206 protein-coding genes, 3 pseudogenes, 1 riboswitch and 1 other annotated feature (2 of these 211 cut by a window edge) are annotated in these 230,686 nt (G+C 28.8%); of the genes and pseudogenes, 46 read left to right on the top strand and 163 right to left on the bottom strand.

What is annotated here, in order from left to right; translation table 11 throughout:
* From ACTG46_RS03260 to ACTG46_RS03230, 7 genes and pseudogenes are all read right to left on the bottom strand, one after another.
* Nucleotides 1-1,826: the 5' portion of a GTPase domain-containing protein gene (locus tag ACTG46_RS03260; RefSeq protein WP_479923598.1), read on the bottom strand. Its footprint begins 1,987 nt before the window's first position; only the first 1,826 of its 3,813 coding nucleotides appear in the window; its start codon is at nt 1,824-1,826; its stop codon lies beyond the left edge, outside the window.
* A 14-nt stretch (nt 1,827-1,840) separates the two neighbouring features.
* A complete protein-coding gene (locus ACTG46_RS03255; protein ID WP_074179080.1) occupies nt 1,841-4,336 on the bottom strand; it encodes an ATP-binding protein in 2,496 nt (831 codons plus the stop codon).
* A 256-nt stretch (nt 4,337-4,592) separates the two neighbouring features.
* Complete coding sequence (locus ACTG46_RS03250) at nt 4,593-4,880, bottom strand: hypothetical protein (protein WP_054269108.1); 288 nt, start codon at nt 4,878-4,880, stop codon at nt 4,593-4,595.
* A 19-nt stretch (nt 4,881-4,899) separates the two neighbouring features.
* A complete protein-coding gene (locus ACTG46_RS03245; RefSeq protein ID WP_243194037.1) occupies nt 4,900-5,175 on the bottom strand; it encodes a hypothetical protein in 276 nt (91 codons plus the stop codon).
* Between the two features lie 406 nt (nt 5,176-5,581).
* Nucleotides 5,582-5,731 carry a DUF4177 domain-containing protein gene (locus ACTG46_RS03240; RefSeq protein WP_169466549.1) on the bottom strand — a complete coding sequence of 50 codons (150 nt, stop codon included), beginning with the start codon at nt 5,729-5,731 and terminating at the stop codon, nt 5,582-5,584.
* A gap of 37 nt (nt 5,732-5,768) precedes the next feature.
* Nucleotides 5,769-5,876: pseudogene (locus ACTG46_RS03235) on the bottom strand (IS1595 family transposase); the annotation flags it as partial.
* A gap of 26 nt (nt 5,877-5,902) precedes the next feature.
* Nucleotides 5,903-7,345 carry a GntR family transcriptional regulator gene (locus ACTG46_RS03230; protein WP_479923597.1) on the bottom strand — a complete coding sequence of 481 codons (1,443 nt, stop codon included), beginning with the start codon at nt 7,343-7,345 and terminating at the stop codon, nt 5,903-5,905.
* A gap of 783 nt (nt 7,346-8,128) precedes the next feature.
* Between ACTG46_RS03230 and ACTG46_RS03225 the strand changes: the two genes are divergently transcribed.
* Nucleotides 8,129-10,213, top strand: a complete 2,085-nt coding sequence (locus tag ACTG46_RS03225) for a sensor domain-containing protein (RefSeq protein ID WP_227832231.1) — start codon at nt 8,129-8,131, stop codon at nt 10,211-10,213.
* Between the two features lie 149 nt (nt 10,214-10,362).
* On the opposite strand, the gene ACTG46_RS03220 is transcribed toward ACTG46_RS03225, so the two are convergent.
* On the bottom strand, nt 10,363-11,823 hold the full coding sequence (locus tag ACTG46_RS03220) for an NADP-dependent glyceraldehyde-3-phosphate dehydrogenase (RefSeq protein ID WP_074179079.1): 1,461 nt from the start codon (nt 11,821-11,823) through the stop codon (nt 10,363-10,365).
* A 381-nt stretch (nt 11,824-12,204) separates the two neighbouring features.
* Here ACTG46_RS03220 and ACTG46_RS03215 point away from each other — a divergent pair, with 381 nt between their 5' ends.
* From ACTG46_RS03215 to ACTG46_RS03195, 5 genes are all read left to right on the top strand, one after another.
* The gene (locus ACTG46_RS03215) at nt 12,205-12,993 is read left to right on the top strand and encodes an EFR1 family ferrodoxin (RefSeq protein ID WP_479923596.1); all 789 of its coding nucleotides are present in this window, start codon (nt 12,205-12,207) and stop codon (nt 12,991-12,993) included.
* Nucleotides 12,994-13,336: 343 nt separating this feature from the next.
* The gene (locus tag ACTG46_RS03210; RefSeq protein WP_167639742.1) at nt 13,337-13,915 is read left to right on the top strand and encodes a TetR/AcrR family transcriptional regulator; all 579 of its coding nucleotides are present in this window, start codon (nt 13,337-13,339) and stop codon (nt 13,913-13,915) included.
* A 50-nt stretch (nt 13,916-13,965) separates the two neighbouring features.
* On the top strand, nt 13,966-14,199 hold the full coding sequence (locus tag ACTG46_RS03205) for a hypothetical protein (RefSeq protein ID WP_054269103.1): 234 nt from the start codon (nt 13,966-13,968) through the stop codon (nt 14,197-14,199).
* Nucleotides 14,200-14,207: 8 nt separating this feature from the next.
* Complete coding sequence (locus tag ACTG46_RS03200) at nt 14,208-15,458, top strand: MFS transporter (RefSeq protein ID WP_054269102.1); 1,251 nt, start codon at nt 14,208-14,210, stop codon at nt 15,456-15,458.
* Nucleotides 15,459-15,646: 188 nt separating this feature from the next.
* Nucleotides 15,647-16,216, top strand: coding sequence for a hydrolase (locus ACTG46_RS03195; RefSeq protein WP_479923595.1), 570 nt, complete (start codon nt 15,647-15,649; stop codon nt 16,214-16,216).
* Nucleotides 16,217-16,515: 299 nt separating this feature from the next.
* Here ACTG46_RS03195 and ACTG46_RS03190 read toward each other — a convergent pair whose 3' ends face one another.
* The 3 genes from ACTG46_RS03190 to ACTG46_RS03180 all read right to left on the bottom strand — a co-directional run bounded on the left by ACTG46_RS03190 (nt 16,516) and on the right by ACTG46_RS03180 (nt 18,660).
* Nucleotides 16,516-16,659, bottom strand: a complete 144-nt coding sequence (locus ACTG46_RS03190; RefSeq protein ID WP_223152732.1) for a cyclic lactone autoinducer peptide — start codon at nt 16,657-16,659, stop codon at nt 16,516-16,518.
* Nucleotides 16,660-16,662: 3 nt separating this feature from the next.
* Nucleotides 16,663-17,247: an accessory gene regulator ArgB-like protein gene (locus ACTG46_RS03185; protein ID WP_479923594.1), complete on the bottom strand. Its 585-nt coding sequence runs from the start codon at nt 17,245-17,247 to the stop codon at nt 16,663-16,665.
* Nucleotides 17,248-17,319: 72 nt separating this feature from the next.
* On the bottom strand, nt 17,320-18,660 hold the full coding sequence (locus ACTG46_RS03180) for a sensor histidine kinase (protein WP_223152734.1): 1,341 nt from the start codon (nt 18,658-18,660) through the stop codon (nt 17,320-17,322).
* Nucleotides 18,661-19,006: 346 nt separating this feature from the next.
* Between ACTG46_RS03180 and ACTG46_RS03175 the strand changes: the two genes are divergently transcribed.
* The 3 genes from ACTG46_RS03175 to ACTG46_RS03165 are packed head-to-tail and all read left to right on the top strand — an operon-like array spanning nt 19,007 to nt 21,046.
* Nucleotides 19,007-19,327 carry a PadR family transcriptional regulator gene (locus tag ACTG46_RS03175; protein ID WP_054269099.1) on the top strand — a complete coding sequence of 107 codons (321 nt, stop codon included), beginning with the start codon at nt 19,007-19,009 and terminating at the stop codon, nt 19,325-19,327.
* Between the two features lie 11 nt (nt 19,328-19,338).
* Nucleotides 19,339-20,016 (top strand): permease prefix domain 1-containing protein, encoded by a 678-nt coding sequence (locus tag ACTG46_RS03170; protein ID WP_479923593.1) that lies wholly within the window; start codon nt 19,339-19,341, stop codon nt 20,014-20,016.
* Entirely contained in the window at nt 20,009-21,046 is a 1,038-nt protein-coding gene (locus ACTG46_RS03165) for a DUF4097 family beta strand repeat-containing protein (protein WP_479923592.1), read from the top strand. Before ACTG46_RS03170 ends, ACTG46_RS03165 begins: the two co-directional genes overlap by 8 nt.
* A gap of 204 nt (nt 21,047-21,250) precedes the next feature.
* Here ACTG46_RS03165 and ACTG46_RS03160 read toward each other — a convergent pair whose 3' ends face one another.
* The 12 genes from ACTG46_RS03160 to queG form a co-directional block, all read right to left on the bottom strand.
* The gene (locus ACTG46_RS03160; protein ID WP_479923591.1) at nt 21,251-23,902 is read right to left on the bottom strand and encodes a phosphoenolpyruvate synthase; all 2,652 of its coding nucleotides are present in this window, start codon (nt 23,900-23,902) and stop codon (nt 21,251-21,253) included.
* Nucleotides 23,903-24,381: 479 nt separating this feature from the next.
* Nucleotides 24,382-26,301 carry a threonine--tRNA ligase gene (thrS, locus tag ACTG46_RS03155; RefSeq protein WP_054269095.1) on the bottom strand — a complete coding sequence of 640 codons (1,920 nt, stop codon included), beginning with the start codon at nt 26,299-26,301 and terminating at the stop codon, nt 24,382-24,384.
* Nucleotides 26,302-26,364: 63 nt separating this feature from the next.
* Nucleotides 26,365-26,603: a binding site (T-box leader), on the bottom strand.
* Nucleotides 26,604-26,894: 291 nt separating this feature from the next.
* Nucleotides 26,895-27,497 carry a DUF445 domain-containing protein gene (locus ACTG46_RS03150; protein WP_054269094.1) on the bottom strand — a complete coding sequence of 201 codons (603 nt, stop codon included), beginning with the start codon at nt 27,495-27,497 and terminating at the stop codon, nt 26,895-26,897.
* A gap of 164 nt (nt 27,498-27,661) precedes the next feature.
* Nucleotides 27,662-28,480: a putative sporulation protein YtxC gene (locus ACTG46_RS03145; RefSeq protein ID WP_054269093.1), complete on the bottom strand. Its 819-nt coding sequence runs from the start codon at nt 28,478-28,480 to the stop codon at nt 27,662-27,664.
* A gap of 2 nt (nt 28,481-28,482) precedes the next feature.
* Nucleotides 28,483-29,244 (bottom strand): DUF6873 family GME fold protein, encoded by a 762-nt coding sequence (locus tag ACTG46_RS03140; RefSeq protein WP_479923590.1) that lies wholly within the window; start codon nt 29,242-29,244, stop codon nt 28,483-28,485.
* Between the two features lie 152 nt (nt 29,245-29,396).
* Nucleotides 29,397-30,527 (bottom strand): BMP family ABC transporter substrate-binding protein, encoded by a 1,131-nt coding sequence (locus ACTG46_RS03135; protein ID WP_223152737.1) that lies wholly within the window; start codon nt 30,525-30,527, stop codon nt 29,397-29,399.
* Nucleotides 30,528-30,567: 40 nt separating this feature from the next.
* Nucleotides 30,568-31,572: a BMP family ABC transporter substrate-binding protein gene (locus ACTG46_RS03130; protein WP_479923589.1), complete on the bottom strand. Its 1,005-nt coding sequence runs from the start codon at nt 31,570-31,572 to the stop codon at nt 30,568-30,570.
* 271 nt (nt 31,573-31,843) lie between these two features.
* Nucleotides 31,844-32,689, bottom strand: a complete 846-nt coding sequence (locus tag ACTG46_RS03125; RefSeq protein ID WP_054269090.1) for a DegV family protein — start codon at nt 32,687-32,689, stop codon at nt 31,844-31,846.
* A gap of 34 nt (nt 32,690-32,723) precedes the next feature.
* A complete protein-coding gene (gene trmL, locus ACTG46_RS03120) occupies nt 32,724-33,194 on the bottom strand; it encodes a tRNA (uridine(34)/cytosine(34)/5-carboxymethylaminomethyluridine(34)-2'-O)-methyltransferase TrmL (protein ID WP_003429657.1) in 471 nt (156 codons plus the stop codon).
* 196 nt (nt 33,195-33,390) lie between these two features.
* The gene (nth, locus tag ACTG46_RS03115) at nt 33,391-34,365 is read right to left on the bottom strand and encodes an endonuclease III (protein ID WP_479923588.1); all 975 of its coding nucleotides are present in this window, start codon (nt 34,363-34,365) and stop codon (nt 33,391-33,393) included.
* 197 nt (nt 34,366-34,562) lie between these two features.
* Nucleotides 34,563-36,800, bottom strand: coding sequence for an ATP-binding protein (locus ACTG46_RS03110; protein WP_054269089.1), 2,238 nt, complete (start codon nt 36,798-36,800; stop codon nt 34,563-34,565).
* Between the two features lie 105 nt (nt 36,801-36,905).
* A complete protein-coding gene (gene queG / locus ACTG46_RS03105) occupies nt 36,906-37,820 on the bottom strand; it encodes a tRNA epoxyqueuosine(34) reductase QueG (RefSeq protein WP_479923587.1) in 915 nt (304 codons plus the stop codon).
* A 598-nt stretch (nt 37,821-38,418) separates the two neighbouring features.
* Between queG and ACTG46_RS03100 the strand changes: the two genes are divergently transcribed.
* Nucleotides 38,419-38,823 carry a RusA family crossover junction endodeoxyribonuclease gene (locus ACTG46_RS03100; protein ID WP_021383211.1) on the top strand — a complete coding sequence of 135 codons (405 nt, stop codon included), beginning with the start codon at nt 38,419-38,421 and terminating at the stop codon, nt 38,821-38,823.
* A 269-nt stretch (nt 38,824-39,092) separates the two neighbouring features.
* Here the strand turns inward: ACTG46_RS03100 and ACTG46_RS03095 are convergent, their stop codons facing one another.
* From ACTG46_RS03095 to ACTG46_RS03050, 10 genes are all read right to left on the bottom strand, one after another.
* Nucleotides 39,093-40,088, bottom strand: a complete 996-nt coding sequence (locus ACTG46_RS03095; RefSeq protein ID WP_479923586.1) for an aldo/keto reductase — start codon at nt 40,086-40,088, stop codon at nt 39,093-39,095.
* 130 nt (nt 40,089-40,218) lie between these two features.
* The gene (locus ACTG46_RS03090) at nt 40,219-41,055 is read right to left on the bottom strand and encodes a deoxyribonuclease IV (RefSeq protein WP_167639733.1); all 837 of its coding nucleotides are present in this window, start codon (nt 41,053-41,055) and stop codon (nt 40,219-40,221) included.
* A 442-nt stretch (nt 41,056-41,497) separates the two neighbouring features.
* Nucleotides 41,498-42,061 carry an ArsR/SmtB family transcription factor gene (locus ACTG46_RS03085; protein ID WP_054269085.1) on the bottom strand — a complete coding sequence of 188 codons (564 nt, stop codon included), beginning with the start codon at nt 42,059-42,061 and terminating at the stop codon, nt 41,498-41,500.
* Between the two features lie 97 nt (nt 42,062-42,158).
* Entirely contained in the window at nt 42,159-43,088 is a 930-nt protein-coding gene (gene glsA, locus ACTG46_RS03080) for a glutaminase A (protein ID WP_479923585.1), read from the bottom strand.
* 307 nt (nt 43,089-43,395) lie between these two features.
* Complete coding sequence (locus tag ACTG46_RS03075; protein ID WP_054275838.1) at nt 43,396-45,063, bottom strand: nucleoside kinase; 1,668 nt, start codon at nt 45,061-45,063, stop codon at nt 43,396-43,398.
* Between the two features lie 73 nt (nt 45,064-45,136).
* On the bottom strand, nt 45,137-45,892 hold the full coding sequence (locus tag ACTG46_RS03070) for a sugar phosphate isomerase/epimerase family protein (protein WP_054269082.1): 756 nt from the start codon (nt 45,890-45,892) through the stop codon (nt 45,137-45,139).
* Between the two features lie 9 nt (nt 45,893-45,901).
* On the bottom strand, nt 45,902-46,438 hold the full coding sequence (gene lepB / locus ACTG46_RS03065) for a signal peptidase I (RefSeq protein WP_054269081.1): 537 nt from the start codon (nt 46,436-46,438) through the stop codon (nt 45,902-45,904).
* Nucleotides 46,439-46,603: 165 nt separating this feature from the next.
* Nucleotides 46,604-47,140, bottom strand: coding sequence for a signal peptidase I (lepB, locus tag ACTG46_RS03060; RefSeq protein ID WP_054269080.1), 537 nt, complete (start codon nt 47,138-47,140; stop codon nt 46,604-46,606).
* A gap of 99 nt (nt 47,141-47,239) precedes the next feature.
* Entirely contained in the window at nt 47,240-48,550 is a 1,311-nt protein-coding gene (locus ACTG46_RS03055) for an RsmF rRNA methyltransferase first C-terminal domain-containing protein (protein ID WP_223152742.1), read from the bottom strand.
* A 77-nt stretch (nt 48,551-48,627) separates the two neighbouring features.
* Nucleotides 48,628-49,344 (bottom strand): PrsW family intramembrane metalloprotease, encoded by a 717-nt coding sequence (locus ACTG46_RS03050; protein ID WP_479923584.1) that lies wholly within the window; start codon nt 49,342-49,344, stop codon nt 48,628-48,630.
* Between the two features lie 257 nt (nt 49,345-49,601).
* Between ACTG46_RS03050 and sleC the strand changes: the two genes are divergently transcribed.
* Nucleotides 49,602-50,873 (top strand): spore cortex-lytic germination protein SleC, encoded by a 1,272-nt coding sequence (gene sleC, locus ACTG46_RS03045; RefSeq protein WP_054269078.1) that lies wholly within the window; start codon nt 49,602-49,604, stop codon nt 50,871-50,873.
* A 354-nt stretch (nt 50,874-51,227) separates the two neighbouring features.
* On the opposite strand, the gene ACTG46_RS03040 is transcribed toward sleC, so the two are convergent.
* From ACTG46_RS03040 to ACTG46_RS02920, 25 genes are all read right to left on the bottom strand, one after another.
* The gene (locus tag ACTG46_RS03040) at nt 51,228-51,884 is read right to left on the bottom strand and encodes a hypothetical protein (protein ID WP_054269077.1); all 657 of its coding nucleotides are present in this window, start codon (nt 51,882-51,884) and stop codon (nt 51,228-51,230) included.
* A 464-nt stretch (nt 51,885-52,348) separates the two neighbouring features.
* A complete protein-coding gene (locus ACTG46_RS03035) occupies nt 52,349-52,924 on the bottom strand; it encodes an indolepyruvate oxidoreductase subunit beta (protein WP_054275834.1) in 576 nt (191 codons plus the stop codon).
* Entirely contained in the window at nt 52,924-54,705 is a 1,782-nt protein-coding gene (gene iorA, locus ACTG46_RS03030) for an indolepyruvate ferredoxin oxidoreductase subunit alpha (protein WP_479923583.1), read from the bottom strand. Before iorA ends, ACTG46_RS03035 begins: the two co-directional genes overlap by 1 nt.
* 698 nt (nt 54,706-55,403) lie before the next feature.
* The gene (locus ACTG46_RS03025; RefSeq protein WP_479923582.1) at nt 55,404-55,814 is read right to left on the bottom strand and encodes a hypothetical protein; all 411 of its coding nucleotides are present in this window, start codon (nt 55,812-55,814) and stop codon (nt 55,404-55,406) included.
* 191 nt (nt 55,815-56,005) lie between these two features.
* Nucleotides 56,006-56,401 (bottom strand): hypothetical protein, encoded by a 396-nt coding sequence (locus tag ACTG46_RS03020; RefSeq protein ID WP_054269073.1) that lies wholly within the window; start codon nt 56,399-56,401, stop codon nt 56,006-56,008.
* A gap of 208 nt (nt 56,402-56,609) precedes the next feature.
* Complete coding sequence (locus ACTG46_RS03015; RefSeq protein ID WP_479923581.1) at nt 56,610-58,013, bottom strand: M56 family metallopeptidase; 1,404 nt, start codon at nt 58,011-58,013, stop codon at nt 56,610-56,612.
* A 10-nt stretch (nt 58,014-58,023) separates the two neighbouring features.
* Complete coding sequence (locus ACTG46_RS03010; protein WP_054269071.1) at nt 58,024-58,383, bottom strand: BlaI/MecI/CopY family transcriptional regulator; 360 nt, start codon at nt 58,381-58,383, stop codon at nt 58,024-58,026.
* Between the two features lie 203 nt (nt 58,384-58,586).
* The gene (locus ACTG46_RS03005; protein WP_054275831.1) at nt 58,587-59,366 is read right to left on the bottom strand and encodes a DUF975 family protein; all 780 of its coding nucleotides are present in this window, start codon (nt 59,364-59,366) and stop codon (nt 58,587-58,589) included.
* Between the two features lie 425 nt (nt 59,367-59,791).
* Nucleotides 59,792-60,403, bottom strand: a complete 612-nt coding sequence (locus ACTG46_RS03000; protein WP_054269069.1) for a hypothetical protein — start codon at nt 60,401-60,403, stop codon at nt 59,792-59,794.
* A 92-nt stretch (nt 60,404-60,495) separates the two neighbouring features.
* The gene (locus tag ACTG46_RS02995; RefSeq protein WP_479923580.1) at nt 60,496-61,485 is read right to left on the bottom strand and encodes an ornithine cyclodeaminase family protein; all 990 of its coding nucleotides are present in this window, start codon (nt 61,483-61,485) and stop codon (nt 60,496-60,498) included.
* Nucleotides 61,486-61,551: 66 nt separating this feature from the next.
* Nucleotides 61,552-62,415 carry a DUF3298 and DUF4163 domain-containing protein gene (locus tag ACTG46_RS02990; RefSeq protein WP_479923579.1) on the bottom strand — a complete coding sequence of 288 codons (864 nt, stop codon included), beginning with the start codon at nt 62,413-62,415 and terminating at the stop codon, nt 61,552-61,554.
* Nucleotides 62,416-62,536: 121 nt separating this feature from the next.
* Nucleotides 62,537-63,118 carry a CheB methylesterase domain-containing protein gene (locus ACTG46_RS02985; RefSeq protein WP_407814722.1) on the bottom strand — a complete coding sequence of 194 codons (582 nt, stop codon included), beginning with the start codon at nt 63,116-63,118 and terminating at the stop codon, nt 62,537-62,539.
* 39 nt (nt 63,119-63,157) lie between these two features.
* On the bottom strand, nt 63,158-63,961 hold the full coding sequence (locus ACTG46_RS02980; RefSeq protein ID WP_479923578.1) for a CheR family methyltransferase: 804 nt from the start codon (nt 63,959-63,961) through the stop codon (nt 63,158-63,160).
* Nucleotides 63,962-64,111: 150 nt separating this feature from the next.
* A complete protein-coding gene (tnpB, locus tag ACTG46_RS02975) occupies nt 64,112-65,221 on the bottom strand; it encodes an IS200/IS605 family element RNA-guided endonuclease TnpB (RefSeq protein WP_479923577.1) in 1,110 nt (369 codons plus the stop codon).
* 601 nt (nt 65,222-65,822) lie between these two features.
* Complete coding sequence (locus ACTG46_RS02970; protein ID WP_054275828.1) at nt 65,823-66,263, bottom strand: chemotaxis protein CheW; 441 nt, start codon at nt 66,261-66,263, stop codon at nt 65,823-65,825.
* A 13-nt stretch (nt 66,264-66,276) separates the two neighbouring features.
* Nucleotides 66,277-68,403, bottom strand: a complete 2,127-nt coding sequence (locus ACTG46_RS02965) for a chemotaxis protein CheW (protein ID WP_479923576.1) — start codon at nt 68,401-68,403, stop codon at nt 66,277-66,279.
* A 74-nt stretch (nt 68,404-68,477) separates the two neighbouring features.
* Nucleotides 68,478-70,181 (bottom strand): HAMP domain-containing methyl-accepting chemotaxis protein, encoded by a 1,704-nt coding sequence (locus tag ACTG46_RS02960; protein WP_167639723.1) that lies wholly within the window; start codon nt 70,179-70,181, stop codon nt 68,478-68,480.
* Between the two features lie 41 nt (nt 70,182-70,222).
* Nucleotides 70,223-71,182, bottom strand: a complete 960-nt coding sequence (locus ACTG46_RS02955) for a GGDEF domain-containing response regulator (RefSeq protein WP_479923575.1) — start codon at nt 71,180-71,182, stop codon at nt 70,223-70,225.
* 135 nt (nt 71,183-71,317) lie between these two features.
* On the bottom strand, nt 71,318-71,836 hold the full coding sequence (locus tag ACTG46_RS02950; RefSeq protein WP_479923574.1) for a chemotaxis protein CheW: 519 nt from the start codon (nt 71,834-71,836) through the stop codon (nt 71,318-71,320).
* Nucleotides 71,837-71,878: 42 nt separating this feature from the next.
* Nucleotides 71,879-72,364 carry a chemotaxis protein CheD gene (locus ACTG46_RS02945; RefSeq protein ID WP_054269057.1) on the bottom strand — a complete coding sequence of 162 codons (486 nt, stop codon included), beginning with the start codon at nt 72,362-72,364 and terminating at the stop codon, nt 71,879-71,881.
* The gene (locus ACTG46_RS02940; protein WP_227832620.1) at nt 72,361-72,945 is read right to left on the bottom strand and encodes a chemotaxis protein CheC; all 585 of its coding nucleotides are present in this window, start codon (nt 72,943-72,945) and stop codon (nt 72,361-72,363) included. Before ACTG46_RS02940 ends, ACTG46_RS02945 begins: the two co-directional genes overlap by 4 nt.
* 98 nt (nt 72,946-73,043) lie before the next feature.
* A complete protein-coding gene (locus tag ACTG46_RS02935; protein WP_479923573.1) occupies nt 73,044-73,406 on the bottom strand; it encodes a response regulator in 363 nt (120 codons plus the stop codon).
* A 728-nt stretch (nt 73,407-74,134) separates the two neighbouring features.
* The gene (locus ACTG46_RS02930) at nt 74,135-74,296 is read right to left on the bottom strand and encodes a hypothetical protein (protein ID WP_479923572.1); all 162 of its coding nucleotides are present in this window, start codon (nt 74,294-74,296) and stop codon (nt 74,135-74,137) included.
* Between the two features lie 167 nt (nt 74,297-74,463).
* Nucleotides 74,464-74,964 carry a GyrI-like domain-containing protein gene (locus tag ACTG46_RS02925; protein ID WP_479923571.1) on the bottom strand — a complete coding sequence of 167 codons (501 nt, stop codon included), beginning with the start codon at nt 74,962-74,964 and terminating at the stop codon, nt 74,464-74,466.
* A 171-nt stretch (nt 74,965-75,135) separates the two neighbouring features.
* Nucleotides 75,136-76,047 carry a helix-turn-helix transcriptional regulator gene (locus ACTG46_RS02920; RefSeq protein WP_479923570.1) on the bottom strand — a complete coding sequence of 304 codons (912 nt, stop codon included), beginning with the start codon at nt 76,045-76,047 and terminating at the stop codon, nt 75,136-75,138.
* A 428-nt stretch (nt 76,048-76,475) separates the two neighbouring features.
* Between ACTG46_RS02920 and ACTG46_RS02915 the strand changes: the two genes are divergently transcribed.
* The 5 genes from ACTG46_RS02915 to ACTG46_RS02895 all read left to right on the top strand — a co-directional run bounded on the left by ACTG46_RS02915 (nt 76,476) and on the right by ACTG46_RS02895 (nt 81,287).
* Nucleotides 76,476-77,327 (top strand): DUF3100 domain-containing protein, encoded by an 852-nt coding sequence (locus ACTG46_RS02915; RefSeq protein ID WP_054275822.1) that lies wholly within the window; start codon nt 76,476-76,478, stop codon nt 77,325-77,327.
* Between the two features lie 3 nt (nt 77,328-77,330).
* Nucleotides 77,331-77,801, top strand: a complete 471-nt coding sequence (locus tag ACTG46_RS02910) for a hypothetical protein (protein WP_479923569.1) — start codon at nt 77,331-77,333, stop codon at nt 77,799-77,801.
* A gap of 12 nt (nt 77,802-77,813) precedes the next feature.
* Complete coding sequence (locus ACTG46_RS02905) at nt 77,814-79,124, top strand: M20 family metallopeptidase (RefSeq protein WP_054269049.1); 1,311 nt, start codon at nt 77,814-77,816, stop codon at nt 79,122-79,124.
* Between the two features lie 327 nt (nt 79,125-79,451).
* Nucleotides 79,452-80,315, top strand: a complete 864-nt coding sequence (locus ACTG46_RS02900) for a MerR family transcriptional regulator (protein WP_479923568.1) — start codon at nt 79,452-79,454, stop codon at nt 80,313-80,315.
* A 225-nt stretch (nt 80,316-80,540) separates the two neighbouring features.
* Complete coding sequence (locus ACTG46_RS02895) at nt 80,541-81,287, top strand: MBL fold metallo-hydrolase (protein WP_479923567.1); 747 nt, start codon at nt 80,541-80,543, stop codon at nt 81,285-81,287.
* A gap of 86 nt (nt 81,288-81,373) precedes the next feature.
* Here the strand turns inward: ACTG46_RS02895 and ACTG46_RS02890 are convergent, their stop codons facing one another.
* The gene (locus ACTG46_RS02890; RefSeq protein WP_479923566.1) at nt 81,374-82,435 is read right to left on the bottom strand and encodes a GGDEF domain-containing protein; all 1,062 of its coding nucleotides are present in this window, start codon (nt 82,433-82,435) and stop codon (nt 81,374-81,376) included.
* 804 nt (nt 82,436-83,239) lie between these two features.
* Here ACTG46_RS02890 and ACTG46_RS02885 point away from each other — a divergent pair.
* Nucleotides 83,240-84,781, top strand: coding sequence for an AbgT family transporter (locus ACTG46_RS02885; RefSeq protein ID WP_054269046.1), 1,542 nt, complete (start codon nt 83,240-83,242; stop codon nt 84,779-84,781).
* Nucleotides 84,782-84,814: 33 nt separating this feature from the next.
* Nucleotides 84,815-85,921, top strand: coding sequence for a M20/M25/M40 family metallo-hydrolase (locus tag ACTG46_RS02880; RefSeq protein WP_054269045.1), 1,107 nt, complete (start codon nt 84,815-84,817; stop codon nt 85,919-85,921).
* 138 nt (nt 85,922-86,059) lie between these two features.
* On the opposite strand, the gene ACTG46_RS02875 is transcribed toward ACTG46_RS02880, so the two are convergent.
* From ACTG46_RS02875 to ACTG46_RS02850, 6 genes are all read right to left on the bottom strand, one after another.
* Nucleotides 86,060-87,346, bottom strand: a complete 1,287-nt coding sequence (locus tag ACTG46_RS02875; RefSeq protein WP_479923565.1) for a transcriptional regulator — start codon at nt 87,344-87,346, stop codon at nt 86,060-86,062.
* Nucleotides 87,347-87,727: 381 nt separating this feature from the next.
* On the bottom strand, nt 87,728-88,432 hold the full coding sequence (locus ACTG46_RS02870; RefSeq protein WP_479923564.1) for a response regulator: 705 nt from the start codon (nt 88,430-88,432) through the stop codon (nt 87,728-87,730).
* Nucleotides 88,423-90,030 (bottom strand): ATP-binding protein, encoded by a 1,608-nt coding sequence (locus ACTG46_RS02865; RefSeq protein ID WP_479923563.1) that lies wholly within the window; start codon nt 90,028-90,030, stop codon nt 88,423-88,425. The genes ACTG46_RS02870 and ACTG46_RS02865 overlap by 10 nt, the downstream gene beginning before the upstream one ends.
* Nucleotides 90,031-90,289: 259 nt before the next feature.
* Complete coding sequence (locus tag ACTG46_RS02860) at nt 90,290-91,468, bottom strand: CD0519/CD1768 family membrane protein (RefSeq protein WP_074180010.1); 1,179 nt, start codon at nt 91,466-91,468, stop codon at nt 90,290-90,292.
* Between the two features lie 225 nt (nt 91,469-91,693).
* Nucleotides 91,694-92,188: a threonine/serine exporter family protein gene (locus ACTG46_RS02855; protein ID WP_054269041.1), complete on the bottom strand. Its 495-nt coding sequence runs from the start codon at nt 92,186-92,188 to the stop codon at nt 91,694-91,696.
* The gene (locus ACTG46_RS02850; protein WP_065388354.1) at nt 92,189-92,950 is read right to left on the bottom strand and encodes a threonine/serine exporter family protein; all 762 of its coding nucleotides are present in this window, start codon (nt 92,948-92,950) and stop codon (nt 92,189-92,191) included. It lies immediately after the preceding gene.
* 548 nt (nt 92,951-93,498) lie between these two features.
* Here ACTG46_RS02850 and ACTG46_RS02845 point away from each other — a divergent pair.
* A complete protein-coding gene (locus ACTG46_RS02845) occupies nt 93,499-96,333 on the top strand; it encodes a sigma-54-dependent transcriptional regulator (protein ID WP_054275813.1) in 2,835 nt (944 codons plus the stop codon).
* Between the two features lie 42 nt (nt 96,334-96,375).
* Entirely contained in the window at nt 96,376-97,620 is a 1,245-nt protein-coding gene (locus ACTG46_RS02840; protein WP_176702552.1) for a D-alanyl-D-alanine carboxypeptidase family protein, read from the top strand.
* A 659-nt stretch (nt 97,621-98,279) separates the two neighbouring features.
* On the opposite strand, the gene ACTG46_RS02835 is transcribed toward ACTG46_RS02840, so the two are convergent.
* The 7 genes from ACTG46_RS02835 to ACTG46_RS02805 all read right to left on the bottom strand — a co-directional run bounded on the left by ACTG46_RS02835 (nt 98,280) and on the right by ACTG46_RS02805 (nt 104,370).
* A complete protein-coding gene (locus tag ACTG46_RS02835) occupies nt 98,280-99,674 on the bottom strand; it encodes a HAMP domain-containing sensor histidine kinase (RefSeq protein WP_479923562.1) in 1,395 nt (464 codons plus the stop codon).
* Complete coding sequence (locus ACTG46_RS02830) at nt 99,667-100,314, bottom strand: response regulator transcription factor (RefSeq protein ID WP_054269036.1); 648 nt, start codon at nt 100,312-100,314, stop codon at nt 99,667-99,669. Before ACTG46_RS02830 ends, ACTG46_RS02835 begins: the two co-directional genes overlap by 8 nt.
* A gap of 360 nt (nt 100,315-100,674) precedes the next feature.
* The gene (locus ACTG46_RS02825; RefSeq protein WP_054269035.1) at nt 100,675-101,514 is read right to left on the bottom strand and encodes a PTS system mannose/fructose/sorbose family transporter subunit IID; all 840 of its coding nucleotides are present in this window, start codon (nt 101,512-101,514) and stop codon (nt 100,675-100,677) included.
* Between the two features lie 23 nt (nt 101,515-101,537).
* On the bottom strand, nt 101,538-102,296 hold the full coding sequence (locus ACTG46_RS02820) for a PTS mannose/fructose/sorbose/N-acetylgalactosamine transporter subunit IIC (protein WP_054269034.1): 759 nt from the start codon (nt 102,294-102,296) through the stop codon (nt 101,538-101,540).
* A gap of 45 nt (nt 102,297-102,341) precedes the next feature.
* Nucleotides 102,342-102,815, bottom strand: coding sequence for a PTS sugar transporter subunit IIB (locus ACTG46_RS02815; protein WP_054269033.1), 474 nt, complete (start codon nt 102,813-102,815; stop codon nt 102,342-102,344).
* Nucleotides 102,816-102,838: 23 nt separating this feature from the next.
* The gene (locus tag ACTG46_RS02810) at nt 102,839-103,246 is read right to left on the bottom strand and encodes a PTS sugar transporter subunit IIA (protein WP_054269032.1); all 408 of its coding nucleotides are present in this window, start codon (nt 103,244-103,246) and stop codon (nt 102,839-102,841) included.
* 65 nt (nt 103,247-103,311) lie between these two features.
* The gene (locus ACTG46_RS02805; protein ID WP_223152973.1) at nt 103,312-104,370 is read right to left on the bottom strand and encodes a galactitol-1-phosphate 5-dehydrogenase; all 1,059 of its coding nucleotides are present in this window, start codon (nt 104,368-104,370) and stop codon (nt 103,312-103,314) included.
* Between the two features lie 392 nt (nt 104,371-104,762).
* On the opposite strand from ACTG46_RS02805, the gene ACTG46_RS02800 reads away from it, so the two are divergent.
* Nucleotides 104,763-105,443, top strand: coding sequence for a phosphoribosylaminoimidazolesuccinocarboxamide synthase (locus ACTG46_RS02800; protein WP_021382918.1), 681 nt, complete (start codon nt 104,763-104,765; stop codon nt 105,441-105,443).
* Between the two features lie 139 nt (nt 105,444-105,582).
* Here ACTG46_RS02800 and sugE read toward each other — a convergent pair whose 3' ends face one another.
* Nucleotides 105,583-105,903 carry a quaternary ammonium compound efflux SMR transporter SugE gene (gene sugE, locus ACTG46_RS02795; RefSeq protein WP_054269030.1) on the bottom strand — a complete coding sequence of 107 codons (321 nt, stop codon included), beginning with the start codon at nt 105,901-105,903 and terminating at the stop codon, nt 105,583-105,585.
* A 67-nt stretch (nt 105,904-105,970) separates the two neighbouring features.
* Nucleotides 105,971-106,076, bottom strand: a riboswitch (guanidine-I (ykkC/yxkD leader).
* Between the two features lie 203 nt (nt 106,077-106,279).
* On the opposite strand from sugE, the gene ACTG46_RS02790 reads away from it, so the two are divergent.
* Nucleotides 106,280-107,107, top strand: a complete 828-nt coding sequence (locus ACTG46_RS02790) for a carbon-nitrogen hydrolase family protein (protein WP_054269029.1) — start codon at nt 106,280-106,282, stop codon at nt 107,105-107,107.
* Nucleotides 107,108-107,311: 204 nt separating this feature from the next.
* On the opposite strand, the gene ACTG46_RS02785 is transcribed toward ACTG46_RS02790, so the two are convergent.
* The gene (locus tag ACTG46_RS02785; RefSeq protein ID WP_479923561.1) at nt 107,312-107,449 is read right to left on the bottom strand and encodes a 4Fe-4S binding protein; all 138 of its coding nucleotides are present in this window, start codon (nt 107,447-107,449) and stop codon (nt 107,312-107,314) included.
* Between the two features lie 230 nt (nt 107,450-107,679).
* On the opposite strand from ACTG46_RS02785, the gene ACTG46_RS02780 reads away from it, so the two are divergent.
* The 4 genes from ACTG46_RS02780 (at nt 107,680) to ACTG46_RS02765 (ending at nt 112,800) form a co-directional block, all read left to right on the top strand.
* Nucleotides 107,680-108,354 carry a response regulator transcription factor gene (locus ACTG46_RS02780; RefSeq protein ID WP_479923560.1) on the top strand — a complete coding sequence of 225 codons (675 nt, stop codon included), beginning with the start codon at nt 107,680-107,682 and terminating at the stop codon, nt 108,352-108,354.
* The gene (locus ACTG46_RS02775; RefSeq protein ID WP_479923559.1) at nt 108,342-109,502 is read left to right on the top strand and encodes a sensor histidine kinase; all 1,161 of its coding nucleotides are present in this window, start codon (nt 108,342-108,344) and stop codon (nt 109,500-109,502) included. The genes ACTG46_RS02780 and ACTG46_RS02775 overlap by 13 nt, the downstream gene beginning before the upstream one ends.
* 167 nt (nt 109,503-109,669) lie before the next feature.
* Nucleotides 109,670-110,338 carry an ABC transporter ATP-binding protein gene (locus tag ACTG46_RS02770; protein ID WP_479923558.1) on the top strand — a complete coding sequence of 223 codons (669 nt, stop codon included), beginning with the start codon at nt 109,670-109,672 and terminating at the stop codon, nt 110,336-110,338.
* A gap of 2 nt (nt 110,339-110,340) precedes the next feature.
* On the top strand, nt 110,341-112,800 hold the full coding sequence (locus ACTG46_RS02765; protein ID WP_479923557.1) for an ABC transporter permease: 2,460 nt from the start codon (nt 110,341-110,343) through the stop codon (nt 112,798-112,800).
* 80 nt (nt 112,801-112,880) lie between these two features.
* Here ACTG46_RS02765 and ACTG46_RS02760 read toward each other — a convergent pair whose 3' ends face one another.
* The 8 genes and pseudogenes from ACTG46_RS02760 to ACTG46_RS02725 all read right to left on the bottom strand — a co-directional run bounded on the left by ACTG46_RS02760 (nt 112,881) and on the right by ACTG46_RS02725 (nt 120,003).
* A complete protein-coding gene (locus ACTG46_RS02760; protein WP_479923556.1) occupies nt 112,881-114,260 on the bottom strand; it encodes a HAMP domain-containing sensor histidine kinase in 1,380 nt (459 codons plus the stop codon).
* Between the two features lie 63 nt (nt 114,261-114,323).
* On the bottom strand, nt 114,324-115,016 hold the full coding sequence (locus ACTG46_RS02755) for a response regulator transcription factor (protein ID WP_479923555.1): 693 nt from the start codon (nt 115,014-115,016) through the stop codon (nt 114,324-114,326).
* A gap of 230 nt (nt 115,017-115,246) precedes the next feature.
* Entirely contained in the window at nt 115,247-116,356 is a 1,110-nt protein-coding gene (tnpB, locus tag ACTG46_RS02750) for an IS200/IS605 family element RNA-guided endonuclease TnpB (protein WP_479923554.1), read from the bottom strand.
* A 22-nt stretch (nt 116,357-116,378) separates the two neighbouring features.
* Nucleotides 116,379-116,447: pseudogene (locus tag ACTG46_RS02745) on the bottom strand (transposase); the annotation flags it as partial.
* Nucleotides 116,448-117,020: 573 nt separating this feature from the next.
* Nucleotides 117,021-117,758 carry a lantibiotic immunity ABC transporter MutG family permease subunit gene (locus ACTG46_RS02740; RefSeq protein ID WP_479923553.1) on the bottom strand — a complete coding sequence of 246 codons (738 nt, stop codon included), beginning with the start codon at nt 117,756-117,758 and terminating at the stop codon, nt 117,021-117,023.
* Nucleotides 117,755-118,525, bottom strand: coding sequence for a lantibiotic immunity ABC transporter MutE/EpiE family permease subunit (locus ACTG46_RS02735; protein WP_479923552.1), 771 nt, complete (start codon nt 118,523-118,525; stop codon nt 117,755-117,757). Before ACTG46_RS02735 ends, ACTG46_RS02740 begins: the two co-directional genes overlap by 4 nt.
* Nucleotides 118,522-119,226 (bottom strand): lantibiotic protection ABC transporter ATP-binding protein, encoded by a 705-nt coding sequence (locus ACTG46_RS02730; RefSeq protein WP_054275799.1) that lies wholly within the window; start codon nt 119,224-119,226, stop codon nt 118,522-118,524. Before ACTG46_RS02730 ends, ACTG46_RS02735 begins: the two co-directional genes overlap by 4 nt.
* 264 nt (nt 119,227-119,490) lie before the next feature.
* Nucleotides 119,491-120,003, bottom strand: a complete 513-nt coding sequence (locus ACTG46_RS02725; RefSeq protein WP_479923551.1) for a hypothetical protein — start codon at nt 120,001-120,003, stop codon at nt 119,491-119,493.
* 204 nt (nt 120,004-120,207) lie between these two features.
* Here ACTG46_RS02725 and ACTG46_RS02720 point away from each other — a divergent pair, with 204 nt between their 5' ends.
* Both ACTG46_RS02720 and ACTG46_RS02715 read left to right on the top strand, forming a co-directional pair.
* Nucleotides 120,208-120,465 carry a hypothetical protein gene (locus ACTG46_RS02720; RefSeq protein ID WP_054269014.1) on the top strand — a complete coding sequence of 86 codons (258 nt, stop codon included), beginning with the start codon at nt 120,208-120,210 and terminating at the stop codon, nt 120,463-120,465.
* 119 nt (nt 120,466-120,584) lie between these two features.
* Complete coding sequence (locus ACTG46_RS02715; protein WP_479923550.1) at nt 120,585-121,208, top strand: uracil-DNA glycosylase family protein; 624 nt, start codon at nt 120,585-120,587, stop codon at nt 121,206-121,208.
* Between the two features lie 231 nt (nt 121,209-121,439).
* Here the strand turns inward: ACTG46_RS02715 and ACTG46_RS02710 are convergent, their stop codons facing one another.
* From ACTG46_RS02710 to ACTG46_RS02700, 3 genes are all read right to left on the bottom strand, one after another.
* A complete protein-coding gene (locus tag ACTG46_RS02710; protein ID WP_479923549.1) occupies nt 121,440-122,219 on the bottom strand; it encodes an EFR1 family ferrodoxin in 780 nt (259 codons plus the stop codon).
* 68 nt (nt 122,220-122,287) lie between these two features.
* The gene (locus ACTG46_RS02705; protein ID WP_074179993.1) at nt 122,288-122,713 is read right to left on the bottom strand and encodes a MarR family winged helix-turn-helix transcriptional regulator; all 426 of its coding nucleotides are present in this window, start codon (nt 122,711-122,713) and stop codon (nt 122,288-122,290) included.
* Between the two features lie 11 nt (nt 122,714-122,724).
* Complete coding sequence (locus ACTG46_RS02700; RefSeq protein WP_479923548.1) at nt 122,725-123,402, bottom strand: flavodoxin family protein; 678 nt, start codon at nt 123,400-123,402, stop codon at nt 122,725-122,727.
* 237 nt (nt 123,403-123,639) lie between these two features.
* Between ACTG46_RS02700 and ACTG46_RS02695 the strand changes: the two genes are divergently transcribed.
* Complete coding sequence (locus ACTG46_RS02695) at nt 123,640-124,026, top strand: BlaI/MecI/CopY family transcriptional regulator (protein ID WP_054269009.1); 387 nt, start codon at nt 123,640-123,642, stop codon at nt 124,024-124,026.
* A gap of 2 nt (nt 124,027-124,028) precedes the next feature.
* Nucleotides 124,029-125,828: a BlaR1 family beta-lactam sensor/signal transducer gene (locus tag ACTG46_RS02690; RefSeq protein WP_219673842.1), complete on the top strand. Its 1,800-nt coding sequence runs from the start codon at nt 124,029-124,031 to the stop codon at nt 125,826-125,828.
* 426 nt (nt 125,829-126,254) lie between these two features.
* On the opposite strand, the gene ACTG46_RS02685 is transcribed toward ACTG46_RS02690, so the two are convergent.
* Together ACTG46_RS02685 and ACTG46_RS02680 are read right to left on the bottom strand one after the other, a co-directional pair.
* Nucleotides 126,255-128,972, bottom strand: a complete 2,718-nt coding sequence (locus tag ACTG46_RS02685) for a sensor domain-containing phosphodiesterase (RefSeq protein WP_479923547.1) — start codon at nt 128,970-128,972, stop codon at nt 126,255-126,257.
* Nucleotides 128,973-129,588: 616 nt separating this feature from the next.
* Nucleotides 129,589-131,637, bottom strand: coding sequence for a penicillin-binding transpeptidase domain-containing protein (locus ACTG46_RS02680; RefSeq protein WP_479923546.1), 2,049 nt, complete (start codon nt 131,635-131,637; stop codon nt 129,589-129,591).
* A gap of 372 nt (nt 131,638-132,009) precedes the next feature.
* Between ACTG46_RS02680 and ACTG46_RS02675 the strand changes: the two genes are divergently transcribed.
* Both ACTG46_RS02675 and ACTG46_RS02670 read left to right on the top strand, forming a co-directional pair.
* Nucleotides 132,010-132,588 carry a TetR/AcrR family transcriptional regulator gene (locus ACTG46_RS02675; protein ID WP_407963890.1) on the top strand — a complete coding sequence of 193 codons (579 nt, stop codon included), beginning with the start codon at nt 132,010-132,012 and terminating at the stop codon, nt 132,586-132,588.
* Nucleotides 132,581-133,240 carry a CatA-like O-acetyltransferase gene (locus ACTG46_RS02670; RefSeq protein ID WP_479923545.1) on the top strand — a complete coding sequence of 220 codons (660 nt, stop codon included), beginning with the start codon at nt 132,581-132,583 and terminating at the stop codon, nt 133,238-133,240. Before ACTG46_RS02675 ends, ACTG46_RS02670 begins: the two co-directional genes overlap by 8 nt.
* 118 nt (nt 133,241-133,358) lie before the next feature.
* Here the strand turns inward: ACTG46_RS02670 and ACTG46_RS02665 are convergent, their stop codons facing one another.
* The 5 genes from ACTG46_RS02665 to ACTG46_RS02645 form a co-directional block, all read right to left on the bottom strand.
* Entirely contained in the window at nt 133,359-134,408 is a 1,050-nt protein-coding gene (locus ACTG46_RS02665) for an ABC transporter permease (protein ID WP_479923544.1), read from the bottom strand.
* Nucleotides 134,408-135,148, bottom strand: coding sequence for an ABC transporter permease (locus tag ACTG46_RS02660; RefSeq protein WP_479923543.1), 741 nt, complete (start codon nt 135,146-135,148; stop codon nt 134,408-134,410). The genes ACTG46_RS02665 and ACTG46_RS02660 overlap by 1 nt, the downstream gene beginning before the upstream one ends.
* Before the next feature lie 4 nt (nt 135,149-135,152).
* Entirely contained in the window at nt 135,153-135,911 is a 759-nt protein-coding gene (locus ACTG46_RS02655) for an ABC transporter ATP-binding protein (RefSeq protein WP_479923542.1), read from the bottom strand.
* A gap of 100 nt (nt 135,912-136,011) precedes the next feature.
* Entirely contained in the window at nt 136,012-136,737 is a 726-nt protein-coding gene (locus ACTG46_RS02650) for a PadR family transcriptional regulator (protein WP_479923541.1), read from the bottom strand.
* A gap of 103 nt (nt 136,738-136,840) precedes the next feature.
* A complete protein-coding gene (locus ACTG46_RS02645) occupies nt 136,841-137,446 on the bottom strand; it encodes an MBL fold metallo-hydrolase (RefSeq protein ID WP_167639797.1) in 606 nt (201 codons plus the stop codon).
* Between the two features lie 179 nt (nt 137,447-137,625).
* On the opposite strand from ACTG46_RS02645, the gene ACTG46_RS02640 reads away from it, so the two are divergent.
* The 3 genes from ACTG46_RS02640 to ACTG46_RS02630 all read left to right on the top strand — a co-directional run bounded on the left by ACTG46_RS02640 (nt 137,626) and on the right by ACTG46_RS02630 (nt 140,220).
* Nucleotides 137,626-138,264, top strand: a complete 639-nt coding sequence (locus ACTG46_RS02640) for a TetR/AcrR family transcriptional regulator (protein ID WP_054268980.1) — start codon at nt 137,626-137,628, stop codon at nt 138,262-138,264.
* 112 nt (nt 138,265-138,376) lie between these two features.
* Nucleotides 138,377-139,039, top strand: a complete 663-nt coding sequence (locus ACTG46_RS02635) for a response regulator transcription factor (protein WP_479923540.1) — start codon at nt 138,377-138,379, stop codon at nt 139,037-139,039.
* Complete coding sequence (locus ACTG46_RS02630; protein ID WP_479923539.1) at nt 139,039-140,220, top strand: sensor histidine kinase; 1,182 nt, start codon at nt 139,039-139,041, stop codon at nt 140,218-140,220. Before ACTG46_RS02635 ends, ACTG46_RS02630 begins: the two co-directional genes overlap by 1 nt.
* A 193-nt stretch (nt 140,221-140,413) precedes the next feature.
* Here ACTG46_RS02630 and ACTG46_RS02625 read toward each other — a convergent pair whose 3' ends face one another.
* The 5 genes from ACTG46_RS02625 to ACTG46_RS02605 all read right to left on the bottom strand — a co-directional run bounded on the left by ACTG46_RS02625 (nt 140,414) and on the right by ACTG46_RS02605 (nt 146,382).
* Nucleotides 140,414-143,074: an ABC transporter permease gene (locus ACTG46_RS02625; protein ID WP_479923538.1), complete on the bottom strand. Its 2,661-nt coding sequence runs from the start codon at nt 143,072-143,074 to the stop codon at nt 140,414-140,416.
* Nucleotides 143,071-143,754: an ABC transporter ATP-binding protein gene (locus tag ACTG46_RS02620; protein ID WP_054275778.1), complete on the bottom strand. Its 684-nt coding sequence runs from the start codon at nt 143,752-143,754 to the stop codon at nt 143,071-143,073. The genes ACTG46_RS02625 and ACTG46_RS02620 overlap by 4 nt, the downstream gene beginning before the upstream one ends.
* A gap of 147 nt (nt 143,755-143,901) precedes the next feature.
* On the bottom strand, nt 143,902-144,408 hold the full coding sequence (locus tag ACTG46_RS02615) for a GNAT family N-acetyltransferase (RefSeq protein ID WP_054268975.1): 507 nt from the start codon (nt 144,406-144,408) through the stop codon (nt 143,902-143,904).
* 291 nt (nt 144,409-144,699) lie between these two features.
* Nucleotides 144,700-145,638, bottom strand: a complete 939-nt coding sequence (gene blaCDD, locus ACTG46_RS02610; RefSeq protein WP_479923537.1) for a CDD family class D beta-lactamase — start codon at nt 145,636-145,638, stop codon at nt 144,700-144,702.
* A gap of 27 nt (nt 145,639-145,665) precedes the next feature.
* Nucleotides 145,666-146,382, bottom strand: coding sequence for a hypothetical protein (locus tag ACTG46_RS02605; protein ID WP_479923536.1), 717 nt, complete (start codon nt 146,380-146,382; stop codon nt 145,666-145,668).
* Between the two features lie 331 nt (nt 146,383-146,713).
* Between ACTG46_RS02605 and ACTG46_RS02600 the strand changes: the two genes are divergently transcribed.
* Nucleotides 146,714-148,957 carry an ATP-binding cassette domain-containing protein gene (locus ACTG46_RS02600; RefSeq protein WP_479923535.1) on the top strand — a complete coding sequence of 748 codons (2,244 nt, stop codon included), beginning with the start codon at nt 146,714-146,716 and terminating at the stop codon, nt 148,955-148,957.
* Between the two features lie 261 nt (nt 148,958-149,218).
* On the opposite strand, the gene ACTG46_RS02595 is transcribed toward ACTG46_RS02600, so the two are convergent.
* From ACTG46_RS02595 to ACTG46_RS02585, 3 genes are all read right to left on the bottom strand, one after another.
* The gene (locus tag ACTG46_RS02595) at nt 149,219-151,333 is read right to left on the bottom strand and encodes a HelD family protein (RefSeq protein WP_407812051.1); all 2,115 of its coding nucleotides are present in this window, start codon (nt 151,331-151,333) and stop codon (nt 149,219-149,221) included.
* A 78-nt stretch (nt 151,334-151,411) separates the two neighbouring features.
* Nucleotides 151,412-152,266, bottom strand: a complete 855-nt coding sequence (locus ACTG46_RS02590; protein ID WP_054268971.1) for a helix-turn-helix transcriptional regulator — start codon at nt 152,264-152,266, stop codon at nt 151,412-151,414.
* Between the two features lie 225 nt (nt 152,267-152,491).
* A complete protein-coding gene (locus tag ACTG46_RS02585; protein ID WP_054268970.1) occupies nt 152,492-153,388 on the bottom strand; it encodes a LysR family transcriptional regulator in 897 nt (298 codons plus the stop codon).
* Nucleotides 153,389-153,508: 120 nt separating this feature from the next.
* Here ACTG46_RS02585 and ACTG46_RS02580 point away from each other — a divergent pair, with 120 nt between their 5' ends.
* The gene (locus tag ACTG46_RS02580; protein WP_054268969.1) at nt 153,509-154,831 is read left to right on the top strand and encodes an MATE family efflux transporter; all 1,323 of its coding nucleotides are present in this window, start codon (nt 153,509-153,511) and stop codon (nt 154,829-154,831) included.
* Nucleotides 154,832-154,895: 64 nt separating this feature from the next.
* On the opposite strand, the gene ACTG46_RS02575 is transcribed toward ACTG46_RS02580, so the two are convergent.
* From ACTG46_RS02575 to ACTG46_RS02530, 10 genes are all read right to left on the bottom strand, one after another.
* The gene (locus ACTG46_RS02575) at nt 154,896-155,252 is read right to left on the bottom strand and encodes a VOC family protein (RefSeq protein WP_219673834.1); all 357 of its coding nucleotides are present in this window, start codon (nt 155,250-155,252) and stop codon (nt 154,896-154,898) included.
* 256 nt (nt 155,253-155,508) lie between these two features.
* A complete protein-coding gene (gene nhaC, locus ACTG46_RS02570; RefSeq protein ID WP_219673833.1) occupies nt 155,509-156,930 on the bottom strand; it encodes a Na+/H+ antiporter NhaC in 1,422 nt (473 codons plus the stop codon).
* A 29-nt stretch (nt 156,931-156,959) separates the two neighbouring features.
* Nucleotides 156,960-158,024 (bottom strand): ornithine racemase Orr, encoded by a 1,065-nt coding sequence (gene orr / locus ACTG46_RS02565; RefSeq protein WP_219673832.1) that lies wholly within the window; start codon nt 158,022-158,024, stop codon nt 156,960-156,962.
* Nucleotides 158,009-159,418 (bottom strand): GlmL-related ornithine degradation protein, encoded by a 1,410-nt coding sequence (locus ACTG46_RS02560; protein ID WP_054268960.1) that lies wholly within the window; start codon nt 159,416-159,418, stop codon nt 158,009-158,011. The genes orr and ACTG46_RS02560 overlap by 16 nt, the downstream gene beginning before the upstream one ends.
* Nucleotides 159,408-161,615 (bottom strand): D-ornithine 4,5-aminomutase subunit OraE, encoded by a 2,208-nt coding sequence (gene oraE / locus ACTG46_RS02555; RefSeq protein WP_219673831.1) that lies wholly within the window; start codon nt 161,613-161,615, stop codon nt 159,408-159,410. Before oraE ends, ACTG46_RS02560 begins: the two co-directional genes overlap by 11 nt.
* Complete coding sequence (locus tag ACTG46_RS02550) at nt 161,609-161,983, bottom strand: ornithine aminomutase subunit alpha (RefSeq protein WP_479923534.1); 375 nt, start codon at nt 161,981-161,983, stop codon at nt 161,609-161,611. Before ACTG46_RS02550 ends, oraE begins: the two co-directional genes overlap by 7 nt.
* Before the next feature lie 77 nt (nt 161,984-162,060).
* Nucleotides 162,061-163,491 (bottom strand): 2-amino-4-oxopentanoate thiolase subunit OrtB, encoded by a 1,431-nt coding sequence (gene ortB / locus ACTG46_RS02545; RefSeq protein WP_479923533.1) that lies wholly within the window; start codon nt 163,489-163,491, stop codon nt 162,061-162,063.
* Nucleotides 163,484-163,792 carry a 2-amino-4-oxopentanoate thiolase subunit OrtA gene (ortA, locus tag ACTG46_RS02540; protein ID WP_021382991.1) on the bottom strand — a complete coding sequence of 103 codons (309 nt, stop codon included), beginning with the start codon at nt 163,790-163,792 and terminating at the stop codon, nt 163,484-163,486. The genes ortB and ortA overlap by 8 nt, the downstream gene beginning before the upstream one ends.
* A gap of 34 nt (nt 163,793-163,826) precedes the next feature.
* Nucleotides 163,827-164,894, bottom strand: a complete 1,068-nt coding sequence (ord, locus tag ACTG46_RS02535) for a 2,4-diaminopentanoate dehydrogenase (protein ID WP_074179981.1) — start codon at nt 164,892-164,894, stop codon at nt 163,827-163,829.
* Nucleotides 164,895-165,125: 231 nt separating this feature from the next.
* Complete coding sequence (locus ACTG46_RS02530) at nt 165,126-166,526, bottom strand: sigma-54 interaction domain-containing protein (RefSeq protein WP_479923532.1); 1,401 nt, start codon at nt 166,524-166,526, stop codon at nt 165,126-165,128.
* Between the two features lie 250 nt (nt 166,527-166,776).
* Between ACTG46_RS02530 and ACTG46_RS02525 the strand changes: the two genes are divergently transcribed.
* Complete coding sequence (locus ACTG46_RS02525) at nt 166,777-167,598, top strand: MBL fold metallo-hydrolase (RefSeq protein ID WP_479923531.1); 822 nt, start codon at nt 166,777-166,779, stop codon at nt 167,596-167,598.
* A gap of 488 nt (nt 167,599-168,086) precedes the next feature.
* On the opposite strand, the gene ACTG46_RS02520 is transcribed toward ACTG46_RS02525, so the two are convergent.
* From ACTG46_RS02520 to ACTG46_RS02475, 10 genes are all read right to left on the bottom strand, one after another.
* A complete protein-coding gene (locus ACTG46_RS02520) occupies nt 168,087-168,335 on the bottom strand; it encodes a hypothetical protein (RefSeq protein ID WP_479923530.1) in 249 nt (82 codons plus the stop codon).
* A 16-nt stretch (nt 168,336-168,351) separates the two neighbouring features.
* The gene (locus ACTG46_RS02515; RefSeq protein WP_479923529.1) at nt 168,352-169,659 is read right to left on the bottom strand and encodes a M20 family metallopeptidase; all 1,308 of its coding nucleotides are present in this window, start codon (nt 169,657-169,659) and stop codon (nt 168,352-168,354) included.
* 62 nt (nt 169,660-169,721) lie between these two features.
* Nucleotides 169,722-170,201 (bottom strand): L-2-amino-thiazoline-4-carboxylic acid hydrolase, encoded by a 480-nt coding sequence (locus tag ACTG46_RS02510; protein WP_054268951.1) that lies wholly within the window; start codon nt 170,199-170,201, stop codon nt 169,722-169,724.
* Between the two features lie 46 nt (nt 170,202-170,247).
* Nucleotides 170,248-171,096 (bottom strand): PTS system mannose/fructose/sorbose family transporter subunit IID, encoded by an 849-nt coding sequence (locus ACTG46_RS02505; RefSeq protein ID WP_054268950.1) that lies wholly within the window; start codon nt 171,094-171,096, stop codon nt 170,248-170,250.
* Nucleotides 171,096-171,851: a PTS mannose/fructose/sorbose/N-acetylgalactosamine transporter subunit IIC gene (locus ACTG46_RS02500; RefSeq protein ID WP_021383017.1), complete on the bottom strand. Its 756-nt coding sequence runs from the start codon at nt 171,849-171,851 to the stop codon at nt 171,096-171,098. Before ACTG46_RS02500 ends, ACTG46_RS02505 begins: the two co-directional genes overlap by 1 nt.
* 26 nt (nt 171,852-171,877) lie before the next feature.
* Nucleotides 171,878-172,366 carry a PTS sugar transporter subunit IIB gene (locus ACTG46_RS02495; RefSeq protein ID WP_021382992.1) on the bottom strand — a complete coding sequence of 163 codons (489 nt, stop codon included), beginning with the start codon at nt 172,364-172,366 and terminating at the stop codon, nt 171,878-171,880.
* A gap of 17 nt (nt 172,367-172,383) precedes the next feature.
* Nucleotides 172,384-172,785, bottom strand: a complete 402-nt coding sequence (locus tag ACTG46_RS02490) for a PTS sugar transporter subunit IIA (RefSeq protein WP_479923528.1) — start codon at nt 172,783-172,785, stop codon at nt 172,384-172,386.
* A 2-nt stretch (nt 172,786-172,787) separates the two neighbouring features.
* Entirely contained in the window at nt 172,788-173,285 is a 498-nt protein-coding gene (locus ACTG46_RS02485) for a PTS sugar transporter subunit IIB (protein ID WP_479923527.1), read from the bottom strand.
* A gap of 23 nt (nt 173,286-173,308) precedes the next feature.
* Nucleotides 173,309-173,713 (bottom strand): PTS sugar transporter subunit IIA, encoded by a 405-nt coding sequence (locus ACTG46_RS02480; protein WP_044212440.1) that lies wholly within the window; start codon nt 173,711-173,713, stop codon nt 173,309-173,311.
* A 229-nt stretch (nt 173,714-173,942) separates the two neighbouring features.
* A complete protein-coding gene (locus ACTG46_RS02475; RefSeq protein WP_479923526.1) occupies nt 173,943-176,510 on the bottom strand; it encodes a sigma-54-dependent transcriptional regulator in 2,568 nt (855 codons plus the stop codon).
* Between the two features lie 458 nt (nt 176,511-176,968).
* On the opposite strand from ACTG46_RS02475, the gene ACTG46_RS02470 reads away from it, so the two are divergent.
* The gene (locus ACTG46_RS02470) at nt 176,969-177,418 is read left to right on the top strand and encodes a hypothetical protein (protein WP_479923525.1); all 450 of its coding nucleotides are present in this window, start codon (nt 176,969-176,971) and stop codon (nt 177,416-177,418) included.
* A gap of 988 nt (nt 177,419-178,406) precedes the next feature.
* Here the strand turns inward: ACTG46_RS02470 and ACTG46_RS02465 are convergent.
* From ACTG46_RS02465 to ACTG46_RS02360, 22 genes and pseudogenes are all read right to left on the bottom strand, one after another.
* A complete protein-coding gene (locus ACTG46_RS02465) occupies nt 178,407-178,808 on the bottom strand; it encodes a hypothetical protein (RefSeq protein ID WP_407813734.1) in 402 nt (133 codons plus the stop codon).
* A 68-nt stretch (nt 178,809-178,876) separates the two neighbouring features.
* On the bottom strand, nt 178,877-180,469 hold the full coding sequence (locus tag ACTG46_RS02460) for a hypothetical protein (RefSeq protein WP_407813733.1): 1,593 nt from the start codon (nt 180,467-180,469) through the stop codon (nt 178,877-178,879).
* 47 nt (nt 180,470-180,516) lie between these two features.
* Nucleotides 180,517-182,262 (bottom strand): DUF262 domain-containing protein, encoded by a 1,746-nt coding sequence (locus ACTG46_RS02455; RefSeq protein ID WP_479923524.1) that lies wholly within the window; start codon nt 182,260-182,262, stop codon nt 180,517-180,519.
* Between the two features lie 18 nt (nt 182,263-182,280).
* Entirely contained in the window at nt 182,281-182,676 is a 396-nt protein-coding gene (locus ACTG46_RS02450) for a hypothetical protein (protein ID WP_479923523.1), read from the bottom strand.
* 124 nt (nt 182,677-182,800) lie between these two features.
* Complete coding sequence (locus tag ACTG46_RS02445; RefSeq protein ID WP_407813730.1) at nt 182,801-182,941, bottom strand: hypothetical protein; 141 nt, start codon at nt 182,939-182,941, stop codon at nt 182,801-182,803.
* A gap of 173 nt (nt 182,942-183,114) precedes the next feature.
* Nucleotides 183,115-183,555 (bottom strand): recombinase family protein, encoded by a 441-nt coding sequence (locus ACTG46_RS02440; RefSeq protein ID WP_479923522.1) that lies wholly within the window; start codon nt 183,553-183,555, stop codon nt 183,115-183,117.
* A gap of 13 nt (nt 183,556-183,568) precedes the next feature.
* Nucleotides 183,569-183,841: a DNA polymerase gene (locus tag ACTG46_RS02435; protein ID WP_479923521.1), complete on the bottom strand. Its 273-nt coding sequence runs from the start codon at nt 183,839-183,841 to the stop codon at nt 183,569-183,571.
* A gap of 585 nt (nt 183,842-184,426) precedes the next feature.
* On the bottom strand, nt 184,427-184,555 hold the full coding sequence (locus ACTG46_RS02430) for a hypothetical protein (RefSeq protein ID WP_479923520.1): 129 nt from the start codon (nt 184,553-184,555) through the stop codon (nt 184,427-184,429).
* Between the two features lie 411 nt (nt 184,556-184,966).
* On the bottom strand, nt 184,967-185,509 hold the full coding sequence (locus ACTG46_RS02425; protein WP_407813728.1) for a DUF2815 family protein: 543 nt from the start codon (nt 185,507-185,509) through the stop codon (nt 184,967-184,969).
* Nucleotides 185,510-185,511: 2 nt separating this feature from the next.
* A complete protein-coding gene (locus tag ACTG46_RS02420) occupies nt 185,512-186,639 on the bottom strand; it encodes a DUF2800 domain-containing protein (protein ID WP_479923519.1) in 1,128 nt (375 codons plus the stop codon).
* Nucleotides 186,639-186,941 (bottom strand): rRNA biogenesis protein rrp5, encoded by a 303-nt coding sequence (locus ACTG46_RS02415; RefSeq protein ID WP_407813726.1) that lies wholly within the window; start codon nt 186,939-186,941, stop codon nt 186,639-186,641. The genes ACTG46_RS02420 and ACTG46_RS02415 overlap by 1 nt, the downstream gene beginning before the upstream one ends.
* A 35-nt stretch (nt 186,942-186,976) precedes the next feature.
* Complete coding sequence (locus ACTG46_RS02410; RefSeq protein ID WP_407813725.1) at nt 186,977-187,321, bottom strand: HTH domain-containing protein; 345 nt, start codon at nt 187,319-187,321, stop codon at nt 186,977-186,979.
* A 317-nt stretch (nt 187,322-187,638) separates the two neighbouring features.
* A complete protein-coding gene (locus ACTG46_RS02405) occupies nt 187,639-189,168 on the bottom strand; it encodes an ImmA/IrrE family metallo-endopeptidase (protein WP_479923518.1) in 1,530 nt (509 codons plus the stop codon).
* Nucleotides 189,169-189,228: 60 nt separating this feature from the next.
* Nucleotides 189,229-192,207, bottom strand: coding sequence for a type I restriction endonuclease subunit R (locus ACTG46_RS02400; RefSeq protein WP_407813723.1), 2,979 nt, complete (start codon nt 192,205-192,207; stop codon nt 189,229-189,231).
* Nucleotides 192,208-192,221: 14 nt separating this feature from the next.
* Nucleotides 192,222-193,448: a restriction endonuclease subunit S gene (locus ACTG46_RS02395; protein WP_407813722.1), complete on the bottom strand. Its 1,227-nt coding sequence runs from the start codon at nt 193,446-193,448 to the stop codon at nt 192,222-192,224.
* Between the two features lie 17 nt (nt 193,449-193,465).
* Entirely contained in the window at nt 193,466-195,568 is a 2,103-nt protein-coding gene (locus tag ACTG46_RS02390) for a type I restriction-modification system subunit M (RefSeq protein WP_479923517.1), read from the bottom strand.
* Between the two features lie 18 nt (nt 195,569-195,586).
* A pseudogene (locus ACTG46_RS02385) lies at nt 195,587-195,703 on the bottom strand (DUF4357 domain-containing protein); the annotation flags it as partial.
* A gap of 12 nt (nt 195,704-195,715) precedes the next feature.
* Nucleotides 195,716-196,456 carry a GIY-YIG nuclease family protein gene (locus tag ACTG46_RS02380; protein WP_407813720.1) on the bottom strand — a complete coding sequence of 247 codons (741 nt, stop codon included), beginning with the start codon at nt 196,454-196,456 and terminating at the stop codon, nt 195,716-195,718.
* On the bottom strand, nt 196,453-196,644 hold the full coding sequence (locus ACTG46_RS02375) for a helix-turn-helix domain-containing protein (protein WP_479924055.1): 192 nt from the start codon (nt 196,642-196,644) through the stop codon (nt 196,453-196,455). The genes ACTG46_RS02380 and ACTG46_RS02375 overlap by 4 nt, the downstream gene beginning before the upstream one ends.
* A gap of 374 nt (nt 196,645-197,018) precedes the next feature.
* Nucleotides 197,019-198,374, bottom strand: a complete 1,356-nt coding sequence (gene rlmD / locus ACTG46_RS02370; protein ID WP_479923516.1) for a 23S rRNA (uracil(1939)-C(5))-methyltransferase RlmD — start codon at nt 198,372-198,374, stop codon at nt 197,019-197,021.
* A gap of 23 nt (nt 198,375-198,397) precedes the next feature.
* Nucleotides 198,398-199,120, bottom strand: a complete 723-nt coding sequence (locus ACTG46_RS02365) for a pseudouridine synthase (RefSeq protein WP_231301296.1) — start codon at nt 199,118-199,120, stop codon at nt 198,398-198,400.
* Entirely contained in the window at nt 199,120-199,449 is a 330-nt protein-coding gene (locus tag ACTG46_RS02360) for a DUF1904 domain-containing protein (protein WP_003427754.1), read from the bottom strand. The genes ACTG46_RS02365 and ACTG46_RS02360 overlap by 1 nt, the downstream gene beginning before the upstream one ends.
* 192 nt (nt 199,450-199,641) lie before the next feature.
* On the opposite strand from ACTG46_RS02360, the gene fba reads away from it, so the two are divergent.
* On the top strand, nt 199,642-200,568 hold the full coding sequence (fba, locus tag ACTG46_RS02355) for a class II fructose-1,6-bisphosphate aldolase (protein ID WP_054268940.1): 927 nt from the start codon (nt 199,642-199,644) through the stop codon (nt 200,566-200,568).
* 239 nt (nt 200,569-200,807) lie between these two features.
* On the opposite strand, the gene ACTG46_RS02350 is transcribed toward fba, so the two are convergent.
* The 8 genes from ACTG46_RS02350 to hadA all read right to left on the bottom strand — a co-directional run bounded on the left by ACTG46_RS02350 (nt 200,808) and on the right by hadA (nt 210,384).
* Nucleotides 200,808-202,439 carry a sigma-54 interaction domain-containing protein gene (locus tag ACTG46_RS02350; RefSeq protein WP_054268939.1) on the bottom strand — a complete coding sequence of 544 codons (1,632 nt, stop codon included), beginning with the start codon at nt 202,437-202,439 and terminating at the stop codon, nt 200,808-200,810.
* A gap of 483 nt (nt 202,440-202,922) precedes the next feature.
* Nucleotides 202,923-203,960, bottom strand: coding sequence for an electron transfer flavoprotein subunit alpha/FixB family protein (locus ACTG46_RS02345; RefSeq protein ID WP_021382901.1), 1,038 nt, complete (start codon nt 203,958-203,960; stop codon nt 202,923-202,925).
* Between the two features lie 18 nt (nt 203,961-203,978).
* Nucleotides 203,979-204,764 (bottom strand): electron transfer flavoprotein subunit beta, encoded by a 786-nt coding sequence (etfB, locus tag ACTG46_RS02340; RefSeq protein WP_054268938.1) that lies wholly within the window; start codon nt 204,762-204,764, stop codon nt 203,979-203,981.
* Between the two features lie 32 nt (nt 204,765-204,796).
* Nucleotides 204,797-205,930 (bottom strand): putative isocaproyl-CoA dehydrogenase AcdB, encoded by a 1,134-nt coding sequence (acdB, locus tag ACTG46_RS02335; RefSeq protein WP_021382942.1) that lies wholly within the window; start codon nt 205,928-205,930, stop codon nt 204,797-204,799.
* A 47-nt stretch (nt 205,931-205,977) separates the two neighbouring features.
* The gene (gene hadC, locus ACTG46_RS02330; protein WP_054268937.1) at nt 205,978-207,105 is read right to left on the bottom strand and encodes a (R)-2-hydroxyisocaproyl-CoA dehydratase subunit beta; all 1,128 of its coding nucleotides are present in this window, start codon (nt 207,103-207,105) and stop codon (nt 205,978-205,980) included.
* Complete coding sequence (hadB, locus tag ACTG46_RS02325) at nt 207,105-208,331, bottom strand: (R)-2-hydroxyisocaproyl-CoA dehydratase subunit alpha (protein ID WP_074179972.1); 1,227 nt, start codon at nt 208,329-208,331, stop codon at nt 207,105-207,107. Before hadB ends, hadC begins: the two co-directional genes overlap by 1 nt.
* 14 nt (nt 208,332-208,345) lie before the next feature.
* Complete coding sequence (gene hadI / locus ACTG46_RS02320; RefSeq protein WP_021382982.1) at nt 208,346-209,146, bottom strand: 2-hydroxyisocaproyl-CoA dehydratase activator HadI; 801 nt, start codon at nt 209,144-209,146, stop codon at nt 208,346-208,348.
* A 38-nt stretch (nt 209,147-209,184) separates the two neighbouring features.
* Nucleotides 209,185-210,384: an isocaprenoyl-CoA:2-hydroxyisocaproate CoA-transferase HadA gene (hadA, locus tag ACTG46_RS02315; RefSeq protein WP_054268935.1), complete on the bottom strand. Its 1,200-nt coding sequence runs from the start codon at nt 210,382-210,384 to the stop codon at nt 209,185-209,187.
* Nucleotides 210,385-211,060: 676 nt separating this feature from the next.
* Here hadA and ACTG46_RS02310 point away from each other — a divergent pair.
* The 3 genes from ACTG46_RS02310 (at nt 211,061) to ACTG46_RS02300 (ending at nt 213,535) form a co-directional block, all read left to right on the top strand.
* Nucleotides 211,061-212,059 (top strand): D-2-hydroxyacid dehydrogenase, encoded by a 999-nt coding sequence (locus ACTG46_RS02310; protein WP_054268934.1) that lies wholly within the window; start codon nt 211,061-211,063, stop codon nt 212,057-212,059.
* Nucleotides 212,060-212,384: 325 nt separating this feature from the next.
* On the top strand, nt 212,385-212,912 hold the full coding sequence (locus ACTG46_RS02305) for a TIGR04002 family protein (RefSeq protein ID WP_054268933.1): 528 nt from the start codon (nt 212,385-212,387) through the stop codon (nt 212,910-212,912).
* A 26-nt stretch (nt 212,913-212,938) separates the two neighbouring features.
* Complete coding sequence (locus ACTG46_RS02300) at nt 212,939-213,535, top strand: TIGR04100 family radical SAM protein (protein ID WP_167639817.1); 597 nt, start codon at nt 212,939-212,941, stop codon at nt 213,533-213,535.
* Between the two features lie 183 nt (nt 213,536-213,718).
* On the opposite strand, the gene ACTG46_RS02295 is transcribed toward ACTG46_RS02300, so the two are convergent.
* From ACTG46_RS02295 to ACTG46_RS02245, 11 genes are all read right to left on the bottom strand, one after another.
* Complete coding sequence (locus tag ACTG46_RS02295) at nt 213,719-214,582, bottom strand: EamA family transporter (protein WP_054268931.1); 864 nt, start codon at nt 214,580-214,582, stop codon at nt 213,719-213,721.
* A gap of 53 nt (nt 214,583-214,635) precedes the next feature.
* Nucleotides 214,636-215,571, bottom strand: coding sequence for a D-aminoacyl-tRNA deacylase (locus ACTG46_RS02290; RefSeq protein WP_479923515.1), 936 nt, complete (start codon nt 215,569-215,571; stop codon nt 214,636-214,638).
* Between the two features lie 71 nt (nt 215,572-215,642).
* Nucleotides 215,643-216,194 carry a helix-turn-helix domain-containing protein gene (locus tag ACTG46_RS02285; protein WP_479923514.1) on the bottom strand — a complete coding sequence of 184 codons (552 nt, stop codon included), beginning with the start codon at nt 216,192-216,194 and terminating at the stop codon, nt 215,643-215,645.
* 225 nt (nt 216,195-216,419) lie between these two features.
* Nucleotides 216,420-216,911, bottom strand: coding sequence for a hypothetical protein (locus tag ACTG46_RS02280; RefSeq protein WP_021382913.1), 492 nt, complete (start codon nt 216,909-216,911; stop codon nt 216,420-216,422).
* A gap of 28 nt (nt 216,912-216,939) precedes the next feature.
* Nucleotides 216,940-217,500 carry a 5' nucleotidase, NT5C type gene (locus tag ACTG46_RS02275; RefSeq protein WP_054275723.1) on the bottom strand — a complete coding sequence of 187 codons (561 nt, stop codon included), beginning with the start codon at nt 217,498-217,500 and terminating at the stop codon, nt 216,940-216,942.
* 151 nt (nt 217,501-217,651) lie between these two features.
* Nucleotides 217,652-218,809, bottom strand: a complete 1,158-nt coding sequence (locus ACTG46_RS02270) for a class I SAM-dependent methyltransferase (protein WP_054268928.1) — start codon at nt 218,807-218,809, stop codon at nt 217,652-217,654.
* Between the two features lie 36 nt (nt 218,810-218,845).
* On the bottom strand, nt 218,846-219,784 hold the full coding sequence (locus tag ACTG46_RS02265; RefSeq protein WP_479923513.1) for a hypothetical protein: 939 nt from the start codon (nt 219,782-219,784) through the stop codon (nt 218,846-218,848).
* 86 nt (nt 219,785-219,870) lie between these two features.
* Nucleotides 219,871-220,563 carry a metallophosphoesterase gene (locus tag ACTG46_RS02260; RefSeq protein ID WP_054268926.1) on the bottom strand — a complete coding sequence of 231 codons (693 nt, stop codon included), beginning with the start codon at nt 220,561-220,563 and terminating at the stop codon, nt 219,871-219,873.
* Between the two features lie 109 nt (nt 220,564-220,672).
* Complete coding sequence (gene yjbM / locus ACTG46_RS02255; RefSeq protein WP_054268925.1) at nt 220,673-221,485, bottom strand: GTP diphosphokinase; 813 nt, start codon at nt 221,483-221,485, stop codon at nt 220,673-220,675.
* A gap of 50 nt (nt 221,486-221,535) precedes the next feature.
* Nucleotides 221,536-222,447 (bottom strand): MBL fold metallo-hydrolase, encoded by a 912-nt coding sequence (locus ACTG46_RS02250; protein ID WP_054268924.1) that lies wholly within the window; start codon nt 222,445-222,447, stop codon nt 221,536-221,538.
* Nucleotides 222,448-222,487: 40 nt separating this feature from the next.
* A complete protein-coding gene (locus ACTG46_RS02245) occupies nt 222,488-223,237 on the bottom strand; it encodes a YkgJ family cysteine cluster protein (protein WP_054268923.1) in 750 nt (249 codons plus the stop codon).
* An 88-nt stretch (nt 223,238-223,325) separates the two neighbouring features.
* On the opposite strand from ACTG46_RS02245, the gene ACTG46_RS02240 reads away from it, so the two are divergent.
* The 3 genes from ACTG46_RS02240 to ACTG46_RS02230 all read left to right on the top strand — a co-directional run bounded on the left by ACTG46_RS02240 (nt 223,326) and on the right by ACTG46_RS02230 (nt 229,304).
* Nucleotides 223,326-223,577 carry a hypothetical protein gene (locus tag ACTG46_RS02240; protein WP_054268922.1) on the top strand — a complete coding sequence of 84 codons (252 nt, stop codon included), beginning with the start codon at nt 223,326-223,328 and terminating at the stop codon, nt 223,575-223,577.
* Between the two features lie 225 nt (nt 223,578-223,802).
* Nucleotides 223,803-224,222, top strand: coding sequence for a hypothetical protein (locus ACTG46_RS02235; RefSeq protein ID WP_054268921.1), 420 nt, complete (start codon nt 223,803-223,805; stop codon nt 224,220-224,222).
* A gap of 24 nt (nt 224,223-224,246) precedes the next feature.
* The gene (locus ACTG46_RS02230; RefSeq protein ID WP_479923512.1) at nt 224,247-229,304 is read left to right on the top strand and encodes a DUF5724 domain-containing protein; all 5,058 of its coding nucleotides are present in this window, start codon (nt 224,247-224,249) and stop codon (nt 229,302-229,304) included.
* A 160-nt stretch (nt 229,305-229,464) separates the two neighbouring features.
* Here ACTG46_RS02230 and ACTG46_RS02225 read toward each other — a convergent pair whose 3' ends face one another.
* Together ACTG46_RS02225 and ACTG46_RS02220 are read right to left on the bottom strand one after the other, a co-directional pair.
* Nucleotides 229,465-230,202: a LytR/AlgR family response regulator transcription factor gene (locus tag ACTG46_RS02225; RefSeq protein WP_009888197.1), complete on the bottom strand. Its 738-nt coding sequence runs from the start codon at nt 230,200-230,202 to the stop codon at nt 229,465-229,467.
* 18 nt (nt 230,203-230,220) lie between these two features.
* Nucleotides 230,221-230,686 carry the 3' end of a sensor histidine kinase gene (locus ACTG46_RS02220; protein ID WP_479923511.1) on the bottom strand. 470 nt of this gene lie beyond the right edge of the window, so 466 of the gene's 936 nt are visible here — the last part of the coding sequence; the start codon falls outside the window, past its right edge; it ends in the stop codon at nt 230,221-230,223.

The following is a 230,686-nucleotide window of genomic DNA, read 5'->3' as shown; positions in this document are numbered from 1 at the left end:
TGTTTTCCTTTTTCTGCTTTTATCACAAAATATTTTGTATCGTTATCGTTAGCAAATTCTTTCAACTCTTTTTCAGAACCTATCTTTGCATTTGCTCCAATTTCTCCTGTTATTCCTGTCTCTCCTATTTTTCCATCTTGCCCATTTCCACCTAGTCCACCATCTACATAAAGTTTAAGTTCTCCCTTTTTTTCTATCTCTTTAAAAGATAATAAAATGTCACCTGCAGTTCCTGCATTATTACCATCTCTTCCATTCATTCCATTATAAATAGTGTCTTCTCCAGTCAATTGCTCTGCATCTTTACCAGATACATTAATTGAATGAGTTCCTTCTGGTATACATAATTTTTTTGCTAACAATACAATGTTTTTACCTGAGAAAACTTCTTTTTCCATATTACAATCGATTTTTATCTCACAATCTCCATACATATATATAGACGATAAAATATTAAGTTGATAACCAGATATTATTTCAGTTAAATCTGATAAATTCACCTTAGGTATAGGTATATACATGGAAAGTATATTTTCTTTATCATATGATTTTATATATGTACAACTTCTAATCTTATCTCTTCTATATTCTGCATCTTCAAGCTTTTTGGCCTCTTCTTTCTTATTTTCCTCTTCTATTATCCAGTATCTAATATCCCTTAATGCATCTTCTAATGTATTCTTTAGTAATGATTTTAATAGCTCGCTTAAGCCAACAATGTGAGTTTCACTACAATAACTATTTAGTTCTAAGAGAAGGCGTACTTCTTCTAATAGATTAACTTTTTGTAATCCGTCACCATATGAAAGTTCCTGTACAAACTCCATAAGTTCTCTAATATTAGCTACTTTACTACATAGATTTGTATACATACTCTCCAACTGTGATTCTGTATCTTTTAGACTTTTTATAGAAGGTAAAATGGAAATAGAGTCTTCTATACCTTTTTTTACACTTTGTATATAAGGAACTAAAAGTTTTTCTATCTCATTATATGTTACATCAACAGCTTTTTGTATTTCTATTTTACAAGAAGCAGTAAGCATCAAGCCCATATCTGTCTTTTCAAAATTTCCAGGAAGATTTTTCATTTTATCTAATAATACTTCTGGCTTTTTATCCAGTGGATTACACAGTTTGATAGATATATTGTCTGATAAGATTACATTTAATAGATATACTAGCTCCTTGTAACCATCATAATCTTTCTCTTGACTGTCTAGGTCTTTTTTTACTTTCTTCAATATAGCTCTTATTTTCTCTTCAGTTACTTTATCACTGAGTGACTTAGGTATTTTATTAATAAGGAAGAAAAAATTTTCTTTATACTTTGTATAATCATTAAACATATCTTTTAAGTTTTTAGCTGTTTCTATTAATAGTGTATGTCTAGAATCAAGTAGAGACTGGTAGTCTAAAATAACTACCATTCCTTTCACCTTTGAAGATGTAAAGATAGTTTCTCTTACAAGCATTGCTCCTGCAATCATATATTCTGGTCCACGATTATCAAAAAATCCTGGACAATCACATAATGAAAAGTCTCTATTTGTAACATCTACAACTTCTGGGCATAACGTCTTAGAGTATACACCATTACCAATTTCAACAGCTGAATCTTTTGCAGTAATATATACTTGTCCAGTTTCTGCATCTGTTTTTTCTTCCATTTCACAACCTTTTAAATAATTGATACAAGTACTCTTTCCAACACCTGAAGCGCCTAAGAATAATAAAATTGATTTTTCTTTTAAGTTATATTTTTCAAGTGTGTCCCTTCCCTCTTCCAAAAGGTTTACGATTCCACTATAAAGTTTATTTGCCATATATCCATCCCTTTCTATATTTCAGAACAATAGCTTTGATATTTTTCTTTAATTAGACTTTCTTCTACTTTTGAAACGGCTGTTGATATCTTGGTATTTGGTGCATTAAATCCTCCATTGTCTCCTCTATCTCCATATTCAGCATACTCTCTTGATGGTCCTGTTTTTCCTTCACTCCAACTTCCACCACTAAGTTCTACACGATAATAAAATACTTTCTCTATTTTATAATCCCAACTTGTAAAATATCCTGTATAGTACAGAGTCTTATCTATACCACTTGCAGAGAATGAAAGCGTATTATAACCATTATAACCACCTTTGCCTCCATATCCACCTGAACCTGGTACACCATTTGGACCTGCTTCTCCATCTCTCACTGTTACATCACAATGATTAATTATTCTATTTTTTTGTTCTTCTGAATCTGAAACGAAGTAAATATTACCTTTCTTACCAGCATTTCCACCTATTCCAGCATTTCCACCAGTTCCACCTTTATCACCTTTTTTACCTTTTGTGCCTTCTGCAAAATATCCCTTAAATATTTGTGCAGCAAAATAACTTGTATATCCTGCATCTGCTCCATTAGCTCCACTTGCTCCATCATCTCCACGTTTCCCATCTGTTCCTTTAGAGCCATTTCCTCCATTTGCAATTAATGTTAAGCGATAATTTCTAATTTCTTTCTTAATGTATAGGTAAATATTACCTGCATCTCTACCATCTTTACCATTTTGTCCATACATAGAATTATCTACAAGGTCTCCACTCTTTCCACTTACGTTAATCTTTACATTGCTACTTACATCGAGATTATTACAAGAAAGAATAATATTTTTCTCTGATGCAAATTCCATTCCAAGGTTATCATCCATATAAATAGTCTCTTTAGCAAAGAACATAAATGTAGTAGTATTGTCATCTACTTTTCTATTTTTAAAATATTTCAATACACTACTAATTACTAAGTTTGGAATCAATGCTCTTATTTCAACACACTTCTTATCATTAATATTAATTGTTTTTACTATAAATGGATTTAAGATGTATTTACTTACAAATTCTCTAATTATTTCGTTTCCTTCTTCTCCATATGCATTTAATCTTGTTATACTGTCTACTAATTCTTCACGCTGTACAGTCGTAACATTCATCAAAATTTCTTCAAAATCATTTACACTATACATATAATCCTTTTTATTTGCAACTTCCATCAATTTTTCTCTATTTTTTAATGTAAATACTTGTTTTTGTACTTCATGAGAAACTAAAACTTTTTCTAAATTCTTTCTTATTATAGTGAAGTTTTGCTCCATTATCTTTTTACTTACTTTTTCTATAATAGATTCCATGTGTACAGAAGGTAATAGAATTTCCCCAGTTCCATTCTCTGTATATTTACTTAGGGCATCAATTATATCTAAATTTCCCTTTATCTTATTTTGTAACTTCATGCAACTATCTTTCAAGAATAATCCACTTTCTTTAGATAACACATTAATAAATTTGTCTATAGTAAGACTTGATGTATTTTCCAACCAATTTTTAAATGTCCCTACAACTCTATCATATGTTGATATTTCTCGAATCATTGTTATTCTTTCAATAACATTAATAAAGTCTTCTGTATATGCCTTCACATAATCTTCTAAACTAGATACTATACTACTTTGAATCTCTTTTATTAATGTATCTAAAACTAATCTTGCATCCGAACTAATTGGATATTGGAATGCTGATGTCTTATCCTTGACTTCATTTAATTCTAGTGCTTGTTTTAATAAAGTCTCTCTCTCTTCAGCTACAAGAGGCTTACAAAGATGAATATTTTTGCCATTATCTTTTAGCAATTCTTCAAATAACCAAGCTTTTTCATCTATATTACTTTCTGAGGATTCACACAACTGTTCATATTTTTTTCTGATAATATTATATAATTGTTTTTCTGTTCTTCCTAAGAAGCTTTTTGAAATGAAAAAAGTTATACTTCCTTTAAAGTTATCTTTATGGAGACACATATTTAACTGTTGGAATAAATCCAGCACTTTTGTAAGTCTAGAGTCTAAAATGTCTGCTTCTGGTATTAGTACAATTACTGCACATATAGATGCAGAATTTTTAAATACCTCACCTAATGAAACTGCTGCACTAATATCATGAGCTACTCCTCTATTATCACTAAATCCTGCAGTGTCACATAATTTTGCATTCATTCCTTCCACTGGTTTTCTCATATCTACAATATTCGGATATAGAGTTTGTGAGACAGCTCCTGAGCCAATCTCTGCTACAGGGTCTAAACATTCAATATATGATGTACCAGTATCTTCATCTTCTACTTCCTTCATTACACATCCCGCAAGATAATTAATTGCAGTACTTTTTCCACAACCTGTACCTCCAAGAACTAGAATTAAATTTTGACCTTGTGCCTTATTTATCGCTACTTTTCCTTCATCTAATAAGAGTGTTATTTCATCTAAAAGTTGATTTTGATTTTCTAGCATTTATTTGCCCCCTAAATTATAAATTTTGATTTAAATAAAAGGTTTTATTTTACTTTTGTAATTGATAAATTTCTATCTTATTTAGTAAAATAACTGTGTTGCAGAATATAGATTTTGTCAACACAGTTATTTTAATTAGTTCATTTATTTAGTTATATTTTTTTGTTATATTTTTAAACACTATCTTTTCATAGTTATCATATTTGTAGACTTTTTTCTTTTTATTATAGTTATACTTCTGTAAGAAATTTAGACATTACACCACTACTGGCTTAAACATTACACTTCCGTGATTATACTGTCTATCTTCAACTACAATAAAAACAGGTTCTAAATCTTTAGTAGATGTTATTTTTAATTCTAAGAAAATATTATTAGTCGGTAATATTTCTACATTATAATTATTTAAATTATTGTCTGTGATACTATTAAATACATCACCATGACGTTCAAAGAAAACATTATCAACTATTACAAAATAGACATCTTCTTTTTTACTATTTTCAACCTCTAGAGTGTTTTGTTTCGTTATATTTAATCTCATATCCTAGCTCCTATTAATATTACTTAATTACATTAATACTTGTAATTGTTGCATCATGCTCATCACAAGGAAGAGGTTTGAAAACTACTATTTCTGCTAAATAATCGTGTGGAGGATTTGTGACTGAAGTAGCATTACAAATAAATTTATAATTTGTTCCTGCAACAACTTGAGTAGCAACAATAAGTGCTTCATAATCAACACCTTTTAACATTCCTACAGCTTCATTAAATACTTTTAAATCTTCTTCCTCGACAGTTCTAAATTTTGACCATCCACCAACAAAAAGACTCATATAAAATACCTCCTATATATTTTTTTATTTATCCATATAATATTACTAATTTTCTTAATATTCAATATATTTCGTGTAACTGGTCAATCAAAATGCATAACTGGATAAATATTCAAGTAAATCAACATTTTTAAACAATCTTGTATAATTTAAGATAATATAATACACAAAAAACAATCATTCTATTAGGATAAAATGTCGTAAAAATTTCTTAGAATATTTTTTCATATTAAAATATTTATCTAAAAATGAAATATATTTCTTATAATTACTCGTTTGGAATCGAATTATTACATAAAAATATACATATAAACAAAAAACTCTCTAAGGGATATTTTCAAATATTACCTTTAGAAAATATCCCTTACTTAAATATATTGATTCTGTTAAACCTGTGTGTCGATGATTACACTTCCTTAGAAAAAGTAATCACAAGAGAGATTTTCCAAGAATACCAATATGTTACACTAACTACTTCCCAACCTTGCTTTGCCATGTCATTCATTATTGTTTCTGCTTGAGACTTCTTAGCTTCTACAATCTTATATTCTTTCATTGCTAATATCCCTCCTTAAAATGTTTTTGTTTCTCTCTACCCAATTAAGCCAATACAAACTGTTACATATGTACTTGGTATAAAAATGTCTTACTCAAACTTTCAAGTTGCTATGTAGGGAATTAATATGGTTAATATGATAAATTAATAAAGTTTTATTCTATTCCATCATCATTGGCTTAATATAAATATAGCATTTTTCAACCTTTGAAAAGAGTCTTCAAAGACATTAGAAAAAGCTGATGCAAAATTTTTAATATCACCTTTTTTTAAATATGTAAGTATCTCGAAACATACATCAAAGCGTGTTTTCAAAATCTCATTATATTTTTTATGAAAGAATCTCTCTAAATAAATTCCAAATATCGTATGTTGTTTTAAATGTCTGAAAGTTTCCTGTACTACATAAATGTGTGTACAGTCTATTATCTTACAAAGTAAAACAAAGTCTGGATATACCTTACACTCTTTATAACTATTTTGTAAACCTCTTAAATGAGCTTCTATATTCTCTATATCTACATAATCCATTCTACTACCTAATAAAAATACTACATCTTCAAAGGTAATTGTAATAAACTCCATAGCTTCTAAAAGCAGTGTCAATCTTTTAGCTCCTTTTTCTGTCTTTATATAATCATCTGCATATTCAGAAAAAAGTGTTATATAAGTTCCTTTTCCATTAATTGTTCTAGCTATACCACACTCATTTAGTTCATTATATGCACTTCTAACTGTTGGAAGAGATACATTATACTTATTAATTACTGAAGTAATTGATGGTAGACAGTCTCCTACTTTAAGATTTCCTTCAAAAATTTTACAAATTATATCTGAAACAATAAAGTCATACAAATAACTTTTTTCTAATGATACATACTTAAAATTGTTTGAATACTTATCTTCTGAAACATATTTTTTTATCATGTTAAGTGTTAATTTTCTACAACTTTCATACATGTAAGTCAATAACTTCTTAAGTTCAATAAAATCTCTATTTAACCCATATAAATAACTTTGTCTTACCTGCTCTATATACTTACTACTAAAAAAAGTAACATAACAGTTCTCCAAATTATTGACACTATAATCCATTGGTGAAATCATAACATCATATTGAATAATATCGCAGAAATATTGAATCAGAGAATTATTTGTTTTGCTTATTAGTTTGTTTATATATTTTATCCTCTGTTTTCTAATTATAAAAGTGTCAGAACTATTCTCTTCCATATGATTGATAATATCATTTAATTCTTGAAAGTCTTTAGATGTAAATTGCTTAACATTATTAATAGCAATAGAAGGAAATATCAAACTGAAAATTTGATATATATCTGACATTTGCAAGATTTTCTCATATGATAATTCAGATTCAATTGATTGTTGTGTACTTGCATTGTATATCACAGTTGCTCTAGACCCAGCTTTGGTTTCTATAAAACCCTTTTCTAATAGCATTTTTATTACTGTTTTTATAGTATTTTTTGATACCATATACTCTTTGGACATCTTATTAATAGAATCAAGCTTGTCACCAACAGTAATTCTGCCTGTATAAATTTGTTTAATTATATCTTCAAATACAATTGAATATTGTGGTTTTCTTTTCATATTTTCCCTCTTTAATAAATTAAAATTATTGACTTTCATAATCTATATTTATTTTTATTTAATAAATTAAAATAGTTGCTTATTTTTTATTCATAATCTATAATTAGTATAGACCATTCATATATATGGTCTAAGTTTTGTGATGTTATAATTAAGTAAAATAGCATATTACTGATATAATACAATTATGTACAACAAAAAAGTGTAGATATGTTAAGTCTACCTAATTTAGATTTTAGCTTATGTTACCCTATAGATAAAATAAAAGAACACATTTATATAATAACTCAAAATCAAATGGAATTCAGTCTGTTTTTAAAGTTTATTTGGTTTACTTTAGAATATATACTGTTTGATAGTATACTGATTACATTTTCACCAACAAACACTCTAACTTATTACTTTATAATCGAAAGTAATATATTGCTAACCTTAAAAATACTTATATTCATCAATCATATATATTCCATTGAAAAAATATTTATTTAGAAAAAATGCCATAAATTAGAAATTATAAAACAAGTTGTATAGAGATATAAAAAATAGCACTTAATATCAATAATGAATTATCAAAACTAAGTGACACTTAAGTAGCATTAATGGATACACTTATACCATTTCTACCAGTTATGGATTAATTAAATGATATGGTATATCTGATATTGAAACTTTAATATCAAAATTGAATTCTTTAATGTATAAAAATAAGCTTAAAAATAAATCCAATTTAAGTTAGGTAATTTAGATATTCTATGAAATATATGCTATAAAGGAGTCCTAATAATGTCAAAGCATGAAGATTTTGCAAATATTGAATATAGTTTATTAATGAATGCGTTAGATGTAAGCGTTAGTAGACACCAATTAGATGAACACTTTACTGTTGTTTGGGCTAATGACCGCTATTATGAAATGTTTGGTTATACAAAAGAAGAATATGAATCGCTATTTCATAATCAATGTGACCTTTTTTACAAAGATAATCCAGAAGATTGGAATTCACTTGTAGATTATGTGGAAAAGAAATTCTCTAATGGAGAAAAAAAATATGACTATGTTTGTCGTATGAAGCATCGTAATGGAAAAAAATTATGGATAAAGTTATTTGGATTTTTAACAGGAGAAATTATTGATGGATGCCCTATTTCATATTCCGTTATGATTGATATTACTGAACAAATGATGATTAAAATAGAGCAAACTGCAACTTACAAAAATTTTCCTGGTCTCATTGCTAAGTTTAAGGTTACTGATTTTGGTTTCCAACTTCTTGATGCTAACCAAAAATACTTTGATATTTTTAAAGATAATGTAAATTTCCTATTAAAAGATATAGATTCAGAAAGCTATCTTAGTGAAGTGTATAAACACTATAGTGATTTTAGAAATGGAAAATACATTTGTTTTTCTATTTCTCCACAAACTATCAATGGAGACATCGTTCACATGCAAGTTGTGGCTGAATGTATAGATTGGGAAGATGATAAACCTATATATCTTTTAATCTATTCAGATGTCACAAAATTAGTAAAACAAAATGAGATTATTGAAAAAAATAATAAGGAATTAAAGGAATTAGCTTTTATTGACCCAATTACTGGAGGTATGAACCGTACTAAATTTAACATAACAGTAAAAGAAGTTATTGAACAGTCACCATCTGATACATATACTCTTATATGGCTAAACATGCAAAAATTTAAATTAATAAATGATTCAGCAGGAAATATAGCTGGAGATAAACTTTTAAAATATATCTATAATTGCATAAACGAGCACTTACATGAAGGTGAGCTTGTAACTAGAATCTTTGCTGATAATTTCATTCTTCTTTTTAAAAATAATCAAGAAGACATAACTTCTAGACTAAACTCAATAGTTAAATATATCAATAAATTCAATGATAATGCTGATTATAAATACATGCTTTACTTTACTGCTGGTGCCTATGTAATTCATGATACTTCTTTAGATATAACAAATATCCAAGATAGAGCAAATGTAGCTTGTAAAGCAACTAAAAATATAGAAAATCATGGTTTATGTATTTGTAATTTTTATAGCAAAACAGATAAGGAAAAACTCATACTAGAGAAAAGTATAGAAAATAGAATGTATGAAGCACTTGAAAAGAGAGAATTTCAAGTTTATTTACAACCAAAATTGGAACTATCTAATCAAACGATATGTGGTGCAGAAGCTCTAGTTAGATGGATTCTTCCTGTTGGGAAAATAATCCCTCCTAATGAATTCATTCCATTATTTGAAAAGAATGGCTTTATTGTACAGTTAGATTTATACGTTTTTGAAGAAGTCTGCAAAACCTTAAGAAGATGGATTGATTGTGGATTAAATACTATAAATATTTCAGTAAATATGTCTCGCTATCATTTTTCATTCAAAAACTTTATTAATTCATATAAAGAAATAGCCCAAAAATATGATATTCCACCTAATCTTATAGAAATTGAGATTACAGAAACAATTGTATTTGAGGATGTTAAAGTATTTAGTGAAATAATAAATGAAATCCATAAATATGGCTTTAAATGCTCTATTGATGATTTTGGAAGTGGTTATTCCTCAATTAATATGCTTAAGGATATTTATGTTGATACTATAAAATTAGATGGCGCATTCTTTAAATCAGAACGCCTAGATTCTGAGCGTGAAAGAGATATAATTATCTCTATAATTGAGTTAGCTAAGAAACTAAAAATGACTACTGTAGCTGAAGGAATAGAAACTAGTTTTCAAAAAGACTTTTTACAAGAAATAAAATGTGATATGTTACAGGGCTATATCTTTTCTAGACCTTTACCAATAGAAGATTTTGAAAAGCAATTATTTCAAAAATCCTCTAACTAATCAGTACAAAGTTATTTATTCTAAGAGATATATTACATAAAAAATGAAAGTTTAAAAAATAAAGTGGAGAATTAAATTCTCCACTTTATTATATTTCTGACTATTTTAGTTACTTTCTATAATCATTTTATTTATTCCTAGTCATTTACTTATAACTCTTTAACATTTACCACTACTGCTTTAGGTCTAGTCATAGCCTCAATTGAATACTTAACTCCTTGAGTTCCCATACCAGATGCCTTTACACCCAAGAATGGGAAATGGTCTGGCCCTCTTTCAGTCTTATTATTTATTTGAACAGTTCCAACCTCAAGCTTATCAGCAATATAAAATGCCCTATCAATATCACTTGTAAACACCGATGATTGAAGTCCATACTCTGACTGATTAGCAATTTCAATTGCTTGATTTATATCTTTAACTCTTATAATTGGAAGTACTGGACCAAAAGGCTCCTCCCAAGCAATCTTCATATCAACATTTACATTGTCTAATAATGTTGGATAAAATAAATTATTTTTTCTGACATTACCTGTTATTAATTTTGCTCCTTTATGTAGTGCATCATCAACTAAACCTTGAACAAAATCAGTCGCTTTATTATCTATAAGAGGCGTGATAACTACTTCCTCCATTGGATTTCCAATCGTTAACTTCTCTACTAATGGCTTTATCTTTTCCACTAATTCATCAGCTACACTCTCTTGTACTAGGATTCTCTTCACTGCTGTACATCTTTGACCTGAGTATGAATAAGCTCCAGACACTATATTCTTAGCTGCAAAATCCAAGTCTGCATCTTCCAATACTATAGCGGCATCTTTTCCACCAAGCTCCAATAATAATGGTACCATTCTAGATATTTTAGATATATGTTGACCAACTTCAGTACTACCAGTAAAGTTAATAAAATTAATTCCTTTATGAGTTACAACATAATCACCTATCTCACTACCCCTACCTGTAATAGTGTTAAGTACTCCATCTGGTATACCAGCTTTTCTCATAATTTCTACTACATGAAGTGCACTAATAGCTCCTTGTGTGGCAGGTTTTAATACAACTGCATTTCCACCAATAAGTGCTGGTGCAATCTTTGACATTGATAAATTCACAGGATAATTAAAAGGAGATATCGCTAAAACAGTACCTAATGGAACCCTTGAAACATAAGACATCTTATTTCTTGTTCCACCAGGGAAGTTATCACCACTGATAGCTTCACCTTCCATATTTTTTCCTACATCAGCTGTATATCTTAAAAAATCTGCTGTTCTTTCAACTTCTGCTCTTGCAGACTTTATATCTTTGGCTATTTCAAGTACCAATATATTAGCTATCTCGTCCATATTTTCTAACAATAAATCAGCAGCCTTATGGAATATATTAGCTCTCTTGTATACAGGCATTTCAGCCCATACCTTTATACTCTCTTTTGTATTTTCAATGGCTTTATCTACTTCGTGTTTTGTCATAGATTGTACTTTACCAACAAGAGAATTATCTATTGGTGAGTAAATTTCTATTGGTTTTCTTGAATTAGATTCCACCCATTTTCCATTTATTAAATTTTTATATACATTTTCTTTTGTTCTAAGTTCATTAAACATATTTTTATTCCTCTCTCTGATATAACTTTGTGTATTTAAATTATAGCCATTTATTCGTTATGTAAACATTTCTTTTTTTAATAAACGTTTACCTTAAAAAATTTTTTCATAATCTATATTTTTTGTATTTTAAATGGCATTGTATTTTAAATAATTCTCTCATTATTTCACCCTTATATTTCTCTCAAGGTATAATTACACATATCATAATGTCAACAAGAATAGGACAAGATTATACAATTAAAAGAACGATATTCTCTTAATTATTGACCCTAATTTGCATATATGATATAATCCTAACAGAACACTATTCTGTTTAAAACTCAGAATAAAAAATAGACTGTTACAAGTCTTATTCAACAGATTTTGGAGGTAAAAAATATGCGTAATGTAATCTACTACTTTACTGGAACAGGAAATAGTATGCGAGCTGCTCAGGTAATCGCACAAGAACTTAATAATACAGAGATTATCTCAATGAGAACATCACCATCTGATTATTCAAAATTGACTGCTGAACGAATAGGATTTATTTTTCCTGTATACCATTGGACTATACCAGAAACTGTAATTCAATTTATAAAAAATTTAGAGTTATCCCCTGATGCCTATATATTTGCAATTTCTATGCCTGCTTTTATTAACGGAAAAAGCATGGAAGAATTAGCATTGCTACTCAAGGAAAAAGGGTGTAATTTATCTTATGGGAATAAAGTATATAGTGTTGCTAACTATGTAGCCATGTATCCACCATTTCCTAACCCTAAAAAACGTGTCCCTAAAATGGAGGAACAGCTTAGAATTATATCAAAAGAAATATCACAAAAAGAAATAAGAAACTACCCAAAACCCAATTTTTTAGTAAATACACTTTTTCATAAAATAATGGACCATTATATAAAAAATTGTCCATCTAATGATAAATATTTCAAGGTTTGGGATGATTGCATTTCTTGTGGATTATGTTTTAAAGTATGCCCTTGCAAAAATATAATAATGCAAAATGGTAAACCAACATTTCAACATAAATGTAGTCAGTGTATGGCTTGCATTTCCTTTTGTCCAAAAGAATCCATTAATTTCCCTTATTTCACTCGAAAACGCAAAAAATATCATAATCCTTATATTAGTTCAAATGATATAGTGTCAAATCGAAAATATTATAAATAAGGTTAGAAATCTGAAAAATATAGTGCTTAAAAATTTTTCGCTATCCTAATCTCAAATATAAATAAGAAAATCTTATCACTGTAAAACAATTAAATTTGCCAGCTATCAAATACTAAGATATAAATACATAAAGCCAATAACCTATAAATAACATCCCTTATGGCTATTGGCTCTTTTCATATAACAGCTTCCATGTGAGATTAATAACAGATTGTAGCAAAAAATATTACTTATTGTCAGGGTCAAGCTTGACAAATTTGTAAATGAACAATATCATATATCTATGACTTAAAATATATTTTAAGTTATAGATAACATATACTTATAGAGAGGATTGATAAATATGGCTAAAAGCTTTACAGAAATAGAAAAAAATAATATTAGAAAAAGATTAATTTCAGAATGTGAAATTCACTGGTCTAAATATGGATACAAAAAAACTAACATTGACGAACTTTGTTCGAAATCAGGAATTGCAAAGGGTTCATTTTACACATTCTTTGATTCAAAAGAAAAGCTATTTTTTGAAGTATTAAATGAAATTCAAAACAAACTTATATCATCAGTAGATGAAATTTTAAGTAACATGCCTCAAAAAGAGGGTTTTGCAAAAGCCTTGAAGATGTTATACCGATTATATGATAAAAACCCATTCTTATATTCACCAAACAATGCTGATTACATCTCTTTATTAAATAAGATGCCTAAAGAGATGCTTTCGCAACTTGAATATAATAATGTACAAAGTTTTTACAACTTAATTGAAAGATACAATCTCAAATTAAAAATAGAGAAAGAAAAAGCCTTTGGTGTTTGCAATGCCCTACTTTCAAGTCTATTGCTAAAAGAAGATATTGGATATAACTACATTGAAGTATTTGATTTTATGGTAGACAATCTTGTAGAACACATACTTGAGTAATAATTTAAAATAAATTTTCTAAACATTTCTTTATAACTAGGAGGGGTAATATGATTGAATTAATACAAAAACTAAATGATATTATTTACAAAATAAATGATAAACTAAATATCCACACAAAACTAGTAGACCCTAGCAGCGAACTCATGCCATTCTACTCTATCTTATCTATAATATTTTCTGCATTTATAATAATATTAGGGATTAAAACAAGAAAAAACTTCCTTATAGTCATTGCTGTCATAGCAATCATTATAAATATTTTAATAATCTTAGATAGGTAGGTATATATATGGTAAAATCATTAAATACTTTTAATAAAAATTTTAACTTAATGGTATTAGGTCAAATAATTTCATTATTTGGTGCATCAATACTCAAGTTTGCTTTATCTCTCTACATACTTGATATGACTGGTAAGGCAGAAATATTTGCTACGATACTCGCAGTATCTTCAATCCCAATTGTAGTATTCTCCCCTATTGGTGGGGCTATTGCAGATATATTCAACAGAAGAAACTTAATGGTTATTTTCGATTTTTCAAGTAGTGTTGCAGTACTAATCTTATCACTCTTCTTATTTAATGATAATGGTTCAATACTACTTATAGGAATTATTATGACCATACTTTCAGTAATAAGCACAATGTATCAACCAACAGTTCAGTCAAGTACACCCATTTTAGTAGATAATGAACATTTAATAAATGCAAATGGTATCGTAGCTGGAGTTGCCTCTCTTACAAATATAGCAGGTCCTGTATTAGGAGGTGTTTTGTATGGTATCCTTGGTATCAATGCAATTGTCGTTATCAGTTGTATAAGTTTCTTTCTATCTGCAATTATGGAGATATTTATACAGATTCCTTTTGTTAAACAAGAACAAACTGGCAACATTATAAAAACTATATTTATTGATATAAAAGATGGTATTATCCATATATGTAAGGAAAATAGATTTACATTAAAAATACTCTTTTTAGCAATGGCAATAAATCTAGTTTTAAGTTCTATGCTAATCGTAGGTATCCCCTATATAGTAAAAATAACTATGGAATCTAATAACTTTCTATATGGTGTAGCAGAAGGAGCAATCTCTTTTAGTTCGTTAATAGCTGCTGTGAGTATTGGTATTTTCTCAAAGCATCTGAAAATAACCAACTTACATATTTGTTTCATCATATGTGCACTTATATTTATACCAATGGCATTTTCAGTCTATCCATTTATATTAAATACAGGATTTCCAGTTCCATTTTTAATCTTTATTATATCCTCTATGCTAATATTTTTTACAACGACTCTTATCTCAATATATGCTATAACAATCATACAATTAAAAACTCCAAATGAACTGCTAGGAAAAGTTATGGCTATTCTTTTTGCAGGAACATCTGTCGCAATGCCTATTGGGCAGGTTATATATGGTAGACTTTTCGATTTATTATCGGATAGAGTGTATATTATTATAATAGGAGTAGGATTTATTACATTACTTATAGCGTTTATATCGAAAATAACATTACAGAATGAAAAAATTTAGATACTCAGAATTTAAATAGAAAGGTTTTAGACCTAAAAACCAGACATAAAAATTCAATTTTCACTAATTTCTGAATTTACATGCAAAATTGTGTATCAGTGTGTTGACGTATTGGAAATTGATTGATATAATCAATGGAAAATAAACTTTATAAAAATTCAAAATATTCAGCTAGAGGAGTGATAAAAATGAGTTACATGCCAAATATAGAACAAGCATGGGAAATACTAAAAAAATACAATAAGGAAGAATTTCATATAAGACACGCTCAAATCGTATCTGGAGTTATGAGATACTATGCAAAAGAATACGACCCTGAGAGAGTAGAATTTTGGGAAGTAGTTGGACTTTTACATGACTTAGATTTTGAAATGTATCCTGATGAACATTGTGTTAAGCAAAGAGAACTAATGACAGAGCTTGATTTAGATAAATCTATAATCGATTCTACTGTAAGTCATGGATATGGACTAACTGGCTCAGATGTCAAGCCAGAACAGTTTATGGAAAAGGTATTATTTGCTATAGATGAACTTACTGGTTTAATTGGTGCCGCTGCAATAATGCGTCCTTCAAAGAGTGTTTCTGATTTAGAATTAAAATCTGTTAAAAAGAAATTTAAAGATAAGTCATTTGCTGCTGGCTGTTCTCGAGATGTTATAAGAAGTGGTGCAGAAATGCTTGGCTGGGAACTTGATAAGCTTATTCAAACAACTATAGAAGCTATGAGAAGCTTAATCCCAGAAATGGCGATATAGCCTCTCATACATAGATATTTAATATAGTAAAGCTTAATTAATTAAATAAATGCCTATAAATATAATAGATGAGAACTTTTTATAAAATTGCAATTATTTATTTTTAAATTTTTATAGGTTTCCTTTTAGTAAAATAAAAAGTGTCTCAAAATTAATGTTTTAGTTCATGAGACACTCATTTTTTGTATAAAATTAAACATATTTTCATCGTTTTAACAATGAAAAAGAGGCTTATCCCTATTTTAAGAAAGCCTCTTTTTATAATATACAGGTGTAAATATTATGTATTTAAAATTAATCTAAATCTTTTTAAATTTTTTTAAATCCTTTGGTGCTTCAGGTTGACAATTATACCATGTACACGTAGTATTTGCAGATAAATAAAGTGTAATCACTGATAAAAAACCTAAACATTTCATCATAAGTAATGCGTATTTTTTCATTTTTTAACTCCTCTCACTTTTAAATTTTGCTAAAATCAACATAATGTTTGACCAAAACATTGCAAATGATATATACAATGAATAATCTATCATATTAACAGATTTTACACTAATAATTACAATAACTAGTAATATGGTTACTAGTAATTTTGATATTTTGCTGTATATTGCTTTCTCTCTTAGATTTAAAGGCTTATTTCTATGTTCTATTGGAGACAAAATAAATACACCTATATAATTAAAAACTGAAGCTACTAATATAACTGTTTGAACAGATTCTATATGAATCATTATATTAGAAAATATTATTGTAGACAAAAACATGCATAAAAACATAAATGTACAATTTCTATGATTTGCTGCATGATATCCTCCTGCAAATTGTCTAAGAAGGCAGTAAGATACTAAAAAAAATATTGTATGTATAAACTTATTAAAAATAAATCCAATAATTAATACTAGCAAAAAATTTATAAAAGATGCAATCATCACTTCAAAGCCATATGAATATATATTAAATTCACTATCTTCAATTAAGTTATTGTTCATTAAAATATAAGCCATTTTTTCTGAGTAATTCTTAATCATCACTTTATCCCCTAATTCTTTATATTTATAATTAACATTATCTTCATATTAATTTAATTGCATATATACTTCTTACACTATACAATTTTCTTTGTTTACATGTTTAATTGGCATAGCAATCTTAACAATAAATTTTTTATCATCATATTCAATGACCACAGTACCATCGTATTTATCTACAGCACTTCTAATGCTTTTTATACCAAGACCATGTTGGAACTTATCTTCTTTATCAGTTATAAAACTATTATTTTTAACAACTATGTTATTAACTTTTGTATTTTCAGCTCTTATAAAGTAAAAAGAATTTTTTATATCTCCTTTAAGCGTTATTTCTTTAGTCCCATCTTTAATTTTGTTACATGCTTCTATAGCATTATCAAGTATATTTGAAAATATATGACATATATCTACTGAATCAACAAAATCACAATGTGAGAAATTTATATTTGTATTAAATTCTATATTATTTCTAGCACAGAGTTCTTTTTTATCACTTAATATAGCATCTAATATAATATTTCCTGTATTAAAAGTAATATTATTATCCTGAATTTCTAGTTGTAAGTTATTTAAATATAAACTCACATCAAGATTTCTATCAATCATAGCTTTAATACATAAAATATGATTTTTCATATCATGGCTTAATAATCTAGTTTTTAAACATTTCTTCTCCATATTTTCATAGTATGTACTTTGCATCTCTCCAATTTTTTTAATCATATTATTTTCTAAGATAAGCTTACCGTCTCTTTGTAGCTTTATAGTAATTAATATCAATGATATATTGGATAAAAAAAGTATTGTTGATACGATTAAAATTTCATAACTATGAATCAAAGTTGCTGTTAATGGATTAAATACATATTTAAAGATTACAAAAAAAGAAACTATATTAGCTATCATTGGTATAATTGTATATATTAAAGTTGTTTTACTTATTTCTACATCTGACTTTTGTTTAAATATCTTATAGACAAACAAAACTAAAATTAAAACTATCTTTCCTAAAGAAACTGATTCAATTCTATAGATGTTTTCAGTTAATAACTTAGACATATCATCAATTGAATTCATCCATATAGTTAGAGTCATACTTAAAGCATCTATTCCTATCAATAATAACCAATACATTAAAGATATTAAAATAGATTTTATAAACTTAACTTCATATAATAATTTATAAAATACAATTGTTATAACTAAAGATATTATTATTCTTAAATCTGGAAGTATATTAAAAAAATAAAGAATATTAGCAAAAACAACTATTACTAACATACAAAGATTTATTTTATATCCACAAAATTTTTGTTCACTAGTATAATCTAATATTTTTTTACACGCAAACCACTCTATCATAAAAGATACTGCAATAAAAACATTCCAAAAAAGACTCGAATTAGTCATAATGCCTCTCCTATTATATTAATTCCTACAAAATATTTTTTTATATAACATATTACAATTATTATACTATTTACTACAGTTGTAGTAAATAGTATATGAAAATTATGTCAAATAAATCTAATTTACATTAAATTTTTTGTTCAATTCTTTTATTTATACTTTCCATACTTTTTCTTTATTTTTTTAATATTCTTTGTCTAGATTTTTAATATTTCTATTTAATACATATTTTTTCTAATAAATCATAAAATTTAGCTCAATAACACTATGAAATATTTTTTCTCATGATATACCTTGACAGGCGAGGTATATCAAAGTATTATATATTTAATCGGAGGTGATGTTCATGACAATCGCATCTGACATGATAAGAGGTCATACAGAAACAATTATCTTAAAACATTTACTTGAAAAAGACAGTTATGGTTATGAGATTAATAAATCTATACTTGAAAAGACCAATGGATTGTACGAGTTAAAAGAAGCCACTCTATATACAGCGTTTCGTAGACTTGAGCAGTCTGGTGCAATAACCTCTTATTGGGGAGATGAAGCTACTGGAGCTAGAAGAAAATATTATTCTATAACAAACATAGGCAGAGAAAAATATATAAAAAGCCATGAAGAATGGGATAATACAAAAGCACTAATAGACATATTAATTTAGGAGGTGAAAATATGTTAGATAAAATACGTACTTATATTGATAATAGCTTTACAGGAATTAATGAAACAAAAAAAGTCAAAGAACTTAAAGATGAATTATTTGAAAATCTAAAAGAAAAATACAATGACCAAATACAAGATGGTAAAACAGAACAAGAAGCATATAATTCAGTAATCTCAGGAATTGGAGATTTATCTGAGTTAATTGAAAGTGTTAAAGAACCATATTTTGTACCTTCTGAATTAATTGAGGAAAAAAAGAAAAGAGCCTTAAGAGCATCAATAGCAATTGCTCTTTTTATAGTAAGCCCTTTCTTGTTTGTAGTCTCAATTGTGAGCTTTGGTATAGAGCCAACTCTAGGGATTCTTTTAATGCTTATATTAATAGCAATTGGAGTAGGACTACTAGTTTATAATCAAATGACAAAACCAAACTATGCTCTATATAATGATACTTCAACAAAAGAATTTAAAGAATTTAAAACAAATTATGATGATATAAATCCGGCTTACAAATCATTTATTAGCGCATATTGGATTATAATAGTTGCTATATATCTAATCACAAGCATGCTATTTAATATTTGGTCTTTTTCATGGATACTATTTATAATAGGTTCTGCTGGTGTTGAGATTATTAAAGGAATAATACAACTAAGTGAATCAAAGGAGGATAATAAACATGAATAAAAAACTCATAAAAACAAAGATTTTAGTATGGAGTATCGTTGCAATATCACTTTCTATAGTATTTATCCTTCTTCTTATAGGAAACATATTCTCGCATTCTTTTAATCTTTCTTTTAATAATTTACATTCTAAATACAACTATGATAAGTATATAGTAGCTAAAAATGAAAGTTTTTCAGATAAAATAAACGATATTAATGTTGACTGGATTTCAGGTGAAGTTAGAATTAAGAAAAGTGATTCTAATAAAATCAAATTAATTCAAAAAACTCCTTCTAATTTTTCAAAGAAAAAACTTGCGAAGATAAAGGTTGATGGAAATTCTCTTTCTATAGATGATAATTCAGCAAAGAAATTCTTTATTGGAGTTAATCTTCCAAAACCAACAATACTTGAACTGTATTTGCCTAATAAGCTTTATGATAAAATAAATTTATCTACTACTTCAGCAGATATATATAGTACTTACATAAAAGGTAATATAATGGAAGCTAGCACGGTTTCAGGCATAATAGAGCTTTCTGGTAATATTAATAAAGTAAACTTAGACACAACTAGTGGTGATATTGATATAACAAAACTAGATAGTAAAGACGCTACATTTACATCAACATCTGGCAGAATACAACTTTCTGGCAAAATTGATAGTTTAAATTTAGATACAACTAGTGGTGATATAAATTTAAAAGATATAAATAATAAAAGCCTTGTCTGTAGTACAGTTTCTGGACGAATGGATGTATCTGGAACACTTTCTGATATTAAAGCAGAATCAACTTCAGGTGATGCAAAAATTATATCTAACAAAATGTTGTCTTCTCTAAACTACGAGACTACTTCTGCCAATATTGATTTATCTATTCCTGATAATCCAGGATTCACTTTAAGTTTTGATAAGATTTCTAGTTCTTTAAATAGTGACTTTGAATTGAATCGTCACGATGATTTATACACTTATAAAAATGGGGCTACAAATTTCTATGTAAGTGCTACAAGTGGAAATTTTACTATTCTAAAAAACAAGAATTAGATAAAATGATTATTACAACCAAAATATTTTTATTATTATGAGAAAAACACTTTTATTATTAAAATCAAAACACTTCTATGGTAGATTTATTATTTATTGATAAATCAAATACTCATAGAAGTGTTTTTATATATCATAATTTTATATTGCCTCATTCATTTTCACTAGTAAACGTCTCTCCTATAATACTCTACTAAGTTCACTCTATTTACATATAATCTCAACATATCCTTTATATGCATCTATTCTCAAATAATCTCCTGTTTTAATCAGACTTGTAGCATCTTCCACTCCCACCAAAGCAGGTATACCATACTCACGAGATACTATTGCACCATGAGTCATAAGCCCTCCAACTTCAAGTACTAACCCCTTCGCATTTACAAAAAGTGGCGTCCAACCAGGGTCTGTAAATTTAGTCACCAAAATCTCATTCTTTTGTAAACTGTCGTTATTTGGATTCAATATAACTCTTGCATATCCTTCATAGATACCTGCTGATACTGGCATACCAACAAATGCTCCTTCTGGTACCCCCTCTTTTGAATAACTCCCAGAGAATATCTCTCCTTCATTTGTAATTACCCTTGGTGGATTCAGTTTTTCATATTTATCATACTCTATTTTTCTGCATTGTATACTTTCTTTGAAATTTACTTTTTCAGTTAATGCTTGATATATTTCATCAAGGTTTAGATAAAATATATCATATCTATTATCAAGTAAATTATCCTTTTCTAATTTATCCCCTACTTCATCAATTACTTTTCTTACTTCATTAAATACACCAACTATAATATATTTTCCATATTCACGTAAAGGCAAGAAAGTCTTTATATTATTTAGATGATTCTTAACTTTTTTGACTAAATCATCTTTACCTATCTTCTCATAAGCTTCCAAAATTAATTGTTCACTTTCACTCGATTTTTCAATCAATCTTTGATAGTTTTCTCTATGTTCATTTTTTTCCAATGTATTTATATTATTCAATATAGACATACTTATTGGAGTGAAATCTTCTTGATAACGAGGATTTGTTATATCTATTTCTCCAATTCCTCTCATACCAAATTGTCTTAAAAAATCACTTAACTCACTCTTTAATTCATCACTACCATTTTTTAAAAGCAATAAATGAGCACCTTTAGGATTTTTATTTAATATATCAATCTCTTTTAGATTATTCCTTATTAAATCAGCTAAATCACCTACTCTTAATCCCATCTCAGTAGTAATATTTCCTTCTAGTCCACTTACAAAACTATCTTCTAAGTACAATAAATCTAATTCTTCAAGCATATTTCTAAGTTTTCTATCACTTAAAATTCCTGGAGCTACATTTGGTATAAGTTGCTTTGCTAACTTAAATATAAAAGCAGATAATAACTCTTCCACGATTACAATCTTTTCACATAAATCATTTCCCTTGTTTATATTTCTATACACATCATAAATAAGTTCTTCTTTCAACTCCACTAAACTTGCAAGAGCATCTGGTTTTTTATCAAAGGCATAATTTTGCTTTGAGATTTTTAAGATAGGTATTATTAAATTCTTTGCCATTTTTAATGTAGTTTTAGAAGGCAGTTTTTTCTTTAAAGGATATTTTTCAATATATTCTCCAAGTGCACTTGCTACAAGATAGTCTACATTGGGCATTAAATCTTTGATTATCTTATCTCTTATTGGTAATCTCAGTATTTCTGTACAATTGGCATAGAGTCTACCTCCAGCTTGACTCATTATCTTGAAGTTACTGCCTTCTTCGACTCTATCAAAAGGCATTACTCTTTTGAATATATCAAGACCTAAAGGTTTAATTGGTTTTGTCATTACTTGAATATGACTTGCTGATATATATACCTGAGATTTTCCATTTCTATTACTATTTTCGACTCTAGGATATAGAGATGTTATCATTCTACTTTGCAAAATATATATTTTCCCACTCTCGTCAATTGCCCATTCTATATCTTGTGGAGTCTGATAGTATTCCTCGATTTCATGTCCTAGTTGTGCTACATTATAAATCTCTCGTTCTGAAAGTACTTGTTCTTTCTGTTTATTTTTATCAAGTAAGATTTGCTCTGTGCCACCATCATTTTTTCTGTATATGGCTAACTTCTTCGCATTTATTTCTTTTGCTATAACTTTATTTTCGTTTTTATTTACTTTGTACAAGTCAGGAGTTATTAATCCTCCTACCAAAGCTTCACCAAGTCCAAAACCTGCATCAATAGTCAAATGATTATAGTTATTGTTAATGGGGTCAGCAGTAAACATTATTCCTGACTTTTGTGAATCGACCATTTTCTGAACTACTACAGAAATTAATACATTATCTTCATTCAAATTATTTTTCTTTCTATATACTACAGCCCTTTGAGTATAAAGTGATGCCCAACAATATTTTATATTTTCAATTAAGTTTTCAAATCCATGTACATTTAAATATGTATCTTGTTGACCTGCAAAAGACATATCTGGCAAATCTTCTGCTGTTGCACTAGAACGCACTGCATAGAAATCATCTTCTCCAATGCTTTCTATAGCCTCTTTTATATTTTGTTTTATACTATCTGAAAGTGATTTTTCTATGATTAAATCTCTTAGACTACTAGTCAATTCTTGAATTTTCTCTAAATCATCAACATCTACATTATCTAATTGTTTAAATAAGTCATTATCTTTTAATGGTTCTATAAACTTGTAAAAGGCATCTGTTGTTATACTGAATCCTTCTGGTACAGGTAGGTTTCTCTTAGTCATTTTGCCAAGATTAAACCCCTTCCCACCAACTAAATTAAAGCTATCTTCATTTATTTGATTAAAAAACAAAATAGTGGTATTCATATCACACCTCCAAAGTTAACTATAAGTATATCAAATTTATTTGCATAAACTAACTTTATTTAATTTTATATATCTCTCTTTACTTACAATTATACAACTTTTATATATATTTAAATTAATATACACATATAAATATATTAATTTAAGCATCTTTTATACATCTCTAAATTAGAAAACATATAAATATATTATTTAAGCATCTTTTATATATCTCTAAATTAGAAAGCATATAAATATATTATTTAAGCATCTTTATACATCTCTAAATTAGAAAACATATAAATTATATTAATTTAAGCATCTTTTATACATCTCTAAATTAGCAGACATATGAATACATCATTTAACCTACAACAAAAAAATTAGAGGTACACTATCATAAAAATATGATTAACTGTACCTCTAATTATATTTATCTTTTCATAAGTTTAATTTCTACATATCGATTAAACTTATATTATCTATCAATATCTTAAATATTAGTTTTGAATAATACTTTCTCTTGATTCGATTTCTTTTGAAATACTAGCTATAAATTCATCTAATTTAATGCTACCTATTTCACCTTTATCTCTTGATCTAACAGAAACATTATTCTCCTCAACTTCTTTTTCACCTACTATTAACATGTATGGAACTTTTTCAAGCTGAGCTTCTCTTATCTTAAATCCAATTTTTTCAGCTCTGTCATCTAATTCAACTCTTATACCCTTATCAAATAACTCTTTCTTAACTTCATTTGCATAATCCATAAATTTATCAGATATAGGAAGTATCTTAACTTGAGTTGGAGATAACCAAACTGGGAATTTACCAGCATAATGCTCTATTAATATACCTATAAATCTTTCTATACTACCAAAAGCAACTCTATGAATCATAACTGGTCTATGTTTTTCACCATCTTGTCCGATATAAGTGTTATCAAATTGTCTTGGAAGTTGCATATCTAATTGGATAGTACCACATTGCCAAGTTCTTCCTAAACAGTCTTTTAGATGGAAGTCTATCTTAGGACCATAGAATGCACCATCACCTTCATTTATAGTATATGGTAGACCTAATTCTTCTAAAGCTTCTCTTAATCCATTTTCTGCTGCTTCCCACTCTTCTTCGCTTCCCATAGAATCTTCTGGTCTTGTAGATAACTCTAAGTTATATTCAAATCCAAAAGTTTTGTAGATACCATCTATTAGGTTAGCTACTCCTTTTATTTCATCCTTTATTTGCTCTGGCAACATGAATATATGTGAATCGTCTTGAGTAAATGCTCTAACTCTCATTAATCCTTGTAATGCACCAGATAACTCATGTCTATGAACTCTACCAAGCTCTGCAACTCTCATTGGGAAATCTCTATATGAGTGTAATTGAGAATTATAGTAAATTAATCCTCCAGGACAGTTCATAGGTTTTATAGCATAATCTTCATCATCTATTTTAACTGTATACATATTTTCTTTGTAATGATACCAGTGACCTGAAGTCTCCCATAATTTTCTATTTAATATAATAGGAGATTCTATTTCAATATATCCAGCTTTTCTGTGTATTTCTCTCCAGAATTTTAATAGTTCATTTTTAAGTTCCATACCCTTTGGTAAGAACATAGGGAATCCAGGACCTTCTTCAGGTATCATAAATAATCCTAATTCTTTACCTAGTTTTCTATGGTCTCTCTTTTTAGCTTCTTCTAATAAATGTAAGTACTCTTCTAAATCTTTGTTTTTCTCAAAAGAAGTTCCATAGATTCTTTGAAGCATCTTATTTTTTTCATCGCCACGCCAGTATGCACCTGCAACACTTTGTAATTTAACAGCTTTAACTTTTTTAGTAGATGGTAAATGTGGTCCTCTACATAAATCAGTAAAATCACCTTGCTTGTAGAAAGATATTATTTCACTTTCAGGTAAATCAGATATAAGTTCTACCTTATAGTCTTCTCCTTGTTCTTTCATAAGCTCTAAAGCTTCATTTCTAGGAAGTTCAAATCTTTCTATTTTTAAATCTTCTTTAGCTATTTTTTTCATTTCAGCTTCTATTTTTTCTAAATCTTCTGGAACTAATCTATGGTCTAAATCTATATCATAGTAGAATCCATTTTCTATACTTGGCCCTATAGCAAGTTTTGCTTCTGGGTAAAGTCTCTTTATAGCTTGAGCTAATATATGTGCTGATGTATGTCTAAAAACTTCCTTACCTTCTTTATCTTCAAACTTAAATAAATTTAAGTCACAATCAGAATCTATAATGTGGTCCATACCTACAACCTCTCCGTTCACAGATGCTGCTACCACATTTCTAGCTAATCCTTCGCTAATGGATTTTGCTACATCCATAACAGAAATAGCACTTTCAAATTCTTTTATTGAGCCATCTTTTAAAGCAACTTTAATCATTGTTTTTTCCTCCTTATTGAAATAATTTTTAGATTTTTTGTAATAAAAAATCGCCCCAAATATGTTTGGGACGATATTAATTCGCGGTTCCACCCAAGTTGGTGTATACAAGTATATACAACCCTCTTGATGACTATAAGGTCGTCACCCGAGCACTTTCACATATAGTATAAATACAAATACTGCTAATAAACTCAGCTCCAAGGTAGTTTTCAAATAGACCTGTTACATGGGCTCTCAGCCATAGACCCAAATTCTCTGAGAATGGTTTCTACTCTACTCTTCCTCTTCAACACTATGATTTTTAATATATTTTCATTATAACAGATACTTATACATCAATCAACATTAATGTAATATAATAATTACCCATTATTTTTCATCTTAATCAACTCTAAATCAATATTCTAATATTTTTATATTACTTTAATCTTTTGATTTATAGTTATATTATAATATTTTCACCAATTTTAAATTTTTAAAATATATCTACATGCATGATAGATATGACTAGATAAATACTAAAATTAATTTTTATTGAAGTTAATTTTTAGTTTTTGTATACTTAAGTACAATAGCTAATTATTGTATATTTAAATAAATATAGTAACCAAACCTTGAACTATACCTATTAAAAAACCTAAAACAAGACCTAAAAATTCTATATGCTTTAATTCTTTTTTAGCTATTTTTATTATTATCTCTTCTAATTCATATAAATCTAGTTCATTAATCTTATCTTCGACCATTTTTTGTATATCTATACGTTCATTTGCTTTATTTATTATATTTTTACTCAATTCATCTATACTCTGTTTAACTTCAGACTCAATTATCTCTCCTAAATAGTCTTGTATCATGTTTTTTATGCCACTTGGTATAAATGAGACTTTCTCATGTATTATAATTTTTACCCTTGCTTTTATGTATCTTACAACTTCTTCCTTATCTTCGTCAGTAATGATATTTGCAAGTATTTCGTCCATAGAAAGAAATTCTTCTTGAATTATTTCTCCCACATTGGCTGCTATTTCTGCTCTTCTCTTTGGTATAAGCCCTACTATTTCTATATTTAAAATAGGTATTTTAATAGGCTCTATTGGTCTAAATATTAGTCTTATAGCAACTACATTTGTAACGTAACCTATAAATCCACCAATAACAGCTAATATCAGTATCCTAATTAAATTATCCATTATAAAATTTCTCCTTATCAATTGTATATTTGTCAGCTATATTACACTTAATCAGTAGATATTTTTTATAGTTAATAGCCCTAGCTATATTATAGCTTTATATACAATTATAAGTCTTTTGTGTCGATTTAAAAAGAATTTTTTTAGTTTTATATCTTTAGTTCCTAATTCTCCATAATTATACTAACTTTATTTTCAAAAATTGCCTCTACAGTATCTATAATTTCTTTTGAGCAATTATTATTTAATAAATCTAATATTTCTATTTTTCTAGGACATAAAGTTAATAAGGTACTTATTAAAAAGTCCTCATAGTTTAAATTCTCTCTTATTACCATATTTATGATTTCTTCATCATCTATACTGTCTATTTTGTTTCCATTTTTATCGTATAAAATAAATGTATTATCTTCCATTATATGAACTTTTAGCAAATCAATCTTTTCTTCTTGAGTATCTATAAAGTATTTTAAGACTCTTATAAATTCATCTTGGTCTTTCTTTATTAAATACTCCTCAACTGCAATATCACCTATAGCAGAAATATATTTCATAAATTCTCGCATTCTAAATCTAATAAAACCTTCTACGTTTATAAAATCATTTTCCTCTATATAGTTTCTCACCCTTGTAAATACTGTTTCTCTCATAAAAATCTCTTTTTTAGCAAATATGTTCAGTGAATATATGTATATATTATTTTTATCTTCAGGATATGTACGCCCATAGCATTTTAGAATGTATTCTTTTAAAAGTTTCTCTTTCATTATACTTATTATCATACTAGTTATTTCTGTTGATATCTCATCAATATTTAGAGCTCTTTGTTCAGTTTTAGTACCATTAAGTATTTTTTTATTTAATACTTCTTGCTTTGCAGAATCTATCACTACTTCTACAATGTCATTCGTATATATTAATCTATCGTTTACATTATTATTCCTCAAAAATTTCATAGAAGAAATATTATCCTTCTCAACCAAAGTTATCGCTCCTTTCTTGTCATGAGAGGAACTATAGAACCTATATCTAGTAAATTCTCACAGCTAAGTGTAACTATCTCCTTGTTTTTACTTTCTACAAAACTTTTTATACGTTCATAGTCAGGATGTTTTTTAACATCTCCACAAAAAGCTAGTTTATCCTTAGAAATTAACCCTGTACATCCACCTATAAATCCATAATTCATCTCAAATAAATTTATATGACCTTTTTCTATTAATAAACACTCTATTTCTGTATTCTTCATGCTTTTCCAAATACCTTTATCTGATGTTATTATAGATGTTCTATCTACTATACAGATTGAGCATTTAGAATAGCCCTGCTCTATATTTATCTTTTTAAGTTTATTATTTTCAATATAATCTAATATTACTTTATCAGTGTACTTAAAGTTATGTATAGCATAGTCACCAACTATAGCAATATTGTAAGGTATATCATAAGGGTATCTATTTAATAAATTAGCTTCTCCCTTAATTATATTAAATTTATATCTACTTAATAACTCTTTGTATTGATTATATACATTCGGCGCAACAATTATATCTCCTTTTCCTAAATTACAAATACATATATCTGGGTGATATTTTATGCTTTCATATAATTCTTTACATTCTATTGTTTTTATTATCTCTATATTTCTTAATTTTAATTCATTTTCCATTAGATAACTAATTCTTTTGTCCACCAAAGCTAGACACAAATCGTCATCTATTATAAATGGCTCTCTTGTAAATTCCATTTTTTACTCCTTTTTCTTTTTTTTGATAAATTTTTTACTTGAAATAAATAAAGTGTGTAGCAGAATTTTTCTGCTAACACACCTATTATTAGACTTTTCTATAATTAACTTACACCCATAAAGTGCATTTTTATAAACTTTTAAAACAGTTATTAATATGTATCTTTCACTTTGTTATACTCTTTTTTTATGTACTCTAAAACATCTGGTGGTATATTTCTACTACTATTTGGAGTTAATCCTATTTCTCCATCTTTTATTTTAAATTCCATTACTTTACTTCCATGAAAACCATCTTTTATAACATTCTTTATTAATTCATAGACTGGTTGTTCCACATCTTTTACAATTGAACTTATTACATTGTTTGGTGCCATATCATATTGGTCTTTATTAATAGCTATAACTTGGCCACCATTTTCTCTTGCTACCTGAATAGCTCTTTTACTATCATCCTCTGTAACTGAGAATACAACATCTCTATCAGAATCTCTCATTTCTTTTGCAATAGTTCTAGCTGACTCAGGATTTTCAAATACATTTGAGTATTTAACTAATAACTCAGCATTTTTATTTGAAGTTTTTAGACCTTTCCTAAATCCAGATTCATACTTATCCCTACTAGAACCCTCAACACCTCCTATAAAACCTACTTTACCAGTATCAGTCATTTTACCTGCAATAAGACCTGCCAAATATCCAGTAGAATTATCTTGAAATGATACTGAAACTACATTAGCAGGTTGGACTTTATAAGCATAGTCAACTATCGCAAATTGTTGTTTTGGATATTTGGTAGCATCTTCTTTAATTAACTCTGCAAACCTAGCTCCAACTGCTATTATCAAATCTGGTTCAGATTTATGTAGTTTTTCTAGACTTTCTTTAAAATTCTTAGAAGTCTTTGGTTTCTCAAGTTTTATTCTAATATCAAAATCTTTATCAGCTCTTTTTAGAGCTGATAGTACATTGTTATTATACGATTCGTTATTTAAGTTTTCAGTGTCTAATAATACTCCAACAGTTTTTCTCACATAAGAATCATCATCTTTTATTTCATATTCCTCATTATTACTTTTGTTATCTAATTTATCTTTATTTACTTTATCTTTATTTGACGATGTTGATACACTTTTAGACTCACTCTGTTTGGATTTAGCACTATTTATATTAGAATTATCTTTGTTTACTTTATCAAGTCCAAAATCAAAATCACATATAGCTAATATAAAAATTGTAAACACCACAACAAAGCAGAGCATCAATAGTCTTTTTATTTTCACAAAATTCACTCCCTGATATAGAACATGAAGTCTCTATAGATTATTTATTGTTCTTATTAACATATTCTAACACATCTGGAGGAACATTTTGAGAGCTATTTGGAGCAAGTCCAGTACTTCCAGACTGAACTGTATTTTCTATAACTTCTCCACCTTTATAATTTCCATTTACAAAACTTTGTATCATATTATAAGTAGGCTTTTCAAAATCTTTTACAATAGAGCTTATAACATTTTCTGGAGCCAAATCATGTTGGTCTTTATTAGTAGCTATAACTTTCTTATTTTTCGCTCTAACTGCATTTATTACAGTCTCTGAATCATCTTCAGTAGTAGAGAAAATAACATCTACACCATTATCCATCATTTTTTTAGCTATAGATTCAGCCGATTTACTATCCTTAAAGACATCCACATACTCAATCGAAACATCCTTTATACTACTATTAGAAAATTTAATACCTTCTTTAAAACCTGCTTCAAATTTATCTCTACTAGAACCCTTTACTCCACCAATAAAACCGACCTTATCACTTTCAGTCATCTTTCCAGCGATTAATCCAGCTAGATATCCAGATTTATTATCTTCATAAGAAATTGAAGTTATATTAGAAGGTTGCTTGTCATATTCATAATCTACAATTGCAAATTGTTGCTTTGGATATTTCTTAGCTACATTCTCCAGTGGTTTTGCAAACCTAGCTCCTACAGCTATAATTAAATCTTGATTGTCATTGCATAAAATATCTATACTATTAGAAAAAGTCGACGAATCATCTGATTCCACCTTATTTGTATCTATATTAAGTTTCTTTTTAGCATTGTCTAATGCCAATAAAGCAGCATTATTCATAACTTCATTGTTTGTTCCTTCAATATCTAGTATCATAGATATAGATTTTTTTGAATTATTTTTGTCAGTTATATTACTTTTATTATCTTTGTTAGAATTAGAATTGTTGTCAGGATTATTGCTACACCCAACCAACATTCCAGCTGTCATTGCTACGGTTAATATCAATATCAACACTTTTTTTAAATGCATCAAATTTCACTCCTTATACTTTCATGACATTTTTATATACTGCCTATAAATTTTTTATATATAATTTACACTCTTGTTTTGAACTCTTTACAATAAATCTTACTATAAAAAAGTGTGCAATAGAATTTTATCTATTTACACACTTCCCTAAAAACTAAATCTAATATATCAACACTTAATTTTATCTAAAATAAATCCAATTTAGCATATCAATATTTAATATTTTATCTTAATCTAATAAAAAAACAACTAATAATTTAAAAAATATTATTTATTTTTTTAGACATATGATACCAGTGACACCAGGTCCAGCATGTGCACCTATACACACACCAATTTGGAAAAATCTAATTTCCTTAGGTCTTAATTCATCTTCCATAACCCTAGATAATTGTTCTTTTTCCTTAAAATCATCACTATATCCTATATACACAATTTGGTCTGATAAATCATCCCCACAATTTGATTTTATCAAGTCCATCATCTTAGAAATTACATTCTTCTTTCCTCTTACTTGAGATATTTGTGAAACTAGTCCATCTTTTATCTCTAGGATAGGTTTTATATTTAATATGCTTCCTATTGCTGCTTTAGTAGATGATATTCTTCCTCCCTTTTGTAAATATTCTAGTGTATCCACCGAAAATATAACAAAAGCTTTCTCTTTTAAATCATCTAAAACAGGCAATATTTCATCAATAGACTTTCCTTCACTTGCAAGTTCTCCTGCTTTTATTACAAGTAAACCAGTTCCCATACAAAGCAAGTTAGAGTCGTATGTATATATTTTACCTTCTACATCATTTTTTGCCATTACAGCACTTTGATACGTCCCTGTGGCTGTGGCAGAACCTGCTATATAAAGTATCTCTCTATCTTCACTAGTATACTTCTCAAACACTTCCTTAAATTGGGCATAAGTAGCTTGAGAAGTTTTTGGATATGCATTTTCTTCTCTAAGCTTTTTATAAAATTCATCTCCAGATATATCGATTCTATCCTTATACTCTTTTTCCTCTAATATAACTGTTAACGAGACAATATCTATATCATATTTATCTAACAAATCTTTTGGCACGTCCGATAAACTGTCACAGATTATCTTTAGATTTTTCATTAAGTATGCTCCTTTCTCATTTAGGCTTGGTAAACTACCTCATATTAGGGTATCCTATTTGTCTTAAAGCTTCGTACACTACTATAGCAACTGAATTTGATAAATTTAGTGACCTAGCTTTTTCAACATCCAACATAGGTACTCTAATACAAGTATCCATATTTGCTTTCAACAAAGGTTCTGGTAATCCCTTTGTTTCTTTGCCAAATACTATAAAACAATTTTCTTCATATTTCACATCTGAATGTGACTGCTTAGCCTTTGTTGTAGAAAAAAAGTATTTGCTGTTTGGATACTTTTCTTGTAATTCTTCAAAGCTATCGTAATATTGTATATCAGCTATATCCCAATAGTCAAGCCCACATCTTTTTAGGTGTTTATCATCTAATGAAAAACCTAATGGCTTTACTAAATGTAAAGTTGAACCTGTTGCTGCACAAGTTCTTATTATATTTCCTGTATTTTGAGGTATTTCTGGTTCTACTAATACTATATTCAATGACATTTTTATCCTCCCTAAGTATTGCTCTTAATTTATTAAACTTTATTTTATAAACAGAATAACAATAATATTATACTATTATATATAATAATGTTAATAACAATTTTTACTTAGTTATATATAATAGTTTTCTATCTAACATTTTCATAAGTATTATTATATCAGAAAATCCCTCTTGTACAACTTACTTTGATAAAAGTTATTTCATTTCATTAATTTCTTTATAATAATTACAATCTTCTTTTATTGGGCAATCTCCACATTCTGGATTTCTAGCTTTACACATTCTTCTTCCATGAAAAATTAATACATGATGTGAGTGTGACCATCTTTCTTTTGGTATAGCTTCCATAAGTGCAAATTCTGTTTTTTGAGGATTTGGCTCATCCACTATCCCAATTCTATTGGTAACTCTAAATACATGGGTATCTACTGCTATTGCTGGTTGATTAAAGGCGTTACTAAGTACAACTCCTGCTGTTTTTCTTCCAACGCCAGGTAATTTCACAAGTTTTTCTAAACTATCTGGTACCTCACCATCATATAATTCACATAGTTGTTCAGATGTATCTTTTATTTTTTGAGATTTACTTTTATAAAGGCCACAACTTTTTATCTCTTTACTAATTTCTTCAATACTCAAGTCGGCAAAGTCTCTTGCTGTATTGTACTTTTTAAATAACTCTGATGTAACTTTATTTACCCTTACATCAGTACATTGAGCTGATAGAATAGTAGCTATCAAAAGTTCAAAGGCTGTCCCATAATTTAACTCACATGTAGCATCTGGGTATAGTTTTTCTAATTCATCTAAAATCTTGTTTACATCTTTATCATTTACTGACTTATTCTTATTCTTAGATTTACTTTTAGTTTCTTTATATGATTTTTGTGTTTTCTTATTGGAATTAGTACTCTTTGATTTTTTGCCTGTTTCAGTTTTTTTATCTTCTTCAATATCACTAAAATTTGATATATCTTTCTCATCAATTATCTTATCTTTTTTACTAATTGCTTTATTCATTTCTTTTTTAGGTTCAACTTTATTTGTATCTTTTTTATCTATATCTTCTTTCTCTTTTAGATTTTTTTCATTTATCTTTTGGTTCGCTTTTATGTCTTCATTTTCTTTTATGTCTTTTTTATTTATCTCTTTTAGATTTACATTTTTCATAATTATCCCCCTTTAAAATACTAATTTATAAGACTCTATTTATAAATAGTTTAATCATCTCAACAAAAAATAAACATCAATATATAAAATATACAAAATAAAAATTCAATCTACATATATTTCACAAAAAAAGCAAAAACCTATTAAAGTTCTTGCTTTTTATTATACATAAATACCCATTAAATTCTATAATAAACTTATTCTTTTGACACAGTTTGTATCTTACTAAAGGATATCAATTTTTCTTTTACTAATTTCTTTATTTCTTCAAATTTAACATCTGTCAGTATCTCTATAGCCTCTTCTACTCTTTCAACTGTATATATCTTAAATTTCCCATCTAATATAGCATCATTAACTTCATCTGATAAAACAAGGTTTCTCTGATTCTTCTTAGGAATTATAACTCCTTGCTCACCATTTAATCCTTTAGTCCTACATATAGAATAAAATCCTTCTATTTTTTCACTTATTCCACCAACCACTTGTATATCTCCCTTTTGATTTATAGAGCCTGTAACAGCAATATTCTGCTTAATTGGCACTCCACTAAGAGATGACAATAGTACATATAATTCTGCCGAAGAAGCACTATCTCCATCTATTCCACCATAATTTTGTTCAAAACAGATATATGCATTTAGTGACATTATTAAATCCTGTGCAAAGTTCTCAGAAAGATAACCGCCTAATATAAGCACTCCTTTGTTATGTATAGAGCCACTCATATTTACTTCTCTTTCTATATTTACTATGCCTTTACTTCCTGGACTAGTGGTTGCTGTAATCCTTGAAGCTCTACCAAAAGAGTACTCTCCCGTACTTAATACAGATAGACCATTTATCACTCCAACCTGTTTTCCCTCTGTCTCTATTAAAGTAAATCCATTTTCAATTGATTCATCCATATGTGTCTCTACCCTATTAATTCTTTTTCTCTTTTCACTTATTGCTTTCTTAACATCACACTGCTCTGTATATCTTGAATTTCTAAATTCTGCATATGCACTTCCTTCTATTACAACTTCCATTATTTTATTAAATTTAGTTGATAATTTTCCTAAATCACCAGACAGTCTAGTGCTAAATTTGACAACTTCACCAACAGCTTCCTTAGTAAAATGTCTTAAATTATTCTTATCACATTGAGATGCTATAAATCTTGCAATTCCCTCTTCATTATTTTCATTCTTATCCATTTCACTATCAAAATCCACGAATATTTTAAAATATTTTTCAAAATCTTCATCATATCTGTATAGAATATCATATATATAGTGGCTTCCAATCAATATTAATTTTACATTTAATGGCATATTTTCTGGCTTAATTGCTGTCTGGGTTTCCAATATTACTTTTTTTGTTTGCAAAGTCTTTTTAAGGATTTCCCAAGACATCGTATATTTTAATAACTGGTCTGCATAAATCACTAAGTAACCACCATTAGCCCTATGAAATGCTCCTGATAATAGTTTTGTAAAATCAGTCTTTATATTGCCATTTGCATAATCGTATTCTGCCTTTCCAAATAAATTTGCAGGACTTGGATTTATCTCTACTATAACAGGTGCTGATTCTTTGTTTTTTGAACCTCCGTTGTCTACAAATAGGTTGATTTTATATTTAATAAAATGTTCTTTATCATATTTATCTTTTAATTCATCTTCATCTAAATAGAATAAGTACATATATTCTATTATATCTTTTTTTACTTTTTCCAAATAAGCTTGGATTTTATCATAATTTTCATATTTTTCGCACAATGTCTTGATGTGAGGTTCTACTACAAGTTTAGCTATCTCTTCTTCAAGCTCTAACACAGCTTTTTCAGCTATTTCTTCTAAATCTTTAATTTTATATACGACCTGTATAGCCATGTTTTCCAGTTCTCTTTTTGCCTTATAGAACTCCTCATCAGATATGTCACTTTCATCTTCCTCTTCTTTCAAAGGTATAAAGACTATTCCCATTTTACTCTGTTTTAATTTAAATCCTTTTTCTTCTCCGTACTTCTTAATTTGCTTTAGTAACATATCTTTTTCTATTTCATATTCGTCCAAAAGTTTATTTTTTTCTATTTCAAAGCTTTCACTTTCAAACGCATTTTTAAAATCTTCTAAAAGACTCTCAATTAACTTCTCCATGTCTTTCTTAAGTTCTCTTCCAAACCCTTTTTCTAACTCAACTATAATAGGCTCTCTAGGGTTTTCAAAATTATATATATAGCACCAATCTTTATGTGTATTTTTTTTGGATGCATATTCATTCAAAACCTTTAAGGCATAAGTACTTTTTCCTGTTCCAGATTCACCAGCTAAGTATATGTTATAGGCTGGATTACTTATTCTTAGACCTAATTCCATAGCTTCTACAGCTCTTTCTTGACCTAGTATACAATCTAGTGGATTTATTTCAGATGTATTATTATATTTCAATATTCCCCCACCTCCCCATATTTAACGTTAATGATATAATATGACTTTGATACAATAAGTGTTAAAGTAAGTTCACATTAAAGTATATGAAATAGACTCTTATTATTAGTCATTATACTTATCTAAAATTATTTCCATATTTCTCTTTATTATATTTCTGCCCCTCCAACTAAATGCTCTATCTCCATATCTCCTTTTAAATTCTTTATTTGAAATATTTTGTATCTCATCATAGTCCAAATAATCTATTATATTTTCTTTAAATTCCAAAATATGAGTTGTTGGTATTCCAACATTATGTGGACATACTTCTTGACAGATATCACACCCAAATACCTTTTTACTACTCTTTAAAACAGATTTTTCTTCCTCTGACAAATCTCCTTTTTTTTGAGTTATATATGATAAACATTTCTTGGGATTCATATCATAATTTCCTAATATAGCATTTCCCGGACAATATTTTACACACTTACCACATTTAAAACAGCTTTTTTCTAGTGGTTTATCTTCCTCAAATTTATAATTATTTACTATATATCCTATAAATATATAAGAACCATACTCATCAGTTATGATGTTATTGTTTATTCCAAAATATCCTATACCTGATAAATAAGCTAAATATCTGTCAACTAATGGCCCATTATCAGCAAATATCTTGTATTTAAAATCCTCTACTGTTTTGGATATATAATCACAAATTTGTTGTAAAAAGTCCTTTACTACAATATGATAATCCTTTCCACGACAATATTTTGATAAATTTGAATTTTCGATTTTTTCTTGTCTATTTATATGATATGGAAATGCACATACTATTATAGAATTAGCTTCCTCCATTATATTTCTTGGATTAATCCTGTTATCAATTATTGGTTCTTCCATCCCAGTCAAATAATCTTTTTCCTGTCTATCTTCAAGTATCTTTTTTAGATTGTCATACTTGTCTATACCAGCTATTCCTACACACTTTAATCCTATAAGATTACAAAATTCTTTTAATTCCTTATTATTCATAAAATTATTCCTTTTTAATCTATTTAATACTACTTAATCTATTTAATACTACTTAATCTATTTAACCTATTTAATTTAGGTTATAAAACTACAATTATTATTACTATATTATAAAATGAGCTAAATTATAATATAAGCCTCATCTCTTTATAATAATATCCATTTATACTTTAATATAACTTGTTTTATATACTCTATTTCTTATTATTCTACAATAACAACTTAGTTTAAACTTTTTTTACTATTTTTTTAGTAATCATCTTACTAATATGATTTCTCTACTTTACTCCAATACTTATATAACTCAAACTTCACCATGTAATTAAATCATCATCTATTTTCCATTTTAATATAATATAATTTTTATATTTTCAACAATGTAATACATATCATACTGATAAATTATAGTCACAAAATTAAATATAACTTTAACTTGCAATTATATAGTGTATTTTACATTTTTAAATTTACCATTCATAATAGGCAATATAAATTTTATCATATCTAAATTTATCACTTACAAAAACATTAAAAATAAGAATTTGCTTTTAAATCATCCACAGATTATAATAAATACTGTATAAGGATGGTGAACAATTTGATTAAAATAACAATTCCAGGTAGACCCATTAGTAAATCTAATTTTAAACTTCATAATATAAATGGTCAAGCATGGATGCCTTCAAAGGGAAAGTATTCTAAGTATTTAGCATATGAAAACATGATTGCAGGTTTTATAAACCAACAGTATCAAGGAGAAACTGTTGAAGAAAATCTAATAACTGTTTTAAAATTATACTTCCCAAACAAGAGAATGGGAGACTTACATAATTATCCAAAGAGTATTTGTGATGGTATTGAAAAAAGCGGAATAATAAAAAATGATAAACAACTTAAGCCAGTACTTTTATTCGACTTTATCGATAAGGATAACCCTAGGGTTGAAATTGAACTTTATCCAGTATCTAAATATGATATATCTTATAATATTTTTGAGAAATAAAGATTTTATATACTAATTGATACTATAGTAATGCTATACAAACTATAACAATAATATTTGTGCTATAGCTATACTCACACAAATTTTAAATTTATATGATACTTGTAGCTATGTAAATTTAGTACTTATAAAATTACTGCATTCATATAAATTTAACATTTGTATATAAAGATGTATCCATATAAATAAAACATATTCACATAAATAAAGCATATCCATATAAAAAGAAATCGGAGTAAACTTACTACACCGATTTCAACAAATAAAATCTATCCTAATTTTTCGACAACAGTCTTTAACATTTCTCTTATTGGAAGTTCATATGGACATCGACTCTCACAAAGACCACAGTCAATACACTCAGTAGGTTTAACATCCATAACCTCATACTTTTCTTTAGCCCACTCTTCAAGTCCATATCTAGTATAATATCCTTCACATAAAAAGCTCAATGGTATATTTATTCCAACAGCACAAGGCATGCAGTATTCACATCTTCTACAGAATTTTTTACCTAAAGAATTTCTTATTTCCTCAATTTCTTTATTATCTTTTTCATCTAGCACAAGATTTTCAAGTACAGCAACATTCTGTCTAACCTGTTCAACACTTTCCATCCCTGGTATAACTACATCTATATAGTCTTTAGATAATATGTACTTAATAGCCAATGTAGCATTATCTAAAGCCCCTCCAGCTAAAGGCTTCATTACTATTATTCCAATCCCTTTTTCATGAGCCTTTTTAAATACCTCATCTGCTTGTCCTTCAACTATATTGTAAGGAAACTGTATAGTGTCAAATTTTCCACCTTCTATAGCTTTTTCTATAGTACTTAAATTATGGCTAGTTATCCCGATGTGCTTTATCTTACCTTGTTCTTTTGCCTCTAAAAGAGCATTATAAGCCATCTTATCTTTAAAAAGATTGTCATACTCCTCTTCTTTAACATTATGGAATTGATATAAATCTATAAAATCAGTTTTGAAATTATTCAAACTTATCTCAACATCTCTCTTCATTGAGTCATAATCTCTAGACATACTTTTAGTAGCTAAGAAAAATTTATCTCTTTTCCCTTCAAGAGCAATTCCAATTGCTTCCTCACTTATTGTATACCCTCTTGCACTGTCAATAAAGTTTATTCCTTGTTTTTCTAACTCATTTATGACTAAGTTAGTATCCTCTTGAGTAATTCTTTGTATTGGAATTCCCCCAAAGCCAACTCTCTTTATTTTCATATTGGTATTGCCTAAATTTCTCATATCTTTCCCCACCTAACTTTTAATTAATTTTTATATAATATAAATGTATCACTTTTAATTATACAATAAATTATGAGAATTTTTGCAATATATTTATATTCTATTAAAATTACACATAGCAAATAAAATTTTATTTACTAGATAGTATCTCTTTTATCATTTTAAGTTCTCTCTTATGACCTTCATCATCAAAAGGAGTCTCTAAGAAAAATGGTAGGTCTTTCAGGCTAGGATGTTCCATAAAATCAATCAATGCTTTTAATCCTATCTTTCCTTCTCCTATAGGAGCATGTCTGTCCTTTTTATCTCCAAATGGCATCATACTATCATTTAGATGAACAGTTTTTAACTTATCTATCCCTATAATCTTATCAAATTCTTCTAAGACTCCATCTAAATCGTTTACTATATCATATCCAGCTGAAAAAATATGACATGTATCAAGACACACACCTATTCTTTCTTTGTGTTCAATTTCATCTATTATACTTTTTAATTGCTCAAACTTAAATCCTATTTCAGTTCCTTTTCCTGACATAGTTTCAAGAAGTATAGTTATATTTTCATCACCCTTAATAGCATTATTCAATCCTTTTACTATTCTCTCTATACCAAAATCTACTCCACCACCTACATGACTACCTGGGTGAAAACACATGTATTCAATTCCTAGTGAATCCATCCTTCTTATATCTTCATCTATCACTCTTGTCGCAAATTCGTATACATCATCCTTTGTACCACCTAAATTCATAGTGTATGGAGCATGTGCAAGTAATGGTGCAAAATTATTTGCCTTTCTAATCTCTTGAAACTTAGCTATATCTTTTTCATCAAATTCTTTAGCATTTCCTCCTCTTGGATTTCTACTAAAAAATTGAAATGTATTTGCACCAATGTATACAGCTGTCTCAGCTGCTTTAGCAAATCCTTTTGCTATTGAAAGATGTGTTCCTAATTTAATCATATTAATCTCCTTTTATTTTTACTTAGATTCTTATTTGTACTTATATTTGTGCTAAATTTTAATTATAAATTTCTAATAAGTAAGTTTTTATTTTAATACAACTTTAATCAATTTCATGTATATTAATTTTAAATTTTAATATTTACAATTTAATTATACCCATTTTAAGAAATTTCAAATATTATAATCTTATAGATTATTTAGCCACTCCTTACATATATCTATATATGTCTTACATTTTAATTATAATTTTACTACATTTCATTTGTATATCTATTACAATTTAATTATATATATTTTATAATCCTTTATATAAACAGGCAAAAAAATAGAGACTAAAAATCATTTTTTACTCATACCAAAAACTATTTTTTGATTATTAAGTAAATTCTGATGTTCAATCTCTAACTTTATGTTTTTAATTAATCCATAATTAATGGTTCTAACTAGGACATTCTTCCTCAAGTGTAGGAATTACAACCATTGCTATATCATACTTAGAACCTTCAACGTTGTGTTGTCTTTTATTTAAAATTTCATCTATCTTTGACTTCATAGCATCACTGAGTTCAACTAATTCATCATGAGTAAGAGAAATATCATGATAATCAACTATATTTTCATTTTCTAAAACATCTTCTTCTGCTGCCTTATAAAAAACTTCACTCATGTTTTCAAATTTTGATATGTACAATTCTTCTTTTTCTTCCCCATTGTCTAAAGAAAAATTAAGTATCCTATTCCCTATAACCACATTTTTTGCACTTGGATAATAGTATTTTTCCACAATCCCCGACTTTATTTTTTCCTCAACTAATTCTAAAATACCAACTTTGTATAACATTTTTATATGGTAGTTTATTTTTGCATGAGGTTCTTCCAATAATTGAGATAATTGTTTTGCTGACAATGGCGATTTGTCAAATGCTTTTAGAATATCTATTCTACGTGGATGCGCAATAGCCTTTATGCACTCCAAATCTCGTAATACCAATACCTCTTTCATTGACCCCTCCTAAAAAATTTATTTAATTCATATTTCTTTACAATTTAATTATATATTAAATTATATGTTGTTGTCAAAAAAATCCTTTCTTAAAATTTTAAAAAATATTTAATTTGAGTTTATTTGACAACTCCTCTAAAACTTTAACTCCTGCGACGCTGTTACCTTTTTTGTCAAGTGCAGGTCCATAAACACCAATACCCATACGTCCTGGCACAGAAGCCATTATACCACCCCCAACTCCAGATTTTGCAGGAATCCCAACTTTAATAGCAAATTCCCCAGAAGCATCATACATTCCACAAGTCATCATAAATGTTTTGACAATTCTAGAAACCATTTCACTCATCAAATGCTCACCATTTTCTATGTCTACTCCATAATTAGCAAGATTTATGCCAATTCTGGCTAAATCTACAGAATCTACTTCAATTGAGCATTGTTTAAAATAAAGGTCTAAAACATCTTCTACATTACCTCTGATAAACCCATCACTTTTTAATAAGTAAGCCATTGCTCTGTTTCTATCTCCAGTCATTTTTTCAGACTTATAGACATCATAGTTTATTCCTATATTATCATTCTTTGCTAATTTCCTAAAGAAACTAAGCATTCTTTCTTCTTTTTCTTCCAAACAGCTCCCATTTATAAGAGAAGTAGTTACTATAGCCCCTGCATTTATCATTGGATTACAGGGTTTTTTTGTGTCATTAATTTCAAGTTTCATTATAGAATTAAATGGGTCTCCACTTGGCTCCATTCCAACGTTTGAAAAAACGTCTTCCCAATCATTGTCCATAAGTGCCATAGCAAGCACAATTGGTTTTGAAATACTCTGTATAGTAAACTTTGTGCTACAATTTCCAGTACTGTAAAGATTGTTTTCACTATCTATGATACAAATTCCTAAATCATTTCTTCTAGCATTTTTTAATTCTGGTATGTAACTAGCAACTTGTCCATAATTAGTATATTTCTTATTAGAACTTATAATTTCTTTTAATAATGTCTCATCTAACGTATTCATAGGCACCTCTTATATTATGATATATATATTCTATTTTAGCACAGATTTATACTATAATAAAACAGTGTTAAAAAAAATTATACTTTAAAACTATTTTTTACAAGAATTTATTCATTTTTCAAACAATTTAACTATTTTAACAATTTATTAATTCAATATTTTAAACTTCAAATTTTTATGTCTTTATGTCTTCATGGTTTCAAATATGTATTTTAAAACTTATAACTATTATAGCAAAATAAAATGGCAGTTTTTTCAACTGCCATTTTATTACTAATAAATCTAAAGACAAATACTATAGTCCAGATTAATCGACTATTTTACTTCCTCCAATAAATTCTCTAAGAATTGAAGTCCCTGGTATATCAGAAGTATCATCTAGCTCTACAAAATACTGCAAAAACTTTAGTAATCTAGTTGCTTCAATGTGAGCAGGATTATCTTCTTTTATCTCTTCCAGCAAGGGCTTAGCAAATCGCTTTAAAACTGCTAATTCATATACACAAGCAGAATTAAATATAGCATCTGCTTCATCTTGATATGGGAATATATTCTTCTTTTCGCCTCTTCTAACTGATGCCCATTGTAAGATAGTATTATCAGCACTATAACCTCTAAAATTATAATCTCTAACAATTCTTCTTATCATTCTTAAATCAGCAGTAGGAATTCTATTATGGTCATCCAAGTTTATTTGAGTAAGGGCACTTATGTATATCTTAAATTTATCTTCATCTGGTATAGATGACGTTAAAATAGGATTTAGCCCATGTATACCTTCTAGTATAATTGGTTGGTTTGAGTCTATCTTTATTTTTTTACCAGTATATTCTCTCTTTCCTTCTTTGAAGTTGAATCTTATAGCATCAATTTCTTCTCCTGCTAAAAGACTCTTTAAGTCTAAGTTAAATTTTTCTAAATCTATAGCATAAATTGATTCAAAATCATAATTTCCATATTCATCTAAAGGAGTATGTTTTCTATCTATAAAATAGTCATCTAAAGAAATCGAAATAGGATTTAAATTATTTACTCTGAGGTGTATAGATAATCTATGAGCAAAACTTGTTTTTCCAGATGAAGATGGAGCTGCTATTAAGACTACTCTCTTATTATTCTCTTTTATCATATCTGCTATTTGAGATAATTTTTTTTCATGTAACGCTTCAAATGTTCTTATTATGTCCCCATATTCTTTGTTTTCTATTATCTTATTAAGTGATACTACCTTGTCAATTCCCATAAGTCTTGACCATTCTTCCGCTTCATAATATACGCTTGATAATTTAGGCTGAGGTATAAATTTCATAGGTTTAGTCTTATCTTCTTCACTAGGGCCTAGAATTATAACTCCTCCATTGTAAAGCTTAATATCAAATGATTTTATATAAGCAGTTGATGGTAGCATATACCCATAAAAATGGTCTATATAGTTTCTACACTTATATACTTTAGCACTATCATACTCTTTATACTTTAAAAGCTCTGCCTTTTCATACATTTCATTGTTTTCAAATATGGAAATAGCTTCGTCTCTTGTAACTTCAATTTTTTCTATGGTATAATCATTGTTTACTATCTCTTGCATCTTGTTTTTTATATTTTCAACATCCACTTCTTTAAGTTTTCTATCTATGTGAACTTCACAGTATAGCCCACCAGATAGTGAATGTTCTATTGTAACTCTACTATCCCAAAATATTTCTCTGCAAGCCATTACAAATACAAATGACATGACTCTAAAGTAAACTCTCTCACCATCTTCATTAGTAGTATCTAAAAAATTTATCTCACAATCATTCTTCACTCTGCAATTTAACTCTTTTAACTTATTATCCACAACTGCAAGTGTTATATAACCCTTATGCTCATCACAAAATTCTTTTGCTATATCACCTAGTCTAATTCCTAAAGAGTTTTCTTCTAGCGAATATTCTTTATTTTTTCCGTCTATTTTTAAGTTTATTTTTTTCACTTCAACATCTCCTTCCTTTTGATGAATACAAATTTTAATCAACGAGGCATATCAACAAGTTAAAGAGAGGTATTTAACCCTCTCCTACAATACGATTCAATTTACTTATAGTATCTTCAATGTCTTCGTAGTTTATTTCTAATACTAAATATTCTGCATCTAACTTTAAGACCTCTTTAATTCCCTCTTCAGATAAAATTCCTTTTCCTATGCCTACATGTGTATCATTGATACCATCATTATCACTTAAGTGTATCAACTTTATTTTATCCTTCAAGTTCTTTATATAATCATCCTCATCAATTAAACAGTGTCCAGTATCGTAACAAAAACAAATCTTAGAATTTTTAATCCTATTAAATATATATTCAAAATCATAGGATATATTTCCAATATTTGAAAAATCCCCACTTTTTGAATATGTATTCTCTATACATATATACGAGTTTGTATTTACCTTATCTAAAAAATCTACACTATTGTCTAAATACTTGTTTCTATTCTTTTTAATCCTATTTGTCATAACATAGCCCAAATGAAGATTAAAATACCTTATATCAAAGCCTTTGAGCTCAAATTCTATTTTCTCAATAAAATTTATCCATGAATCTCGTATATACTCTATATTTTCGCAAGTATTTAACTCCATAGGTAAGTGTATCCCTACAGATAATCCTAGTTTAGAAATTCTATCTTTATATTTACATAACTCACTACATTCATATATATTGTCAATCCCAATCTCTAAATGAGTTATTTGCTCTATTTTTTCACAAATATCTAAAGCCTCCTCAAGATTAAACAATAAGGATGCTACACCAACTGCCATACAAATCACCTACTCAAAAATGCCTATATCTGTAAAAGGAAATACTCTTAAAATAACCTTCCCTTTAATATTTTGCTCATCTACTAATCCTACTTCTTTATATCTACTATCCAAGCTTACTTCCCTATTATCTCCCATCGCAAATACTTTTCCCTTAGGAATCACCATATCAATATCGCCTTCAGTATAATTATCATGTATATATGAAACTTCATTTAATAACTTGCCATTTATATAAACCTTTGAATCACTAATCTTTAGATGGTCACCAGGTACACCTATAACCCTTTTTACAAGTTCTTTTTTTCTTCCATCATCTTGTAATAAGTCAGTCTTAAATATCATTATATCTCCACATTTTGGTTCTGATAATTTATATGTCATCCTATTTGCTACCAAATAGTCATGTGACTTAAGTGTTGGGTACATAGATTCTCCATTTACTAGTGTTGGTTTTATAAAACGAGTTATAATAAATGCAAAAAAAAGTGCAGTAATAATTATTTTTATCCACTCTACAATCTCTTCTTTAATAGTTTCATTCATTCACAAATTCTCCTTTATAGTTATATTATCTTTATTAATAATGCATTTCTAACATTATCTTTTAGATAAGTCTACTAAATAAGGTGTTGTCTTTTTTATACAGACAACTATTGTGCATGGTCTGGTGATTTCAGTTAATCAGCGATTGCTCCAAATTTTATATGTTTAGTCAATAGTTCCTATCTTAGAAAATGGATACAATCTGACTAGAACCTTTCCTAAAACGGTATGCTCGTCGACCAATCCAACCTCATCGTATCTACTATCTAAACTTTTTTCTCTATTATCCCCCATAGCAAATAATTTTCCTTCTGGAACTACGATATCAATATCTCCATCAGTACGATTATTATGTATATAGGAAGTCTCATTTAACAATTTATCATTTACATATACCTTGGAGTCTTGTATTTTTACATGGTCACCAGGAACTCCGATGACTCTTTTTACTAAGTCTTTTTTCTTTCCATTTTCTTCTGTTAAGTCGGTTTTGAATACTATTATATCTTTGTATTTTGGCTCTCCTACCTTGTACGCGATTCTATTAACTATTAGGTAGTCACGTTCAACCAGTGTAGGATACATTGATTCTCCCTTAACTATTGTTGGCACTATAAAACGAGTTATTGCAAATGCCAGAACAAGAGCTATGACAATCACTTTTATCCACTCTACAATTTCTTTTTTAACTGCTTCACCCACTAAAATCGTCTCCTCTGTGTTAAATATTAAGTCAATCTACAGCAAAATAATCTACCATAAACTTACAATATAAATATTATACTTCTTTTTTCTACTAGTTTAAAATAATTTTCTAAGACCTTTAGGATAATGATTCTTAATTACACCAGCAGATTCTTTTCCCCAACCTAAAGGTATGCCTTCAACTGATACCAAAACCCAGCCTCTACTTTCATTAGAATTTACAACATCCCCTTTTAAGTATTTAAGAATTGAATCACTCTGTACACTAAAGTTTTCGACATTTTTTACATCTTCAACCTTTAAATAATGAGATAGTGCATGAGAAGGCTCAAATCTATTCTTCTTTAAAACCCCTAAATGCAAACCGTATCTCAATACTTTTAGTTTTTTCGTATCTGGATATACTTCTGGAAGTAGGTACAGGTTTTCTCCTCTTAAATAAAATTTATTTTTTTTATTACTATAAAAATCAACCTTTAAAAATTTCTTTTCAAACTCCCTATAATCCTTTATTTCTTTATCTAAATTTTTTATTTTTAATTCTTTGACATTACACTCTTCATCTTCCAATTTTTTTATCTTGGCAACAAAATGACCTTCTCCCTTTATTTTATGGGGCCATAATCTTTCCATTTCAATAAGTTCTGCATATGGATATTCACTGATAAACTCATTTATAACATGTTCATTTTCTTCTCTTGAAAAAGTACATGTTGAATAAATTAAAATACCATCCTTCTTCAACATTTTATATCCATCTCTTATAATTTCTTTTTGAATAGATTGACATTCTAATACCTTTGCATAACTCCAATCTGATATGGCCACCTCGTCCTTTCTAAACATACCCTGACCAGAGCAAGGTGCATCTATAACCACCTTATCAAAATACCCATTAAATGTCTTTCTTAAGCTTTTAGAATCGGTATTTGTTATAATACAATTTCTCACTCCAAATCGCTCTAGGTTTTCACCTAAAGCCTTAATTCTACTAGCATTAATTTCATTAGAGACCAATAGACCTGTATCATTTAATTTAGACAATATATATGTAGATTTCCCACCAGGAGCAGCACACATATCGAGTACCTTATCGCCCTCTTTAATATCTGCTTTTGGTATCACACTCATGGCAGAAGGCTCTTGCAAATAATATGCTCCAGCCTCATGCAGTGGATTTCTACCAGGTCTATTGATTTTATCATCATAATAAAAACCCTCTTCTGCCCATGGTATCTGTGACAAATCAAATAAATTTAAATCCAACAGTTTCTTTTTATCAATTTTTAATGTATTTATTCTAAGACCAGTAGTCTTATCTTCATCATAACTTTTTATAAAATCATCATATTCATCCTGTAGTATTTCTCTAATATCTTCTAAAAATTCTTCTGGTAAATTCGCCAAATTTATAATCCCCCTTCAATCTGCTTCGTTTGTTTGTCATTTATTTATTTTAACTGTTTATGTCTTTTGCTTGAACTCTATTTTCTTTTCTTTTTCTTAAGATTACCGAAAAACACTTTTTTAGAGTGATTCATATATTTATCAAGTTTATCAAGATTTACCTTCCACAAAAGTATCACATAAACTATAAGTAATATAATAGCCCATCTATATTCTATCATCAATATAAAATCAAAAACTCCATGTAATAAAATTGGAATCAATACAGCCATAAATAAGTACTCACATCTCTTGTTTTTATTTCCTTCAAACTTATACTTAGAGATATAATATCCCATAGTAATAGCAAACATTACATGAGCTGGAATAGAGATAATCGCTCTATTAATACCAACTTGAAGGGCTAAATTACCACTTTCAGAAAAAATATAGACTATATTCTCAATTGTTGCAAATCCCAAAGATAAAAATACAGAGTAAATAATACCATCTAACTTTTCGGTAAAATGTTTTTCTTTAATTAGTGCAGGAATTAGTATCAGAGCTTTTACACCTTCTTCTACAAGCCCTGCAACTACAAATGATACATATATTAGTTCTGAATATCCTTCAAATACATTAAATTTCATCAGTAAATTTTCTAAAAGTATAATTATAATACTTAAAAAAGCACCTATTAAAAAAAATTTAATTAAATGAATTAAAGGCTCTCTACAATATTTATCTTTAGACCTTATCCAAAATAGCCCTATCAATATAGGAACTATTGCCAATAAAAATAAATCCAGCTTCATAAACTATTTTCCTTTCAAAATTTTTAATTCACTTCTGTTCAAAATTCTTAATTCATTTCTTCTTTATAGCATCTATTTATTTTTAGCTTATTTTGTTTTAAATACACTCTAAAATAGACATTAAATTATTCAAAGTCAAATATACTAAAATATTTTAAAAAATTTAAATTTATATCTATATTATTTAACAAATCTCAAGCTATATTCATATCTTGAAATATAAGGGAACTAAATTCATTTAAAGAAAGGGTGATTTGATGCAAGATGGTTTCTTAACAGTAAGTATAATCGATGCTACTAACAATAGACCTATTCAAAATGCAACAGTAAACATATATTCAATGTCTAATGGTAGCCAAAGCTCATCAACTTTATACCAAAACCTAACGAGTAATGAATCTGGTCAAGTGACTGGATTAGTATTACCAGCACCAGATGTAGATTACTCTCTACAACCATCTGATGTTAGACCTTACAGCCAGTATATAGTAGAAGCCATAGCAGATGGATATGAAACAGTTGTCATAGAAGGAACGCAATTATTAGCTACAATTGAAGCGAGACAGGGAGTTCCCATGTTTCCTAGAACAAGAAGTAAACGTTCTTTCTCAAGACAAAGTGAATTGATTTTTGATATAGGAGAACATACCCTATACGGTACTTATCCTCCTAAAATTCCAGAAAGTAACTCAAAGCCATTACCTCCTCCTACTGGTTTTGTTGTATTGGATAACCCTGTAGTACCTGAATTTATAGTAGTTCATGATGGTTTGCCAGAAGATTCATCAGCTCCAAACTATTGGATTCAATTTAAAGAGTACATTAAAAACATAGCCTCATCTGAAATATATTCAACTTGGCCTCAACAGACAATCTATGCAAATGTAATAGCTATAATATCATTTACTTTAAATAGGGTATTTACTGAGTGGTATCGAAATAAAGGATATAATTTTACAATAACTTCATCAACTGCATATGACCATAAATTTATAAACAACAGAAACTTATTTGAACCAATTAATGTAGTTGTAGATGCAATATTTAACACATTTATAAAAAGACCTCCTACAGCAAGACAGCCACTATTAGCACAATATTGTGATGGTCAAAAATCTCAATGTCCTAACCAAATGACTCAATGGGGAAGTAAAGATTTAGGTGACCAAGGATACGACTACGAAAGCATACTAAGATATTATTATGGAGATGAGATAGTATTTGAAAGAGCGCCTATAGTAAGTGGTGTCCCTGTATCATTCCCTGGGACTACATTACAAGTTGGTTCTACTGGACAATATGTTAGAACTATACAGAATCAGTTAAATGCCATATCCAACTCTTACCCAGCTATACCAAAGGTAATAGAAGATGGTATATATGGAACAGACACAGAAAATGCAGTTAGAATATTCCAAGGAATCTTTGGTTTACCTCAAAGTGGAGTGGTAGATTTTAAAACATGGTATGAAATATCTAGAGTTTACGTGGCTACAACTAGAATAGCTTCTTTAAACCCTTTAATTTAAAGTTTGATTTAGAATTTATTTTAGATTATTGATTCAAAATAAAAAATGGCTGTTATGAACTAATCTATACTATAAGTATTCTAACTTATAAGTATCATAGTCCTAACAGCCATTTTTGTAGTTATAACTTATTGTTTTAGAATCTTAAAACTTTAAATGGGGGATTTTAAGCTTCTTAAAAACAGTACTCGCAAATTTAGTTTTCTTTGAAATCGTATATTTATTTTTAATTTTAGTAAAATGTTGCTTCATAATGAAAATATTGCTTAGTTATTCTAAGTAATACTATTTTAAAGATTATTATTTTAAAAGATTATTCCTAGTTTAAATAATATTTTTGATTCATCAATAAACTTAATTTGTAACCTTAGATTTATTGGCTAAAGCTAATATTAGACCTAAAGCTATAGATGCAAATGCAGAGGCAATTACCCTATATTCAGCAGGGAATAAGAATACAATTGTATGGCATGGTATCCAGAAAAATGGTATAGTTTTTAAAACACTAAAACCAAGATAAGCATTCCAATCCACTACATTTACCACATCTTTAAGTGTTACCTTAATCCCTTTTTCAACTTCATATTTTTTGTCTATAAAACAATCCATAACCTTATGGAATAGAAATACAGTTGGTGACATTAGTATGTTCATAGTTGCACTCTTAAACAAAGCATTAGCAAAAGCTATTCCCTCAAAAGGAAGCATACCATCTACTTGTGCTTGACCTACACCTGCTGAGTAGATTGACATCGCATATGTTGTAACTATACCTATTATTCCCCAAACTATTGCTCTATAAAAGACCCCTACTGGTATTTTCCAGTCTTTATGCAAGATTCTAGCACCAAGTAAATCTCCCATTGTAGCTAATACAGCAAACTTGAAAAAACCTCCAATATATGGATGTGCACCTGTTGCCGCCATAAACACTTCTCTACTACTTGGTATCGCTAAGATAGCAATAATACAAATAAGAACTCCAATCCATATAAAATCGCCTTTTTTCATATTATAAATACTATTTAATATATAAATAGCTCTCCTTCCTGTCAAAGATTTATTTAATTTACAATTTATTTGTAATTATTTATTAACCATTGCTTATTAGATATTCATTTTCCATATTTAAATTTATAAAATCTTACTCTTAAATGATTGTATTTTAATCTTAATTTTTATTTATATTTTACCCTAACCCTTTATTTATCTACTTTACAACTAATCTTATTTACAATCACCTTATAATTTATTTTGTAATTGATTTCCACCCTAACCCTTTATCTAGTTTTCAGCTAGTTTTATTTACAATCACCCTATAATTTATTTTACAATTAATTTCTACCCTAACCCTTTGTCTAGCCTTCAACTAGTCTTATTTACAATCACTCTATAATTTATTTTGTAACCGATTTCCACCCTAACCCTTTATCTAGTTTTCAACTAGTTTTATTTACATACTTATCACTTTATTTTTAGGCATTCATCCCTTCTTTTAAAGCTTTTATATTAATTTCTATAAACTTAGGTTTGACCTGTTGCGACACTACTTTTTCCCAATCTATATCATCTTCTATCTGTAGAGCCTTAATCAAAGCTCCTAAAAGGACCACATTCATAACTTTTTCATTTCCAAGACCTCTTGCAATATCAACTGCCTTTATCACTGTTACATCCACTTTTTCTTTAATATCATCTATTATATTTTCAGGATAATCCACTCTACCTGTTAAAATTGGTGCTGAAGGCATCTCATAATCATTCACTACTAATTTGCCATCAGGTTTTAGAAAATCAAGATATCTCAAAGCTTCCATAGTTTCAAATGAAACTAATACATCAACATCGCCCTTACCAAGTATAGGAGAGTGTACTTTTTCACCATATCTAACTTGAGTTGTTACACTTCCCCCTCTTTGAGCCATTCCATGAACTTCTGACATCTTAACATCATATCCAGCATCAATAAGACCAGCAGAAAGTATTTTACTTGCTAAAACAGTACCTTGACCTCCTACACCTGATAGCAATACATTTTTAACCTTTTTCATTATTCTTCACCAACCTTTTTTATAGCATTTACTGGACATACTTGTGCACACACTGTACAACCTACACATTGAGCTTGATTTATACTTGATTTCTTTTTAGATTTATCAAATCTCAAAGCAGGACATCCTGTTGTAAGACATTTCTTACATCCAATGCACTTTTCATCATCTACACTACAAACTGATGGTATAAGGTCAAATCTCTTTTTATCATCTTCAGTAAATTTTTTTAATGCACATGGCCATCTTGTAATTATTACTGATGGTTCCTCAATTGATAAAGCCCAATCCAATGCTTCTTTAACTTCATCTAACTTATTAGGATTTACAACTTTTACATTCTTACATCCTAAAGCTTTTACTATAGTCTCAATATCCATCATTTCAGTAACGTCACCTTGTAATGAAAATCCTGTCCCAGGATTCTCTTGATGCCCTGTCATACCAGTAATCCTGTTATCAAGAATACATGTTACAGTATTGCTTTTATTGTATATTATATCTATAAGTCCATTTATCCCTGTATGGAAGAATGTTGAATCTCCTATTGTACTTATAGTTCTCATATTAATATTATTTTTAGTAAATATTTTTTGTGCTCCATGAGCTACTCCTGGACCTCCTCCCATACATATACAGGTATCCTTAGCATTTAAAGGTTCTGCTCCTCCAAGTCCATAACATCCTATATCTCCACTTATAAGTACATTTTTAATTTTTCCTAACTCATAGAAAAATCCTCTGTGTGGACATCCTGCACATAATGTTGGTGGTCTACCTACTATCTTTTCTTTACTATATTCTATTAGCTCTCTTTTTTCTCCCAAGATTGATTGTGCTATGATATCTGGGTTTAACTCCCCAATATTAGGTATCTTTTCCTTTCCAATACAAGGTATGTTATTCTCTTTTAAATGTTCTTCTATATAAGGTTCTAATTCTTCAATTACATAAACAGTCTCTACTTGTTCTGTGAACTCCCTAATTTTCTTAGTTGGAAGAGGATATGTAAATCCTAATTTTAAGTATGATACAGTATCTCCAAACACATCTTTAGCATACTCATAAGAAGCACCTGAAGTTATTACACCAATTTTTTTGTCATTCCATTCTATAAAGTTTAAATCTGTTTCATTAGAGAACTCCTCAAGTTTTTTTAATCTATCTTCAAGCTTAACTCTAAGTACTCTTGAAGTAGCTGGTATAGCATCAAATTTAGAAAGATTTCTTTCATATTTCTTTACAACTGTTTCTTCTTTTTCTCCTAACTCAACGAGACCTTTACTATGGCATACTCTTGTAACCATTCTAAATAAAACTGTAGTATCATATTTTTCACTTATTTCAACAGCTGCCTTTAACATATCTTTACATTCTTGGCTATTGCTCGGTTCTACCATAGCTATTTTTGCAAATTTAGCATAATGTCTATTATCTTGTTCATTTTGTGATGAATGCATTCCAGGGTCATCCCCTGACACAATAATCATTGCACCATTTACCCCCATATATGCATACGTAAATATTGGGTCTGCTGCGACATTTACTCCAACATGTTTCATAGCCGCAAGTGCTCTTCCTCCTGCAATAGATGCCCCTATTGCAGACTCTACTGCAACTTTTTCATTTGGTGCCCACTCTGCAATTATGTCATCTTTATACAGTGCTATATTTTCTAGTATTTCGGTACTTGGTGTTCCTGGATAAGCAGCTGCATAAGATATACCTGCTTCGTAAGCTCCACGTGCTACTGCCTCATTTCCTGTAAGCAATTGTTTCATGATTCTCCCCCCTTAGAAATAATACTCCTCTAATAGCTTAGTGTATTTGTTAGCGATACACTTTAAAAGCCATCAACATATACTTATTATCAACATGGTATATATATTAATAAGTAAGTAATGATAAAATTAATCCACAAATTTATAATCATATTATTTAATTTATATATTAAGCAATTGCTATGCCAAGAAGTCTAAAAATTTTAAAACCCCTCTTAAAAATGCTAAATCGATTATTTTCTTTAACTTTTAATGAATCTAATAAATAACATTTAATTTTCGTTAGAATTTTCTAAATATTATAATTATTAATTTAGATAAAAAAAAATAATGTTAACATTTCTTAACATACATTAAAAAATGTTAACATTATAAATTGGGTTTAATACTTTTACTTTGACTTGATTTACTTTTATTCTGTGTTTCCTCTAATTCTTACTTCTTTTTTCACTTAGACTTTAGTTCTTTTATTACTTATTTGAGTCTCATTTTACTCTCACTCAATATGTTCAATTACGCTTGTCTAAGTTTTTAATACTTTTTTACTTAACTTTAACAAACTTAAACTTCATTTGGGTAGTGTAGTTAATGAATATTTAAATAATCATCAACTACATGTTTATATCATCGCAGTAGCCTAATGTATTTAGTCATGCTTATTTAAGGTTTTAAGATATTCTTTGAGATTATATTTAACACTAATTAGTTGCTACATAATTTGAAGAAATAGCAAGTTGAGACCCATCTTCATTTTGTATAATGATAGGCTTCATAATTTTTAATCCTTCAGTTTTTATTTTCTCTAACTCTTGTTCCATTATCTTAATTGTTTTTTCAAGGTCTTCTTGACTTACATCTTTAGTTGCATTAGGGTCTTTAGCATATGCTTTCATTTCTTCAATATGTTTAGCATATTCATCATAAGTATAATACTCTACTCCATACTTTTCTAACTCAGCAGGGTCAGTTATTCCTGATTTCATTAAAGATTCAAACTTAGGTAAAGTAATTTTAGATGAATCATTTCCATTTGCAAATACTGCTCCAGTTCCACCTAGTATCATAGCAGATACCATCATTGTGCTTATAATTGTTTTTTTTATTTTCATAGCCAATCTTCCTTTCTTAGGGATTTATTTGGGTATTGTAGTTTGTAGTGACTATTGCAATAGTTATTAACTACATCTTTAGACTATCACAATAGTCACTTTTGTGTCAAGTATTTTTATAAACTTTTTAATAAATACTATTAACATTTCATTGTATATATAAAAAAGGTTAGCATTGTAAGCTTAGTACATTATCTACCACAGAAACTTATAAGCCCATTTCCATTGTCTATTCTGATAGGTTTCATAATCTTTAATCCTTCAGTTTTTATCTTCTCTAAATCTTGCTCCATTATTTTAATTGTTTTTTCAAGGTCTTCTTGACTTACATCTTTAACTTCATTAGGGTCTTTAGCATATGCTTTTAACTCTTCAATATTCTTAGCATACTCTTCATAAGTATAATACTCTACTCCATACTTTTCTAAGTCAGCAGGGTCAGTTATTCCTGCTTTTATTAGAGAATCAAACTTATCTAGTGTAATATTAGATACATCACTATTTTCATTTGCAAATATTGACCCTGTTCCTCCTAATACTATAGCAGCTGCCATCATTGTTCCTATAAGGGATTTTTTTATTTTCATAATCAATCTTCCTTTCTTAGAGATTTATTTAGGTATAATAGTTATTAGTGACTATTGCAATAGTTATTAACTACACTTTTAGACTATCATGATAGTCATCTTTGTGTCAAGTATCTTTATAATTTTTTTAATAAAAAATACTATCTCAAAATAATTAAACTTATTTCAAGATAGTATTTTAATTCTAAATCTCTTGTATTACTAGGATTTAAGGTTCCTTTACAGAAGTTCTATATTGAACTTTGCTGACTGACAACAAATTTCCTTGTCTTGATATAACTAAACCATTCTCATCATAACCATTTTTCTGAACTAAATAATTTGATGAATTAGTATAAGATATATCATTGTAATTACTTGATTTATTTACATACATGTATTTACTACTATTAGATTTACTTTCTTTATTTACAGACTCATCTTCATTACTTTTAGATTTACTTTCTTTATTCATAGATTCATCTTCATTACTTTTAGGTTCATTTTCTTTATTCACAGATATTTTTGACACACTGACAGAAATATCAGAATCCTCATTTGAAGAATACAAATCAGTCGATTTATTGCTTAATGAAAATTCACTTCTATTACTTTGCTCACTTTTTGTTAAATCAAAAGATTCAACTTCATTAATTTCCTTATTTCCTGTTGCAAAAACAAGACTTGTCCCACAAACTAATACAGTAGAAACTAAAAAAGTAACATAAGTTGACTTTTTAAACTTCATAACATTAACTATTCTCTCTTCTATCTTTGTCTTTCCAAATCCATTGTAAATTGCCATCGAAAATGGATTATTCTCTTCTGCTAAACTTATCAGTGCAGTTGCATAATCAGCTCTATATTCTTCTCCAATCATATTCATTACTTTTTCATCGCAACTAAATTCTATGTCCTTATTTAGTAAAAAAAACATTATCCAAACTAAAGGATTAAACCAATGAATAACAAGAGCCAAAAGCATAAACAACTTCAGCATATTGTCAAATCTGTTAATATGGACCATCTCGTGAGTCAAAACAAAGTTTAAAGTCTGATTATTACTATAATCCATTTGTTTTGGTAAAATAATACGTGGCTTTAAAATACCAGATGTAAGTGGTGTCTTAGTAAATTCAGATACACAAACCATAAATTTTCTAAAACACCTATTTTCATATATCCATTTTTTAATAAAATCATGATTTTTTATATGTATTGAAGTTTTAAAAAGATTAATTATTTTAATATACTTAGAGCATAAAAACATGCTCAGTATAATAGTAACCACAAAAGACAAAATACCTAACATCTCCAATATTGTAAGATTCTCAATATCAGATAGTACTTTATTGTTAGAAGTATTCTTACCTATAGAGTTACTAACTTCCTTAAGAGTGTAATCTTCAGCTGATGTAGCACCTAATTCAACATTAAAAGTGGATTCAATTATACTATAAATACTAAAACCAGAGTTTAAACTTACTGGTATAAGAAGTTTAAACAACACAATCAACCATAATAATACAAATACCTTCTTAGGTAATTTTTTAAATAAACATGCTCTTATGAAAATAACAATTAAAAGTAAAACTCCAGAAGTAAAACTCATTTCTAACAATTTAATGAACATAAATCTTACCTCACTTTAATTTTTCGACAATCTGCTTAAGTTTTGTAATATCATCACTTGAAAGATTTTCTTTATTAATAAAAGCTGAAAGAAATTTTTCTGAAGACCCTCCAAACATTTTATTAATTAGTGTTTCTGTTTCCTGTTTTTGCACTTCTTCTTTACTTATTAAAGCTTTACAAACAAAATTTGGTTCAATTCTCTCTATTGCACCTTTTGCTACTAATTTTTTTATAACTGTATACGTAGTATTTCTATTCCATCCTGTTTCTTCTTTTAGTATTTTTACTAGCTCCCCTGCCTTACTTTCTCCTATCTCCCATAGAACTTCCATTACTTTAAGTTCTGAATCAAATAATTTTATTTCCATATAAAATCGCTCCTCAAATATGGTTATCGCAATAGTCATTACTATAATTAAAAACTATCATAATAGTCTATACTGTGTCAACCATTTATTTTTTAATAACAAAAACTGCCTTTTAAGAAAAAAATTCTTATAAAAGACAGTTTTGTCATGCCATACTTTAATGTTCAAGTTAAAAATACATTTTATTTAACTGTAAAACTATCTTAATACATAGAATAAGATTTTTCTTTATCCAATAATATATCCTCTACATCTGGATTCTCTTTTAGTAATTGTCTGTAAAAATTACAGTTAGTAACTCCTACATATGGAATCAACCATAATAAGCCTATTCCAAGAGTAACTATCGCCAGTATATACCAGCCTATAAAGCTAAGGTTTAGTACAAATAATTTAAGTACATTTCCTTTCATCATATCTAAACTGGCACCCATCGCTTTAAATACACCTAAGTTATCTTTATCTTCACAAATTAAAAAAGCAGCTTGAGAAACATATAATAGCAATATATAAACTGGTAGCATAAGAACAAATATTATAAGAACTAAAGTTATTCCAGTAGAAATAATAGTTCCTATACCAACACTATCACTTGATAAGTATTCAATTGCTCCACTAGTAAGTAAAACACCGAATGATAAAAATGCGCCTATAATTGTGATTATAAAAGAATAAATATAAACAGCTATTGATTCTAATACATAAAGTCCAAAACTTCTTAAATAGATTCTTCCATTTACGAAGATATTTCCTATTCTTACTTTTTCATCTTTAGTAATCTTCAAGAACATACATGTAAATCCTGCTGCAACGCAAAACCCTATTATAGCTACTACAATAGTAGTTAAAGGTTCAAAAGGCAATCCTACAATCGATATTAATACTATCACTGCAATATATACTGCCATAGCAATTGCACATGTACCCCAGTTTCCAGACAATTGAGCTTTTGACACTCTTTTTAATTCTTGCCTTGATACCATAAAAACACCCCTCTCATTTTATAAAAACTTTTTTGAAAATACATAAATAAACTTTTAACGTATAATATAATATTAATATATCATATTTTCGACTATATAACACACAATTATTCACCATGTTTTATCAAGATATATCATAATTGTATTGTTAGTTTTATATAGTCAAAATTAGCAAACATACCAAATAAATTTGATTGTACAATAAATATTGAAACAAATTATATTAAATGTACTTTATTTAGTAAAAAATTTATTTATTACTTGGCAAGATAAGTTATTTAACAAGATAAGTCATTTATAAAATATAATTTATAAAATAAGTGAATAACTTATAAAATATATTTGATATTTTTAGAATAAAATAAACTATCTCCCAAACATTTTATTATATGTTTAAAAGATAGTTTTTGTGTCTTTAAAATAAATTAAATTGTATATATTCCTTCACATAATTTTTGTATATTGCTTGGTGGTTGCCATTTACCATCTTTTTTAGTATATGTAATTAAAGTTGTAACATCCTTAGTTGGTTTTTTATTGTAAAGGTCTATAATCATTTTTGCCATATCATCTTGAACTTCTTTTTCTTTTTTGTTGTAATTCTTTTCATCAGTTACATATGATTTTACTAAAGTATTTGCTTCAGACATTACTTTACTAGTATCTAATGCTTTACTTACAACTTTTAAAGTTATCTTATCCTTACTAGAAGAATCTACTGTTACAGTCTTTTCAACGCCTTGAATTAACTTAACAATTGTGTCATATATCTTTTCAGCATTTTCTTTACCATAAAGAGGAGTCAATTGAGCTAACATTGAAACCTTGTCCTTGCTATTATAAGTTTGAATTTGTTTATATTCAACTTCTGTTAATGCGTCAGAAATCCCCTTTTCGTCATATTTATACATTTCTAGTGCGGCTAAATTAGCTTCAAAATTTGACTTTACTTTTTCTTCTGCATTAGAACACCCTATAGTTAGAACTAAAACTAAAGCCATAATCGAAGATAATATTAACTTTTTTACCATTTTCATACAAATATCCTCCCTCAACTAAGATAATAAAAAAATTTATTTATCAACATTATAACATAATTTTGTCTAATTATAGATTTATTTTGAAAATTTTACCACTTCCAGTCCATTCCAATACCGTTTTCTTTTGCCTTATCGTATATTCTTTTTGCTGTTACGACATCTTGTACACCTATTCCGACAGTTTTAAACACAATTATTTCATCATCACTTTCTCTTCCAGGAATGGTCCCATTTATAACATTACCTAAATCGCCATTAAAATCATCTTTACTTATTTTACCTTCTTCTAATGGAATTAATATATCTCCTGATTCAGATAAAACTGCATCTGTTGATTCAAAAAATATCTTAGATGCTCTAGTTAAACAATTTGGGCACAACTCTTGCATATCTGGCATATATGAACCTACTGCACTTATTAAAGCTCCTTTTTTTACTAAGTTTCCGTTAAGTACAGGATGTTTTGATGGAGTAGCTAGGACTATTACATCTGCATTGTCTATAGCTTCATCAGATGATTCAACTGCAATTATTTTAGTGTTATATTTACTTAATTTTAAATTCATTTCTTCTGCAAATTTTTCTCTACTTTCCTTATTTCTACTAAACACTCTTACTTCATCCAAATCTCTAGCTTCTATCATAGCTTCAAGTTGTGGTTCTCCTTGTCCTCCTAGACCAATCAAAGCCCCAATCTTAGAATCTTTTTTAGCCAATACATCTATAGCTGCTCCAGATGCTGCCCCAGTACGAATCTGAGTTACATAAGTTCCATCTAAAGCTGCACTCACTTCTCCAGTTTCACCATCTAATAGTAATACTGTTGCTGGAATTACTGGTTTACCTTTTTGAGCATTTTTAGGAAATACAGATACAATTTTTATTCCCCCACATCCCAATTCTTCTACATATCCTGGCATAAATAACATACTAGCATCTTGGCTTGGAACTGGTATATTGGTTCTCAAAGGATTTACACTTTTTCCTTCACAATAAATTCTAAAAGCTTCCTTATCAGCCTCAATTGCATCTCTCATTGTAAATACTTTTTTTATGTCGTCTTTTTTTAAAAGTAGCATTTTTATACCCCCAATTTTAATAAATCTCTATGCTAGATATTATAGCATAACATTTAATTTAAATTTCTATTTCAAATTAAATAAATCTACATATTCTGGTTTTAACATATAGCTTATTAATTTTTTGTTTATTGAAAATTCTGGTATTCCTGCTGCATATGGAGTTATATCATATAAATCAAAATACATAACTAAATTCTCATCCTGCAAATAAAAATTTTGATTCTCTTTTATACCTTTAAAATTGTATATTCCGATATTTTCTTTGTCCTTTTTTTCCAGCTCAGTTATTTGTCTTTTAATTTCTTCATCTATAACTTCCTTGTATTTAGTGTTATCTTTAAATAAGTCCATTAGTTCTAAAAATTTTCCCGTTCTCATATCCACGTTGTATGCTATATCTTGATAAAATCCATGTGCACCGCCACTATAAGTATAATATCTTACTTTTATACTAAGAGCAGAGTCAGTATTCTTTTTAAGTTCAAAATCTACATTTGCAACAAACTTATTTTCTTCATCAGGATTATCCTTAAGATATTGCTTTGCTTCTGTGTATGATTTATTATAAAATTCAAAGATATCATTTTTTATTTTATCATTTGTAGACCTTTCAACAATCTTATTTGAATTTGTTATCATAGGCATATTTATAGTACTTTCTAGATATTCATCATTTTTCACTATTGTTTTACTTCCTATTGTACTTACTGATAAAGTTTGTTTGCTACTTGTAGTATCCTTTGGTAATGATTGATTATTCATAACACTTACTGCTTCTTTATTTCTATCTAAATTAATCGAAGCATCTTTCCCTAAATTATTATATATATGGTCATGTTTAATTGCTAAAACAGCTATTATAGTCAAGGTTAAAACAAATACATATCTTAAAACTTTAGCTTTCATATCGCCTTTAAAAAATTTCATATTATCATTTTCCTCCTAAATATAAATCTCTCTTATTATATTTGGAGTTTCTAGGGTTTTTTATCCATATAATTTAATAAAAGATTAATTTTTTATTTACAAAAAATTAATCTTTTCGTTTTTAAATATTAAGATGTCTAATCAAACAGTTTGAAATTTCAGCAAGTGGCAATTGTAATACAACAGAACCCCTATCAAAAGCCACCATTGGCATTCCATATACTATGCAAGAGTTTTCATCTTGTCCAATAGTAAATGAACCCTTTTCTCTCATTTTTAAAAGTCCATTTGCACCATCAGAACCCATCCCTGTAAGTATTATGCCTATTGAATTTTTACCTGCTACTTCTGCAACTGAATCAAATAAAACGTCTACTGATGGACAATGACCACTTACTTTTTCACCTTTTTTACAAGTTACATAATACCCATCTTTATTCACATGTAATTTCATCTGATAGCCCCCAGGTGCAATTAACACATTTCCTCGTTCTACTCTATCATTATTTTTAGCTTCTCTTACATTCATAACACACTGCTTGTCAAGCCGTTGTGCATACATATCAGTAAATATAGCCGGCATATGTTGAACTACAACAACTCCTGGTGTCGATTTTGGCAAGTCTTTTATAATTTCAAGTATCGCCTCTGTGCCACCTACAGATGCACCTATAGCAATTACCATATTATTAAAATGTTCCACATTACCGCCTCCACAAAGTCATATATCAGAAATACTCTTTTATTTTTTATAGACAGCAGGTCTTACGTATTTATATTTGGTATTGCTTCTGTTAATTATCTCTGCATGACCTACAAATAAAAAGCTATCTTTTTTAGTTACACTATAAAATTTATTTATGAGTTCTTCTCTAGTTTTTAAATCGAAATAAATCATAACATTTCTACAAAAAATCAAATCAAAATGTTGATATGAGAAATCGTTCATTAGATTAAAGGGCTTAAAAGTTACGCTTTTTCTAATCTTATCACAAATTTTAAATGTACCATCTTTATTATCTATAAAATACTTCTTCTTCCACAAATTAGGAACATTATTAACATTTAATTCTGTATATGTAGCCCTCTTAGCTTTTTCAAGTGAATTCATTGAAATATCAGTAGCTATAATCTTAATATTCCACAATTTTTTATTATGTCCAAAATAATCATCTAAAGTCATAGCTATTGAATACGCTTCTTCTCCACTAGAACAACCTGCACTCCATATATTTAAGTTTCTTAATTTATTGTTTTCTTCCCAAAAAGGAAGTATATTATCATGTATAAACTCAAAATGTTGAGGTTCTCTCATAAAAAATGTATGATTGGTACTCAATCTATTTATTAAGTTTATAGCCTCATTTCCTGTCTTATCTTTAAATAATATATTCATATACTGACTAAAAGAACTAAGTTTTTTCTCTATCATTGTATTATATAACCGACCTTCAATTAGTGCTCTTTTTTTGCTTAAATCAATACCATATTCTTTTTTTATATGGTTTACAAGAATTATAAATTCTTCATCTGTGAGCTTTATCATGCAAAAAATTCCTCCTGCTAATTTCTGAACCTCCCATGACTAAAGTCACAGGGTTCCTGTTTCATAGAATTTTGCATACTGAAATATGTCTTACCAATTCTCCACAGGCTATCCCCGTAGTTCCTACGGTTCTTACATATGTTATCTATTTTAAACTGTTATTAGTCTTAGTCCTTCTTTTAATATATTTATACTTGCATTTATATCTCTATCATGAGTTTCATTACAACAAGGACAAATCCATTCTCTTATATTTAAATTCTTCATTTCCTCGTTTTTGTACCCACATTTATTGCATATTTGTGAACTTGCAAAGAATCTACCTACCCTTACAATTTGTCTACCATACCAATTAGCCTTATATTCTAATTGACGAACAAATTCTGACCATGACACATCAGAAATTAAGCGAGATAGTTTACTATTTCTAGTCATATTCTTTACTTGTAAATCCTCTATGCAAATAATATCATTCTCTTGTATTAATTTAGTAGATAGTTTTTGTAGAAAATCCTTCCTTTGATTAGCTATATGTTCTTGAAGTCTTGCAACTTTTAATCTTGCTTTATTTCTATTTAAACTACCAATTGTTTTTCTCGATAGTTTTCTTTGTAATTTAGCAAGTCTATTTAATGACTTCTTAAGATACTTAGGATTTTCTATAAAGTCTCCACAACTTGAGATACAAAATTCTTTAATTCCTAAATCTAAACCTATCTGATTATTAGTATTTTCAAATGATTTAATATCTATATCAGTACAACATAATGATACATAATATTTTCCACTTGGTTCTTTGGATATAGTAGCATTAAGTATTCTTCCTTGAGGTATTTGTTTATCCCTTACTTTAACCATACCAAGTTTAGGTAATTTTATATATTGACTACAGTACATAATATTTCCATTTGTAAAGTTCGTTCTATATGAAAATCTATTAGTTTTTTTTGATTTAAATTTAGGAAATCCTGTATTTTCCTTAAAGAATTTTTTATATGCGTTTTCTAAATCTTTTAAGGTGTTTTGTAGTGAAAATTTATCAGGTTCTTTAAGCCACTCTAATTCTTTTTTTAAATTGGTCAAATCAGAACTGCACTGTTTATAAGTAAAAGTTTCTTTATCGCTTTCATAAACTTCTATTTTTTTAGCAAGATATTTATTATATACAAATCTACAACATCCAAAAGTTTTGTTAATTAACTCTTGCTGTTTTTTATTTGGATACATTCTAAATTTATATGCTTTTTCCACTACTATCACCTCACTTTACTTGTTTTTCTGATTTTTCCACCCATCCTAATATTAACAAGGTAAATTTTTTTAAACAAGTATTTTAAAGGTTTTTATATTTATTTCTAAATAACATATGTAAGAACCGTAAGTCCTAACTTTTATCATTTTTGAGGTTGTCGTTCACATAAGTTCGCTACTACCTATGCAGTTCTCTTATGAACTTCTTACATTTTCATGTAAGCACAGACTATATCTTATCCTTCGGAGTTATCCGTTAAGGTCTACCCACTTCCACTACCAATAGCTTGTAGTGTACTTCCCTCAAGAGGAATAGTCGTTGAAGTTTCTCCTATTCGGAGCTTACCTGCTGATTGCCCATTTTAAAGTACTTAGGGTTTAACCTTATACTATCTAACCAATTTTTTCTACTTTCGTAACTTTCACACTTAGGTTTATTTCAGCCTTATGTTTTAGTTTGGTTAGCTTTAGGGGTTTCCAGCAATTCAGGTAGTATTGGATAGGTTCTATCCTATCTCTACATATAAGTTTCTCTATATGCTGACTATTTTAGCTACTAACTCACGACTAAAGTCACAAGTGTGCGTAGCTATTTTTTTATCAAAACTGACTACATGTTGTTAATCAAAAACTTTCGAATATCTAAAATTAGTATAGAATTATCTCCAACTTTTGCAATTTCTTTTATATCTTTATTCGTATTTATGTTGTTAGAATCAGTTGTCTCTAATAGATTTATCTTTTCTATAGGGATAACATCGACAACTTTATCTACAATAATTCCAACTTGATACTCATCAACCTTTGTAATTATTATACATGTTCTCTCATTATAATCAGTCTCAGGAAGATTGTATTTTATATGCATATTAATAACAGGTATTATCCTTCCACGTAAATTAATAACTCCAATTATATACTCTGGAAGACATGGTACACATGTTATTGATTGAAATCTTATAGTCTCAATCACATTTTCTAATTCTATTCCATAAATAACATCATTAACATAAAATGTTAATACTTGTTTAATAATTTCATCTTTAGACATACTTTTAAATCCCCTAATATATTTCCATAATGTTATCTGCATCTATAATCAAGCTTATACTTCCATCTCCAAGTATTGTACATCCTGATAATCCATTGCTTTTCATATTGAATCTATTAAAATAAACTGGAAATGGCTTTACGACAACCTGTTGATTTCCTATTATTTCATCAACGAAAATGCATGCCGCTTTCTGCTCATTTTCAATAATTATCATATTCCCATGCATTAAGTTAGTTACATCTGTCTGAATATTATATACTTTATGCAACCTTATAATAGGAATACATGCTCCATATATCATAATTAGTTCTCTTGTATTACCTTCTGTAACTATTTGGTTTAAATCTGTAAGTTTAAATGTTCTCCTTATTGATGATATTGGTAAAGTAAACAGCGAATCTCCAACTTTAAACTCCATACCTTCTACTATAGAAAGAGTCAGTGGTATTTTCATAGTAAATGTTGTTCCTTCATCTTGTTTGCTTTTTACTTCAATTGAACCTCCAACCTTTTCAATACTTTTTCGGACAATATCCATGCCTACTCCCCTACCAGAAAACTCAGTTATGGATTCTTTTGTAGAAAATCCTGGAGTCATAATCAAAGAATTGACCTCATCATCAGTATATTCATTGCTTGAATGTTTGAGTATACCTTGCTCCTTGGCTTTTGCTAAAATCTTATCTTTCATAAGACCTCTACCATCATCTGCAATACTTATTATAGCTTCTCCACCTAAGTTTTCAGCAGATAGTACTATCTTTCCTACTTCTTCCTTGCCTTTAGCTATACGCTCTTCAATAGGTTCTATTGCATGGTCCATAGCATTTCTTATAAGGTGCATAAATGGTTCTGCTAAATTATCAATTACATTTTTATCTACTTCTGTTTCTGCACCTATGGTTATTAGCTCTACATTTTTATCTAATTTTTTATTCATATCTCGTACAATTCTATGCATCTTTTGAAATACACCAGAAATTTGAATCATACGCATCGACATTACTATATCCTGTAATTCATCTGTAAGCTTATGCAATTGTCCTGTTGCTTTATTGAAATTGTCTATATCAACACCTGTAGAATTTACACTATTTACAACCATTGATTCCATAATTACAATTTCTCCAACTATATTTTGAAGTAAATCTAATTTTTCTAAATTTACACTCATAATATTCTGTTTATTTATTGGCAAATGCTCATTTTCATCATTTAGATTATATTTTTCTGTATCTATCTTTTCTTTTAAAATACTTTCTTGTAGCTCATCTTCTGTTGTATAAGTATTTTGATATTCGATACCTATTTCCTGATTGTCTTTTAATTTATTTTCTACTTCATCATTATCTTGCGTTCTTTTTACTTCTACATCTTCTTCACTAATATTTATATATTCTTTTACATAGAGATTATCTTGTATAGTTCTATAAACTATACTCTTGTCATCTTTAGCAATAAACTGTATATAAAACCCATCCTTTTTAATATATTCTGCTGCTTCTGTATTTGTTTCCACATCTTTAGGATAAAATTTTATAAATTCACAGTAGTCTCTAAGTTCAAATATAAGCATAAAAGCTCTTACATTTTCCATCATACAATCTTGCTCAAAGATTATTTTTACTATATCAGAATTTTCTTTGTATGAAAAAACTGAATCTATTATTTCTTTATCATCTGTGCTTTCTAAGCTTGTGTTATTTTTTGATTCCATAGAAGTTGATAACTCCAAAGTACCTACATAATCTTTGATTATTTCTATAAAGTTAGAGTAATCAGAAGATATGCAATCTCCTGACTGCAACTTACCTATATCACATCTTATAAAATCTAAAGCTTGAAAAACCAAGTCAAATAAAAAGTCATTATCTAAAACTTCTATCTTTTCTTCACGTATGACATAAAATAAATCTTCTACACTATGTGCTAAAGCAGCTATGTTGTCTAATCCCATCATAGAAGCTGAACCCTTTATTGTATGCATTATTCTAAATGTTTCATTGATATTACTGTAACTAAATACTTTTTCTTTTTCTATTTGAATCATAATTTCATCTAACTGTTCAAGTAATAGACTTGTCTCAAATATAAACATATCTAACATTGGTCTCATACTCGGCTCAATATAATTCATATTTATCACCTACGGCCTACAAATAATTTTCTATTTTACGTTATAATTTTACACTATCTATAACATCTTATAATTTAAATCCATGATGATTCTTTTATCTCATTTTCCTTTAGATGAAATTTTTCTACTAATTCTTTTAAAATTTGTGCTTGAGCTGACATCTCTTCTGAGGCTGCTGCACTTTCCTCTGCTGTTGCTGAGTTCATTTGGACTACTATAGAAATTTGCTCTATTCCAGATAAAATCTGTGTAATTGCTATTTCTTGGCTATGTACAGATGAAGAAATTCCATTAATATAATCAGTAGTTTTTTCTACACCATTCACCACTAAATCCAAAGCTTTTGCAGTCTCTTTGGCAATTTTAACACCATTTTCTACCGTCTTAATGGCCTCTTCTATAAGAATTGCAGTATTTTGAGCTGCTTTTGCACTTTTACCAGCTAAAGACCTAACCTCATCTGCTACAACTGCGAATCCTCTACCATATTGACCTGCTCTTGCTGCTTCAACAGCTGCATTTAATGCAAGAATATTAGTTTGAAAAGCTATCTCATCTATTGTTTTGATTATTTTTGATATTTCACTGGATTTTTCACTTATTTCACCCATTGAAGTCATCATATCATCCATACATCTGCTTCCAAAACTAACTTGTTGTGCTGATTGGTCAGACACCTCACATGCAAGACTAGCACTATCTGCACACTTCTTAATTCCATCTGATATTTCATTAATTGTAGAAGCTAATTCTTCCACTGAACTGGCTTGTTCTGTAGCCCCTTGTGAAAGAGCTTGAGCACCTGCTGCTACTTGTTCTGATGCACTTGCAACTTGTTCTGCCGATAAATTTATTTCAGAAAAATCACTATTAAAAGAGTTTATTATACTTTCTAATGATGTTTTGATTGATTCAAAATCTCCTATAAATTCTTGGTCTATCTCTACTCTTAAATCTCCTTTTGCAATACTAGTTAATGTACTATCTATAAGGTCTATATAATTTAAAAGCATACTTTGCATCTTTTTAACAGAACCAACCAACATCCCTATTTCAGATTTACTTTCTTCAACATCTATACTTGTTCTTAAGTCTCCAGATGCAATTCTTGAAAAGTGTTTTTCTACCTTATTAATAGGAATTACTATTTTTAATTTTATTACTGTATATTCTATTATTGTCAGTATTATTAGTAGAGAAAGTATAAATATTGTTCTCAATATTAGGCTTTGTAATTCTTTTTTAACTTCTATAATTTCAGCATTTGAACGATTAGCTATATTCTCTTGAAATTCATTTATTAAAGAATCCATTCTTTCTTGAGAGTTTATATATTCACTGCCAAAAATTATACTCTGTGCCAAGCTCTTATCATTATTTTCAACTGCTTTTATAGCACTTTGTTCTGTTGGCACCAAAGAATCGGATATTTCTTTTGCTTCTAAGATTTTATTTGATTCACTTTTTGTAAGACCAATTCTTTCTAATTTATTTAAAGCTGACTCTCTTGTTTTTCCATACAACTCTTTTTCATAAGTATCTTTATCCTTTTTATCGCCTGTAAAGACATATCTTCTTAATACATCACTTACTTCTCTTGTTGTATCTTTTATATACTGGCTTTGAGTTCTCAAATTATTCATATCATTAATGCTTTTTTCCACTTTCTCAAATGCTTTATAAGATGAAATTGAAGAAAAAATCCCTGCTAGAACAGCCATTACTATAATAATCAGCAATACAATTGCTAATTTAGAAAGCTTTACTTCTCTTTTCATACCTCTACTCCTTTATAAAGTAAGTTTATTAAGATATTAATTTATATCCTTTTTAATCCTTTCATTGTACTTACTACGCTACAATCTTTTCCTAAGTTTTTGCCCTCATACATCGCTTTATCTGCTAAGGATATGTTTTCTTCTAATGATATATTTGAGTTTACTTCTACTACTCCTAATGTAATAGTGCATCTTATTTTGTTTTCTTTATAGTTAAACTCAAAGTCTTTTATTTCTTTGCGAATTCTTTCTGAAAGAATTCTAGCACCTTCCATTGAAGTATTTGTAAGCATTATCAAAAACTCTTCTCCACCCCATCTTGATACAGTATCAACCTGTCTACAATTCTTTTTTATTATACTTGATATTACTGTCAATACAAAATCACCTGCTTCGTGACCATAAGTATCATTAATAACTTTGAAATCATCAATATCGCCTAGAATAAGAGATATTGTCGCCTCATTATACTTATTAATTCTTCTTTGTTCCATAAGTTGATTAATTATATGCCTTCTATTGTAAAGACCTGTAAGATAATCTCTCACAACGAGTCTATTCAATTTTTCAAGAGAAGACTCCAGCTCATTATTTATCTTTTTTAATTTATCTTGAGATTTCTTTACTTCAAGATGAGCCATAATACGTGCTTTTAATTCTGTCATACTAAAAGGCTTCACCATATAATCTATTGCACCTACACCAAATCCCTTTACTATATCCGTATCTGCATTTTTTGAAGTTATAAATATTATAGGTATATCTGCTGTGCGAAAATTAGATTTTACTTCCTTACAAAAATCAAATCCAGAGTTGTCTGGTAAAATTATATCAAGTAAAATAATATCTGGTATACATTCTTCAATAAACTCTTTTGCTTCTATTGCATTAAATGCTTTTTTCACCTTAAAATTATCTTTTGTAAGTGTTTTATCTATTAAATCACACATTAGGACACTATCATCAACGACTAAAATTGTTCCTTGTTGCTTATTTTCCATATACGAACCTCTCTTAAACATAATATATTAAAATTTTAGTAATTTAAAATTCTTATACTTAATAATTATACCACTACATCCCCAAATGTTCCCATTACAATCTCTTTATAATAACATTCTAATTATATCCCTGTGCTACATGATAGTGCAATTATATTTATTAACTACTTCATCTATTAAAATTTCTTCTTTATCTGTCAAAAGTTTCTCTAAATCTAGTAATGTAATTATTTTACTCTCTATTTCTCCAATACCACTTACAAAATAGTCTGAATACTCAAAAGTAACTCTTGGTGGTGGAGAAATTTGACTTTCTTCTAAGCTTATTATCTCATCAACTTTATCAACTATAAATCCTACTGATAAATCCTTTACTTCGACTACTACTATATACGTGCAGTTAGCAACTATTAAATCATCTTTTTTAAGTCTCAAACGCATATCTATTATTGGAATAATTTTACCTCTTAAATTTATTATACCTTTAGAATATGTTGGGAGTTCTGGAATAAATATAATTTCTTGATTTCCAACAATTTCTACAACCTTTTCAATCTCAACACCGAAGTCTTGTTCATCTACTTTAAATTTTAGATATTTAATTCCCTCATCAGCTAGCCTATAATCTAAATATGGGTCATCTGGAAATCTCATTTAATTCCTCCCCTCTAAAATCTACTCTCTATAAAATCTAAATTATATTTTCTTTTTACCTTTATTTATTGAATCTACAATCAATTCGCCTGTTTCAGTGCAAAAACGTATTGTTCGTCCATAATTCATACCTGTGTCTTCTGCTACTATTGGAATATGTAACCCTAAGAGTGTTTTTTTTACTGCTTCAACATTTCTATGCCCTATGCTTGCAATCGACGAATTGCTGTTTCCTAAAAACATTTGAGCTCCACCAGCAATTTTTGCTTTTATATACATTCTATTTGCACCTATATGTTCCATAGATTTAATAAGCTCATTTATTCCTGTGTCTGCAAATTTGTATTTATTTTCAATGTTAATAGCATCTTTACTATATGGCAACATAACATGTAACATTCCACCAATTCCTGCTATTTTATCTATCAGACATACTCCTACACAAGAACCAAGTGCATATGTAACCAAAACATTTGGTTTACAGGCTATCTTCATATCTGCAATGTTTACTACTATCTCTCTATTCATACTTTTAATCCCAATCTCACCAATATTTCTTTAAGTGAGCTCATTTCTGGAATCATCAATATGTGACTAGTAAAATAATTATCACTCATTTTGAACTTATTTTCTATAAATAAAATTTGGTCACCAACATCTGAAAATCTTATCATAGGTACATTTAGGACAGCTCCAACCATATCAATACACATATCTGGAACTGAAATACTTATGGTCATATCTAACATAGATGCCATAGCATTTACATATGAACTTGCCATAATATTTCCTATTTCTTTAATTGCTGAAATTTCAATACCTTCAATCTCATCTAAAACTGACTCTTCTTTATTAAAAAGAGAATTTAACATAAGTTGGGTGATTGATTCATCCAACAAAAACATAAACATTCCATTAATATCGCCTTTCATATCTAGTAAAATGCATACTACTTTATTTTCTGGACCACCAAGCAAATTTGTTGCTTCATTATATTCAAGTATATTTACCATTGGTATTAATACTTCTATATTACTATTTATCATGGATGCAAGTGCAGTGATTGCATTCCCAGAGCCTATATTACCAATTTCTCTAAGAGCATCTATATGAGCATCATCAAGTTCTAAATAATTTATAATATAAACCCCTCCCTTTAATTATTTCATTTATGTACCTTTCACTATATCAATGTGTATTTACATTTTTACTTTAAAGCATTTTGCACAACTTTGATTAATGTCTCTGTTTTAAAGGGCTTCACTATAAAGTCTAATGCTCCTAGTTTTATAGCTTCTACAATCATATTTTCTTGTCCTATTGCAGAACACATCACCACCTTAGCATTTGAATCTAGCTTTTTTACTTCTTTCAACACCTCTAAACCATCTTTTTTTGGCATTGTAATGTCAAGTAACATCAAATCAGGCTTTTCATCTTTAAATATATTACAAGCTTCTTCTCCATCATTTGCTTCTACTAAATTTCCATAGCCACTTTTACTCAGAGCTTCTTTAATCATCATTCTCATAAAAATAGCATCATCTACTATCAAAATTTTATTTTCCATAAAACTAACTCCTCCATATGTACAACAATAAATGCTTTTATTTCAAATATTGTCTATACTATCTGACTATTTTTCGCTACATAATAAATACATTTCATTGATAAATAAAAGTAATTATTTATGCCATATTATATTCAACTATATTAACACAATTTGTCAATTAAAAAACTTATATATATATTGTAATATATGTTTGGCATTTTGACGAGTTAATAAAAATATAATTGTACAAAACATAAAAAGTTGTCAGAAGTAATCAAATAAAGATAGAATAACCTTATGTTTTTTTATATTCATATAAAATTTTTTTTTCAGATTCATTAAAATTATTTTTGTAGATTTATTTTTATAATCTGCTAAAGTTGTAATCTATAAAAACTGAAAAGCACTTCTCATGCTACTTAAAATATTAAATTACAGGTTTATTTGCTTCTTTACTATATAATTTCTAACTTGCTTAACATCCAAGAAATGGTTATTTAATTACTTAATTGTATTTCTATATATGTATTATCGATAAAATTGGGTTTAGCTTTATACATTATTTTTCTATAATTTTTTTAATTGTTTATTCATAAATTCAAAAATGTTATTATAGTCTGTACTTACAATTTTTTTCTTTTTAACATTGAAAGTTACAATTTAAATCATGATATTTACAAGTGTTTATTTACAATTTTCCTAACATCATTAGCAACGATTCAAATCAATACTGATATTTTTAAGTACTAAAAAAGCAGTAAATCTTTTATAGATTTACTGCTTATAGTTATTAACAATAAAACTGACTGTAATAAACATATTGATTTTTCAACATATTTATTACAATCAGCAACTTTCAATAAAATATCATGCAAACATCCTAATTTACTCCATGTATCTTTATTCATATAAAGGCACATTCAAACATAGGAAAATCCCCCTTTATAGTTCATGTATGAAAACTATAAAATTTTCAAACATTCTATTGCCTTGCCTCTAATATTTACCAATTTATAATACCCCTCCATCTGACATATGTCAATAAAAAATTACATATACTCAATATAATGCAAATCTAGTTTATTCCTATGTAAATATGAATTTCATGTTTATCAGAATCATAGGTATTACCTTGGTATTCTTCAAAATCACTTATATAATTTCTATCAAAACTCATTTGCCAAAATTCAGCCCAGAAATCTCCTATCGCTTTGTGAATATCTCCTACTACAATAAATTTTGCATACTTACCTGCTGGTATAACTTTACTTATAACAATTTCTTCCACAGTATTATTAGTATTTAATTCATCTAAATTGATATCTTTATCAGCATCACTGTTTACTTCACAACACGCAACAAAGTTATATGGATTTGTAAAATCGCCTTGATAATCTGTATATAAGCCTATTGTCTTTTCATTCTTTTTACCTTTTATAGAATTATATATACCTTTTCCCATAAATCGCTTCCATGACTCACCTATATCTTTTACTGCTTGTCCATCTTGGTTTGTAGTTTCTTTTGATATTCCTACAACTATTTTCTCACTTATATTTACTATTTCATAATCCATACTTTATACCTCACTTTGTTTTTATTAATCTATTTTAATATTAAATTTATTTAATTAAATTATAACTTATAATATACGACACCTTTATGTCATATTTTTAATATAATTAGACTTAGTGAAATATTTTGTAATTACTGAATTTTAAATGGCTCTTTTAATCAAAGTATTATATTATAATGAGTAAATTTTAGATAACTCTTTCAATCTAATTATTACATTATCTCTAACCTCTTTAGGTTCAAGTATTTCAACACTATCTCCAAAAGATAAAATATAACCATAAATCCACTCACCAATAGGAAATTCAGCGATTACATCATATGTATTATCTTTGTTTTTAGTTATTAAATCTTTATTAAAATCATCAAACACTCTAAAAAGCATCTTCTCTTTAAATCTCAATTTCAGGGTTACAGTATTTTCCTTCATCACCTTAGAATCATCAAAACATACATCTTCTATTATCTTTCTTGAAAACACTTCTTCTTTCACAACTAAGTTTTTTATTCTACTAATTCTAAATATCCTAAAATCGTCCTTTAATCTACAAAATCCATATAAATACCAAGTCTTACTCTTATACATAAGTTTCATAGGTTCGACAGTTCTATTTGTTTGACTTGACATGCTATTTACATAATTAAAATTTATGGCATTACGCCTTAAAATAGCTTCTTTTATTTTTGTAAATTTGTCATCTTCATTAAAATTACTTCCCCATTCAGTAAAATCTATTTCAATCCAATTTGCAAAGTTCTGCTCTCCAAATATTGAACCAATTTTATTTACTACTGAATTTATTTCTGGATACTTTGTTGCTTGTAAGGTTTTGAGCGCCACTATCAAACTCTCTTTATCTTCATTTGATAATATGGTCTTATCTATAGAATATTCTTCTATTAAAGATATCCCGCCCCCCTTACCTTTTGTCATATATACTGGTACTCCTGACATAGATAGAGTTTCTATATCTCTATATATAGTTCTTGTAGAAACTTCAAATCTCTCTGCTAACTCTTTGGCAGTTACCAGTTTCTTATTTAAAAGTATTACTATTATTTCTGTTAATCTATTGATTTTCATCTACTACCACCTACTAGAATCATTATTATTTAATCTAAGTTAGTTGTACTAACTTTTAATAGTTAATTTAAGTCTTATATTTATTCAAATCTTAAAATACTTTTATTCATTTTAAAATTTCAATTTACTCTTTCTTAGTTTTATATTATTTATTTTAAAGCTTTTTATCTATTATTCCTACAATATTTAAATAATTTTTTAGGAATGAATAATATTACAATATATTGAAAAATATGTAATATTTTACATTTTTTTCGTTGACAATGTTAAATTTTTGTTTTATCCTTATTTAAGGACATGTTAATGACATTTCTGAAACTTATTTAAAATGGTCTTTTTTATAATATACAGGAAAACGTATTATATCTAAGAAAACGTATTTTTTATTTTAAATAAGTAAAATACTTATTCTTTTTGGGGAGGAAATCATGGAAAGTAATAAAAAACATTTTATTCAAGTATTTTTAACTTGCTTAATATTAGTAGTAATATGTGAATTTATAGGGCAAAGAACTATAGCTATTGGAAAAGCTTCTATAGTACTATTTCCTATGCTCTACGCAGTTATAATTGGACTTATAATAACACCAGATTTATTAGGGAAAAAAATTAAAGCACTTAAAAAAGTCATTGGAGAAAAAGAAATAAATATTGCTGGAGAAGTTGTTGGAATTGCACTAGTAATGCTTGGTATAAAGTATGGTACTACAGTTGGTCCAAACATTGATAAGATAATTCAAGCTGGACCAGCATTCATAGCTCAAGAATTTGGTCATATACTTGCACCAATCGTTGCATTACCTCTTGCATTAATGTTTGGTATGAAAAGAGAAGCTGTTGGAGCTACTGCAAGTATCAGCCGTGAACCTTCTTTAGGAGTTATATCTGAGAAATATGGAATAAATTCTCCAGAAGGTAGTGGTGTACTTGGCACATATTTAATGGGTACAGTTCTTGGTACTATATACTTTAGTGTACTAGGTTCGGTCTCTATTTATAGTGGTCTTCATCCATATGCTTTGGGAATGGCTTGTGGTGTTGGTAGTGGAAGTATGATGACTGCCGCTGCTGGTTCATTATCTACTATGGTTCCACCTGAAATGGCAGATACAATACTTGCCTATGCAGCAACAAGCAATATGATGTCTAGTATAACAGGAATTATATTCTTAGTTTTTGTATCCTTACCATTTACTAATTTTATGTATAAAATTTTAGAACCTAAATTTTCTAGAAATAAAAAAACTAAAGAAATTGAAACAACAGAAGGAGAGTGCTAATAAATGTTTGCTAATTTAAATTTGAAGAAAAGTTCATTTCAATTATTGGTTATGTCTGTCATTGGAGTTATAATTCTTATAGGACAAAGAATTAGCGTGGGTACATCTATAGTTACAGCTCTTCCTGGAATGGTTATGTTAATATTAGCTGCTATGGCTGCTATGATTGTAAAGGATTTATTTCCTAAATCGATATTTCCAGCTTTTGGATTTGCAACTATAATAGGTCTTTTACTTAGTATGCCATATAGCCCAACATCTGAAGTATTCTTAACAAATACTAATAATATTAACTTTATGGCTATAACTACTCCACTACTAGCTTTTGCAGGAATTTCTGTTGGAAATAAAATAGAATCTTTAAAAGAGATGTCATGGAAAATAGTTATAATATCACTTATTGTTTTCACAACTATATTCTTTGCATGTGCGAGTATAGCTCATATAGTTTTAAATATTCAAGGTAAAATATAGGAGGAATTTATTATGAATAAAGAACAATTAAAATCTCTAGTAATAAAAACTATAGATGAAAATAGAGAAAAAATATTAAAAATAGGTCAAGGAATATATAAAAATCCAGAGTATGGATATAAAGAATTTAAAACTACAGAAGCTGTTTCAAACTTCTTTGAACAAGAATTAAACTTATCTGTAGAAAAAAATATAGCCGTAACAGGATGTAAGGCAGATGCAAATACTAATAAAAAAGGCCCTCATATATCTATACTTGGAGAATTGGATGGCATATCATGTAAAGAACATAAAGATGCTAATGAAATAGGTGCTTCTCATACTTGTGGACACAATATTCAAATAGCTGGAATGTTAGGTGCAGCTGTTGGTCTAGTAAAAAGTGGTGTTTTAGAACATCTAGATGGTAAAGTATCTTTTATGGCTACTCCAGCTGAAGAATTTATTGAGTTAGAATATAGAGAACAATTAAAAAAAGAAGGAAAAATAACTTACTTTGGTGGAAAACAAGAGTTAATAAAAAGAGGTTATTTTGATGATATAGACATATCTATGATGTTTCACTCTTCTGACTTAGGGGAAGATAAAGCTTTAGTAGGTCCTGAGAGTAATGGATTTGTTGGAAAAAAAGTTAAATTTATAGGTAAAGAATCTCATGCTGGTTCTGCTCCACATGATGGTATAAATGCTTTAAATGCAGCAATGCTTGCTATAAACAACGTAAACGCACTTAGAGAGACGTTTAAAGAATCTGAAAGAGTTAGATTCCACCCTATCATCACAAAAGGTGGAGATATAGTAAATGTTGTTCCTGCTGATGTCCATATGGAATCATATGTAAGAGCTAGAACTATAAACGGTATGATTGATGCTAATTCAAGGATAAATAAAGCCTTAATGGCTGGTGGAATGGCAGTTGGAGCTGAGGTCGAAATAACTGAAATCCCTGGCTACTTACCAATATTACGATACAAAAATCTTGATAATTTATTTAAAAATAATCTTGAAGATTTAGGTCTAGAGGGAAAAGTTGTTGATGGTGGAGACTTTACAGGTTCTTTTGATTTTGGTGATGTATCTCATATAATGCCTACTCTTCATCCTATGATTGGCGGTGTAAAAGGTGCTCTTCATACAAGAGATTTTGAAATAGTTGATGAAGATTTGGCTTACATAATCCCTGCAAAAGCAATGGCACTTACAGTTGTAGACCTTCTTTTTGATAATGCTAAAGATGCTAAAAACATATTAGATGCATTTACTCCAGTTATGACTAAAGAAGAATATCTAACATTTTTAGAAAAACACGATAAAACTTTATAAGTATATTTTTATAGTACGAAAGATGGTATATGCCTTAAAAGCTATACCATCTTTTCTTACATTTCTCTTTATTTTAGAATACCTTATCACCAATATTTTGCTTTTACAATACAGTACATATCATAAATCACAACCAAAATAAAACATATTATTCTTAGTAAAATCCCTAATATTATTTAGAAAAAATATAACAAAGAGATTGACCCTCACGTATAGTGATAGTATACAGTAGTAGTTAGGGATAGAGTTAATAAGTAAATACTATTTCTTGCAAATATAATATTAACTAGGTCTCAATTACCAGAGTATGAAAGAAGGTGAATTAAAATGATGACAGTAAAACAGGTTTCTTCTATAACTGGTATTAGTGTACGTACTCTTCAGTTTTATGACGAAATTGATTTATTTAAACCCACAGAAATAACGAGTGCTGGATATAGATTATATGATGAAAAAGCATTAGAAGTTTTACAACAAATTCTATTTTTTAAAGAACTTGATTTTACATTAAAAGAAATTAAAATAATCATGGAAAATCCTAAATTTGATATGATTACTACATTTGAGAATCAACGAGAACTAATTCAAATAAAAAGGGATAGATTAAATGCTCTATTAGAGTTACTTGATAAACTTATAAAAGGAGAAAAATGTATGAATTTTAAAGATTTTAATATGGATGAATATTTTCGTATATTAACTGAGTTCAAAGAAACTCATACTGATGGAATTATCAAGCAATTTGGAAGTGTTGAAAACTTTGATGAAATGATTTCAGAAATGAAGTCTAATGAAAACAAAATAGCTGATATGGCAACTAAACAGTATGGAAGTATCGAAAAATACACAAAAGCTATGGAAAGTAATCTTCAAAATTTTATATCTAATGGCTCTACTATTGACCAAGCAGAAGTATTTAACCTTATAAAAAAAAGTGATGATATTACAAAAAAACTTACAGAGAATCTAAGTAAAGATGTTACATCTTTGGATATTCAAGAATTAGTTGGAGAACTAATTTCCTTTACTAATAAAATTAATAATGGTATTGATATGGGAGATAACTATTGGTCTATTACGTCTGAAAATTATATATCAAATCCTACATTTATTGAAATTAATGATAAGAAATATGGAGATGGGGCATCAAAATTTATTGGGCTTGCCCTAAAAGCATATCTTGAAAAGTAACAACTTTACACTATAGTTATTATTTCATCTTATAGGTTGCTAATCCTATGAAGAATTAGTGCTAGTCCCACAAAACTCACAAAAAAGTAGCATCTGTAGATAATATAAATATTTACTGGTGCTACTCACTTTAAAACTTTTAAGACTCTGTTGAAGTATAAATATAAGTATGATATATTCTTTCTAACTATACAAATTTCTATTTTAATTTAAGGTGGTGAAAAAATGTTTAATGCAGGAAACCTAATTGTAAATAATTGGTTATACCCTATTCAAGACGGTTTTGTCTTGATTGATACTGGATATGAAAATGGTTTTAAACATTTCAAAAAACAAATATTCAAATCCGACATAAAAATTAAAGACATTAGATACATATTTCTAACTCATGCCCATGATGACCATGCAGGTTTTATAAATCAGATTTTAGAAGAATCTCCTAATACAAAAATTGTCATGCATGATAAAGCTTTAAAAGCTCTATATAAAGGACAAAACTCTTTTATTGGTGGATGCACAAGTCGTACCGCTTTTATCTTTTGTCAAATTATGAAACTGTTTGGAAAAGGTGGACATTGTTTTCCTACACTAAAGCAAGAGTTTGAAAAAAGATGTATTCTTATCTCTGACAATAATCTAAAAGAAATTGAAAAAGAATTAAATGGAAAAATCATAGAAACACCAGGACATACTTCTGATTCAATTTCCCTACTACTTAATAATGGTACTTTATTTTGTGGAGATTCTGCAATGAATGGCTTCCCAAGTATTCATAAAATCACCATATTTGCAGAAAATAAAATGGAATTTGCTCAATCTTGGGAAACAATTATAAATACAAAACCCAAGATGATTTATCCTGGACATGGAAAACCATTTGAATGTAGCAAATTAGAACAGAATCTGCACTATATACATAAGATAACTTTATATCCTCTACACAATTCAAATGATATCCATAGATTTTTATAGAAATCACAAAACAAATTCCTTTAAAACTGATTTATTATTTTTTAAATATTCTCCACACTTTGAATAGAATTTAGTAGAACATCTAACTAATTTATACGATAGCATCCTTTTCCAGCTTCCTTTGCTGAATAAAGGGCTTCGTCTGCTTTACTATACAACTCTTCAAAATTGATAATATTTTCATCACAAATAGAGCATCCTAAACTGATATGAAATACATAGTTATCCCTTGATAAATCTTCCATATCATTTAATACTTCAAATAATTTTTCAAATCGTATCCTACACTTCTCTTCATCAGTTAATTCTACAGAATAGATAGCAAACTCATCACCACCTAATCTTAATGCAATACTATCATAAAACACATTTCTTATATTTTCAGATACAGCTTTTAGATAATAATCTCCTACTATATGACCATAAGAATCATTAATATACTTAAAATCATCTATATCAATAAGAATAAAAGCACCATATTTTTGTTTAGACATGAGTTTTTCAATCATCTCGACTCCAGAACCTCGATTATATATACCTGTCAATAAATCAATTTCCGATTTTTCTCGATACTTAATATAGTTTTCTACACTTTCAATACGGTCATTTAAAATAAAGAAATTAACACCAACAGATAAAAAATAAAATGTAACTAAATCGACTAGGTCTGCCATAAACATATCTATATCCTTTGCTATAAAACAACAGATACCATAAACTATAGAAATTATTGTTATATAAAGAATGATTCTCCAAGGTTTATCTAATATGAATAGAGGAAGTACACATATGAATACCATGATTGTAATTGAAGGTTCTGTTTTATCTAAAAAAGTTCCCATTAAAATACCCATTATCATAACTGGCGTTAATACTCCATAAAAAATACATGTTATATATTTAGTGTGTTCTTTTAAATAAAATTTACAAAGGATATGAAGAATGAGAAAATATCCAAATATAAGAAAAAATTCTGTATTAAAAGTAACTACTTCTGATAAAGTCAATCCAAATATAAGAACCATAGTTGAAATAGTAAGCCCTACTAGTGATAGGCCATTCAAACTATGGTAATTTCTAATTCTAATTTCAGACTGATACAAATCCATCTTCTTTGCTCTAAAATTTCTTAATAGTGTCTCTAGCATCATATCCTCCTTATGCATCACCTATACTTGCTTATGAATCATTTAATACTTCTATAGTACAAATACAATACTCTTATAAATGAAATCTTCTATTTCTGATTAATTTAAAAAGTGATTTAACTACAGTATTTTTTATAGTTTAAAGGATTTTTCTAAGAATTTATAATTATAAATGGTTTATATTACCATTAGACTTTCTATAAAAAGATGCTAATATTAACATATATTTTAGATAAATCTACAAATATCTTAATTTTAATTTAATATTCCTTTACTTATTACTCGGATATATTATATCATTTCAATATATAAAAGTCATTAAAAAGCACCACTCTAGAAAGATATACATACAGCTCTAAAAATTTATATTATTAATTTACATAAATTATCGGTATGGATAATTTTTATATTATATATATATTATAAAAAACTAATAATTGATTTTTTCTTTTCGATTTTGAATCAAATCTACACTCTAATCATTCTAAAAGCTTAACATTTTATTAGATTATTATTTTAATAACTTAATCTTCCACTAGCTTTTTCTAAAATTTTATTTTAAAATTGAATTTAAAGCGTATATGTTATTCAAATACATTAGATATAATTCGTCATTAATTTGCTTAAATCATATTTAATTAACACTACTCATACAGAAAATTCAGAAAATTACATTGACATAGTTAAAAGTTTATTTTATACTTTTTTTAGGACATATTGTGGACACGTCTTAAATCAACAATCATAATTTTAATTATAAATTTGACCACAATACTTATTTTTTAATTATTAGGGAGGGATATTATGAATGATAACGTAGTTAAGAAGAAAAATTTTTTTGACAGAACATTAAACAGAATAGAAACTGTTGGTAATAAACTACCAGACCCAGTTACAATATTTTTAGGACTATGTGTACTTTTACTTATACTATCTAGTATAGTTGGCTCTATGGGTATATCAGTAGTTCATCCTGGTACAGGAGAAACCATAAAAGCTGTAAATCTATTGACTGTAGAACAGCTTCAAATTCTTCTAGGAAATATAGTTAGTAATTTTCAAGGATTTGCTCCTTTAGGACTAGTTTTAGTAACTATGATAGGTGCTGGTGTATGTGATAAAACTGGACTTATGACAGCAACAATCAAAGCATCTGTAAGCAAGATTCCTGAAACAAAAGTAACTCTTGTTGTAATGACTATAGGTATGCTTGCCAATATTGCATCAGATGCAGGTACAATACTATTTCCACCATTAGCTGCACTTGTATACCTTGGTGTTGGTAGACATCCTCTTATAGGTTTATTTTCTGGGTATGCAGCAGTCTGTCTAGGATTTGCTGCAAATATTATGATAAGTGTCAATGATATACTTGCTGCAAGTTTTACAGTTCCAGCAGCCCAAATGATTGACTCTGGATTTCAAGCTAATGCAACAATGAACTTATTCTTTATGATAGCATCAACTTTTGTTTTAATACTGTTAGCAACATGGGTAACGGAAAAGATTGTAGCGCCTAGATTTGGTAAATATGAAGGAAATGCAGAATTAGATGTTGATGGTAGTCTTAATGATGCAGAAAAAAAAGGTCTTAAAAGGGCTGGTATAAGTATATTAATATATGCAGCAATCATAATAGCTCTTAGTGTAATTGGTAAAAAACCATTCTTAGCTGACCCAGAAACAGGAGACTTACTATCAAACAATGCTCCTCTTATGAAAGGTATGGTACCTATAATAGCATTAGCATTTTTTATACCTGGTGTTGTATATGGAAAAACTATAGGTAAGATAAAAAAAGACAAGGATGTTGTCTCTATAATGGCTGGTGCAATGAGTGATATGGGTGGATATATAATACTAGCATTTGCAGCCTCACAATTTTTACAGTTGTTTACAAATAGTAATTTAGGTTTAATACTAGCTGTAAAAGGTGGAGAATTTTTAAAATCAGCAGGAATAAATGGACCTTTATTATTGATAGGATTTATTATCTTATCTTGTTTTATAAATTTATTTATAGGTAGTGCATCTGCAAAATGGGCTATCCTTGCACCTATATTTGTACCAATGTTTATGATGGTTGGATACAATCCAGCACTTACTCAAATGGCTTATCGTATAGGTGATTGTATAACAAATCCACTTAGTCCATTATTCCCATACTTTCCTATTATATTAGCATTTACGAGAAAATATGATAAAGATGCTGGTATGGGTACTGTAATCGCTAACATGTTACCATACTCAATCTCATTCTTAATAGTATGGACTATATTATTGATATTATTTATGGTATTTAATATTCCATTAGGACCTGGAATACTACCTTCATATAGTATGTAATTTAATTAAATCTTTCTAAAAGGAGAAAAATTTATGTTAGATAAAAATAGACTTATAAATAATTTTATGGATATGGTTAAAATTGATAGTCCCTCTAATCAAGAATTAGAAATGTCTAAATGGCTTGTAAACTACTTAAAAGAAAGAAATATAGATGCCATTATAGATGATGCTGGTGAAAAATATGGTGGTAATACAGGAAATGTTATTGCCTATATAAAAGGTGAAGAAGGAAGTAGACCTCTTTGTTTATGTGCACATATGGACCAAGTTCAACCTTGTTTAGGTGTAAAGCCTGTACTAGATGGTAACATAGTTAGAAGTGATGGTACTACTACACTTGGTGCAGATGATAAGGCTGGAATAGCTGCTATACTTGAAGCATTAGAACATGTTATTACAGAAAAAATCCCACATAGAGATATTTATCTTTGTTTTACAATCTGTGAGGAAGCTGGTATGCATGGTGTTAAAAACTTTAATCCTGACAACTTACCTTGTAAAGATATGGTGATTTTAGATTCTGGTGGAGCTATTGGTTCGATAGCATATAAAGCTCCTGCTCAGCAATCTATAAAAATCTCTTTTTATGGTAAGAAAGCACATGCTGGTATAGAGCCTGAAAAAGGCATAAATGCTATATTGGTAGCTTCTCATGCAATAAGTAATATGCATATAGGCAGAATAGATTCATTAACTACTTCAAACATAGGTAAGATAGAAGGTGGTGGAGCTACAAATATAGTAACTGACAAGGTTACATTGACTGCTGAAATTAGGTCTCATATACCTGAAACTTTAGAATATGAACTTAATCATATGGAGAAGTGTTGCAAAGATGCTGCATCTAAATTTAATACTACTTATACTTTTGAGCATAATATGTCTTATCCTAGTTTTGAACTTAGTAGAGATAGTCATGTATTCAAATTGAGTGAAGAAGCAATAAGACAAGTTGGTGTTGTTCCAAATCCAATGGTAATTGGTGGTGGAAGTGATGCAAATATATTAGCTAATCTTGGATATAACTGTGCTATATTGAGTCTAGGTATGTATGATGTTCACACAGTTAATGAATACGTAAATATAGATGAATTGTATGATACTGCTAAAATAGTTTATCATATGATTAAATTATAAATATTACAACAGATGTCTTAAAATTATAAAACTAAAAACCTATGTATTTTCAACTTTATAAGTTATATCTTAAAAGCTTGTTTTACATAGGTTTTAGTATTTTATATAATAATTTATTGCAGTAGTTGATGCAGTTTTTTAAAATAATATTTCAGTAATATTTTTAGGTCTTCCTCCACCAATGCTAGTTTCTTTTGCACATATCCTACCTAGGTCTGCACTCACTATTTTATTTAATATACGCCTTGCACTTCTTTCACTTACATTTAGATATTCTGCTAATTCTTTTGAATCATAAATCTTACTTTGCCTATTCTCACTTATAGCAATAATTTTTGCAACTGATTCACAACTCATTCCAGTCTTTTTAGATATATCTATTACTTTTTCATCAGACAACATTAAAGAATAATTTAATTCATTTTCTGAGGCTAAAGGACCTCTTATATTTTCGTCTTCATCTACTAAATATATGCCAATTTCTTTTGAATCTATAGAGCGTCTTAATGCTTTATGTGCATTATTCTCAGCTTGATATGCAGTTACTCCAGTACCAATTCCTATACTAAGAGAAAATCCCATATCTTTTATATCTCTCTTCAGTTTAAATAACTTATCGTAGTTATACTCATTATCAGCTACTCCTTTATGAACAAATACAACATAATCATTTCTTCCAAATAAAAATAGGGAGCCTTGAATACTTCTCACATAGTTTACTACAAGCTTATCCATATCTGATTTTTTTATCATATCAGAATAATAGTTGTCTATCTTCTCTTTATAATCTATTATACTCAAGATTTCAACAGCAATTTGAGAAAATCTAGCCTTACTTAGAGCATATTCACTCTTTACTTTCTCATAACTTTCTTTGATTAATTGTATAGTAGCTTGTAGACGAAATACTGGATAACCTCTTTCTTTTAATTCATTATATACTGCTCCAAAACCAGTTAACATTATATCTGTCTTATTTTCTTCAAATAATTTTATATGCCATTCTACAAGCTCAGATTCTCCTACTTCCAAAGAAAACGGATTATAAAACACACTTGTAGCTTTTATATCAAATTCTTTAAGTGCATCTTCTACAACATATCTATCTACTACATCTATACTGAATTTATCTAATTTTATATCCTCACTTTTTATTGCCCAAAATGCCTTCATTATGCTTGTACCACTTCTTGGTACAAATGAATGTGGTTTACTTATCTCATACTTAGATTTTATAAACTCATAAACTGCGCATCCTGTAAATATAATAGCATCACATTCATCTTCACATTTAGAAATAACTTCTATTGTATCTACCACTTTTTCTCTTACATATATTTTAGTTTCTAAATCACTGTCTATCTGTTTTAAATCATCCTTTATCTTAAACCCAGAGTCTGAAGGGCCTATAATACCCACTATCATAAACTTCGCTCCTAATCCATCAATTTTATACTTTCTAAAAATTATATCCTCATTACTTTCTATTTTTATTTAATTTATTATCTCACATTCTATATTTATGGTAAAGAACTTCTATACAAACATCTATAGTATTATATAGATAATTTTTCTACAAAAGGTAATGTCTATAGGAAATTAATCCTCAATTTAAAACATATATTATTTCATGAAAAAATATATTTTAAAATACAAAAATAACTATGTAGATTTAAGATTAGATAAATTGATTTTATATCTATTCATTATAAAATATACATAGCTATTTCTATTCTGTTTAAAATATTCATATTTATTAGAATAGCAGATAATTTTTATCTAATTAATATTATCTTAATTTCATAACTATTCATCCGCCATACGATAGCCTACTCCAACTTCAGTCAAAATATACTCTGGTTGTGCAGGGCTTTTTTCGATTTTTCTCCTTATACTTGCCATAAATACTCTAAGGGACTGGTTTTCACTTTCATAGTAATTTCCCCAGACCTTATCTATTATAAATTTATGAGTTAAAACTCTTCCTGAATACTTAGACATTAATTCAATAATCTTATATTCAATTGGAGTTAAATGTATTTCTCTATCATTAATTAAAACAGTATGATTTTCATAATCTATCTTTAGATTTTTAACTTCAAAAACCTTTGGAGTATCATTGTTTATATTGCCTTGTTGAGCCTTATTTCTAAGAGCTACACGAACTCTAGCTAAAAGCTCTGTTACACTAAAAGGTTTGGTCAAATAATCGTCTGCTCCTCCATCTAAAGCCTCAACTTTATCTCTTTCATGTTCTCTTGCTGAAACAACAATTATTTTGTTATTTTTAGCACATGCTCTAACTCGTCCTATTACTTCAATTCCATCAATATCTGGTAGCCCTAAATCTAAAATTATTAAGTCTGGGTCAAGAGAATGTATAAGTGATATAGCTGTTCCTCCATTATCAGTCTCTACACACCTATAATTTTGAGTTTCAAGAGACACTTTTATAAATTTACAAATTGGCTTATCATCTTCTACAATTAGAACTAATGGCTTTATTTCCACTCGCCTTTCGCCTCCTCTTCACATATAGGTATACTAAATCTAAATGTAGCTCCTCCAGAAGAATTATTAAAAGCTATAATTTCTCCTCCATGAGCTTCTACTATAGACTTACATATCTCTAATCCAAGACCAATCCCTCTTCTTTCAAGATTTCTAGATTTATTCTTGGTATAAAATCTATTAAATATATTATCAATATCTTCATTTGGTATTCCTTTTCCATTATCTGAAACTGCAAATAGAACTTGATTTGACTCTTTATTTACAGTTAATTCTATTTTGGAATCTTTAGGTGTATGTCTTATAGCATTATCGATTAAGTTTACTAAAACTTGTTCTATTAACAATACATCTACATGAACTACTATTATTTCTTTTGGAATATTAGTTTGTATATCCCTATTATTAGCAAACTTTTTCACTCTTAGTATGGATTCTGCTATTATTTCATCAACAACCTCTGGTCGTTTTTCAATATCCAATTTACCTTCATCTATTCTAGTCATACTAAGTATGTTCTCAACAGAATGAGTCAGCCAACTTGTATCTTCATATATATTTTTTAATAATTCTACTCTAGTTTCTTTGTCTATCATATCATCATTTTCAAGTATTGTTGAAGATGAACCTAATATGCTTGTAAGTGGAGTTCTTAAATCATGAGAGATTGATCTAAGTAAATTGCCTCTTAATCTCTCTCTTTCTGCCTCAAGATTAGCTTTTTTATTCTTTTCAAATAAATTTTCTCTATCGATTGCCAATGCAACCTGTGTTGAAACAGCTTCTAACAATATCTTTTCATTTTCTGTAATAATATCTATTTTAAAACATGCAATACCTATAACACCAAGTACATTCGATTCTTGACCTTTTATAGGAAAATAGTATGCACTACTCTTTTTACAATATTTTGTTCCGATTCCAACTGGTTCGCCTGTCCTAAAAGCTTCTTTTATAGCTTCCTTTTCTAATACTGAATGGAATATATTCTCACTCCCATCATTGTTACAAATATAGATACTTGGCTTACCTAAATTATTATCGCCATCTGAAATGGTTACTATAACAGTTCTATTTAACATGTTTACTAAATTAGTCCCACAAAACTCAATAATTTGATTCTTATTTTTTGCTTTAAGTAATGTTTTATTGTTCTCATAAAGCAACCTTATCATTTTTTCTCTTTTATGAGAAAGTCTCACTTCTCTTTTTATTCTAGAAGTTAGGGTACTTGTTATAATAGCTGCCATCAGCATAATACAAAATGTTATAGGATAGTCCTTCCTATAGGCTAAAAAAGTATATAATGGATGTGTAAAGAAAAAGTTAAATGATAGCACTCCTATTACTGAAGAAAGTATTCCAAAAAAATACCCATACGTTATACTTGTAGCAAACAGCACACCTAATATGTATACCAATATAATATTAGATTCATTAAAACCTACCTTTTCAAAAACTACTGATATTCCAGTAGCAATCATCATAACCAATATAGTTTTTATGAAGTCCTTAATAATCACCTTTCTACTGAGATAATCATCTTCATCATAATCATACTCTTTTAAGTCTTCATGATGTAGTCGTTCCTTTTTCATCTACTACAATTCCTCCTTATTGTTACTGTTTAAATTGACTCTATTGTATATAATACAATTTTATCATAATAAATTCAATCAATACATTTAATTAGTTTATCTAAATTACTAAAAGGTGCTGTCTTAAAATGAAAGTAAATCTCTATTTCAAAACAGCACCTCTATATATTTAAATTACTAATTTTATTTTATACTTAAATCATTAGTTTATTCAACTTTATAAATTATAATATCTTAATATTTGATTTCTAGAACATTTTTATCCAACGAGCATAAATATAAAGTGGGCACATATACCTGCACATAAACCACCTATTGTATGTGAAAGTATCGCTTTACCAGCTAATGGTCTTGCTTCTAAAGCATCCATCATACCTATGTGTGTACTTAGGTATCCACTCCAACACATACCCATAGCTGTAAATACTGCTATATCATTAGGAGTTATAGCACCTGATTTTATAAATTCTGGTACTAAAGATATCGCTGCTCCAACAGCTCCTAATGCAGTTACAGGGAATGCAATTGCTTCTGGTGATGTGAATCCAAATAATGGCTCTATTATGAAGCTAATTTTATCACCAATAGCAGGTAATAATTTTATACCTTCATATGCAGCTCCTGTGTAAACAGCCTGACCTGTAGCAGGGTCTGTAGATGGTCCAAAAGTTAATAACATAACCAATGTACAAACTACTAAAACTCCTGGTATTATAGCCATACCCATTTCAACACCTAACTTACCACCTTCAAGTATAGCATCCAATCCTCTTTGGAATACATTACCATCTCTTATTTCTCTAAACTCTTCAATTTTTGCACCTTTTTCATTTACTTGTTTTTCAGTATCGCTTTTAGGGTCATAATTATAATACTTTTTAGTAAAAGTCAACATAATTCTAACACTAATAATACTACCTATTATTGCCCCAACATTACCTATTATAGCTGGTAGTACATATTCTTTACCTTGAGCTATCATGAAAGTTGTTACAATAAGCCCCATACCAAAGGCTGTTCCTAAGTTACATAAAGCAGGTACTTGATACTTCTTAAAATATTGTGTAAATGTTTTGTCTTTAGCAAATGGTATAATAGCTGGATTATCAGATAAATATGTTGCAACTACTCCTGCTATACTAGCACCAGGTAAGCCCCATATAGGTCTCATAAGACCCTTAAATATCTTATTAACTAAAGATATTACTCCGAATTCTGAAAGCAATGCACTAAGTGCACCTGCAAGAACTGCCATCGCCATTATTAAAAATACTGTATCTAATAAAAGCGCATGTGCTGTACTCATTATTACTTTAAACATCATACCTGCACCCATGATGCTTCCTACATATCCAAATCCTACCGCCAATAGTACAATAAATACGAAGGTTTCCATACTTACTGCCTTGACTCTTCTCTTATCCGACAGCTTTTCCATCTTGAAATCTTCCCCCTTTTCAATTTAAATTAAGGTTTCTAGCATTGGTACAAATTTTTTGGTACAAACTGAACACTAAAACTTACATCTGTAATGCAAGTTGTCAGTTTTTTGAAATAAAAAAAAACTATTTCTATAGAATAAGAACATCTTTTCTAATTTAGATATTCTTATTCTATTTTATGTTATTATATTATCATCCTTTTACTTAAAAGTCAATTTTTTCTATTTTTGTGGCTTAATTTTATTTATACCCTTCTTATATTTTTCATTTTCTTTTATTTTGGTAAACATTCCATATAAGTTTACTTTTCTAAATACTGTAGTTATAAATACCAGTCCCAACGCAATTGAACTTGCACAGGATAATGTACTTACACCATACTCTACTGCTTTGATATAATTATTTGTCAAAACAGAATACATAGTATTATATATTCCATAACCTGGTACTAATATTATTAGACAACATACACTTAATGTGGTTGCTGGAGTCATATAAATTCTAGCACATAACTCACAATATATTGCAAAACATACTGTAGCTATAAAGAAACATAAGTTTTCTGTCACACCCATATTCAAACAAAATTTATATGAAAACCAAGCGATACTTCCACCTATACCAGATAGTATCAAATTCTTTCCTTTCATATTAAATAGCACTCCAAAGCTTAAGGCTGTAAAAAAAGCTGCTATTACCTCTATAAACAAATGCATTTATATCCCCCCTAACTTGAAGTACAATCCAAGTACCAAAAACATTCCTACCGCTATAGATACACCTATAAAAAATACTTCTGCTAACTTTGCAAGACCAGAAATCAATTGTCCATCTAATAAATCTCTTAAAGCATTCGTCAGTGCCAGACCAGGTACTAATAACATTATCGCTCCTGCTATCAGATGGTCTATTGTCTTTATAAACCCAAGCTTCAAGATTATAATAGAACAAAGAGCTATAATAACTGCTCCGATTGCATTTACAAAGAAGTCATTTAATGATGATTTATTTAAGTACATAGTAACAAACTTAGTCAAAATTCCCACAGTAAATGCGGCTATAAACTCTTCTATATTTCCTCCAAATAGTATCGAAAACGTCGCTGCTGCAATGCCTGCAAAAAATATTGTTATTAAATCTGAATAGTAGTTATCTTCACTTATCTCATCTAAAATTTTTTCACATAATTCAATATCTAAATTATTTATACTTATTGCCCTTGATAATGAGTTAACCTCATGAACCAAGTTTAGGTCTACCCTTCTTGAGCTTATTCTTTTAATTGCTGAATGTAATTTTCCATCTACAAACACAGATGCCATTACAGCTGTTGGGGTCGCAAATACATCTACATGGTCTATTCCAAAAGATTGACATATTCTAGCTATCGTTTCTTCAACTCTATAAGTTTCTCCTCCACTTTGCAACATAGCTTTACCTGCGTTTGAGGAAAAGTTTAAAATTCTATCTATATCCACAAAACATATCTCCCATTCTTTTATAGTATTATTCATATTTTATTACAAGATATTATTTATTTAAAATATTTTAAATAAACAATATCCAATATTTACATTTTATGAAAAAACTTGTTTTTTATGCTTGTCAAAACTAAATTTTAAAGTTGTTTACAGCATAAAATGGCTGAATTAATATATAACAAACACTTTCAACCATTGATATAATCTTTTAAATTGTATAGTATTCTCTTCAATAAAGCTATGTACTTTCTAATTTTTTGTTTTTTAACTTTCATGAGTTTTACTTTAATTTGATAGTTATATATTGAAATGTATTTAAAACTTATATTTATTTATATAACAACATAATATCCTAACTAAATCCATAAAAATCTATATCTAGTATAATGCAACTCTTATTTTAACACCATCCATTACACAAAACAACATATTAAAAAGTAAAATACAAAATATCCACTATAAACCTTATTTTAATACCAAATATATATTATAATATATTTAATATAACTTAAGTATAACTTAAATATAAAGAAAGGAGGCAATATATGCTAAGAAAAGATAAGGTTCTATTATCACTACATAAATTATGTGAAAATATAACTTTAAAAGACCTTCAATCAGAGAAAGCAGGATTTACTACAATAGAAGTTGCTAATAATTCATCTCTTGATAGAAGTAATACCAGTAAAGAATTAAATAACCTATTTAATGAAAAAAAAGTTATAAAGATACCTGGCAAACCCATTTTGTTTTTACATGCTGGTATTATTGAAAATTTAATTGGTCATACTTTAGACAACTCTGAGTTTTCCATAAGTAATTGTAATGAGCTACTTAAATCAAGTAAAAATGATTCAGAAGATATTTTTTCAACATTACTTGGACATGATTCTAGTCTTAAACTAGCTATAGAAAAAGCTAAATCTGCCATACTCTACCCTCCAAAAGGTCTTAACACATTACTCATAGGACCTACTGGTGTTGGAAAAAGCACATTTGCTGAAACAATGTATAAATATGCTGTAGAAAGTAAAGTCTTTTCTTCTGAAAGTAAATTTGTTGTATTTAACTGTGCTGAATATGCAGAGAATGCTAACTTACTCTTAAGTAATTTATTTGGTTATGTTAAAGGCTCTTTTACTGGCGCTAATAAGGATAAATTCGGGATAGTCGCACAGGCTGATGGAGGTATATTATTCTTAGATGAAATACATAGATTACCCCCAGAAGGTCAAGAGATGCTTTTTCTTTTGATGGACAAAGGCATATACAGACGATTAGGAGAATCCGACATCGTACATAAAGCTACTGTTTTTATTGTGTGTGCCACAACAGAAGATATACATTCTTCACTACTTGGGACTTTTTTAAGAAGAATCCCAGTTACAATTAACCTACCTGCTTTACAGGATAGGTCCTTAAAAGAAAGATTATCTCTTATTAAATACTTCTTTATTATAGAATCTAAATATACCAATGCAACTATAAGAGTTCACAAAGATGTCATTAAATCTTTACTTCTTTATGATTGTTTTGGTAATATAGGTCAACTTAAATCTGATATACAACTTATGAGTGCAAGAGCCTTTTTAAATTATAAGACTGGTCTAAAAGAAAATATAGAAATAGATTTGTCTCTTGTTCCTGATTATATATACACTGGTCTTTTAAAATTGAATGAAAATCGCAGCAATCTAAATAAATTATCAGAACTTGATTACATGCTTTTTTATGAATTTAATGGTAACAATTTGGAGGTTGAGTATACAAAAGAACTCTCTAAATACAATATAGATACACAAAACAATGGGTTTAAATATTCTACAGAGATTCCTTATCTAGAAAATGACATAAGGAGTATGTTTATAAATTACATGGAAAAATACTCTACAAAGTTACTTTCAATATCTTCAGTAACTCATTCTGATTATACAAGTAATGAAATTTTCAAGGTAATTAATCCAAAGATTTACTATGCTGTTGAACACTCTTTAAAAGAAGCTGAAAAAATATCGAGAAACAAATATACAAAACAAACTTATATTGCTCTTTCAATGCATATAAGTGCACTTATAGAAAATATAAATCAAGACACATATAACCCTAAATACAATCTATATAATGATAAAATTTTCTCAGATAAAGATTTAAATATAGCTAAAATAGTTTTAAGTATAATCGAAAATGATTTACAAACATCACTACCTAAAGATGAAGTAAAATTTATATCTATGTTTCTAAATAGCACATACCTTGAACCAAATAATCAATCTGAAAGTATAGGTGTTATAATACTTGCTCATGGAAATTCAACAGCAAGTAGTATGTGTGATGTAGCAAATTCATTACTTGGTACAAACCACTGTAATGCAATTGATATGCCTCTTGATGTAAAGGTAAGTACTATACTTGATAAAGCTATAGAATTGGTAAAAGAATGCGATGAAGGTAAGGGAGTACTTCTTTTAACAGATATGGGTTCTCTCATAGCTTTTGGAGAACTTATTTCAGAAAAAACAAAAATTAAAACACGCTCTATTGAGATGGTATCTACTCCAATAGTTTTAGAGGCAGTAAGAAAAAGTACACTACCAGAAATGACTTTGGATGAATTGGCTAATTCTTTAAGCTCTTTAAATCCATATATTGGGCGAGCTGCAATTGATTCAACAGAAATAAATTATCCTGAGAAGTCAAGAGAGTATGCCATAATAACGACTTGTATAACGGGTTATGGTTCAGCTATGAAGATAGCAGATTTTATAAACTCTTCACTAAAAAGTATTAATAAATACAGTATTAATTTAGTTCCTCATAATATAGAGAGTTTTAAAATGTATAGGAATAAATTTAGTAACACTAAAATTTTGGCAGTTGTTGGCAGTGTAGATTTTAATGTGGCTAATACCCCATTTATTCACATAGAAGAACTCCTAAATGGGTATGGTCTAGATATGTTGAACAAAATAATAGAAGGTACATTTAATGCCAATAGCATTACTAACATAAAAGAAACAAATTTATCATATAACAGCCTAATAATAAACTTTATGTCTCAAAACTTAGAGCTTTTAGACTCTGTTAAATTATTCAATTATGTCAATTCATCATTATTTTCAATAATAGAATTGATAGATGAAGGTCTAAAAAGCAAGTTTAAGTTAGGATATATACTTCATTGTTCTTTTATGATAGAAAGATGTTTTAAAAATACAACTTTTCCATATAATAACATCACTGAGTTAATCAGTGAAAATTATGAACTGTATAATTTAATACATGAGGCCTTTAAGCCAACAGAAGCTTACTTTAATATCTTGATACCAGATGAAGAAATTGCTTATATAATAGATATGATTAATGAGTATCTAAATAAATAAAACTTACAGCACCTACTTTGTGCATGTTAATTAATATATGAAATGGAGGATGAGATTTTGAAAGAAAAAATAAAACAGTTAACAATACTTGCATTAATTTGTATATTTATAACTCCTGGATTTGCATCTGCAGATGCTCCACCAGTACCAAACTCTTCAAGAGCTGCACTACTTATAGACCAGAAAACTAAAAGAATATTATTTGAAAAAAATAGCGATGAAAAAATGCCTCTAGCGAGTTTAAGTAAAATGATGACCTTTTTACTTGCAATAGAAGCAGTCAATAAGAATCAGGTAAAGGAAACTGATATGGTAAAGATAGACAAGTCTACGGCTTCAGTAGGTGGTTCTACTTGTAAACTTAAAGATGGTGATGAAATATCTTTAGGAGAGCTTATGCAAGGTCTTATGCTTGTATCTGGAAATGATGCTGCTATGGCTATAGCTAAACATGTTGGTAAAACTGAGAAGAATTTTGTAAATATGATGAATAAGAAAGCTGAAGAAATAGGAATGCTTGATACGTATTATTTTAATCCAAACGGACTTCCTATATATACTGACCCAGAGCATAAGGAGCCTCCTATTGAAAATATATCAACAGCTCACGATATAGTTGCACTTGGAAAGTATATGTATGACCATTATGAAAGTCAAGTTACTAGAATAACTACTATGCAAGTATATAATGATACTAAGAAAGATTTTACACACTATAATACAAATCCCCTATTAGTTTCAGTACCTGGTGTTGATGGAATAAAGACAGGCTATACAGATAATGCTGGTTATTGCCTTGCATTTTCTATGATGGTACCTAAGGATGATAAAAATGAAAGAAATCATAGATTAATAGGAGTTGTTCTTGGTGATGGTAATAAGAAGAATAGAATTTCTTCTTCTGCTACTTTATTAAAGTATGGTAAAGACAATTTCCATTCTAAGAAGATAGCTCATAAGGGGGACATTATAGAGACTCCTTGTGTTGATGGTGTTGATGATTTCAAGATAACTGTTAAAGTTGATAAAGATTTGTATGGGGTTGTTTCAGATAATGAGAATATACACCCTAAGATAGTGTTTAAAAATATGAGTTATCCTATTCATAAGGGAGATATTGTTGGTGTTGCAAAGTATTACAATGATTCTGGCAAGTTTGTTGGAAGTGTTGATGTTAAAAGTGAAAGTAATATAGGATGTATTCCTTTGAAGGATAAGATTAAGATTAAGGTTGCTAAGATAAATAGAAAGCTTGAGGTTAAAAATTCTGTTTGTTTTAAGGCTTAGGTTAGATGAGATTTGTGAAAGACTCCACTTTATGGTGGGGTTTTTTATTTTGTACAAAAAATTAAAATAGTGGCAACAATTGAGGATGTGAGGGAGAGTTGCCACTATTTCATATAGGGTATTATATTATGTTTTTAAGCTAGTTTTACTATCTTCTATGTTTATATAATAACTCTTGTGTGTGAATTTAATAGATAATTCATATGAAAATTATGTGAAGTTTTAAGATAGTTGACTTATTCTATTGTAAATTTTTTCAGAAAAATTCTGTTCATAAGTCTATTAGACCAGCGAATTATTTACCTAATAATATTCCAATCAAAAAATCTATTCTTTTTTAAAAGTAAGGTCATGATTATTTTACATATATAAAAAATTTCGAAAATTAATCTACACACTAGTAACATTAAGTATAATAAATTTATTTTAGTAAATTAGTAAATTTAGACTTTAACGTAGATTTAATTTTTTGTTAATGAATTGTAGTAAAAGAGAAGATTTTACATAAAAAAAAGTAGCCCTTAGAAAAGCACTACCTTTTTTACAAATAAATTTTATTATTTATACTTGTAATTATATCTTATAAAACCATTTTTTCCCATATGAAAAATAAATAATTATGATATTTTTTTAATTATTCTTTATATTTATATTTTAATTTAAATTACTTTTATAAAGATAATATAAAATTCTATCATTCCTTCACAAATTTCAACCCTGTATTCAAAATTATTTTCTTCAAGTATAGTTCTCACTATAGTAAGACCAAGACCCGTGCCAGAAAGTTCTTTACTTCTCGACTTCTCTAAGACATAAAAAGGCTTCCAGATATTCTCTATATCATCTTCCATATCATAATCTATACCATTTTTTATAGATAATACAACATTCTCATTCTCTTCAAAAAGATTAATCTCTATTTCATTATTACTAGTATACTTTATCGCATTACTAATCAAATTATTAAATACTATATCTATACTATCTTTATCTGAACTTATTACAAAGTCTCTATCCTCTATACTACACTTAACACTTATACTACCTTTATCAATCAAAAGTTCATAGTTGTTTAAACTTTTATATAATCTTTCCTTTAAATCTACTGGATGCAAATTAACTTCTCTCTTCTCATATTTTGCCCAGTACAAAAGAGTATTTATTGTATTAGCCATATTTTCTGCCTGTTCAATTATTGTATCCGTATAAGTACCATCATCTAGCCCATCTTTCATACCTATAGCATATGCTTTTATGAGTGCTATTGGAGTTTTCATTTCATGAGATGCATCTGATATAAAAGATTTTAGATTCTTATTTCTCTTATTCAATTCATTATGTGCTTTCTCAAGCTTTACACTCATTATATTTATGCTATAGGCTAATTCTTCTATTTCATCATTAGTTTTTATAGATTCAGTTCTAAAATTTAATTCAGATATATCTTTAGATAGAAGTTTTAGCTTTTCCATAGGTCTTATGATTCTATTTGATAAGATAAATATAAGTATAGTTATTATGATTACTGAAAAAATACCCATAATTATATTAAATCTATTTACAATACTAATAGTTTCTTCAGAATGTTCTATAGGTATAGATATAGCAAACAAGTAATTATCTTTCTTCATAAATTTTACAAGTAAACTATATTTGGTTTTACCCTGATTATATATTTTATTTATACTTTTATTATCAATGTTTTTTAAGCTATCTTCTTCAATCCAAAATTTATTTAAACTTAGTCCTTTCTTCCAAAATGCATTTAATAAATCATTATTTATTTTATCTATATTGCCCTTATCTTTGTAATCTTTATTTAATTCTATATATACTATATCTATATTATTTTTTTCTTCAATAGAATCAATATCTGACTTTAATCTGTTTATGTCTTTATGTTTGATTTCATCTGCAATATTATCCAATATATTTCTTTTTTCATGTAAATAATATCTATGAATAAACATACTATTTATGGCTATCGACATCACATATACGACCACAACTACTATGGATATGCTTATGGACAGTTTTGTGTTTAGTTTAGTCATTAAAGTCCTCCAAACTATACCCTAATCCTCTATAAGTTTTTATTATATCTTCTCCTATCTTCGCTCTTAATCTCCTTACATGTGTGTCTACTGTTCTAAAATCTCCATCATAATCCAAGCCCCACACTAAATCTAAAAGTTTTTCCCTAGATAAAACAATCCCCTTATTATTGATTAGGCAGTGCATTAATTCTAATTCTTTTTTAGTCAATGGTAGTTCATTGCCACTTTTAAAAACTTTATTTGAACTAAAATCTATTTTTAAATCTTTAATATTGATTGTATTCTTATAATTTACTAGTTTCTTCGCTCTTATTATTAAAACTCTAGGGTCAAATGGTTTTTTTATGTATTCATCTGCTCCTATATTAAGTGCCTCTATCTCATCTTCACTTTGACTTTTGGCAGTCAACATAAGCACTTTTGTGTTACTGTTTTCCTTTATTTCTTTGCAAACCTCTATTCCATCAATTACTGGCATCATCCAGTCTAATATCGCTAAATCTATCTTATTCTCATAAAAAATATCTAAAGCTTCTTCCCCATTTTTTGCAGTAAGTACATTGAAATTTTCTTTTTTGAAATATGCACAAAGTATCTTAAGCATACTAATTTCATCATCAGCAATTAATATATTCATCTATTCACATCCCTAAAATTTATTATCATATTACATATTATATCCATTGCTTCAATTATATAAAATATATGTTACAAGAAGTTTACAATTATTTATAATATATTAATTACATGTAATTGCTATCTTTTTGAATCAACTTAAAATTTCATGTACAAATAAAAAAGTACCTCATCTAGATTAAAAATCTTTCTGAGGTACTTTTTAAAAGATTATATACTCTGTATAATGTGTATAATCTTAAAAATTGCTCTATTATGAATTTAATTTACCCTAATTACTATACCTTTTATTACTACTTCTATTATAAATTTAATCAATCTATTTATAATCCTCTTTGAAACATACAGTATATACATTTATTTAAAATAATCCCACAATACCTGTAATAGCTCCCACTACTATTAATATAAACATTATTTTTATTGGAGAAAGTCCTTTCTTTAAGGCAAAAAGTACTAATAATGTAAGTACCAAAGGAATTAATCCTGGAAATATCTTATCAAGTAAATCAGTTTGAAGACTAAATTTAAAATCTCCACTAGTATAACTTATTGGTGTGGATAAATTAATAAATCTACCTACAAGTCCTCCCATAACTAAAGTACCTAGTATAGAAGCTCCCTCTATAACCTTATTTACTATCCCACCTTGAAGTATGCTTTCAACAGCTTTTTTACCATACTTATATCCATTTGTCCACATTCCATAAGAAATTGAAGTCATTATTACATATTGAGCTATTACAAATAATATAGGTCCTGCAATTGATGCTCCTCCCTCAGTTAAACCAATACAAACAGCTAACACTATTGGTGTTATAACTCCCTGAGTTAAAGTATCACCAATACCTGCTAATGGACCCATCAAACCTGTTTTTATTGCATTCATACCATCTCCACTTATCTCATCTGCACCATTAGCCTTTTCTTCCTCCATTGCTATTGTTATTCCATGTATAACACATCCACATATAGGCTCTGTATTAAAAAATGCCAAATGAGTTTCAACTTCTTGTTTTAACTCTTCTTTATCTGGATATAGTTTTTTAAGTACTGGTAACATTGAATGTGAAAATGCTGTTGATTGTAATCTTTCATAATTATAATTAGACTGCGCAAAGAAAAACCATCTTAACCATGATTTTATTACATCCTTCTTGCTTAACGTTTTCTTAGACACTTCACTTTTTATATCTGACATAATATTTTCCCCCTCTCATGTATTTAAGATGTAGCACTATCTTTTCCGTACTTGATTGAAGTAATTGTAAGAGCAAGTATTACCCCAATAACAGATATTACTATTATATCTACTTTAAAATAAACAGCCATTAATATCCCTAATATGAAAAAAGGCATAGTAAATTTATTACCAATCAATTTTAAGTTCATAGCAATTCCAAGTGCTGGTAACATAGCTCCAATTACATTAAATACATGAAGTACATTATCATTCATTACTTCCAACATCCCATCTATGGCATTTGGTCCAAAATAAACAACTAATAATGCAGGTATAAAACTCATTGCAAATAATAGTATCTGTGGAGGGACTATGTTTATAAATGCTACTTTGTCAACATTCCCCTTTTGAACCTCCTTATCAGCCCAATGTGCAAAAAAAGAATTTACTGTCATCTTTCCAATCCAAAGAACAGTTGCAACAGTACCTAATGGAACTGCTATCGCCATTGCAGTACTTACATCTAGCTTAGATGCTATAGCTAAAGCAGTCCCCACATATCCTGCAAAAGCTGGGTCTCCCATTTGAGCCCCCCCTGCTGATATAAATCCTAAATATATCATATTTATACCTGCTCCTATAATTGCACCTTGAACAGGGTCTCCTAATATAATTCCTGTTACAAATCCAGCTAACAAAGGTCTATTCCATGTAAAAAATCCAACATAAGTCAACCATGGACTCCAAGAAAGATAATAAAAAATTGCTATTAATACTGCCTGAATTAATGAAATTTGCATAGACTTCCTCCTTATATACTCCTAAAGATTCACAAGATAGTATTTTTATAATAACGTTCCTACATCAATTTTTTTTGCATCTGGTACTATTTGTATAAAACACTTAATATTCTTTGATATTAGTTCTTTAAATATTTCTTTTTCTTCATCTGATACAGATATATTTTTATAAAAACTTCTTCTTCCAAGTCCAGCTCCCATACCTCCAACATTTAACTCTTTTAAATCTACTCCATTATTTACTAGACCCAAAATAGTTTTAGGGTATTTAACTAAGACTATTAAATTTTCATCCCCATTATATGATTTTAATACCTCAGCACCTGATTCTACATCATGTACCTCAACCTTAACAGTTGATGGTGCTGCCATTTGTAAAACTTGAACTATGAATGGGTCTTTTACAACCAAATCGTCTACTATTATTATCCTTTTTGCTGATGTAATCTTACACCAAGCAGTAATAACCTGACCATGTATTAATCTATCATCAATTCTTGTTAATGCTATATTACTCATAATAATTCCTCCAGATTTTTATTTTATATATTTAAAACTGCTTTTACATCTTTAATTCCTGATATACCAACTTCTTCACATAAATTTTTTAACTCTTTTAGTTTCATATTTTCTCTATTTAAAAATAATTCTAAAAGCATAGGTAAATTTACACCTGTTAAACATTCTAATTCACATACTTTAGCAAATTTATTTATTACAATAGCAGATGTATTAAATGGAGTTCCACCATAAAAATCAAGCAATAATAAAACACCTTCATCTTTATATTTTTCAATTCCATTTTCTAATCTTTTACTAAAATCATCTATACTGTCACCATGGTTTAATCCTAAAGTTTCCACTTTTTCCTGTTTGCCTACTATTAATTCAGCACTTTCCAACATTGCCTTAGCCATATTTCCATGTGCAGCTATAACTATTCCTGCCATATGAATCATACCTTTCTTAACTAAACTTTTTATATAAATTTAAATTATTACTTTAATACTATAATCTAATTAGCTACATTAACCATTATCTTACCAAAGAAAATATCTCTTTTGTATATTTTTTCAAAATAAGATGGCACTTCCTCCAAGTTTATTCTATGTGTTACTAATTTTTCAACATTCATATCCCCTTTCTTCATATGATATAACCCAGCACTCCATTCTTTTCCTGGGAATGGGAATGAATTTCCAAACCAAGTTCCTTTTACAGTCAATTCACTTCGTACTATCTTCTCAAATTGTTCTCTAGTCAAAGCTACATCTCCATATGGCACTCCTGCATACAACACTGTCCCCCCCTTTTTAGCTAACAACAACACTTGACCACATGTCATTGGAGTTCCTGCTGATTCAATAACAACATCTGCACCAGCATCATTAGTTAATTTTTTTACTTCCTCTATAAGATTCTTGTCTTTTGCATTTATACAGATATCTGCCCCTAACTCTTTTGCTAGTTCTAATTTTTCATCAAACACATCCACAGCTATTATTTTCGTAGAGCCAAATATCTTTGCCCATTGTATTGAAAATAATCCTATTGGTCCTGTTCCAAGTACTACAACAGTATCTCCAACTTTAGTCTCTGACCTAAAAAGACCATGCCCTGCTATACATACTGGTTCCAATGCAGCAGCTGTCTCATAGCTTATTTCATCTGGTATTTTTATTAAATTTCTTTCTTTTAACTTTGTATACTCAGCAAAGCATCCTCCAAGCTCTTTATTTCCTATTATTGATACATTATTGCATCTTGAATATAGTCCTTTTTTACATTCATCACACTCAAAGCATGGCATAGCTGGGCAAACAGCAACTCTATCTCCTATTTTGAAATTTTTTACCTCTGAACCAATTTGAGCTACCTCTCCAGAAAATTCATGACCTAAAATTTCTCCCACCATATGTGGACCTGTCTTTGAATATTTTGATATATCAGAGCCACATATTCCAGCTACTTTTACTTTTACTATCACATCATCGTTTTCTAATATTTTTGGTACCTCTACATCCTCAACTCTTGTATCTCTTATACCATAGAATCTAACTGACTTCACTACCATTCACCCCTATTGTTTATTTTATTTAAATATACATTCATGTTCTATATGTTAAATATATTAAGCAACTTCCATGCCAATATATGTAAATACTGTTTTCATGCGATTTATCAGATTATCATTAAATGTGTGTCAAAGTGTGTCAATTTTTTTTTATATGAAGCCTTATGTGTGTCAATATAAATGACACTCACCTTCTGTGATATGTCTTATATCATAAAATCTATAAAATGTACTTTTTTTATTATTTTTACAAAAATGTTCGGAAATTTTACTACTATTTGTGATATAATATTAAATATAAGGTATCAACATAAATCTTCATGCGAATATCAGAACTTTTTTGACACTAATGCCTTATTCAATATAATAATTTAACTTTTTGGAGGTTGTTTATGAAAAAAGTGTATCAAGGAAAAACTAAAGATGTTTTCGAACTAGATAATGGAAATTACTTATTAAAATTTAAGGACGATGTAACTGGTAAAGATGGTGTATTTGATCCAGGTGAAAATAGTGTAGGCCTAAGTATAGATGGAATTGGTAGAGCTAATTTAGAAACATCTGTTAAATTCTTTGAAATTCTAAACAATGCTGGAATTAAAACTCATTATGTAGGTGCTAATTTAGAAGAAGCAACTATGGAAGTTCTACCAGCAAAAGTTTTTGGTAATGGATTAGAAGTTATTTGTCGTTATAGAGCTGTTGGTAGTTTCTTACGTCGTTATGGTTCATGTGTTGAAGAAGGAGCTAAACTAGATTGTTATGTAGAAGCAACTTTAAAAGATGATGACCGTTGTGACCCACTTATAACATCTGAAGGTCTAGAAGCTTTAAATATTATGACTCAAGCTCAATTTGATTCAATGAAAAGTATGACTCAAAAAATTTCTAATATAGTTCGTGATACTATAGCTGAAAAAGGACTTGAGCTTTATGATATCAAATTTGAATTTGGATTCTACAATGATGAAGTAATATTAATAGATGAAATAGCATCTGGAAATATGCGTGTTTATAAAGATGGTGTAATAGTTGACCCTATGGATTTAACTGCTCTTTTATTAGCAAAATAATACATAGTATATACATCTAATTTTCAAATATAATAAACTTGTAAAAAAGAAAAGCTATGAAGTAAAGAATTTTTAAATGTAATTATCTTAAGACATTTAGAAAATCTTTACTTTCATAGCTTATTTAAATTAAGTTATTCTAATTAGTAGACAACAACTTTAGACCTACAATCCCCACAACAATAAGACCTATACATGCAATTCTAGCTATACTGATAGGCTCATTTAATATAGCAATCCCTACAATAGCTGTACCAACTGTACCAATGCCAGTCCATATGGCATATGAAGTTCCAAGTGGAAGATGTTTAAGTGCTAATGATAAAAAGTAAAAACTGACAATCATTCCAACAACAGTAAGTATGCTTGGAGTTAATTTAGAAAATCCATGAGAATTTTTTAGTTGAAAAGCCCAAAAAACTTCAAACAAACCTGCAATAAATAAAAATAACCATTTCATAAAATCATCCCTCTTTTCAAATATCTCTTTTTTTACCAATAAAATAACCTGAGAAATATTCTAAAATATCTCCCAGGTTTTTATCCTTCCGTGTTCACAACAAAACTATGTTGTGGGTTTTATCTCGGACCAGACCAATCCTTAATAATTGCGGAACCCTATAAAACTCTATTAATTATTCTATTGTATTTATAATACTATCAACATATATAAGAAAAGTCAATATATGGATATAGCCCATAATCATAATAATATCTACATATTTTTTTAGATACACTTATTTATTTTATTTATACCTATTTATAAGAATCTAATAATATCTAATTTTTATTTAATATGTTATAATAACATAAAAATATTGAAAGGAGTAATTTCTATGAATTCCTATAAAATTGCAGTATGTCAGATGATGACTACAGAAAATAAAATTGAAAATATCAATCATGCTGTAGAAATGGTAACGGAAGCTGCCATCAATGGAGCTAAAATTGTGATTCTGCCAGAAATGTTTAACTGTCCATATGAAAATAAATACTTTCCTAAATTTGCTGAAGAATATCCAGGTGAAACGACAACGATATTGAGTGAATTAGCTGAAAAGCATGGAATTTATCTGGTGTCTGGTAGTATACCTGAATTAGAGGATGGAAAAATCTATAATACTTGCTATGTATTTGATAAAAGCGGAACTCTAATTGGAAAACATCGTAAAATGCACTTATTTGATATTGAAGTTACAGGAAAGGTTAGCTTTAAAGAATCAGATACTCTTACAGCAGGAAATGATGTTACTGTAATAGATACTGAATATGGAAAAGTTGGTATAGCTATTTGTTATGATATTCGATTCCCTGAATTATCACGTTTAATGGCTCTTAAAGGTGCTGAAATCGTTATCTTGCCTGCTGCATTTAATATGACTACTGGCCCTGCTCATTGGGAGTTATCTGTAAGAATGCGTGCTTTAGATAATCAGATATTCTATGTTGGTGCTGCACCTGCTAGAAATAAAGATGCTTCCTACATAGCTTTTGGCAATTCAAGAATTTCAGACCCTTGGGGAAAAATTATCGCTCAAGCAGACGAAAAGGAATGTATTATTTATGCTGATATTGATAGAGATTTAATTCCTGAAATAAGACAACAGTTACCTTTGCTTAAACATAGAAGAACAGACTTATATGAACTTAATACTTTGAAATAATAAACATAAGAGATGAGGCTGTTGCATGAGCAAATTAAATCTGCTCTGCAATAGCTCTCTCTAGTTGTACTCTAACAAACACTACTATTTTCACCATATTTCATAGTTTTGACTTAGCAAATAAATCATTATTTTATTATTAACTCTATTTACTTGATGAGATTTCTATTGGTTTGGAGATATACACTTTTTAGGACATATAAGTTAACAAGCTCCACAGTCAACGCATACAGATTCATTAAGTATTCTTTTTTCTTCTAATTTTGTTATACATCCAACCTTACATACTCTCTCACAAGAGTCACAACCTATACAATTATATTTATTAATTCTTCTTGGCATAATTCTCTCCTCAAGTTTAAAATAGTTTCCCATTTCAACAAGTATTAAATCTAAAATATGTCTTCATTTAAAATTACCAACAATCATATGCTTGATTTATTTAATACCTCAAAATATACTAACTTTAATGATTAAATTTTGATATACACCTAGAAATTTGAGAATTTATTGATATTTTTATACTAGAATAAGCATACTTTAAAGACTTTTATTTAGAAAGGAGAATTTTTATGAACAATAAAATACTTGTTGTAGATGATGAAGAAGGGATAATAACACTCTTAAAAGATTACTTTGAAATGAACGATTATGAGGTCTTCACTGCTCAAAGTGGAAAAGATGCATTAGAAAAAATATCCATGAAGCCAGATATTATTTTACTTGATATAAATATGCCTGAAATAGATGGGATTGAGGTTTGTAATAGAGTTAGAGATTATGTATCATGCCCTATTCTATTTCTTACTGCTAAGATTGAAAATACTGATAAGATAAATGGCTTTCGTGCTGGTGCTGATGATTATATTGTAAAACCTTTCGACTTAGATGAACTTGAAGCTAGAGTGTCTGCTCATTTAAGACGAGAACAAAGAAAGTCTAAACAGACCAAAATTAAATTTTATAATAATTTAGTAATAGATTATGAAAAAAGGTCAATTTCTATAGATAACAATCAAGTCTCACTTTCGAAAAAAGAATTTGATATAGTAGAGCTTCTCTCCATGAATCCTGGTCAAGTATTTGATAGAGAAAGAATTTATGATAGAATCTGGGGATACAATAGTAATGGCAATAGCGATGTTATAATGGAGCATATTAGAAAAATAAGAATCAAATTATCAAAATATACTCTTGAAAATTACATAGAGACAGTATGGGGAGTTGGTTACAAATGGATAAAATAAATAATATGTCACTAAAAAAGTCTTTCTTTTTTCTTACTTTATCTTCACTAATTATAGCATCAGTACTTACAGCTCTATCGTACATTTTACTTAATAATATATATAACTCTATACAAAATAAGTATTTAGGTACACCTCTACATACAGGAACTATAACTATACTACAAAATAATATTAACCAGTTTAGTGATTATGATAAAACATTACTTAATGCAATTAGCACACTTCAACTTGTGCTTCCACTTGTATTTTTTATAGGATTTTTATTACTGGCTGATATAATTTTTTATAAGATAAAATTGAAAACACCTATTGAAATACTCAACAAAGGTGCAATTGAAATATCTAAAAATAACTTAGACTTTTGCTTAGAATATAAAAATAATGATGAATTAGGTAATCTCTGCAATGCTTTTGATAAAATGAGGTCAGAACTAAAGAAAAATAATATAAAAATGTGGACTATGATTAATGATAGGAAACAGCTCAATACTGCTTTTTCCCATGATTTAAGAAATCCTCTAACCGTTCTAAAAGGTTACTCAAATTATTTAATAAAATACATACCAACAGGAAAACTTAGTGATGAAAAGATTTTATCAACTACACAACTTATGTCCGAGCATATTAATAGAATTGAATGTTATGTAGAGAATATGAGTAGTTCTCAAAGATTGGAAGATTTAGTTGTTTCAAAAGCTCTCTTGAATATAGACAAGTTCATAAAAAAATTAGATAGAAATCTATCTATCATTGCTAAACAAGAAGAAAAATCTTTTACACTTAAAAGTAATATAAATAATATAAATCTATTGTTTGATGAAAATATTATTTTCAGAGTTATTGAAAATATAGTATCAAATGCTTTTAGATATGCGAAAGATAATGTATCTATACTCATATATTTTGAACAAGAACTTCTTACATTTGTAATTGAAGATGATGGGATAGGATTTAGTGAAGAATCTCTAAAATCAGCCTTAAAACCTTTTTATAGAGATAAGACTTCAAATAACAACAACTTACATTTTGGTATGGGTCTTTATATATCTAAAATATTATGTGAAAAACATGGTGGCTCTATTTCCGTTGAAAATAACGTATCCAATAGTGCTAAAATTACAGCTAAATTCTCAACAAAAAATTAAAACAATTTTACAATCCCCCACTGCTCTTCTATAAGTTTTTGTTAATTTATAATTTATAGACTATATCTTTTTGAAATAAATTTTTAAGTAAATAAAATTGAGAAACTGAGAAAAAATTGAGTTTTAAAACTTACACTCTTCTTATATAGAAAAGGAGAGTGTTTTTTATGATTATAAAAACAAAACAATTATCAAAAACATATGGTTCTGACAACAATAAAGTTATTGCACTTAATAATGTCAATTTAGAAATAAACTCAGGAGAATTTGTTTCTATAATTGGTCCTTCTGGAAGTGGAAAAAGTACGCTTTTACATATCTTAAGTGGTTTGGACAACCCTACATCTGGACAGGTGTTTCTGGATGATAAAGATATATATAAATATAGTGAAAAGGAATTATCTGCTCTTAGAAGAAAATCCTTTGGATTTGTTTTTCAACAGTTTAATCTTTTACCTGTTCTTACAGCATCAGAAAATATTTTAATGCCTGTACTTCTAGATAAAAAACAACCTGATAAAAAATACTTAAATGAAATCTCATCATTACTTGGAATCACAGACAGACTTCACCATCTTCCTCATGAACTTTCAGGTGGTCAGCAACAAAGAGTTGCAATTGCAAGAGCACTTATTGCAAAGCCAGATATAGTATTTGCTGATGAGCCTACAGGAAACTTAGATAGTAAAAGTGGTAGCGAAGTTATGAATCTTCTTATCAAAACCTCAAAACAGTTTGGTAAGACTTTAGTTGTAATCACTCATGATGATAGAATTGCAAAACTTGCTGATAGAAGACTTTCAATTATTGATGGCGCACTTATGGAGGTGGAATAATAATGAAGAGTTATCTTTCACTTTCAATAAAAGAATTAAAAAGCCAAAAACTTATGACTGCGCTTATTATTATCGCAATAGTACTATCAACCATTATGACGACTGTGATTGGACAGTCAATTGCTATACTTCAAAATTTAAGAATTGAACAAGCTCGCTCTTTTAATGGGGATAGGCATGTATCCTTTCATCAACTTACCAAAAATCAAGTTGATAAAATAAAGAAAGATAGTAGAATTTATCAAGCTGGTACTTCAATAGCTCTTGGTACTAGTAAAATAAAGGATTCTGGTATCTCTGTACTTGTAAAAGAGTATGATAAAATAGGACTTTCCAACTATCCAAAGTTAACGAAATTAAAGTCTGGAAATCTTCCTAAAAATGATAATGAAATAGCCTTAGATGAAAATACGCTAAAACTTATGGGTATAAAACCAAAACTAGGTATGACAGTACCTATGAATTTGGATATTTCACTTTTAAAAGATACTATACCAGCATATAATTACACAGCCAACTTTAAATTGAGTGGTATTTTAGAAGATGATTATACAGGATATGCAAGTGGCATAGTAAATGGTATTGTAGGCAAAGGCACATCAGAAAATTTTCTGCCTAAGAGATATGCCTTATCTTCATTAGATTTTAAAGTAAAACAACAAGACGAATTTCAAGAAATAGTGAATCAATTAGCTAAAAATATAGGTCTTCCTCACGATTCAATTCAGTATAATTGGATTTATTTAAATGCACTTGGGATACAGTTTGAAAAAGATAATTCTAATGATGATAGTATATCTATTATTATATTGGTATCTTTATTCGTTGCTTTATTAGTTTTATTGGCTTCAGGACTTGTAATCTATAATATTTTAAAAATATCTGTTACAAAGAAGATTAAAGAATATGGATGTCTAAGAGCAATAGGTGCTGAACCAAAGCAACTATATAAGCTTATTATTTTACAAGTTTTAATCTTATGTGCTATTGCTATACCTATTGGAGTTATAGTTGGAATTATATCTTCTGAAAGCATAACTACAATGGTAACTAATATCTTAAACCCAAGTATACTTCTAGCAAATAATAATACAGAAATAACTGAGCTTATACATAAGAACTCAAATGCTTATCTATTCCCATTATTAGTAAGTTCTAGTATGTCGTTGATTTTTTCACTTATTTCGGCATTACCATCAGCAATATACGCTTCACATGTATCTCCAAAAACTGCTATGGCTGGTACTACTACTAAAATCAAAAGAAAGATTAGAAAAGAAAAAACAATAAAAAACTTTGAAAGACATCTTGCATGGTTAAACTTAAAAAGAAATAAAGGAAGAACTATAATAACTATACTCTCTTTATTTATGAGTATAACAGTATTCGTTGCACTGAGTGAGTTTTCTAGTGTATTAGATGTATCTAAATCAGTAAGTAGTTTAAAAGAAGGAGATTTCTCCTTAACAAACGAAATAACTGGTTTTGATAAATCCACTCTAGATAAAATAAACAGCATGAAAGATATTAATCGTACTTCTTTTATAAAATACTCAGAATACAAACAAGAGGAAATAGATACAAATATCAATTTTGAAAATAGTGGTGATATGTTAAAAATCATTGGAATCGATGAGCAAGCCTTAAAAGATTGTATGCCTTCTATTACAGATTCTACACTAGAAGATTTCAAAAATGGTTCTATTTGTTTTATAAAAAATCCAGTTGCGATTTCTACTCCAGGTATAAAAACTAAATATACAAGCCTAAAGCCAAAGGACAGTATTACAATAAATAAAAAGCAACTAGAAATATATAATACAATAGATAAAATGTTTATTTTACAAGGTAAGGGTTGGCTAAATGGTGTTGATATTATTGTATATGATTCTGTTTATGATACTTTGACAAACAAGGACAAGTTCAATCAAATAAACATTTATGCTAAAGATAAGTCAGATTTAGAACAAATAAGATTATCTATAGAACAGATTTGTAAAAACAACCCAGGTTCTCATTGGATATCATATATCGAATCAGACAAGCAACTCAAAGAGAGTTTTAAACAAATAGAATTTCTAGCATGGGCAGTAATCCTGTTTGTGGGCTTGATTGGTACTTTAAACATAATTAACACAACTAATACAAATATAAATACTAGAATTAATGAGATTGGGGTTAAAAGAGCTATTGGTATGAGTAATGGTAGCCTCTATAAGATGTTTTTATGGGAAGGTGCTTACTATGGAATTTTCGCAGCCATATTTGGTTCTATTGCTGGATATGCCAGTGCCATTATCATAAACATGGCAACTATAGAAAAACTTGATTTTGCTAATATACCAATTTTTTCAATCTCACAAGCTACTCTTGTTTCTATACTTGCATGTATAATAGCCACTCTTATTCCATTAAGAAAAGTCAAAAAGATGAATATAATTGACTGCATAGATATTAATTGAAATTTAAGAAAGAGGAGGCATAATATCCCTCCTCTTTTGATTTAAAATATATAAGTTAAATTTATAAAGCTTTTAAGTAATTAAGAGACATGCCAAAATATAACACATGCCCCACCTGATTTTGAATTTTCTATTTTGACAGAACCTCCAAGCTGTTCCACTAATTGCTTAACAATATAAAGTCCAAGACCAGAATGACCACCTTTAGTCTGTCTAGCCTCATCACCTCTATAAAACTTATCAAGAGCCTTTTTCAAATCTTTAGAACTAAACCCACTACCAGAATCACAAATCTTATAATAGATATAGTTTTTTTCAGCTTCTACGATGATGTTAATACTACCACCTACTGGAGTGTATTCTAGACTATTGGATATAATATTATCAAAAATTCGTGTCAATCTATCAACATCTATTTGAACTGGAGATTGTATATTATCCTGTATTTTTAAAACAAGCTTGATTTCTTTTTGATGAGCCTGTAATTCATAGCCCTGTACCTTTTGTTCCAAAAACTCAGGTAAATTTACAGGGATGAAGTTCAATTGTATATTTGATTTTTCCAAATCAGAAGTGTATTGCATTTTCTGAACAAGAGATGCACTTTTTTCTGTATTTTCTCTTATAACTGTAAGATACCTATGTAATTTTTCGTTACCCTCTAAATTATTGTCAATAAGTGCATCTGTATATCCCAAAATAATAGAAAGAGGAGACTTCAAGTCATGTGCTAGAGCCTCTACCATCTCAACACGTTCCTGTTCCATTTTCCACTGTACAGATAAAGATTTCTTTAATTCATCCTTCATTTCAGAAAAAGCACTGCAAAGTTCTCCAAGTTCATTATCTGAGTAGTAGTCGATTTCAAAATCAAGGTTCTTTTCTCTTATCTTCTTGGATGCATCGATTAAGAGATGTACTGGTTTATTGATATTTTTTACAAAATCTTTAGAAAACCATATAGTAAACCCAATAATATATAGAAATGGAGAGAATAAACCAGTTGCAATAATTACACCTATAAATTTCCCCCTATTATTTGCAAATGTAACTTTTACTACATAGGATAGAATAACAGCTCCCTCAACCTTCCCATTGTCATCTTTGATAGGAATAGTATAGATATAACTTCCTTTATGAGAAGTTTTTTTGCTAAAATTGCTAAACAATTCTTCTTTTGTCTTGAATGGTTTTTGTGGATTAGTACTATACAAGACATTGCCATTATCATCCACAACTTGATATAAAATCCCATTCCCATGAATAACACTTTTTAATTCGTCTTCATTCGATTGAGATAACAAGTCTATGTTTTTTTCATTAACGTATGCCTCAATTCCAGAAACTTGCCTCTCATAGTAATTTGCTGGATAAATGTCTTTATTTAATGAATATATAAACAAGTAAATAGCAAACACATAAGTAATTACTGTCGAGACTATACTAGCTACTATAATCAAAAGAAAGGTGCGCCTGAATTGTGTTATAAGTGATTGATTTTTCATTTAATATTTTCTCCTCCCTTACATTTTATTCCACTTATATCCAATTCCCCAAACTGTAGAAATATATTCTTTTTCTGGCATCACAGCGGCAAACTTAGCTCGTATTTTTTTAATTCGTTCAACAACAGTTGAAGAATCGCCCTCAGAATCGCATCCCCATACTTTTTCATAGACTTGTTCTCTAGAAAAGACTTGTCCTGCATGGAGTGCTAGTAGTTCAACAATATCATACTCTATTTTAGTTAAATCAATCTCCTTACCATCAATTTTAACTGTACGTTCCCTCATACATAGACATAACTTTCCAAAGTACAATGTAGAGCGTTTGTTCTCTTCATTGATATACTGTGACCGTTTTTCCCTACGCAAATTGGCTTCAATTCTTGCCATAAGTTCACGTAGTCCAAAAGGTTTTGTTATATAATCATCCCCTCCAAAGGTCAAGCCCTTGATTTTGTCAGTTTCTGACTGCTTTGCACTCAAAAATATAATTGGACACAAGACATCATCCCTAATTGCCTGACATACTTCAAAACCATCTATTTTAGGCATCATAATATCTAGTATGATAAGGTCGGGCTGTTTTTTTGATAACTCTATACCAGTCTGTCCATCATAAGCTATCAATACTTCATGCCCTTTTCCCTTTAACTCGTCCTCAAGTAACATTACTAAGTCTACTTCATCATCAATAATCAATATTTTGCTCAATATAACACCACCTTTCTTTTAATAGGAAGGTAAGTATTAAAGTAATATATATCTACTCGCAATTTTTCCTTCCTTCCCATATTTTAAACCAAGTAACCCCTCCTCTGAACCTCCCATGACTAAAGTCACAGGGTTCCTGTTTCATAGAATCTTGCATACTGAAATATGTCTTACCAATTCTCCACAGGCTATCCCCATAGTTCCTACGGTTCTTACATAAGTTATTTATTTTAAACTGTTATTAGTCTTAATCCTTCTTTTAATATATTTATACTTGCATTTATATCTCTATCGTGAGTTTCATTACAACAAGGACAAATCCATTCTCTTATGCTTAAATTCTTCATTTCCTCGTTTTTGTACCCACATTTATTGCATATTTGTGAACTTGCAAAGAATTTACCTACCCTTACAATTTGTCTACCATACCAATTAGCCTTATATTCTAATTGACGAACAAATTCTGACCATGACACATCAGAAATTAAGCGAGATAGTTTACTATTTCTAGTCATATTTTTTACCTGTAAATCCTCTATGCAAATAATATCATTCTCTCGTATTAATTTAGTAGATAGTTTTTGTAGAAAATCCTTCCTTTGATTAGCTATATGTTCTTGAAGTCTTGCAACTTTTAATCTTGCTTTATTTCTATTTAAACTACCAATTGTTTTTCTCGATAGTTTTCTTTGTAATTTAGCAAGTTTATTTAATGACTTCTGAAGATACTTAGGATTTTCTATAAAGTCTCCACAACTTGAGATACAAAATTCTTTAATTCCTAAATCTAAACCTATCTGATTATTAGTATTTTCAAATGCTTCAATATCTATATCAGTACAACATAATGATACATAATATTTACCACTTGGTTCTTTGGATATAGTAGCATTAAGTATTCTTCCTTGAGGTACTTGTTTATCCCTTACTTTAACCATACCAAGTTTAGGTAATTTTATATATTGACTACAGTACATAATATTTCCATTTGTAAAGTTCGTTCTATATGAAAATCTATTAGTTTTTTTTGATTTAAATTTAGGAAATCCTGTATTTTCCTTAAAGAATTTTTTATATGCGTTTTCTAAATCTTTTAAGGTGTTTTGTAGTGAAAATTTGTCAGGTTCTTTAAGCCACTCTAACTCTTTTTTTAAGTTGGTCAAATCAGAACTACACTGTTTATAAGTAAAAGTTTCTTTATCATTTTCATAAACTTCTATTTTTTTAGCAAGATATTTATTATATACAAATCTACAACATCCAAAAGTTTTGTTAATTAACTCTTGCTGTTTTTTATTTGGATACATTCTAAACTTATATGCTTTTTCCACTACTATCACCTCACTTTACTTGTTTTTTATGATTATGTAATACTGGATGTCTATATTTTACACACCATACTATATGGTATTTTACTAAATATACATATCCAAGTCACTTCCATTTTTCATTATCCACTCTAATATTAACAAGTACAATTTTTTAAAACAAGTTTTTTGAAGGTTTTTATATTTATTTTTAAATAACATATGTAAGAACCATAAGTCCTAACTTTTATCATTTTTGAGGTTGTCGTTCACATAAGTTCGCTACTACCTATGCAGTTCTCTTATGAACTTCTTACACTTTCATGTAAGCACAGACTATATCTTATCCTTCAGCATTATCTGTTAAGGCCTACCCACTTCCACTACCAATAGCTTGTAGTGTACTTCCCTTAAGAGGAATAGTCGTTGAAGTTTCTCCTACTTAGGAGCTTACCTGCTGATTGCCCATTTTAAAGTACTTAGGGTTTAACCTTATACCATCTAACCAATTTTTTCTACTTTCGTAACTTTCACACTTAGGTTTATTTCATCCTTATGTTTTAGTTTGGTTAGCTTTAGGGGTTTCCAGCAATTCAAGTAGTATTGGATAGGTTCTATCCTATCTCTACATATAAGTTTCCCTATATGCTGACTATTTTAGCTACTAACTCACGACTAAAGTCACAAGTGTGCGTAGCTATTTTTTAATCAAGAATATAATCAGACCTATTACTACAGCTACAAAATGTATAGTAGCTGATTGTATCATTTCAGAATAAATCACATCATTTGGAATATTTCCAGTTCCTTTAATAAAATAAGTTCCTGGAAGCATACCCAATTTTACTGGCCATGTCCAAGGTACAAATGGGCCAATTTTTGAACCCACATTTGTTAGACCAAGTATTGCTGCCATTAAAATTCCACCAATACTAATACCAATAGATGCACCCATTCCCCATGCAAAACTAACCCAAAGATGAATAGCTAATAGTGGAAGCGTCCCAATCACCACAAGTCCTGCTGCTGACAGAAATAACCTTATTGTTGCTCCATATGGCACTGCAATATTCATACCTATACAGAGTATCAATGTAGCAATAAATGTGCATACAGTTAAGCAAAACAGAAGAAAAAGAAATTTCCCAAGATATAATCTAACACGAGAAATACCTATGCATAAAAAACCATTAAAATTTCCAGCGAGCTCTTCCTCATATACTATAAATCCAGATAAAATACCTACTCCAATAGGAATGATGAATACAGTCCATATGGTAAAAAATCCTTCAAAAGCAAATGCTTGTGTACTCCCAGATTTGATTGAGAGATAGGCAACCACACATAATGAAAAAATAACAGGCATAAAAAGAGTAAGCCATCGGACGGCTGTTCTCTTTGTTCGAAGCCATTCTGATAATAAGAGTTTTATCATTTGTCATCCCTCCTACTAAACCAAACTGCAGTAAGTGCTGTTAATACTAGAAACACAACCAAAGAAACAACAATCCCAATAGGAATTACTGAAGTATTCAAAAGTGGGTCTCCAGCTTCTAATATAGTACCATTAGGATGTAAGTTAAGGATTGGACACACTATCCTAATTGCCCAACTCCATGGTACTGCAATCCAAAATGATTTTGTCGCAGTAAGGACACCCAATATCATTCCTAAAAATCCAACTCCCATGCTTAGGAACATACCTTTCCATGTAGCTACCCATAGCTGAATTGGAAGTATAGCAAGAGAAACAACCCAGCATACAATACTTGCCCCTATAATCTGTCCAAAAGGAATTGGTCCAGCTTTCAATATTAAACCAGTTATAATTGTTACAACTATTAAAACTAGTGTTGAAATAAAACTGTAAACTGCCATCGCCATAACTTTATTAATCCAAAGCATCATAGGAGACACATTGCGTGTACATAAAGCACGATAATTTCCAGCTTTTTTTTCCTGTGCAGCTACCAAAGTAGCAAACAATGCAAATCCAATAGACAGAAACATAAATGACCACCAATTAAAAATTAATGCTAAAAGACTTTGCCACTCCCAAGAATCTGATTGGGATAATGGATTTTGCATAAGTGTTGATTGCATTATAAGTGCATACGCTGCAAAAGATACTGGGAAAAAAATAATAAGTTTTCCCATAAATGTTCTTTTATACTTTAAAAGTTCTGATTGTAAAGCATTCATCTGTTTTGTCCTCCTTTAAGAATAACATTTGAAAAGAATTCTTCTAGATTTTCATTAGGGTCAGGTATTCCTTGAAATAGTAATCGTCCTCCATTTATAATTCCTATATTATCTACAACTTGAGCAACCTCTGAAAGAATATGGCTAGAGAGAATTACAGTTATACCTTTTTTTGGAAAAGAAGCAATCAACTCACGAAGTTCTTGAATTCCAAAAGGGTCAAGCCCATTAGTTGGTTCATCTAGTATTAACAGTTCTGGGTCACTCAAAAGTGCAATAGCTATTCCTAACCTTTGTTTCATCCCCATAGAAAATTGTGAAGCTCTCTTTTTCCCTGTGTTTTTCAAGTTTACTATTTCTAATACCTCATAAATTTTATCTTTAGGAATTCCCAAAATTTTCGTATGTACTAATAAATTTTCCTCTGCTGTAAGATTCCCATACAAAGAAGGGGATTCTATTAAGGCACCAATTTTTGCAAGAGATTCTCGCTTCCAAAGTTTCCTATCAAAAATAATACGTCCATCTGTTGGACGAAGAAGACCAACAAGCATTTTAAGTGTGGTAGACTTCCCCGCACCATTTGGACCTAAAAGACCATAGATACTGTTTCGCTCAATTTGCAAAGAAACATTGTTAACTGCCATTTGTTCCCCATATCTTTTTGATAAATTTTTTGTTTCAAGAATTAAATCTTTCATATTTATTTCTCCTTTCTTGTAATTCATGAATTTCTGTTACTAAGAGAATACTAACATGAAAAAATAACAATTCTATAACAGCTATCAGTTTTAATAAATTTTAAATAAAAAAATAGAGTTGCCAATTTTATTTTGACAACTCTATCTAAATTTATGTTTAACATTTATATTAGATTTAAACTTAATTGTATTAGACTTAGACTTAAACTTATTCCTTATAATTATACTAGCCTTAAATTTATTCTATAATTTTTAAATCATGTACTAATCTATTAATTCATATTTCTTTAGACATCTAACATAGTTTGCTACTAGATAATAATTATTTATATCATATTTATCTAATCCTCTAAAGGCAGTTATCTCATCATTAAGCTCATCACTACCCTCTACAAATACACATCCTGTTTCAAATTCCATACCCACTGTAATTGTACAACCACTATAAATTTCTTCTTGTGCATCGTATAATTTTTTTGCATTCCCTTCATTTTGAATTGTAAATACAATAGGCTTTAATTCTGCATTATTGGTAATCTTTTCTGAGAAAGGCTTATTTAATTTAATATTATTGATAATTACATCCTTAAACTCTTCTGAACTTTCTTCCTTTACAGTATATTTTTGTTTTAAAAACTCTATTACTTCTGAAATAGGTTTAGAATTTACTTTTAAAGTATCTTTATATTTTTCATATACCGATTTCCATTGTTCAATCTTTTCTTGAGATACTTCTTTAGTATATGTACTTACTTTTTCTTGTGATATTTTTTTCATTAAAATTTTTCCTTTGAGTCTATGTAATCACATTTACATATTTTATTTAAAATTATATATCTGTAACTTATTCATTTTGTTACTAGTATAATACTCTTAAAAACTTTACAAATCAATTTAATTTTGCTACCTTTTATTTATAACAACTTATAGTCCATTTCTCAACTATTTTCAATAACTTACTTTTATAAGGAGGTTTTCTTTATGATTTTAAATAGAACTGAGCTTTTCCGAGGATACTCTTTAGATAGATTTAATGAGATATGCAGTATATTGTCAGTAAATAAAATTAAATATAAGTATAAAGTAAGGAACAATACTTACTCTAAAGGGTCTTTTTCAAATAAAATGATTCTTGGAAATTTAGGACAAAAAGAAGATTTTTCTTATGAGTACTCAATTTATGTACATAAAGATGACTATGAACAAGCAGATGCTCTAATAAATTCTAAATTTAGATAAGGTTATTAATTAAACATGACATTCTGTTGTCGTATTTGATATGTTATTATGTTTTAAAATTATATACTTTAAAACTATTTTTATAGTATTTAAAGCTTTAGACTAAGGAGATACATTATATGAAAACAAATATAAAATCAACTTTAAATGAATTTATTAAGCAGAATAATCTTTTTGATAACGACAAAATAACATCATATCTTCCTAATATAACAATAGACACAGATACCATAAAAACTATTATGATTAATGAAGTTGTACCAAATAACCCTAATGACGATTTTTACAGTATAGATGAAGATGCTGATTACTTAAAAACCACTATCCCTTTATTCAACAATGCAGGTATAGAAGTATCTAATATAAATGATATTTTAGATATGGGTATCTATATAACCAATGCAGTAAAGCTCCCTAAATCAGAGTATACAATAACTAGTAACACAATTAAATTACACATGCCTATTTTAGAAGAGGAAATTAAATTATTCGATAATTTAGAAGTAGTGATGTTGATGGGAGATGTTGCAAAAAAATCTTTTAACATGATTACTAAAAAACATACAAAAAAGAATGCTATCCCTTCTATCTCAACATATAAACTTCGTAACAATGAACTTTATTATGATAAATTAAGAATATTTCCATCCTATATCATGACTGGTGGAAACATATTGATTGAAAAGTCAAAGTTTGAAATGGCATCAGAGGATATAAAAAAAATGGTTGAGATTATAAAATAATAGATACCAATTTAAATAAACAATAAGCGCCTCAAAAACTTTTATTTATGAGGCGCTTTTATTTTCATGTTAATAATCTTATATATTTATATATCATTCTTTTTAATCTCTACTATATTATACGATTACATATTACTATTTATAATCCTCTCATAAGATTACTGTATTTTTCTCTTTATTACTCTAAAATTTTTATTTAATAAGATAGTTATTAATACAAGTTAAATATATCTACTTATCTAAAAACATCTCCTTAACAGTAACATCTGGATGATGATACTTCTTTCTATCTGTTAAAAACGATTTTTTTATATTTATAGCCTCTTTTGGACACCAGTGAAAACAAGCTAAACATCTTTCACACTCATTACCCCATTTTGGCTTTTTATCAACTATACTTATATTGTCTACAGGACAAACCTTTTTACATGTCCCACATCCATTACATTTACTCTCTGCAAAAAATTTAGTAGTTGCAATTTGCATATTCTTCCCTACTAAACGAAGCATAACACTATCTATATATGACTTTAAATTATTCTTTCCTTCTATACTTCCATTTTCAGAATTATTGATATACTTTGCAATTTCAGATACTCTATTAGTTAAATTCCTTAATCTCTCTTCTTCAACATCTAAAGGTGTTGTCAAAGCGTTGCCAGGCATATCAATTATAAAACCAGCTGATAATTTTTTGCCCTTTTTCTTAAGCAACTTATCTATAGTAAACAAACTATGTCCAGCTACTCCATTACAAGTGGCAATAGCATATATATGAGTATTACTATTAAAATTTAATTTATCTACAAAAGATTTTACTATATCAGGAGCATTAGCAAAATACACAGGAAAAACGATTATTAGTATATCTTCATTTATATCTATATTTTGCTTTTTTCTATGTATAGCTAATGGTATTACTTCCTTATTTTCATTTAGCATCCCTTTTAAAGCCTTAGAAACTACTAAAGAGTTCCCTGTGCCAGAAAAATAATAAATCTTAGAACTCATTCTTATCCCTCTTTCTATCATTTTGTATCATTAATAGTTAAAAAGACTTCTTAAAATAGAGTTTGTATCTACTTTCCAATTCTATCTAAAATCTTAGCAAACAAGGGTAACTCTTCATCAGAAATAGATTTAAATGTCTCTACTGCATACATACTTGCAATTTTATTTAATGGTTCTTCTAATTCTCTACCTAAATCTGTTAAGAATATTTGAAACTTACGTCTATCTTTAGCATCTACTTTACGTACAATCAATCCTTTATTTTTCATAACATCTAAGATTCTTGTAGTATTGGATTTATCCTTACATGATTTTTCACATAAATCTATCTGAGAAATTCCATCTTGTTCCCATAGAAATCTTAATAACGCATAATGATCAGCTGTTATATCATATCCATTTTGTTTAAACATTTTTTTCAAATCATCTTTTACCTTCAATGAAGTACTTACTAGCTTAGTTGTAACTTCATATAGTTCCTCAAAATCTTTCATTTTACCTCCATTTAGATAATCCCTTGCGCCTCCCATCTATCAATTATTCCTTTATATTGCTCAATATTTTTAAAAGCCATTGGCTTTAAAACAACATTCATAGCAATAAAGTTATAGATTTGAGAAAACACAGGCGGATTTTTATTTTCCTCTATGCAATAAATAAATTTTTTAGATACTTTTTGTATCTTTAATTCTACTCTTTCAGTTATAGGATTCTGATTAAATCCAGTTTTTATAGATAAATTACCACAGGTGTAACCCCCAGAATCTAATATCATCGATTTCATAAAAGAAATTGCTCTTGAACCACGAGCATTTTCATATGTAGTAACTGCTATACATGGCTTACGATACAATAATCTTTCCAACATCATATGTGCTCTATCTGTAAATACCTTGAAAAGCCCAGTTACACTACTTCCATAAGTAGGGCTACCAAATATAACACCATCACTCTTAGTAATTATATCATGAATGTACTCTACTTTATCACTTTGATTAATACACTTCCCCATTTTATAACAATTTAAACAACCAATACAATACGATGGATTGACTTCACTTAAATCAAAATAATTAATTTCTACTGTTGGAATTAATCTTTCAATATCTTTGCACAAACAAGTCAAAACCTTCGATGTAGCCCCATTTTTTCTAGGACTTCCATTTATAACCGTGATTATCATTTCTATATCCCCCTTTTTAGTTGTTATATCAACAATAAGTATATCAACTATATTTTTAGCTGTCAATATACACATTTATTTAACTTAAAGCTATACTTACACAACTCAACTAAGAATTAAATTTAATTATATCTAGTTATTTAGGAGTTATAAATGAGCTGTTTTTACTAATTGACAAACTAAATTAATGATAATATACTTTATATATTACAAATGTAAGTATAAGGAGGTATAATCATGAAAAAAGTACCACAAATTTCAGAAGCAGAGTATCAAGTTATGAAGATTGTTTGGAAATATGCTCCTATTAGCACTAATGAAGTAATTGAAAAATTAGTAGAAACAAGTACATGGAGTCCTAAAACTATTCAAACAATGCTATTGCGATTAGTTAAAAAAGGAGCTTTAACATATGAAAAAAATAGTAGAGTTTTCGTTTATACTCCACTTGTTAAAGAAGAAGAATATGTAGCTACAGAAAGTCGTTCTTTCTTAAATCGTTTTTATAATGGTGCTCTTAATTCTATGGTGCTAAACTTTTTAGAAAACGATAAACTATCTGAAGATGATATTGAGGAATTGAAAGAGATTTTAAACAAAAGGGTGACTAAGGAGGATAAGTAAATATGTATGCTCCATTCTTTATACGATTCCTATTCAGTACATTAACCCTATCATTATTAATTGTTGCAATTTTATTTATTAAAAAGATATTTAATAAGCACATTTCTGCAAAATGCCACTATAATATTGGATTTATATTGCTTATAACATTAATAATTCCATTTATCCCTCTTAAATACATTAATCTTGGAAATATGCTTAACTATCTATATGGTTTTACTCAAATTGAAAATAATACTGCTAATACTTATATAATAAAAAATAGCTCAAATAGTATTATTAATCACTCAAATACATTAAAGGATTTTTCAGTATCTCTGAATCAATCTAATTTTGATAGTTTAAATATTTTATTATTAACATTATGGATGATTGGTATTTCAATTATGATAGTTATCACGATTCATTGTAATTTTAAAATAAGAAATATGAAAAAATCTGCACATATTTTAGATGATGATGAGATAGTTTTACTATCTGAACAATGTAAAAAAGATATTGGTATAAATAAAGATTTTATATTATGTAAATCCTGCATCATAAATACACCTATTACATTTGGATACTTTAAACCACATATTATATTACCAGATAAGTCTATATCTAAATTATCTTTAAAAGATATAAAATATATTTTACTTCATGAATTACAACATTCTAAAAATAGAGACATATTGATAAATTATATAATGTGTTTTTTCCAAATATTATACTGGTTTAACCCTCTTGTATGGTATGCTCTTAAAGAAATGCGAGTAGACCGTGAAATTGCATGTGATATTTCAGTTCTAAAGAAACTTGATAAAGATGATTATATAGAATATGGACAAACACTAATAAACTTTGTAGATAATATTTCAAAACCCTCTAATCTCACACTTACATCAGATATTGGTGGGTCAAAACAACAAATTAAAAGGCGATTATTGAAGATAACAAATTTTCATACTGAGTCAAAATTTTTAAAACTAAAAAGCCTTTTAATTTTTACATTGATTGCTTTAATTGTATTTGGAAATAGCCCTACATTATCCATTATGGCGGATGTTAATGAAGAATATAAACCTACAAATAGTCAAACTATGTATGAAGACCTAAGCAAATACTTTAAAGGTTTTGATGGAAGTTTTGTTATGTATGATTTAAAATCCAATCAATATCATATTTACAATGAGGAAAAAAGTAAAAAAAGAATTTCTCCAAATTCTACTTATAAAATTTATAGTGCTTTATTGGGATTAGAAAATGGGATTATAACAAAAAATAATTCATACATCCCTTGGGATGGAAAACTTCATTCTATTAACTCTTGGAATAAAGACCAAGACTTATTTTCTGCTATGGAGAACTCCGTAAATTGGTACTTTCATTATCTAGATAAAAAAACAGGTATAAAAGATATACAAACTTATCTTAAACAGATTAAGTATGGTAATTGTGATATTTCAGGAGGTATCTCACGTTTTTGGCTAGAATCCTCATTAAAAATTTCACCTATTGAACAGGTAAAATTACTTAGAGATTTCTATACAAATAAGTTTAATTTTAAAGATAAAAATATAGAAGCTGTAAAAGATTCATTGATAGTATCAAAAAAGGATGGTGTCTCACTTTCTGGCAAAACAGGCACTGCTACTATAAATGGGAAAGATGTAAATGGTTGGTTTATAGGTTATGTAGAAAAAAATGAAAATACTTATTTCTTTGCTACAAATATCCAAAGTAAAGATTATTCTAATGGTAGTTTAGCAGCTAAAATAACATTATCTATATTAAATGACAAAAAAATCTATAACTTCTAATATATTTACTATAAAACCTAAAAACTTCACATAATTTTCATATGAATTATCTATTAAATTCATACACAAGAGTTATTATGTAAGCATAGAAGATAGTAAAACTAGCTTAAAAACATAATATAATACCCTATACGAAATAGTGGCAACTCTCCCTCACATCCTCAATTGTTGCCACTATTTTAATTTTTTGTATGATAACATGTGATATGTCTAAAAAAATCAACAGAAAAATCAATATCGTATCTATTCAGAAAAACCATATTATTATAATCTTTTCTTGCTAATTATTTATTCAATTTATTAATTTTTATTTTAATTAATGTGTTCTACTTGATTTTATTATAATTAACCTGATTTTTTATCTAAAACTTGTCCATCAATTTTATCAATAACATGAAAATACATATTCATAATAAAAAAAGTCATCTAACTCAATAGATGACTTTCTATTAGATAATTATTTTCAAATTCGTCGATTGGTATAGGCTTGCTAAATAAATATCCTTGTGCTGTCTCTACTCTACATTGTAATAGCGTAGAAAATTGTTCCTCAGTTTCAATTCCTTCAGCAACCATATAAATATTTAATTTATGACATATTCCTGTAATATATTCCATAATCACCTTTGTTCTAGGATTCGATACAATATTATCAATTAGACTCTTATCTAATTTCAATATATCAAACTCAACTTCAGAGAGCAGTGCTAAATTTGCATTCTCAGTTCCGAAATCATCAATTGCAATAGCAAAACCAACATCTCTTAAATCTGATATGATTTTTTTCACATCAAGATGATTCTCATCATGTACTCTTTCTGTTATTTCAATTTTTATGTATTTGGTAGGAACTTGATAAGCCTGACAGGTTGACACTAAACAATTCACAAATTCTGGTGTTTCTAGTGATTCTTCTGAAAAATTTATAGATATTGGAACGATTGGAACATCATTATCAATCCAATTTCTAAATTTTTTACAAATAGATTCAAATACATAGAAGTCTATTTTACTTAATAGTCCAGATGCTTCTAATATAGGAAGAAAATTATTTGGAGCTACAAGTGAATTAGAATTATCCAAATAACGTATAAGTGCTTCTGCACCCACAACTGAACGGTCTGAGAAAGAAATTTGAGGTTGTAAATAAACGAGAAAACGATTGTTTTGTATTTCTCTTTCAAGAACCTCAGGTTTGCTTAAATGTAACATTTCATCACTATGATGTCGATATCTCTGAGAAACAGAGTGTTTACGATAAAAAGCTTTTTTATCTTCATACATTTCTGCATCTGCATTTTTTATTATTTCTCCTATGTCATCAACTGTATTCGCCCAATATGACCCTATAGCAACTTGGCAAGTAGGTCTTTTTCTAAACTCTCCTTTTAATTCTATTATTTTCTTACTAAAAACTTCTTCTTCAATTTCACGACAAATAATTACAAATTCATCTCCACCTAAACGGTAAAAATCAGAATAATGAAACACCAGTTTCATTCGTCTTGCACATTCTATTAATAACTTATCTCCCATCTCATGCCCATATTTATCATTGATATCCTTTAAACCATTCACATCTAAATAAATAATTCCTATAGAAATATCAACTTTTGTAAGTGATTGCGAATCTTCCATAAATCGATTTCTGTTATAGAATGAAGTAAGTTTATCAATATAACTTAGTTTTGATAATTGCTCCTGAGTTTTAGAATGTTGACTGGCAAGGGAAATAAAGTAGCAAAGTGTTTGAAGTAATGATGCAATATTCATAATTTTATCTGGAGGTGGATTATCAACGCCTAAATAACCTATGAGTTCTCCATTATGTTCTAATGGTGCTACAACAAGACTAGTAATAGATTGATTATGTAATATTTGGTATTCTCCTGGTGATGTAGATTTAATCTCTTCTAAATCTTTTATAACTATACATTCCTTATTATTAAAATATGGAATCCATCGCTCAATAGTAGATAGTGGAAGATCTTGTAGATAGCTTTTTTGCGACAAGATATGCTCATCACACCATTCATAATCATTATACATTAGACCATCTCGAATATAAATAATATATGAACGGTCAGCAGATAGAAAACTTCCTAACTTCTCAAGCACAGATATAGTTGCTTTTTCAATGTCGCTATCTCTATATAAAATATCTACACAATCTGTAATTATTTTTTCAGCCTCAAGTGTAAATCGTAATTTTATTTTCTCTTCTTCTGATTTTGTGGTATCAAACGCAATCTCCATTCTTGCTGGCTTACCTTCCCATTCAATTAAACGGTCTTTTAACAGATAATGACGACCTGTTACTGGATTCGTAAATTCCCAGGTATAATTTTCACTTTCTTTTAAATAAGGATTTGTACAAAACTCACAAGGTTCATCTTTTTCCTGTAGTACTTTATAACATTTCTGCCCTTTTATTTGGTCAACCTTAAAACTTTCAATACCTGCCTTATTTAAAAATAATAAATCATAAGTCTCTAAATCACTGATATATAAAAGCTCTGAAATATCATTCATTGGAGCCTGTAAGTCTTCAGCTAATTGAATAAGACGTTCTCTTTTTCTCTGATTATCCTCTTCTGCTAGTTCAAGTTTCTTTTGTAAAATATCTTGTTTAGTATCATACATATAAATAAAAATAATCAATAAAGCAAATGAAAGATTTAAAACAATCAAAACATTTTCAGCTGAAGAAACTTTACTCTCGCTAAATTTTTCAGCAGATAAAACTGTCTTGTCTGCTAAATCAAAAAAGTCTTCACTATCTTTATAAAGTGTAGTGCTTTTTCCTCCATTACGAACAATATATATTTCTTGCTTTAAACGTTCCCATTCTCTTTCCATTTGAATCATGCTGGTTTGAAAGTCACTATCATCTACATAAGCAATATTATACACACCACTTCTACCTTGAAGTTGCTGAATAATATCATCTAATTTTTTTATCAATTTATCATTTGGCTGATGATTCAATTCTTGTTTAATTAGACGTTGTGTTGCTCCACGTACAATACCAGCATAATTAATTACTCTGGCATTCCCTTGCAAATTGTAGACCAAGTAAATAGATATTAGGCTGGAAAAAAGAAGCCCCATACTTAAAGTGATTAGAAATCTTTTTCTTCTCATACAGTCCCCCCTTCAGTTTCATCTAGGAATAAAAAAGTTTTTTCTAATTTCTTCTGATAACTTTAAATTATTTATTAAAAATATATAATTTCTTTGTATATAGATACCTCTAAAATTAGTTATCATTGTTCATTATACTCCTCTATTTACCTTTCTTCAACAATAAATGCCTCTCTTCTTTTAACATTTTTTTAATAGTATTAATATTATATAACATTATATATTTGTTATTATATGGAAATAATTATGATTTTTTAATAATGTATTATCTATTTTATTTCTATCTTCATAATCAACTATACTAGGTATTATAATCCATTATTTTGCCTATGGTTAAATTTCTAAAAAAACTTATTTAATGAATCTTTTAATGCATATACTTTATCTTTCATGTTCAAATTTATTCAATATTAAATTTTAAAATATAGATTAAAAAATAATTAATAAAAAGTAACATATAAAAACTAAAAAAAGAAGTTGAACTTAAAATTTGATTAAGAAAAACAATTTTAAGACAACTCCTTTAATTACTTTAAAGTTTACCAAGAAATCATAAAATAATTCACATAAAATACAATTCTTAAGTGAATAAGATTAATCCTAAAATTAAGAAAAATTAATCTTCAAATATTGATTTAACAATAGGTATAACATAATGGCTTCCTCCACGATTCTTTACATCTTCAACCATAGCAATTGCCAGATACTGTTTATCACTATTTTCATCTACAGTAAAAGCATTGAACCATCCAAGTTCTGTCCCTGTAATATCATCTTTAGATGCTTTAATTTCTGCTGTACCAGTTTTACCAGCAATAGTAATTCCCTTAGTCATAGCACTATGACCAGTACCATTAGGATTTTCAACAACTTGAATCAAATCATCACGAATAATTTTTACAGACTGTTTGGAAAATACACCTTTCTTCCAAAATTCAGCATGTGAATTATCTTTAAATTCAAGGTATGGCTTTATCATATCTCCATTATTTACAAAAGTTGAATACATTGATGCCATATGTACTGGGTTTACTAGAACCTTCCCCTGACCATATCCACTATCTGCTAATTGTATTTCAGTGTCAAATTTATCGTCAGTACCAAATCTTGAAGAAGATATTCCAAATTCAAATGGCATAGTTTCCTCAAAACCAAGCTTTAACAACTCTTTTGATAATGTATCTTCCCCTATTTTTAATGCTGCTTTAGCAAAATAAATATTGTCAGAATAAATTAATGCATTCTTCATATTTACAGTGTTACCATAATCTTTTAATGTAGTTACCTTATAGCTCCCCCAACTAGAATCTTTTTGCCAACTAAGACCACTGTGTCCAAAGTTTTCATTTGAATTAAGCTTTCCTGTCGTTAAACCAACACCAGCAGTGATTGGTTTAAAAGAAGACCCAGGACATAATCGTGCTTTAAATCTATTGTACATTGGTTTGTTTTCATTTTCATTGACTTCCTTCCATCTATCTTCTGACATCCCTAGTATAAATTCATTTGGATTGTATGATGGACTACTTACAAGGGATAAGATTTCTCCTGTTTTAGGATTCATAACTACTGCACAGCCTTTATCATTTTTCATTTGTTCATATAATTTACTTTGTAGTTTTGAATCTATAGTTAATTTTACATCTTCTCCATCTATTTTAGGCTCAGTTACTAGAGTTTTTTTCTTGTCTCCATATCTATCAGCTATAATAATCTCACATCCATCAATACCACGTATCCTGTCTTCCAGTAAACTCTCTAAACCAATCTTACCAATTATGCTATTAGAATTATATCTCTTACCTTCTTTTTCCTTTAATATCTCTGCATTTACATTTTGAACATATCCAGTTAGATGCCCAGCTTTTTCACCTAATGGATACTGTCTAACCTCTGTATTAGATATCTTAACTCCTGGGATACTAAGAAGTGAGTCTTGTAATGCTTTGTCTTCTATTTTTTCGATGGTTTTTATAGGTACCATTGAATTGTCTTTTACCCAAGATGCATTTAATTTCTTTTGAATTTGTTCAACTGGTATATTTAATAAAGTAGATAATTTTTTTAAGTCTTCTGTATTATCACTCATTTTTTCAGGAACTAGACCTATCATTGATGCAAGGCCTTGTCCTGCAATCATTACTCCATTTCGGTCTAAAATATTTCCTCTTTTGGCTTTAAGCTTTGATATTCTTATAGTATTATCTTCTTCAAGTTCTGGAAATATAACATCTGACTTCCATCTTATTCTATAATCTCCATCTTTATCTCTATTTAATGGCACTTCATTTGAAAATGAAATTTCTCCTGCTAAGGTATCCATCTTCGAATCGTATTTTATTATTTTGTCACTATCTTTTTCTTTTTTAACTTCATTAATCTTTACACTTATATTACGTGAATTAATTCCTTCATATATTTTTTTATTTCTTAAAATAAATTTTTCTTTTTTAATTTCTGATTTACTCTTTTCATCTAACAAGTCGTACATCTTTTCATATTGTCTTTCATTTGCAAAAGACATATATTGCTTAAATACTTCATCTGGTTTGCTTTTATTGAGTCCCTCTAATATGAATTTAGCTAAAAAACCAACAATAACTACAAGTAAACAAATTAGAAAACCAAAAATTATCATTTTTCTTGTTTTTTTATTTTTTCTCATACAAACCACCCTTATTATTTTATATATTACATATGTAAGTTTTATGTTTAAAGGAATCTTATGAACATAACTACTCTATACTTTTGTTATGTTTTTAAGTATATCCTAAAAATATGTAGGTAAATATATAATTGATAGTAACTTATATATTACACACGTAAGTTTTAAAAGTCAATAATATTATTACTATTTAATTACTCTTCATATCAATTTAAAAATAAATCATGCTTCTTGTATTGTCCAACCATTTTATAAATTAATATTATTTTATTGTACATTCACTTTATAGAGAATAAATCCGGCTTGACAAAACGACACATGTGTCTCATAATTAAAGTGACACTCATGTCGTTAATAAGGAGGTTAAAGCATATGCCAACAAAAGGAGAACAAACTAGACAATTTATTATTGATACATCAATAAGGTTATTTGCTGATAAAGGATATAGTGATGTAACAATGAAAGATATCTGTGAAGCATGTAATTTAAGTCGTGGTGGACTGTATAGACACTTTAATTCAACAAAAGAAATTTTTATTAATATACTAAATACTCATAAAGACGACTCTCAAAATTTATTAGATAAGGGTATCAAGGAAAATATATCAGCTAAACATATGCTAGAATATTTTTTACAGCAACAAAAAAATGATATAAAAAGTAAATATTGTGGTTTGAATTTTGCAATACATGAATTTGCTTTTGTAGAAAAGGACCAACGTGATTATATGAATAAAAGATATAATTCAGCTATCACAATGCTTTCAAATTTAATCGACTATGGACAATCTAAATGTGAATTTAAAAAATGCGACTCTAAAACAATTGCAATACACATAATGTTTTTATTTGATAGTATGAAAACATCTTCTCCTGTTTTAAAGATTACAAATGAAGATATTGATAATCAAATAAGTATTATAAAGGATATGGTGATTTCATATGAGTAAACGAGAATTCCATAAAATTGACTTACAAAAATGGGAACGATATACACATTTTTACTATTTTTCAAAAATGACAAATGTAGGATTTGATTTAACTATAGAAATAGACATTACTAATTTAATTAATGAAACGAAAGAAAGAAATATTAAATTTTACCCAGTATATTTATACATAATAACGACTTGCTTAAATCAATATAAAGAATTAAAAATTGCATATGATGAAGATGAACTTGGTTATTGGAGTACATTAACACCATTCTATGCAATCTTTCATGATGATGATAAGACTTTCTCATCAATATGGACAGAATATGATAAAGATTTTTCGATATTCTATGAAAATTATTTAGCTGATATTAAAGAATATGGAAAAAATTATGGTTTTCTAGCAAAACCAAATCCACCAAAAAACTGTTATACTGTTTCTTGTATTCCCTGGATTAGTTTTAAGAGTTTTACTGTGCATAATCATGGTCTTGAAAATTATTTTTTCCCTACGATTGAAGCAGGTAAATACTATCAAAAAGATGAAAAAATACTTCTCCCTCTTTCTATAACAGTTCATCATGCATCTACTGATGGATACCATGTAAGTTGCTTTATTGATGACATACAAAAAATGTGCTTTGATACTAAGGAATGGTTATACTAAAAATTTATATTTTGGATTTAGAATGTCAGTAAAATGATTAGATACAATAATAAAAGCCAATAACCTTTGAAAATTAGAGATTATTGGCTCTTTTGTATTATACAAAGTTTTATATTAGTCAATTATTATGACTCAAGTATTTGCTTCTTTTAGTAAACTTCATAGCTAATAAAGATAAAACTAATGTCATGGCTATTAAAATGAAAATATAACCCATATTAAAAAAACTTCCTTTTCTCTCTTCCACATAAGTCACAAAACTAATAAACCATCGTATTGGACTTATAATGCTAATATTTTGTAACATTGTTGGCATTTTCTCAATTGGAATAAATGAACCACCAATAAGTGATACTATAAGGGCTATACATGTAGAAAATAAATTTGCATACATTTCTTTATTGAATAAAGAAGATACAAATGTTCCAAAAGAAGTTGCTAAAGCTGATACCAAAATTCCTAAACAAACCAAGTCTATATAATCCATGCCAATATCAACCTTAAATAACTTAATTATAGATATTGAAACTAAGTACTGAAAATATGTTACTGTAAAATTATATAACATATTTCCTAACACATATCCTTTTATATTTTGTGGAGAATATAGTACTCTTGTAAATGTACCTGAGTTTTTATCTTTGATAATCATTGATGCTGTTACAGTGGATGTTATCATCAGAAATAATACGATAAATGCAATTATTCTTTGTAATATACCTAAGGTATTTTCTTCTAGTTCACTTATATCTATAGGAGTTGGGTCTTTTTTATATCTTTCTATTAAATACTTTAATATATCATTCGTATTTTTATCTTTTACAGAATATAACTTAAAATCACTCTTATTAAAATGTATAACAGCTGAATACTTCCCAGTTATAATATCAGTTTTAACTGTTTTAAGGTCTGCAATCTCTACATTGATTCCTTGAGTATTTTTTAAAGCTATTATTGTATTATCATATATTCTTTTTTCAGATTCGCTTAGGAGTTGTTCGTTTTTGTAATCATTTAAAATACCAATATTGAAAGATGGTTTACTTATGTAATTTGCCAATATCCCAAGTATTACTACAATTATAGGGAATAAGATTGTAACTAAGAAAACTAATCTCTTATTCATACTTCTTTTTAAATTATTATTAAAAATGTTTATTAAATTCACTATATAAAAACCTCCTTTTTGAAAAATTTAATTGTAAGTATTGTTATAAATATACTTGTGACTATAAATATGCATGATATATTAAAAAGGAGATGCAAGTTATTATCATATATACAAGCAACTATAGCTCTATTAATCCATGTTAATGGTGATATATTTATTATTAATGAAATAGTTGAATTTAATGAGCTAACTGGAAAAAATACTCCTCCTAAAAATCCAAAAATCACTATTGGTATATTAATGATATTACGTAACATATCTAAATTTTTACAAACAAATCCCAAAAACAATCCAATGGATGATACTACAATTGATTCACATGTCAAAAGAAAAATAACAGCTAAAAATTTTCCACCAAAACTCATATGAAAAATATCTATTAACAAAAATAAAGTTATCAAATTGCATAGTGAAAGTATTATTGTACAAGAGAAGAGTTTTGAAAGAACTAAGTTTGCTACTGAAATAGGAGAAATCATATAACGATATGATGTATTTGAAACTTTTTCATCCTGTGCTGCATATGAAACACTAATGATTCCCATAAAAACACAAAATGGTATTGTAACAATGGTATAATAATTGTATGATGTAAATTCCTCTCCATAAGATTTTGATGTTAAATATCCTAATAGTATGATGATGATTACTGGAAAAACAATATTATAAGATAAAATAAAAAAATCTTTACTTCTTCGTTTCACTCCTAATTTGAACAATGGTAAAAAATATCTCATCTATTTATTCCTCCAAATCTCTTAAGTCTGTACCTGTAATATGTAAAAAAATATCTTCTAATGTCTTACAACCAAATTTAAAATATTTGCTTTTATATAAGTTTTTATCTAAATCTTCTATAATCACTCCTTTGTCTATTAAAACAATTCTATTGCATAAGATTTCAATTTCTTCCATATAGTGACTAGTATATATAACTGTTGTACCATTAGCATTAATATCTTTAATTGCCTCCATAATTTTATTTCTTGATTGAGGGTCAATACCTACTGTTGGCTCATCCATAATAAGGATTTTAGGGCTATGTGAAATTGCACAGGCTATGTTGAGCCTACGTTTCATCCCTCCTGAAAATTTTGAAGGAAACTCCTTATGTATCTCCCAAAGTCCAACAAACTCTAAAGCTTCTTTAGTTCTATTTTTAAGTTCTCTACCTCTAAATCCATATAATGAACAAAAAAATTTAACATTATCATATGCACTTAAATCTTCATATATAGCTAATTCCTGTGGTACAACACCAAGTGAACGCTTAAAATCATTTTTTTGATTATATATATTTTTTCCTTCATAATATATGTTTCCAGCATCAGGTGACACAATCGTTGTAAACATATTTATAGATGTGCTTTTTCCTGCTCCATTTGGTCCAATAAAACCTAAAATATCTCCTTCGAATACCTTGAAGCTTTCTCCTGATATAACTTCCTTGTCCTTATACTTCTTAGATATATTTTCAATCTCCAATAATACATTACTCATTTATAAACCTCCCAAGTATTTAACCAATATTATATATCCAATATTGTATATATTATTTTTTTAAAACACGAGTATTTTACTCGTGTTATTATAATAAAATTTAATGCTTATTTTTTAATTTTAATATTATTTTATCTATGTTCTCTATAGCTTTATCTGGGTTATCAATTATTTCATCTCTAAGTCTCTGGACTTCTAGTAATTCATTTGTTATCTCAGATGTAAATAAAAAATCCTCTTCTATATTTGAAAAATCTATAGATTTAATTATATTTTGCGTCTCACAACCGACAGACACATACTTATCAAGATTATTTAATATTTCTTCATGCCATAGAATTTGATAATTTAGATTATCTATTGTCATATCAAATGCAATCTTTTCTGTTGCAAGACTCTTTTTATCAATTTTTTTAATCTCTTTCCAATTTTCCCAATACTTCTTCTGTTCTATCAAATATTTTATATGCTTTTCAAGATTCTTTTGTAAAATATCCTTAGGTAAGACATCCAAAATATTATGTAATAGGAATTTATTTGAACCTGTTGGTACTATTGGCGTCTGAAGTTCTTTTTGTATTTCTTCCTTTAACTCTAATTTGCCACTTTGGGTAATCTCATAGATTTTACGAATTCTAGCACCAGTTTTTTCTTCTCTTAAAACCCTAACTGCTCCATCTTTTTCTAGTTTTGTCAACGCATAGTATATTGACCCAGACTGTATTTTAGTCCATCTATCTGCACCAGACACCTGTAGAAACTTCTGAATTTCATACCCATGTGTTGGTTTAATATTTAGATAATATAAAATTAAAGTGCGTATCATAAAATTCACCACCTATACTCTATCTTGGATATCATATTATCACCAATATTGGATATAGTCAATAGATAATACAGGATATACCTATTATAGATTGTTATTTTTGTTACTTAATGCAAGGAGTTCCATGAGACATACATATCCATTCATATTTAAAATTATTTAATTCTTTTATAGATTTCATCATCTTTTCAGAATCCCAATTCCAAAGATTAGGATAAGGAATTATATTCCCATTCTTATTTTTAACTAAATCTCCTGCAAATAATACATCTTCAAAAACCATACACACATGCCCTGGAGTATGACCTGGAGTATGGATAATTTGTATATTTCCAATCTTCATATTTTCTTCATAAGGTTCAATATCCTTAATAATTCTTCTCGAAATTGTCTTTCCTATAAACTTTTTGAATCCAGGTCTATCCTTCTCTCCTATAATAAAAGGTATATCTTCTATATGAGCCCACACTTTCGCTCTTGTCTGTTCTTTTAGCAACTTAACATTAGATATATGGTCAACATCATGATGTGTTAGTAAAATATGTTTAATATCTGTAAGTTTAATTCCAAGTGTTTTTAATTCTTTAATTATGCTCTTCCCCATAAAAGGAAGTCCTGTGTCTATAAGAGTAAGCTCTTTATCAAACACAATAAAACAATTTGAACCACGAGTACTATCTAACATTAATACATTTTCTGTTATTTTCATAAATAAATTCCCCCTATTTAGTCTTTTGCCTATATAATTAATTAGTGAAGTTATAAATATCTATAAGACTTAATATCAATTTTATTTTCATAAAAGTATACCATCAGTATATAAATATATCATAATTACACAAGTATACCACCGGTATACATTATTATCAATAGAAAGGAATAATTTATATGTCAGAATTATCAAGAAGAGATAAAGAAAAATTACAAAAAGAAAACGAGATTATTGATAAGGCAGAAATATTATTTTGCCTTAATGGCTTTGATAATACAACTATGAATGAATTGGCAAAAGAAGTTGAATATACTAAACGTACTATATATAAATATTTCTCATGTAAAGAAGATTTATTTTTTGCTGTCGTTTTAAGAGGATATGAGAGACTTTGGAATAGTATTGAAATAGAAAATGTAAAGGGTAAAACAGGATTTGAAAAAATAAAATTTTCATACTTTGCATTTTATAAATTTTATTGTACTAATCCCTCACTTCTATCTCTTATGGGTATGATTGGTGCTGTACAATCGAGAAACTCAGATACAGAGATACCATTTAAGAATAAGTTTTTTTCTTTTAACAAATTTATGTTTGACGAAATCCAAGCAATGTTTGAAGTTGGAAAAAATGATGGAAGTATTAGATATGATATTGAAATACCTACTCTTATGTATTCATCAATATTTACCCTCACAGGATTTTTTAATTTATTATCTTTAACAGGAAAATCGTACCTAGATAATTTTAATATAGATGAAGAGAAATTTATTGAAACAACACTTTCTCTTTTGATAAATTCACTTAAAGTTTAGAAGTTTATAAATTAAACTTTATATTACTTAAATGATACTTTTCCTATCTTTAATATGAAAAAATATTAAAGATAAAATTAAGAATTTAAACTGATGAAAGGATTAAAAGTAAATGGCTAAAATACTACTTCTGGAAGATGATGATACAATTACATTTGGGATAAAAACTTCTCTTGAAAAGAAAAATCACACAGTATGTTGTTATAATACTATTGCTGAAGCGAAGAAAAACTTTGATAGAACTATTGATTTGGTTCTACTTGACTTAAATTTACCTGATGGTATTGGATATGAATTTTGTCAATATGTTAAAAGTATAGAAGATACTCCAGTAATATTTTTGACTGTTCGTGATGATGAAAAAGACATTATACATGGATTAGATATGGGTGCAGATGACTATGTGGTTAAGCCATTTTTACTTTCAGTACTCCAATCTAGAATTAATGCAGTTCTTAGAAGAACTCATCCTGATATTAACAATACTATTACATGCAAAAATATAAAATTGAATAAAGTTGAAGTCAAAGTATATTTAGATAATGTTGAAGTACTTTTGACAGCAGGAGAATATAAGCTCCTTTTAAGCTTGATGGAAAATAAGAATAAAGCTATGACTCGCACAAAGTTATTAGAAATGCTATGGGACGTAGATGGCAACTTTGTCAATGACAATACCCTTACTGTTACAATAAAACGTCTTAGGGAAAAATTAAAAAATCCACCTTGTATAAAAACATTGAGAGGCATAGGATATAGAATGGAGGATAATTAGTGAAAACTCCAAGAGACATCAATAATACAGCTGTGTTTATATTATTCTGTTTCGCTATAACTGTTTTGTTAAGTGTAATTCTAACAACTATAACTTCTTTTGATGAATATAAAATGATGTCTAAAGCTATTGGTGCATCATATGAGTTCAATCCTAAGTCTACAGAACATATACTAAAATCTCTAAAAGATTCAGGTGATAATAACCTTAACATTGGAAATGAGATTTTATTAAAGCATGGATACTCTAAAGGTACATTTTGGAGTAAAAACTTTTTTTACTTTTTCGTGGTTTCTTTTATTATAATTTCAACAATAGCTCTAGTTGTATATATACTTAAACATAAACAAAATATACAAAAAATGAATAGAATAAACAATCTTACTAGATACTTAGAAAAAGTAAACTCAGGAAAAGAGTCTGTGCTTTTACGATGTGAAGATGAATTTTCTCACCTTGAAGATGAGATATACAAAACAGTAGGAGAGCTTCGTTGTTCAAAGGAATTTGCTTTAAAAGAAAGGCAGACCCTTTCTGATAATCTTGCAGATATTGCACATCAGCTTAAGACTCCAATTACTTCTATGTCACTTATGGCACAACTACTTTCAGAAAGTTGCTCTGATGAGGAAATAGATTATATTCATAGACTTACAAACCAAATCTCAAGACTTGAGAGATTAGTTTCATCTTTACTTATATTATCAAAATTGGATGCAAGTACTTTAATATTTGAAAGAAAACTTATAGATGTACATTCTCTACTCACTTATGCAGTTGAGCCTATAGAAGATTCTTTAAAAGAAAAACATCAAACACTTTCTATAGAAAGTTGCGATTCAGTAGAATTTGAAGTTGATATTAATTGGACTTTAGAAGCTCTTTTGAATATTTTCAAAAATTGTAGTGAACATATAGAAAATGGTGGACATATTATTGCTTACTACAACAAAAATCCTCTATATACTGAAATTATTATAGAGGATAATGGTAATGGATTTTCTCAGGAAGAACTCCCATATATTTTTAATAGATTTTATCGTGGTAAAAATGCTAATAAGGATAGTATTGGTATAGGACTTGCTCTATCAAGGTCTATTATAGAACGTCAAAATGGAACTCTGCATGCAGAAAATTGTCATAATGGTGGTGCAAGGTTCATAATTAAATTTTACACATAAAAGACTGGATTATAGGTAAAATCCTATAATCCAGTCATATTTATATCCTATCTATTATTTAAACAATATATTTCTATTTATATTTCATACTTTATTAAATAAATCAGATTTTATTAAATAAATAATAGAACCATACCTATACTTATCAATAGTCTTAAGGTGTTATTCTTAAATTAATTCAGATAACTTTTATTTATATTGTTTCATTTTTTATAGATTCTACTATATTTTCATTCTTTAATTGCTTATATCCTATCATATATGATGATATTACAATAAAAAGTATCAATACAGTAAAACCTATTATTGTAGATAAAGGTGCAAATGGTAAATACTCTATAAAGTGTATTTCATTTATACGTAGAAAAATATACACTATTGCTATTTGTACAGGAATACTGAGTAATAATGGTGTAATTCCTAAAAATAATCCTTCTAAAGCAAGCATCTTTTTTATACCATCTAGTGATAATCCAACAGAACGTAACATGGCAAACTCTTGTCTTCTGCTTCTAAGATTCCCTGACACTGTGGCCAATACATTAGATAATCCAATCATAGCCAACAATCCTGTAATGAAGCTCACTATTAAATTCATAGTCTTTCTTCCACTAGCATCTTTTTCTCCATTTTCTACAACATCCTCAATACTATAATCTCCAGACCCGTAAGCTTTATTATAAATAGACTCTAATTTTTCTCTTACTTTTGGGATATCTTCACTATTATCTACTTTAAATAATCCCATCATATTATTTGAACGTAGTCTACCTTCTTCATTATAATTTTTAGATATTTCCTGCACTATAGACATTGGTACTATTTGAATTAATGTATATCTTGAATTAGTATTTATTATTTGAGGAAGCTTATTTGTAATAGCTCCCACTTTCATATTAAAAGTATAATCGCCTTTACCTTCATCAGATATTCTTTCATTTAATTTAAGATTGTCTCCTATTGAAAGATTTAAATAATCTATATATACTTTATCTCTTCGTGTACTACGATTAATATCTTCCTCTTTATTATATACAATTGAAGTTAGGTTTTCTGTATTGTAGAATATCTTCGGGTCTACAGAAATTTGTCTGCAATATTCTGTAAAACTCTTATCATCAAGTCCAATTATAGCTGAGTATATACGAAATTTACCATTACGTTCTATAGGAGAGTATTTTTTAGATGAAACTACACCTTTAAATCCACCATTTTCTGCAAGTTCTTTCGAGGCATCTTTTTCAGTTAACCAAGTAGCAGCAGACATTTTAAGATAACATAATGAACTCTTTACACCTTCTGTCTTACTTAGTTTTTCAATAAAAGCAGGCTCTACAGATTCTCCATTTGCTAAATGGATTGATATATCCCTTTGTTTTTCATAAGCGTCACTTCCATAGACAGCTTCTGCTCCTTCTTGGTTTGCGATTATATGCAAAAAACCTGTAAGCAATAGAAAAGATAGTGTTAAAGATATTGTTGCAGTACGATAGGATTTTTTACGTGCATGAAGTGCATTCATTGCAAGTTCTCCTTCTATACCAAATATCTTTCCTAGTGAATATTTATGTGATTTTTTTATCTTAATACTATCTCCTTGTCGTATTGCTTCTATAGGAGATATCTTTGATACTTTTCGTGCTGGTATAAGTGCAGAAATCCAGACTGTTATTATTGTAAGTAAAACTGCTGGTAAAAAAGCAGGAATACCATAAGTATATACCACACTTTGAGTACCTGTAGAAGAATTGATTGAATTAATATAAATTATAAGTCTATCACACAATAACCAGCCTAAAAATAAACCAATTGGCAGAGGTATAATAGTTAATAAAAAGCCTTCAAATAGCACAGATTTCCTAATTTGTTTTGGTGATGCACCAATGCTAGATAATATCCCTAATTGAGTAAGTCTAGCATTTGCTGATAATGAAAATGCATTGTAAATCACCATTACAAATACTGCTACTGTAAAAATTGCTATTGTAAAGTACATAATTGGAGTTGCAAATTTTTCTATACTATTCATAGATGCTTTCTGTTCTGGAGAAAATACTAACATCTTTAAAAGATAATTACTATTGTATTTAAGATTATATTTTCCATATTCGTTAGTTTTCCACCCCAATGACTTAGCAAGCTTTGGGAGTTCTTTATATGTATCTCGTATATTTTTAAATCGTAAGTACACAGTTATATTATCATTGGGTTTTATACTTTTTTTGTCCAAATATCCTAAAGCTGTGTATGCAGGTACAACTGATGATGTTGTAACATCCATTTTTCCTACTATTGTTAATGTTATTTCTGAAGTTTTTTTAAAACTCTCACTTTTTGATTTTGGAGCTACAGGTTCAAGAGAATTTCCATTTAAAGTTCTATAACCTATTGGAATAGTAATCTTATCACCAATCTTTGTACTTGGATTACTTTCAAAGTACTGTTTTGAAAGTGCAATTTCATTAGCATTCTTTGGTTGACGACCTTCTAGTATAGTGTCTTTTTCTGGCATGGAGTTCCAGTATTCTGATGTAGCATTTCTATAAATTATATAATCTCTTTTGTCATTACTAATTTTCCCTACATACCATTGTCCTTTCACCATTACATCATCAACAGAAGAAAAATTTTCAATTAATGATAGGTCACTTCCATAGGTAGTATCAAATAATTCACCATGCCAGTTACCTTCTTTCTCTATTGAAAGTCTTACGAAATCACTCCACATCGTATACAACAGCCCACATAAAGAAGACATCATTGTTGTAGTAAGTAATATGGCTAACATTATGGCTATACTACTGCGTTTATTGCGACGTACAAAGTCTAAGGTGTATTCTTGAAGAATATTCATTTCTTCACCACCTTTTCAGAGACAATCACACCATCTTCCATAGTTACAATACGATTTGCTTCTAGTGCTATTTTCTCATCATGAGTAATAAGAAGTATTGTCTGATTAAATCGTTTATTTGATATATTCAGTAAGTCTACAATTTCTTCTGAATTTTTTCTATCAAGATTACCTGTTGGCTCATCTGCTAATAAAATAGCTGGTCTATAGATTAAACTTCTAGCTATAGATACTCTTTGTTGTTGTCCACCTGAAAGTTGACTTGGAAGATGATTTAATCTATCAGATAATCCTAGTATTGATACAATTTCAGAAAATCTCTCTTCATCCACTTTTCTTTTATCAAGTAACATCGGTAATAATATATTTTTTCTGACATCAAGAGTTGGTATAAGATTATAAAATTGATAGATAAGACCCACTTTTCTACGTCGAAAAACTGCTAGAGCTTCTTCTTTTAAACTTGCTATTTCTGTATCTTCAATATAAATTTTCCCAGATGTTGGTCTGTCTACTCCTCCAAGCATGTGTAATAATGTTGATTTACCAGAACCAGATGCTCCTACAATGGATACAAAATCCCCTTTTTGAACTGATAAATTCACATTATTTAAGGCTGTCACCCTAGTTTGATTTGAACCATATATTTTTGTGAGATTTTCACATTTTAGTATTTCCATATACAATCCTCTCCTTTATGGTTAAATTTTATCAACCTAAAATGACATTATAGTGACACAAATCTAAATATAAACAACTATTAAAATACCTGCTTTAATTAGGCAAATTATATTTTATAAACACATTTATATTTTAATTATTTTTAATTAGTCTAAGTCACTTTTACTCAAAAAATCACTCTTACTTAAGTGATATAAATCATTTTCTTCATCGTATTCAAAATTATTCGTTCTTAAAGAGTTACAAGAAGCAAGATTTTCTTTTTCTGGTTTAACTACTATTCTTTCAGCTTCTGTTTCATTAAATATTTTATGTATAAGCAATTTAATGATTGCTTTTCCAATACCTTTCCTTAAATACTCTTCCTCTCCAATTAAATAATCTATACTAAACGTACCTATAATTAGTATTTCAGGGTGAAAGATTTCATTTGCACTAAGACAGTCATAATATTGGCAAAACCCAATTGGCATATTATCATACATAACAATAAAATGTTTTATAAAACTAAATTCCCCAAATCTAGCTTTAATTTCTTTTATCCATTCTTCAGAACTTTTAAACCATTTAAGTATATATTCTTGGTTAATCCAGTTTTCTATCAATTTGACATCTTCATCATATACAGGTCTGATATATAGTAGTCTATCCATAACCTTCAGCTCCTTAAAATATTATTTTATTCTTTAATTACCTTTATATATTTTTATATATTATTTAAGATTATAATGTAAAATAAAAACTATGCAACATATTTTATTTATACTTTTAATATATTGCATAGTCTCTAAGAGCTATTAACATTTATTTTAATATATATTATGATTTATTTTATTACTCAATAACAAATATTTTATGTACTATAAGATTTAGACATAATCTATACTTAACTTAGTAAAATTATTTAATGACTAAATAGCTTATACATGCAAATAAAATTAAGCTTATTTTGTGATATTATAGTATTTCTTAATTATATTAACTGCAATCTCTTTTACCTTTGGACCTGTAACTTCTTTATTGGAATCATCTGATTTAATAGCAAAATAATAAGTATCATCTTTAATCTCTACCATACCAACAAACCAAGAATCTACATGTTGATTTTTTCCATCATATCCTGTTCCAGTTTTTCCATACAAATTTATGTTTTTGTCATTTACATCTATTTTCATAATATCTTTTAAAATATTAATATGCTCTTTTTTAAAGCTTGTATCTCCTTCAAATATCTTTGCTACTGTTTCTGCTTGCTCTTTTGGAGATATTTGTAATGAAGATTCTAACCAAAATCCATTTAAATGTCCCATTCCATTTTTTAAATCGCCTTCCCATTCACTAATATCGCAGTTTCCATATTTTAAATCATCTAGAATTTTTTGAACAGAATTAGAGTCAACTTTATTTAATAATTTTTTATAGTACCAAACACAAGATTGCTTAAATGCCTCTTCCAAATTAAGATTTCTATTCCAAGTTTTATTTTTATAAATTGTTCCATCATATCCCATAACTGATTCTTTCGAGTTTATTACTCCTTTTTCTAGACCAATTAGAGTTGAAACTATTTTAAAAGTAGAACATGGTGACCTTCTTGTTTCGATTAATTCTTTGTTATATATATTATATTCTTTATTTTTAGTATTATAAAAAACAGCTCCTCCACTAATATTTTTAAAACAATCACTATAATCAACTATATTAATTTTTTCTTTTTTGTTTTTATCCTTGTTTTCAGTTTTAGAGTTATTTAATTCAGAGTTTATATAATTCTTATCATGCTTTTGTTTTGTATCGTTATGCTTTTTTCCTACATAATATACTCCCATAGCTATGACAATTAGGAGAATAACTATCCAAATAAAATCATTTTTTCTTTTCATACTTTATACCATCTCCTCTACATAAGCTTATAGTCCACCTTTAAAATAATAGACATTATTTGTAATATACTCCAATCTAGGAGCTTGGATACTTCTGTTTATAAAATCTAACTTTGGTTTAACATCTTTTAGGTCTTTAAAAATTACAATACCATCAATAAACTGTAATTCAGCTCCAAAGAAAAAATAGACTAAATTTCTATCTCCAGAAATTTTAACTACATCTAAATTTCTGTTTAATTTTTTCATCTTTTTTATTACTTCTTTAGAAAATATCTTCTCCAATTCGTTTTTATCAGATTTAATATAAAAGGTACATTCAGAGCTTAACTTTTTTTCATCATAGACTTTCAAAATAGCTTTAGCTACTACACTATAATCTTCTTCGTAAAGTTTAAATCTAAAACTTTCACTTGGACTAGGAATAAATATAGTGCCTATACTTATAAAGATACCAAATATACATCCAATCATTTTTCTTTTATTTAAATCTTTTTTATAGTAAAGCTTAATCATATGTACTAAAATCCATATAAATGCAATTAACATCAATGGTATTGCAAATAAGCCTATAAATAGTAGAATTACTCCTCCCCTATATATGATATTTCCACACAAAAATAAAAAATCACTTACAATAAATAGAATTAAAGGTATAACTATGTCTCTTATATTTTCTTTACCTAATATAATTATATTGATTGAAGCTATGATGAAGATACTTAATATAACTATTAGTATCATTATGTCCTCCTTTCAGTTAGTGAGGTAATTATTTGTTCTTTATTTAAAACTTACTATTGTAATATTTAAATATTACAATAGTAAGTTTTAAATGTCAAGTCGTTTTAATTGTATAATTATCTTTATATTTATCAAATTACGAGTATCTATTATGTACTTTTTTATCTATTATCAACTAGCATTTATTCAGATTGTGTGAGACTGATTAAACTTAGAAATACGTCCTATAACATAGCAGAATATATCAAGAAAGTAGCTTTTAATTTTATTATAATATGGTTACATAATATAATTGCTTTACTAAAATGTACTCAGAAAGGATTTAACATTCATGCCAAATATTATAATAAAAGGACTTACACAAAATAACCTAAAAAATATATCATTTAAAATTCCTAAAAATAAAATTGTTGTTTTTACTGGTGTTTCTGGCTCTGGAAAATCCAGTATCGTATTTGATACAATCGCAGCAGAATCACAAAGACAGATGAATGAAACATATTCTTCATTTATCAGAAATAGACTACCTAAGTATAGAAAACCTCAGGTAGAGCTGATTGATAATTTAACTGCTTCTGTAATCGTAGACCAAACTCCTCTTGGTGGTAATGCACGTTCCACAGTTGGTACTATAAGTGATTTGTATTCATCACTAAGATTATTATTTTCTAGAATTGGAGAACCTTACATAGGAACAACTTCACATTTTTCTTTTAATGACCCAAATGGTATGTGTAAAAATTGTTCTGGGATTGGTAGAGTTAAAGTAATCAATATTGAATCTATTATAAATCCTGAAAATTCATGGAATACAGGATGTATAAATGACTCTTTATTTAAACCTAATTCATGGTACTGGAAGCAGTATGCAGAGTCTGGACTTTTTGACTTAGATAAACCTATAAAGGATTATTCTTTAGAAGAATATAATTTATTGCTTTATGGCTCAAAAAATAAAGATGGCAAACAGGAAAATCCAAAAATAGAAGGTATTTTTAACAAGTATAATCAAACATATCTGAATCGAGATATTAGCAATATGAGTAAACACACAAAAGAAAAATCAGAAAGACTTATAACAGATAAAGAATGTCCTATATGCCACGGAAAAAGATTAAATAAAGAAACTCTTAACTGCACTATCTTAGGATATTCGATTGCAGATATGTGTGATATGGAACTTACTGACCTTTATGATTTATTGTTACAAATAAAAGATAAAAGAGTTGAAACTGTAATAAAGACTCTTGCTGATGGTTTAAAAAGAATGATTGATATTGGACTTCCTTACCTACATCTAAATAGAGAATCATCATCTCTATCTGGAGGAGAAGCTCAAAGATTAAAACTTGTACGCTATATGGGAAGTAGCCTCATAGGTATGACTTATATTTTCGATGAACCTAGTACTGGTATGCACTCACGAGATGTACATCGTATGAATCAGTTATTAAAAAAACTTAGAGATAGAGGAAACACTGTCCTTGTGGTAGAGCATGATAAAGACGTTATCTCCATAGCAGATGAAGTTATAGATATTGGACCGAGTGCCGGTATGCATGGTGGACATGTTGTATTCCAAGGTTCTTATGAGAAATTACTTTTAGCAAATACTCTTACTTCAAATGCAATGAATCTATCATTACCTATAAAAACTAATTCTCGTCAGCCAAAAGGTACCCTTCCAATTAGAGATGCTTGTATAAATAATCTAAAACATGTTGATGTAGATTTACCAGTGGGAATTATGACTGTTGTTACTGGAGTAGCAGGTTCTGGCAAGAGTACTTTAATCTCTCATGTTTTTGCACAAAAGTACGAAAAAGATGTTATTAAAATCGACCAAAGCCGTATTACAGCTACAAACCGTTCTATGCCTGCTACATTTCTTGGTTTCTTTGATGAGATAAGAAAAGTATTTGCTAAAGAAAATAATGTTGAAGAAGGTTTATTCAGCTTTAATTCAAAGGGGGCTTGTCCTGTTTGCGATGGTAAAGGAGTACTTGTTACAGAACTTGTATTCATGGACCCTATTATTAATACATGTGAAGCTTGCAAAGGTACTAGATATAGTAAAGAAGTTTTGGCAAAATTATATAAAGGCAAACATATAGTTGATGTACTATCCATGACAGTCGATGAAGCTCTTGAATTTTTTACAGAAAAGAAGCTTTGTAAAATCTTACAAACCATGAAAGATGTTGGCTTATCTTATATGACCTTAGGTCAACCGCTTAGCACACTATCTGGAGGAGAACGTCAACGAATTAAGTTAGCTAAAAACCTCAACAAAAAAGGTACTATCTATATTTTAGATGAGCCGACTACAGGGCTTCATGGTTCTGATATTGAAAAACTTATGTTGATTTTTGAGCATATAGTCGATAAAGGTAATACTATAATTATAATTGAACATAATTTGGATGTATTGAAACAAGCTGATTGGGTGATTGATATTGGTCCTGATGGTGGCAAAAATGGTGGTCAGGTCGTATTTGAAGGTACACCACTAGAAATGTTTGAAAGAGGTTGCACTATAACATCAGATTTCCTTAGAAAATCAATAAAGGTATAGATAATATAATACTACTATTAAGAGATTAAGAACTATTACATATATATTACTACTTTGTTTTAGTTCATAAATTTAAAGTTTAACTTTATTTTAAAAGAAATTAACATTATAAAAGCTATAAATCATAAAATTTTATTAAATTTCAAATGTAATTTATAGCTTTTATTTTTTATTTGTTTATAAGTATTATTTTTTATTGATTTATTGATGAATCTTTGCCTCAATTCTCATTTATGATAATAAATGCATATAAAATATAATCTACATGCTTATAAGTTGAGTTAATGTACCAACATATGTTAACTTAAGTTTGTGCATAGCTCGTGTACAAGCAATATACAACAAACTGCGGTCATAATCACTATAATATGTTTTATTATTTACTGAAGGTACAATAACTTCATCAAACTCTAGACCTTTTGACATTTTAATAGAAGTTATGGAGACTCCTTTTGTAAAGCTAGAACTTTCAGAAGATATTAAGTGAACACTATATTCTTCTCTTAACACATCATATATAGCTTTAGCGTCATTATCTGTCTTTAATATAATACCAAGAGTAGCATTATCACTCTTTTTAAATTCTTCAATTTCTATTTTTATCTTATTTATCTCATCTTGTTCGTTATTACATTTTAATAAAGCTGGTTCTTCGCCATGTCGCTCAATAGGCTCTAATGAAGATATGTCTTGAATCTTTTTTGTGAAATTAATAATCTCAAAAGTAGAACGGTAACTCTTGTTCAACATAACTAGTTCCCCATCATCATATAGTTGTTTCATATCATCTAGTGTGTGAGTATGATTGGGATTAACTAATTGTCCAAAATCTCCAAGAATAGTCTTTTTACACTTAAAAAGCAAGTTTATTACAGCATATTGAATAGGTGTATAATCCTGCATTTCGTCAATAACAATATGTCTTATAACCTTATCTTCTTGTAATCCTTCATATGCAGCATGGATATATATAAATGGATATACATCTGACCATTCAAGTGTTTTCTTTTCTGGCATCACAAACATGTTTGATATATTCATTTGCTTAAAGAAATCCTTATACAGCAAAAGGGTATTTTTTATTTTCAACATTCCATTTAAGTTCTTAAGTATGCTTTTTACTCTTGGTAAATCTTCTTCCATAATATTATCTGTTTCGAATCTATAACGAATATCTTCAGCTACCTTTTCAAGTCTTCTCTTAACTGGATATTTATTATATGCATCAAATCTACTCTGTATCCAATCACTTTTAGCTATGAAGTCTCCAAAAATATAATCTTCTGGAATAAAAATCTTATTAGGCATTTGTTTTATATAACTATCCATAAGTTTTACAAAATCAAGTGTAGATTTAAAACGCACTCTTTCACTCCATTTAGCATCATTTGTTTCTAATGGGTTTCTCTCACTTTCAAAGTTAATTATTCTCTCTAATTGTACTTCTGCTATATTTTCAAAGCTTAATTCACATAATGGTTCTTCTCCAAGTTCTGGTAGAACATTGGAAATATAGTCTCCAAAAACTTTATTAGGTGATAGGATAATTACATTATTTGCTGATATTTTATCTTTAAATCTATAAAGAAGAAAAGCAATTCTATGTAATGCTATAGATGTTTTACCAGAACCAGCTACCCCTTGAATAATCAATGTATCAGCTTTATCATTTCTGATAATTTGATTTTGTTCTTTTTGTATTGTTGAAATAATTGACTTCATTTTTTCGTCTGAAGTATGACTAAGTTCTTTTTGAAGAATATCATCTTGTATATTGATAGAACTTTCTAATGCGTATTCCAATTTCCCATTTTTGATTTTAAATTGTCGCTTTCTTGTTATTTCTCCATCTACCCATCCTATTGGCGCATCATATCCTGCTACTCCTATTTCATAATCATAAAACATACTAGCAATTGGAGAACGCCAATCAAGTATTAACAGTTCATCTTCATAATCAAATGCAAATCTACCTATGTAGTACTTATATTCATCATCCACATCTTTCAATCTAAAATCTATTCTAGCAAAGTATGGAGAATCTTTAGTTTTATCAATCTTATCTCGAACTTTCACCATAAAAGCTCCATAGTTATCTATTTGTTTTAGTGATTGTTCATTTTGAAACATTTCATGTGGGTCTATTTCGCCCCGATTTTTTACCATATAGATTTTGGCTTCCATATAATCTCTCTCAAGTTTTCCAACAAGATTTTCAGCTTTATTAAAAGCATCTTCTATCTTATTGTTTATATCTATTAGATGTACAATCTCATCTGGAAAAGAAGTTAATAGCTCTGTATCATGTTCATATATGTTATGTTCACAATCAAATACAATAGAATCAAAATTTACTACCTGTTTATTTTTAGACATTTAAATCCTCCTTGTTAATTAAGTACTTATATTGAATCATTATACTTAATTATATTTTGGAGTTTTTAATCATTATTGCTATTTATTGTTCTTTTTATCTACAGAAGTCATGACAAATTTTTGAGTAGGATATCCAAATTCCACAAGCAACTCTGCTTCTGCAAATCCCAACTTCTTTATCATATCTCTATGCCCTGTATCGGCTTTGTCACCCTCTCGAAAGGTAGTAATTGAGATATCTGTATCTATTAAGAAATCTTCAATAACTTTCTTCAAAAACACTTGTGCAATATCTGAATTACGATATTGTGGATGTATACCAAAAAAATCAATACTTCTAGTTTCTCTATTAAATATCATATTTGCAATAGCAATATTATTAAGCTTTAATATCAAGGCTCTTTCTTCTAAAATATACTGTTCCAATTGAGAAATATATTCTTCCTCTTGCAAATTTGGAAATCCATCTATGACTAATCGCACTAAATTCATCCACAATGGTATATCAGACATATTTGCAAGTTTAATTTCTTTTTCCAACTCTAACACGTTTTTTGAAAATAAATCGTCTTTTTTCAAAACAAATCTTAGCTGCAAAGGATAAAATTCTTGTTCTTTTCGATATTTATTTGGAGATTTTTTGTACATAGCTTTAAATATAGAAGTGAATGCTTGTTGACTTTCATATCCAGCTATCAATGCAATTTCAATTATTGGTTTCTTTGAAAATACCAATAGTTTTGCTGCTTCTGTTAATTTTCTTCGCTTTATATAATCATGCATCGTCAAGCCAACAGAAGATGTGAAAGTTCTATGTAAGTGATATTTTGAATAATGAACAGCATTAGCAACTATATCTAAATCCAGCTTATCTGATAAATGCTCCTCTATATAGTCAATAGCTGTTATGACATTAATTACTTTATAAGACATTGCAGCTCTCCTCCTTTTATCCACGCAACATTATATCAATCATCACTTAGTCATATTTAATGAATCTTGCTCTTTTGTAAACAAATTTATTTTTATATGTACTTTATATTTACTATAGTATACTTAATAATTTCCTTATATGTTTTCCAATCCTAATAATAATTGTTTCCAAAATAATGTCTTAACCTCATAATTAATTTTTAGTTAAAGAGTTTATTATAACTTTTACTTTTTAATTAAAGACTCTAACCCTTTAATTTTCAATAATTTTTCATTTAGTAAATCTAAAAAATTATTTATTATTTCTTTCTTACTAGATTCCTTAATTAAGTAATAAATAAATCTATCTGGAGGTGCATCTTTTATATAATGTATTTCGATATTTGATATTTCTTTAAGATGGTATGCTACTGACACTGGCACAATAGCCCACACATTTTCTTGCCTCATAAAGTACTCCAAAAGTGACATCTGGTCTAGAAATACTTTAGGTTGAAGAGTTGAACGAAACCAAAAATTGTGCCATAAATCATATTCAGGATTCCACGGAAGCCTTATCTCATCAGCAACATCTAAGATAGAAGGATGTAACTCACTTTTATATTTTGAACCATAACTTGTTACTAGTAACATAGCTTCTTTAAATATTGGTATTGTCTCTATATTATTAAAAAACATATCATCAGAAATAAGTGCTATATCTACTTCTCCCTTTGAAATGTAATCATATGCTTCATAAGAATGATAATTGTAAAAGTTTATATTATATTCTGGATATGTGTTCATAAAGCATGAAAATACATCTGGAAGTATATATGAACTTACACTCCCTATAGAGGATATGTTTAGAATTTTACTTCTATCCATTTTAGTTATAGACTTGGCTTCTTGTAAAAGAATTTTATATTTTTCTGCAATTGGTACAAATGCTTTTCCCTCTTCTGTCAACTCTGATATTCGTATACCTTTTTTTCTTCTAATTAACTTGTATCCTAGTTCTGTTTCTAATGCATTTATTCTTCTACTTAATGCTGGCTGAGTAACATACAAACTTTCAGCAGCAGCAGAAATACTACCTAACTTTATAACAGTCAAAAATGCTTGTATTTCAAGTTCTGTCATAACCTTACCTCAATTCATAATATAAATATTTATTTATATTATATGGCTAAAAACGGCATTTTACAATTATTTGATATGACTGTAAACTAATTATATCTTAAAATTTAACGAGGTGCTATTATGAAATATACAACTAACTTAACAGAGGGAAATATAAAAAGAGAATTGTTTATACTTATGTTACCATTGCTTTTAGGAAATATACTTCAACAACTTTACAATACTATTGATGCTATTATAGTTGGTAGATTTGTAAGCCAAACTGCCTTTGCTGCTGTAGGTGTAGCAGGTACTATTATGAATCTTTTTATATTTATATTAAGTGGTAGTTGCACAGGTATTTCAATTATCTTTGCACATTTTTATGGTGCCAATGACTTGTCTTCATTTAGAAGAGAATCTTTTTTAGCAACTATTTTTGGAGCTACATTGACTTTTGTATTAAGTATATGCTCAATATTTATACTATCTCCACTATTAAACATAATTAATACTCCACATGAGGTTGCAAGTATAGCAAAATCTTACTTAAATATTATTTTTTGTGGACTCATTGCAACATATTTTTATAATCTGTTATCAGCAACTTTGAGAGCTGTTGGTAATACCAAATCGGCCCTTATTATTTTAATGTTTTCAATGATAATGAATACTGTTTTAGATTTAGTTTTTGTTGCAGTATGTAATTTTGGAATTCAAGGAGCAGCCTTTGCAACCGTATTATCACAGACACTCGCATCACTTCTTTGTTTCGTTTATATAAGAAAAAATATCTCATTTCTTTTATTTAAAAGAGAGGATATGAAGTTTGAATGGAAATTATTAAAATTAACTATCTCTTATAGTCTAATTTCTGCTCTCCACCAATCTAGTCTGTATATTGGAAAATTACTAGTACAAGGTGCTGTAAATATAATGGGAACAGATATGATTACATCATATACTGCTACAACAAGAATTGAAGGGTTTGCTAATTCTTTTGGAGATAGTGGAGCTGAGGCCATATCTATATTTGTTGCACAAAATACTGGAAATAAGGACAGAAAAAGAGCAAAGCAAGGATTTTATACAGGATTGATTATTCTGGTGTGTCTAGGAATTGGATTATCTTTAATAATGTACTTTTTTTCAGAAACTACTGTTGGACTTATGATGAGCAATACAAATAATGACATTATGATAAATGGTGTAGAATATATGAAAACTATTTCTATTTTTTATGTCTTATGTTTTATAGGAAGCGCCTTTGTTGGCTGGTACCGAGGAAGTGGTAAAGTAAACATCCCTGTAATTGGAACTATCTTACATATATCAATTCGTGTAATTCTTTCTTATTTGCTTATTCAAAGATTTGGTCTAAAGTCTGTAGCATTTGCTACTGGAATAGGTTGGGTTTCTGTTGTATTATTTCAATACATTGTTTTCTATATGTCAAAAGAATAAAAAGGTGAACACTATACAAAGTTCACCTTTATGTAATAATCTTCTATTCTATTTTTAACTAATCTTATTTTGTATGTTGAACATACTCTACAATTGTGCCATCTGGATGTTTTACTGTCATATTATATCCTGTAGGAACTTTTTTCTTATCTCTTACCACAACTGCTCCATTCTTTAATAGATAACTTCTCCATTCATCAACAGAGTCAACCATAAAAGTAGATTTTGTTTCTATAAATGGTTTGAGAGCATCATCAGAACCAGACAATAGTAAGACATTTCCTACCTGTGCTAGTTCCAATCCAACTTCTTTATAAGAAAAACGTAGAGAACATTTTTCTTTTAAAACATTCTCATAAAAAGATATTGCTTTCTCTATATCTTGAATATAAAAACGTGTTAATATATCATATATTTCCATGTGTTTCCCCCTGTATCTACTTCTCTTATTTATCCTAAATTATATCACTCTATAAATTGTATAACAACGAGTTAATTATTATCTCTTTACCATATCAAGTACACAATACTCCTCTAACTAATATATGTTTAAAAGACTTGCCTAATTTTAAGGCAAGTCTGAAAATAAATCTCCTTTTTATGAAAAATTTATACAAATAATTTTAATATTAAAAGAATAAGTTAATATAAAAACTGTCAAGTTAAACTTATTAACGTCATACATCAAAATTTAAACAAGTTTCAGGTTCATCTTCTATTTTTGCTATTTTAAACTTACATGCAATTAAAACTAGAGATACCAATGGATTTATAATATTTAATAATGCATATGGACCATATGTTAATGCTGATACACCTAATGTAGCTGTTATATATGCTCCACATGTATTCCATGGCACTAATGGAGAAGTTAAAGTCCCACTATCTTCTAAAGCCCTTGATAACATTTTAGGGTGTATACCTCTTTTTTTATATTCCTTATTATACATTCTTCCTGGTATAACTATAGATAAGTATTGTTCTCCTGCTATTATGTTAGTAACTGTACAAGTTACCATTGTACATAATACTGTTCCAAATACACCCTTCGCTAATCTTAGTAAAGAAGATGCTACCACTTCAAGCATACCTGTTTTTTCTAAAATACCTCCAAGAGATAGAGCGCATATTGTTAAAGATACTGTAGACATCATATTCATAATCCCACCTTTAGACAATAAAGCATCTACTTCTTCTATTTGTGTCGATGAAACATATCCATTTTGTGCCGCATCTAATATTGTCTTCATAGATTCTCCTTGGAAAACTACTGCAAACAGTACTCCTAATACAGCACCTACTATAAGTCCTGGTATAGCAGGAACTTTAAATACAACCAATCCAATTACTATTACTGGAGCTAATAATAATACTGGTGATAAAGTATTAAATGTAGAATCTAATGTAGACCTAATTAGTTCTATCTGTTTTATATCCAATGCTTGACCTGAATACTTCATTCCAATTACACCATAAATTACTAAACAAATTAATAATGATGGTATAGTTGAATATAGCATATATTTTATATGTGTAAACAAGTCTGTTCCTGCCATTGCTGGAGCTAAGTTAGTCGTTTCAGATAAAGGTGATAGTTTATCTCCAAAGTAAGCTCCAGATATTATAGAACCCACTATTAATCCAACTGGCATCCCTAAACTTTGACCAATTCCTAAAAGTGCTACACCCACTGTCCCCATTGTACTCCAAGATGAACCAGTTGCAAGAGATACGATTGCACAGACTAATGTTGATGCCACTAAAAAAATATTTGGTGATAAAATTTTTAGTCCCCAATAAATCATACATGGAACTACTCCACTTACTATCCAAGTTCCTATAAGTACGCCTATTATAATTATAATCAAGATTGCTTGCATTGCCATCTTTATACTATTAAACATACTTAACTCTAAGTCTTTCCATTTAAATCCAAGCCTATATACAGCTACAAGTCCTGCTACTGCTGCAGCTCCTATTAGTGGCACATGAGGTGATGAACCATATACTAATACTCCTAGGCTTAAAAATAATATCAAACAAGTAATTGGTATCATTGCATCAAACAGACTTGCTTTTCTACATTCTCGCTCTTTCATAAAGTAATTTCCTCCTAATTATTTGAACACTACACTATAATTTTTTTTGAAACGTATTCACTCGTACTAGATGACATGATACCTCCATAAGTTAATAAGAATTCCACATTATCACCTACTTTATAATCATGTTTTGTGTTACTTACATCTAATATCATGTGGTCTGAACTTGCTCCTAATATTTTTATATAAGTGTCTATTGGAATTAAAGAGTCAATATTTATATCCTGTTTACCTATAGCTATAATTGCCCTTTTTAAGATTCCTTTATCTTCATAAACAGGTTTTTTTCTAAAAGCATCAACCCCTATTTCTCCAATGGGAACTGATGGTTTTTCCTTACATTCAATTATTTGGCATACCAATTTAAATACATCTTGATATGCTCCATGTATATTTCTACCATATGCTGTTTCTCTACCAAGTATAATAGATTCTCCTATTCTTAAATTAGTAATACCTTCTGGCATAGTATTACTTATAATTAGATGCATAGAACTTGAATTACCTCCAGATACTATTTCTACATTTATACCAAATTCTTCTTCCATCTTTCGTGCTATACTTACTAATCTGCCTGTATTTTCTCTAGATGGTATAACAGCTCCATAACAAGTTAAGTTTGTAGCTATACCAATTATTTTAATATTTTTTAATCTTACTATCTCTCTTACACTATTAAAAAAATCTTCTTCATAAAAGTATCCTTCTCGTAAATCCCCTAGGTCAAACATAAGAACTATCTTATGAATAATATTTTTACTTTTACACAATTCATTTAATTTCTTTATGGTTTCCAGTTCTGAGTTAAGGCTAATATCACAATAATTGATAACTTCTTCTAGTTCACTTATCATGGGTATTCTAATCAGCATTTTAGGCAAATTTATATTTTGTAATTTTTTTAAGTTCTGTATCCTTGAATCTGCTATATGGTCTATTCCTTCACAACATACTGATTCTACTACCTCTTTTTGTGCACAAAATGATTTAGTTACAAAAGATACCTTAATATTTTTTTCATGACACTTCTGTGAAATTATTTTGACATTATGTTTTAACTTTTCTATATCTATTTCTAATCTAGGGTACATAATCTTTCCTCCTTGAAGTTTAAACTTTTCAGTAGGAGCTTAAGAGATGCTTCTTCATATTTTTTAGATAAAACACCCATAGATGCCATAATATAGTCATTATCTATCAATATCTTTGTTTTCTCTTTTGGAAATAGTAATTCTTTATTTTTATTGTATTTAAGCATACTGTTTAATATTTTAATTCTACTAGGGAGCCTAGTAAGCGCTCCCCCTGTACCAACTATATATCTTACTTCTGTTAAATCTTTTCCTTCTGCAATTTTGACTTTTCCAGTTGTTCCATAAATATTTCTTATTTTTCCAGAGTGTCTTAGCATAGCTTTGATAACAGCTTCTGTTGTCAGTCTCTCAACAAATAGGATTTCTTCTTTTGATTTTGGTATTGGTGGATAATTATCTATTATTGAATCAATGTCTATAGATAATTCATTTTGTAGGTTTTCTTTACCTATAACTTCTACTATATTTTTCATATTTACATATACACCTAAATCCCCCTCAACACTTCTCTTCGCTACAGGTTCAGGATTAACTAAGATTTTATTGATATAGTCACTTCCATCTGTAACAGAGTGTACATCAGTAGTTGCTCCACCTACATCTAAAGTTAATAAATCTCCAATATTTTTATATAATAATTTAGATGCTTCCATTACAGCGCCTGGTGTTGGAGTAATATTTTCATTAACCATTTCTTTAATATACTTCATTCCTGGTGCTGTAGTTATGTGGTCTTCAAATACACCTTGAATAATTTTTCTTGTAGGCTCTATATTCAATAAATCTATTTTAGGATATACATTTTCTGTTATATATAGCTTATAGTTTGTATCTTCGAATATTAATTTTACTTCATCTTGATTTTCAATATTTCCAGCATATATAACTGGTATATCTAAATTCATAGAAGCTATCATTTCTGCATTATAAATAGCTGTATCTCTTTCTCCATAATCAACTCCACCAGCTATTAAAATTATGTTTGGATTTATTTCTTTTATTTTATTTAAATCAGTTCTTTTAATTCTACCTGATGTTACTTGACGAATAACAGCTCCAGCTCCTAGAGCAGCTTCTTTAGCTGCTTTTACTGTCATATCATATACTAAACCATGTACAGTCATTTTTAACCCACCAGCTGCACTAGAAGTTGCAAACATATCATTATACTTTATATCCTCTACAGATAATTTATTAGCTAAATCCTTAATAGCACCTGACAAGCCATTTCTTACATCTCCACCTTCAAACACTGTTGTTGGAGCTTGACCTTGACCTAAAAATACAGGATTCTCAGTATCAATATTATGGAAAGCATTTACTACAGTGGTAGTACTTCCAATTTCAGCTACCAACACATCTATTTTCAAAGAAATTTTTTTATTTTCCATTATTCATTTCTCTTCTTTTTTCAACTAAGAAAGTGGCTACATGAATACCTTTACTGTTTCTTCCAAATCCAGCATCTATTCCTTGTTCAACGGCTATTTCAGGTGTTACTTGTGTTCCTCCACATGCTATCATTACTTTATCCCTTATACCTTTTTCTACACAATAATCATGTAATTTCTTCATGTTTTTATAGTGAATATCATCATGACTTATTATTGTAGATGCAAGTATTGCATCTGCATTTAGTTCAATTGCTGCATCTACCAATTTTTCTACAGGCACAGAAGTTCCTAGATAATGACATTCTATACCATACTTTTCAATACCACCATGTTTTATATCTATTATTTCCCTTAAACCAACTGAGTGTTCATCTTCTCCAACTGTAGCTGAAACTATTTTCATAGGTCTTTCTTCTATATCAGCTCTTATTTCTTCATCAGTCAGTACTTTAGGCTCTTCTGGTATTACTAAATTGTTTAAATCTATATCGAATGGAACTCTTCCTTTCACTTCTATTCTAGTACCTTCAGATTCATGCATCACTTCTCTACTTATAACTTCAACTTCTTGCAAGTTCATTTTCTTTACAAATTCCAAAGCTGCAAACTCGGCTGTTCTTTTATCAGTAGGTAACATCATAGTTATCATTACAATTCCATCTGCACACCATTCCATTTCAGGCTTGATTTTATCTCCATTTCTGTATTCTTCTGATTCTTTTAGTCTGTTTTCCACATTGTCAAAATCATCAAGCTCATCAATATATATGATTTTATCTGGATTTTCAAATGTGCATCCGTCTATTAATATTGATGGATTATCTATAGCATTTTCATCATACTGAGCTACATTGTTGTATCCAAAGTGAGCAGTTACAGGTGCTAGATAATCTTCTTCTCTTTCATAAACAGTACCTTCTCCAACTCCGCCTTTTATTTTTCTAGATATACCATCACCATTTCTTTCTGGATAATTTCCAGAATCAACGAAAAATCCTTGCTCTACAGACTCAAAATATCCACCAACTTCAAATATTTCTTCCATATATAGTACAGCTCTTTCTTTAAGCTCTCTTGCTTTATCTCTTAATTCACCAACATCTTTAAGTTCTATCATATCCATAAGGCCATCCATACCAATTAAGGCTTGTTTTGCTGTATTACATGCTTCTATGTTGTATATATGCCAAGGTACATTTCTACCTTCATCAGGCGTTATAGTTGATTGTATGTCAGCTCTAGTTAGTACTGATGTTAATAAATTTAATACATGAGTAACTGTTGCTTCTCTAGTTGATGATTCCATATATTTAGTATTCATTTGGGCTCTCATCTTATAATCACTAAATAATTCTCTAAGTGCAACAGCATAAGGTAAGTCTATTCTTAAGCATGGTGCTGGAGGAGCTGTTGGTGGCACTGTTGATAAACATATATTACTTTTATCTATCCCTATTTTCTCAGAGAATATAGAGTTTAAAGCATGTTGAACCATAAGTTCAGGCATTACCTTCCATGCTTCTCTAGCAGTAGCATTAGCATTATGTGCTCCATCTATTTGAGCTATATTCGCAAAAGCCATTATTTTTTTAGCTTCACAAGCATCTACAAAAGACCTTATCATATTTATATTTCTATATAGAACATTGTATTGTGGGTCTTGGTGTGCTCCATTGACTCCTTCTTCAGCAAACATCACTGCTACTTCAGGACCAGCAACACCACTTACATATGAATGGTAATTAATAGGTCTGCCAACTTCTTCTTCTATAAAATCAAGAGCTTTTCTTTGAGCTCTTACTTGTTTTCTTGTTATTGGAACTCCACCTATACCTTGAGGAGTACCTTCTATAAGTCCGTCAAAATGGGATTGCCCAGCGGTTCTAATAACCATTAAATGGTCAGCACCATGATGAGCTGCCATCCTCATTCTTCTTATATCATCTTCAAATCTACCAGAAGCTATTTCAGTAGTAATAATGGGGCTTGGTTGAGGGTCAATATTATTGAAATATTTAGATGATGGTAACCCTACACTCTTCTTTAAAGGTTTTGTACAGTCTTTATATTCAAAAGGTCCCATTTCAAGATTTTCCAGATGTTCTCTCCAAACCCAACCTCTTCTCTTTGGTTTATATTTATCCAAATCTTTTAATATATAGTCTATATCTAGTTTTTTATTTTCCTTTAACATGATTCTACCCCTTCTCTAAATAAACATGTAACTTCATCCCAGTATTCACCATTAACTAATAATAAACCAGCTTCTCTAACTGTTATATTTTTAGATTTAGCCAACTTATAAACTACATGCCCTGCCCCTTTACCTATAAGACCTCTTTCCATAACACCTTCTAAAATAGGTTTTACTTCAAGAGAAGAAAATCCCATTCTTAACAAAACAGACCTTTCTATTGATGGTGTTGTGTTCTTTTTGCCAAGGTCTATCATTGGCTCTACTATTTGGGTAGCTAAACTCCAAAACCTTTCTTTTAACTCATCATCACTTAGTTCTTGAAGATATTTTCTTCTAACGTCAAAATCATCCTCTCTTTTTTTCATGAACATTCCCCCATCCGTATAATTTTAATTGAATTTTCCGACTATTTATTTCGCATTAAATTAAAAATTAGTAATTATTATAAATTATTTAATGTATCAACAACAAAATCTCTCGAACTTTTTACTTCTTCCATTAAATACTCTATATCTTGATTACTTAAATTATCAACATTCTCAATGTTATTGTTGGATATACAATTTTTTATAAACGATTTTCTTATTTTATTCATATCAATGTCAACGCATTTTAATAATTCTGGCCTTTCTGGTAATATTAAGTTTACTCCTGCAATCTCTTCTCTTGGATTTCCAAATTTTATATCTATTCCATTTTCTCTTGCAAAGGTAAGTTGTGGACATATATGTTTACCTGCTCCTGTATACTCTGTTTCTTGTACTACTATAACTTTATCTTCATCCAATTCTTGAGCTAAAGAGAATGCTGCTGCTAAAGATGTATTTCCTGCAGGGCCTCTTTCTATTCCTTCTAGTTGTGCCAATAATTCAGTTGTATAAAAAACTTCTCCTTGTTTTACTAATACATATCTATCCATATATCTAAGCGGCCTAGCTGCAGACCTAGGTACATCTGACCTATCAGGCCACGTACAGAATGGTATACCAAAACCTGTATGCCCTGTTGTAAATGATTTTTTATTAAATTGATTATCACTAGCCATGTGTAATCCTTTTAAGTCAACACTTGCTCCTACTACTTTAGTATTAAGAGAACCAGCTTTTATCAATCCTCTTGCAGTTCCAGTGAGATTACCTCCACCTGCATTTGTACAAACAACTACATCAGGGTCTTTTTTATATTTTTCTCTAAATTGAATAGCCAACTCATACCCTAAAGTCTCTACACCTGCAATTCCAAATGGTGAATATAATGATGCATTAAAATAGCCTGTTTCTTCTAATAAAACTAAGAATGTATAAAATAATTCTGGACCAACTGTTAATTGAATAACTTCTGCTCCATATGCCTCACATTTTCTTGCTTTTTCTATAATTTCGGGTTGACCTACACCATTAGAATCATAACATTCTTGAACTATTATACATTTTAAACCCTGCATAGCTGCTTGAGATGCTACAGCTGCACCATAGTTACCACTAGTAGCTGCTATTACACCTTTGTATCCCATTTTTTTAGCATGATATACGGCAGTAGCTGCTCTTCTTGCTTTAAAGCTACCAGATGCATTCATTGCTTCATCTTTTACAAATATTCTAGCTCCTTTACCTTCTGGAGCACATTTTCTAGCTAACTTAGTCAAATTTTTAAGTTCTATTATGAGAGTATTTCCAACAGCATATTGTGACTGAATTGCTTCAATATCCTGTAATGTATATCCTGTTTCACCCATCATTTTTTCATAATCAAACCCTATTCCTTCTTGTTCAAAAGAAGAGTAATCCAATCCAATCGCATTTTTCATTATTTCATTATTTCTTCCCATAACAGCTTGATAGCTCATATCTTTCATTGATGCTGTATTATTCATTATATACACCTCCAAATAATATTTCTTTAGCCTGTATCCCTATTTGGAGTAATTCTGGTATACATTTACCATAATCATGAGTATAATATGGATTTACTTTAAGTAAGTTACCTTTTACAAGTCTACCTGTAATTGTTTTAACTTCTACTAAATCACCTATAGAAGCATCTTTTTGTATAAATCCTTTAACCCACATTTCTAAGGATACTTTCTTAGTATCCTCTGGAACTTGTGGAGCTCTTTCTTCTGGAGTCAGTACTATGTTGTGTATAATAACCCAATCATTAACTTTAGCATCCATTTTTTCATCTCCTTATTAACCAGCTATTATTTTATTAATTGGCATTTGATTCTTCCTCTAATTCAACTTCAATCTGATTTCTTACATCTCCCATTATTGCTCTAGGCACTGGTATATCTAACATAGTTTTAAGACCTGGTCTAGCATTTATTATTAATGGAATAGAGTTTACTATCATTGCATAAGTGCCCACTCCTCCAGGTATCTCAGGATTTATTTGTAAATCAATGTTTGGTATACCTTTTATTGATACATAATCTCCTGTTTTAATACCTTCTGCTTCAGGTATTATCTGTTGTGGATGCTCCATTTCAATCAAAATATCTCCATTTACATATCCATATCCACATTGTCTACAACCAGCAACATTTCCAGCCAATGCCTCTCCATACTTAGATTTTCTATCTACTGTAGTCATTATTGGTTCTTTTGTTTGTTCTATCTTATCTAGTTTCCATCCTAATCCATCAGCTATCATATTTATTGATTCTACAAATCCTACATGACCTGCTATAGTATTATTTTCTACACCTTTTATGAATTCTTCTCTTGTTACTCCTACACCTTGTTCTACCATAACAGATTTTCCAAAAGGAGATAAATCATTTACTCTCTTAGCTTTTATACTAGTAACTTCCTCACAAGTTCCTGAAAGTGCTAATACTAGTAAATCCAACACAAATCCTGGATTTATTCCTGTTCCAAGTATACTTACTCCATTCTCCTTTGCAACTTCATCCATTTTTTTAGCTAAATCTGCATCATCAGCTTGTGGATATGCCATTTGCTCTGCTGTTGATATAACATTTATTTTTCTATTTAACAAGAACATTATTTTATCAAAAGCCTTTTTAGTAAATGAATCAGTTGCTAATAAAACAACATCTACACTTTTTTCTTTAAAAACTTCTTCATAATTTCCATTGATAATAACTTCTGGTCTTTCTCCTCTTTCAATTTCTAAGATGTCATACATGCTTTTCCCTGAAGTACTTCTACTACAAACAGATACTATTTCCATACCTTCTTTTTTTAGAATCATATTAGCCATACCTATTCCCATAGCTCCAAATCCCCATATTCCAACTCTTACTTTTCTCATATATACACCCTCCTAAAAATTTATATCTTCTCAATAATTAGTTAAAGCATAAATCATGCCAACTTTGAAATTAAAGTAACTATTTCTTGAAACGTTGAAACTATAATTATTTTGTTATGTTTTTTCATAAATAAAAAATTATATCTATTTTGAAACATAAAAAAAAGAGCAAAAAATTTTGCTCTTTTATAATAATTTTGCTCCTTTATTTTTCTTTTTTATTTTACTTCTTTATAAGACTTTGATATTATATTTTTTCATTTTATATTGTAAATTTTGCCTATTCATACCTAAAATAGATGCAGCCTTAGTTATATTATACGAGGTCTTTTTTAATGATTCACATATATACTTTTCTTCTATCTCGCTAATAATATTATTAAGTGTCTTGTCCTCCAAATCATTTAAAGAATAATCGTTACTCTCTTTATTCTCTTTAAGATTGTAATAGTCATTTATATTAATCATACTTGTTTCTATTTGTATCTCATCTTCCATCATACTCATAGTACAATAAATTATGTTTTCTAGTTCTCTTATGTTACCTTGCCAGTCATAATTTTGCAAAATTTTGATAGCTTCATCTGAAATACCTACCACTTTTTTATTTAGTTTTTTATTATACTTTGAAATAAATTTTTTGCATAACAAAGATATATCTTCTTTTCTATCTCTAAGAGGAGGAATCTCTACATGAATTATGTTAAGTCTGTAATATAAATCTTTCCTTATTTTATTCTCATTTAAAATAACTCTTGGACTTTCATTTGTTGTTGCAATAATTCTTACATCAACAGGTATGTCCTTAGTTCCACCAACTCTTCTTACATAACCTTCTTGTAAAACCCTTAGTAATTTAGCCTGTAACATAATAGGCATGGAATTTATTTCATCTAATAATAAAGTTCCTTTGTTAGCTTGTTCAAACAAACCTGGTCTATCTACTGCTCCTGTAAATCCTCCCTTGCTAGTCCCAAATAGTATTCCTTCAAATAGTGACTCTGGTAGAGCTGCACAATTTTGTGCTATAAACGGATAATTTTTTCTATTACTTCCATAATGAATGGACTGACTAAATAACTCTTTACCCGTTCCAGTTTCTCCATATATAAATACTGAAGCGTCAGACTTACAGGCTTTCTTAGATTTTGTTATTGCCTCTTTAATCAGATTACTTTCTCCTAAAATATCATCAAAGTCATAACCTCTCTTTTGTTGATTATTAACTTTGTTGATTAAATTTTTTTTATAGTTTCTGTTTAATAAAGTTTCTATAGTTGTCATATTTTTTGATATTTCAAGTGCTCCTACAAATTCCCCTTTAATATCAATTGGTATTGTAGTATTGATTGCTGTTATTTCTTTCCCGTTTTTATCTAGATATTTTTGAACATTGTCTTTGATAATTTTCCTTTTTTCCAAAACTTCTACTAGTGTACTTCTATTTATTTTCATTTTGCTGACTATATCAAAAAATGAATTCGTTAAAATATCTTGTCTGTTCATTTTTTCCATTTTTTGTACAGAATCATTGTAGATTATAGTTTTCCCTTCTTTGTTAACAAAATGGACCCCTTCGTCAATATTTTCTAATATTTCATTCATTATTTTAAAAAATATCTCTTGGTTCAACTATATCACCCCAATACTTAAATATATAAAAACCCAAAAAATTAATAAAATGGTATTACTGTATTTATATTATCATATATTTATGATATTTTTTATGCACATTGTATTAATATATTTTTAAGTCTATTCGTATATTTCTGTTATTTCATATTTATACATGATATAATCTACTAAATAAAAATTTTGTTAAGCAGTTTTAATTGTAGATTATTTATATAATCTAATATTTTAATAAGGAGGTATGATAACTTTGAAATTAAAAATTATTGGTAGTGGTGGTATGTCAATTATTCCAAGTTCATTTTGTAAATGCAAAATATGTGAAGAAGCCAGGCAAAAAGGTGGAAGATATGAACGCTTAGGCCCAAGCCTATATATTGATGATATAAAAATGTTGATAGACACACCTGAAGATATTGCAGTGGCTTGCAACAGGCAAAAAATATCACAAGTAAAGCACCTTTCGATTTCTCACCATGACCCAGACCACGTTAAAGGCATTAGAATCGTTGAAAAAATTGGCTATGATTTTATTGCAGATAAAAATACTCCTATTGAATTTTATGCGTTGCCTGAAGTGATTGAAGATATAAATCGAATGAACCTTGATTGTCTTAAATATTATGGGGATGTTCTACACTGCATTTCTGTTAATGAAACTTCTCATATAAAGATAGATAATTTTGATATTGATTTGTTTAACAACAACCGAGATAGGAATATAACGTTCTATGTTATCAGAGAGAATGATAAAAAAGTCATATATGCTTGTTGTAATCCAAAACCATTTACTCATAATGATATGTACTTCAATGCAGATGTTTTAATAATCAGTTTAGTTTCTGATGATGGCATATTAAATGATGGAACAGAACTTAAAGATGCACCATTCAAAGATGAAATATTTACTTTGGATGAAGTTATAGAAATTAAAAACTATTACAGAATTAAAAAGGTTATAGTTACACATATTGATGAAATGTGGGGGAAATCCTATGGTTATTATAGTGAATTAGAGAAGGAGCTTGATAATATTTTCTTTGCTTATGATGGTATGGAGATTATAGTTTAAAGTATCAAGTAATAAGCATAATGAATAGTTGGTAAATTTCAATTTAGCATTGTAGTCAAAAGCTGTGATTTCAAAGTGTCACAGCTTTTAATAAACTTATTCCTAATTACAAATATTTTGGAAACAAATTACATTTGCTAAATAGATTGTAGTTCTTCTTGCTTTTATTATATTATAAAATTAATAATAAGGTACAATTTCATATAATTTTAAAGTTTACATAAAAAAATTAATATTGTTTATAATAATTGCAACTTTAATATAACATAAATTTTAATATAGTTTGTTTTTGTATCTAATAAAAAGGGATTGAACTCAAAATCACTTTTTTTCTAATCAAATTTTGAGTTCAACTCCTTTTTATGCATACCATTTGTCACTTTTATATAGCTTTTCATCTGCATATTTTTGACTTATTTTAATAATTTTATTATCAACTATTTTATTAGCCTTATCTAATTTATCTTTAGTAAAATTAGATAATATCTCTAACTTTTTTCTGATTTTTTAATAATTTTACTAAGTGCTGCTATTTCTATTCCTATTTCCCCAGTTCCAGGTATACCTACCCCTAATGCATCCTTAATTATGTTCGTACTTAAATAAAGTTGAATTTGTTTTATCTCTCCTTTTATCTGTTCTGAAGCACGGAAAATTGCATATACTATAGCTATTGTTTCAGTACACCCTTCTGCAGAATCAACCTCTATTTTTAAGATATCTATATATTTGCACATAATATATCTTATACTTTTACAATTCTAATAGTTTTATTAAAGCCAATGTATATATCTCCATATTCTTTCGTATATGCTCTATCGATACTCTTTCATCTGCTCCATGACCGCCAGTTTTATGTGATAAGAACTTAGGTCCAAACGCCACCATATCTTTAAACCAACTTGCATATGTACCACCACCCATAGCAATTGTATATCCATTTTCATCTGTTATTTCTTCATAGGCTTCTAATAATTTTTTGAGTACTAAATTACTTTCATCAACATAATGTAAGTCTTTATGAGCGATAACCTTTATTTCCCAACCGTTACAAAAAAACTTTTTAAATCTATCTATTACATTATTTAAAGCTATATTTTTGCCATACCTTATATCTAGCTCACATATGATTTTTTCCTCATTTACTTTTAATATTCCTAAATTTAAAGTAGTGCTTTTGAATACCTCATCATATTGATTAATTCCCAATGCATCTCCATAATAGTCACTACAAAGGTATTTTGAAATTAATTCTATATCTTCTCTATACTGAAAATCCATATTATCTTCAACTATCTTTATTACCATTTTAGATATAGCATTTTCTCCCTTTTCAGGATTACTTGCATGCGTAGCTACTCCTTTAGTAGTCAACTCTGAAATAATTCCATTAATAATTTTTGCAGTACAATAAGATGGAACAACATTTTCTTTAGTTCCTCCCCTCACTATTATGTAAGGTTTACTTATATCAATTTTAATCTCTTTTTCTATCCTTATATGAACTCTTCCTTTTTCTCCATTAACCACTGGATACATAGCATCTGGAGTAAAGCCCATACTTGGAATTTCTTCACCTTTATCTAGATAATATTTGATACACTCCATACCTGTTTCCTCATTTGTACCAAAAATTAATCTTATTCTTTTATTAATTGTAGGGTACACATCCTCTATGTTTTTCAATACATGTATAAGCATAGATACAGCGCCCTTATTATCTATGGCACCTCTTCCATAAATAATATTGTCAATTACTGTTCCCGAAAATGGATCTACACTCCACCCATCTCCTGGTGGAACTACATCTAAATGCATTGGAATTCCTATTAATTCTTCTCCTTCTCCAATTTCTGCATATCCAATATAATTATCAATATTTTTAACGCTAAAACCCAAACTAGCGCAGTAATCTAAAGTTTTCTCTAAGGATTTTTTAGGTCCTATACCAAAAGGACATTGTGAAATAGGTTCACCTTGTTGTGTATCAATTTTTATTAATTCTTTTAGGAATTCTACTGTTCTATTTAAGCTATTATCTACACTTCTGCTTATATCCATAAATCAACCTACTTTCTGTTTTTTTAAAGCCTGTCCATAAGGACAGGCTTTTACATTAAAAACTATTTTCTTGTAAATACTAATTCGCAAACTTCATCATCATGAGCACATTTTTGAGCAAACTCTAATCTAACACCTCGTGCACAATCAACTCTTCCATAATCACCATAGCAAGCTAATCTACAAATTTCTTTTCTTTCTTCTTTATTTAATCCATATTCTTTCCAAGCAGCATCTAATGGACAGTGATGGAATTTTAAAACTCCATTTTCATCTGTATTTTCTACTAATTCCATTTCAAACACTTTTTGTCCTTTACTATTATATAACATTTCCGCCATTTTTCCTGGAGTATCTGCTACGTTATATTTTTGACCTCTCATTTTACCAAATCCGTATATTGCTTCTTTACATATATCATCTGGATTAACTCCTAATTTTTCAGCTTCTTTCATAAGAAGATAGAACCATACTGCTCTTTCTCCTGTTGCTCCCCTAATTCCTTCTAAATATTCCTTTTCTGTATACATTTTTTCTGACATTTCTTTCTCCTCCTAAAATTAAATTCTATATTTTAATCATTGTAAATTAGAATATTCCAATGAATGATCCTACTAATGCTACTACAACTAAAATTACTAACAGCTTAGTTATTGTCCACTTCTTGTATTTCATTCCCCAATATACAAAGAATACAACACCAAGTGGTAATAAGCCTGGAGCAATCATATTTAATGTATCTTGAACAACAATTGCTTTACCACCAATATTAAATGATAATGGAGTTGAAAGCTTAACTGTAGTTGCAGATAATGCTCCCATCATAAACATTCCTAGAATTGAAGCACCATCAATTATCTTATTGACAATACCACCTGATAGAATTTTCTTAATTGAATCTCTACCTAAAGAATATCCTAAATGGAATAAATAATAACCTTCACAAAATAGTAATATACTAAACATTATTGGGAAAAATGCACCTATAACACTTCCTTCTGCACCAAATGAAGCACCTAAAGCTAGGAATATTGTTTGAAATGTACCAAAATCTAAAGTATCTCCAATTCCAGCCAAAGGTCCCATAAGACCATTCTTAACACCTGAAATAACTTCTCCTGGGATTTTTCCTTCAGTAGCTTTTTCTTCTTCCATAGCTAAAACTGTACCGTGAATTAACCCTCCCCATATAGCTTGAGTATTAAAAAATTGTAAGTGTCTCTTTAATGCATCTACTAAATCTTCTTTTTTCTTATACAACTTTTCTAAAGCTGGAGTGAAACTTGCACAAACTGCTAATGCTTGCATTCTTTCAAAAGAGTTAGATAATTCTGCTGTCCACCACCATCTTAGATATGTTTTTGTTACATCTTTTTTCGTAAGTACTCTTATCTTATTAACTTCAGTTGTACCTTGTTCATTTTTAATATCTTGCATTATACTTCACCTACCCTTTTATCTTCTTTCATAAATGTAACTAAAAGAGCTATACAAACACCAAATATTGCAGCTGCAGTAATTGATATTTTAAAATATTGAACCATAAAAAATCCTATAATAAACATTGGTAAGAATTTATTTTTACCTATAGTAAATATTGTTGTTGCAAAACCTAATGCAGGTAATATACCACCCATTACTGTTAATCCATTCATTAACCATTGTGGTATAACATCTAATAATGATTGAACTAAATCTGCTCCAAAAAAGTTACATACAAAAACTATTGGAAATCTTAAAAAAAATCCAAATATTAAAGAGTAAAGTGTTGCGCATCTCCAGATACCTTTTGTATTACCTACTTCAGCATACTTATCTGCCTTATGAACTAATACAGCATTACCAGTTCTTCTTAAGTTATTAACTAATACTCCTATAACACCTAAAGGTACTGCAATAGATACTGCAACTTCTGCATTAACACCAGTTTGAAGTGCTACTGGTATTGCAATAAGAGCAGCTAAACATTTATCAGATGGAATATTTCCTCCTGCTGCAACCATTCCTAGATAAACCATTTCTATACTTGCACCAACAATCATACCAGTTGTTACATCCCCCCAAAGTAATCCAAGACTAAAACCTATAAATAAAGGGGACTTTAGTGTTGAGAAAAGGGTATACCCTGCAAGACCTGCTGCAAACCAATACCATAATCCTGTTACAATTGCCAACATCAAAACAGATTCCATTTATAATTCCTCCTTATTTAGAATTTTTATTTAAATTTCTTTAATGCATTTTCATATGTCATAGATGATTCCTCTGGTATAACTTGTAGAACTATTTCAATCCCATCTTCATTAAGTTTATTTAGTTGTTCTACATCTTCATTTCCTAATGAAACAGCTGTAAATACCATCTTCTTTCCTGCTTCATTTGGAATGCCTCCTAATTGAATCTTTTCATATTTAAGTCCAGCCTTATACGCTTTACTTGCCATATCAACGTTCTTAAATAGAATAAATATATTTTTATCTCCTAAAGTATTGTTTTGGAATGCTTTTCCTGCATCTTCTGCTGTTAAAATAGATACTTCTACTCCTGATGGTGCTGCCATTCTATATATGTCAGCCATAAATTCATCTTGACCTAAGAAGTCATCAACTATTATTATTTTTTGAGCTTGAGCGATTTTCACCCATTTTGTTATAACTTGTCCATGAATTAATCTGTGATCTACTCTTACTAATGTTATTTTTGACATTATATCCACCTCATAATTTATATTTTTTTAAATTCTTTAATTAAATCTACACAAAGGTTATTATTTTTTTTGACGACTCTTTCTGGTAATGTATGTACTTTGTCTTCTTTGCTTAATTCTTCATCTACGATTAAAATTGTTTGTAAGCTAAGTCCATTTATTGCATCTATCCCTCTTCTTATAGCAACAGCTATTGCAACACTTGATGTAGAACCCCCATACAAATCTGATATTATAATTTTCACATCTTCTTTATCTACTACTTCTTCAACCTCTTTCATGAATACAGAAACATCTTTTTCAGAGCTTAGTGATAAAACTTCATATTGATTTGACAATCCAAAATTTTCATTCGCTTCTTTTACTAATACCTCTCCCCAAGTTCCATGGCAGAGTATGATTGCCTTATATTTATTCATTACTAAACAAACTCTCCTTTATAGTGATTAATACTTTGATTTAATTCTACTTCTTCATCATCAGGTACCATTTGAATTGATACATTAATATTTTTTTTAATAAATTCATTTATTAAAAAAAACTCTTTTTTATTAATGTATACATTTTGAGATATTTTCTTTTTTCCTATCCCTGTAGGTATTCTTCCAATAATAAGTTTTTTAATATCAATTCCTTCCTCTATCATTCTATTTGCAGTATCTAAGTTTTTAATTAATACAAAAACGTTATCATCGGCTTGGTTATTATAAAAATACCTCCTTGATTCACTTACAGTTAATATTGATAAATCAATATTCTTTGGTGCTGCCATTTTAATCAAACCTTTAGAAATAACATCATTGGTTGTTTCATCATCTACTACTACTATTTTTTTAACACCTAGATGCCTAACCCATTTATATATCACTTGACCATGTATTAATCTATCATCACATCTGCAATATTCCACTAAAGACATTTTTAATCGAACTCCTTTTTATATTACATTGAGCTAAGAACTTTATTAATATTGTTTATACCAGTTTTCCCCGCTTCAATACATGCATCTGCTAACTCTTCTAGACTTTTCCCTTCTCTATTAATTAAAGCTTCAAGTAGCATTGGAAGGTTTACTCCAGTAAGTGCATGAAAGTTCCCACCTTTTTTAAGGTTTAAACTTGCAACATTACTTGGTGAACCTCCTAATAGGTCAGCTAATACTAAAACTCCGTCACCTTCATCTAATTCATTTAACTTTTCTACAAAATTTCTATTTAAGTCTTCAATATTATCATTCCTATTTAGTTTAATTGCTGCTGTTCTTTCTGCTGGTCCTGCAATAAGTTCACAGCTTTTTATAATTTCTTCACTAAAACTCCCATGAGTCATAACTATTATACCTATCACCAATCTCACCTCACTTTTTTTGTCACTTTTTATATAAGCAATTGCCATGCCAACGTATGTGTATCAATAACAAGTGGCTATTCTGCAAGATTTAACCAACCCCTTTTGCTTAATTTATTAAAAAAACTTATTCTTTCAATATGTATCAAAATGTTTTTCAGACCTGTATCAAATCTGTATCAAAAAAAGTAAAAAAAAGATAGCCTTTTGGCTATTTTTAAATTTTGTATCAACTTTTAAATTTATCTGTATCATATTGTGATTCAAATATATCTAATATATTTGCATATTCCATATCTGAAATAATTATATCGAATGTCTCTTCTACAAGCTTAAAATTTTCTTTTATAACTAAATATAATTCTTTACTTCTACTAATTCTTTCTTCGTATGATTTATAAACTAAAGACTCTTTTATTATTATTCTTTCAATCATACATGAACAATGAAATATAAACTTTACTAAAAGCTCATCTTGAATTACTAAAGAATAATGTTCACTAATCCTATTAATTACTTCTTTTAATATAAAATAAGCTTTTTCCCCATTTAAAAAGGTCAAAGTCTTGCTAATATTGTCAATTAGTAATCTATCAAAATATCTACCACCATTATCTTTTTCAGCATATGTAATTTCCATATCTCCATAATGTTTCTTTATAGATTCTATAATATTAAAATATAATTTCTCTAATGTCATTTCAGGAGTTAGAGCCTTTCTAGTTGCTTCTATTACAATAGGTGTACTTACCATATCTATTGCTTTTACTTCTTTTCCAGTAGCATCATGAATAACTTTAGCAAATGTTAAAATAGATCCCATATCAGTTAAAATTAAAACTCCCTTTCCTTTATCAATTTCATTGGCTATTTCTACAGCTTGGACTAAAATATCCTGAACTCTATCTTCTAGCCCCATATTGATTGCCACTGCATGGTTACAATCCAGTAAAGTATTAGCTACATTCACCATGCTAGATGCTGTAGATTCACCATGCATTATAACTAATATTGCTATACTTTCCTCATTTAATCCCACATAAGATAAATAAAGAAACGTTGCTAAAAAAATTGCTTCATCTTCTGGAAACTCAACCCCATACATTAATGACATGTTAGATAATATTTCTTTTGCTATGTCATATTCATATGCTCTTTCCTTCATAATTTCATCTTTATTAGGATGTTTTACTATGTTCCCAATCTTTATTCTTTCAATTAAATTCTGAATGTGTAAGGCTATAGCTTTTATTAATTTATCTAATCCTTCTTTTCTACTCCATTTATCATGCTTTTGTAAAATATACTTCACAGTAGTTGCAATTGAATCATTAACAATATTGTTATAAGCTGTTTGATTACTACTATTATATATAAAAGTATTCATTAAATTATAGGAATACTTCTGTATATCTTCATCTATAAAGCTTCTAATTTGTGACTCTTTAATACCTTCTTGTTGAAGTTTATCCCAAGTTTCTTTTATCATTCCATAGAAATCTAAATCATATTTTTTATTTTCTATTAATAAATTTTCACTTTCAAAATTCTTTTCTTCTGGTAAAAAAATAATATCATCTTTCCCAATAAAACTGAAATTCTGTACAAACTCCTCTTTTCTGTTATTTCCATACAATGACTCTCTAATATTGTTTGGTAGAAGAGAAAGTCTTACATATACACATTCCATTTTATAGGTCATATAGTCTAAGAAAGCTCTTGCACAAATTAATTGTATGTCGCTTTTTAATTGTCCTATATTTCCCTTACACTTATATAAAATAAATGCCTTAATAACTTCTTTTGAAACCTTTAACTTAACACCAATCCTAATACTTTCTTCTTTAAAAAAATAACATATAAGCCTCATTCTCTCCTGAAATCCTCTTTCCTCTAAAGACGGAATCTTTATAGTTACAGGTATTCTTCTTAAAAACGTTTCCAACATTGCTGTTTGTGGATCTTCTGTAGTAGCCGCAATTATCATAACCCTACACTCATGTACCTTATTAGTCTCTCCTAACCTTCTATATATACCTTTATCCATAAGCAGAAATAGCATTTCTTGTCCCTCTGCAGATAACCTATGAACTTCATCTAAAAACAATATCCCATTATTAGCCTCATGTACAATACCATACTTATCTTTATCAGCCCCAGTAAATGCCCCTTTTACATATCCAAAAAGTTGCGCTAATAATAATTGCTGATTATCAGAATAATCAGCACAGTTAAATATGATAAATGGTGCATTATCGCTATCTTCTTTTATAGTTAAGCTATACTTATACATATATTCTGCAAATATAGATTTACCAACTCCTGTAGGTCCTATTATTAATGTACTCAAACCCTTAGGTGGATATATTACTGCTGCTTTAGCTTGCTCTATCTGGGACTTTAAACTTCCATCATACCCTATTAAATTAAAAATATTGTTCTCTTTTTTTATGCTATCTACAATATACTCATCTTTGATAGAATCATTCTCACTATATTCATTTATAGAGTTAATATTATCAAATATCCCTTTATTTAGTTTCTTTCCTAAAATACTCTCAATACTTTCTTTATATAAGTACTGAACAGGTTTTCCTTTTATCTTTATAATAATACTTTCCTTTATCAATTGATTTAATTCCTTACTAGCATTACTTCTATTTATACCTACTTCAGTAGCAATATATTCTGCATCAAATCCAAATCTAATGCCATTATTAAGGTTCAAGTGTTCCTCTGTTAGCCTTTTCAAGCAAATTAAAACTTTTTCTTTCCTTGATAGCTTCTTTTGTATCATAGTTGACCTCCCCCATAAGCAGTAATACTGTTAAATATTTATTATTAAGCTTAATTCTACAATATTTTAATATTTTTGTCTAATTGTGTAACTATTGATTTTATTTCTGGTTCGTTTTATAATATAAATTACGTTACCCTCATCTTTTATAGAGGAGGAATTTATATGAATTTTTTATCAGATTTACACACCCACTCTATAGTCAGTGGTCATGGCTATAGCACTTTGTTAGAAAATATTAATTATTGTAAAGAGAATGGAATTAAGATACTAGGTACATCTGAACATGGTCCTAAGATGCCTGGTTCTCCCCACAAATGGTACTTTCACAACATTCAAAATATTCCAAGAATCATAAATGACATTATAATCCTAAGAGGATGTGAAGCAAATATACTAGATATTGAAGGAAACATAGACCTAGAACCCTTTGTCATTCCTCGATTAGATATATTATCTTGTCATTTCATGAAGCCGTTTTTTCACCAAATACATTGGAGAATAATACTAAAGCCTTAATAAATGTAATAGATAAGCATGATAATATTGAAATATTAGGTCACCTTGGAAACCCAAACTACCCAATCGACTATGAATTAATCATTAAATTAGCCATTGAAAAGAATATATTAATAGAAATAAATAATTGTTCTATCAAAGGCGTGTCAAGAAGTGGTAGCTTGGATAATTGTAAGTATATTGCTACACTTTGCAAAAAATATGGTGCTAAAATCATACTAACTTCAGATGCTCACATTTGTTTTGATATAGGTAACTATGAGTATTCTGAGAATATCTTAAAAGAAATTAATTTTCCAGATGAATTAATAATGAATTATCCTAAAAAACTTGTTAATCATTTTCACCAAAAAGGTAAATTGCTAGATGTTGATTATACAAATATTTAAGTAATAATACATGCTTGATTTAACTCTTATAAAAATCTTAATACTATTTATATTATATAAAATAATGAAATTATAATGAAGATGCTATTTGATAAACTAATAAATTAGGATATTTCTAGTAAAATATATATTATTAGTATTGATAGTTTAGTAGAAGCAGATAAAAGTACACTTGCTAAGTCGCTAAAATTACAATTGCAAAATTTGAATTATCCTTCTTACATCTTACACATTTATGATTTTATACATACTAAGTTCATTAGGTACAATAATTCTAAAGAAGAGTGAGATTGTTATTACAATATCCAATGGAAATATAATTATTTACCAAATGAAATTTTAGTTTCTATAAAAATGGGGATAAAATAGTATTAAGAAAATGATAGATATATAAGTAACTTAGAAGATATAAAATGTAAATAGTAAAATAGGTACTTCTTCACTTAAGAAAAAATACCTTGGAATATTATCCTATTTAAAATACCAATCTCATATTAACTACAAATAGACTATAATTTATGTATTTGTCTACTTTTTATGTGCTTACAAAAAGGTACTATACTATCAATGTTTTAGTATAGTACCTTAATTGAATATTTATAGTGTAAGTTAAATTTTTTCATCTATATCACAAGTAATTATTCACTATTACAAATCTATTGTATAGATTTTACTCTAAATTAATTTGGAGTCTGGAAATATTTTTAAAAGCATTGTAGAATAAATTTACCACTGAAAAATAATTATGGTGGCAAATCGATGGCAAATCCACCTTTATAACATCATACAAATAGCTATAACCCTGTTATTCTCTAATAAGTTTAACTACAGTCTCGCAATGCGTTACCACATATTTCTTATGCTATTTAACAAATGAGTTTTATCTTTATATAAAAATTCTAATGTTCCTCTCTATCCGAAATGCCATTAACTAACGTTTTTATCCAAACTGGTGCATTTGGAATAGCCTCTTCTTTCTCGAGAAACTTTATGACCATCTCTGTATATCTTCTTTTCGATAGAACCTATTTCTCTCAAAGCATTTATGGCTACAAAACTTAGCAATCTTTGCAAGGCTTGTAAATTCCTTCCCACAGTAATCACAAACATGTTCATGCATAATAGGATTTACTTGATACCATTTCTTTTTACAATCTACTGAGCAATATATGGGTATTCTTCCAGTAGCTTTTCTTTCTATTGCTTTATTGCAAAATTTGCATCTAAGTGCAGATGACAGTTCACTCCCTAACCCATCCAATCCAACAGATTTACAATAGTTTCTAACGCAGTCTCTACTTAAACCTGTTTCTGCAGCCACCTGTCTATAGCTTAAGTCTGTCATACGCAGATTTCTAATTTCTTTTTTAAGCTCTTCTTCTAGCTTCACAATGCACTACTCCTTATCATTTTATTAATAAGTAGTAATGCTACATTTTATCCTAAAAGTCAAGTTTCTTATTCTGTAATTTCATATCTTCCTTCAACAACATCTGGTACATGTTTTGATTTAATTTCATATTCTATATACTCTGGAAACTTCTTAAAAAACAAATGTGTCGGTAAATACATGTTTGTATTTTGCTTTAAATACCTAATGTTAAACTTTATTATATCATGATCGGCTTTATTAAAAACTTCGTAGCAAAATAAAGATTCCAACTCTCTTAGATATTTTTTCTTTTGTACTTCATATTTTTCTGATGCTGAAGGTCTATTAAATGGTGTCTTCATTGATGTATCATATGGTATGTAGTTATTGATCGGATAATCAGTGTATCTATCTATATCATCTGATTTTCTACTACAAAATAGTAATTCACATAAGTTATGATCATTTATTTCTTCAATACATGATAATCCGGGCATTGGTAAATCATCAATACTTACTATAGCTCCTCTAGGAATTATAATTTTTACATCAATATCTTCATCAAATATAGATCCTGTGTTACTTACTATAAAATCTAGACACCATAATTGATCAATTGATTTAAAAAAATTGTGATATTCATTATACTCATATATTTTAGCCCATAAACTTGTAATTAAATTATACTTTTTTTCTGCTTCTTCTCCACCTCTATACTTTTCTTCACTTCCATAAATAATTCTTGTTTCTTTTTCCAAATTACCTAGATCCCAAAACTCTTCATTTATAATAATATTTCTTTCTATACAGTACTTTTCAACAGTATCTCTTACTTCTTCATCTATCACCACTTTAACAAATGTTGATTTCATGAAATTCTGCATACCTTTTAATGATGATAGAGATATAGATAATTGTTCTGTAATTGTACTATTTAATGCAGTTGTATCATTTATAGGGTTATCTTTATTTTCAACTACAGCATCTATTTTTTCAATTCTAATATCTTTTATTTGATTTATTAACTCCAAAATTTCCTGTTCTTTATTTAAAAACAATTTAGCACTTTGAAAATTAGAGTGTTTAGCTACTGCGTTCTTACTTTTATCATTCATTAATAAATTCAATTGTGGGGTTCTAGTATTTACTTTCACCTCCTGTTGCGCACTTATTAACTGTAAAAAATAGAGTGTTAAATGGTTGAGAAATAACTTTCTAAACTCTTCATTATTTTTAACTTGCCAATATATCCCTTTGTTTGTGTATTTTTCTTTAAAAAGTCTCACTTTATCTAGTTGATTTGTATCGATTGTACTAGGATCAACTAGCCTTTCAATAAAGTACATAAATACTTGTTTTCCATTATTGATCATATCTTCTATTTCTTCTTCAGTACCAGAATCATATTTTTCAGTTGGACTCCCAAATCTATTAGCAAGTAAAGCTACACATGCATCACAATCATGTATAAATTGTTGATTTAATAATTCCTGAGCACTCCCACCTGATTGTGGATATGCATTTGAACTCCAATGTTTTAATTCAATCTTTATATTATTTGTACTACCAAATAACCCGTTAAAATCATCAACAGACTCCTTTACTATATCCTTTAAATCAACTACATCTCCCGGACATGAAAGTAGTAAATCATATATCGTTGCTCCTGGTCTAGGCATAAAGACTCTCCTCCTACTTCTCTTATAATCTAGTCTACAAAATTTTTCTACTTCCTAAGTTCGCTATTCAATCTTTCAATTAACATCTTTTCACGTTCTTCTAGGAATACATCAAAATTATTAAATGCTAAATTTACTGATGGAACATAATGTTTTTTCTTATAGTCTGCTAGTTCACCTGATGGAACTTTTTCGCTTAACCACTTTTCAAACTCCATTGCCTTTTTCTCAATATTAGGTGTTTCCTCAAGCAACTGTAGGTTTCCAATAAAATTATAATTTTCTATGAAATAATTAATTTTATCTTCAGGTACTCCTTTAGCTGTCAATTTTTTAGGCGTAAACTCACTCTTAGGAAACATATGATCAACATGGAAATTATGTCTTAAATAAGCCCATGGATACAGAATAGAAAGGATTACTAACGTATCACTATGTCCATATTTTGAATAAAGTAAATTATTAATATCATCATCTGTGAATCGTAATGAACGATTAGTTCCTTTAAAATGTGCAAATATTGAATCTATCGGGAATCCATTTAATGATTGATTTTTAATTATTTCTCTTACTGGCTTTAGTACTCCATCTGGTGCAAAACTAAATACCTTCTTCAATAATGCTGAAACAAACCATAATTTAATATTTCTCCTATCATCAATTCTTGACATTGATGTTTCAAAGTTATTTGGTAGCCCTATAGTTTTAAGGTAATATGCAACTGGAATTATTAAGTTATTGGATGTAATATTGTCCCTACTGAATCCAAAACTACTTACTAATTTTAAAGCATCTCTGATTGCCTTTGTAATACCATCCCACTCTTTTTCAATCTTAAGCATATTTGTACGGTTAAAATTATCAACCTTAAATGAAATGTCAGGTAAATCACAAAGTACTAAACAAGCTTTTAGCACTATATCTTTACTAATATTAAATCCTCTACCAATTTGATTTATTTCATCCACGAATTCATTAATTTCTTCTCTTGCATCCCTAGTTTCCCATTGAGCAGTAGCAAAAGATAAAAGTAAATCTGAATAACTTAATGTTGTTCCACCACTATTTACACGTATAAAAATATTAAGAACTTTATCAAGCTCTGAACTTTGCTCAAGGTAATAGCTTATTATTTTATTTACATGAATTACAGAGTGTAACTTATATAGTGCTTTATTTGCAAATTTAGCTTTTTCCTTGTTTGGATTTGATGATAGTCCTGCTTCAATCATGAAATTCATTACATCGTACTGTTCTTTCAAATCCATAATTTTTCCAACTTCAAACCAATAATGATTATCATCAACTTCCTTTGATTCTACTTCAGTAAGAAATTTAAATTCATACTCATATGAAATATCTTCTGGAGTATCAAGTAAGTTTATATATAATTTTTTCTTTGGATAAGCTAATGGATTATCCCACTTTTTATATGCAATTTTATTAGCATAGCTTCCTTTTAAAGCTATGTACAAAGATGTTGAACGTTGCTGTCCATCAAGTACAGCCATTACATCGTCACTACCATTAATATTTGCCTTTGGATTATGTCTATTATCTTTTTGATGATACTCACGAAGAAATTCGTAGAATTTAAACTCTGAAGCTTTTTCTTTAGGAACCTTCCAAAATAAAAATGAATTAATAGGATAATCTCTCATAAGACTATCAAAAAGCATAGTTATTTGCTCTGGACTCCATACAAATTCCCTTTGTATGGATGGAAGCAAATACTTTTTTGAATGAATATCATTTATAACTTCACTAATTGTAATTGGTGTTTGAAAAGACATATTTTATTCCCCTTCCCCTTATTTAAGTTTTATAAAATTACCTGGTAAAGCTTCAAACATATCAGGGTAATGACCACAACGTGCCCTTAACTGATTGTACTTAGCTTTTTCACCATTTTTCTGAACATATAATTTTCTTTCATATATAATATCTGCTAATTCTGAAGCATGAAGTGTGTTATTCTCTACCTCTAATAGAACAATCTTCATAGCTTCTTGTAATGTATAATTACCACTTACAGTTACTTTATTAGCATTAATTTCAGCACTTTCTTCATATTTAGATATAATGTAGGCTGGTTTATTATCCTTTAAAATAATAACTTTACCTATATCATCAACAATTTCAAAAACTCCATCAACATTATTCAACGCATTTTCTATAGATACTAAGCTATTAACATTAATTTCCATTTTTTCACCTCTCCCTAAAAATAACACGCCTTAATCCTATTGTAAATACAATTGTTTAAACATTTGTATAAAATAAAAAAAGCCAACCAAGATATTTTAATTATCCTAATTGGCTTCTTGTAGTTTATTCTCTACCTAATTCGAATTCAGTTCCCTCCATAAACTTTATTACTAATTTTCCACTTTCATATACCTTAATATAATCTAATGTTTTTAGTAAGAAGTCTGTTTCGTAACTTGTTATTTTACTTGCATCTTCTGTCATATCTGCAAATTGTAACGCTCTATACTGCTCTAATGGATTCCCAAATTCAGCATATCATTCCCAACGTTTTTTTATTTCATTCCTATTTTCTAATAATGTATTCCATGCAAGTATAAAAGCCTCTTTTAAAACTGCTTCTTCAATATGTCTGCTTGTAAACCCCAAAACTCCCTTTACTCTATATCTTTCTTGGCACTGCCATACTTTTTTATACTCATTTCCATTTTTCCTGAAAGGTATTCATCATATAATCTTTCAACTATTTTAGCTTGTTCTTGGTTAATTACTAACTTTCCATTTTCATCTGCATCATATCCCAAGAACCTCTTTGTACTCATTCCATACTGACCATTTTCATATCTCTTTCTTATCCCCCAAGTTGAGTTTTCTGAGATTGACCTACTTTCATCTTGTGATAGAGAAGATAGTATTGTAAGCAGCACCTCTCCTTTTGCATCTAAAGTATCAATGTTTTCCTTCTCAAATATTACTCCTATACCAAGCTCCTTTAATTCTCTTATATAAGTCAAACAGTCTAATGTATTTCTAGCAAATCTACTAATTGATTTTGTAATAATTCTATCAATCTTCCTTGCTCTACAATCTGCAATCATTCTATTAAACTCATCACGTTTTTTTGTATTTGTTTCGCCTATGCCTTAAAGAACTTCCTTTAGTTATTTCATCTATTGCTACATTAAACATTGCAGCTGCTGAAGCTTCATATATCTTTCCATGACTTGCAAATACCTCAAGTCTCCATGTTTCACCAGAAATCCAAGCAAGAACCCTAGCTTCAATAGCTGAAAAATCAGCTACAATAAATCGATAACCATCTTTAGGTATAAATGCAGTTCTAATAATTTCAGATAATACTTCTGGCATTGAATCATATAACATATCTATATCTTCATACCTTCCTTGCTTTACAAGATTCCTTGCTAGCTCTAAGTCAGCAATATGATTCTGTGGTAGATTCTGAACTTGAACGAGTCTTCCAGCCCACCTACCTGTTCTATTTGCACCATAAAACTATAATAACCCATGAACTCTACCATCTAAGCAAACTGACCTCTCAATTGCTTGATACTTTTTAACTGATGTTTTTGCCATAAGAAGTCTAAGTTTTAATACTTCTAGCACTTCACCATCACTATCATAAATTAAATTTTTAACTGCTTTTTTATCTAAACTTTCAACTTCTACTCCACGTTCTGTAAGCTACTCTTTAACCTGGGACACAGAATTTGGATTGTTTAACCCTGTTAATTCATAAGCCCTTTTTGTACACGCTTCTTTATATTGAATATCACATTCTACCGCATTACTTACTAAATCTAAATCAACAAGTATTCCTTTATCATTAATTTCTTGGTCTAACCTGTATATCTCTTGCTCACTTTCTAAGATAGGATAGTTTCGTAGCTTCCATCTTATTTCTCACTCTGCATCCACATCTCGAATGCAATATGTTCTAAATAGTTCTCACTTCTCTGGTGCATGTTTTGAAAGATTTCTGGTTCTACCACCATTGCTTTTTGTTGGCTTACATGGTAGTGAAAAGTATCTAATTAAATCTGAACCTTCCTTTAATTTTTTACGTTCTATATTCAAAACCTCACCTACACCTTCAAGTGACAAAGGTAGCGCAAGAATAGATGCTTAAACTGCTGTACATACCCATGAGGTTGGTGATAAATAAATTCCTAAATATTTAGAAATACATCTTCTTTCAAGTGCTGCATTAAAAGCTGTTTTACTAATACTTTCATCTTTTAATGCCTTTAAAACTTCTTGTGGTATTTTCTCACCACAAGCTAAATCTATAGTTTTTGTTTCTTCATCATCAAAAGCATATGCAATTAATAAAATTTCAAAGTTCGGACTATCAGTGTATGCATATACTCCAGATGAAAATTAAATCTATATCCGAAAAAGTTTCTATATCAATTCCTAAAGTTCTCATTACATCACTCTCCATTTCTTAAATTAGGGTGGCAGTTTTTTACCGCCCCAATATAGGAATTAACCTAAGAAATCTTCATCTTCAACTGTTCCAAATTCATTAAAAGCACTAACTCTACCACCTAATGGTTCTCCATCTTTTAGCTTTTGGATGTTTCCCAATCCTGCTGCAATTCCACGATTCCCGTTTGAGTTGTAACCATAAAAAGTGACACTGATTCTTCCATAACAACCTGAGTAAACTTTATTTTGATCTAATATTGGCTGTACTTTTGAATCAACCACTTGAGGTGCTTGTCTACTATTAGCATTGAAGAAATAGCTACCTTTGTAGGCACTGTCATCACTACGCTCAATATCTCCATCTCTTAGAGGTATTTTTAGGTTATTAGGAACTTTACCTCCCCACTTTGATACAGCCTCTTTTTTAGCTTGCTCTATAGCTGCTTTTATTGCAGCGATTGTTTTAGTATCTGACTTGTCAATAATGGCAGACACACTATACTTAGGATCTCCTCTATTTACTGAGTCTGGCTCCCAGCAGTGAAGAAAAGAAAATCTGCATGGTACTATCACCTTTGTTAAATTTGTATTTTGGTTCATATTTATTCCTCCTGAAATTCCGCTATTGCGGTAGATTTATTTATTGCTTTACGTTTGTCTGCATCTGGTACTAATGTAACTTTGCCTTCTGGCTTGTACACTAAATTACCCATGATTTCAGCAAACTCTTTTTTTCCCATTAAACGTTCCATTTCAGTAATACTTATAAGTGAACGTTTGTATATATCTTTATATCCTGCATCTATTACAGCTTGAGCTACTTCTTCTTCATTTGTATACTTACGGTTGCTTCTACCTTCAACTAATTTAAATCCACTCCACTGCTTACCTTTAACAATTGCTTGTTCCTGAGCAAAGGCATATACATCAGATGCCCATTTTGATAATTCATCTGCAACCCTAAGTACCTCTGAAATTTCAGCATCTGATAATAGCGCTGGTTTCCTAAATTCCATCTTTGCAATATTTAAAAATTCTTCTGCCCTTATACGACATTGATTCCTTGCCTTGCAGAAACGGCACCATGTTCCTGATTTAAATTCTCCTGCTCCCATCAATGCCATAGCACCTCTTGGTTTAAGCACTTCTTCTCCCCACTTTTTTAATTCAGTAGGACTAATTTCCCAAGTACTAAAATTATTAATTCTTGGCTGAACAATTGTAAGCTTTACAGTTTCAATATCATAAAGAAGCTCTGCCATTGATAATATCCCAAGACCATAAATCATAAGTTGTGCATTCTCTTCACTGTAAACTTGAACTCCTCTACCTAGCTTAAGATCTATAACTTGTACTGTAGAATTTGTTATGATTGTCATATCTGCCGTACCAAAACATTCATCTACATACTCTGAAGCATCAACTCTTTGTTCCACTAAAAATATTGGATTTTCACAACTTCTTTTAGATTCCTCTATTTCATTAATCACATATAAGACATATTTATCAACAGCTTCTAAAAGCTCCTCTGAAAAATAATCTGAAACTGGTCTTTTACTTCTTTGCTTAAGATGTCTTTTTATTAAGTGTTCTGCAAGAGAGTGTCCAGCTGAACCTTCTGCAGCATATTGGCTTTCTTCATCTTCAAATTGCTCCTCCAATACCAGTGAAGGTGGACAATTTATCATGTGATAGGCAGATGAAGGGGAAAACCTTGCATGTCCACCCATTAAAGCACCTCTGCTTCTGCAAGTAATGCAGCATAATCTTTTGGATTAACCCCTGAAAGCTTTCCTGCATCATATTTCATAAGTAAGGCTTTAACATCACGTGTTTTTCCTTCTTGTGATTTCTGTGCAAGGACTGCTCTTACCATTTCAATTGTTACGTTAACTTCTGTTACAACAGTTTCAACTTTAACCCCTGCTTGTTCTAACTTTGCCATTTTCTCTTTACCTTGTTTAGCTAATTCACGATAGGCTTTTGCAACCTTTTCATAACCATCAGCTAATTGAACATAAATCTGATTCATTACCATCATCCTTTCCATTCGGGTTTGTCCCGTAATTATATATTCAAAGCAAAATCGCTTAAAATGATATTCATGATAGAAAGTTCCTGACCTGAAAGACTCTCCTTCAGCTTTTCAAGTAAAGTCTTTTGTTGTTCATTAAGATATTTCCTATACAAATCAAAATCACCAATAATCTTAACTCCTCCACCATATCTACCACGAACAGTTTCTATTGGGTATGAGAGTGATAAATAGTCAATATCATTTCTGATAGTGCGGCTAGTAACTCCAAACTCTTCAACTAAGTTTTCCATTGTTTCACTTCTTCTTTTACAAAGAACTTTTATAACTTCCATTCTTCTTTCTGTTGGAGTTATCCAATCCTGTGCTCCATTCATCACTCACACCCCCTTTCGTTTTTGCTCTGTACCTAAATAATAAAAGTTAAACTGGAAGACCCATTTCCTATTAAAAAAAACTTTTTAGCGAAACATAAAAATAAAAAAACCACGAGTTGCTCAACTCATGGCTTAATAATACTGCTAAAATAAAAATACATCTTATCACGCTATGATAATAAAAAAAGACCTATCTAACGTATAAATTTACGCTAAATAGGTCTTTTAGGGTTAAAATAAGTTTATTAAATAAAAACATCCAACTTAAATACAATAATTTTCTATCACACTGTGATAAATTAATTTTAATTTTTTTCTTAGGCCGAAACTTTTTCCTGTTGACCTAATGGCTTAAAATCATTTTCAATTAAAAAATCATTTGCACTATCTATATCACCAAAATTGCATGAGAGAATATATTTATAAATTGCATCCTCATCATTTGTATCAACAAGTACTATTCCTGCTGCTCTCATAAACTCTAAAGAAGTATCAAGAGGTAATTTCATACCTATACAAACTGCCACCATTGTTCTTTTTGAAGTTTGAGGTGGATTTTTTCTTATTCTTGATAACTCATTATCACTTAGTAAAGTCATATCCTTAAATTTTTGTGTAGTCCATTTTCTGTTATCAAATAAATACTTAAACATCTCATTAAAGCTACGTGGTAAGTTTCTTCTTTCTTCTAGCTGGCGTCTCATTTCCTCACCTGAATACCAGCGGTCAAAAACATCAGAATTTTGTGTGTTGGTTGAATATGTTTTCCTACTTGAATAGGATTCTGCTTTATACATATAAAACATATCCGTAGAATTACCACTATCCTGTGGAACATATCCATCCAATTTAAAACTAAAGCTTAATACACATTCTGACATATGTGTCTCAGCATATTCAGTTAGTATTTGTTTTCCCTCTTCATCACTTGCTATATACTTTTTATCATTAATTACAAAAAATCCATTAATATACTTAAATGCACCTGAATGTATTATTTCTCTAAATACTTTATTTCTTCTGTATTCCTCATAAGCTTCTTTTGAACTAATCTTTTGAACAGTTTTTTTAGATAATCCTCTCTGATTTATCTTAAAATTACGTTGTTTATAAGGTGAAAAATCTATCTCATTATTATAATTATAGAATTCTCTTGCTACTTCATATCCAAAATCAACCATTCTTATAACTGCGGATTGCTTTGATACTTCAAAGAATTCTGATAACTCTTCTATTGTTTCTTTTACTGCAGCATATTTATCATTTGAATAATTATGCTTAGCTAAAAATTCTTTCACTTTAACTAATGTTGTATTCTTTGGCATTAAAATTCTTGGGGCAATATTTCTAGCTTGCCATTCCATTATTTCAGCATCTGCCCATTCTTCATCCATAGTTTTATTTGTTTCTTCTACTGGACACCTGAAGGCAATGGCTTGCATACCTACTCCCTGTCTGTTTCTGATAAAATACGGTCTATGTTTAAACCAATGTACACATTCATGCGCTAATGTATTGTTTCTCCTTCCATCGTTCAACATACCACTATCTATAAAGACCATCCCTTTTTGAACTTCTATACCTTTATATGCATTTATCTCAGGATCAAAAACATCAATAATCCCATCACATAATGTAATTGCACCAAGAATTGTATTTTTATCCGATAAAAGCTCAGTATCATATATTTCTAACTGTATTCTATTTTTTGCAATGTCCCATATAGGAATAGCCATTGGTGTTTTTAAAGCTTCTGGACAATATTTATTTAAAAAATCACTGGCTACATCATCAAATTGTTCTTTAGGTATATATGGGACAAAACTATTAGAAAATTTCTGATTCATAATATCCTATTTAGTGCTACATTGCTATGTTATGTAATGGAGCACTTTCCCCCCCTTTTGTTATTCCATATCTCTTAAAGCTTTATATATTTCTTCCATAAAAACATTTGTAATTTTTTCTCTTAGTTCTGAATTCCCTAACAATAATGTATAGAAGTCCATATTTTGATCATATCCTTGAACTAATGCATCTTGAACACTATCCTCATAAGTAAATTTAAAATCATCTAACGAATTTTTCTTAGCACTCGTCTTAAGACGTTTATCATGTAATAATAAATCCCTTATTTGCATAGCTGATTTTGACGCTACATCAGATTGATATTCTTTATTATAAATTGCATTTATTTCATCTATTATTTCTGATAACTTCTTTTTTTGCTGCTCTTCAAGATTTGCTGGCTTTGGCTTTTTAATTTTCACTTCTGGTCTTGCATCAATATAACTATTAGAATTTTCAGAAATTTGCTCCTGTCTAAATCCACTAACTGTTACTTTGTCAGCAATATCAAAATCATTTCCACCACTTCCAACTTCAATCTCTTTTACAAGATAAGATAAGTAATTGTAAAACTTATGCATGTCCACATTTTCATAGCATGTAGCTTGAATAAGAAAACAATAACTTTTCAAGAACCTTCTAATTGTAATACGTATTTCAGCTTTCTCAATTTCTTCTAAAGGGTTAATCCTTTGAAGAGCTTTGTCTAATAATGACCACATTTTTGCTTTATCTTTAGATGTTCTCTTCTGCTGATATAAAAAATGATTAAACGCTTCAATATCCGTAAAGTCTAATATATTGTTGGATTCTATTTCTCTAAGTAAATCTCTTATATCTGAAGGTGTTATTGTTTCAAATAATACAGTATCTTTATAGTAGGGCTCAAAAGCTTTTTTTATGTCATCATATTCATTTTTAAAATCAAGAACGAACGTGCGTTTATCATATGGGGGATAAATTCTATTTAATCTAGAAAGAGTCTGTACTGCAGTAACCCCTTTTAATTTTTTATCTACATACATTGCAACCAACTTTGGTTGATCAAAACCTGTTTGATACTTATTAGCAACTAATAGAACTTGATAATAACTTCTATCAAACTCATCTCTTAAATCTTCTTCACTTATCCCATTTATATTTGGTTCTGTATATTCCACCCCATCTAATGGTACTTTTCCTGAAAAAGCAACTAGCGCGTGTATATCACTATATCCATTTCGTTGAATATACTTTTCTAACTCTTGATGATATTTAACTGCTGCTTCTCTAGATGAAGTTACAACCATAGCTTTAGCTTTTCCATCTAGTAAGTGAGCTACATTATGACGGAAATGCTCTATTATAATTTCTATTTTTTGTGCAATATTAGTATCATGTAAGTCTATAAATCTAGCAATTTTTCTCTTAGCTGTTATTGATTGTAATTCTGGATCATCTTCTATTGTTTTATTTAGCTCAAAATATGTTTTCCACGTTGTATAGTTATCTAAAACATTTAATATATATCCTTCTTCTATTGCTTGCTTCATTGGATACAAGTCAAAGGAATCTTTTTGCCCCTTATCGTTTAATGTACCAAAAAGCTGAAGTGTATCTGGTTTAGGTGTAGCTGTAAAAGCAATCATAGAAACATTTTTTTGTTTTCCACTTTTTTGTATTTCTTCAACAATTTTATCCTCTTCATCTTTTTCATCATCACCATCATTTCCTGCAAGAACAGTAGTAACAGCCTGCATTAATGTTCCTTTTGTTGAAGAATGAGCCTCATCTATTAATACAGCAAAAGTTTTGTTATTTAATCCACCAAGTAAATTTTGGTCAAGTATATAGTAGAACTTATGAATAGTTGTTACTATAATTTTTGTATTTCCTGATAACGCATCAGCTAAATCTGAAGAACTACATTTATCATCCATAACCTTTACTTGACCACTCTTATGTTCTATTCCATCTACAGCTTCCTGAAGTTGTCTATCTACAATAATTCTATCCGTTATTATTAATACTGTATCAAATATATTATTATCATAATCATCATGTAAGGATGATAATATATGAGAAAGCCACGCAATAGTATTGGTTTTACCTGAACCAGCTGAATGCTCAATTAAATAATTGCAACTTGAATGATTTACTTTAATATCCCCCATCAATTTTTCTATAGCGCGTAGTTGATGATATCTAGGGAATATAACCTTTTCAGTTATGATTTTCTTTCCTGTATCTGGATTTCTTTTAGTCTCTTTATTTATATAAATAAAACGCTCTATTAAAAATATGATTTTATCTTTTGTTAAAATGTCTTCCCACATATATGAAACATTTATTCCATCTTCATTGTGTGGATTTCCAGCACCAAAATCATCTCCACCTTTATTAAATGGCATAAAAAATGATGAATGCCCCTTTAACTCAGTACATAAATATACTTCATTTAAGTCCATTGCAAAACTAGCTAAACAGCCAGCTTTAAATCTAAATAGACGCGTTTTCTCATCACGCTCATTTTTAAATTGTTTAATAGCATCCTCATAATTTTGACCTGATGTATTGCATTTTAGCTCAATTGTAAAAATAGCTAGACCATTTAGGAATATAATTAAATCAACACGTTCCCCTTCTTTGTGATAGACTTCTTCCATTACAGATAATATATTAGAATTATATCTCTCATTACCTTTCTTATTGAAACTTGTTGCTAATTTAGGAAACATAAGCTTCAACGTAGAACCATTATCAAATTCTACGCCATGCTTTAGTACATCAATAAGACTACGGCTACTCTTATTAATTTCTTGATTAATATAATTAATAACAGTTTGCTCCGTACGTTCCTTATACATTTTACGAAGTTTTTCCATTGTTTCAGGTTGTGTATTATTTAGAAACTGTAACAATATCTCCACATCCATAGCTAATCCTGCAACATACTTATCTGATGTACGAATTATATAACCATTATCCTCTTTTAACCTCTCTAATATTAGTTTCTGAAAATCCTCTTTCTCTTTTAATTGATCTGCTCTTACAGGCATTGTTCCCCTTCCCCCTATACTCTTTTTTTACCAGTTACATATTCAAATATTAATGATTTTTCATATTCAACTATTGTTTTAATTGAATTTAACTTATTCTCTATTAATACATCTATAGCACTTATTTTTTTATCTAAATACTCCACAATATCTCGTTGTTCCATAATTGTTTCAGGAACACATACATTTAGTCTCTGAATAGTAGAAACTGCTAATCCAGGTTGTGCCGCACTCTGTGAATATTGGTTTAAATTCATAGCATTAAATAGATAATATAAAAACTTATTGTCTACATTTGAGTAATTATAAGTAACAATAGCATGATCAGATGCCCAATACTTTCCTTTAGCATAATGAACATTTCCACATAATGCACCTTGCCTACCTATAAGTACATTCTCTCCACAATTTGTGTACTGAGAATAATACCCTCTAATTCCATTTCCACCATAAACTAGATATTTTCCACTATCTTCAATTTCTTCTGCTGTAATAGCACTACCACTTCTCATATCACAAAGAAATTTTACTCTTGTTCGTATCCAATGTTTAGGACATTTTTTAGAATAATCTGTATCTGATGATTTAAATTCCACATTCTTATTTAAACCTATTGAAATTGTTTCAATAATAATAGATTTTTTTAACTTATTAAGTGTTTTAACTTGAGATTCCAATACTGATATTACCCTATCTATTTCATTACACTTTACATTTAAAAATTCTGCTATCTTTTTTTGCTCTTGTATTGGTGGTATAAATATTTTAGCATTTTGGATTAATTCTTTATTAAGTAGCTTTGCACCATAAATATTAGTATTTGCATTTTCTGTAACAAAAATAGGCATAGCATAGTATAAATATCCTATATCATTAGAACAATTTTTATAGTTTATTGTAATAATAGCTTCATTAGTATATAAATCTTCATCACAAATTGCAACCTTACCAATTGAAAGCTTGAAACTAAACAATAAACTACCTTTTTCAGAAATTTTAATATTTGCTTCTCTAATTCCCTTATCAGTAAGTTTAGTAGTAGTATCATTAATAAACTTTTTATTCATATCCCCTATAGTTACCCATTTATTATCACCATCATAAAATTCCATGTTTGTGGTATCTGGGGTACCACCAGCTTGATATTTGTAAAAGAACTTTACTTTAGTGCATTCCCAATCAAATGGAATATCTTTTATCCACTCTAGTCCGCTAGGCCTTTTTTTTGTTTTTTCTTCCATAATTCAAGCCTCACTTTCTATATATTTTTAATCAATTCTTGTAATTGTTTTTCATATTCCATAAACTGATTTAGTAAAGTATCTGCTTTTTCTGGTTCATGATGTTTATAAAACATTCTAGTAATTGGAAACTCTGCTCCTAATTTTTCTTTATTAGTTGCACTAGCCTTTTTACTTTCATCAAATTCATATACATAATGAGCATCTGGTATAAAAGGATATACTTCTGCCTTAAAATACTCTTCTATAGCCTGTGTTAATTTAACTAATTCGATGTCTTTAGTTGTGGTATCAAATATTACTTCTTTATTCTTATCTTTTTGAACTATTGCAGTCTTATCCATATATGATAACTCCATTGCAATAGCTCCTAATCGACTTGGAGTCATACCTTCAACTTTTCCTAATAACTCTTTTAATAATTTTACAAAAGTTGAGTAATCTTTATATTCCTTTTCAGATATATTATTTGATAGTATATCTAGTATATTTTCTATAAATGTTTTTCCTTGTTCAAACTTTTTAAACTTCTTTTCTTCAGCAGCACTTCGTGGATTCATTTCTAAAAGTTCTTCATAATCATTCCCATTAAAAAGATGAGCATTAGCTGTAAAGAATGCACTATTTTTCAATAAATCTATCGTTTCTTCAGTTATTTTTCCGGTTCTTTGCAAAGGTTGATAAACAGCATACTCTTTATACATAAACTCTTCATTATCAAAAATCTTACAATATTTATTTGGTTTAAATTCTGCATAAATCTCAGTAATAGTTTTAATATCATCACGTGAAATTTCTTTTCTCTTTTTCCCTAAAGATTTACGAAGGGGTTTAAACATATCTACAGCATTAATTAACTGTACTTTTCCCTTTCTCTCTTTTCTCTTATTCTTAGATAAAATAAATGCATAGATACCAATATCAGTGTTGTAAAATAATTGGCTAGGCAAAGCTATTATCGCTTCGACTAAGTCATTCTCTAACATATATCTTCTAATTTGACTTTCCCCACTAGTTGTATTCCCTGAAAATAGTGGTGATCCATTTGTTATGATTGCTGCTCTTCCATAATTCTCATCCATTTTATGGATTGCATGTTGCATAAATAATAATTGCATATCACCAGTACCAGGTAAACCTGCTGCGAATCGTCCTCCTTTTTTGGCATTTTCCGCTCTTACTGCTTTTTCTACCCCTTCAGCAGCATCCTTTCCTCCCCATGGTGTTCCAAATGGAGGATTTGCAATGACAATTCTCATTGATTGTTCTTCAAATGAATCCTTTTTCATAGTATCTTGAAATTTAATGTTCTCCGCATTTTGTCCTTTTATCAATATATCTGCTAGGCAAATAGCATATGATTCCGGGTTTATTTCTTGTCCAAACAACCTTACATCTGCATTTGGATTATGTCTTCTAATAAAATCAAAAGTTGTAGATAACATTCCACCCGTACCGCATGCCATGTCTAAAACTGTAGTTACTTTACCCTCCTCATAAAGATCATCGCAGCCTTCTGCTAATATTATATTTACTAATAATCTAATAACCTCTCTCGGCGTATAGTGGTCACCAGCTTCTGCATTTTCAGAGAATTTACGAATTATCTCTTCAAACATATATCCCATCTTTATTCCATCTATTGTGTGTGGATTAAGATCTAATTCTGAAAACTTCTTTATAACACCTAATAGACGGTGGTTTTTATCCATCTTCTCAATTTCTTTCTCAAAGTCAAGACTTCTTATAATCTCTTGAACATTTGATGAAAATCCTTCTATATAACTAACGAAATTTGCTGCTATATTTGTTGAATCATTTAATAGCTCCTTTAATGTATATCTGCTAGTATTATAAAATTGAAATCCTGAAGCTTTTATTAGTACACGTTCAGGTGTGCCAGGATTTCTTTCGTACATTTCTACTACCTTCATTTTAGTTGGCTCAAGAGCACACTCTAGTCTACGAATAATAATCATAGGAATAATTACATCTTTGTATTTATCAGACTTATATGTTCCACGAAGAGTATTGGCTATTGAGAATACCAAATCTACTTCCTTACTTACATTTATTGATGTATCATCAAACATTACAGGGGCTAATTTTGAATCTGTCATTACAACTCCTCCTTAGTTTTATTCTTCACTTATTTCTTTTAATGTCTTTCCATCTTTATTTTTCCACATTTGAGGACCACTCCTACTTTGCCCACATATAAAAGTAGCTGCAGCTGATGGACTTGAGAATAATGTATTTTTAGTAAATTAACCATTTTCTATCGTTCCGTCTGATAAGTATTGTTTTCTTAACTTAACAATATTATCTGAAAGTGACTTCTCTGATAAAGCGTCATTAATACCAGAACCCTTTAGTACAATAAACCCATCTGGAGCAACTATACCTGTTGCTGATAAGCCTTTATTATTTTTAATATATAGATTCTCACTTGATACTTCTCCAGTTTCCTTTTTCTCAACTTCTACGACCGGAACTAATGTTTCAAATACTTTATGCCCTAAAGCTGAAACTACCAGTTTAACATTATCAATAAACTCCTCCATTTCACTCTCTTCTGCTTCAGAAACAGATGATTTCTTAGGTGGATTAGAATTCATTATTTCATATCGCTCTGCCTCTTTACCTATTTGATAAAAACGACTTTCTAAGTATTTGATATGTGCTTTATTTAAATGATCATCTTTACTAATAAAAACAATTGCTTCGACCCAGTAATTTTTATTTTCGCTTCTAATATGGTCTCCTAATCGTTGGATTGCATCCTCTGTCTCTCCTATGTACACAAGCGGCTTACCATTCTCATCATCATAGTCAAATAAAAAATATACTGAAGGATTTCTCAGTTCATCGCGACCCATACATTTTTTATAACTCGTTCTAGGGATTTTATAAGCCTTACCAGTCCAATTAGATAATTCACACATCCATCTACCAGTAGCTACTCCATCCATAAGAAATATCTTTAGACTTTTACCTCTTTTGCTCATTGCTCTTTAGACACCTCCGGAAATTCAACTTCCACGATATCGCTTAGTTGACATCTTAAAGCATCGCAAATACGAACAAGAACTTCCATTGAAACATACTCATTACGCGACATTTTAGAAAATGTACTAGGTGCAATGCCTGTTTTCTCTCTTAAATCTGCTTTAGACATGTCCTTATCAATTAACATCTTCCATAACCTTTTATAATTTATTGACACTCATTAGCACCTCTCTTCTTACTAAACTTATTATTTATATTTTATCACTCTATATTTTTAAGTACAATATTTTTTTCGAGTTCTCAAAATTTTATTTTAAATCACATTATATAATTCTGATTTATTATATTTTAGCAAAAGGTATTATTCTTTAGTTTTTGCTCATGCTTTTGCCAAATTGTTAAACTCTATTAGCAAAACTCCACACCTTTTTTCTACTTCTCACCCCTATTAAAACTCCAAATCAACAAAAACACAGTCCATAATCTTTAAAATTAAATCTCCATGAAATAAAAAAGCCCTTGAGAACCCCGTAAAATGGGCATTTTCAAGAACTTTATTTCTTACTTTTTAACCAGCTTTGCCACCGTTTCAACATGTGGCGTATTCGGGAACATATCCATACACTTAACCATCTTAATCTCATAACCATAACCCTTAAAATCAACCAAATCCACAACCAAAGACTTAGGATTACAAGAAATATAAACAATCTCCTTAGCGCCAAATCCACAAATATCCCTAATAGCATCCTTATGAATACCTGGTCTAGGAGGGTCAACAATAATCAAATCAGGCTTGTCCTTCAAATCCTTAACAACCTTCGCCACATCCCCAGCAATAAACTCACAATTAGTAAGCCCATTCAACTTAGCATTCTCATTAGCCGCAACAACAGCTTCCTCGACTATCTCAATACCATACACCTTCTTAGCTGCACCAGCCATAACCTGTCCAATAGAACCAGTCCCACTATACAAGTCGAACACAACCTTGTCATTGTAATCTCCAATAAACTCTCTAGCAATACTATAAAGAACCTCGGCTCCCTTAGTATTAGTTTGGAAAAATGAAAATGGAGAAATCTTAAATTTAAGACCTAAAATTTCTTCTTGTATGTAATCTCTTCCATACAACACTCTTAACTCATCACATTGGACTGCATCTGCTAAACCATCATTAATAGTATGAAGTATCCCTACTAACTCAGCTTTGAAATCAATCCCTAAAAGCATGTCCTTAAATTCGTTCATGTCAAAATCTTCTTGAGAAGAAGTTACTATATTAACCATAATCTCATTAGTATGAATCCCTTTTCTAACTACAAGATGTCTCAGATATCCTTTATGATTCATTGTTCTATAATAAGGAAGCTCTTTTTCATTAAAAAACTCTACACTAGAAACTAATATTTTTGAGAAGTCCTCATCAACTAACATACACTCCTCAACAGTTTGTATATCTATATGCTTTCCTTTTTTATGAAGCCCTAATGTCAAAGGTCCATTTTTTACTTCATCTCCAAAAGTATACTCCATCTTATTTCTATAATATTTGTTTTCTGGACTTCCTTCTATCCCTAAAAATTGAAATCCAAATAAATCTTGCTTTAAGAATAAATCCATAACTTGTTTTTCTTTTATTTCCAATTGCTTTTCATATGGTACTGATAGTAATGTACATCCTCCACACTCTCTAAAGTGCTTGCAAGCTTCTTCAGTTTCAAGTGGTGAGTACTCTAATAATTCTATCATCTTAACTTCGGCTTTCTTACTTCTAACTTTTTTAACACCAGCTCTTACCTTTTGACCACTTATTCCACCCTTCATGTGAATAACTCTGTCTCCAATTTGGCCTAATGATGTACCACCAAATTCCATTTTATCTATTTCAAATTCTACAATATCCTTTTTCTTCACAAACCTTCCTCCAATTTATTATATTATCTTTCTTCAATCATCTTTACTTCTTCATCTGTTAACTCTCTATACTCACCTAATTCTAGGCTCTCATCCAATTTTAAATTACCCATAGACAATCTTTTTAAGTATACTACTTTTTTGCCTACACTTTCAAACATTCTTTTTACTTGGTGAAACTTACCTTCATGTATTGTAAGTTCTATCTCTGATTCATCATCACTCTTTAATATATTTAACTGAGATGGCATAGTTTTATATCCATCATCAAGCACTACACCTTCTAAAAAAGCTTCTACATCTTCTTCAGTAACTACTCCATCAATTTTTGCATAATAAGTCTTAGGCACATGCTTCTTAGGAGATAAAACTCTATGAGAAAGCTTCCCATCATTAGTTAAAACTAATAATCCCTCTGTGTCTTTATCTAACCTTCCAACAGGAAATGGTTCAAAAGCTAAGTATGATAAATCAATTAAATCTAAAACCGTTGGGTCATATTTATCAGTAGTTGCTGATATATATCCATCTGGTTTATTCATCATTAAATATATATATTCTCTATATATAACTTCTTCTCCATTAAACAATATTTCATCATTTTCAGTGTCTACTTGAGTTCCTGGATTTGAAACTTCACTCCCATTTACTACTACAGACCCCTGCTTACAATACTTCTTTATTTCACTTCTACTTCCATAACCTAAATTTGAAAGAATTTTATCTATACGTTGCTTTTTAGCCATTAAAAATGTTCTCCATTCTCATAATATTTTTCTTTTTCAAATACTGTAAATGCTAAATCCATACTTTCTACATCTAAATTATTTCTTATACTATCAGTTATTATTCTTGCTACTATATCTTGTACTTCTTGCCCTCTATCAAACCAAGCTACTTCAACAAAAGGATATACATCTGCTATTTTACCATCTCTTATTGCAACTGACTTTATACATTCTATTTCAAAATAATCTCTTGGGCATTTTACAGCTTCAACTAAATCATCTATCATCTTTTCACTTATTTTGCATATATCATTTTCATTAATTCCTCTTATTTTTATCTGTGGCATTGTTAGGTCTCCTTTATCTTAATTCTTCTTAAAACGTTCATATTTTTTATTATTTTATCTAATCCTATTATCTTATATTTAACATTATACTTGTAATTTATAGTTATTACAATTTACTATATACTTTTTTTGATTTAACGTTATAATATAAGTGATGGGTAAATTTTAAAAGTTAATAGGAGGAGTTTTAAAATGGCATTAATTACTACAAAAGAAATGTTTAAAAAAGCTTATGAAGGTGGATTTGCTATAGGTGCATTTAACATAAGTGACTTAGAACAATTACAAGGTGTTTTAAAAGCTGCTAAAGCTAAAAATTCTTATGTTATGATACAAGCTTCTATGTCAGCTGTTAAATATGCTGGACCTCATACATTAGTTGAAATGGTTAAAGTTGCTTCTGATGAAATAGGTGTAGACGTAGCTCTTCACTTAGACCATGGCCCAAATATGGATGCTATTAAAACTTGTATTGATGCTGGTTTCTCTTCAGTTATGATAGATGGTTCTCATTTTGACTTTGAAGAAAATGTTAGAATAACTAAAGAAGCTGTTGAATATGCACACTCTAAAGGTGTTGTTGTTGAAGCAGAACTTGGTGTTTTAGCTGGAACAGAAGATGATGTTACTTCTGATGTTCACAAATATACTCAACCAGCTGAAGCTGTTGAGTTTGTTGAAAGAACAGGAGTTGATTCATTAGCAATAGCTATAGGAACTTCTCATGGAGCTTTCAAATTCAAAGGAGAAGCTAAATTAAGATTCGACATACTAGAAGAAATCCAAAGCAAATTACCAGGTTTCCCAATAGTTCTTCATGGTGCATCTGCTGTTGACCAAAATGCAGTTGCTACATGTAATGAATTTGGTGGAAATATAGCTGGAGCTAAAGGTGTACCTGTAGAAATGTTAAGAAAAGCATCTTCTATGGCTGTTTGTAAAATAAACATGGATACTGACTTAAGACTAGCTATGACTGCTGCTATCAGAAAATTCTTAGCTGAAAATCCAAAAGAATTTGACCCAAGAAAATACATTGGTGCTGGTAGAGATGCTATACAAGCTGTAGTTGAAAGCAAAATAGATGATGTTTTAGGTTCTGCTAACTCTATAAACTAATATAACTTTTAAATATTTATAAAAGAAAAGAGATGACTTGGAATAATTAATTTTATTTCTAAGCCATCTCTTTTAAGTTGTACATACATTTCCCAAAAAGGTTGTCCAAAATCAACATAACTTAATCTATTCTTTTTTTAAGTTATGCCAAACAGTTTATGCTTTCTATGTAATCGACCATCATTAGCTCTTAAAAAGTAAGACTCCATCAATTCTAATTACTTTTCTAAGCTAATTGACTATACATGAATGTGTCCACTTTTTATCTTTCTATGAATAGTAGAAGGATATATACCTATAACTTCAGCAGCCTTTGTTATTGAACCATACTTATTTATAGCCTTACTTATCATTATTTGGTCTACTATTTTATATGCATCATTAAGATTCATAATTCCATTTACCACTATTGGTGATAAATCATCTGTTTCATTATCAATCATATCTAGATTTATAAGCATATTAAATTCATCTTCTCCAATTACATTTTTAGCTGATAAAACTACGAATCTTTCAATGATATTTTTCAATTCTCTTATGTTACCTGGCCAAGAATATTCTTCCAATAATTCAATAACCTTAGGTGAAACTTCTACTTCTCTATTATACTTTTCATTGTAAAGCTTTAAGAAATAATTTACTAATGGTACTATATCTTCTTTTCTCTCTCTAAGTGGTGGTATTTTTACTGGAATAACACTCAATCTATAGTATAAATCTTGTCTAAATTTAAGGTTATTTCTAAGGTCTTCATGAGAAATATTAGTAGCACTTATATATCTAACATCTATCTTTATAGGTTTGCTACCACCTATTCTAGTAATCGTATTTTCTTGTATAACTCTAAGTAATTTTTTTTGCATCTGCATTGGTAACTCACCTATCTCATCCAAAAAGATAGTTCCACCGTTTGCCTCTTCAAAAAGTCCCTTTTTACCTTTTTTCTTAGCTCCAGTAAAAGAACCTTCTTCATATCCAAAAAACTCTGATTCTAATAGTTCATTTGGTATAGCTCCACAGTTTATTGCGATAAAAGGTTTTTCCCTTCTTGAACTGTACTTATAGATAGTTCTTGCTATTATTTCTTTTCCTACACCTGATTCTCCATTTATAAATATAGAAGAATCCGAAGCTGCAGCTCTCTTGACAACTTTTTTTATGTTATCCATAATCTTACTTTGACTTATATACTCTGTATCCTCTGACATATCACTATATCTTATCTGAGATTCAAGCTTAATGACCCTTGAAATATCTCTTCCTGTAAGTACTCCTCCTGTAAGTTTTCCTTTAGAGTCCCATCTTGGAACTGCTGTATAGGCAATAAGTTTTCCATCAGGGTAAACGATATTTCTATAAATCTTTTTCTTCACTTTAAGCATATTTAATATTATTGGTTCTTCTACTAATCCTTGTCTTACAAGGTCCGTTATATTTCTACCAAGTACTTCAGTTCTTTTAAAAGGTAATATCTCATCACTGACATTATTCATCTTTTCAATTACCCCATCTTTGTTAAATACAACGACAACTTCATCTATATGTTCTATTATATCCTCAACTACTTTATCCGATATTACAGATTTCTCAAATAAATAAACTATAGTATTTTCATTATTATTATCTTTCATATTGTATATATGTGCATTCATTCTTAATTCTCTGAAAGCTATTTTCTTTTTACTATCTGTCAGAATTTCTTTTTTGTCAAAGTTAGAATCTAATTCATTTATATTTTTAGGCTTTTTTATATCTAGAAAACTAAAAATACTATCTATTAGATGATTACAATATATTATTTCGCCTGATTCCTTACATAAAATAGCTGGATTTTCTACATGTTCTATAAGCCCTATTAAATTATTATCCATTAATATTCGCACCTTTCATTAAGTAATTTATTGAACTACATACAAAATTTATTGTTTGCTTACAATAAATACCATTAGCACATACAACCAACTCCTCGTAATATTTGTCTTTTTAAATAGCTTCCTTCATTAAAATGTAACTAAGATATAATTTTAATGATTATAGTTTGTTAAAAATTTCATTTTGCTTTTAATTGTATTTTATCACACATTTAGTAATTATTTGTCTATTTAGTACAATTTAATTAAATTTAAGATTTATTCAAAAAAAATAAAGATAATCCTTATAGGGTATGACTCACATTTTGTAAGCAATACACATATAAGGATTATCTAGATTATCTTGTATTGTAAAATTTTATTCAAACAGACTTTTTAATAACTGACAAATACAAACTAGCAACAACTTATCAAAGGGTTAATAATCATGTTACTAACTAATAAGACTTATTCAATCAGTAATATTTATATAATTTGTATCAATTAAGCTTTTATAGCTTCTAATAAATCATCAACGCTATCTAATTTATCTATAAGCATTGGTACTATTTCATGTAAATCTCCAACTACTCCATAATCAGCGATTTCTAAAATTGGAGCTGCTGGGTTTTTGTTTATAGCAATTATGAAATCTGATGATTGCATACCTGCTAAATGTTGTATTGCTCCTGATATACCACAAGCTATGTATAGGTTTGGCTTAACAGTAGTTCCTGTTTGACCTACTTGGTGAGAATGGTCTATCCATCCAGCATCTACAGCTGCACGAGAAGAACCAACTACTCCACCTAATTTGTCAGCTAATTTCTTAAGCATTTCAAATCCTTCTGGTCCACCTAATCCTAAACCACCTGATACTATAACATTTGCATCTGTAAGAGATACTAAATCTTTTTTAGTTTTAACTGTTTCTAAAACAGTAGTTCTTATATCATCTTGAGTTATTTTATAGTCTAATGCTATAACTTCACCAGTTCTTGTTTCGTCTTGTTCAGCTTTATCCATAACACCAGGTCTAACTGTAGACATTTGAGGTCTATGGTTTGGACATATGATTGTAGCCATTATGTTTCCACCAAATGCTGGACGAGTTTGTTTTATTTTCTTATCTTCTGGGTCTATTTCTAACTTAGTACAGTCAGCTGTTAATCCAGTTCCAACTCTTGAAGCTATTCTAGGTGCTAAATCTCTACCTATATGAGTTGCTCCGAAAAGCATTATTTCTGGTTTTATTTCATCTATTGCATCTTTTATTACTTTTGTATATGCATCAGTTGTATATTTTTCTAAAAGAGCATCATCTGCAACATAAACTTTATCTGCTCCAAAAGTGATTAACTCTTTAGCTAATCCATCAACATCTTTTCCTAATAATACTGCACAAAGCTCAGCATCTACTTCTGTAGCTAATTTTCTTCCTTCTCCTAATAATTCGATAACTACTGGAGCTATTTTTCCTTCTCTTTGTTCTGCAAATATCCATACGTTTTTATAAGAACTTAAATCTTTTATATCATTCATAGTTTGTACTCCTCCAACTTATATAATGTGCTTTTGTTTTAGACCGATTATTATTTTGTTAGCTATTTCATCAGCTTTACCTTCTAAGATTTCTCCTTTTCCTCTTGGCTCAGGAGTAAATGATCTAAATACTTTAGTTGGTGATGCTTTTAAACCAACCTCTTCTTTATTTACATCTAAATCATCAATTGTCCAAACTTTTACATCATGTTTATATGCTTTTACTATTTTATCAACAGACATGTATCTAGGTGCATTTAACTCTTTTACTGCTGTTAAAAGTACAGGTGTACTTACTTTTATTAATTCATATCCATCTTCTAATTGTCTTTGAACTATTATATCTTTTCCTTCTATTTTGAAGTCTTGTACATATGTAACTTGAGGAATGTCTAATTTCTCTGCAATTTGTGGTCCAACTTGTGCAGTATCTCCATCTATTGCTTGTCTTCCTGCAAATATTATGTCATAATCTCCAACTTTAGCTATACCTGCTGCAATAGTATTTGATGTAGCCCAAGTATCAGCTCCTCCAAATGCTCTATCACTTAATAATATTGCATCATCAGCACCCATAGCTAAACACTCTCTTAGCATAAAGTCTGCTTGAGGAGGTCCCATTGTTATAACTGTTATAGTTACATCATCATGCTCATCTTTAATTTTTAAAGCTTCCTCTAATGCATTAGCATCATCTGGGTTTAATATACTTGGAACTCCATCTCTTATAAGAGTACCTGTTTCTTTATTTATTCTTACTTCGTTAGTATCTGGAACTTGTTTTACGCAAACTAATATTTTCAAAGTCTATACCTCCAATTTCATTAGATTATTTATTATTTTAATACGTTTGATGAAATTACCATTTTTTGAACTTCTGATGTTCCTTCGTATATTGATACGATTCTAGCGTCTCTGTACATTCTTTCGATTTCATAATCTTTTATGAATCCATATCCACCATGAAGTTGTAATGCTTTGTAAGCAACTTCATTTGCAACTTCTGCTGCATAGTATTTAGCCATTGCAGATTCTTGAGCAACTCTCATTCCTGCATCTCTCTTTTGTGCTGCATCGTAAACTAATCCTCTAGCTGCACAAACTTTTGTTTCCATATCAGCTATAGTAAATTGAGTATTTTGGAATTTAGCTATAGGCTTACCAAATTGAACTCTTTGTTTTGTATATTTAACAGCTTCATCTAAAGCACCTTGAGCAATTCCTAGAGCTAGAGCAGCAACACCTATTCTACCTACTTCTAAAGTACCCATTGCTATTTTAAATCCATTACCTTCTTTTCCTATAAGGTTTTCTTTTGGAACTTTAACATTTTCAAATATTAAGTCAGAAGTTTCAGTTCCTCTTATACCCATTTTATCTTCATGAGCTCCTGTCGAGAAACCGTCCCATTTACTTTCTACTATAAATGCTGATGTACCTCTAAGACCTTTACTTCTATCTGTAACTGCTATTACTATAGCTATGTCGCAGAATGGTCCATTAGTTATGAAAGTTTTTCTACCATTTAAGATGTAGTGGTCTCCAACTAATTCTGCTGTTGTTTGTTGCCCACCTGCATCAGAACCAGCTCCTGGCTCAGTTAAACCAAATGCTCCTATTAATTCACCTGTTGCTAAACCTTTTAAGTATTTTTGTTTTTGCTCTTCAGTACCATTGTAAAGTATTGGTAATGTAGCAAGAGAAGAACCAGCTGTAACAAAAGTAGCTGTTGATGCACATCTTCTAGCTATTTCTTCCATTATGATAGCATAAGAAACATATCCTGCTCCCCCACCACCATACTCTTCTGGAATATTACTGCTTATAAATTTTGTTTCAGCTAACTTTTTGATTAATTCCTTAGGCATTACACCTGTTTTATCCATTTCTGCTGGTAAAGTATCTAATTCTTTACTAACAAAATCTCTTACTGCTTTTCTTAAAAGTTCTTGTTCTTTGTTATATAACATAGCTTCCTCCAATTTTCACATTTTATAGTAAATTTATTTTAATGAACTTACGCTAAACTCATCATCTCAGCAAAAGTTTGAATACGAGTTCTGGCTTGTTCATTATTCTGAGTTTGTTGGTCAATTTCAACATATAAAGTAGGTATTCCACTATCTTCTATATCTTTTTTAACTAAAGGATAATCGTATTCTTCTGGGTCACAGAACTTCATCATACAGAAGATAACACCATCTATATCTTTCTTTTTAACTTCATCTACTATAAGTGACCCACGTTTTTTCTTAGGGTCATAAGCTAATGAACATCCTTCTATGTTTGACCATTGTCTTGCTAATCTTTCTAACGCATCATCACCTGCTGGTACATCTGTTCTGAATTGTCTTGTTTCTTGAGCTAAATCATCTGCTACAACTGATATATTGTTGTCTTCTAAAATATCTAATATATCTTTAGAATCAGCTACTATACCTGTTAATAAAACTTTCTTTCCAGAACAGACTTCTTCTGGCATAGCATTTAATTTTGCTATTAATTCTTTTACTAATTCAGTGTGTTCTTCTTTTCTCATAAAGAATCCACTTTTGATTACTAAGCTTCTTACTGATGGTTTTATAGTATTAGAATGTTTATAAGCTACTTCAACAAAGTCTCTCATAGTTTTTCTATGTTCATTGTAAACTTCTATACTTTCATGAATTTTTGCTTCTTCTATTTCATAACCACATATTTCTTCAAGCTCTCTTTTTACACCTTTGTACTCACTGATTAGGTATTTTACACCAGCTTCAAGTTTTCTATTTTGTGGATGTACTAATGATATATATTTTATATGAGGTACTGCTGATTTCCAGTTTTGTCCTAGACAAATTAATGTATCACACATACCTGGTATAATAACTCCAGATAATTCATCATAAGCACCTTTTAATCCATATTCTAAACATGATTGCATTATTGAACATGCAAATGCAGGGAAATATTGTTTAGCTAAATCTAATTCTGTTTGTCCTCCCCATATACCAACTGGAAGCATTCCAGCTGCATGTATAATCTCTTCTGGGCAGTAAACTGGGAAACAACCTATAGCTTTTTTACCAGTTTCATCTTTATATTTTTTTACAGCCGCATTTGGATTTTCAACTACTTCTTTCATTTTAGATAAAATAGCTTCCATTATATCTCACCTCTATTAAGTTTTTTTCTTTCTTCCATTACTTCAACTAAACCTTGAATTCTTGTTTCAAATTGAGCATTAGTAAAAGCTCTAGGATCTGCTTGGTCACCATCAAATCCAGCATATGGTAATCCAGTTTCTTCAGCTGCTCTTCTTTGCATTTCATATTGTATTAAACTCATAAGTTTACAGCTTCTGTTCATATGATAGAATGCTCCATCACATTTACCATCTATTAAAGAATCAACTCTATATTTTGTCATACGGTCTAAGTTTACATTGTTAAACATAGTACTGTATGCTACTGCCATTCCATCTAAATCATTAACTTCATATTGTAATGCCCAAGCATGTGGGTAAACACTACCTGTCATGTTAACTCCAAATTTAGCTAATGTTTTCATTTTGTATCCTATATATGGCCAACAAGGTATACCTTCCATCATTATTCTGTATTTTTCTTCTCCTCTGAAAGAAGATTTACCAGTTTTCATGTTGTCCTCTAATTCTTCTATAAGTAACTTAAATGCTTCTGTAGTTTCTTTTTTACCTCTAGCACAAACTATTACAGCCATGTAAGTAAATAAGTCAAATCCATTCATTGGTGAAGGAGAAGAATCTGCTGGTAAACTCATAGAGTATTTCCATAGTCTTCCATTCTCAGCTGATATTTTCATTACTTCTTCAAACTTCTTAGGGTCAAATTTCTTTCCTGATATAATTTCTAATTGCTTTATAGCTTCTTCAAATTGAGCTTTAATATAATCAATTCTTGATTGAGTAACTTCATCTTCATTATTGAAAGTTGTATCAATCATTATTAGAGGTATATCTAATTCTCTTGAAATATTTTCATACCATTTTATAACTTGGTTACATATATTGTTACAGCAAAGTAGGAAATCTGGAGCTGGCATATCTAAAGCTTCACAGCCACCATTTTCTAAAAGACCAAAATTTGTTCTTGCATATGCACATAGGTCGATAGAATATCCTTTAGATTCAGCCATTTCACATAATTCTAAAGAACCTTTTTTAGCCGCTACCCCAGCTGCTTGGTTTTCTGGATATAATACATTTAAGTCAAATACTTCTGCTAATTCTTGAGGAAATACTGATGTTGACCAACCTACAGGTCTTCCTTCTTCTTTAGCTTTAAATGCATTTGCATATTGTTCAGCTAATAAATCATTTATTACTACTCTAGCTTCTTTTTTTTCAGACATTTTCATCCCTCTTTTTATATATTTTTCACTTCTTTTTGTGATGTTTTCGCCTCATCAAAAGCGTATAATGCTGCTCCTAAAGCGCCCGTTAATTGAGGTATATCAGGTACAATAATTTCTGTGTTGATTTCTCTTGCCATAGCTCTTACGATACCACTATTTCTAGCAACTCCACCAACCATAACTACATTTCTTTGTACTCCTATTCTTTTTACTAGGCTAGAAACTCTCTTTGCTACTGAAGTATGAATACCTGCCACTATATCTTCAATTTTTGCATTTTCAGATAAATGTGATATAACCTCAGACTCTGCAAATACTGTACATGTACTGCTTATTGACACTTCATTTTGAGAATTCATAGATATACTTCCGAGTTCAGATACATCAACCTCTATTATCTTTGCCATTACATCTAAAAATCTTCCTGTACCAGCAGCACACTTGTCATTCATAAGAAAGTTTAGTAGTCTTCCATTATTATCTAACTTTAATACCTTTGCATCTTGACCACCTATGTCAATAATGGTTCTTGTCTCTGGAATTATGAAGTTTACTCCCCTGGCATGACAGCTTAATTCACTTATCTGCTTATCAGCATCTGAATAATTCATTCTTCCATATCCTGTAACTACAACTTTTTCAATGTCTTCTCTTGCAAGACCAGTCTTGCCATATAATTTTTCTAAAACTCTTGATGGTCCAGTAGTCCCAGTACCAGAAGATATTGTCTCATAAGCTACAATATCTTCTCCATCTTTTAAAATTACTCCCTTTGATGCAGTTGAACCTATATCTAATCCCATTGTGTACATCTTTAGCATTCTCCTTTTATAAAATCTAGAATTACTAATTAGTATCTTACAACTTTACTATCTTTGAAGTTATTTATTTTTTCTTCATCATAACCTAAAGATTTTAATACTTCTACAGTATGTTGACCTACTTTTGGTGCTGGTGTATAATCTTTTATTCCTTCATTTCTAAACATAACTGGAGTATTAACTAAGACACCTGTATTTCCGCTATCATATGTTTTCTTAAATAAGAAGTCGTTTGCCCAAGCTTGTTCGTCATCTAATAAGTCTTCACAGCTTTGGATTTTTTCAAATGGTAAGTCTGCTTCTTCTAATAGAGCTGACCACTCATCTAATGTTTTTTCTAACATAGCTTCTCCAACTATCTTAACTAAATCTTCAACATGATTAACCATTGAATCTATGTTATTGTATCTATCGTCTTCTAATATATATTCTCTATTTATAACCTTACAGAATTTGCCTAACCACTTGTTGTATTGTATTAAAGCTAATTGAATCCATCTTCCATCTTTACATTTATATGTAGTCATTAATGGGCTGTTTGGATTTTCTCTTGATAAAGGCATTTCATTTCCGTATTGTGCTGTTGTTATCATTGTTCCCATTCCATATATAGCTGTATGGAAAAGACTTACTGTTACTCTTTCACCTTTGCCAGTTTGACTTTTTTTATGTAATGCTGCTAAACTTCCTGCTGCTAATGCTAGACCTGCATAGTGGTCACCAAATCCTGCTGCTGTATTTGCTGGAGATGTTCCTTTTTCCATAACAGATTGGCTAACTCCTCCTCTTGCGAAGTATGCAGTGTAGTCAAATCCTGGTTTATCTTTTAAAGGTCCTTTTTCACCATATCCTAATATTTGAGAGAATATTAATCCTGGATATTTATCTTTTATTTGGTCATAAGCTATACCCATTTTTTCTAATGCTTGAACTCTAACATTAGTTACAAATATGTCTGCTTCTGATAATAATTTATGTAATATTTCTACTCCTTCTTTTGATTTTATATTAATACTTACACCCTTTTTATTTCCATTTTCTAATTCAAACATAGGGTTTTCATCATCTGATGCTGGAGATTTAAATGTTCCACCCATAACTCTTATTCCATCACCTTCTATAGGTTCAATCTTAATAACCTCTGCACCCCAGTCACCTAACATTTTTGCACAACATGGTGCTGCGATGAAACTTGAAAGTTCTACTACTTTAACTCCTTCTAAAAGCATAACGTTTTCCTCCTTAATAGTATCAATTATAAAATTTCGATTAAATCACTCATGAAATACCTTTTTCTGATATTAACTATTTGATGTCAAAGTTCCTAATCTTATCTAAAATAACTTAAAAATTATTAAAATTATTTTTTATTGTTTTATTGTCTTACACCTATATTGTTAAGCATTTATCGTGCCAACTTTATATTTAAGCAAAATATCGCTTGATTTGAATGTTTTTTAACAATATACAATTGAATTATTATTTTCATATCGTGGCATTATGCAACTCTCCATTGCATTTTGCCATCCTTTCTATGCATATAAAAGTTTTTTTTATATATTTTTTTGTGAAAAAGCTTGACATTTCAAAAAAAGTTTTCATTGCTAAACTCAAAAACACATGTTATCATTGTAATTAATCAGCAAGTTAGTTAACTAATTTCAAACTTAGATAAATTTTTAATAATATTTAATCTAAAAAATAACAATTTCTTTGATAAATTTTTAAAGCAATTATTACATTAAATAAAAAATAACTAAATATCGAAATATGACAGGGAAAACAATTTCAAAACTAAATTTTTAACCTTAAAAATTTTGTATAAAAAACATAGCCTTATATGTTACATATTATTTCTAAATGAAAGATTACCATATAATTTAATAATTACAGGAGGGTATTGATATGAAAATACTAGTATTTGGAGCACGCGATTATGAAGAACCAGTAATAAAACAATGGTCTGAAGAGCATAAGGATGTTCAAGTGGATATTTATCCTGAAAACATGACTGAAGAAAATGTGGTTAAAGCTAAAGGGTATGATGGTATATCTATACAACAAACTAACTATATAGATAACCCTTATATTTATGAGACTTTAAAAGATGCTGGGGTTAAAGTTATAGCTTCAAGAACTGCAGGAATGGATATGATACATTTTGGTTTAGTTAATGAAAATGGACTTATTGTTACTAATGTTCCTTCTTATTCACCTAATGCAATAGCTGAATTAGCTGTTACTCAAGCTATGAACCTTTTAAGAAAAACTCCTTTAGTAAAGAAAAAAGTCTGTGAAGGTGACTATCGTTGGATAGCTGAACTTCTTGGGACAGAAGTTAGATCTATTACAGTAGGTGTTATAGGTACTGGAAAAATAGGTGCTACTTCTGCAAAACTATTCAAAGGCTTAGGGGCTAACGTAATTGCATTTGACCAATATCCAAATAATGATTTAAATGATATATTAACTTATAAAGATACTTTAGAGGACCTTTTAAAAGAAGCTGACCTTATAACATTACATACTCCTTTACTTGAAGGAACAAAACATATGATAAACAAAGATACTCTAGCTATAATGAAGGATGGAGCTTATATAGTAAATACTGGTCGTGGTGGTTTAATTAAGACAGGGGACTTAATAGAAGCACTAGAATCAGGAAAAATAAGAGCTGCTGCCCTTGATACATTTGAAACTGAAGGATTATTCTTAAATAAAAAGATGAATCCAGGCGAATTAACTGACCCAGAAATAAACAAACTTCTTTCTATGGAACAAGTTATATTCACTCATCACCTTGGTTTCTTCACTAGTACAGCGATAGAAAATATAGTTTATTCTAGTTTAAGTAGTGCTGTAGAAGTTATAGAAACAGGAACTGCTACTAATAGAGTAAATTAGTATTTTATAAATATATTTTTTTATTAATTAGCTATTATCTAACAAAATAGCCTTTAATTTCCCAAATATAAGAGAGTCTATTGGGTAGACTCTCTTATATTATTTTTTTATCTCTAATTTATCCACTTCTAATACATCACATATTATATTCTACTTTGCCTACTACTCTATTCCACGTTTCTATTTATATACATTTGAATGGGTACAATCTATATTTTACAAAAAAAACACTAAACAAACTATGAAAATTGTATGATTAATATTAATATATGTATAAGAAAACATTACAATTATCTTAGTTTTGGATTTCTAGGGAGGGAGTATATTGGAAAAAATGAATAAAGTTACTTCTAAAAAAACGACCTATATTGTTACTTCTGCGTTATTTGCATCCATAATATGTTTGACAATAGCGTATATACTACATATCCCAGTGGGTGGAAATAATGGATATGTTCATATAGGAGATGCTTTTATTTATCTTGCTGCAACCATCTTACCAACAAACTACGCTATAGCAGCCTCTGCAATAGGTGCTGGTCTAGCTGATTTATCTACAGGTGCTGCTATTTGGGTAATACCAACTATAATCATAAAGCCAATACTTGTATTATTTTTCACTTCTAAAAGTGACAAGATAATAAATAAAAGAAATATAATTGCTTCGATTATAGCGGGTATAGTAGGGTTAGTCTTATACATGTTTGCTGAAGGAATAATCATTGGAAGCTTTACAAGTGCATTTATAATGAGCTTACTCGGTTTATTACAGCCAATAGGAAGTTTTATTGTCTTTATAATTTTAGGTATAGCACTTGATAAACTTGACTTTAAAAGACGTTATTTTAATTAAGAATTTAAATTTATGGAGGGAAAATTATGAATATCTTATATACAATTGAAAATAGTATCTATGTAAATATAACTAATACATGTCCATGTAGTTGTGTTTTTTGCATAAGAAATGAAAAAGATGAAGTAGCAAATAGTGGTAGTCTATGGTTGGAACATGAACCAAGTATAGACGAAGTAAAAGAAGCCTTCAACAAATACAATTTAGACGACTACGATGAAATTGTCTTTTGTGGATATGGTGAACCATTAATGAGAATAAATGAATTAGTAGAAGTTGCTAAGTTTATAAAAGAAAAAAGTAACATAAAGACAAGAATAAATACAAATGGTTTAAGTGATTTAATACACAATAAAAAAACAGCTATCCTATTAAAAGATGTTATAGATGCAGTATCAATAAGCCTTAATGCTCCAAATAAAGAAGCATATAATAGAGTTACACAACCAAAGTTTGGGGAGAAATCATTTGATTATATGTTAGATTTCGCAAGAGATTGCAAAAAACATATAAAAGAGGTGGCTTTCTCAGTAGTAGATGAAATATCTCCAGAAGAAATAGAAGAATCTAAGCAATTAGCAAAAGAACTTGATATACCACTAAGAGTTAGACATAAGAACTAATAATCTGTGAGATTCATATTATATCAAATATAAAAATCAATATAACCAAAATAGGGAATATAAACGAATTTATCTAAATAAATATGTTTATATTCCCTATTTATTAATTATGTATTAGCTATTTATTAAACTGACTTTAATTATCTATACTTCTTTATTACTTCTTTTTAATTAATGGAACGATTAAAGTAACAATAGCCATCCACCAATTAGTATTAAAATTGAACCTGGTATTTTTTCTTTTATATTTTCTTTGAATATAAAATGAGCAAGTATCAAAGTTATTATCATAGATACCTGAGAAAACGGTTCAGCTATACTAAGCTCTAGATTATTTAAAGCGATTAATAATGCTAAATAAGAATATCCATTAATAGCACCACTTACAATTGAAAGACCTTTTTTATTACTAAAAATCTCATAAATTACTTTTTGCTTCTTTTTAAATGCTAAGAATACAAATAGATTTAATCCCACAAAGAAATAAAGTATAGTCGAATATAGTATAGGAGATACTTGTACAAAAAAAGCCTTATCCAGCACTCTCCCTACTGATTGTAAAAATATGTACAAAAACATTAGTCTACATGGCAAGTTGTTAAAAATTACGGATACATTTTTTAGAAAAGAACTTACTTTTTTTAATATGAACACTCCACCAATCATAACTATGATTCCTGCAACTTTGGCTAAACTTAAACCTTCACCTAAAAATATAACTGATAAAAGTAATAGAAACAATGAATTTAGACTGTTTATTGGAGTCACAAGTGAAACTTCACCAGTTGCTAAAGATGTCACATATGCTACTGAGCCAATTGAGTAAACTAAGCTACTTATATAACATGGTATTAAAAATGACCAATCACTAACTTTATACGTTAAACTAAATGGAAGTAAACATACTCCTCCAATAAAGAAAAATAAAAATGATGAAGCTATATTTTTATAAATATCACCTTCTTCATCGCCTAATAACCTTACAACTACTCTCTCAAAAGCTAATAGCACTACTCTAATTAATAATGCAAAATAAGATAATATCATTTTTGACCTCACTTAAAAATTAATCTGACTTATTATTTATATTGATTATATAGCTACCATATAGGCAAATCTTTTGGATTTTTTAATATTTTATGTTTAAATACAGGGACATTAAGTTTTTCACCTAATTTACGACATTGCTCTTTATAAGTACCTTTTAATTTATCATGAAAAACTATACCATCAATTCCATCTTCAATACTATTTACACATTTCTCTAATTTTTCAAATCCAAATTCATCATCATACATCCCACTTACAATCCACTGATTTGGCAGTACATGTCCAATTGATATGTTATATTCTTTATTTTTTATAATATCTGCAAAAGATTTTTCAAAATGAACCCCTCCAACACATAATAAAGTTTTTAAAGGTTCATCATTATCAAATACTCTAACCAGTGCTTTTGCTAATACTTGTATTGCCACCTTATTATTAAAACTATCACTACTACTTCCTATCTCTATGTCTAACATAGGTACAGAATATTCTGTAATTAGTTTAGATTCTTCGCCATATGTTGTGCCAGACCAATGGGTTGCTTCTGTTAATGTAGTAAATTCATCAAGTGAAGTTTCATTTTTTATATCTTCAATTGCATTAATTATGTTTTTAAAGTATCTTGGGTTAGAATTTCCAAACTCTCCTGTTGGTACATCTCCAATCGTATGAGCTGTTAAAATCTGCTCTGGAGCATTTTCCCCCTCATGCCAATTTACAACACCTGCAAAATTATAATCTTTGAAATATTTATTTAAAATTGGCAAGTAATATTTGTAATTATGACTTATTACATCTTTTGTCTTTACAAACTGAAATAAATTATTGTCTTTATCTGTAAATTCTAATACAAAACTTTCATCAATGACAATATCACTTTGCTTTAAATCCATCATTTCCTCACAACATTTAATCACACTATTTGCTACTGGGTCTTTCTTTAAATCATTACAAAAGAAAAAGACAGCTTTTTTGTTAATAATCATAAATCACACTCCTATTATTTAATCTCATACCTAAAAACATCTAAATATAACTATATACTTCACCAAATTATTTATACATAATATACTACCATGCTCATTTTAGCTATACCCTTACCTGAGTTTCTATATATATGTGATACATCTGCTTTAAATCTTATAGAATTTCCACTACACACAACATAATCATCTCCATTTATTTTGATGGTTACCTCACCACTAAAAACAGTTATAAACTCTTGTGTCCCTGAAAGTTCAGCATTTGAATCTAAATTTCCACCCTCTTCTATTTCAATCATAAATATTTCGAATCTTCTTTTAGAATCAAATGGAAATATCGGATAACTTATATATTTTCCATCATCCTCAATAAAATGGTCCACATCACTTTTTTGAACCAATTCTATATCACTTTCCTGTCTCTCCATCAATGATGTAAATGAAATTTTTAGTCCATTAGTTATTTTCTTTAAAGTAGATATAGTAGGATTTACCTCACATTTCTCAATCTGGGACAACATACTCTTACTTACTCCACTAAGTTGAGCAATCTTATCTAAACTAAGGTGTTTTTCTTTCCTTATTTTTTTCAAATTTTCTGAAATTATTTCATTTAAATTTTGCATAAATTCTCCTCCTGCTATACTAAGCTAAAAATAAATCATTTAGTTGTTTAATACATTTAGTAACTCAACTCTATTTTTCCATTATACTGTACATTATGTTTAATATACATTACTTTTTTAATAATGTAAATAGTTTTCTGAAACTTTGTGAAAATGTACAAATAAAAAAACTAGTAACCAATGTTTTTACAAGGCTACTAGTTTTTAACACCATACGATTCCATTTTAACTATAAAACTTAGATGCACCTATAAGCTGTCTTTTAGAAACAATCTTAGCTAGGTTTGCTAATGAAGAAATTTTTATATCTTTAAAAGAAACTAAAAATACAAACTTAAAATCGGTAAATTCTTGATTTATATTGTATATATCAAAATAACATCTCAAATTATCAAATAAGTAATTTTCTTGTAAATCTGCTTCTATCTCATCAGTAGCATCTTTTAAATAAGCTCTTACATCTTCAAATAAAACATTGAAATAAGACTCATCTATTTCTTCACCCAATTCTTCTAATATTTCTTCTATATCTAAATCATCCATATCAAAAGAATTTCCTGTCAGTTGACAATCAAACACTAATATGTTTTCTTGATTTATAGTATTTGATATATCTTGTACATATTCAAAGTCTGGACGTAATTCTAAAATATCTTTTACTTCACTGCTCTTTACATGAATCTTTCCTTTTCTATTTTCAAGTTTTAAATCTATCATATGCTCCCCCTTTCGATTTACAAATCTTTTAAACACTTTGTTTTATAATTTTTTCAATATCTATCCAATTATTAACTCTAACTATATTTTGATGTGTAATATCTTTATTATAGTTAGTATCTAGAAGTATTACTTTAACTCCAGCATCAGCTAATTGTACTGAGTTTAAAGGATTATCTTCTATAAATATATCACAGCTCAGCTCTCTTGCCTTTTCAACTTTATAATCACTTCCTAATAAGTAAACATCTATATCTGAAAATCCTTGTCTCGATAGCCAGTTTTTAGTTACATCAGTTAAACACTCATGTCTAGCTGTTACAAAAGATAACTTATGTCCTTTAGATAATGTGCCAATTACCTCAGTAGCACCCTCCACAATCTTTGCTTCATCATATGAATGTATATACTTATTATTAAATTCTGCATATACATCTCTTATCCCTGAACCATATAATTCTTCCCAATTATGTGTTATACACTCTGCTTCAGTTATGTTTTTATTAAAAATATCATTTAGGTATGGAAGAAAATGATAAGGGCTTGTTATTGTTCCATCTATATCAATACATATATTTAATTTGTTCATTTTTACCTCCATGTAACGTTTATTGATTTGATTAATCACATATTATAGCACAGCTTTAATTATAAATCAAAACTCTGGATATGACTATACCTATATAATACCAAAAAGCTTGCATATTTAAGCAAGCTTTTTGTAAATTTTACATTTTTAACTAATATATAAGTTTTTCTAAAGTTGGTTCAACTCCAAATTGAGCTTTAAGCTCTCTATATTCTTTTAATGCTTTTTCATTATTTGTTTTAGTTTTTATTGCTCTTATCATTAGATTTTTTGGTGTATCGAGTGGAGATATGTATTCTACTACAGAAGTATCATATCCATTGCCTTCTAATAACAAAGTTCTTAGACCATCAGTTATTAAATCTGCAAATCTAGCTTTAAATACTCCATGTTTTAATATTGGTTCCATAGATTCATATTTATATTGCCCTAATAATTCCTTATGGCAACATGGTACTACTACTATAGCTTCGGATTTTGCCCTAATTCCTAGACCTATTGCCATATCTGTTGCTGTATCACAAGCATGTAGACTTATCACAAGGTCAACATCTCTATTTGGTGTATAATTAGTCAAGTCCTCTTTTATAAACGACATATTTTTATATCCTAAGTTTTTAGCCATATTTCTTGATGCTTCTATAACTACATCTGAATAGTCTATTCCTATAAAATAACAGTTTTTCTTTAGCACTTCTTTTATATAAAAGTTTAAAACAAAACTTAGATAAGATTTACCACAAGCACAATCCAAAATTGTTATACAGTCTTTATCCTTTATTTCCTTTAGAATACTATCTATTAATTCCACAAAATGGTCTATCTGATTGTACTTTCTTATTTTATCATTTTTTATCTTACCATCTTTTGTAAGTACCCCAATTTCTTTTAAAAGTGCATTTGCCTGTCCTACTTTTACATAATAATCTCTGTTTTTTATTTGAGATGCTGTAAATTCATCTATTTTAGGTACTTCTTCTATGTTGTCTAGATACTTTACATTTACCTTCTTATTATCGCCTTCGATTACAACAATAGTTCCTCTCTCAATATATTTAAATACTAAACTATCATAGTTCTCTGCTTCTTTAGAAATATTCTTAAGCAATTCATTAAATGTATATAAATCTGATTTTCCTTTAAAATTAAATTTATACTTATTATCTTCCTCTGTTGCCACTCCTTTAAATTCTTTTCTTCCAGATTTAAAAATCACTTCTAACTCAATAAAAAAATCCTTATTATCAAGGTTTCTTTGAGTAATCCCCATAAAAAACATATTTAGTTTTCCAATACTCTGCTTATTCATCTTAATCTCCCTTTTAACTTATATGCTTAATTCTTATTAATCAATACTATTTGTTTCTGCTTCATTTATTTCTTCTTTTAAATCATTCAATCTATTTTTAAAACTTTCTATCTGCTTATCTGACAAGTCAAGATACTCAGTTATCTTCCCTATATATTTAGGGCTTTTAGTATTTATTAACTTTAAAGCACTTTCCATAGATTTTTCTCTAAGTTCATATGCTTTCTTTACATCATCTCTAGCATTGCTCAATGTTTCTGTATACTCTTCCTTAGAAAGTTCTGGAATCTGCATATTTTCATACTCTTTTACAACTTCTTTACACTTATCTCTAGCATTTGTAACATCTTTTTTTATACTAGACAATTTAGTTATATTTTTTGCTATGTCCTTAGTGTAAGGTATACATTCTCTCATTGGAACCAAAGCTACTCTTTCTATATTATAGATTTCTTTCTTAAAAATTCCTATACTTTCTATATCTATTTTTTTTATATCTTCACTATTTTTTTCTTTGTTCGTTTGATTACTACTTTCTTTTGTTGTATTTTCTTGTTCTTCTGATTTATCATTTGCTGAAACATTATTCTCTGAATCGCTATTTTCTTTTAAATTCGTATTATCTTCATTACTTTCCTTGTTTTGTTCATTTTTATCTTGTTGACTATCTAATTCTTTGTTATTTGATGATTCTTCATTCTTTGTCTTGTTTTGTTTTAAATCAGTACTTTCTTTCTCATTAAAATTTGATACATACTTTTCATCATATGTCTCATCGGAAATATAATTGTGATAATACATAGATTCTTTTATCTTATTAAGTCCACTCATATAAATATTACTTATCATTATTGTTGTAGCTAATACCACATAAATACTACTGTAGATACAAGACCTCTTAAAATTCTTGTAATTTCTGAATATCACTACTAAAGGAATAAGATATAAAAATATAAAAACTAATATCCACCTCATAAGTCGTGTCTCCTTTCTCAAAACCGAAATCCCTCAAATATTTATTTTTAATCATGTATCTTATAGTATTTACCAATTTATGTTTTTTAATCGTTAACTTTTATTAATTTAAATTCTGTATAGTCACAGGATGCTAATATATATTCTACTCCATTTCTAATTCCCTTTAATCCCATTTTAAAAGATTCTTTTCCATGTAAATGGCCATAAATCACTTTCTCTACATTATATTCTTCAAATAGCTTTGTAAATAAAGATTCTTCTAATTTATCATTTGTAGGAGGATAATGAGTAATCACAATTATTTTTGAGTGACCTCTTTTGCGAGCAGACTCTAATGATAATCTCAGTCTATTTTCTTCCCTTTTATAAACTTTCTCATCAGTCTCATCAAATTTGACATCATTAGGGCATATCCAACCCCTACCACCACAAATTGCATAATCTTTATATTCATAGAAATTTGTCTGAATGAAACTCATGTTTTCGTATAATTTATTTAAACTTGTAACAGTTGTCCACCAATAATCATGGTTTCCTTTTATAAGTATTTTCTGTCCTGGAAGTTCGCTTATTATATCTAAGTCTTTTTTAGCTTCTGATAAATTAATTCCCCAAGATGTATCTCCTAATACTAAGACTAAATCGTCTTCCTTAACAACTTCTTTCCAGTTATCTATAATCTTCTTTTCATGACCATCCCAATTACTTCCAAAGATATTCATTGGCTTATTGACTGATGTTGAAAAATGTAAATCACCTATAGCATATAAACTCATAATATCATTCCTTTCTTGATTACACTAAATAGGCTGTCTCTTTTTAGAAATTATTTTCCATTAAGAGGCAGCCCCATTAATATTTAGCAAATTTTCTATAAGTAGCTTTTTATTGAACTACTTTATCATCTACCTTAGTATTTTTATATTGCTCCAGTAATATATCTATTTCTTGTTTTAATTCCAATATCTCGGTTATATTTTTATCTGTTTCAGTTCTATCCAATTTTCTTTGATACTGCATAGCTTTGTGTGTGTCCCCTAAGTCATATAATTCTTGTATTCTATTTAGAGTATCTCTAATAGCTATAGATTTCATTTGATACATAGCCTGAGCTTTCATTATGTCCTCTCTTATTTCACTCATTTCTTGGTCTAAAAGAAAGGCAGCATCAGATGCTCTTCTAAGTCTTTCGGCAAGAGTCTCAGGTATGTAATGGTCATATTTATATTTTAATGAATGTTCTATTGTAGCCCAGAAATTCATTGCAAGAGTTCTTATTTGTATTTCACATATAATTTCCTTTGAACCCGCAATTGAGTTTATAGGGTATTTTATTATAACATGATAGCTTCTATAACCACTATCTTTGTAATTTGTAATATAATCTTTTTCTCCTATTATAGTCATATCATTTCTTACTTTTATCAAATCAACTATAGCATATATATCTTCAACAAACTGGCACATTATTCTTATACCAGCAATATCATCAATTTCAGTTTCTATATCTTTTGCATTTATCCTTTTTAATTTAGATATTATGGAAGATATTTTTTTTGTTCTGCCTGTAACAAACTCTATGGGAGAATATTCACCTTTTGCTAAATATTCTTTTCTTATATTTTTAAATTTTATTTTTAGCTCTTCTACTGCATGTTCATAAGGCGCTAGTATTTCATTCCATTTTTCGTATTCCATATTGCTCACCCTTTATTTGTTTTTTATGACCTTCTTTATTTTATCATAATTTATTTTGTTTTTGTATAGTAAAGCAATTCCCCATTCTCCAATATATATCCTATTTCTCCTAAATCAACTAAGTAACTTATAACAGATACTAATGAAGATTTAAAAAAATGATACTCTTTATAATTATTGCTTAAATTATTGTTATTTATAATGTTTTTTAATAAAATTTCTAAAGATTTAGGCTCTTCAAGTAACTTTCTTATTTGATATAGATATTTTTTTAGAGCATTTAAATGTTTTTCGATTAATTCATAAGAATCTTCCTTTGATATTACTTGCTTGCCATGCCCTAAGACTAAGTACTCAAAATCTATATCTTTTAATTTCTCTAATGAATTTATTTGTTCTTGTATATCATATAAAAACAAGAAATCATATTTTGATAGAATTTCATCTCCTATCAATAAATCTCCAACAAAAATTACCTTATCCTTTGTCAAAACAGCGACACTTCCAGGTGTATGACCTTGAAATTCAATTATATCAAACATTTCATTATTTAATTCAAGCTTACCAGCTTCTATAGATTTATCTATTTTTATATCATCCAAAAGTTTATTTTTTAAAATATTATCCATAAATACATTGCTCTTTCCCCCGACAATATACTTTGAAAATAGTTCTGGATTTTCTATATATAATTTATCGTATTTTGATGACATTATACACACATCTTTATAATACTCTTTAAATTGATTACATGCTCCATAATGGTCATCATGACCATGAGTGTTTATAATATATTTAACTTGTATTTCATTTTCATCTAAAACTTTATTTACTCTCCTAGGTCTTGAACCACATAACCCTGGGTCTATCATAAGTGCTGTATTATCTTCAAATACATATATTCCTGTATTCGTGCCACCTTTTATAAAAAAGGTATTTCCTTTTACTTTTGTAAGATTCACCTTCTTCACCTCATTTTGACAATATTTATGCTACAATTTATTACTTACTAATATGAGAATCTACAAGAACAATCCTTTTTATTCTATCAATAGTTCTTCTTCTTATTTTGTACTCTTTAGATATCCTTATTTTTACATTATAGGATAAGCCTCTATAAAGTAATGACTCTATAAAATATTCAACTATCCCTCTATCTCTAAAATCTATATCTATGAGTCCATTAGAATAAATCTTTGAATCTAATATCATAAGTTTATCAGAAAAACTTAATCTCTCAGATTTACTTAAATAATCCTTGTCTGGAACAAAGCTATCACAGTAATCTATTCTATAATTTACCACTTCATCATTTATTTCAAATCCATATTGTTTCTTCATCAATATTTTATAATCGTTATTTTTCTTAGTGACATTATCTAAATTTTTATTATAGTCCTCTTTTTTCCAATGTCCAAACAGTCTACAATTTAATGGTCTAACTTCATATATTAAACATCTATTATTATTATCTTTAAATGGACATGCATTCTTTCTTGTATACTCTTCAAAGTAGTAATCTAATACCTTACTTATACAACTTCTTTTTAAATCAACTCTATCTTCAAGATAACAAAATATATTCAAAAACTCAATTAAATTTATACCTACTGATTCCATACAACAACTTCCACATCCAGAACAATTTCCTGTTGGCAAAGATTTATATACATCATTTAATTCATCAAAGAGCTTATTTTTAATGGAATAATCTATACAATTTAAAATATCTTTATTTTTTATACTAGTCATTATTATTACTCCTTGTTATAATTATTAAGTTAATACAAACAATTATTATAACATATTTTTAAAATTTAATCGCATAAGGAGGCATTTTATGAATAGATATACAAAAATAATTAATATGATGGGAAGTTATTACACAAAAGACTTTGAGAAAGAAAAAAAGAATGTAATAAAGGTTAGAGAAGTTAAAGAAGATACTGTTAGAAAATTTTTCTTACAAGGTGACTGTGAAGTTCTTGTAGTATTTGAGGATACTGGAAAAGAAATACTTATTGATGACTTTTCTCCTGAAGAAGAAATAAAAAAATATTTAGGACCAAAATTTGTAAATAAAAAAAGATAGATACCAAAAGTAATTCTAAAATTAAAATTTAATAAATGTATGGTTATAATTTTATATACTCATAGTTAAAAGTTATCTTTTATTTCTTTTTTAGACTTTAAGATAGCTTTTTTTCTATTTTTTGTAAAATAATCTCATAATTCACATTAATAATTCACAAAATGATATAATATAACAAATAGATAAATTTTTAAATATATAATTAATGTTTTGCGAGGTGATTTTATGCAAATTTATTTTAGAGTTAAAGCCGTTGGCAAACGTAAACCTATGCTAGAACTTACTCCTTTTGATTTATCTGACAACATCAATTGCCTAAAAGAGGCTATCTCTGAAATTGTATCTAAAAATGTTCTTGAATATAATGAAAAAATCCCAGAAAAATCAATAATAAACTTCTTAACTAATGAAGAAATTGAATCTCAGGCTGATATTGGAAAAGTTGGATTTGGTTCTATTTATAACGAAAATAAACAATCTGTAGAAAAAGCAATAGAAGTTGCATTACAGGCATTTGAAGATGGAATTTACAAGGTGCTTATAAATGAAGATGTTATTGAAGAACTTAATTCCCCTATAAGTCTAAAAAATGGAGATATATTTACCTTTATAAGACTTACCCTACTTGCTGGAAGAATGTTTTAAAATAAATAATTTGGAGGTACATAAATGTTGGAACGTACTAGAGTAGAAAAAAATCCTAAAATAATTGAAAATTTAAAAAATAATTTTACTAAATCCTCTTCAAAAAAGTATTATGACTTAGCAAAAGCTCTCTGGGACTGTATAGAAAATAGCTCATACTATTATAGAGACCCTGAAGATAAATTCTTAAATATGATAAAAAAATATTATAATTGCTATTATTATGAGATTAAAAATATAGATGAACTACTTTCTGGACCCTTAAAAAATGCTTTGGAGTTAATACTTACTTCTGAACAAGTAGAAGAACTTTGTCAGTTAATTAAAAGAAAGATGGATTATACATATTCAGGAGGCTATTATCGCAAAGGTTATCGCTCAAATAGACTTGTAGATTATTTTAGAAGTATAATTAGATTTATTTCAAACTATGTAGATTTAATTTATTATGATTTCTCAGTTATAGATTATCTTACGCTTCCAAATAAGGTCTTATACTATGACTCTGTAATGAGTGATAAAATAGCACTGGAAATAGATAAAGGTAATCAAGAAATAATCAATGCCTTGGAAGAAGTAATATTTGGAGAGAATCAAACTGCTCTACTTACAAGACAAATGATAATTGGTATTATGAAAAGTCATAGTGAGAAATGCTATGAAATGCTTTCTAAACTTCTTTTGGCAGCTAAGCAACAAGAAGGGCTTAGACAACAAATTGTGGAGAGCTTAGATGAAGGTACAATTCCTGCATCAATATACATGTTAAAAACTATCTTGGACAATAATTTAGAGAGATTTAGTTCTGTTATAAGAGCCTTAGATACATGGACAGGACTTGGTTTTTCAGACCAAAAACCCGGAATAATACGTAAGTGCTTAGAACTTTCATATAAATCATTAACTGATGAAAATTTCCGTACAGAATCAGTTAATAGTGATGATAATCTTGAAATTTATTTTGCTTTATGGGCTACTGCAACTTACAATATATATGACTCTTACTCTCTTATTGAAGATTTACTTTCTTGTCAGGAAAAATATAAAAAACTTGTAGGTCTTTACTTCTTGTCACATACAGAAAGTACATATTTCAAACACTCAATAGCATCTAAAAATATCAAGGGAGATGATTTAGAAATTCTAGCATGGGTAATTAGAAATTTCTATGTAGAAAGTTCTGTTGGCTACTACTATAATTGGCAAAAAAGAGAAACTGACTTTGACCTGTCAAACACTCCAATTGATAAAGACTTTAGTGCTAGAAAAGAACAATTTGAAAATTTAAAACATACTTTAGAAATTTTAAATTCAAAGACTAAATCTTTTTCAGGAAGCGTATTTCCATGGACTTGGATTGAAATTTCTTCTCACGATATACTTAAATGTATGATGACATTAACAGCATACGATATGAATGCCCAATTTATAGACACTCTTATGGAAAATTGTCATCTTATGAGCTCAGACTTAAGAGCTTCACTTATAGTCAACTTTATAAATGAACCAAAAACGGATAGACAACGTGAGTTCTTACTAGAATGTTTAAGTGATAAGAGTGTTTCCAATAGAGAAACTGTATTAAGTCTACTTAGAAAGCTTGAACTAACAGATATAGAGCTAGACAAAATAACCAATCTACTTTCTTTAAAGACAAGCTCTATTAGACAAACTGTAATAAAAATTTTACTTGAACAAGATGATTCAAAATTAGAGAACATCGCTTCCTCTCTTATAAAATCTTCAAATTCACAAAAATGTCTTGGAGGTCTTGAAATTGTAAACTTATTAAAAGACAATACTAATAGACAAAAACTATATAATAAGCTTATTTTACTGATAGAAGATATTGATAAATCTAAAAAGAATACATCTCAAGTTCAAATATTAATTGATAATTTATTAGGTAAAGCAAAAAATGATTATTGTAAAGAAAATGGGTTTGGAATATATAATCCTAAAGACAAGGTTCAAATTCCTGAACAATTTACTTTTAAAGATGATTCTTCTACTCCATCAAAACTTAATAAAATTATTTCAAATATAAGTTTATCTTCAGGTGAAGAATCTATTTCTATATCAACAAAAAAAGAAGCTAAAAAAATTCTTGATACAGACATAAATAAAATAATACAAGTTTATGAAAAATTTGATGAACTTATTACTGAAAATGCAGACTATGAATATGAAGTTGAAAGATGGTCAGGTAATGTAGAAAAAGTACTTTTAGGTTACTCTACTTATAATCTGACTCCTATTAAATATAAGACTTCTAATGATACTCTTGATAATTATCCATTGGCAGGACTTTGGAGGGGAATTAGTAAAAAACTCGATTTAGACTACAAATTAATACTTGATATTTTATTTTATAATATAAATACATGCGGATATAATGAAATAGAAAAAAGTTGGTTTTCGTCTATCTATTCAAATGTTCTCGACTATAAAAAACAAAAGAAAATATATGCAAGACTTGATAAATTAAAATTCGATGCACTTACAAGAAGACTTCTAAGAGTTTTACTAAATGAGTTTGACCATAAAGAGATATTTGACTATTGTTTAGATATATATTATAAACTAAGAAATTTATTAACTACAGAACAATGTAAAAAACAAAGAGTTGAATTTACTAAAAACTATTATAGACAAAATGAATACTGCCCTGCTTTGGATGCCCCTATTTTAAATTATTGGCTTGATAAAGCAAATTCATTTATTTATGATGATATTTCTTTTACTAAGTTTTTCTATACTACATTTTCAAATTATCAGTTATTAGAATATAAGTTTCCTTTTTATACTAGCATAGGTGTATTTGCTCGTGCTCATGAATTAGGATTAATGACTGAAGAACAAGTTAATAGAGAAATTATAAGTGGATACAATTCATCAAATATAATAAGAACACTAACAAATCCTAGATGGGCTGGCGACACATTAGAAAAGTATCCTTGGCTTAAAAACAATTTAAAAACTGTTACAAATAGAGTTATAGAAATTGAATCACGTAGAGGTGATATGCCAACAGAAGTTTCTCATCTAGCTAATAACATACAATATTTTGAAGGTATAAATTATTTTGTAAATCTATTAGTTGCTCTTGGTAAAGAAACTTTTCAAAGGGGATATTCATATGGTAACAATTATTCAAAGAAAGATGTTTTAAGTTCTCTACTTAAAAATTGTTATCCTACTAAAGAAGATGACTCAAAAGAATTAAAAAAATTGCTTAAAGACACTGATATTACTGAATTAAGATTGATAGAAGCTGCTATGTATGCTCCTCAATGGGTCAATATAATTGAAAAGTATTTAAACTGGAAGGGTCTAAAGAGTACAATTTGGTACTTCCATGCACACATAAATGAAGGATTTTCTGCACAAAAAGAATCAGAAGTTGCTCTATTCTCCCCTATTTCACCACGTAGTTTTATCGATGGGGCTTTTGATATAGACTGGTTTTTGGATTCATATAAGACCATTGGTGAAGAAAGATTCAATCTACTTTACAAATCAGCTAAGTATATAACTAGTGGTGGAAACTCTCATAGACGAGCACAACTTTATGCTGATGCTACACTTGGTAAACTTGATAAGGACATGTTAATGAAGGAAATTGAAACAAATAGAAATCAAGACAAACTGAGAAGTTTTTCTTTACTTCCTATGAAAAAAGGAGACCTTAAAGAAGCAACTTTCCGTTATGAATTTATCCAAAAATTTGCTAAAGAAAGTAAACAATTTGGAGCACAACGTCGTGAAAGTGAATCGAAAGCTTGTACAATAGCGCTAGAAAATCTAGCTCGAAGTGCTGGTTTTGGAGATGTCAATCGTATGATGTGGGCTCTTGAAACTGAAAAACTAAATGAAGTCTCTCATTTATTTAAGCCAAAAGATATTGATGGAACTTCAATTTGGATAGATGTTGATGAAAATGGTAAAGCATCTACTAAAGTCCAGAAAGGTAATAAAGCTTTAAAAAGTATACCAAAAGCCATTGCCAAACATCCATATGTACTTGAACTTAAATCTGTTCAAAAAGATTTAAAGAGCCAGTATTCTCGTGCAAAACAGAGTTTAGAACAAGCTATGAAAAATGAAATAATATTTACAGTTAAAGAAATCTCCAATATTTATAAAAACCCAGTTATCTGCCCTTTGATTAAGAATCTAGTGTGGGTGTGCGATGATAATATTGGATATGTTTATAATGATAAGTCTAAGTTCTTTATTTGCAATATAGAGGGCGAGACTTCTAAATTAACAGCAAAAAATAAATTAAAACTTGCACATCCGGTTCATCTTTTTGAATCTGGTAAATGGAGTGAATTCCAACATGACTTATTTAATAAGCAAATTGTTCAGCCATTTAAGCAAGTATTCCGCGAGTATTATAGAATAAATAGTGATGAATTATCTGAAAAAACTATATCTCGCAGATATGCTGGACACCAAATCCAGCCAAAGAAAACTGTAGCACTTCTTAGAAATCAGCTTTGGACTGTTGATTATGAAGAAGGTTTACAAAAAGTGTTTTATAAAGAAAATATAGTAGCAAAAATGTTTGCACTTGCTGATTGGTTTTCGCCAGCAGACATTGAGCCACCTACTATTGAAACAGTAGAATTCTTTGATAGAAAAACTTATAAAAGCCTAGAATTGGCTTCAATACCTCCAATTTTATTTTCAGAAGTTATGCGTGATATAGACCTCGTTGTAAGTGTCGCTCATGCTGGTGGTGTTGACCCTGAAACAAGCCATTCTACTGTAGAGATGCGTATAGCAATTGCTAAAGAATTGCTATTATTGTTAAAGATTAAAAATGTCAATTTTGAAGGTTCTCATGCTCTTATAGTAGGCAATTTAGGTGAGTATTCTGTACATATGGGTTCTGGTATCGTACATAAAAAAGGAATGGGTGCTTTAAATATACTTCCTGTACATTCTCAAAGTAGAGGAAAGATATTCCTTCCTTTTGCTGATGAAGACCCTAAGACTGCTGAGATTATGTCTAAAATCTTATTACTTGCTGAAGATAATAAGATTAAAGACCCTAGTATTTTAAGCAACTTATAAATATAAGATTTATCTCTAAAACATATTGGGCTTTCTAATTTTCCATGAAAGTCCAATATGTTTTTATATTATATTTTATATGAATTAATTTATAACTATAGCAAATTTATATGATATCTTCATCGTACATATTGTATATCACTGAAAATTTTTTTCTTCATTAGAACCTTTTAACCCTATAAAATCTGTATAGAAAATCTTTTTCTAAAGATTTATTTAAAGTAGCACTTTCTTGAAAATTTATAAATTTTATCTCTAAAGAAGACTTATTTATAGGTATAACCTTATGTATAAGTCTTAAATTTACTATGTATTGTCTATGAGTCATAAAGAAATTAGGAGGTAGGCGTTTTTTTAAATCATCAAAGTTTTCATAAAATTTTATTGTATCTTCATCTCTAGTATATAAATTAATAGCTCTTGAATTTTTCTCAAACATGACTATATCATCAAAATTAATCATATGTATCTGTTTCCTTATTTTATATACAAAAAGAGTATCTTCTATAAAATTATTTTTTGCAATTTTATGAGAGTTAATGTGGTCTATTGCTATATTAATTGAATCAAGTATTTTTTCTTTTTTAAACGGCTTAACTATAAAATCTATAGGATGTACTTTAAAGCTCTCAAGACTATAGTCAGCAAAACCTGTTACAAAAACTATATGTATATCTTTATCTATAGAAAGAATTTCTTTGGCAGAATCAATCCCATTTTTATATGGCATATCAATGTCAATAATCAATAAGTCTATTTTCTCACTTTTTATAAATTCAATTGCTTCTATACCATCCTTGACTTTCTTAACATAATCTACATATCCAGACTCTTTAACTATATTTGCTATATCATCTCTTACAATTTTATCATCATCACAAATCAAAACTTTTATCACAGACTTCTCTCCTCCTAACTAATAATATTTTGGTATTAAAATTACAAATTCAGTTAAAAAATCGTCACTATTTACAAGTATACTATAATCATACTTATCTAGTATATTTTTAACTAGATATAACCCAAAGCCTCTGTCTTGCCCTTCTTTAGTGCTAAATCCATCCAAAAATATACTTTCGGCATTATGTATTTTAGGACCATTATTTTTTATGGCTATAATATACTGAAATTCATCTTCATATGCATGTAATCTTATATACTTCTTTTCCTTTTGTATAGCAGACAAAGATTCTATTGCATTGTCTATTATGTTTAATAGCACTGAACTCATATCATTAGGTTCGATCTCTAAATTATCCATAAAATCTTGGATATATACATCAAAAGATATGTTCTTTTCAAGACATTCCTCATATTTTAAGGAAGCTATAGCATCTAAATAAGATACTTTCCCATATCTTGAATTTTTTGATTTAAAGCTA

It is taken from the genome of Clostridioides sp. LIBA-7678 (genome assembly GCF_056716065.1).
This window is presented reverse-complemented; position numbering and strand designations above follow the sequence as displayed.

What these genes read in the sequence shown, in the direction of transcription:
- ACTG46_RS03255 (WP_074179080.1), bottom strand. Translation starts at nt 4,336, where the DNA reads ATGCTAGAAAATCAAAATCAACTTTTAGATGAAATAACACTCTTATTA.
- ACTG46_RS03250 (WP_054269108.1), bottom strand. Translation starts at nt 4,880, where the DNA reads ATGAGATTAAATATAACGAAACAAAACACTCTAGAGGTTGAAAATAGT.
- ACTG46_RS03245 (WP_243194037.1), bottom strand. Translation starts at nt 5,175, where the DNA reads ATGAGTCTTTTTGTTGGTGGATGGTCAAAATTTAGAACTGTCGAGGAA.
- ACTG46_RS03240 (WP_169466549.1), bottom strand. Translation starts at nt 5,731, where the DNA reads ATGAAAGAATATAAGATTGTAGAAGCTAAGAAGTCTCAAGCAGAAACA.
- ACTG46_RS03230 (WP_479923597.1), bottom strand. Translation starts at nt 7,345, where the DNA reads ATGAAAAGAAAACCACAATATTCAATTGTATTTGAAGATATAATTAAA.
- ACTG46_RS03225 (WP_227832231.1), top strand. Translation starts at nt 8,129, where the DNA reads ATGTCAAAGCATGAAGATTTTGCAAATATTGAATATAGTTTATTAATG.
- ACTG46_RS03220 (WP_074179079.1), bottom strand. Translation starts at nt 11,823, where the DNA reads ATGTTTAATGAACTTAGAACAAAAGAAAATGTATATAAAAATTTAATA.
- ACTG46_RS03215 (WP_479923596.1), top strand. Translation starts at nt 12,205, where the DNA reads ATGCGTAATGTAATCTACTACTTTACTGGAACAGGAAATAGTATGCGA.
- ACTG46_RS03210 (WP_167639742.1), top strand. Translation starts at nt 13,337, where the DNA reads ATGGCTAAAAGCTTTACAGAAATAGAAAAAAATAATATTAGAAAAAGA.
- ACTG46_RS03205 (WP_054269103.1), top strand. Translation starts at nt 13,966, where the DNA reads ATGATTGAATTAATACAAAAACTAAATGATATTATTTACAAAATAAAT.
- ACTG46_RS03200 (WP_054269102.1), top strand. Translation starts at nt 14,208, where the DNA reads ATGGTAAAATCATTAAATACTTTTAATAAAAATTTTAACTTAATGGTA.
- ACTG46_RS03195 (WP_479923595.1), top strand. Translation starts at nt 15,647, where the DNA reads ATGAGTTACATGCCAAATATAGAACAAGCATGGGAAATACTAAAAAAA.
- ACTG46_RS03190 (WP_223152732.1), bottom strand. Translation starts at nt 16,659, where the DNA reads ATGAAAAAATACGCATTACTTATGATGAAATGTTTAGGTTTTTTATCA.
- ACTG46_RS03185 (WP_479923594.1), bottom strand. Translation starts at nt 17,247, where the DNA reads ATGATTAAGAATTACTCAGAAAAAATGGCTTATATTTTAATGAACAAT.
- ACTG46_RS03180 (WP_223152734.1), bottom strand. Translation starts at nt 18,660, where the DNA reads ATGACTAATTCGAGTCTTTTTTGGAATGTTTTTATTGCAGTATCTTTT.
- ACTG46_RS03175 (WP_054269099.1), top strand. Translation starts at nt 19,007, where the DNA reads ATGACAATCGCATCTGACATGATAAGAGGTCATACAGAAACAATTATC.
- ACTG46_RS03170 (WP_479923593.1), top strand. Translation starts at nt 19,339, where the DNA reads ATGTTAGATAAAATACGTACTTATATTGATAATAGCTTTACAGGAATT.
- ACTG46_RS03165 (WP_479923592.1), top strand. Translation starts at nt 20,009, where the DNA reads ATGAATAAAAAACTCATAAAAACAAAGATTTTAGTATGGAGTATCGTT.
- ACTG46_RS03160 (WP_479923591.1), bottom strand. Translation starts at nt 23,902, where the DNA reads ATGAATACCACTATTTTGTTTTTTAATCAAATAAATGAAGATAGCTTT.
- thrS (WP_054269095.1), bottom strand. Translation starts at nt 26,301, where the DNA reads ATGATTAAAGTTGCTTTAAAAGATGGCTCAATAAAAGAATTTGAAAGT.
- ACTG46_RS03150 (WP_054269094.1), bottom strand. Translation starts at nt 27,497, where the DNA reads ATGGATAATTTAATTAGGATACTGATATTAGCTGTTATTGGTGGATTT.
- ACTG46_RS03140 (WP_479923590.1), bottom strand. Translation starts at nt 29,244, where the DNA reads ATGGAATTTACAAGAGAGCCATTTATAATAGATGACGATTTGTGTCTA.
- ACTG46_RS03130 (WP_479923589.1), bottom strand. Translation starts at nt 31,572, where the DNA reads ATGCATTTAAAAAAAGTGTTGATATTGATATTAACCGTAGCAATGACA.
- ACTG46_RS03125 (WP_054269090.1), bottom strand. Translation starts at nt 32,689, where the DNA reads ATGAAAAATCTAAAGATAATCTGTGACAGTTTATCGGACGTGCCAAAA.
- trmL (WP_003429657.1), bottom strand. Translation starts at nt 33,194, where the DNA reads ATGTCATTGAATATAGTATTAGTAGAACCAGAAATACCTCAAAATACA.
- nth (WP_479923588.1), bottom strand. Translation starts at nt 34,365, where the DNA reads ATGAAAAATGTAAATCTAAAAGAGATAAATAAAAAAGACATAAAAGAA.
- queG (WP_479923587.1), bottom strand. Translation starts at nt 37,820, where the DNA reads ATGAATAATAAGGAATTAAAAGAATTTTGTAATCTTATAGGATTAAAG.
- ACTG46_RS03095 (WP_479923586.1), bottom strand. Translation starts at nt 40,088, where the DNA reads ATGAGAAATTTAGGCAATACCAATATGAAAATAAAGAGAGTTGGCTTT.
- ACTG46_RS03090 (WP_167639733.1), bottom strand. Translation starts at nt 41,055, where the DNA reads ATGATTAAATTAGGAACACATCTTTCAATAGCAAAAGGATTTGCTAAA.
- ACTG46_RS03085 (WP_054269085.1), bottom strand. Translation starts at nt 42,061, where the DNA reads ATGAAAGAGGTATTGGTATTACGAGATTTGGAGTGCATAAAGGCTATT.
- glsA (WP_479923585.1), bottom strand. Translation starts at nt 43,088, where the DNA reads ATGAATACGTTAGATGAGACATTATTAAAAGAAATTATAAGTTCTAAT.
- ACTG46_RS03070 (WP_054269082.1), bottom strand. Translation starts at nt 45,892, where the DNA reads ATGGCAGTTGGTGTAGCATCCTTATTGTTTAATCTTGAGGAGGCTTTA.
- lepB (WP_054269081.1), bottom strand. Translation starts at nt 46,438, where the DNA reads ATGAATGAAACTATTAAAGAAGAGATTGTAGAGTGGATAAAAATAATT.
- ACTG46_RS03050 (WP_479923584.1), bottom strand. Translation starts at nt 49,344, where the DNA reads ATGAAGCTGGATTTATTTTTATTGGCAATAGTTCCTATATTGATAGGG.
- sleC (WP_054269078.1), top strand. Translation starts at nt 49,602, where the DNA reads ATGCAAGATGGTTTCTTAACAGTAAGTATAATCGATGCTACTAACAAT.
- ACTG46_RS03040 (WP_054269077.1), bottom strand. Translation starts at nt 51,884, where the DNA reads ATGAAAAAAGGCGATTTTATATGGATTGGAGTTCTTATTTGTATTATT.
- ACTG46_RS03035 (WP_054275834.1), bottom strand. Translation starts at nt 52,924, where the DNA reads ATGAAAAAGGTTAAAAATGTATTGCTATCAGGTGTAGGAGGTCAAGGT.
- iorA (WP_479923583.1), bottom strand. Translation starts at nt 54,705, where the DNA reads ATGAAACAATTGCTTACAGGAAATGAGGCAGTAGCACGTGGAGCTTAC.
- ACTG46_RS03025 (WP_479923582.1), bottom strand. Translation starts at nt 55,814, where the DNA reads ATGAAAATAAAAAAAACAATTATAAGCACAATGATGGTATCTGCTATG.
- ACTG46_RS03020 (WP_054269073.1), bottom strand. Translation starts at nt 56,401, where the DNA reads ATGAAAATAAAAAAATCCCTTATAGGAACAATGATGGCAGCTGCTATA.
- ACTG46_RS03015 (WP_479923581.1), bottom strand. Translation starts at nt 58,013, where the DNA reads ATGTTCATTAAATTGTTAGAAATGAGTTTTACTTCTGGAGTTTTACTT.
- ACTG46_RS03010 (WP_054269071.1), bottom strand. Translation starts at nt 58,383, where the DNA reads ATGGAAATAAAATTATTTGATTCAGAACTTAAAGTAATGGAAGTTCTA.
- ACTG46_RS03005 (WP_054275831.1), bottom strand. Translation starts at nt 59,366, where the DNA reads ATGGTATCAAGGCAAGAATTAAAAAGAGTGTCAAAAGCTCAATTGTCT.
- ACTG46_RS03000 (WP_054269069.1), bottom strand. Translation starts at nt 60,403, where the DNA reads ATGAAAATGGTAAAAAAGTTAATATTATCTTCGATTATGGCTTTAGTT.
- ACTG46_RS02995 (WP_479923580.1), bottom strand. Translation starts at nt 61,485, where the DNA reads ATGCTACTTTTAAAAAAAGACGACATAAAAAAAGTATTTACAATGAGA.
- ACTG46_RS02990 (WP_479923579.1), bottom strand. Translation starts at nt 62,415, where the DNA reads ATGAAATTTTTTAAAGGCGATATGAAAGCTAAAGTTTTAAGATATGTA.
- ACTG46_RS02980 (WP_479923578.1), bottom strand. Translation starts at nt 63,961, where the DNA reads ATGATAAAGCTCACAGATGAAGAATTTATAATTCTTGTAAACCATATA.
- ACTG46_RS02970 (WP_054275828.1), bottom strand. Translation starts at nt 66,263, where the DNA reads ATGTCTAAAGATGAAATTATTAAACAAGTATTAACATTTTATGTTAAT.
- ACTG46_RS02965 (WP_479923576.1), bottom strand. Translation starts at nt 68,403, where the DNA reads ATGAATTATATTGAGCCGAGTATGAGACCAATGTTAGATATGTTTATA.
- ACTG46_RS02960 (WP_167639723.1), bottom strand. Translation starts at nt 70,181, where the DNA reads ATGAAAAGAGAAGTAAAGCTTTCTAAATTAGCAATTGTATTGCTGATT.
- ACTG46_RS02955 (WP_479923575.1), bottom strand. Translation starts at nt 71,182, where the DNA reads ATGGAAAATAAGCAACAAGGAACAATTTTAGTCGTTGATGATAGTGTC.
- ACTG46_RS02950 (WP_479923574.1), bottom strand. Translation starts at nt 71,836, where the DNA reads ATGAGATTTCCAGATGACCCATATTTAGATTATAGGCTAGCTGATGAG.
- ACTG46_RS02945 (WP_054269057.1), bottom strand. Translation starts at nt 72,364, where the DNA reads ATGAATAGAGAGATAGTAGTAAACATTGCAGATATGAAGATAGCCTGT.
- ACTG46_RS02935 (WP_479923573.1), bottom strand. Translation starts at nt 73,406, where the DNA reads ATGGAAAATAAAATTTTGATAGTAGATGATGCTATTTTTATGAGAATG.
- ACTG46_RS02930 (WP_479923572.1), bottom strand. Translation starts at nt 74,296, where the DNA reads ATGAATAAAGATACATGGAGTAAATTAGGATGTTTGCATGATATTTTA.
- ACTG46_RS02925 (WP_479923571.1), bottom strand. Translation starts at nt 74,964, where the DNA reads ATGGATTATGAAATAGTAAATATAAGTGAGAAAATAGTTGTAGGAATA.
- ACTG46_RS02920 (WP_479923570.1), bottom strand. Translation starts at nt 76,047, where the DNA reads ATGAAAATCAATAGATTAACAGAAATAATAGTAATACTTTTAAATAAG.
- ACTG46_RS02915 (WP_054275822.1), top strand. Translation starts at nt 76,476, where the DNA reads ATGGAAAGTAATAAAAAACATTTTATTCAAGTATTTTTAACTTGCTTA.
- ACTG46_RS02910 (WP_479923569.1), top strand. Translation starts at nt 77,331, where the DNA reads ATGTTTGCTAATTTAAATTTGAAGAAAAGTTCATTTCAATTATTGGTT.
- ACTG46_RS02905 (WP_054269049.1), top strand. Translation starts at nt 77,814, where the DNA reads ATGAATAAAGAACAATTAAAATCTCTAGTAATAAAAACTATAGATGAA.
- ACTG46_RS02900 (WP_479923568.1), top strand. Translation starts at nt 79,452, where the DNA reads ATGATGACAGTAAAACAGGTTTCTTCTATAACTGGTATTAGTGTACGT.
- ACTG46_RS02895 (WP_479923567.1), top strand. Translation starts at nt 80,541, where the DNA reads ATGTTTAATGCAGGAAACCTAATTGTAAATAATTGGTTATACCCTATT.
- ACTG46_RS02890 (WP_479923566.1), bottom strand. Translation starts at nt 82,435, where the DNA reads ATGCTAGAGACACTATTAAGAAATTTTAGAGCAAAGAAGATGGATTTG.
- ACTG46_RS02885 (WP_054269046.1), top strand. Translation starts at nt 83,240, where the DNA reads ATGAATGATAACGTAGTTAAGAAGAAAAATTTTTTTGACAGAACATTA.
- ACTG46_RS02880 (WP_054269045.1), top strand. Translation starts at nt 84,815, where the DNA reads ATGTTAGATAAAAATAGACTTATAAATAATTTTATGGATATGGTTAAA.
- ACTG46_RS02875 (WP_479923565.1), bottom strand. Translation starts at nt 87,346, where the DNA reads ATGATAGTGGGTATTATAGGCCCTTCAGACTCTGGGTTTAAGATAAAG.
- ACTG46_RS02865 (WP_479923563.1), bottom strand. Translation starts at nt 90,030, where the DNA reads ATGAAAAAGGAACGACTACATCATGAAGACTTAAAAGAGTATGATTAT.
- ACTG46_RS02860 (WP_074180010.1), bottom strand. Translation starts at nt 91,468, where the DNA reads ATGGAAAAGCTGTCGGATAAGAGAAGAGTCAAGGCAGTAAGTATGGAA.
- ACTG46_RS02855 (WP_054269041.1), bottom strand. Translation starts at nt 92,188, where the DNA reads ATGCATTTGTTTATAGAGGTAATAGCAGCTTTTTTTACAGCCTTAAGC.
- ACTG46_RS02845 (WP_054275813.1), top strand. Translation starts at nt 93,499, where the DNA reads ATGCTAAGAAAAGATAAGGTTCTATTATCACTACATAAATTATGTGAA.
- ACTG46_RS02840 (WP_176702552.1), top strand. Translation starts at nt 96,376, where the DNA reads ATGGAGGATGAGATTTTGAAAGAAAAAATAAAACAGTTAACAATACTT.
- ACTG46_RS02835 (WP_479923562.1), bottom strand. Translation starts at nt 99,674, where the DNA reads ATGACTAAACTAAACACAAAACTGTCCATAAGCATATCCATAGTAGTT.
- ACTG46_RS02830 (WP_054269036.1), bottom strand. Translation starts at nt 100,314, where the DNA reads ATGAATATATTAATTGCTGATGATGAAATTAGTATGCTTAAGATACTT.
- ACTG46_RS02825 (WP_054269035.1), bottom strand. Translation starts at nt 101,514, where the DNA reads ATGTCAGATATAAAAAGTGAAGTGTCTAAGAAAACGTTAAGCAAGAAG.
- ACTG46_RS02820 (WP_054269034.1), bottom strand. Translation starts at nt 102,296, where the DNA reads ATGCAAATTTCATTAATTCAGGCAGTATTAATAGCAATTTTTTATTAT.
- ACTG46_RS02815 (WP_054269033.1), bottom strand. Translation starts at nt 102,815, where the DNA reads ATGAGTAATATAGCATTAACAAGAATTGATGATAGATTAATACATGGT.
- ACTG46_RS02810 (WP_054269032.1), bottom strand. Translation starts at nt 103,246, where the DNA reads ATGGCAGGAATAGTTATAGCTGCACATGGAAATATGGCTAAGGCAATG.
- ACTG46_RS02805 (WP_223152973.1), bottom strand. Translation starts at nt 104,370, where the DNA reads ATGGTAGTGAAGTCAGTTAGATTCTATGGTATAAGAGATACAAGAGTT.
- ACTG46_RS02800 (WP_021382918.1), top strand. Translation starts at nt 104,763, where the DNA reads ATGAAAAAAGTGTATCAAGGAAAAACTAAAGATGTTTTCGAACTAGAT.
- sugE (WP_054269030.1), bottom strand. Translation starts at nt 105,903, where the DNA reads ATGAAATGGTTATTTTTATTTATTGCAGGTTTGTTTGAAGTTTTTTGG.
- ACTG46_RS02790 (WP_054269029.1), top strand. Translation starts at nt 106,280, where the DNA reads ATGAATTCCTATAAAATTGCAGTATGTCAGATGATGACTACAGAAAAT.
- ACTG46_RS02785 (WP_479923561.1), bottom strand. Translation starts at nt 107,449, where the DNA reads ATGCCAAGAAGAATTAATAAATATAATTGTATAGGTTGTGACTCTTGT.
- ACTG46_RS02780 (WP_479923560.1), top strand. Translation starts at nt 107,680, where the DNA reads ATGAACAATAAAATACTTGTTGTAGATGATGAAGAAGGGATAATAACA.
- ACTG46_RS02775 (WP_479923559.1), top strand. Translation starts at nt 108,342, where the DNA reads ATGGATAAAATAAATAATATGTCACTAAAAAAGTCTTTCTTTTTTCTT.
- ACTG46_RS02770 (WP_479923558.1), top strand. Translation starts at nt 109,670, where the DNA reads ATGATTATAAAAACAAAACAATTATCAAAAACATATGGTTCTGACAAC.
- ACTG46_RS02765 (WP_479923557.1), top strand. Translation starts at nt 110,341, where the DNA reads ATGAAGAGTTATCTTTCACTTTCAATAAAAGAATTAAAAAGCCAAAAA.
- ACTG46_RS02740 (WP_479923553.1), bottom strand. Translation starts at nt 117,758, where the DNA reads ATGATAAAACTCTTATTATCAGAATGGCTTCGAACAAAGAGAACAGCC.
- ACTG46_RS02735 (WP_479923552.1), bottom strand. Translation starts at nt 118,525, where the DNA reads ATGAATGCTTTACAATCAGAACTTTTAAAGTATAAAAGAACATTTATG.
- ACTG46_RS02730 (WP_054275799.1), bottom strand. Translation starts at nt 119,226, where the DNA reads ATGAAAGATTTAATTCTTGAAACAAAAAATTTATCAAAAAGATATGGG.
- ACTG46_RS02725 (WP_479923551.1), bottom strand. Translation starts at nt 120,003, where the DNA reads ATGAAAAAAATATCACAAGAAAAAGTAAGTACATATACTAAAGAAGTA.
- ACTG46_RS02720 (WP_054269014.1), top strand. Translation starts at nt 120,208, where the DNA reads ATGATTTTAAATAGAACTGAGCTTTTCCGAGGATACTCTTTAGATAGA.
- ACTG46_RS02715 (WP_479923550.1), top strand. Translation starts at nt 120,585, where the DNA reads ATGAAAACAAATATAAAATCAACTTTAAATGAATTTATTAAGCAGAAT.
- ACTG46_RS02710 (WP_479923549.1), bottom strand. Translation starts at nt 122,219, where the DNA reads ATGAGTTCTAAGATTTATTATTTTTCTGGCACAGGGAACTCTTTAGTA.
- ACTG46_RS02705 (WP_074179993.1), bottom strand. Translation starts at nt 122,713, where the DNA reads ATGAAAGATTTTGAGGAACTATATGAAGTTACAACTAAGCTAGTAAGT.
- ACTG46_RS02700 (WP_479923548.1), bottom strand. Translation starts at nt 123,402, where the DNA reads ATGATAATCACGGTTATAAATGGAAGTCCTAGAAAAAATGGGGCTACA.
- ACTG46_RS02695 (WP_054269009.1), top strand. Translation starts at nt 123,640, where the DNA reads ATGAAAAAAGTACCACAAATTTCAGAAGCAGAGTATCAAGTTATGAAG.
- ACTG46_RS02690 (WP_219673842.1), top strand. Translation starts at nt 124,029, where the DNA reads ATGTATGCTCCATTCTTTATACGATTCCTATTCAGTACATTAACCCTA.
- ACTG46_RS02685 (WP_479923547.1), bottom strand. Translation starts at nt 128,972, where the DNA reads ATGAGAAGAAAAAGATTTCTAATCACTTTAAGTATGGGGCTTCTTTTT.
- ACTG46_RS02680 (WP_479923546.1), bottom strand. Translation starts at nt 131,637, where the DNA reads ATGAGAAAAAATAAAAAAACAAGAAAAATGATAATTTTTGGTTTTCTA.
- ACTG46_RS02675 (WP_407963890.1), top strand. Translation starts at nt 132,010, where the DNA reads ATGCCAACAAAAGGAGAACAAACTAGACAATTTATTATTGATACATCA.
- ACTG46_RS02670 (WP_479923545.1), top strand. Translation starts at nt 132,581, where the DNA reads ATGAGTAAACGAGAATTCCATAAAATTGACTTACAAAAATGGGAACGA.
- ACTG46_RS02660 (WP_479923543.1), bottom strand. Translation starts at nt 135,148, where the DNA reads ATGAGATATTTTTTACCATTGTTCAAATTAGGAGTGAAACGAAGAAGT.
- ACTG46_RS02655 (WP_479923542.1), bottom strand. Translation starts at nt 135,911, where the DNA reads ATGAGTAATGTATTATTGGAGATTGAAAATATATCTAAGAAGTATAAG.
- ACTG46_RS02650 (WP_479923541.1), bottom strand. Translation starts at nt 136,737, where the DNA reads ATGATACGCACTTTAATTTTATATTATCTAAATATTAAACCAACACAT.
- ACTG46_RS02645 (WP_167639797.1), bottom strand. Translation starts at nt 137,446, where the DNA reads ATGAAAATAACAGAAAATGTATTAATGTTAGATAGTACTCGTGGTTCA.
- ACTG46_RS02640 (WP_054268980.1), top strand. Translation starts at nt 137,626, where the DNA reads ATGTCAGAATTATCAAGAAGAGATAAAGAAAAATTACAAAAAGAAAAC.
- ACTG46_RS02635 (WP_479923540.1), top strand. Translation starts at nt 138,377, where the DNA reads ATGGCTAAAATACTACTTCTGGAAGATGATGATACAATTACATTTGGG.
- ACTG46_RS02625 (WP_479923538.1), bottom strand. Translation starts at nt 143,074, where the DNA reads ATGAATATTCTTCAAGAATACACCTTAGACTTTGTACGTCGCAATAAA.
- ACTG46_RS02620 (WP_054275778.1), bottom strand. Translation starts at nt 143,754, where the DNA reads ATGGAAATACTAAAATGTGAAAATCTCACAAAAATATATGGTTCAAAT.
- ACTG46_RS02615 (WP_054268975.1), bottom strand. Translation starts at nt 144,408, where the DNA reads ATGGATAGACTACTATATATCAGACCTGTATATGATGAAGATGTCAAA.
- blaCDD (WP_479923537.1), bottom strand. Translation starts at nt 145,638, where the DNA reads ATGAAAAGAAAAAATGATTTTATTTGGATAGTTATTCTCCTAATTGTC.
- ACTG46_RS02605 (WP_479923536.1), bottom strand. Translation starts at nt 146,382, where the DNA reads ATGATACTAATAGTTATATTAAGTATCTTCATCATAGCTTCAATCAAT.
- ACTG46_RS02600 (WP_479923535.1), top strand. Translation starts at nt 146,714, where the DNA reads ATGCCAAATATTATAATAAAAGGACTTACACAAAATAACCTAAAAAAT.
- ACTG46_RS02595 (WP_407812051.1), bottom strand. Translation starts at nt 151,333, where the DNA reads ATGTCTAAAAATAAACAGGTAGTAAATTTTGATTCTATTGTATTTGAT.
- ACTG46_RS02590 (WP_054268971.1), bottom strand. Translation starts at nt 152,266, where the DNA reads ATGTCTTATAAAGTAATTAATGTCATAACAGCTATTGACTATATAGAG.
- ACTG46_RS02585 (WP_054268970.1), bottom strand. Translation starts at nt 153,388, where the DNA reads ATGACAGAACTTGAAATACAAGCATTTTTGACTGTTATAAAGTTAGGT.
- ACTG46_RS02580 (WP_054268969.1), top strand. Translation starts at nt 153,509, where the DNA reads ATGAAATATACAACTAACTTAACAGAGGGAAATATAAAAAGAGAATTG.
- ACTG46_RS02575 (WP_219673834.1), bottom strand. Translation starts at nt 155,252, where the DNA reads ATGGAAATATATGATATATTAACACGTTTTTATATTCAAGATATAGAG.
- nhaC (WP_219673833.1), bottom strand. Translation starts at nt 156,930, where the DNA reads ATGAAAGAGCGAGAATGTAGAAAAGCAAGTCTGTTTGATGCAATGATA.
- orr (WP_219673832.1), bottom strand. Translation starts at nt 158,024, where the DNA reads ATGTACCCTAGATTAGAAATAGATATAGAAAAGTTAAAACATAATGTC.
- ACTG46_RS02560 (WP_054268960.1), bottom strand. Translation starts at nt 159,418, where the DNA reads ATGGAAAATAAAAAAATTTCTTTGAAAATAGATGTGTTGGTAGCTGAA.
- oraE (WP_219673831.1), bottom strand. Translation starts at nt 161,615, where the DNA reads ATGTTAAAGGAAAATAAAAAACTAGATATAGACTATATATTAAAAGAT.
- ACTG46_RS02550 (WP_479923534.1), bottom strand. Translation starts at nt 161,983, where the DNA reads ATGAAAAAAAGAGAGGATGATTTTGACGTTAGAAGAAAATATCTTCAA.
- ortB (WP_479923533.1), bottom strand. Translation starts at nt 163,491, where the DNA reads ATGAATAATACAGCATCAATGAAAGATATGAGCTATCAAGCTGTTATG.
- ortA (WP_021382991.1), bottom strand. Translation starts at nt 163,792, where the DNA reads ATGGATGCTAAAGTTAATGATTGGGTTATTATACACAACATAGTACTG.
- ord (WP_074179981.1), bottom strand. Translation starts at nt 164,894, where the DNA reads ATGAGAAAAGTAAGAGTTGGAATATGGGGATTTGGAGCTATGGGAATA.
- ACTG46_RS02520 (WP_479923530.1), bottom strand. Translation starts at nt 168,335, where the DNA reads ATGTGCAAATATATAGATATCTTAAAAATAGAGGTTGATTCTGCAGAA.
- ACTG46_RS02515 (WP_479923529.1), bottom strand. Translation starts at nt 169,659, where the DNA reads ATGGATATAAGCAGAAGTGTAGATAATAGCTTAAATAGAACAGTAGAA.
- ACTG46_RS02510 (WP_054268951.1), bottom strand. Translation starts at nt 170,201, where the DNA reads ATGTCAGAAAAAATGTATACAGAAAAGGAATATTTAGAAGGAATTAGG.
- ACTG46_RS02505 (WP_054268950.1), bottom strand. Translation starts at nt 171,096, where the DNA reads ATGCAAGATATTAAAAATGAACAAGGTACAACTGAAGTTAATAAGATA.
- ACTG46_RS02500 (WP_021383017.1), bottom strand. Translation starts at nt 171,851, where the DNA reads ATGGAATCTGTTTTGATGTTGGCAATTGTAACAGGATTATGGTATTGG.
- ACTG46_RS02495 (WP_021382992.1), bottom strand. Translation starts at nt 172,366, where the DNA reads ATGTCAAAAATAACATTAGTAAGAGTAGATCACAGATTAATTCATGGA.
- ACTG46_RS02490 (WP_479923528.1), bottom strand. Translation starts at nt 172,785, where the DNA reads ATGAATAAATATAAGGCAATCATACTCTGCCATGGAACTTGGGGAGAG.
- ACTG46_RS02485 (WP_479923527.1), bottom strand. Translation starts at nt 173,285, where the DNA reads ATGTCTTTAGTGGAATATTGCAGATGTGATGATAGATTAATACATGGT.
- ACTG46_RS02475 (WP_479923526.1), bottom strand. Translation starts at nt 176,510, where the DNA reads ATGATACAAAAGAAGCTATCAAGGAAAGAAAAAGTTTTAATTTGCTTG.
- ACTG46_RS02460 (WP_407813733.1), bottom strand. Translation starts at nt 180,469, where the DNA reads ATGCCTAGACCAGGAGCAACGATATATGATTTACTACTTTCATGTCCG.
- ACTG46_RS02455 (WP_479923524.1), bottom strand. Translation starts at nt 182,262, where the DNA reads ATGTCTTTTCAAACACCAATTACAATTAGTGAAGTTATAAATGATATT.
- ACTG46_RS02450 (WP_479923523.1), bottom strand. Translation starts at nt 182,676, where the DNA reads ATGGAAATTAATGTTAATAGCTTAGTATCTATAGAAAATGCGTTGAAT.
- ACTG46_RS02445 (WP_407813730.1), bottom strand. Translation starts at nt 182,941, where the DNA reads ATGACAGAAGATGCAAGTAAAATAACAAGTTACGAAACAGACTTCTTA.
- ACTG46_RS02440 (WP_479923522.1), bottom strand. Translation starts at nt 183,555, where the DNA reads ATGATTGCAGATTGTAGAGCAAGGAAGATTGATAGAATTATTACAAAA.
- ACTG46_RS02435 (WP_479923521.1), bottom strand. Translation starts at nt 183,841, where the DNA reads ATGTTATATGATTCAATGCCAGAAGTATTATCTGAAATTATTAGAACT.
- ACTG46_RS02425 (WP_407813728.1), bottom strand. Translation starts at nt 185,509, where the DNA reads ATGAACCAAAATACAAATTTAACAAAGGTGATAGTACCATGCAGATTT.
- ACTG46_RS02420 (WP_479923519.1), bottom strand. Translation starts at nt 186,639, where the DNA reads ATGGGTGGACATGCAAGGTTTTCCCCTTCATCTGCCTATCACATGATA.
- ACTG46_RS02415 (WP_407813726.1), bottom strand. Translation starts at nt 186,941, where the DNA reads ATGAATCAGATTTATGTTCAATTAGCTGATGGTTATGAAAAGGTTGCA.
- ACTG46_RS02410 (WP_407813725.1), bottom strand. Translation starts at nt 187,321, where the DNA reads ATGAATGGAGCACAGGATTGGATAACTCCAACAGAAAGAAGAATGGAA.
- ACTG46_RS02405 (WP_479923518.1), bottom strand. Translation starts at nt 189,168, where the DNA reads ATGAATCAGAAATTTTCTAATAGTTTTGTCCCATATATACCTAAAGAA.
- ACTG46_RS02400 (WP_407813723.1), bottom strand. Translation starts at nt 192,207, where the DNA reads ATGCCTGTAAGAGCAGATCAATTAAAAGAGAAAGAGGATTTTCAGAAA.
- ACTG46_RS02395 (WP_407813722.1), bottom strand. Translation starts at nt 193,448, where the DNA reads ATGGAAGAAAAAACAAAAAAAAGGCCTAGCGGACTAGAGTGGATAAAA.
- ACTG46_RS02390 (WP_479923517.1), bottom strand. Translation starts at nt 195,568, where the DNA reads ATGACAGATTCAAAATTAGCCCCTGTAATGTTTGATGATACATCAATA.
- ACTG46_RS02380 (WP_407813720.1), bottom strand. Translation starts at nt 196,456, where the DNA reads ATGAGCAAAAGAGGTAAAAGTCTAAAGATATTTCTTATGGATGGAGTA.
- ACTG46_RS02375 (WP_479924055.1), bottom strand. Translation starts at nt 196,644, where the DNA reads ATGTTAATTGATAAGGACATGTCTAAAGCAGATTTAAGAGAGAAAACA.
- ACTG46_RS02365 (WP_231301296.1), bottom strand. Translation starts at nt 199,120, where the DNA reads ATGGCTAAAAAGCAACGTATAGATAAAATTCTTTCAAATTTAGGTTAT.
- ACTG46_RS02360 (WP_003427754.1), bottom strand. Translation starts at nt 199,449, where the DNA reads ATGCCACAGATAAAAATAAGAGGAATTAATGAAAATGATATATGCAAA.
- fba (WP_054268940.1), top strand. Translation starts at nt 199,642, where the DNA reads ATGGCATTAATTACTACAAAAGAAATGTTTAAAAAAGCTTATGAAGGT.
- ACTG46_RS02350 (WP_054268939.1), bottom strand. Translation starts at nt 202,439, where the DNA reads ATGGATAATAATTTAATAGGGCTTATAGAACATGTAGAAAATCCAGCT.
- ACTG46_RS02345 (WP_021382901.1), bottom strand. Translation starts at nt 203,960, where the DNA reads ATGAATGATATAAAAGATTTAAGTTCTTATAAAAACGTATGGATATTT.
- acdB (WP_021382942.1), bottom strand. Translation starts at nt 205,930, where the DNA reads ATGTTATATAACAAAGAACAAGAACTTTTAAGAAAAGCAGTAAGAGAT.
- hadC (WP_054268937.1), bottom strand. Translation starts at nt 207,105, where the DNA reads ATGGAAGCTATTTTATCTAAAATGAAAGAAGTAGTTGAAAATCCAAAT.
- hadB (WP_074179972.1), bottom strand. Translation starts at nt 208,331, where the DNA reads ATGTCTGAAAAAAAAGAAGCTAGAGTAGTAATAAATGATTTATTAGCT.
- hadI (WP_021382982.1), bottom strand. Translation starts at nt 209,146, where the DNA reads ATGTACACAATGGGATTAGATATAGGTTCAACTGCATCAAAGGGAGTA.
- hadA (WP_054268935.1), bottom strand. Translation starts at nt 210,384, where the DNA reads ATGCTTTTAGAAGGAGTTAAAGTAGTAGAACTTTCAAGTTTCATCGCA.
- ACTG46_RS02310 (WP_054268934.1), top strand. Translation starts at nt 211,061, where the DNA reads ATGAAAATACTAGTATTTGGAGCACGCGATTATGAAGAACCAGTAATA.
- ACTG46_RS02300 (WP_167639817.1), top strand. Translation starts at nt 212,939, where the DNA reads ATGAATATCTTATATACAATTGAAAATAGTATCTATGTAAATATAACT.
- ACTG46_RS02295 (WP_054268931.1), bottom strand. Translation starts at nt 214,582, where the DNA reads ATGATATTATCTTATTTTGCATTATTAATTAGAGTAGTGCTATTAGCT.
- ACTG46_RS02290 (WP_479923515.1), bottom strand. Translation starts at nt 215,571, where the DNA reads ATGATTATTAACAAAAAAGCTGTCTTTTTCTTTTGTAATGATTTAAAG.
- ACTG46_RS02285 (WP_479923514.1), bottom strand. Translation starts at nt 216,194, where the DNA reads ATGCAAAATTTAAATGAAATAATTTCAGAAAATTTGAAAAAAATAAGG.
- ACTG46_RS02280 (WP_021382913.1), bottom strand. Translation starts at nt 216,911, where the DNA reads ATGATAGATTTAAAACTTGAAAATAGAAAAGGAAAGATTCATGTAAAG.
- ACTG46_RS02275 (WP_054275723.1), bottom strand. Translation starts at nt 217,500, where the DNA reads ATGAACAAATTAAATATATGTATTGATATAGATGGAACAATAACAAGC.
- ACTG46_RS02270 (WP_054268928.1), bottom strand. Translation starts at nt 218,809, where the DNA reads ATGAATAAGCAGAGTATTGGAAAACTAAATATGTTTTTTATGGGGATT.
- ACTG46_RS02265 (WP_479923513.1), bottom strand. Translation starts at nt 219,784, where the DNA reads ATGAGGTGGATATTAGTTTTTATATTTTTATATCTTATTCCTTTAGTA.
- ACTG46_RS02260 (WP_054268926.1), bottom strand. Translation starts at nt 220,563, where the DNA reads ATGAGTTTATATGCTATAGGTGATTTACATTTTTCAACATCAGTCAAT.
- yjbM (WP_054268925.1), bottom strand. Translation starts at nt 221,485, where the DNA reads ATGGAATACGAAAAATGGAATGAAATACTAGCGCCTTATGAACATGCA.
- ACTG46_RS02245 (WP_054268923.1), bottom strand. Translation starts at nt 223,237, where the DNA reads ATGACTAGTATAAAAAATAAAGATATTTTAAATTGTATAGATTATTCC.
- ACTG46_RS02240 (WP_054268922.1), top strand. Translation starts at nt 223,326, where the DNA reads ATGAATAGATATACAAAAATAATTAATATGATGGGAAGTTATTACACA.
- ACTG46_RS02235 (WP_054268921.1), top strand. Translation starts at nt 223,803, where the DNA reads ATGCAAATTTATTTTAGAGTTAAAGCCGTTGGCAAACGTAAACCTATG.
- ACTG46_RS02230 (WP_479923512.1), top strand. Translation starts at nt 224,247, where the DNA reads ATGTTGGAACGTACTAGAGTAGAAAAAAATCCTAAAATAATTGAAAAT.